Source organism: Caulobacter sp. GW821-FHT09A05, from assembly GCF_059418465.1.
In genome coordinates this window covers 1-227,684 of the sequence record NZ_JBWKPX010000005.1, presented here as the reverse complement: position 1 = coordinate 227,684, position 227,684 = coordinate 1, and the positions used below count along the sequence as shown (strand labels likewise).

Here is a 227,684-nt window from a genome sequence, read left to right as displayed (position 1 = left end):
CATGCAGGCCACGGCCTCGTCCTCGGCCTTGTGGGCCAGCATCGGGCCGCTGGTCACGTCGCCGACGACCCAGACGCCCGGGGCGGTGGTCTTGTAGTGGTCGTTGGCGATCACGCCGCGCTTGTCGGGGACGATGCCGACCGTCTCCAGGCCCAGGCCTTCCGTGAACGGGCGACGGCCGATGGCCACCAGCACGTAGTCGGCCTGCAGGGTCTCGGCGTCGCCGCCGGCCACGGGCTCCAGCGTCAGCTGCACCTGCTTGTCGGTGGCCGTGGCGCCGGTGACCTTGGAGGCCAGCTTGAACTTGAAGCCCTGCTTGGTCAGGATCTTCTGGAAGGCGTTGGCCACCTCGGTGTCGGTGCCCGGCAGGATGCGGTCCAGGAACTCGACCACGGTCACCTCGGCGCCCAGGCGCTTCCAGACCGAGCCCAGCTCCAGGCCGATGACGCCGGCCCCGACCACGATCAGGCTCTTGGGCGCCTCGGGCAGCGACAGGGCGCCGGTCGAGTCGACGATGCGCTTGTTGTCGATGGTCACGCCGGGCAGCGGGGTGGGCTCCGAGCCGGTGGCGATGACGATGTTCTTGGTCTCGAGCACGGTTTCCGAACCATCCTCGGCCTTGACCACCACCTTGCCGGGCCCGTCGATGCGGCCCCAGCCCTTGATGTAGTCGACCTTGTTCTTCTTCATCAGGAACTCGACGCCCTTGGTCAGGGCTTCGACGCTCTCGGCCTTCTGGGCCATCATCTGCACCAGGTTCAGCTTCGGCTTGACCTCGATGCCCAGCTTGGCGAACTCGCCGCCGCTGGCGGCTTCGAACATCTCCGAGGCGTGCAGCAGCGCCTTGGACGGCATGCAGCCGACGTTCAGGCAGGTGCCGCCCAGCTTGCCGCGCCCTTCGACGATGGCGGTCTTCAGACCCAGTTGCCCGGCGCGGATCGCGCCGTTGTAGCCGCCGGGGCCGCCCCCGATGATGACGACGTCGTATTGAGCCATGGATCTTCGCCTTGAGACGCGCCACGTTCGGCGCCGGACAGAAAATGGGGCCTGTCCCCCGGTTTCCCAAGGGTGACTTGGGAGGGTGACTGGGCGCGCGGCTACTCCTAGCGCCTCTGCCTCAGGGATCAACCCAACAGGTGGGTTAAAGGCCCAGTTCGTGGGGTTTTGCCCCCTTCGGCCGCCCGGAGCCGAGCTCGATCAGGGCATGGCCGACGCCGCGCCGATCCCGGCATAGGCCAGCCAGGACCAGATCAGGCTCAGCAGGCTGAGGCCGCTGACCACGACCAGCACCACCATGACGCCGGTCACGGCGGCGCCGCGACGGCGGCCCACGACCAGGAAGCCGGCGGCCCAGCCGAAGACCAGGGTCAGCAGCAGCGCCAGCCCGGTCCGCGCGAGGCCGGCTCCGGGCGGCGGCCGGGACCGCGCCACGACCGGCTCCTCCTGCTCGTCCTCCTCGGGCTCCAGGGGCGGTGGGGCGGCGGCGCGCAGTTCGCCGATCAGGGCCTTGGCCTCGGCCGCCTGGCCTTCCGGCGCCCACAGGCGGAAACCGCCCATGGCGATGGTCATGATGAAGTCCGCCCCGCCCCAGTATTCGTTCTGGACCAGCACCTGCACGCCCTCGGCCCTCAGGCGCGACGCGGCGATCTGGGCCTCGGCCAGGTCGGCGAAACGGGCGACTTCCTTCAGGCTCATGCGACGCCTCCTTCGGCGAAGCCTGACCGAGAAACGTCGTGACCTCAAGGATGCGGCGGCGAGACCCCGTGGCGGGCGGCCAGCACGCGGGTGATCGGGCCCTCGTTGGTGGCGAACCACAGGTCGCCGACCCGCTGGAGGTCGCCGTCACGCAGGTCCGGATGCGCGAACCGCTCGGCCAGGATCAGGGTCGGCAGGTTCTGATGGGCCTCGCCCAGCAGATCGACCATCGGGCGGCGCGGGCGCTCATAGGGCAGGTAGGCGATGTCGAGCGCCTCGCGGACGGCCGGGTAGTAGCCCAGGAAGCCCTCCACGGCGGCGCAGGCCATGCAGAACCACGGGCGGTCCTGGTCGATCCAGTCGGGACGCAGAAGGAACAGGCGGTCGCGGGCCTGGGTCATGGCTGGCTCCAATCCTGGATTTCCAGGCCTTCGACGCGCGAGAACTCGGCCAGGTTCGAGGTGACCAAGGTCCAGCCTCGCGCCAGGGCCTGGCCGGCGATCAGGACGTCGTAGGGACCGATGGAACCGCCGTGCGGCCTGAGCCTGGCGCGGATCCCCGCCGCCGCCACGACGTCGGCTTCGTTCAGGGGCTCGACAACGACCTCGTCCAGGATTTCGGCGACGTTCAGGCCCTCGGCGGCGGGATCGCGGCTGAGCGCCACCCCGAATTGCAGCTCATGATAGACGATCAGCGAGGTCACCAGGATTTCACCCGCCAGGATCGCCCTGTCCCGACGCTGTCGAACGACAGGTTTGCGCCCCCGGATCAGGTCGACGAAGACGTTGGTGTCCAACGCCAGGGTCACCAGAACGCCCGTTCCTGCTCCGGCGGCTGTTCGCGGTCCGGAAAATCGCCGCCGCCACGCGCGTCGATGCGCGCCCACATGGCGTCGAGATCGGCCTGGGTGCGGGGCGACTTGGCGGCGACGGGCTCGAGGATCACCGCGTCGCCCTCGCGACGGACGGTCACCTCCGCGCCCTCGAACCGAAAGGCCTTGGGCAGGCGGACGGCCTGGCTGCCCCCGTGGGTGAAGAGCTTGGCGCGCGGCAGCCCAGGATCGAGCTTGGTCATGGCGACCTCGATGTATCTACTGGCCATAGATACATCAAAGCCGCGTCCGCCTCAAACGCCGCCTCGCCACAACGAAAAAGGGGCCGCTCGCGCGACCCCTTCCCGTATTCTCGCCGATCGGCTTGAAGCGACTACAGCTCCAGCAGCAGGCGCTGCGGGTCTTCCAGGGCTTCCTTGACCTTCACGAGGAAGGTCACCGCGCCCTGGCCGTCGACCACGCGGTGGTCGTAGCTCAGCGCCAGGTACATCATCGGGCGCACCTCGATCTTGCCGCCGACCACCATGGCCCGCTCCTTGATCGCGTGCATGCCCAGGATGCCCGACTGCGGCGCGTTGAGGATCGGGGTCGACATCAGCGAGCCGTAGATGCCGCCGTTGGTGATGGTGAAGGTGCCGCCCTGCATGTCCTCGATGGCCAGCTGGCCGTCGCGGGCCTTCTTGCCCAGGCCGCCGATGGCCTTCTCGATCTCGGCCAGGCTCAGGGCGTCGGCGTCGCGGACGACCGGAACGACCAGGCCCTTGTCGGTGCCGACGGCCACGCCGATGTCGTAGTGGTTCTTGTAGACGATGTCCTGGCCGTCGATCTCGGCGTTGACGTCCGGCACGGCCTTCAGGGCGGCGACCACCGCCTTGGTGAAGAACGACATGAAGCCCAGCTTCACGCCGTGCTTCTTCTCGAACACGTCCTTGTACTGGTTGCGCAGGGCCATCACCGCCGTCATGTCGACCTCGTTGAAGGTCGTCAGCATGGCGGCGTTGTTCTGGGCTTCCTTCAGGCGACGGGCGATCGTCTGGCGCAGGCGCGTCATCTTCACGCGTTCTTCGCGCTCGTGGATCGGACGCGGCGCGGTCGGCGCGGCGGCGGGGGCCGGGGCGTTGGCGCGGGCTTCCAGGGCGGCCAGGGCGTCGCCCTTGGTCACCCGGCCGTCCTTGCCGGTGCCGGCGACCTTGGACAGGTCGAGATTGTTCTCGGCGGCGATGCGGGCCGGGGCCGGGCTGACCGGGGCCGCGGCGGCCGGGGCCGGAGCCGCCGGAGCCGGAGCGGGCGCCGGGGTCGGAGCGGGAGCGGCCTTCGGCGCGGGGGCGGCCGGAGCGGCGGTCGCGGCGCCGCCTTCGCTCACCACGCCCAGGACCGTGCCCGGAACCACGGTGGCGCCTTCCTCGGCGCTGATCGAGGCCAGGACGCCGTCGGCCGGAGCCACGACCTCGAGGCTGACCTTGTCGGTCTCCAGCTCGACGAGCAGTTCGTCCTTCTTCACCGCCTCCCCGGCCTTCTTGGTCCAGCGGGCCACCGTCGCTTCGGTGACGGATTCGCCGAGGGCGGGGGTCATGATGTCGGCCATGTGGGGTTCCGATGTCTCTTGTTTGGTCCGGGCGGATTAGGGTCTGAGAGAAGCGATCAGGCGAAGGCTTCGTTCAGGAAGGTCTCGAGTTCTTTCAGGTGGCGGCTCATCATGCCGGCGGCCGTGGAGGCCGAGGCCGGACGGCCGACATAGCGGGCGCGCTTGGCCTTGACGTCCAGCTTGGCCAGGCTCAGCTCCAGCCACGGATCGACGAAGGTCCAGCCGCCCATGTTCTTGGGCTCTTCCTGGCACCAGACCAGCTCGGCGTTCTTGAACCGTCCGAGCACGGCGAGCACCGACTTCAGCGGCCACGGATAGAACTGTTCCAGGCGCACGATGTAGACGTCGTCGCGGCCGGCCTTGGCGCGGGCGTCGATCAGGTCGAAATAGACCTTGCCCGAACAGGCGATGACGCGGGTGATCTTGTCGTCGCCCTTCAGGGTGATCCCGCCGACGTCGCAGCCGGCTTCGGCCCCGTCGATCATCACGCGGTGGAAGCTGGAGCCGTCGGCCATGTCGGCCAGGTTCGACACGGCCTTCTTGTGGCGCAGCAGGCTCTTGGGCGTCATGACGATCAAGGGCTTGCGGAACTCGCGGTGCATCTGGCGACGCAGGGCGTGGAAATAGTTGGCCGGGGTGGTGCAGTTGACCACCTGCATGTTGTCTTCGGCGCACGACTGCAGGAAGCGCTCCAGGCGCGCCGAGCTGTGCTCGGGGCCCTGGCCTTCGTAGCCGTGCGGCAGCAGCATGGTCAGGCCGCTCATCCGCAGCCACTTGCGCTCGCCCGAGCTGATGAACTGGTCGATCACCACCTGGGCGCCGTTCACGAAGTCGCCGAACTGGCCTTCCCACAGGGTCATGGTGTTGGGGTCGGCCAGCGAGAAGCCGTACTCGAAGCCCAGGACCGCCTCTTCCGACAGAGCCGAGTCGATGACCTCGTAATGGGCCTGGCCGGGGCGGAGGTTGTTGAGGGGCGTGTAGTGCTCCTCGGTCGTCTGGTCGATGATGTCCGAATGGCGCTGGGTGAAGGTGCCGCGCACGCTGTCCTGGCCGGACAGGCGGACGGGGAAGCCCTCGTCGAGCAGGGTGGCGAAGGCCAGGTGCTCGGCCGTGCCCCAGTCGATCCCCTCGCCCTTCTCGATCGCCTCGCGACGGTTCTCGATCACGCGCTTGACGGTCTTGTGGGCGTTGATGCGGTCGGGGATCGTGGTGATCTGGCGGCCCAGCTCCAGGAGCTTGGTCTTGGCCACGTCGGTCTTGCCCTTGCGCTCTTCGTCGCCGGGCAGGGCCAGGCCCTTCCACTTGCCGTCCAGCCAGTCGGCCTTGTTGGCCTTGTAGGTCTTGCCGGCGTCGAATTCCTGGTCGAGGAAGCTCTCGAACTCGCCGACCCAGCCGTCCACGTCGCCCTGGGTGGCGACGCCCTCGGCCACCAGGCGGCGGCTGTAGAGCTCGCGGGTTGAGGGGTGGTCCTTGATCTTGGCGTACATCAGGGGCTGGGTCATCGTCGGGTCGTCACCTTCGTTGTGACCGAACCGGCGATAGCAGAACATGTCGATGACCACGTCCTTGCCGAACATCTGGCGATATTCGGTGGCGACCTTGGCCGCGAAGACCACGGCTTCGGGGTCGTCGCCGTTGACGTGGAAGATCGGGGCCTCGACCATCAGCGCCACGTCCGAGGGATAGGGCGAGCTGCGCGAATAGCGCGGGTTGGTGGTGAAGCCGATCTGGTTGTTGACGATGAAGTGGATGGTGCCGCCCGTGCGGTAGCCCTTCAGGCCCGACAGGGTGAAGCACTCGGCCACCACGCCCTGGCCGGCGAAGGCCGCGTCGCCGTGCAGCAGCAGCGGCAGCACGTGGCCGCGGCCGGCGTCGGGCTGTTCGCGCAGGGTGAAGGCCTGCTTGGCGCGGGCCTTGCCGATCACCACCGGATTGACGATTTCCAGGTGCGAGGGGTTGGCGGTCAGCGACAGGTGAACCTTGTTGTCGTCGAACTCGCGGTCCGACGAGGCGCCCATGTGATACTTCACGTCGCCCGAACCCTCGATGTCCGAGGGCACCGACGAGCCGCCCTGGAACTCGTGGAAGATCACGTGGTAGGGCTTGCCCATCACGGCGGCCAGGGTGTTCAGGCGGCCGCGGTGCGGCATGCCGATGACGATTTCCTTCACGCCCAGCGCGCCGCCGCGCTTGATGATCTGCTCCAGCGCGGGGACCGTGGCCTCGCCGCCGTCCAGGCCGAAGCGCTTGGTGCCGGGGAAGCGCTTGTGCAGGAAGCGCTCGAAACCCTCGGCCTCGATCAGCTTCTTGAGGATGGCGACCTTGCCTTCCTTGGAGAACACGATCTCCTTGTCGCGGCCCTCGATGCGCTCCTGCAGCCAGGCCTTCTCGGTCGGGTCGGAGATGTGCATGTACTGCACGCCGACATTGTCGCAGTAGGTGCGGCGCAGGATCGACAGGATCTCGCGGATCGTCGAGGTCTCCATGCCGAGCACGAAGTCCAGGAAGATCGGGCGGTCGTAGTCCGCCTCGGCGAAGCCGTAGGTGGCCGGATCCAGCTCGGGGGCCGGGGGCTTGGGCTCCAGGCCCAGCGGGTCGAGGTTGGCGGCCAGGTGGCCGCGCATCCGGTAGGCCCGGATCATCATGATGGCGCGCAGGCTGTCCAGCGTGGCGGCGCGGACGGCTTCGGCCGAGGACCCGGGGGCCTTGGCCTCGATGGCCTTGGTCATCTTGGCTTCGACGGCGGGGGCCACGGTCGGCCACTGGCCGTCGATGGCCGACAGCCACTCGGGCCGGATGGCCGGCGCCTGGCGCGGCGTCCAGGCCGGGTCCTGCGCGGCGCGCTTGACCTGGTCGGCCTGATCGGAAAGCGTGGCGAAGAAGGCGCCCCAGGAGGGCTCGACCGATCCGGGATTCTCCGCCCACCGGGCGTAGAGATCCTCCACGAAGGCCGCGTTGGCCCCGTAGAGGAACGAGGTCTCGGTCAAGACCTGATTGATGATGCCTGCGTCGTCCGCCATCGTCTTTGCCTTAGGATCCTTTTACGCCACCGCTAACGGCGTTGCGTAAATATAGTCTCTCAATCACCGGACGCCCGTAGAACGAACGGGGCCCAGGTGATTTTTTCGGATCGTCGACTGGCGGTCGCAAAAAACCTGGGCCCCGCGCGGGGCGGGGTTTCGGTGTCTAGTTAGCCCTTGAGCACCTCGAGGAGGGTCTCGCCCAGCTTGGCCGGCGACGGCGAGACGCGGATGCCCGCAGCTTCCATCGCCGCGATCTTGTCTTCCGCGCCGCCCTTGCCGCCCGAAATGATCGCGCCGGCGTGGCCCATGTGACGGCCGGGAGGGGCCGTACGGCCGGCGATGAAGCCGACCATGGGCTTCTTGCGGCCGCGCTTGGCTTCGTCCGCCAGGAACTGGGCGGCTTCTTCCTCGGCCGAGCCGCCGATCTCGCCGATCATCACGATCGACTTGGTGGCTTCGTCGGCCAGGAACAGCTCCAGCACGTCGATGAACTCGGTGCCCTTGACCGGGTCGCCGCCGATGCCGACCGCCGTGGTCTGGCCGAGGCCCGCGTTCGTGGTCTGGAACACGGCTTCGTAGGTCAGGGTGCCCGAGCGCGAGACGACGCCGACCGAGCCGTTCGAGAAGATCGAACCCGGCATGATGCCGATCTTGCACTGGTTCGGGGTCAGGACGCCGGGGCAGTTCGGGCCGATCAGGCGCGACTTGCTGCCTTGCAGGGCCTTCTTGACCTTGACCATGTCCAGCACCGGGATGCCCTCGGTGATGCAGACGATCAGCGGGATTTCCGCGTCGATGGCTTCCAGGATCGAGTCGGCCGCGAAGGGCGGCGGGACATAGATCACCGAGGCGTCGGCGCCGGTGGCTTCCTTGGCTTCGCCGACCGTGTCGAACACCGGCAGGCCGATGTGGGTCTGGCCGCCTTTGCCGGGGGTGACGCCGCCGACCATCTTGGTGCCGTAGGCGATGGCCTGTTCCGAGTGGAACGTGCCCTGGGCGCCGGTGATGCCCTGGCAGATGACCTTGGTTTCAGAACCGATGAGGATGGACATGAGAGTTACGCAGCCCCTTTGACAGCGGCGACGATCTTCTCGGCCCCGTCCGACAGGTCGTTGGCGGCGATGACGTTCAGGCCGCTTTCCGAAATGATTTTCTTGCCGAGCTCGACGTTGGTGCCTTCCAGGCGCACGACCAGCGGAACCTTCAGGCCCACTTCCTTCACCGCGGCGATGACGCCCTCGGCGATGATGTCGCAGCGCATGATGCCGCCGAAGATGTTGACCAGGATGCCTTTGACGGCCGGGTCGGCGGTGATGATCTTGAAGGCCGCGGTGACCTTCTCCTTGCTGGCGCCGCCGCCGACGTCGAGGAAGTTGGCCGGCTCGGCGCCGTACAGCTTGATGATGTCCATGGTGGCCATGGCCAGGCCAGCGCCGTTGACCATGCAGCCGATCTCGCCGTCCAGGGCGATATAGGCCAGGTCGTACTTGCTGGCTTCGATTTCCTTGGGGTCTTCCTCGCTCTCGTCGCGCAGGGCCCGGATGTCCGGATGGCGGAACAGCGAGTTGCCGTCGAACGACAGCTTGGCGTCCAGGACCCGCAGGTGCTCGTCTTCGGTGACGATCAGCGGGTTGATCTCCAGCATGGCCATGTCCTTGGCCAGGAACGCCGTATAGAGCTGGCCCAGCAGGGTCGCGGCTTCCTTGGCCAGGCCGCCGGTCAGGCCCAGGGCCTTGGCCAGGGCGCGGGTGTGGGTCGGCCACACGCCGGTCGCCGGGTCGATCGAGAAGCTGTGGATCTTTTCGGGGGTGGCGTGGGCCACGTCCTCGATGTCCATGCCGCCTTCGGTCGAGGCGACCACCGAAACCATCGAGGTTTCGCGGTCGACCAGCAGCGACAGGTAGAATTCCTTGGCGATCGCCGCGCCTTCCTCGATGTAGAGGCGGTTGACCTGCTTGCCCTTGGGGCCGGTCTGGTGGGTCACCAGCACGCGGCCGAGCATTTCGGCGGCGTTGGTCTTGACGTCTTCCACCGACTTGACGACGCGGACGCCGCCCTTGGCGTCGGGGCCCAGGCCCTCGAACTTGCCCTTGCCGCGGCCCCCGGCGTGGATCTGGGACTTCACGACGAACACCGGTCCGCCCAGCTTTTCAGCGGCGGCGACGGCCTCCTCGACGGTAAAGGCGGGATAGCCGCGCGGAACTGGAGCGCCGAACTCTGCGAGGACGGCTTTGGCTTGGTGTTCGTGGATGTTCATGAGGGACCGGTCTCGACGACGGCTTCTGAAATTGTGGCCGGGTTATAGGAGTGTGATTTCGCAGGCGCAACCGCGCTTGGACCGATTGTTCGGCTCAGGCGAAAAAGTGGGGCGGACTCCCGCGAGCCCGGAACCCATTGGACTTTTTCACCGAACGCGGGGCTGCGGAAGGGTCAGGCTGACCCTCGATCGGCGCAAAAAAGGTACCGGTACCATCACCGGAAGCGAATGACAGCCTTGTCACACCGGCGGTCCAGGGCCTGCGCGCCTAGCCGTTGATCACCACCTGCCCATTACTTGAGCGTCGCGGTGGCGCGCCGCTCGAGCTTGCCCCAGCCGACCCGCCCGCCGCGGGCGGCGGTCAGCACCGACTTGACGACGACGTAGTACATCAGCTGCCGGTAGCCGAAGCGCTGGACCGGCAGGTACGGCAGGTCGGCCCAGGGCGCGCGCTTCTCCAGGGCCATGCCCAGGGCGCCGGCCGACAGGTCGACCAGGATGAACACCGCCCAGTAGAGCAGGCCGCGGATCGTGTCGTCGGGCGACCATTCCACCGGGTGGGCGATCGCGCCGTAGAGACCCGAGATCAGGCTCCAGACCACCGCCAGGTCGACCAGGGGCGCGGCGACGGCCAGCAGGATCTGGAACAGCCAGATCTGCGGCAGGGCCACGAAGCCCAGGGCGGGCGTCTTGGGATTGAACAGCGCCGCCCGGTGCTTCCAGACGCATTGCAGGGTGCCGAACGACCAGCGGAAGCGCTGCTTGAGCAGGCCGCCCACCGTGTCCGGCGCCTCGGTGAAGGCCTGGGCGGCGGGATCGAAGGCCACCTTCCAGCCCGCGCGCTGGCAGGCGATGGTCAGGTCCTGGTCCTCGGCCAGGGTGTCGGACGGATAGCCGCCCAGCGCGTCCAGCACGCTCTTGCGCCAGGCGCCGACCGCGCCCGGCACCACGGTCACCGCCCCCAGGGCCGCCAGGGCCCGACGCTCCAGGTTCTGGGCGGTGACATATTCCAGGGCCTGCCAGCGGGTGACGATGTTCAGTCGGTTGCCGACGATGGCGTTGCCGGCCACCGCCCCGATCGCCGGGTCCTGGAACCAGCGCACCAGCCGGCCGATGGTCTTGGGCGGGAACAGGGTGTCGGCGTCCAGGGCCACCACATATTCGCCCTTGGCCACGGCCAGGCCGCGATTGACCGCCCGCGCCTTGCCGCCGTTCTCGAAGCTCAGCAGGGTCACGCGCGGATCCGAGCCGTGGGCGCGGCGCACCGCCTCGGCCGTGCCGTCCCTGGAGCCGTCGTCGAGGACCAGCACCTCGATGTTCTTCCACTCCGATTCCAGGATCCGCGACACCGAGGCGGCGATCACCTTCTCCTCGTTGAAGCAGGGGATCAGCACGCTGACCAGCGGCCCGGTCTCGGGATCCAGGTTCGCGGGGCTCTGGTGCGTCCAGCGGTGGACCAGGGCCAGGCCGGCCAGGAACACCAGCCGGGCCAGGCCCAGGGCGATGGCGGTGATGAACAGCGCGGTCAGCAGGAACTTCAGGCCGCGGAACAGGCCAAAGCCCACGCGGTCCAGGGCCAGGGCCACGGGATCGCGGTCGCTGATCGGCATGGCCTGTTCGGGCGTCATGCCGGCCAGTTCGCCGATGGTGACCAGGCGATAGCCCCGCGCCCGGATGGCGTCGATCAGCCCCGGCAGGGCCGCCACCGTGCGCGAGCGGTTGCCGCCGGCGTCGTGCAGCAGCACCACCTGCCCCGGCCGGTCGCCCGGATGGTCCAGGCGCTCCAGGGTACGATCGATGATCGTCTGCGGCGTGGGCTTCTGCCAGTCGTCGGGGTCGATCCGCAGGCCGACGATCAGGTAGCCCAGCTCCTGGGCGATCACCAGCGGGGCCACCTCGTGCGGGGTCGACGGCTCGGCGTCGCCGAAGAACGGCGGCCGGAACAGCCGCATCGACCGGCCGGTGATCACCTCGAACAGGCGCTGGGTGGCGTTCAGCTCGACGTCGGTCTGGGCGATCGGGGTCTCGCCGATATTGGGGTGGGTCCAGGTGTGACTGCCCACCTCATGCCCCTCGGCGACCTCGCGCTTCACCAGGTCGGGCCGGGTCTGCATGTTCTCGCCGATCACGAAGAAGGTGGCCGGGGCCTTCTTCTCCTTGAGGATGTCGAGGATCTTCGGTGTCCAGCGTGCGTCGGGACCGTCGTCGAACGTCAGGGCCACCAGGCCCGGCTTCTGGCCGTAGCGCTCGATCACGTAGGAGCTGGGCAGGACGTCGTAGGTCTGGTCCGAGATCAGGCCGGTGTCGGGGTCGAAGGCCACGCTCCGCTTGCCCGGCGTGGGCAGGTTGGCCACCCGCAGCACCTCGCCGCCGCCATCGAAGTCGACGCTGGCGCCGGCCGGGATGCGGGTCAGGCCCGCGGCCGAGGCCTGGCCGTAGGGCTTGCCCAGCACGCTCCAGACGCCCGGGTCCTCCATGCCCATCCGCCACAGGCCGTAGCCCCGGGGCTTCCAGGCGTCGGTGACCTTGACCTGGTTGAACAGGGTGGCCGCGTCCAGGAACCAGACCTCGTGGCTGTCGCCGCTGTCGTCGACATAGTCGTAGGTCGGGTTCAGGGCGTCGTCGTCCATGTCGATGGTCGCGCCGGCGTCCTGGGCGTTTCGGATCGCCTCGTGGAAGGTGGCCGGCGAGCCGGCCACGGCCTTGCCCGCCTTGTTCAGGGTCCAGTCATAGCCATAGGCGCCCAGGGCCATGACCGTGCGGGCCGGGTCCAGCTTGGCGAAGCGCTTGGCCAGCTCGCCCTCGTACCAGTCCTGGCCGGCGTTGGGTCCCGGATCGCCGCCGGCGTAGTGCTGGTCGTAGGCCATCAGCACCAGGGTGTCGGACGCGTCCTGCAGCGGTTTGAGCGGCCAGCCTTGGCCGTCGAACGGCGCGGTAACCCAGACCTCGCGACCCTGGGGCTTGAAGGCCGCGCGCGCCTCGTCCAACAGCTTGGGATAGTTGGCCAGACCCGCGGGCGACAGGTTCTCCAGGTCGAAGACATAGCCGCCATAGCCGCGCTTGACGGCCAGGTCGGCCAGGCCGGCGATCAGCTTGGCCCGGGCCCGCGGATTGGCCAGCAGGGCGTCGGCCAGCGGCCCGTTGAAGGCGGCGTTGGCCGAGTTGTGGACCAGGGGCAGCACGGCCGGATGGTTGGGCGCGGCGGCGATCCGGGCCACGCCCTGCGGGTCGTCGTCGATGGCGATGTCGCCGTCGGGGCCGCGCAGCGCCACCCATTGCGGCGAGACCACGTCCAGCTTGTCGATGTTGCGGCGCAGGGATTCCCGGGAATCCTCGTCCCAGCTGACATAGAAGCCGACGCTGATCGGCCGCGACTGGGTCGCGCCGCCCTGGCCGGCGGTCGGGCGCGGCACCTTGCGCCAGTCGAGGTTCGGCTTCAGCCGGTGCGCCGTTTCCTTGTGCAGCGACGACAGGACATGCGGGTCCTTCAGGGTCACCACCGGCAGGCGCGGGGCGAAGGCCAGGGTGGCCAGGAAGGCCGCCACGATCGCGGCCAGGGCCGACAGGGTGATCCCCAGGATCAGTCGCATCCTCCGGTCCCGCCGGCCGGTGGGGTCGTGGAAGATATGCCGGTCGTCGCCGCCCATGGTCGCAGTCCCGCGTTCGTCAGCCGGCTCTTGTAACCTGAACGTGTCGGAACAGTGGCGCTTCTTCGGGTGCGGTCAATCGCCCCATCCAAGGCCCTCCGGCGCTCTGCCCTAATCCACCCAGTCGCGGGCCAGACGGCGCGAGGCCAGGAAGAACAGCAGGGCCGCGACCAGGTAGAAGCCCATGCCGGTATAGATCGACCAGCGCAGGGATTCCTGGCCGAACACCGGCTTCAGCAGGTCCGAGACCAGGCCGAAATAATAGGTGCCGACCGCGATCCCCAGCAGGTTGTTGATCAGCAGGAACAGGGCCGAGGCCGTGGTGCGCATCGGGGCGGGGGCCAGGTGCTGGACGGCCGCCGTGATCGGCCCCAGCCAGGCCAGGTTCAGGCCCGTGGGGATCAGGAAGATGGCGAAGGCCAGGGCCAGGGCCGCGCTTCCGCCCATCTGTCCCCCAAGCCCGGCGACCAGCGACCCGCTGTTCATGGCCAGCAGGAAGCAGGGCACCGAGATCAGGAAGGCCACGGCCGGGGTCAGCGGGTAGCCGGCCTTGGACTTGGCTCCCAGCCGGTCGGCCACCGCCCCGCCCAGCCAGATGCCCAGCAGGCCGCCGAAGAAGGCGATGCCGGAATAGTACCAGGCCGTCTGGCCCAGGGTCAGGCCCAGGCTGCGCATGAAGAACGACGGCAGCCACAGGGCCACGCCATAGCCGCAGACCGAGGACGAGGCCGCGCCGAACGAGAGGAGCCAGAAGCTGGGCTTCCTCGCCAGCACCCGGGCGACCTCGCCCAGGGGCGCGGCCGGGGCCTGGACGGTCGTGGTGTCGCCCGCCGCCATGTCGGCCCCGCCCCGGCGCGGATCGCGGACCACCAGCCGGAAAACCGGGGCCAGCAGCACCCCGATCGCGCCCACCGCGATGAACGCGGTCCGCCAGCCGAAATGCACCGCCAGCAGGCCGCCCACCAGGGCTCCGGCCGCCGTGCCCAGCGGAATGCCGAACGCATAGGCCGCCAGGGCGCGGGCCCGCTGCGACTTGGGGAAGTAGTCGGCCAGCATCGAATAGGCCGGCGCCACCCCGCCCGCCTCGCCGATGCCCACGCCCATCCGGGCCAGGAACAGGGCCGAGAACCCGCCGGCGAAGCCGCACAGGGCGGTGAAGCCGCTCCACAGGGTCAGGGCGGCGGTCATGATCCACACCCGGCTGAAGCGGTCGGCCAGCCAGGCGATCGGGATGGCCAGGGTGGTGTAGAGCAGGGCGAAGGCCAGGCCGCTCATCAGGCCGAACTGGCCGTCGGTCAGGCCGAACTCCTCCTTGATCGGCTTGGCCAGGATGCCGAGGATCTGCCGGTCCAGAAAGTTGAGCGTGTAGACCAGGATCAGCATGGCCAGCACGACATAGCGGTAGCGCGGGCCGGGGGTGGGGATCTGCCTGGTTTCGTCGCTCATCGGGTCCCGCCGCGATTCGTAGGATGGACAAGGAAACGGCGGCGGCTCGTTTCGGCAAGCCGCCGCCGGACGTCGAGGGTGGGAAGGGGTCTAGAACTTGACCTCGAGCGAGGCCGAATAGGTGCGCGGCGGGCCGTAGAAGCCGATCACCGAGTTGTTGTAGGTCGGGACGCCGAAGTTGTAGCCGCCGGTGCGATAACGCTCGTCGGTCAGGTTCTTGCCGGCGACCGAGATCTTGTAGCGGCCGCTTTCCGGCGCCCAGCTGGCCGTCAGGTCGACCAGGGTGAAGGCCTTCTGGTCCAGCAGAGGCAGCGGCAATTCGAACTGCTGGTAGCTGTCGCGATAGCTGACCATCGGGGTGATCACCAGCTCGCCGCCGGCCACGTCGCCCCGCCAGGTCAGGTTGATGTTGCCCGTCCATTCCGGGGTGTTCTGGAAGCCGTAGAGGTCGGCCACATTGACCACCTGGCCGCCGGCCGGAATGGTTTGCGACGGGTTCAGCGGGTTGGGAGCGCCGCCGGGCACGAAGCGGTTGAACTCGTCGTACTTGGCGTGGATGTAGCCCACGGCGACGTTGGCCGAGAGATTGGCCGACAGCTTGGCGGCGGCTTCGAACTCGACGCCGTAGAGGGTGGAACGGCCGGCGTTGTCGACGCTGCTGGCGATGCCCGCCGGCACGGCCACCTGGGTGGTGACCTGCTGGTCCTTGTACTTCGACAGGAAGGCGGCCGTGGCGAACGACAGGCGGCGCTCGAACGCGTAGCCCTTCAGGCCGATCTCATAGGCGTTGACCGTTTCGGGCTCGTAGCCCTGGTCGGTCTGGGGGGTCAGCGACTTGTCGCCACGCATGTCCCAGCCGCCGGACTTGTAGCCCTTGGAATAGGAGACATAGGTGTTGAGGTCGTCGGTCAGTTCGTAGGACGCGCTCAGGCGCGGGGTGAACTGCTCGAAGGTCTTCTCGGCGCTGTAGTTGGTGTTGGTCGCGAACGGCGCGCGGGGCGTCCCGCCCTGGTAGGGCGTCCGGGTCGCGCCCAGATAGGTGATCCGGAAGACGTTGGCCCGCTTGTGGTCGCGGGTGGCGCGGGCGCCCAGCGAAACCTTGAAGCGGTCGGTGAAGCTGGCGCTGACGTCGAAGAACGCGGCGAAGCTCTGGGTGTTGACCTTGCCGCCGTCCGCGATCGCCACCCCCCCGAAGGCGGGCAGCACGTTGCCCGCGATGGTGTCGAACTCGCCCGAGGCCTGGCTGTTCATGTAGTAGAGGCCGAACACGCCCTGCACGGTGTCGTCGGAATAGACCGCCTGCAGTTCCTGCGAGAACGAGCGGTCGTCATAGGTGGCCGGGATGTCCAGGGTGTTGACCGGCGTGCCGTCGAAGTCGATCACCGTATCGGTGTGGCCCTTTCGGCCGGCGGTGATCGACTTGAAGGTCAGCCGCTCGTTGGCGTGGTACTCGCCGGTCAGGGACAGGCCCTCGGTCTCGACCGCGTTGTTGTCGCCCAGGCCGGCCTGGGTGTCGTAGGTGTCCAGCACCTGGTAGCCGCCGGTCAGGGCGGGCAGCTCGCGGTGACCGTGGCGGGCGTTGGAATCGTCCTGCACCTTGTCATAGGCCAGGCGGAAGAACAGGGCGTCGGTGGGCTGGTACTCGGCGCTGAGGCGAACGGCCTGGACGTCCTTGTTGTAGTGCTCGGCGCCGGTGGTCAGGTTCTTGCCGTAGCCGTCGCGCTTGTAGAGGGCGTAGGCGCCGCCGATCGACAGGCCGCCGCCGACCGGGGTCTGGCCCTGGACCAGCAGGTCGGTCTGGTTGTAGCTGCCGTAGGTCCCGCGGATCTTGCCGCCGGCCTCGTCGCCCAGGCGGTTGGTCACGTACTTGATGGCCCCGCCGATGGTGTTGCGGCCGTAGAGCGTGCCCTGCGGGCCGCGCAGCACCTCGATCCGCGAGACGTCGAACACGTCCAGCACCGCGCCCTGGGGGCGATAGATATAGACGTCGTCGACATAGAGGCCGACGCCGGGCTCGAAGCCCCACAGCGGATCCTGCTGGCCGATGCCGCGGATGTAGGAGATCAGGGTCGAGTTCGAGCCGCGCGCCGTCTGCACGGTGATGTTCGGCGTCGTCTGCGACAGGGTGGTGATGTCGTTGGCGCCCTGGCGCTCCAGGGTCTCGGCGCTGAAGGCCGAGACGGCGATCGGTACGTCCTTCAACGTTTCCTCGCGCCGGCGGGCGGTGACGACCAGTTCGTCGACCGCCACCGGATTGGAGGCGGCGTCGGCGCCGGCGGGCGCGGCGTCCTGGGCGATCGCGGTCGTCGCGGCCGCCGACCAGGCCGCGCCGGCCAGCAGCGCGAGCTTGAGCATCGTCTTCATGGGTTTTCCCCTTCCCCTATGCGTTCCGTCCCGTGCCGGACAGCCCCGTTGAACGGACGCATTTCCCGGCTTTCGCGAATTCATTCGCTCGCGAATTGGAGAACACTGTCACCCAGAGTTGCGGTTTGCGCCAGCCTTTTTTCATCATTTGATGAAATGAGGGCATGGGACGCCGCAAGGCCCGGGAAAGACTGGGAAATCAGCCCCGGGGGGCGCGGGCGATCACCGCCTCGAAGCCGGCGGCGCAGTAGGCGAACAGTCGGGCCCGCACCGCGCCCAGGTCGCTGGAATGGCATTCGCCGTTGGACAGGGAATCGATCCGGCCGGTCTCCGACAGGGCCAGCATCATCGAACCGGTCAGGAACTGGTAGCTCCAGTAGAGGTCGCGATAGGCCGCGTCCGGACGAACCACCTTCAGGGTCTCGACCAGGCGGTGGACCACCGGGTCGAAGAACCGCGCCATGGTCTCGCCGCCCCAGGCCGGGGTGTTGTTCACCTGGGCCACCAGGGCGAAATAGCTCTTCCAGCCCTGGCCGCCGTCCTGGGAGATGCGCAGCAGGGGCTCGATGAAGGCCTCGATCACCCCCTCGACCGTCATGGTCCCGGGGTGGCTCTTCTCGTAGGCGTCCATGGACACGCTGCGGGCGGTGTTGAGGATCTCGGCCCGGCGCAGGAACACCGAGTCGAACAGCTCGCGCTTGGCGCCGAAATAGTAGTGGATCAGGGCGGTGTCGACGCCGGCCTCGGCGGCCACCTGGCGGATCGTGACGCCGTGGAAGCCGTGGCGCGCGAACAGCCCCTCGGCGGCGTCGAGGATGGTCTCCTTCAGGTCCCGCCCCGTGGCCTTGGACGGTCGACCACGCCCGGCCGGCTTGGCGCGAGGGACGGGCTGGGCGCGAGAGGCTCGAACTTGCGACGTCATGTTCCGTGGTCCGCGCTTTGCTTGACCGTTCGTAGGCCTCCCGGCGCGGATCTGGCAAGCGGGAGGCTCAGCCGAACACCATCCGCCACATCAGCCGGCCTGGCAGGAAGGCGAAGGCCCCGGCGATCAGCAGGCCGCCGACGAACAGCCCCGTCATCGTCCGCCCGTGCAGGCGGACCTTGTGCTTGCGGGCGGCGAACACCCCCATGGGCAGGGCGATCAGGGTCCAGCCGGCGAACAGGTGCAGGAAGCTGTAGCCGCCGGGATTGGACCGATGGATGAACAGCGACGAGATCGCCGCCGTCGCCATGGCGACCACCCAGATCCAGCCCAGGGTGCGATGGACGGTGGTTCCCTTCAGGCCCAGCAGCAGGACGACGCCGATGGCCAGGGCCGTGCTGACCGCCGCCACGTGGACCTGGATCTGGAGCGGCGCGGCCGCCAGCAGCCCCAGGTGAGGCGCGTGAAGTTGTCCCTTCAGGTGCAGGAACCCGCCGAGCACGGCCGCCGGTCCGTGGCCTCGGGACGCCCCCGCCGCCAGGATCAGGCCCACGGTGACGGCCAGGCCGATGACGACCGTGCGGATAAAGCGGGCGGGGCCGATTGACAGGCTGGTGTCGGACATCTTGTTTCTCCCGAAGCGATCGCGCCGCGCCGGGGCGATCAAGGTCGGGTCCGGCTTAGGATCGGCGGCGACGGGGGTCATCCGAAGGTGCGTGAGAAAGCGTCGGCAGTTCGTGAACGGCGGGCCGCCGCCATTGGCGAAGCGTCAACGGACACGCCCGTCCCGGCCTTCCTGCGAAGCTACCTGCGCCCGCTGGCGGTGGCCGTAGTCGCCGGCGCCTTCCTGGCCCTGATCGGCGCGCTGGGCACGAGCGACATGCCCCTGGGTCCGCGCCTGGGCTACTGGATCGGCCTGTCGGTCCTGGGCGCCGTACTGGGCACGACCGTGGCCCAGGCCGTCGGCGGACTCTGGCCCGGCCTGGCCTCGACCTGGTGGCGCGCCCTGATCATCGTCGTCGTGCTGACCCCGCTGTTCACGGTGCTGGTCTGGGTCGCGGGCGGCCGCGCGCCGCTGAGCCCGCGCGTCGTGGCGACCTATTTCGGCGTCACCCTGCTGATGACCAGCGGCATGACGGCCCTGATGACCCTGGCCACCCGGCGCCCGATCGAGACCCACGCCGCGCCGCCGGAGGCGCCCCCGCCCCGCTTCCTCGAGCGCCTGCCCCCGCGCCTGCGCGGCGGCGAGATCTACGCCGTCGAGGCCGAGGACCACTATCTGCGCCTGCACACCTCCAGGGGCCAGGACCTGATCCTGCTGCGCCTGTCCGACGCCGTGGCCGAGCTGGAGGGCATCGAGGGGGCCCAGACCCATCGTTCCTGGTGGGTCGCCAAGGCGGCGGTGCGGGACGTCAGGCGGGGCGACGGCCGCGCCACCCTGACCCTGGCCAACGGCGTCGAGGCGCCGGTCAGCCGCGCCTACGCCCGGACCCTGCGCGAGGCGGGCTGGTACTGAGACGGAAAAGGCCCCCGGCGACGCCGGGGGCCTTCCTTCATCCGATCGTCGAGGGGACGCCGATCAGAACTCTTCCCAATCCTCAACCTTGGTGGCCAGGGCAGCGCCGCCGCCGCGGCCAGGCCGGACAGTGGTCGCGGCGCGGGCCTGGGCCGGCCGCGCGGCGGGCGCGCGGGCGGCCGGGACCGTCGCGGAAGCCTCGCCGACCCGGAAACGGTCGACCAGGGCCGCCAACTGGTTCGCCTCGTTCTTCAGCGAATGGCTGGCCGCCGTCGCTTCCTCGACCATGGCGGCGTTCTGCTGGACGACCTGGTCCATCTGGTTCACCGCCTTGTTGACCTCCTGCAGGCCGGTCGACTGCTCGACGGCCGAGGCGGCGATCTCGGTGACCAGGCCGTCGATCGAGGCGACCTGGGTGACGATGCGCTGCAGCGCCTTGCCCGTCTGGCCGACCAGGTCGACGCCGGCCTCCACCTGCTGGGTGGAGGTCGAGATCAGGGTCTTGATCTCCTTGGCGGCCTCGGCCGAGCGCTGGGCCAGGGCCCGCACCTCTTGCGCGACGACCGCGAAGCCGCGACCCGCGTCGCCAGCCCGGGCGGCCTCGACCCCGGCATTGAGGGCCAGGAGGTTGGTCTGGAAGGCGATCTCGTCGATGACGCCGATGATCTGGCTGACCTGGGCGGACGAGGTCTCGATCTCGGTCATGGCGCGGACCGCCTGGCCGACGATCCGGCCGGACTCCTCGGCGTCGGTGCGGGCGGTGGCGACCACGGTGGAGGCCTCCTTGGCGCCGGACGCGGTCTTGCGGACCGTGGCGGTGATCTCGTCCAGGGCGGCGGCGGTCTCTTCCAGGCTGGCGGCCTGCTGCTCGGTGCGGCGGGCCAGGCTGTCGGAGGCTTCGGCGATCTCGTCGGAGCCGCTGCGCACGCCCTTGGTGGAGACGATGATGGCCCCCATGGCCTCGCGCAGCTTCTCGACGGCCAGATTGAAGTCCTCGCGCAGCTGGCGGTAGCGGCCGGCGAACTCGGCGTCGATGCGGCAGGTCAGGTCGCCCTGGGCCAGGCGCGCCAGGCTGGAGGCCAGCTCGTCGACCACCGCGCTCTGCTCGGCGGCGACCACGCGGCGTTCGTCGTCATTGGCGGCGCGCTCGCTTTCGGCCGTCAGGCGGGTCTGTTCGGCGACCGCTTCCAGCTGGATCTTGGCGATCGCGGCTTCCTTGAAGGTGGCGACGGCGGCGGCCATCTGGCCGATCTCGTCCTTGCGGCCGGCGGCGGGGATGCCCACGCCGTTGTCGCCCGAGGCCAGGCGGCGCATGGCCGCCGTCATGGCCGTGACCGGCGCGGCGATGACGCCCGACAGCAGCAGCCCGCCGCCCAGGGCGATGGCGATGGCGACGCCGATGCCGATGGCCAGGGTCAGGCGCGCCTCCAGGGCGGACCTCTTCTGGGCCGCGGCCTCGGCGGCGACGACGGCTTCGGAATTCTTGACGATCAGCTCGATGTCGTCCTCGACCACCGAGACCGACTGGTCGGCGACGCCGTCGTGCTTGACCAGGTCGACGGCCTGCTGGTGGGTGGCCGGATCGCGCGCCAGGGTCTCGCCGGGCTCGATGGCCACCTTGCGATAGTCGGCGTAGGCGGTCTCCACGGCGGCGATCCTGGCCAGCTGGGCCTCGTCGCCGTCGGCCAGGGTGCGCAGCTGCTCCAGGGCGGCCAGGAACTTCGGCTTGTGGGCCTCTTCCAGGCGCTTGACGTAGTATTCGTCGCCCGACAACAGGAAGCCGCGCAGAGAGTTCTCCTGGCGGGTCAGGCGGAAGGCGGCCGTGTCGGCGGCGCGCAGCGACAGGTAGGCCCGCTCCGTACGCTTGATCGAGGCTTCGTATTTCGTCTGGTTGACGAACAGCGTCACGCCCATCACCGCGATCGCCGAAAGCATCACGGCGAACACGGCCATCAGCTTATGGGGGATTTTCAGATCGCCGAAATTCACGGGCGCGCTCCTCTTGAGATCGCGACGCAAAAACTCTTGGACCACAGGTATTTAGTCAGCAGCCAGGAGCGCGCGTCGCACGCCTTCTCTGTCGCCGAGGCGAGGTTTCCACGGGCTTAACTGTACTGTGGCGCAAGGTCGCAGGCGGAAGGACGTGCGCCCGTCTTTCTGCGCGCGGTCCAATCCAAGATTGCACGACTAAAGGCATAGAGCGCCCCGCAAGTGAAGCGCTCTACCTGTGGCGGCGCTTTCGGCGCCGCAAAAAATTTTCGTTTTAGTGCGCCTCGTCCCAGTTGGCGGCGGCCCGCGCCTCGACCGTCAGGGGCACCGAGATCGCCACGGCCGGCTCGGCCGCGCCCTGCATGATCTCGCGGGCGACCTTGATCGTGGCCTCGGCCTCGGCCTCCGGCGCCTCGAACACCAGTTCGTCGTGGACCTGGAGCAGCATCTTGCTCGACAGCCCCGCCGCCTTCAGCGCGCCCGGCATGCGGACCATGGCCCGGCGCATGACGTCGGCGGCCGCGCCCTGGATCGGGGCGTTGATCGCCGCCCGCTCGGCGAACTGGCGGTGGGCCACCGACTTGCCGCCGATGTCGGGGATGTTGATCTTGCGGCCGAAGATGGTGGTGACGTAGCCGTGCTCGCGCACGAAGGCCTTGGTCGCCTCCATATAGGCCTGGATGCCGGGGAAGCGCTCGAAATAGGTCTTGATATAGGCCCCGGCCTCGCCCTGCGGGATCGACAGCTGGTTGGCCAGGCCGAAGGCCGAGATGCCGTAGACGATGCCGAAATTGATCGCCTTGGCCCGGCGGCGCACCTCGCTGGGCATGCCCTCGATAGGCACGTTGAACATTTCCGACGCGGTCATGGCGTGGATGTCCAGGCCCTCCTGGAAGGCCTTCTTCAGCTGGGGGATGTCGCCGATGTGGGCCAGCAGGCGCAGCTCGATCTGGCTGTAGTCGGCGCTGATCAGCACCTTGCCGGGCGCGGCCACGAAGGCCTTGCGGATCTTGCGGCCTTCCTCGGTGCGGATCGGGATGTTCTGCAGGTTGGGGTCGGACGACGACAGCCGGCCCGTCGTGGTCGCGGCCAGGGCGTAGGAGGTGTGGATCCGGTTCCCCCCGCCCGGCGCGATGGCCGCGATCAGGTTCTCGGTATAGGTGCCCTTCAGCTTGGAAAGCTGGCGCCAGTCCAGCAGCACGCGCGGCAGCTCGTGTTCCAGCGCCAGGGCTTCCAGCACGTCGCTGTCGGTCGACCACTGGCCGGTGGCGGTCTTCTTGCCGCCCTTCAGCTGCATCTCGCCGAACAGCACGTCGCCGATCTGCTTGGGGCTGCCCAGGTTGAACGGCCGGCCGACCAGCTCCTGGGCCCGGGCCTCGAACTGGGCCATCCGCATCGAGAACTCGTTGGAGAGGCGGCGCAGGGTCTCGGGATCGACCCGGACGCCCTCGTTCTCCATCGCCGCCAGCACGGTCGGCAGCGGACGCTCCAGGGTCTCGTAGACCGTCAGCAGGCCCTCGCGCGCCAGACGGGGTTTCAGCACGTTGTAGAGCCGCAGGGTGACGTCGGCGTCCTCGGCGGCATAGGCCGTCGCCTCGGCCAGGCCCACGTGCTTGAAGCTGATCTGGCCCTTGCCCGAGCCCGCGACCTGCTTGAACGGGATGGGCTTGTGGCCCAGCCACAGCTCCGACAGCTCGTCCATGCCGTGGCCGTGCAGCCCCGCTTCCAGCACGTAGCTGATCAGCATGGTGTCCTCGATCGGCCCCACGGCGATCCCGTGGCGAGCCAGGACGGCGATGTCGTACTTGGCGTTCTGGGCCACCTTCAGCACCGCCGGGTCCTCCAGCAGCGGCTTGAGGGCGGCGATCGCGTCGTCCAGCGGGATCTGGACCAGGTCGGCGGCGGCCTCCAGGGCCAGGCCGTCCTTCTCGCAGTGGCCCACCGGGATGTAGCAGGCCTCGCCCGGCGCGATGGCCAGGGACACGCCGCACAGGCCGGCGGTGGCCGAGGACAGGGCGTCGGTCTCGGTGTCGAAGGCGACGATCCCCTTGGCCGTGGCCCTGGCGACCCAGGCGTTCAGGGTCTCCAGGTCCTGGATGCGGACATAGGCGGCGTGGTCGATGCTGACCGGCTCGGCGACCGGATTGGCGGCGGCGCGGGCCGCCGCGCCCATGTAGGACACGCCCAGAACCGGCGCGGTCGGCGTGGCGGCCGGGCGGTCCAGGGTACGGGGCGCGGCGGCGGCGTTGCCGTCGCCGACCCGGCGGGCCAGGGACCGGAACTCCATCAGTTCCAGGAAGTCGGCCAGCACCTGCTTGTCCGGCTCGCGCACGACCAGGTCGTCGATCGGCTCGGGCAGCGGCGTGTCGCAGTCCAGCTTGACCAGGGCCCGCGACAGCCGGATCTGGTCGGCGTATTCGATCAGGGTCTCGCGGCGCTTGGGCTGCTTGACCTCGCCGGCCCGGGCCAGCAGCGTGTCCAGGTCGCCGTATTCGTTGATCAGCTGGGCGGCGGTCTTGATGCCGATGCCCGGGGCGCCGGGGACATTGTCGACGCTGTCGCCGCACAGCGATTGCACGTCGACCACCCGCTCGGGATAGACGCCGAACTTCTCGAACACCTGCTCGCGGTCGATGCGGACGCCCTTCATCGGGTCGAACATCGACACGCCTTCGCCGACCAGCTGCATCAGGTCCTTGTCCGACGAGACGATCACCGCCTCGCCGCCCATGTCGCGCGCCTTGCAGGCATAGGCGGCGATCAGGTCGTCGGCCTCGTAGCCGGGCAGCTCGATCGCCGGGACGCCGAACGCGCGTGTGGCCTCGCGCACCAGCGGAAACTGCGGGATCAAGTCCTCGGGCGGCGGCGGCCGGTGGGCCTTGTACTGGTCGTAGAGGGCGTTGCGGAACGTCTTTTCGGAGTGGTCCCAGATCACCGCCAGGTGGGTGGGCGCATCGCCCTGCATGTCGCGCATCAGCTTCCACAGCATGTTGCAGAAGCCCTGGACGGCGCCGACCGGCAGGCCGTCGCTCTTGCGGGTCAGCGGCGGCAGGGCGTGATAGGCGCGGAACAGGTAGGCCGAGCCGTCGACCAGGAACAGCCGTACGGCGGGGCCGTCCTGGGTCAAGGGACGGTCAGCCTCGGGAAGGGCGGCGGAATCGGGCGCGAGCGTGTCGGTCATGGCCGGGAAGATAGGCGGTCGCGGGGGAGGCGGAAACACCCCAGACGCGGAACCTAGCCGAACCGGGCGTTCAGGTTGGGCAGGTCCTTGCCATAGGCCGCGTAGCCGGTGGTGTCGCCGTCCGCGAGAAAGGTCCGGGTTCCCGCCAGCATCGCGCCATAGGCGGCGTTGAACGGGCCGGTGGCCGAGCTCAGGCGGCGCACGCCGAGCTCGGCCAGGCGCTGGGCCGAGGGCATGCCGGGTCGACCCATGACGTTGAGCGGCAGGGCGATCCCGGCGGCCAGCTTGGCCAGCAGGTCCTCCTCGATCGGCAGGGGCACGAAGATCCCGCTGGCCCCGGCGTTCGCGTACAGCGCCGCGCGGCGCAGGGTTTCGGCCAGGGCCGCCTCGCCCTCGGCCAGCTTGGCCAGATAGACGTCGGTGCGGGCGTTGACGAACAGGTTGACGCCGGTCTGGTCGGCGGTGGCGCGGACGGTCTCGATCTTGCGGGCGTGCAGGTCCGGATCGCGCCGGCCGTCCTCGAAATTGATCCCCACCGCGCCGGCCCCGATCACCGCCTTGACCGTCTCGGCCAGGGTCGCCAGGTCGTCGGTGTAGCCGCCCTCGATGTCGGCGGTGACCGGAACCGACACCACCCGGGCGATGCTCGCGATGGTGTCGACCACGGCCGCCACGGGAACGGCGTCGCCGTCCGCATAGCCCCGCGCCCAGGCCACCGCCGCGCTGGAGGTGGCGACGGCCTTGGCCCCGGCGTCCGCCATCAGGGCGGCGCTGGCCGCGTCCCAGGCGTTGGGCAGGACCAGCACCTCGGGGCCGGCGTGCAGGGCGTGGAAGCGGTCGGCGGTCGTGGTCATGGCGGCGGCTCCGGTCGGTCAGGCGGGCGGACTATCGGCAATCCGGCTCCGGCCGTCTCGCGGAAATCGGACCTTGATGACCGGCTGCTGACATCCCTTGGCGGCGGGCGCCCGCAAAAACGGCGATCGGTCAATTGCGGCGAACGCGTCGTATTGCCGCCTTGGCGAGGTCAATTGCCTGGCCTAGAGGCAGGTGGTTCGCCTAGGCCGCGAAAACGGGAACCTCCCCCTTCCCCAGGCTTTGGTTCGGACGACCCGAAACACAGGAAGACCCTGGCCCATGGTTTCATGGAAGAAGATCCGTGTCGGTACGGTGCTCGTCGCCGCCACCCTGACCACCGCCGCCGTGCTGGCCGTGGCCCCCGTGCATCATGTCGCGCCGCCCGCCGGCCCGACCAGCGAGCCGGTCAAGCTGACCCCGCCGCTGATGCCCGCCGAGGCGGGCAAGCCGCTGCCCAAGACCATCCTGACCTAAGGGTTCCGGCCTGGCCTAGATTTTCGCGGCGTTTGGGCGCTATGGAGCGCCATGCCGTTCGCCGCCACCGTCCTGACCATGTTCCCCGAGGCCTTTCCCGGCCCGCTCGGCGTCTCGCTGATCGGCACGGCATGGAAGGAACAGGACCTGTGGCGTTTGGAAACACTGGACATTCGGGGGTTTTCCAAGGATAAGCGCGGCTTCCTCGACGACACCCCCGCGGGTGGCGGCGTTGGAGCGGTACTCAAAGCGGACGTCATCGCCGCCGCGCTGGACAGCGTGGAGGTCGGTGGGCGGCCGCTTTTGTACATGAGCGCCCGGGGTCGGCCCCTGACCCAGGCGCGCGTCAAGGAGTGGTCGAAAGCGCCGGGCGTCATCGTCCTGTGCGGCCGTTTCGAGGGGGTGGACCAGCGGGTGCTCGACGCCCGGGGGTTCGAGGAGGTCTCGGTCGGAGACGCGGTCCTCGCCGGCGGCGAGGCGGCGGCGATGGTCGTGATCGAGGCGTGCGTTCGATTGGCTCCAGGGGTTCTGGGCAATTTCGAGAGCACGCAGGAAGAAAGCTTCGAGGACGGACTCCTCGAGCATCCGCAGTACACCAGGCCGCGGACGTTCGAAGGGCTCGACATCCCCGAGGTGCTGCTGTCGGGCGACCACAAGAAGGTGGCCCAGTGGCGGAAAAGCATGCGTGAAGAAACCACCCGCGAGCGGCGTCCAGACCTCTGGGAAGCGCATCTCGCCAATCAACAGGCAAAAGGCGGCCCGAAAACGGGTAAGCCCAAAGGAGACTAGAGTTATGGCTGCCAACATCATCAAGGAACTCGAGCGCGAAGAAGCCCAGCGTCTGCTGGCCGCCCGCGCCATCCCCGAGTTCGAGCCGGGCGACACCCTGCGCGTCAACGTCCGCATCAAGGAAGGCGAGCGCGAGCGCGTCCAGGCCTACGAGGGCGTCTGCATCGCCCGTTCGGGCGGCGGCGTGCACGAGAGCTTCACCGTCCGCAAGATCTCGTTCGGCGAAGGCGTGGAGCGTCTGTTCCCGCTGCTGTCGCCGAGCATCGAAAGCATCGAAGTCAAGCGTCGCGGCGTCGTCCGTCGCGCCAAGCTGTACTACCTGCGCGACCGTCGTGGTAAGTCGGCCCGCATCGCCGAACGCTCGAACGTTCGCAAGACCGAAGCCGCCGACGCCGAATAAGGCGCGCGACTTTGCGAAGATCGGGGCCCTGGCGGAAACGCCGGGGCCTTTTTTCTTATGGGTTTCACTGGTCAAGCTTTGGTGCAAGCGCACGAATATATTGACAAAACACCGGTGTCTGGTGTTTGGTAAATGCACCCCCACCGCTCTGCGACGGGCTTATAGACCGCCCCCTTGCTAGGGAGTGGCCCTCTTCGGAAACGGCGTCATGGCCACCGAAGGAAATGCGATATGAGGGCGCGCCGCAAACACAGGGCGCGCCCTCTTTGCGTTCGGGACATGCCGCGAGGGCGTGTCCCCGTCTCAGCGCACGCTGACCGACGTCCGTCGCCGCTTGGGCGGTGGCGCGGCCTGGCGCGCGTCGCGACGGTCGCGCATCCGCTGCAGGCGCTTGCGGACCCGCGCGTCGCGCAGCACGGCGGCGGGGACGTCGGTCAGCATCTTCAGGCCGGCGATCGGCGAGACGTTGCGCACGTCGCGGCGGGCCTGGGCCAGCACCTCGCCGACCATGACCCGGTTGTCGATCTCGCCCGCCTCCTTGACCATGGCCAGCCGGTGCAGGGCGTAGAGGCCCAGGACCGCGGCGATCAGGAAATAGAAGTCCCAGTTGGAGACCCGCAGCGGCATCAGGGTCAACACGTCGCCGGGGCTGGTCCAGCGCACCAGGATCTCCAGCCGGCGGGCGGCGAAGAAGTCGGCGAACATCCCGCCCAGCAGCGGCGCCAGGCCGGCGGCGGCTGAGCTGATCAGGGCGTTGGCGGCGATGTAGGCCGTGGCCGAGCCGCGCGGCGACAGCTTCAGGGCGATATTGCCCGAAGACAGGGTCACCCCGGCGGTGGCCAGGCCCATCAGGGCGTGCAGCCCCACCAGATAGGCCATCACCCAGGCGCGGTCGTGGATCTGCGAGGCGCCGACCATGGCGGCGATGCAGGCGATGAACAGCGGGGCGGCGACGGCCAGCACCGACTTGTTGGCGAAGCGGTCCGACAGCAGGCCCCAGCTGCGCAGGGCCAGGACGTTGGTCGCCTGGCTGACGACGCTGAGCACCACGACAAAGGTGACGGACAGGCCCAGTTGCTTGACGAAGAACACCGTGAAGAACGGCGTGGCCAGATTCACGGCGAACTGCCAGCTGGCCAGGAAGGCGATCAGCCGGCGGAAGTTGCTGTCCTTCAGCGGGGCGCGCAGCAACGGGATCAGCTTCACCCGCTCGGCGGGCGCGGGCATCTGCGGCTCGGGGGTCAGGGCCAGCTCCCGGCAGCTGAGCAAGCCGGCCAGGAACGCGGCGAGGTACAGCCCGGCGAAGACGAACGGCCGCAGGAACGAGCCTTCCGGCGCGCGGTCCAGGGCCACGGCGGCGGCCAGGCTGGCGATCAGGCCGACGATCGTGGCGTTGATGGTCCGCCTGGCGAAGATCTGGCCCATCCGCTGTTCGGGGGCCAGATCCCGCACCCAGGCGTTCCAGGCGCAGCCGCCGAAGGTGGCGATCCCGCAATAGAAGACCTGGGCCGCCACCAGCCCGGCCAGGGCCGCCTTGCCGCCGCCGGTCAGGGCCAGCAGGGCCATGCCGACCAGGGCGCAGCGGCTGATCAGGCTGGCCAGCACCGAGATCCGCTTGCGGGCGCGCAGCCCCTCGACCAGCAGCACGCCGGGCAGCTGCAGCAGCTGCACCCAGAAGGTCACCGCCGCCAGCAGGCCGATCGTGGTGTTGGAGGCGCCCAGCTGCAGGGCGAAGGCGGTCAGGATGACGCCGCTGGTCACCGCCGTGACGGCGTTGGAATAGCCCGCCTCCCGGACCAGATGTCGCAGGCCGCGCTCGCGGTCCTCGTCGCTCAAGCTCGGCGTCGGGGCAAGAAACATGCGCAGCAAGGCCTTTGCATGGCTTGGTCGAGGCAGTTTGATCCAACCTGCCGCCGGCCGGCGTGAATTTTCGGCGTTTCCTCGCTTTACGCGCCCCGTCTCAAGGCCTAGATGCCCGGGTATCATGACCCGCGCACCGAAGACTCTCTACGACAAGATCTGGGACGCTCACGTCGTCAACGAACAGGACGGCGAAGCGATCCTCTATATCGACCTGCACCTGATCCACGAGGTCACCACCCCGCAGGCCTTCGCCGGGCTTCGCGCGGCCGGCCGCAAGGTGCGCCGGCCCGACCGCACCCTGGCCGTCGCCGACCACAACATTCCCACCGAGGGCCAGGCCAAGGGCGTCGACGCCGTGGCCGACGACGAGGCGCGGCTGCAGCTGAAGACCCTGGCCCGCAACGTCCAGGACAACGGCATCGAGTTCTTCCCGATGGGCGACATCCGCAACGGGATCGTCCACGTGGTCGGTCCCGAGCAGGGCCGCACCCAGCCGGGCATGACCATCGTCTGCGGCGACAGCCACACCTCGACCCACGGCGCCTTCGGAGCCCTGGCCCACGGCATCGGCACGTCCGAGGTCGAGCACGTTCTGGCCACCCAGACCCTGCGCCAGGAGAAGGCCAGGAACATGCTGGTCCGCGTCGACGGCCAGCTGGGCCCCGGCGTCACGGCGAAGGATGTCGCCCTGGCCGTGATCGGCGAGATCGGCACGGCCGGCGGCACCGGCTATGTCATCGAGTTCGCCGGGCCGGTGGTCCGCGACCTGTCGATGGAAGGGCGCATGACCCTGTGCAACCTGACCATCGAGGGCGGCGCCAAGGCCGGACTGGTCGCGCCGGACGACAAGACCTTCGCCTATATCCAGGGCAAGCCCTCGGCGCCGAAGGGCGCGGCCTGGGACATGGCCCTGTCGTACTGGAAGGGCTTCGTCAGCGACGAGGACGCCCGGTTCGACCGCACCGTGGTGATCGACGGCTCGGCCCTGGTCCCGATGGTCACCTGGGGCACCTCGCCCGAGGACGTCATCCCGGTGACCGGCAACGTGCCCGACCCGGAAAGCTTCGCCACCCCGGACAAGCGCGCCGCCGCCCACCGGGCGCTCGACTATATGGGCCTGACCGCCGGCCAGCCGATCTCGGAAGCCCGTATCGACCGCGTGTTCATCGGCTCGTGCACCAACAGCCGGATCGAGGACATGCGGGCCGCCGCCGCCGTGGTGCAGGAGGCCTTCCTGCACGGCCGCCTGGTGGCCGACCACGTCAAGGCCATGGTCGTGCCGGGCTCGGGCCTGGTCAAGGAACAGGCCGAGGCCGAGGGGCTGGACGCCATCTTCAAGGCCGCGGGCTTCGACTGGCGCGAGCCGGGCTGCTCGATGTGCCTGGCCATGAACCCCGACAAGCTGCAGCCGCACGAGCGCTGCGCCTCGACCAGCAACCGCAACTTCGAGGGCCGCCAGGGCCGCGCCGGCCGCACCCACCTGGTGTCGCCAGCCATGGCCGCGGCGGCGGCGATCGCCGGCCACCTGGTCGACGTGCGCACGTGGCTGTCGTGATGCTCGCCGCCCTCGCCGCGGCCGCCTCCACCTACGCCGCGCCGCTGGACCTGCCCAAGACCGCCCGGGTCGAGATGGTGGTGGTCAAGACGCGCGAGGACGTCCGCGCCGGCAAGACCACGCGCAACAGCGGCGAGACGCGCTACGACAAGACCATCGAAGCCACGGGCGACGGCTATCGCGTTACCCTGAAACCGATCGCGACCAAGTTGCCGGCCGGTCCGGAAACCGCCAAGGTCGAAGCGGCGCTGGGTGGCCTGATGACTCGGACCATGGTCTACACGGCCGACGGGAGCCTCGCGCCTTCGTCGATCGAGGACTGGCCCGGCCTGGTGGCCGAGGTCCGCAAGTCGATGACCACCCTGACGGCCGCCGATAAGGACGCCGCCAAGGGCGTGGAGGCGGCGATGTCGATGTTCGCCGGCATGAGTCCGGAACAGGCGGCCGGCCTGTTCCTGAAGGAAGACGGCTTCCTGTCGATCCCGATCAATGTCGAGCTCGAACCCGGCAAGCCGGTCAGTTCCGAGAACATGACGCCGAACCCGCTGGGCGGCGCGCCGATCAAGACCAGGAGCGCGCTGGTCGTCCAGAAGGTCGACGCCGCCCGGGGCGTCGCCACCCTGCGCTGGACCCAGACCCTGGACCCGGAATCGCTGCGCGCCAGCATGGCCCAGATGGTCCAGGCGATGATGGCGCGCATGGGTCCCGAGGCGAACAGGCCCGAGGCCAGGGCGATGTTCGAGAAGATGAGCCTCGACCGGACCTCGGCCTGCGACTACGAGGTCGATATCAAGAGCGGCCTGACGACCAAGGCCGACTGCGAAGCCAAGATCAAGCTGACCGACCCGACCACCGGCGAAACCGGCGGCCGCAACGAATACTGGGCCATCACCCAGGCCCTGAAGAACTAGGAGGCGACGGCATGCAAGCCTTCACCCGTCTGGACGGCCGCGCGGCGCCGCTGTCGCTGGCCAATATCGACACCGACCAGATCATCCCCAAGCAGTTCCTCAAGACCGTCGAGCGCGAGGGCCTGGCCAAGGGGCTGTTCTACGACTTCCGCTTCGACGGCGACGGCAACGAGATCGCCGACTTCGTGCTGAACCGGCCGGAGTACAAGGGCTCGTCCGTGCTGATCGCCGGTGACAACTTCGGCTGCGGCTCGTCGCGCGAGCATGCCCCGTGGGCGCTGATGGACTATGGGATCCTGTGCGTGATCGCGACCAGCTTCGCCGACATCTTCAACAACAACTGCTTCAACAACGGCCTGCTGCCGGTGGTGCTGAAGCCCGAGGAAGTCGCCCAGCTGATGGACGAGGCCAAGGGCGGCAACCACATGGTCAGCGTCGACCTGGCGACCCAGACCGTGGTCTCGCCCTCGGGCAAGAGCTTCCGGTTCGAGATCGATCCGGTACGCAAGGACAAGATGCTCAAGGGGCTGGACGCCATCGGCGAGACCCTGATGCACGCCTCCGACATCGACCTCTACGAAAGCAAGCGGGCGCTGGACCGGCCGTGGCTGGAGGCTTGAGGTTTCAAGTTGTCATCCCGGAAAGCGCGCAGCGCTTGTCCAGGACCCAGGGGCGGCGGCGCCGCGCCTGCCCAGTCACCTGGGTCCCGGACAGCCTCTGCGAGGCTTCCGGGATGACAACCCTTAGTGAGGTCACGCCATGACCGTCATCCTGGCCGGCACGATCCGCGTCGCGCCCGAACGCCTGGCCGAGCTGCGGCCGCACCTGAAGGCCCAGGTCGAGGGCAGCCGGGCCGAGCCGGGCTGCCTGGACTACGCGCTCAGCGAGGATCCGCTGGATCCCGGCCTGGTCCGGGTGTTCGAGCACTTCGTCGACGCGGACGCCCTGGCCTTCCATCGCGCCAGCCCGCACATGGCCGCCTGGCGCGCCTGTTTCCCCGAACTGGGCGTCCACGACCGCCGCATGTCGTCGTTCGACGTTTCAGACTACCGCACCATCTAAGAGAGCTTTCCGATGTCCACGCTTCTGCTCCTGCCCGGTGACGGGATCGGCCCCGAAGTCTGCACCCAGGTGCGCCGGGTGGCCGAGGCCCTGACCCCCGACCTGAACCTTGAGGAGCGGATCTATGGCGGCGCCAGCTATGACGCCCACGGAACGCCCCTGACCGACGAGGTCCGCGACGCGGCCCTGGCCAGCGACGCGGTGCTGATGGGCGCGGTCGGCGGCCCGCGCTGGGCCGACGCCCCGCGCCACCTGCGCCCGGAAGCCGGCCTGCTGAACCTGCGCAAGGCGATGGACGTCTACGCCAACCTGCGTCCGGCCTATTGCTTCGAGGCCCTGGCCGACGCCTCCAGCCTCAAGCGCGAGCTGGTCTCGGGCCTGGACATCATGTTCGTCCGCGAGCTGACGGGCGGCGTCTATTTCGGCCAGCCGCGCGGCATCGAGGACCTGGGCGGCGGCCAGAAGCGGGGCGTCGACACCCAGGTCTACACCACCGCCGAGATCGAGCGCGTGGCCCGGGTGGCCTTCGAGCTGGCCCGTGGCCGCGGCAACCGCGTCGCCTCGGCCGAGAAGTCGAACGTCATGGAGAGCGGCCTGCTGTGGAAGCAGGTGGTCACCGACCTGCACGCCCGCGACTACGCCGACGTTCAGCTGGAGCACATCCTGGCCGACAACTGCGCCATGCAGCTGGTCCGCGCGCCCAAGCAGTTCGACGTCATCGTGACCGACAACCTGTTCGGCGACATCCTGTCGGACGCCGCGGCCATGCTGACCGGCTCGCTGGGCATGTTGCCCTCGGCGGCCCTGGGCGCGGCGGGCAAGCCGGGCCTGTACGAGCCCATCCACGGCTCGGCCCCCGACATCGCCGGCAAGGGCGTGGCCAATCCGCTGGCCGCCATCCTGTCGTTCGAGATGGCCCTGCGCTGGTCGCTGAACCGCGCCGACGCCGCCGACACGCTGCTGGCGGCGGTCAAGGCGGCGCTGGACGGCGGGGCCCGCACCCGCGACCTGGGCGGCGAGCTGTCGACGGTCCAGATGGGCGACGCCGTTTTGTCGCACCTAGGGCGTTGAAATAGCGACGTTATCTTTATGGATTCCGCAACGTAACCTTAAGGGTTCTCGGCGAAACCCTGCTCCTCGTTTTCAAGAGTGGCGCGCGGGGCAAGCGATGCGGTTCCAGGACCTGAAGATTTCCACGAAGCTCGGGATCGCGTTCAGCGCGCTGATCCTGGCCTTCGCGGTCTCGTCGAGCGTGGTCTTCATCAGCCTGCAAAGCATCGACAAGGCCTCGACCTCCAGCCAGCGCAGCCTCGTCCTGGCCAGCCAGGCCGAGACGATGATGGGCCTGATCCTCGATCAGCAGAACGCCCTGCGCGGCTACGCCCTGACCGACGACTTGGCGTTCGCCGAGGTCTACCAGGACAACGCCGCCGAGTTCGACAAGGCGCTGGACGCCTTCGAGGCCAAGACCACCCAGGCCGCCCAGAAGGAACGCATCCAGAAGATACGGGCCGCGATGGCCGACTGGCGGCGCGACGTCGCCGAGCCGACCCTGGCGGCGATGAAGGACCCGGCGGGCAAGGCCCAGGCCGGCGCGCTGGTCGGCCAGAAGAGCCTGGACGACCTGCGCGCCCTGCAGCGCGAGCTGTCGAGCGCCGCCCTCGAGCGCGTGACCATCCGCGCCAAGGAGCAAAAGGGCGCCATGACGCTGGCGACGCAGTCGCTGGTGGTCGGCGGCCTGGTCGCCCTGGCCATCGCCGGGCTGATGGGCTGGGTGCTGTCGAGCACGATCGGCGCCCCGGTGTCGCGGATGACCGCCGTCATGCGCCGCCTGGCCTCGGGCGACAACGACGCCGAGATCCCGGCCATCGGCCGCAAGGACGAGGTCGGGCTGATGGCCGACGCCCTGCTCAGCTTCAAGGACGCCGCCATCGCCAAGGCGCGGCTTGAGGGCGAGACCGTCGAGCAGCGCCGCCTGACCGAGGCCGAGCGCGCCCAGCGCGAAGCCGAGAAGGCCGCCGAGGCCCAGGCGGACGCCGTGGCGTTCGGGGCCCTGGCCGAGGCGCTGGACCGCCTGGCCGACGGCGACCTGACCTACCGGATCAACGTCGACTTCGCCCCCAAGGCCGCCCAGCTGAAGTCCGACTTCAACACCGCCGCCGACCGCCTGCAGGCCGCCCTTCGCGGCATCAACGGGGCGACCAGCGGCATCCGCTCGGGCTCGGAGGAGATCGCCAGCGCCTCGGATGACCTGTCGCGCCGCACCGAGCAGCAGGCCGCCAGCCTGGAAGAGACCGCCGCCGCCCTCGACCAGATCACCGCCACCGTGCGCAAGACCGCCGCGGGCGCCAATGAGGTGTCCGGCCTGGTGGCCAACGCCCGGACCGGCGCCGAGAAATCCGGCCAGATCGTCAGCCAGGCGGTCAGCGCCATGACCGAGATCGAGACCTCGTCGCAGCAGGTGGCCCAGATCATCGGCGTGATCGACGAAATCGCCTTCCAGACCAACCTGCTGGCCCTGAACGCCGGCGTGGAAGCCGCCCGGGCCGGCGACGCGGGCCGAGGCTTCGCGGTCGTGGCCCAGGAAGTCCGGGCCCTGGCCCAGCGCTCGGCCGACGCCGCCAAGGAGATCAAGGGGCTGATCTCGACCTCGACCGCCCAGGTCGGGACCGGCGTCAGCCTGGTGGGGCAGACCGGCCAGGCCCTGCAGGCCATCGTCGACCAAGTCGCCTCGATCGACAGCCTGGTCCGCGAGATCGCCGCTTCGGCCCAGGAACAGGCCACCGGCCTGCACCAGGTCAACAGCGCCGTGAACCAGATGGACCAGGTCGTCCAGCAGAACGCCGCCATGGTCGAGGAAGCCACCGCCGCCACCCACTCGCTGAAGGGCGAGGCCGGCGAGCTGGCCGCCCTGGTCGGGCGCTTCAAGGTCGGCGGCGAGGCCTCGCGCCCGGTCGCCGCCACGCCCGCCTCGCGTCCCGTCGCCAGCCCGGCCCACGCGGCCCGGACCCGGATCGCCGCCGCGTTCAACGGCAATGCGGCGGTCGCCGTGGACGGCTGGGAAGAGTTCTAGGCCGCCCGCCGATCGGCTCGGCGAACGGACGTTCCGACAAGGCCTACCCTTCCCGCGACGACGCTCTAAGCTTGTCCCAAAACGACAAGGGAGGAGCGGCCATGATCCCGGGCCTGATGCAGACCACGCCGCTGCTGATCAGCGGCATCCTGCGCTACGCGGCCGCCGCCCACGGCGGGCGCGAGATCGTCTCCCGGCTGATCGACGAGCCGCTCTGGCGCTACGACCATGCCGGCCTGGCCCGGCGCGCGGCCCAGGCCGCCGGCGCCCTGGCGCGGCTGGGGGTGAAGTCCGGCGACCGGGTCACCTCCCTGGCCTGGAACACCCACCGGCACCTGGAGCTGTTCTACGCCGTGCCCGGCCTGGGCGCGGTGCTGCACACCGCCAATCCCCGGCTGTCGGACGAGCAGATCGTCTTCACGATCAACCACGCCGCCAGCGGCGTCCTGCTGTTCGACCGCAACTTCGCCGGCCTGGTCGCCCGCCTGGCCCCGCGGCTCACCACCGTGAAGACCTTCGTCATGCTGTCGGACGCCGCGCGGACCCACGACGCCGGGGTCGGGGCGACCTCGTACGAAACCTTGATCGCCGGCGAGGCCGAGGCCTTCGACTGGCCGCTGCTGGACGAGAACGCCGGAGCCTTCCTCTGCTACACCTCCGGCACGACGGGCGATCCCAAGGGCGTGCTCTATTCGCATCGCGCCGTTGTGCTGCACGCCATGGCCGGCGGCCTGGCCAGCGCCTTCGGCCTGACCGCCTTCGACGTGGTGATGCCGTGCTCCAGCCTCTACCACGCCACCGCCTGGGGCCTGCCGTTCACCGCCCCGATCTGCGGGAGCAAGCTGGTGCTGCCGGCCGACAGGATGGACGGGGCGTCATTGCATGAGCTGATCCAGGGCGAGGGCGTCACCTTCACCGGCGGGGTGCCGACGATCTGGACCATGTACCTGGCCTGGCTGGAGCAGACCGGTCAGCGGCCGGACAGCCTGAAACGGGTCGTGATCGGCGGCAGCGCCGTCCCGCGCGCCATGGCTGAGACCTTCAAGACGAAATACGGCGTCGACGTTCTGCAGATCTGGGGCATGACCGAGACCTGCCCGATCGGCGTGGTGGCGACGCCGACACCCTCGCTCGCGGCGCTGGGCGACGATGCGATGAACGAGGCGATCTGGACCCGCCAGGGCCGGCTGCAGTTCGGGATCGAGCTGCGGGTCGAGACCGAGGACGGCGCCGAGGCCCCGCGCGACGGCGAGACCTCGGGCGCCTTGAAGGTGCGCGGGCCGTGGGTGGTGCGGCGCTACTACCGCCAGGAGGCCGACGCCGCCCAGGCCGACGGCTGGTTCGACACCGGCGACATCGCCACCCTCGACGCGCACGGCTTCATGCGCATCACCGACCGCCAGAAGGACGTCATCAAGTCGGGCGGCGAATGGATCAGTTCGATCGACCTGGAGAACATCGCCGCCGGCTGTCCCGGCGTGAAGATCGCCGCCGTCGTCGGCGTGCCGCATCCCAAGTGGGAGGAACGGCCGCTGCTGGTGATCGAGGCTCACGAAGGCGCGTCGCTGGGCAAGGCCGAGGTGCTGGCCTATCTGGCCCCCCGAATCGTCAAGTGGTGGACCCCCGACGACGTGGTGTTCGCCGCGATCCCGCTGACGGCGACCGGCAAGATCGACAAGAAGGTGCTGCGGGAGGCGTGGCGCGGGCATCTGACGGGATGATCCGCGCCGGACCAGAGGCCAATTGCAGAGCTCGAAAATCTCTCCTAGGTTGCGATCGCCATCCTCGGAGTGCGCGTCGATGCTGTCGGTGTTTCGTCGTCCCAAGGCCTTGCTCGCGGTCGCCGTGCTCATGGCGGCGGCCTCGCCGGCCCTCGCCGGGCCCAAGGACTTCTCCAAGGAGATCGCCGAGGTCGGCCAGCTGGCGCGGCTGGACGGCCAGCCGGTCCTGGCCGGCGAATTTGAGTCGCCGCGAAATCCGCTGTTCGACTTCGCCGGCGTGGACAACGGCCGCGAGGGCCGCTCCCTGATCATGCAGCGGGCCTTGAACAGCTTCCGCGCCAAGGCCTTGGACGTCCTGGCGCCGAAGATGCTGGCCAATTGCCCCGTCGAGGCTACGGCCGCCGATCTCCAGGCCTTCTATCCCTATTGGCGCCGCCAGGTTGCGCTCGAACAGAAACGCCTGGCCGACCTGGACGTCGAAGACGTGGTCGAACCACCGGTCTCGCCGTTCAAGGGCATGACCCTGGCGCCGAGCGCGCCCCTGGCGGAACTGGCGCAGGTCGACCCCCAGACACCCGGCGCCGGAGCCCTGGCCGCCGAGGCCGTTCGGCGCTGGAAGACCTATCACTGCGTCCAGGCGACCTATGGCGGCGACGCCTTCTTCACCATCGCCGTCGATCGCGATGGCCTGAACTGGCCCGTGGGTCCGGTGCTGACCGGCAAACTCGCCGGCCATCGTTCCGTTCGCGTGCCTGACACCGGCGGTCTGGAGCCGATCACCGCCCTGGGACAGTTCTTTCGCGACGCGGAAAAGCGCGGTCTGCTGACCTTCGACAATCCGCAGTACCGCGCCTATTTCTTCGAGCGCTACGAGGGGCGAGACTACGACAAGATGAAGGAGCCGGCCCGCGCCAAGGCGTTCCTGGAACAGGCGCCATGGGCGGTCGACGGCTCCTACGCCATGGCCGGGCGCTAAAAGCATCGCGTGGAAGAGGAGCGCCAGTCTTCCGCAAAGACGGAAACCTACAGCCGCAACCGCCAGGTCTCGGAAATCAACCCCTCGCCGAACCCCTCGTAGGGCCAACTGTCCTCGAGCACGAAGCCGGCCCGTTCGTAGAGGCGGCGGGCGGGCAGCAGGTTGCTTTGGGTCCAGAGCACCACCTCGCGGTAGCCGACGAACCGGGCGAAGCTCACGCATTCCGCCACCAGCCTGTCGCCCACGCCCAGTCCGCGCGCCGAGGGCTCGACCAGCAGCAGACGCAGGCGGCCGACCGTGTCGCTCTCGCGGGCCAGCAGGATCGAACCGACCGGCCGGCCCTGATGCTCGGCGATCCAGCAGGCCTCGCGCGCCGGGTCGAAGGTCTTGATGAACTCGGCCACGACGCCGGCCACCAGCCCCTCGAACCGCGCGTCCCAGCCCTGTTCCTCCGCGTAGAGGACGCCATGCCGCTGGACGATCCAGCCATAGTCCCCCGGCCGGGGCCCGCGCAGGGTGATCATGACTCCAGCAGCGCCTTCAGCTTGGCCAGGTCCGCGGCGACCATGCCCTGGTCGCGTTCGAACCGGGCGTCGTCCAAGCCCGGGAGCCGGAACAGGGTCAGGGTGACCTCGGCCCCGTCGCCATTGGCCACCACGCGCAGGGGAATGCTGATCTCGGTCCCGTCCGGCAGGGTCACCCAATGGTCGAGAACGCCATGGGGATTGCGGGGCGAGAACCGCACCTGAACGTCGCCGTCCGGGCCATGGGCGATCCAGCGGTCGCCGTCGCGGGTCAGGGTTCCACCCAGGCCCGCGGCCCATTTGGGGAAGCTCTCGGGCCGGTGGGCGAAGTCGTAGACCTGGTCGGCCGGGCGGGCGATCGACACGCTGATCGGGCGGGCTTCGAACAGGGTCATGGCTCAGGCCTCCGTGGTCGTTCGGGCCAGGCTCATCTGGGCCAGGGTCATCTGGGCCACAATCATCTGGGTTTGCGTGACCACCGCCACAAGCTTGCCGCCCTCGCCCTCGATCCGGGTGGTCCAGACACTGGAGCGACCGCCCACGTGCTGTGGGGTCGAAACGGCCGTCACCGTGGTCCCGACCCGCGCGCCGCCGATGAAGTTGGTTTTGCTTTCCAGGGTGGTCGTGTGCATCCCGGCCGGCGTGCTCAGGAAGGCGCCGACCGCCCCGAGGCTGTCGGCCATCGCCATGACCGCCCCGCCGTGCAGCACACCGCCGGCGGTGCACAGGTCGGGGCGGACGACCAGCCGCCCCTCGACGCGGTCGGCCGCGGCGTGGGTGATCTCCAGCCCCATCAGGGCGGCGAAGGGCAGGACGGAGATGTCGAAGGCGCCGGACAAGGCCGTCTCCCTAACGCAGCATGCCCCAGGTGATCATCGCCTGGCCGCCGAAATACAGGAACCACACCGCCCAGGCCGTCAACCGGGGGGAGCCGGCCAGCTTGCGCCCCTTGAACAGGTCGAACGACAGCACGGCGTCGGAGGCCATGAAGGCCAGCGCCCCGACCGTGGCCGGCCAGCGCAGGCGCGGCAACAGCAGGCTGGTCGACACCATCGCCACGATGGCCAGCACGTAGAGGACGACGGCGGGCTTCAGCGCGCCCAGCGACCGCCACAGCCGCGCCAGCAGCGCCGCCGCGGCCAGCACCACCAGCGGCGCGACGCCCCAGAACGCCACGCCCGCCGCCGGCCCGCGCTCGCGCCAGAACAGCAGCCCATAGACCACATGGCCGGCCAGGAAGGCGGCCAGGCCGAACGGCAGCCAGCGCTTGGGATCGCCGGCCAGGAAGGCGTCGCCGACCGCGCAAAGGGCCAGGGCGATCGCCAGCGACGACCCGCCGCCCTCCAGATAGGCCAGCACCGCCAAGGCCCCGACCGCCGCCGTCTTGACCGCGGTTCGCGGGAACGACGGCGACCGCTGGACCAGCGCGAGGCCGTACAGCGCCGCGCAGAGCCCGGCCGCGCCCCACAGCCAGACGTCAGTCATCCGCGCCCAGCTTGGCGAGGAAGGTCTTGGCCTCGTCCTTGTGGCGGGGCTTCAGGTTCTTGCCGACGATGGCGATCAGGGCCGCGATGACGGCGGCGTCGTCGGTGAAGCCGATGGCGGGCAGCACGTCGGGGATCGCGTCGGTCGGCAGCACGAAATAGGCCAGGGCCGCCAGCATCATGCCCTTGGCGGCCGTCGGGGTGGTCGGATCCTTGGCGCACCACCACAGCGACAGGGCGTCGGCCGCGAACGGGACCCTGGAGGCCACCCTTCGGATCTTCGGCCAGAAGCCGCGCGCCACGCGCTGCTCGTTGACCTTCACCGTCGCCGGCACGAGGGCCTTTTTCGGATCCAGCACCTCGCGGGCGTTGGCTTCAGGGTCGACGCCGTCAGGCTTGACGTCGGGGGATGGTTTGGCGTCGGCGTTCATCGGGTTAAACCGCTCCTCAAGATCCAATTAAACGCAGGCTCTGAGGAAACGTCCATGAAACTCGATAGCACCGTCGCCGCCGTCGTCACCGGGGGCGCCTCGGGCCTCGGCGAGGCCACCGCCCGCGCCCTGGCCGCCCAGGGCGTCAAGGTCGCCATCTTCGACATGAACGAGGCCAAGGGCGAAGCGGTCGCCCGGGAGATCGGCGGGGTGTTCTGCAAGGTCAACGTGACCTCCGACGAGGAGGTCGACGCCGGCTTCGCCAAGGCCCGCGCCGCCCACGGCCAGGAGCGGGTGCTGGTCAACTGCGCCGGCACGGGCAACGCCATCAAGACCGCCAGCCGCGACAAGGCCACCGGCGAGGCCCGGCACTTCCCGCTCGACGCCTTCAACATGATCATCCAGATCAACCTGGTCGGCACCTTCCGCTGCATCGCCAAGTCCGCCAAGGGCATGCTGGATCTCGAGCCGCTGGAAGACGGCGAGCGCGGCGCGATCGTCAACACCGCCAGCGTGGCGGGCGAGGACGGCCAGGTCGGCCAGGCCGCCTATTCGGCGTCGAAGGGCGGCGTCATCGGCATGACCCTGCCGATCGCCCGCGACCTGATGAACGACGGCGTTCGCGTCAACACCATCCTGCCGGGCATCTTCAACACCCCGTTGATGAACGGCGCCCCCGAGAACGTAAAGGCGGCCCTCGCCGCCTCGGTCCCGTTCCCCAAGCGCCTGGGCAATCCCGAGGAATACGCCCAGCTGGCGCTGACCATGATCACCTGCGGCTATTTCAACGGCGAGGACGTGCGCCTGGACGGCGGCATCCGCATGGCCCCGCGATAAGGCCCTCCCAAACGGAAACCGCCGCGACCGGCCTTTCGGCGGGTCGCGGCGGCCCTGTCTCTCAACCCGCAGGCGCTACTTCGGCGCCGGACGCTGGATGGTCGGGGCCAGGTTGGCCATGATCTCGCGCGCGTCGTAGGCCCGGGGGTCGCCGGCGGGCTTGGCGCCGCGGTGCATCACGATCTCGGCGCTGGCCTCGAACTTCTCGATCGTGCGGACCTCGGTGCGATCGAAGAAGGGGTCGCCCCAGTAGGGATCCCAGGCGCGCCAGCCGCCGTAGCGGGGGCCGTAATAGCGCCACGCCGGACGCCAGTAGCCGTAGCCGCCGCCGTAATAGCCGAACGGCCGGCCGAAGGGGTCGCCGTCGATCACGGTGCGGGCGTCGCGGTCGGTCCGGCGATCGGCCGTCTCGAACCAGTCATAGCCCTGCTGGGTGGTCAGCTCGGCGGCCCGATACAGCAGATACCGCTCGACGGTCTCGCGCGAGGTGAGGCTGTTGCCGGCGAAGGTCACGCGATAGCGGTCGCCTTCGAGGCGCTGTTCGGAGAAGCCGCCGGTGGCTTGCTGGCCGCGGATGTTCGGCTGGTAGGGGGTGGCGGTGGCGCAGGCCGTCAGGAGGGCGGCGAGCGCCACGGCCGCGACCATGCCGGCCTTGCCGCCTATGGTCTTGCGATTAATCATGGCGCATTCCTTCACTCGGAATCTTGGCGAAAAGACTCGTTTCGTCCCATCAGCCTAATGCATGGCCCAGCTTTGTGGTTTCGCCAAGGCGATTGCGTTTCAGCGATGAGATCAGCCACGCGCGACGATCAGTCCCGCGGCGGTGATCAGCAGCGCCCCGACCACGATCGCGAAGCCCTTGCGGAAGCCGGGTTCGGTCATTCGCGACGACAGCGCCGCGCCGCCCAGGCCGTAGCTGCTCATGCTGATCAGGTCCATGCCGATGGTGGCCGCCGCGAACATCAGAAGTTGTGGCGCCAGCGGCCGCTGGACGTCGATGAACGGCGGCAGGACGGCGGTGAAGAACAGCAGGATCTTGGGGTTGGCGATCTGCACGGCGAAGCCGTCGCGGAACGCCGATCGGCCCATGCGGAACGACCGATGCGCCTGGGCCTCCTCGCCCCGGTCCTTCAGGCCCGACCAGATCGACTTGAGGCCCAGCCAGACCAGATAGGCCGCGCCGGCCAGGGCCAGCAGGTGGAAGGCCTTCGGAAAGGCGACGATCAGGGCGCCCAGCCCCAGGGCCGAGCAGGCGAACCACACCAGGGTGGCGGTGTTCATGCCGACCACGCCCAGCAGGGCCGCGCCCCTGCCCTTCTGCATGCCGGTGGCGATCGCGAACAGGTTGGCCGGCCCCGGGGTGATGGCCATGACGAACATCGTCACCAGGAAGGCGCTGTAGCGGGCGGGATCGACGGGCAGGATCATGGCGCGATCTCATAGCCAAGCCTCGTCCGCCGGGCCAGCCCGACCCTAGGCCCCGACGGTCACGAGCACCCAGATGACGCGCCCCAAGGCGCCGAACAGCAGGATCGCCGTCGCCAGGGCCTGGATGAGGAAGCCGACCTCCCGCTTGCTGGGATCGGCTACGTAGCCCAGAGCGTAGACGATCCGCCCGACGATCCAGACCACGCCGAGGATCGTGGCGACCAGGTCGCTCCAGTAGATCGCGAACAGCCACAGCGACGGCAGGAACAGCGGCAGCCATTCCAGGGTGTTGGCCTGCACGCGGATGTGGCGTTCGAGGACGGGATCACCGGTCATGGCCGGCGCGTGGATGCCGCACTCGCGCCGGGCGCGGCCGATGCGGAAGGCCATCCAGACATAGACCAGCAGCGCGGCGATCGTGACGATCGCGACCCAGGAATGCGGTTGCATGCGCGTGTTTCTCCCCCGGCTCGCTTGAAGCGGAGCCTCTGGTCCGGGACTAGACTCCAGTTCGCTCGGGATTGCATCCGAAACAGGCGCCCGACAGCCCCGGGGAACCGCCCTCCGCGGCACGCGCTTTTCTGTCAGACGACCCCCATGCGGAGATCTTGAGCCATGCGTGTCGACTCCACGGCGATCCGGCGAATCGACTACGAGCCCGAGCACGGCAAGCTGTTCGTCACCTTCATCGACGGCGACGAATACGTCTATGTCGGGGTGCCGCCCCGGGTGACCGAGGCCTTCGAGCGGGCGCCGTCGAAGGGCCGGTTCTTCCAGCGGATGATCCGCGACCGATACCCCTACAATCGGGTCTGACGCCCCTTCCCTTTCGCCCCGATGCAACGCTAGATCGTCGTCTCTGATCGGGTGGGAACGACGACATGGTGCGGGCGGGAATCGCCATCGGCGTGGGCTTGGCCCTGGGCCTGTTCGCGAGCGCCGCCCCCGTCCCGTCGGACGCCGCGCCGCGCGTCGCCTACAGGATCGAGGGAACCTGCGACGGCTGGCCCCGGCTGGCGATCGAGACCCAAACGGGACTGTGCGCCGGCCTGGTGGTCGGTCCCGCCCCCGGGGCCTTCGCCGGCCGCCAGTTGCGCCTGCCCCGCACCCTGGTCCAGCTGGACGCGCGGACCTGGCTGGTGGCCGACCTGGCCGACTGGACCCGCCCGCGCGGCGTGATCTGGAAGATGACCGCCGCGCCGGGCCAGCCCGTGCAGCTGCAGCCCTTGCTGACCGGCCTGTCCCTGCCCCACGGCCTGGCGATCGGCCCCGACGGCCTGGCCTATGTCGGCGAGATGAGCCGGATCTTCCGCTTCGACCCGCGCGCCACCGACCCCGCCGCCACGGTCCAGGACGTGATCACCGGCCTGCCCGACAACAGGCTGCATGACAATCGCCACCCGCTGTCGCAGTTCGTGTTCGCCGCCGACGGCGCCCTGCTGGTCAATGTCGGCGCGCCCTCGGACCAGTGCCTGGACGCCAACGGCGCGCGGGTCGGGACCGACCGTTGCGACCAGTCCGAGGGCGAGGAGGCCACGGCCGGCATCCGCCGCTACGCCCGCCTCGCGCCGGGCCGCTGGGACAGCCGGTTCACGATGCTGGCCCGCGGGCTGCGCAACTCCGTCGCCCTGGCCGTCCATCCGTCGGGAACGGTGCTGCAGGCCGAGAACAGCTACGACTTCGACGACCGCTGGAGCCCGTTCGAGGAGGTCAACCGCATCGAGGCCGGTCGCCACTATGGCTGGCCCTACTGTCAGGACATGGCCACGCCGACGACGGGCTGGGCCGGGGCCATGGACTGCGCCTCGACCGCCCACACACCGCCGGCCGCCCTGCTGCCGCCCCATGTCGCCCCTCTCTCGATGACCTGGTACCAGGGCGCGATGTTCCCCGGGCTCAGGGGCAAGCTGCTGATGAGCTGGCACGGCTACCGCTCGACCGGCGGCCGGCTGGTCGCCTTCGCGGTCGACGCCCAGGGCGTCCCGCTGACCCGGGCCAAGGCGACCTATCCGACCTATCCCAGCGGATCGCGGCCGTTCGGCGCCGGTCCCGCCGCCCAGGCCCAGGTGCTGACACCGGGCTGGGGCCGGGTGGAGGGCGTGCGGCCTCAGGGGACGCCGGTCGGGATCACCGTCGCCGACGACGGCGCCCTCTGGGTCGCCGACGACAAGAACGCCAGCATCATCCGCTTCGCCGTCGACAGGCCCTAGCCGGAACCGGAACCCACGCGGCCCCGGAGGCCGCATTGAAGGGATGAGTTGTTGAAAGGGCGGGCCTACGCTCGCCGCGCCTTCCACTCCTCCGCCGTCTGCCCCCACAGTTGCACCTCGACCTCGTGATAGGGCTCGGGCAGGCGGCCGATCTCCAGGAAGCGCGAGCCGATCCGCTGGGCCACCTTGATCGAGGCCAGGTTGGCCGGGTCGATGCAGTGGACCAGCCGCGTCCAGCCCAGGTGGTCGACGGCCCAGTCCATGGTCGCCGTCGCCGCCTCGACCGCATAGCCCTTGCCATGGGCGCGGGGATGCAGACTCCAGCCCACCTCGGTCCCCGGCCAGCCTTCGGGGCGCCATGGCCCGATCCGGCCGACCCACTGGCCGGTGTCCTTCTCGATCAGCGAGAACATGCCAAAGCCGTTCAGCGCCCAGGAGCCGGCCATGGCGGCCATCATCCGCCAGGCCTGTGACCGGCTCATCTGGCCGCCGATGTAGCGGGCCGCCTCGGCGTCGGCCATCAGCTCGGCCCAGCCGTCCAGGTCCTCGGCGGCCGGCGGGCGCAGGATCAGCCGGGCGGTTTCCAGGGTCGGGCCGGGCGCGATCATCGGGACTCCCCTAGGCCACGCAGGCCGCCAGACCGTCCCGGCGCACCGCGCCCGAGGCCTTGCCGATCCGGCTGGAGCGCTTCTTGACGTAGCGGCCCGGATTGACCGCCTTCCACTTCAGCGGGCTGGGCAGGATCGCCGCCAGCCGCGCCGCCTGAAGGGGGGTCAGCTTGTCGGCGCCCACCTTGAAATAGGTCCGCGACGCGGCCTCCGCGCCATAGATGCCCGGGCCGTATTCGATGGAGTTCAGATAGACCTCCATGATCCGCTTCTTGCCCCAGATCGTCTCGATCAGCACCGTGAAATAGGCCTCCAACCCCTTGCGGACATAGGAGCGGCCTGGCCACAGGAAGACGTTCTTGGCGGTCTGCTGGCTGATGGTCGAGCCGCCGCGGATCTTCTTGCCCTTCTCGTTGTTCTCATAGGCCTTCTGCAGGGCGTCGAAATCGAAGCCGTGGTGGTCGCAGAACCGGGCGTCCTCGGCGGCGATCAGGGCGCGCGGCAGGGCCGGCGAGACCTCGTCGATCGGCCGCCAGTGGTGGTTCCAGCCCTTGCCCTCGGCCAGGCGGATGACCATCAGCGGCGTCGCCGGCGGCGGCACGAAGCGATAGACGATCACCGTCAGGATCGGTCCGGCGACCAGCAGGATGAACAGCGCCACCAGGATGTTCCGCACCAGCACCTTCACCGATCGTCCCTCGTCTTTCACCGCTTGCCTTGACCTTGCGGCCGGATGCTAGCCAAGCCTCTGTCGCGGCGATAGCCGTCCAACCGCTAGCGAGGCCTTGATGACCCAGTTCAAGACGGTTTCCGAAGCCGTCGCGCGCCGGATGTCGGTCCGCGCCTTCAGGCCCGACCCCGTGCCGGGCGCCCTTGTCCGCGAGCTGCTCGAGGCGGCGGCCCGCGCCCCGTCGGGCGGCAACCTTCAGCCCTGGATCGTGCACGCCCTGGCCGGCGAACCGCTCGAGGCATTCAAGGCCCTGGTCGCCTCGCGGCTGATGGACCGCGACGAGCCGGAATACCATGTCTATCCGCCGAACCTCTGGGAGCCGCTGCGCACCCGTCGCTACCAGGTCGGCGAGGACCTCTACGGCGCGCTAAACATCCCGCGTGAAGACAAGCTGGGCCGCCTTCAGCAGTTCGCCAAGAACGCCGAGTTTTTCGGCGCGCCGGTCGCCCTGTTCTTCTCGGTGCATCGCGACTGCGGTCCGCCGCAATGGGCCGACATCGGCATGTACATGCAGACCCTGATGCTGCTGGCCGTCGAGCGGGGCCTGGACACCTGCGCCCAGGAGTTCTGGTCGGCCTATGGCAAGCTGGTCGCCACCTTCCTGGACCTGCCCGCCGACCACATGCTGTTCTGCGGCATGGCCCTGGGCTATCGCGACGAGACGGCGGCGGTGAACGCCTGGCGCTCGCGCCGGGACCCGTTCGAGGCATGGGGGTCGATGCGCGGGTTCGAGTAGTCGGCGGCGGTCCTCCGCGCCGCCATAACCCTTAGGTCATCGGCGGCGACCTGCTGGCCAAGCTCAGTAAAAGCTCTGCCCCGCCACCAGCCGATCCTGCCGCGCCCCGTCGCACAGGGCGTAGGTGAAGCCCTTCTGGATCGCCCAGGCCCCGACCTGCCCCTGCTTGTTGACCGCCAGGAACCCCACCTGGATGTCCTTGGCCTGAGGCTTCTTCTTCAGGATCCGCGCGACGGCTTCCTTGCAGGCGTCCTGGGGCGAGCGACCCTGGCGCATCAGCTCGACGACCAGGAAGCTGCCGACGTTGCGGATCACCTCCTCGCCGACCCCGGTCGAGGTGGCCGCGCCGACGTCGTTGTCGACATAGAGCCCGGCCCCGACGATGGGCGAATCGCCGACCCGGCCGCGCAGCTTCCAGGCCATGCCGCTGGTGGTGCAGGCGCCCGACAGGTTTCCGTTCGCGTCGAGGGCCAGCATGCCGATGGTGTCGTGGTTGCCCGCCCCGCCCGGCGTGCCCAGCTGGCCGGAGGTCCTGCCGTAGTCGCCGACCTCGCTGTTGGCCTTGGGCGCGTACTTGGCGTCCTTCTTCCAGGCCTCCCAGGCGGCGCGGGACTCGGGCGTCAGCAGCTCCTCGCGCGGAAAGCCCTGCTCCTGGGCGAACTGCAGGGCCCCGGCCCCGACCAGCAGGACGTGGGGGGTCTTCTCCATCACCGCCCGGGCCACCGAGATCGGGTGGGCGATGTGCTCGAGGGCGGCGACGGCGCCGCAATTGCCCTGCTCGTCCATGATGCTGGCGTCCAGCGACACGTGGCCGTCGCGGTCGGGATAGCCGGCCCGGCCGACGCTGTGGTTCTTCAGGTCCTGCTCGGGGACGCGGGCCCCGGCCTCGACGGCGTCCAGCGCCCGACCGCCCTTGCTTAGGATCGCCCAGGCCGCCTGGTTGGCCGGCACGCCGAAGTCCCAGGTGGAGATCACGCAGGGCCGGGTCAGCTGGATCCCCGCGCCGCCGGTCGGCTCGGCGGCGACCGCCGCGCGGGCGCCCGCCAGCCCCGATCCGATCAGGGACGCGCCGATTAGGCCTCTGCGATTCAGCATGGGTGTGCTCCAAGAACGCTGCCGACAACCTTGTCGGCGAATCCCCTAGCACGAGCCTGGAAGAGGCGAAGATGGCCGACCGCATTATCCTGGAAGTCTGTGTCGATACGCCCGCCGGATTGGCGGCGGCGATCGCGGGCGGCGCGGATCGGATCGAACTGTGCTCGGCCCTGGCCCTGCAGGGCCTGACCCCGGCGCCCGGGCTGATGGCCATCGCCGCCGAGGCGGAGATCCCGATCTATCCGATGATCCGGCCGCGCAACGGCGACTTCGTCTATGACGCCGGCGACCTGGACGCCATTTTCCGCGACATCGACGCCGTGCGGACCGCGGGCCTGGCCGGGGTGGTGATCGGGGCCAACGCCCCGTCGGGCGAGCTGGACGCCGACGCCCTGTCGATGCTGGTCGCCCATGCCGAGGGGCTGGGCGTGACCCTGCACCGCGCCTTCGACCTGACGCCGGATCCGCTCGCGGCGCTGGAGACCGCCATCGACCTGGGCTTCGAGCGGATCCTGACCTCGGGCTGCGCCCTGAACGCCATGGCCGGGGCCGAGACGATCGCGGCGCTGGTCGAGCGCGCCGCCGGCCGCATCGCCATCCTGGCCGGCGGCGGGGTCAATCCGTCGAACGTCGCCGAGCTGGTGGCGCGGACGGGCGTGAGCGAGGTGCACGGCTCGTGCAGCGGACCGATGACCTACGGCCTGGGCCAGGGTCACGCGGATCGCGCCTACAAGCTGGGCTTCGTGCAGGACGGACTGAGGGATACGGACCGGGAGACGGTGGCGGCGGTCGTGAAGGCGCTGCGGGGGCAGGGCTAAAGCGAACCCTCCCCCACAGGGCAGGGCTGTCGCATATGGATTTGCTCTGAAAAAATCTGTCATCCCGGACAAGCTCGGCAGAGCCGAGCGCCGATCCGGGACCGCCGGAAGCTCTGAGTTCACGCCCCGGTCCCGGATCTTCGCGCTGCGCGCTCGTCCGGGATGACAACCGTTTTGAGGCATATGCGATACCCCTCCCCCTGTGGGGGAGGTGATCGCGTAGCGATCGGTGGGGGGAGTTTTAGGGTCGTCGATCGTGGATCTGGCCGCCTGCCGATCACGCCCCCACCGTCGGCTACGCCGACACCTCCCCCACAGGCGGAGGATTTAGAACCGCGTGTCCATCGCCGGGATCGCGATGACCCCCGCCTCGCCGTCCTCGTCGCCCCAGGCCAGCCGGCTTCCGTCGGCCGAGACCGACAGGGCGCTGATCGCAGCGCCCTTCTCGGCCTTCAGGGTCTCGATGCGGCCCGAGCGCATGTGGGCGCCCCAGATCTTGCCGTTGTCCTGGCCGGCGATGGCCACCGGCAGAGCCTCGACGCCGGCCACCTGCACGACCATCGAGTCGCGCGAGAAGCCGATCTCGGCGGCTTCCTTGCCCATCGGGCCGCTGGCGCCGGCGAACGGCCAGACCACCGCGCCGTTGGCGCCGGCCGTGACCATCAGATTGCCCTTGTCGAAGAAGGCCAGGCTCTTGATCTTGGCCGGATAGCCGCCCATCCGCATGTCCTTGGCGTCCGACAGGCGCCAGCCGTGCAGCTGGTTCTCCTGCATCGACGAGACCAGGAACTTGCCGTCGGGGCTGAACATCGCGGCGATGTGGCTGCCGGCCCATTTCATCACCTGCGGCTTCTGGCCCTCGATCCGGGCCCACCACAGCGAGACGCCGCCGTAGCCGGCCGTGGCCAGGCGACGACCCTTGGGATCGAAGGCCAGGCCCGAGACGGTCTTGTCGTGGACGAAGACGCGCAGGAACTTCGGATCGGCCGAGTCGCGGACATGGGCTTCCTTGCCGGCCGTGAAGGCGATCAGACCGGAGACGGCGCTGGCGGCCACGTGCTCGATCCAGCGGCCCTTGACCTCGGCCACCAGGGTGGCGGCCACCTCGTCGCCCTCGACCCGGCTCCAGACCACCTTGCCGTCGTCGCCGCCGGTGACGATCCCACGCCCGGAGGGGTGGACGGCGGCGGCGAGGACGGCGCCTTGGTGGGCCTCGACCGTAACGAATCCGCCCTCGTTCTCGAATCGGACCGTGCCGTCGCCCAGGGCGAAGGCGGCGCGACCGGCGCGGTCGAACAGGGCGGCGGTGACATAGGCGTCGAAGGAATAGATCATCCGCGCGCCATACCGCGCCCCGATGCGGGCGCCTAGTCGCGCGTCAGTTCGCGCCCAGCGCGAGCGGGATTAGAGGAACCCGCCATTTGAACGCCGTTCCGCCAAAAAGAGTCACAAAAGGGGTTGCCATCGCGCCGCGTCGTCGGGCTTTACTTCCGCGCCCGTCTGCGCCAGACGTGGCGATCTAACATTTTCGGGACCGCGACAGACGCGGCCCTTGGGAGACAGTCAGGCTATGGCGGCTAAACTTGCTGGCGGTGGGGGCGGTCGTTATTCGCTCGGCCAGAACTCCGAAATCAACGTCACGCCCTTCGTCGACATCCTGCTCGTGCTGCTGATCATCTTCATGGTCGCCGTGCCGATGGCGACCGTGGCGATCAAGGTCGACCTGCCGCCGGCGACCCCGCCGCCGCCGAACGCCCCCAAGCCGAAGGAGCCGGTGTTCATCTCGATCCAGAAGTCGGGCGCGCTGTACGTCGCTGAAAAGCAAACCAGCCTCGACAACCTGCAGTTCGACCTGGACCAGAAGTTCAACGAAACCGGACAAGCCGGCCCGAAGGACGACCAGCGCGTCATGGTCCGCGCCGACGCCGACGTGACCTATGCCGACTTCATGGGCGTGCTGAACGCCCTGCAGACCGCCGGCTGGTACAAGGTCGGCCTGATCAACGAAGACATCCACTAGGTCTTCGCCGATCGGCGAGAAATCAGGGGCCGGACGCCAAGCGTCCGGCCCCTTTTTCATGCCTGTCGCTCGCGCGCTTTACAAACGTAAGAAAGAAGAGAAACTACACCTGTAACTTCAATCGACCCTCGAACCGGGCAAGAGGAGGAGACAGGTCATGGCGGCGAAATTCGCGGGCGGCGGCAGCGGCGGAGCCTATGCGATCCGGCAGAACGCGGACATCAATGTCACGCCGTTCGTCGACATCCTGCTGGTGCTGCTGATCATCTTCATGGTCGCCGTGCCGATGGCGACAACCTCGATCAAGCTCGACATGCCGCCGGCCCGGGACACCGCGGCCCCGCCCAAGCCGCCGGTGCTGATCTCGATCCAGGACTCGGGGGCGCTGTTCCACCAGCCTGGGGACCCTGTCCCGGGACCTGAGCGCCAGCTTCACCGCGAATGGCCAGGAGGGCCCCCGCAAGGACCAGCGCCTGATGGTCAGCGCCCAGGCCGACGTGCCCTATGAGGCGCTGATGGGCGTGATCGACCGGGTCCATACCGAAGGCTGGACCCAGATCGGGATCGTCAACGAGGACTTGCGCTGACCCAGCGCGGAGCCCCTCCGCCCCTTCGGGCCACCTCCCCCAGAGGGGGAGGATTTGTCGCAGCGGGGATGCTCCCCCTCTGGGGGAGCTGTCGCGAAGCGACTGAGAGGGCTTGCCGTCCCTAGACCGCCGTCGCCTCGAAGCCGGCCTTCAGCTCGGCCTCGTCCAGGTCGCGGCCGATGAACACCATGCGGCTGTAGCGCTTGTCCTTGTCGGTCCAAGGCCGCTGGAAGTCGCCCTCCAGGATCATGTGCACGGCCTGGAACACCAGGCGGCGCTCCTCGCCCTTCACGTCGATGATGCCCTTGGCGCGCAGGATGTCCGGACCGCGACGGGCCAGCAGCTCGTTGAGCCAGGTGGTGATCTTCTGGCCGTCGACGGGCTTGTCCAGGGTGAGGGAGATCCCCTTCACGCCGTCGTCGTGGATGTCGCTCTTGTGGTCGTGACCGTGATGGTGGTCGTGACCGCAGTGCTCGTCGTGCACGTGCCCATGATCGTGGTCATGGTGGTGGTGATCGTGGCCGCAGTGCTCATCGTGCACGTGGCCGGCCTCGCCATGGGCCGGGTTCAGGAATTCCGGCTCCAGCTCGGTGATCCGCTCCAGGTCGAAGCTGTGCTTGCCGATGATCGCGTCCAGCGGGACGTTCGAGCGCTGGGCGCGGTGGATCGGGGCCAGCGGGTTGATGCGCTTGATGCGGGCCTCGACGTGGCGTAGGTCGTCCTCCGAGACCAGGTCGGTCTTGTTGAGCACGATCTGGTCGGCGAAGGCGATCTGCTCGACGGCTTCCTTGCTGTCGCCCAGGCGCAGCAGGATGTGCTTGGCGTCGACCACGGCGGTGACCGAGTCGAGATAGGTGCGGGCCTTGACGTCGTCGTCGACGAAGAAGGTCTGGGCCACCGGGCCCGGATCGGCCAGGCCGGTGGTCTCCACCACGATGGCGTCGAAGCCGCCCTTCCGTTTCATCAGCCCCTGCAGGACCCGGATGAGATCGCCGCGCACCGTGCAGCAGACGCAGCCGTTGTTCATCTCGAACACTTCTTCGTCCGCCCCGACCACCAGATCGTTGTCGATGCCGACCTCGCCGAACTCGTTGACGATCACGGCGTAGCGCTTGCCGTGCTCCTCGGTGAGGATGCGGTTGAGCAGGGTGGTCTTGCCGGCGCCGAGATAGCCGGTCAGCACGGTGACGGGGATCTTGCCGGTTTGCGCGGGGGTCTGGGTCATGCGCGCTATTTAGGAGGGATCCGCTCGATGTGAAAGCACCCCCTGAACTCCGCTCATCCCGGCGAATGCCGGGACCCAGATCCCAAGGCGTGGACTCTGATTGGAAGAGCACGGCGCCCAAGGAACCCGCTCCGGAGCCATTCCATCTGGGTCCCGGCCTTCGCCGGCATGAGCGGCTTAAAAATAAAGACCTCAGGTCTTCAGGAACGCCACTGCGGCGCCGATCAGGATCAGGGCGGCGCCGAGGATGATCTCCTCATATTGCTCCAGCCGCTCCAGGCCCAGGCGGTTGAAGCCCGCCAAGCTGAGGCCGGTGAACACCAGCATGCCGGCCGCGGTCGCGGTCATCAGCACCACGCTCAGGACGACGAAGCCGATCACCCCGTGCTCCATCCCCGCCAGGTAATAGGGCAGGAAGGCCTCGCACGGCGACAGGGTCAGCAGCACGACCAGGGCGGTGATGGCCGCCTTGTCCGAGGCGAACTTGCGGGTCCCGTCCATCGTCGCGTGCCGGTGGCGGCCCCGCACCAGGTAGAAGAGGCCGATGGCCGCCATCAGCCCGCCGACGATCCAGTGGAAGGAGTCGCCCAGGTGCGGCTGGGCCACCAGGCCGGCGGCCACCACCGCCAGGCCCAGCAGGATGGTCAGGCCCACATGGCCCAGCCCCGCCAGCAAGGTGACGCCCAGGGTGCGGCCCGTCGTCCACCTCTGGGCGCGCCCCACCAGCACGAACGGCAGCCAGTGCGTGGGCAGGGCGGCGTGCAGGAAGGCCACGGCGAACCCGGTGGCGGCGACGGAGGCGAAGAAGGTGGTGTTCACGCCACCGGCTATATACTGTTATAAAATAACATGCCAGCAACTCTCTTGCGCTTCGTGCGCGGGATCCTGGCCGCCATGGTATGAAGCGCGGCCATGACACCGGAACCCGATCTGCAAGCCGCGCTGGATGCGGTCTACGCCGCTTTCCAGCGCCATAGGCGGCCCATCGTCCTCGAGGCTGCGCCCGGTCGCAATCCGAAGCAGATTCTGGCCCGACTCTCCGCCCGCCCCCTGGCCGAGCTCACCGCCGACGACTTCGGCGGCTATATGGGCTGGGCCATGACGACGGTCGGTGGCGCGAACGACTACAGGCACTTCCTGCCACGCATCCTGGAGCTCTGCGTGCGGGGTCCGGCGCGGGTCCACTTAGGCGGCGACGCCGAGGGCCTCGCGCGCAAGATCGTCTATGGCGAATTCTCCGACTGGACGGCGGACGAGCGCGCCGCGATCGTGGCGGCGTTCGACGCGGCCTGGCGCCAAGCCCTGCGGACCTTGCCGGAGGAAGAAGAAGCCGAGGACTGGCTGCGGGGGCTGATCGTCCTGGGCGAACCGATCGAGGCGCGCCTGGCGGCCTGGCTGGCCAGCGACGACCACCGCGCGGGACTGCACCTGGCCGACGCCGTCAACTCGGAAATCTTCAGGCGCTCGAACGCGCGCTCCTGGTTCGGCGACGGCGACGACTACGCCGCCTATCAGGCCTATTCCACATGGCTGGCCGGATCGGCCGTGCGCGAACGGCTGGAGCGGCTGGTTCTGGAGATCGACGGCGAGGACGAGGCCTGGCGCCTGGAACAGGCCCTGGACGTTTCGATGCCCCCGTATCCGGACGTTTGGCGCGGCTAGGGCTGCGTCGCTATTTTAGTCAAGCCGCGCCCCCGTTGCCGTTGACTCACGGACTTTCGAAGGTATAAATGCGCCCCTCTCGCCCGCCGGGTCTCCTCGCGGGCGTTCCCTATTTTGCGAACGCACGTTTCTTAAGGCGCTAACCTATGTACGCGGTGATCAAAACCGGCGGCAAGCAGTACCGGGTCCAAGCCGGCGACCTGCTGGTTGTCGAAAAGCTCGACGGTGAACCGGGCGCGGAAGTCGCTTTCGGCGAAGTCCTGATGCTTGGCGAAGGCGAGGCCGTGACGGTCGGCGCCCCTCTCGTGGACGGCGCTGTCGTCTCCGGAACCCTGCTCGAAACCCGCAAGGGCGAGAAGGTGAAGATCTTCAAGAAGATCCGCCGCCAGGGCTATCGCCGCACCCGCGGCCACCGCCAGACCGAGTCGGTCATCCGCGTGACCTCGGTCGCCGGCGGCGGCAAGGAAACCAAGTGGGACGGCGCCATCGACCTGACCCCGAAGGTGATCCTGAACGCCCGCGCCCGCGGCCTGGGTGACGCCGCCGTCCCGGCGACGATCCCGACCGCTCCGGTGAAGGCCGAAGCCGCCCCCGCTCCGAAGAAGAAGGCCGCGCCGAAGAAGGCCGCCGCCGAGACCGCTCCGGAAGCCGAAGCCTGAGACCCTCGCGGGGCTCGATGAACGATTAGCTTGATCCAGGTCTCTTTCGAGATACCAGATCAAAGGAACTAGGAGGCCACCATGGCTCACAAGAAATCTGGCGGTTCGTCCAGCAACGGCCGCGACTCGGCCGGTCGCCGCCTTGGCGTGAAGAAGTTCGGCGGCCAGAAGGTCGCCGCCGGCAACATCATCATCCGTCAACGCGGCACCAAGTTCTATCCCGGCGCCAATGTCGGCATGGGCAAGGACCACACCCTGTTCGCCCTCATCGAGGGCGCGGTGGCCTTTGTCACCAAGCGCAACAACCGGACCTACGTGAACGTGGCTCCGGCGGCCCAGGCCGCCGAATAGCGCGAACCGCGTAGAAACCGGGTCGCGCTTTCCAAGAGAAAGACGATCCGGACAGACGAGACCTCAAGCGGGGAGTCCGGACGCCGGGCTCCCCGCTTTTGTTTTGTCCGCGCTCGAAATTTCTTGGCCGCAAAAGGACCCCAGGCCTGAAATCCGAGCGACACGGTCCCCACCTAGAAGGACCGAGAACGGGAGACGCGCCATGTGCGTGATCGAGAAGGCTCCGATCATCCAGACGCGGCGGCTGACGCTGCGGACTCCTGGAAGCCAGGACGCGCCGCGGATCGCGGCGTTGTGCGACGACTATGCGATCGCCAAGATGACCACCCGCATGCCCTGGCCCTACAGCCAGGGCGACGCCGACGGCTTCGTGGCCCGCTGCCAGGTCCAGGACCCGCGCAAGGACGCCACCTTCGTGATCGACCACGAGGACGAGGGCGTGGTCGGGGTGTTGGGCTTCTTCACCCCGCCGGTCGGCCACCTGGAAGTCGGCTACTGGATCGGCCGGCCCTACTGGGGTCGCGGCCTGGCGACCGAGGCCGCCCAGGGCGCCCTGGCCTGGGCCAGGACCGACTGGCGCAGGAAGCTGGTGGTCGCCGGCCACTTCGCCGACAACCCGGCCTCGGGCCAGGTGCTGGTCAAGGCCGGCTTCCTGTACACGGGCGTCGTCGAGCACAAGCCGTCCACGGCGCGGGGAGAGTCCGTGCCGACGCGGATGATGGTCTGGCTGGCCTAGGTTCTGTGGACCGTCAGGCGTTTGGCGTCGAGGCTGCGCCCTCGTCCTTCGACAGGCTCAGGATGAGGGCTACTGGTAAGGCGGTTGAGTAGAATTCCTCATCCTGAGCTTGTCGAAGGACGAGGAATTCGGCTCAAGACCGTCATCAACTGCCCACAGATCCTAGTTTCGCGAAAACGCAAGGTCTCTAAGCCGCCCGGTGCGTCGCCACGACCTTCTGCGGGCCTTCGCGGAAGCGCTTCTCGGCGACCACGATCCGCTCGCACAGGGCGTCCAGGTCGCTGAGCAGCGAATAGGTGGCGTAGATCGGGATTTCCATCATCGCCACCTGGGCGCGGGGCATGAACTCGCAGTACTTCTTCCACGCCAGGTGGCTGTCGCGGGCGTTCATGGCCCGCTGGCCCAGCGGGTTCCACAGGTTCAGCGCCATCAGCTCGTCCCGGCACTCCTTCATCACCGGCAGGGCGATGTAGAGGAACAGGAAGGTCGGGGTGGCGGCGCGGGCGAACTGGGGCTGCACCTGCATGTGCCAGATGCGGAAGGCCTCGAAGAAGTTGGCCTTGCGCGTCGGATCCGGCGGCAGCCACTGCAGGTCCGGATTGATCAGTTCCTGGGCCGAGCCCGAGCGCTTGACCAGCTCGTCGGCCGTGCGGCCGTCGGCCATGGTCTTGTTCAGGGCGTTGATCGGAATCGCCAGGCGCTTGGCGACCTCGGTATAGGCCACCTGGCGGCCGGCCATCGGCGTCCACTGGCCGAAGTTCGGAGCGTTGGGGGCCTGGGCCCGCTTCATCGCCGCGGCCTGGTGCATCAGCTGGTGGGCTTCGCGGCTCTTGGCGGCCTGCTGGCGGTCGAACTCTTCCTCGTGGGCGGCCTGCTCGTCCGGCGTCATCCACCGCGCCCGGCCAGGGCCGTAGGTGCGTTCGTTGCGATTGAGCAGGATGAAATTGTGCGCGTCGCTCGGCCGACGGCCGACGGCGATCAGGAAGGCGCGGAAGTCCCGCCATTCCGGCGCCAGGCCCGTCCCCCGGCTCATCAGCATGTTGCGGTGGAGCGACGCCTCGTGGGTGTACTTGCGGCACAGGGTCGGCAGCGTCAGGTCCTGCAGGTCATGCGCGAATTCGGCGTCGGAAATCGTCGTCAACGCCAGCCCTCCCCGCGCGCTAGTCCCGTCCGCTTGCTCATAGGACCGTATGTCGCACGATCAGTTTTAACATTTCGTCACGATGCCGAACGCGGTTCGGCATGGGAAAGCGCGGCCAAACGACCGGATTCCGATCCCCAAACGCCTTCCAGGCTTGGCCGTAGGCGCGTTTCGGCTCGACGGATTAGCCGCCTTGCGACAAAAGACGCTCATGAAATTCTTGGACCAGTGCAAAATCTATGTCCGCTCCGGCAACGGCGGCGGCGGCGCGGTCTCGTTCCGACGCGAGAAGTACATCGAATACGGCGGCCCCGACGGCGGGGACGGCGGGCGGGGCGGCGACGTGTGGATCGAGGCGGTCGAGGGCCTCAACACCCTGATCGACTACCGCTACCAGCAACACTTCAAGGCCGGGACGGGCGTCCACGGCATGGGCCGGGCCCGCCACGGCGCGGCCGGCGAGGACGTGATCTTGAAGGTTCCCGTCGGCACCCAGGTGCTGGAGGAGGACAAGGAGACCCTGATCGCCGACCTCGACACCGCCGGCATGACCCTGCGCCTGGCCAAGGGCGGCAACGGCGGCTGGGGCAACCTGCACTTCAAGGGCCCGGTCAACCAGGCCCCGAAATACGCCAATCCCGGCCAGGAGGGCGAGGAGCTGTGGGTCTGGCTGCGGCTGAAGCTGATCGCCGACGTCGGCCTGGTCGGCCTGCCCAATGCCGGCAAGTCGACCTTCCTGGCCGCCGCCAGCGCCGCCAAGCCGAAGATCGCCGACTATCCGTTCACCACCCTGACCCCGAACCTGGGCATGGTCGACCTGTCGACCAGCGAGCGTTTCGTGATGGCCGACATTCCCGGCCTGATCGAGGGGGCCAGCGAGGGCGCGGGCCTGGGCACCCGTTTCCTGGGCCACGTCGAGCGGTCGGCCGTGCTGATCCACCTGGTGGACGCCACCCAGGACGACATCGCCGGCGCCTGGACCACGATCCGCGGCGAGCTTGAAGCCTATGGCGACGAGCTGGCCGACAAGTCCGAGATCCTGGCGCTCAACAAGATCGACGCCCTGGACGACGAGACCCGCGCGGCCAAGGCCGCCGAGCTCGAGGCCGTGGCGGGAACCAGGCCGATGCTGGTCTCCGGCGTCTCCGGCGAGGGCGTCACCGAGCTGCTGCGCGCCGCCTACACCCAGGTGCGCATCCGCCGGGGCGACGCGATCGAGGAGATCGAGGACGACGAGGATCACGTCGAGGAGACCCCCGGGGGCTGGACTCCGTAATGGCGGCTTCGGGGGAAGCGCTCAGCCGCGCCAGACGCATCGTCTTCAAGGTCGGCTCGGCCCTGCTGGTCGACGCCGCGACCGGGGCCGCCGATCGCGCCTGGCTGGACGCCTTCTGCGCCGACCTCGCCCGGCTGCGGGCCCGGGGCCAGCAGGTGGTGGTGGTGTCGTCCGGGGCCGTGGCCCTGGGCCGCCGGCGCCTGGGCCTGACGGGGCGCAAGTCCCTCACCCTGCCCGAGAAGCAGGCCGCCGCCGCCGCCGGCCAGTCGGTGCTGATGCGGGCCTGGGAGGAGGCGCTGGAGCCGCACGGGGTCGGGGCGGCCCAGATTCTGCTGACCCGCGACGACACCGAGGTGCGCCGCCGCTGGCTGAACGCCCGCGCCACCGCCGAGACCCTGATCGCCCTGAACGTCGTGCCCGTGGTCAACGAGAACGACACGGTGGTGACCGAGGAGATCCGCTACGGCGACAACGACCGCCTGGCGGCCCGCGTGGCCCAGATGGTCGGCGCCGACCTGCTGGTCCTGCTGTCCGACATCGACGGCCTCTATACCGCCGACCCCCGCCGTGACCCGTCGGCCGCCCATATCGCGCGGGTCAGCGAGATCACCGCCGAGATCGCCGGCATGGCCGAGGGGGCCAACGCCTCGGCCGGGGTCGGCACCGGCGGCATGGCCACCAAGATCGCCGCCGCCCGCATCGCCCGGGCCGCCGGCTGCGCCACCCTGATCACCCTGGGCTCGCGCCCCTCCCCTCTCCAGGCCATCGAGGACGGCGCCCTGGCCACGGTGATCGAGGCCGGGGCCTCGCCCGCCGCCGCCTACAAGGCCTGGATCGCCGGCTCCCTGGCGCCCCAGGGCTGGCTGACCGTCGACGCCGGGGCCGCCGCCGCCCTGGCCAGCGGCAAGAGCCTGCTCTGCGCCGGGGTCCGCGCCGTCGAGGGCCCGTTCGACAAGGGCGACGCCGTGCGGGTCCGCGACGAGACCGGCCGCGAGGTGGCCCGCGGCCTGGTCCGCTACGACAGCGCCGACGCCCACCGCATCGCCGGCCTGCGCTCGGACGCCATCGAGGCCGAGCTGGGCTTCACCGAAGGCCCTATGATCCACGCCGACGACCTGGCGGTGGGGAGCTAGCGACCCGCCGCCAGGCCCTCCCCCTGTGGGGGAGGCGATCGCGCAGCGATCGTTGGGGGGTAGCTTTGGGATCGTCGATCGTAGAACGGGCCACCTTCCGATCACTCCCCCTCCGTCGGCTTCGCCGACACCTCCCCCACAGGGGGAGGATCTGGTAGGCGCGGCTTCGCCGCCTCACGCGATCTCTCGCTGAGCGGATGGGAAGGGTGCGAAGCGCCCGGGCCTCGCCCGGATGATTTGCAGTTTTGAGTACCGTTTCGACGAAGTTCAGGCGCTTCGCGTGGAGCCGTTATCCGGAAGCCTTCGGGTCGCGGATTCTTAACCCGCTCCGATGGAGGCCCCCGACGGGCAGGGTGTTGGCTCACCCTGGACCGCCCGGGCGATTTCAGCCCGGGCCTGCCGGCCTGATCCGCCTGTCCCGGGCGCCGAAGCTTCGTCGCGAGGCGAACCTGCTCCGAACCAACCCGGGATGCTTCCGAGGAAGCGCGGCGGACAAGGCCTTCCCGTTCGTCCACCCCTAAAAGCCGCATCGGTCGCCGTACGTGCGCCCTCCCCGTGCCTTCAGGTGAGGTCAGGATAAGGTCAGCTCGAAGGGGTGAGGACCAAATCGGGTCGAGAAAAATTAAGGCGTTGAAATCATTGAACGCGAGTCGCCATCCGCCGAGCATAAACATCCCACCGGCCCGTCCGACCGAGACGCTCAGAACACCCCCTCGCCGTTCATCGTCCCCATCGCGCTGGTCCGGCGATGGGCCAGGGCCTCGGCGACATGCACACGGCGGACGCTGGCCGCGCCCTCCAGGTCGGCGATGGTGCGGGCCAGGCGCAGGACGCGGGTCCAACCCCGGGCGCTGATCTGACCGGCCTCGGCGGCGCGGGCCAGCAGGCCGCGCCCGGCCTCGTCGAGGTCGGCGATCTTTTCCAGGTAGCGGCCTTCGGCCCGGCCGTTCAGCGCCTCGGCTCCGACCGGCGCGTTCTCGATCGCCTCGGCCCGCTCCAGCTGCAGGCGGCGGGCCTGGGCGACCCGGGCGGCGACCTCGGCCGTGCCCTCGGACGGCGGCGGCAGGGCCAGGTCGGCGGCGGTGACGGCGGGCATGTCGACCGCCAGGTCGATCCGGTCGAGCAGCGGCCCGCTGACCCGTCCCTGATAGTCGCGGATGCAGCGCGGCGCCTTGCCGCACGCCCCGCGCCCGGCCCCGCCGTGGCCGCAGCGGCAGGGATTCATCGCCGCCACCAGCTGCACCCGGGCCGGATAACGGACATGGGCGTTGGCCCGGGCCACCATCACCTCTCCGGTTTCCAGCGGGCCCCGGAGGCTGTCGAGGGCCTGGACCCCGAATTCCGCTCTTATGGCGGAAACACACCTAGCCGCTTGAGACGCAAGTTGTTGTTCTTGCTACGTTCTTCCGCATGCAAAACAAGCCTGAACGCCCCAACACCATCGCCGGCCTCCTTGAGAAGCGCGCCCAACTGGCGGGCATGATCAAGTTCCACCGCGCCGAACTGCGCAAGGTCGTTTGCGATCTCGACCACATCGACGCGACGATCCGCATGTTCGACGCGAACGCCGACATTAGCCGCGTCGCCCGATATCCGACCAAGCATCGCGCCACCAAGGGGCAGGCGTCAGTCTTTGTCCTGCGGATGTTGAAGGCGGCGGACCGGCCGCTGACGTCGCTCGAAATCGTCCACGCACAGATCAAAGCGCGCGGGCTGAAGGCAGACGAGGAGACGGTGGTCCTGATGCGAAAGCGCGTGGGCGCCACGCTCACCGCGCAGCAATCTCTGGGGTACGTGCGGTCGATCCCGATGGAGGGACGATACAAGGGCTGGGAGTTGGTCCGATGACCCCTTCCCGCATTGGGCCGCTGCGGTTCACCCGTGGGCGCCACGCCTACATCGTCGCGCCGGCTTACGACGGCGAAGGCTACATCGGCCTCCGGGACGGCCGGATTGTCGCCCGCGATCAGGAGCGCGCTCAGGTGGCGCGGGCGTTGATCGCCGGTGGAGCGGCTCGCTAGGGCACCATGTTTCCAACGTCTTCCACAGTTCTTTGCCGTGAACCCGTCGTTAAACGTTGGATTCTCCGAAAATACGACTTTTCACGCCCTTTACCTCTCGTCGCTAAGCGTCCACGCGCGCCGGCTCCTCAAGGACGGAGCACCACGTGCAATTTGCCCAGCAAGCCACTCCACGAATCCCCGCAGCGCAGTACGTGCGCATGTCGACCGAGCACCAACGCTACTCCCCGGACAACCAGCGCGCGGCGATTGCGAAGTACGCGGAAGAGCGGGGCTACGAGATCGTGCAGACCTATATCGATGCCGGGAAGAGCGGACTGACCCTCAAGGGGCGCGAAGGTCTAAAGTCCCTTCTCCGTGACGCGGTGTCCGGCGACGGCGCCTTTGCCGCAATCCTGGTGCTGGATGTAAGCCGATGGGGTCGGTTCCAGGACATCGATCAAGGGGGCCACTACGAGTGGCTGTGCCGCTCCGCTGGCGTGCCCGTCCACTACGTGGCGGAGCCGTTTGAACAGGATGGCACCGCCACCTCCAGCCTAATCAAGCAGCTCAAGCGGGTCATGGCGGGGGAATATAGCCGCGAACTGTCGGCCAAGGTGTTCTTCGCCCATTCACGATATGCCGCCGCCGGGTACCTTCAGGGTAAATACATCTCCTATGGGGTCCGATGGCTCTTGGTTGATGAAAACGGCGCCGCGAAGGGGGTGCTGGAGCCCGGCGACTGGAAGGCAATGAGGACTGACCGCGTTGTGCCTATCCCCGGTCCCGCAAAGGAGGTCGCGGTCATCCGGCGGATTTTCCGCCTGTATGTTCGAGGTCGGAGCTATCAGCGGATTGCCGATCTTCTAAACAAGGAGGGCATCCCCGCCGAACGCGGTAAGAAATGGACCTGCTACAAGGTCGAACGGATCATCCACCACGACTTCATCTTGGGCCGCTATACGTACAACCGCACTTCACGTCGCCTCGGGACGGATTGCAAACAGAACCACCCCGACGAATGGATCAGCACCCAGGCGTTCGCTCCGCTCGTCAATCCGCAACTTGTTCACGCCGCCCGGCATAATCCGCGTCCGGGCACGACCAACAAGTACAGTACGAGCAGGCTGCTGCGCGATCTGAAACGATTGTATGCGAAGCACGGAAAGCTCACCTATCGCCTGATCAGGGAGGCCCCCCACATGGCAGGGCCGGCAACGTATCAGGACCGGTTTGGAACCTTGGCCGAAGCCTACAGCCTTGTCGGCTATCATCGGATCAACTGGGCGGTAAGGCGGGCGCAGATCGTGAACCTCACGACCGACGAGTTGCTCGCCGGCCTCCGGCGCTGCCACGACCGTCATGGATACATAAGCGCGAGCGTGGTGGACGCCGACGGCAGCATTCCCGGAACGACCTACTATCGCAAGATATTTGGGAGCCTTTCCGCAGCTTACGATCTAGCGGAACTCCCCAACAGCGACTGGCATTCCAGGCTGCTCGCAGGCATTCGGCGCCATAAGGAAGGTAGCCATTCAGATGGGGAGGCACCGTGATCCGAGCCTCACGCCCTCATCGTCGCGCGCGCGCCTATGACGGTGATGGTTACATCGGACTGCGCGACGGCCGGATCGTCGCCCGCGACAATGAGCGGGCGACGGTAGCGCGGGCGCTTATCGCCCCGCAGGTGAGCGGAGTCGCTCCCCCTGACATACCTACTAGTGAGACTGATCTATTCGTGACTATTACGTAAGTCTTTCAAGGCACGATCTCGACATTGAACGGCTTGCTCGATGCATCGCATTCTCTCCTCGTGAGAAATGACAGCGTCATACTCACACATCGGACAGATGAGGCGATCGGTTACGTGTAGATCGTGTCCCCCTATTTCAAAAATATGGCTGCATTGCTGATTGCTGCACGTGAAATTGAACTTGACGTTGCTAGCGTCCTCGCGCCGAGGTGGTCGATCGCGCCGACTAGACATGCCGCCCCCGTCAAGCGTATATACCGTGTAACTACGGAACCGGTTCATAACCGGCGGCCTTCATGCAGCTAATCCATACGACGAGATATTTGATCTCCGGTGAACCTTGGCCAACTGGCGCCATATTCGCGGTGACCGCGCACTTAGCTTTGTCCTGTTCAAACTGTTGATCAGTAACGGGGGAGCCCACATGACGCCACGGCCTCGACATGTACCAGTTCAGAGAACCGACTGGCGCAGTCGCCTTCGTGGTCGGCTCAAGTTGTGGTGACTGAGGTGGGGTCTGAAAGCCCATTGTACTGATCATCGCCAATACAACTGCCGTCAGTTGATTTGCGTGCATGGCCTCGAACCTTAGACGTTCGCAACAGTATCACTGTACGCGCATGCTCCCACTACTGCGAGTTAGGGTGCGGACCTGCGACGTCAGGCCACATCATCATGATGGGAATTCCAGACTTCATAAGACCGGTGCGTCAGGGCCTCAGATGCATCCTCTGCATGTTTTATGCGGTCCTTAATCCCTTCCAGGCAGGAGTCGAGACCACGCAATGAACTGAGCGTATCCCATGAAGCGAAGGTTTCGAGGGCTGCGCGCGTAGCCAGGATCAAGTCGGGATCAGGCGGCGCGATGCGCTCCAGAGCGAGCAGCGCGCCTTCTATGCGCCGACCGGTGAGGATGAAATCTCCCGCGACGGCCGCGCGCGGCCCAGTATCCTCTTCCTGCAATCGATGCTTTTCGAGGTTCGCCGCGCGGGTGAGTTGCGCGATGATGTTGATGCCGGCGTTGACGTATCCTGTCACCGCCTCCCTACGAGCAGTAATCCGGGCTTCTCGTCCACGCCGTTCTTGTTCGGCCAGCGCCTTGCGGTCGCGAGCCTCGGCTTTCTGTTCGGCCTCAAGCGCCTCCGCTTTGGCCTTGTTCGCCATGGTATTTTCCCGGACGGCCACCGCGAGCGCGACAATCAAAGCGAATAGCGACAGCGTACCCTGGTTCGCTTCCGCCACTGGCAACCACGTCAACGAATCTACCATCGGCCATTCCCACCCTCTTTGACTCCAGCCGCGCGCATCATATCGCCCACCGACCTACCGCCGAGGACGCACCGGGCGACAACGCGGTCATAGCTGCGGTGATCGGCGACGCACGAGATCGTTTTGCCTCTGGTGATCCTTTCCAGCGTCGCCTTGGCCTGAGCCCCACCTGGAGCGTGAAGTTCCGGGGCGTAGAAATCCTCCAACCGCACCTCCACCCACCGGTCGGTTGAGGTACCGAGCGCGACACATAGGCTGTCGCCGTCCCCGACATACGAGACAGGACCAGTGAACCGGGCGCCGTCATGTAGGTGAGCGGGCATCGGTCCACGGTCGGGAATCGCCTTGCATGGATCGGCGAGTGCGGGAGCTGCTGACACCAGCACCAAGCCTCCGAGAATGTATGCAAGCTTCATTTGGAGCTTTTTCCGAGAGGAGCGGGTGTATAACGCCACGCCATCTCAGTTGAACCTTTGTGCTGGGCTATGGTGAGTTCGATCAACTCTCCCTCGTCCTCTCCACCGCATTGTTCACAGCGGAAGCGAATGACAATGCCGTCGCGGCGGGCGCTCGGATTACCCGAATCTTTCGAAACGACTTCATCCATCGTCACGCTGCGTCCGCTCGCAACCGTCTTGACGAGCGTTTTGTCGTCTTCCCCTCGGTCGAAGATCGTGACGTCCAGGTGATGCAGGAAAAAGGCGCCGCAACGCGGGCACGCCACGTCTGACGACGTGCCGTTGTTGTGCATGAGCACGTTTGGGGTGGTGATGATATTGGGCATGCTTACGCCCTCCCGGCGAAAAGTTGCGGAAACACTACCCCATCGCGAGTTACAAGGTGAAGCTCTCCATTTGCTCCGCCGAATTATCCCGCTTATGGCGCATCCGCCTGCCGCGCCCGTCGCATGCAGTCCGAGGGATCGGCGCGAAATTCCGCCACGTCACACAGCCTGATCCCCTTCGCGGCCGCCCTGGCTTTGCGCCGCTCCTCGGTAGCGTTGGCCTGATCGAACTTCGCGAACAGGGAGTCCCAAGTCGCGGGTGTGGTGGAGCGGACCTGATTGCATCCCATGGCCTCCCAATACGCAGGGCTGGGGTCATCGATAAGGCTGGAACCAGAGTCGCCAATGAAGGTGACGGATCGCTTCACGCCCGCTGCGGTCCGCGCTTCGGTACAGGACGTGCGTTCGTCGGGGCGCCACGTTCGAATTGACAGGCCGTTCGATGAGGCTGGTGGGGCTTCGCCCAGCGCGGCTGACCACGCCTTGGGGTCGCCCAGGCAGTTGCCGCCAAGCGGACACGGCGCCGCCAAAACGGCACCGGGATAGACGAAAAGAAGAGCGATTGTCGCCAGTCGACCGAGGCGCATGGGTGACCCCTAGTAGTTGAACAGGGTCTATCTTGCCTATCAAGAGTTACCAAAATAGGCAGAATGGATCCTGGAGCCAAACTGCCTGCCGCCGCCACATTCCGGGATGGATTGGGCGGCGATCGTTGGAGCGAATATTCGCCGGCTGCGTAAGGCGAAGGGCCTGACGCAGGAGCAGCTTGCCCACGAGTCAGGGGTGGCGATGCGGTACGTCGCCGGCGTCGAGCGGGGCGAAGAGAACCCGTCGCTTAAGTTCCTAGTGAAAATCGCAGAAGCGTTGGGAGCGGAACCAGCTGTGTTGCTCGCGCCAAGCCTCGCTAAACAAGCTGGCGGCGAGTGAGAGGCACCGCTGAAGCGTGTGCAACTAAAGGTTTGGTAAGGGGTGTTGCCTACCCTGATCCGGGGCGCTGCTTGCGCCTGCTTTTCCTTCATGGAAGTGACACATGCCTGGCCGTCCGACCGAAAAACTATTTGTAGTTACCGACATACAAAGCGAAATACTAGTAGATGGTCCTAAATTTAAATCACCGCCAGCAACAATTGAATCCGTCGAAATATATAATTTTCATGATGGCCAGAAAGATAAAAATAAGTTCCCGGATGGTTTACACGATTTTAATTTGACCTGCGGTGGCGTCGATTGTTCCAGGATAATATTGGAAGGATGGACCTTAGAGGCGGCCAAAGACTGGTTTACAAGCTCAAAACCAATGATAGCGCGTTGCGAATGTGGTGCGTATAACGCATTACCGGGTAGAATGGTCGACCTCTAAGCTACATCCCGCGATAGCGTTGAATGAGCCCGCCAGACTGCAATAAGTTCCTCTAGAGTGACGCTCCTGTCTAGATACGGGAACCGATCTGGATAGTTGGCGGGCCGGTTGATCGTAAAAGCACGTCCGTCGGGAAGGCGGTAAACCGTTTCGACGGTTTCATTGGATTTGGAAATTACATTCATCATCGCCATGGAGCCGTGATCAAGGTTGAATCTTGATTTTCCCCCGGATTTTCAAAATGTCAAGAATTGTACCCAAGCGCATGAGCTAGACTCGATCTATATCGTCATGAAAATTCGGAAATTTTGGAAATATCTCTCGATCAAACACTCTGATGGTGGGTAACCCCATCGCGAGATAGCAGAGGATCATGAACGCGGCTGAGAAATTGCCCCGATTGATCTTGTTCCGCAGATTTCGTTCGTTCTCCATTTCACCAAGTTTGTTCAGGCCGTCTGCCAGGGACGCGTAGGTGAAGCCGTGTCGCTTCATATCGGCTTGTAACAACCGCTTCACTAGCTCTGAACTGTTAATCGCTTGCATTGCGCATCTCCAGGCGTGCAGGCGCATCATATTTGATGCGATTTCGCTTGACCATCTGAATTTTCGCCGCCAAAAGTGCATTAGCATCAAATATGATGCGTTTGCACCAGAAGGCAATTGTCGCAGCACTTTCTCCTCAGCGCCAAAGCGCGAACACTAGGTGTCGTCGAGGTCGCTCGCATGAGCGACGACGAGGCCTATGCCGCGTTCAAGGCGATCCGCTTTGCGGAAAACGGTGGAGAGCCGTTCTGCCCCCAATGCGGCTGTGACGCGATCTACGAGTACCGCGTCCGCCGACTTTTCAAGTGCAAGGCGTGCGAGAAGCAGTTCACCGTCACCTCTGGCACCACCTTCCGCAGCCGAAAGATGTCATTCCAGGACATCTTGTCCGCGATCCTGCTGTTCGTGAACGGCGTGAACGGCCACGCCGCGCTCCGGCTGAGCCGCGATCTCAATTGCTCCTACAAAACAGCCTTCGTTCTCCAGCACAAACTTCGCCGCGCGATGGCGGCGACGCAGGCCGAACACACCCTCACGGGCGTGGTGGAGATCGATGGCGTCTACATCGGTGGGCACATCCGACCAGCGAACATGAAAGCCGACCGCGCCGACGGGCGGAAAGAGTACAACCGCAAACGCCGCTCGATCGTCACCATGCGAGAGCGTCGCGCTGGCGGCCGGTCGCGCGCGGTCGTCGTGAAGGACGAGAAAGCCGCCATTCCCGCGATCAAGGAGATCGTCCATCCAAGCGCGCACGTAGTGACGGACGACCAGACCGCCTACAATCGCTTCTTCATCCCCTTCGCCGACCACTCATCCGTAAACCACACCAAGGGGATGAGCATCCAGGGTGTCCATATCAACGGCGTCGAGGCGCAGCATTCTCGCATCCGCCGAGGCGAACGCGGTGTGTATCTCCAACTCAACGCGGCGCACGCCCAGCGCTACGCCGACGAGATGTCATGGCGCGACGATCACCGCCGCATCAGCAACGGTCAGCAATTCCGGAACGTCCTGGCGCAGGCAACCGCGTTGCAGCCCGACGCGGAACTGGTCGGGTATTGGGAGAAGCGTCCGGCCTGGCTCCTCCAGATCGGGGCGCGGCGCGGGCTAAGGGAACTGACGCGGCGCAAGCGGGGGCGGCAACAGGCTGCCAAGCTCGCACGTGAGCGGTCCACCTGATCGGCTTGCCGCCGTCGCTGTCGATCTGCCTATCAGCGAGAAGCTGTTTGAACGAAACCGTGATCCCGCTCGCCAATTTGGCAATCAGCCGGTTGTCGTTCGGACGCAGGCCAAATCGAGGAGCGATCTCCTGGGCCAGCTCATGTGCGGTTCGCGGTGCCTTGGCCAACTTCAATGCCTTGTACGCTGTCTTTGTCAGGCCGTAGCGGGGCCGGACACGAGGCCTCTTCGGCGTGAGATGGTGGTGCGTCCATTCCGCGTCGAACTCGACGCGAATGCGCAAGCTGATACGGTCCATTCTGTACCGCAGGTCCGCCTTGCGCGCGGTGATCTCGCGGTCGGCTTCCACGATCGCCGCCAGCCCGATGATGGGCTCGATCGCCTCGTCAGCTACTTCGTATTCGCCCAGGAGGCGCGCGTAATCGCGCTCTAGGGCGGTGAGAATTCTCGGGTTTGCCATAACGACAACACACCACCGTTCGCTCAACGGTACGTCATCAGGCGCGGCTAACAGCCAGTTAAAGTAGTGTTTTTGTCGCCGGACTCGCCTGAGCAGGGGAATCGCTACACGTTTTGATAACGATTGCGACCGCTATCCACACCCTATCCACAACAGCTTGCGTTCACCCGCGTTCGGGCTACTAGCGGTAGGATAGGGAGGCGCGGTAAGATCGGCGATATCGGAATTATGGTAAACGAAGGAGCAAGAACGAAACGGGCACGTAGTTCAACCCAGTGGGTTGATAGGAGAGGAATGCGCGGACCAAGTTATCAGGCCGGGACCGACATCACCCCTCTCCTCAACATCGCGAGCGACGTTGTGCGATCTCCGTACCGCGCATCCCCGCGTGGGAGCAAGGTCGGCTGTCCACAGCGTCAGGAATCTTCCTGTTCAACATCTGTGGACAACTTACATGACCCTCAAACCGGGTTCGAATAGCGGCCGCAACGGCGGCATTTTCCAAGAGCAAGGCCCGCGCGGCGGCTCCCGACCGAACTACACGACGGTGCCGGATAACACCCGGCTCCCGCCGACCAGTTCGCCGGGCTCGACGTGGAAGCCGACCCACCGCACTCCCGACAGCAAACGCTAGAGGGAGGCGAACATGGTCGAATATCCGCAACGCCCGATCGTCCCTGAAATGCCGTATCGGCCGACTTCGCCGCCCCAGCGGCCGTCGTTCCCGGACCGGCCGTTCACGCCGCCGGCGCCGCGTCCGCGCTAGGCCCAACGATGGCGCCGGCCTGTCCGGCGCCATCAACCCTGCCCTCTGGAAAATGAGAGAGAAGATGGCTGACGCCCAAGTGACTTGCATCACGAAACCCAACCGCAGCAGCACCCATGAAGCGGTTACCCACCTCGGTGGCGCCAATTGGCGCTGGACCGCGCAAGATGTGATCGCTTCCATCGAGGCCAAGACGAACACCTTCTACACGTTGGTTGGCGGGAAGCGCGCCGACGTTGGCGTTGTGAACGGTAGTCACGGCAAGTACCTGCGCACTCATGCTGACAATCAGTGGAATGACAATCTACTGGCTCTCGCGGAATGCCCTTAGCTTAAGCTCCAGGATGCGAACCCGGTTCGCATTCTGGATGTCTGTTCGAGTAAGCCGCCAAGGCACGCCGGGCGATAAGGGAGAAGTTTGGTCTCCAGTAGTCCAGCCCACGAGGACAATATGGCTGATACTTTTGAAATCGGGGACGTCGTTCGCCTGAAATCAGGCAGTCCGCCTATGACGGTGACGAACGTCGGTGAGGCCGCCATGACTGGCGTGCAGAGCGTTTGGTGCGTCTGGTTCGATCAGAAAATGAACCAGAAGGATGGGGTTTTTCCGCTCGGAACGGTTGAGAAGGCTGGAGCTTGACCATCGTACCCAATCCGTCGGCTAACTTCAACTGGGAAGCGCTCTCAGCGTTGGCAACGCTGGCTGCCACCCTGGCCGCGATGGGGATCGCGCTAGCTACCCATCTGGTGGACAGGCACCGGAGGCGGGAGGTTTCCATGAGCGCCTTGAAGCTCGCTGGCAAAATCTCGAATGACGCCATAGCGTTTTTCAGGATGATCGCTGCACAGGAAACAGCTTCGACCTCAAGTCATAGAGCCAAGTTCATCGTCGGCGGGGCTCAAATGCAAGAACTCTTCCAGAATATGAGTGAGCTTCGACTGATTGATCTTCCGACATTAGCATCTATGGATGCTTACAGTCGTATCCGATCTTATGTGAAGAGCTACGAGAAGGGGTTGGAGGTGCTTATCAACGTTCCCGGCTCCGCCGGGAGGGTCGATACATCTAGCCATCTCCAAGGGTGCATCGCAGCGGCGGACACAATCAATTCGGAATCGAAGGCGTTCGCCATTCAAAAACCCCGCCGCATCGGAAGGGCAAAGCCGTGAACAGAGCTGAGAGAAGGCGTACAGACCGTGAAATAAAGAAGGCAATAGCCTCTGGCGGGGATAACTGCTCACTCTGCGGTGATAATCTAAAACATAATACAAAGACCTATTATGGTAGGCCCGCTAATGGAAAGATGTCCGTGGCGGGAGAATGCTGCGTGGACAAGTTGGAAGAGATTTTTGGCGCAGGGCTGTTTGTCGATAACAAGTACGACTTCTTGAGCGCGCCTAAAGAGGGGAGCGGTAATCCGAAACGAGATATTCCGCCGGACCAAATTGAGAATGCCGTAGCGGGGTTCCAGTCGTTCATCAAAAGTACTGACGAACTGGCTGCGGACGTTTCGAAGAGGGCTGGCACTTCCAGCTACCCAAATCGTATTAATAGGCTCGATTCTCCGTGGAAAGCCGACGACGCCGCGTGGTTTAAAGCGAACGCCGCCCGATCGCATCGTCTTCGGCCCATCTTTCCGGGAGAGGGCGAGACACTACCGCCAGAATATATGAGCACGGCTCTTCCGCCGCGCCACGAAATTCAGATTCTCGTCCGCCAAGTAGAACCGGGTCAACGGATCAGGACGGCATTCGCCCGAAATCTCGATGTCCCGATCCCTGATGCCGAAGCCATTATACACGCCCTCTTCGACACGATGTTTAGCCGACGAGATGCAGATCGCATCATCAGTGTCGCTGAGGTTGCCAGCTTGGCGACGAAATACGCCACCCCAACAACCGATTCATGACGCTACGCCAGTTCAAGAGGAGCATGAGAATGATCACGCCAGGGTTCTACAACCTCGTCAGCCTGGAAAATGGCGATGAGACCAGTTGGGGGCGGGCCGAGGTCTTGGAGGTGGAGGGCACCTTGATCAAAGTGCGCCGAGGCAACCAAATCCAAATCCTGAACACGGCCGCTTCGACCTTCATCAGCGCCACGCCGGTCAAAGCGCCCTCGACGGAAAACGCTTTTGCGGAGTTTAACGTCCTGCCTTCTGGGGAATCATAGTGAAGCTGACTCAGTATAGCGTCACCGACCTGAAGCAGGCGGCTGAGCATCTCGCGGATGTCGAGCGGCAAGTCGGCGAAACTCTTCGGGAAAATCCTAATGCGGATTTGGCGCTTGTGATCGCGATCCTCCAACGAGATCGCGCGGAACTCACGGCAGAGATCGAGCAGCGGGTCGCGGACGGTAGGCTGTAGCGCGGACGCCTCAGGCCGCTAGGTGTGTTTCCGCCATAAGAGCGCCGAATTCGGGAAGCTCGTCCAGGAACAGCACCCCGTTGTGGGCCAGCGACACCTCGCCCGGCTTGGCCTTCAGCCCGCCGCCGGTCAGGGCGGCCATCGAGGCGCTGTGGTGCGGGGCGCGGTAGGGCCGGGCCCGGGTCAGGGTTCCCTTGGCGATCAGCCCCGCCACCGAATGGACCATCGAGGTCTCCAGCAGCTCGTGCGAGCTCAACGGCGGCAGCAGCCCCGGCAGGCGCTGGGCCAGCATCGACTTGCCCGAGCCGGGCGGGCCGCAGAACAGCAGGTTGTGCGACCCGGCGGCGGCGATCTCCAGGGCCCGCTTGGCGTGCTCCTGGCCCTTGACGTCGCGCAGGTCCCGGACCGCCTCGCCCTCGACCACCGGCCCGGGCGACGGGGCCGACAGCACCTGGCCGCCGCGGAAATGGTTGATCAGCGCCACCAGCGAGCGCGGCGCCAGGATCCGCGTGCCGCCCGCCCAGGCCGCTTCCGGCCCGCAGGCCTCCGGACAGATCAGGCCCAGGTCCATCGCCCCCGCCGCCATGGCCGCCGGCAGGGCCCCGGCGCAGGGCGAGATCCGTCCGTCCAGGGACAGTTCGCCCATCGCCGCCCAGCCGTCGAGCGCGTCGATGGGGATCACGCCCATGGCGGCCATCACCGCCAGGGCGATCGGCAGGTCGTAGTGGCTGCTTTTGACGGATTGCGGATTCCTATCGTCATTCTAGGGGCCGTCGATGCGCGGAGATCTCCAAACGCGCAGCGGATCGACGGACCCTAGCAGCACTGCCTTTCAGCCGCTTTCTTTCTACCGATCGAGCTCGCTCGATCGGCTCTGAGACAGTTCAGTTAAATGGGCTGGTCGATCTTCTGGCTCATGCGCTGGCTCGCCAACTGTTCGGCGATCAATCCCAGCAGCCATTCTTAATGGTGCAGCGTGCAGCTTACCGACGCTCCCGTACCCACGTCGGCGCAAGAGCTAGCGGCAGCGACTATAGGCAATACTGCCGCCACCAGATGTGATTGATCAAAGAGTGGATCGCCGTTCGGGTCAGCGTTTAGTTTGGTCCGCCCCGTTCCAACGCCAGTCATTACCCAGCCGATAGCTGCGCAAAAGCCCATGGTGAACAACATCGGCAACATTGGACTACCCCTTAGGTCACTGCGGCTTGTTAGAGTTGTGCTCGAGCACCTCCCACATGCAACCGACAAGAAAGCGCATAACTCGTTTGTGGAGACTAGCGCATTCGGCTGATCTCCCCGCGTCTACTACGGAATTCATTGTGTGGTCGACGATGGCGACCTGCACCGCAAGGCGTGCATCAAGCTCTTTGCCGGCCACGGCATCAACGAGCGCGTCAATCAGCGCAGGTACCTCGATAGAGGGGACACCCCTTTCCATCTCGCCTTCCTGCTGCACACGAGCGGTGTGAATATCACACTGATCATGTGTAGATCGCTCCGCTGTTCCCCGCAGCCTTCCGAGCGTGGCCGACACAGAACTCCAAAATTTTGGGCGAAGAATACGCCATCTTCGGCGCGCAGCTGAGCTCAGCCAGGAAGAATTAGCGGATCGTGCCGGACTGCACCGAAACTATATCGGCGGCATCGAGCGCGGCGAACGAAACGCCGGCTTGAAGGCAGTGTACGCGTTGGCCAAGGGGTTGAATTGCGAGCCGCGCGAGCTGTTCGAGGTCTGAGCGTTGCCCATCGCCGGCGAAGGTGGGATCCGATACGCTGTCGGACAGGGGCCAAGGTGTGCGCGCAGGCGATCCTGCGCGGGGAGAGCGCGAGCGCCAGGGCCAGTGTCTGCTCGTGGCGCAACCCGGCCGGCGAAGCAGACCTTCGGATCGGCGGAGAAGGGTGGAAGGGCGAACTTGGCGCGGCGCCATATGCGGACTATCGGCGCGCCGATGGTCCAATTTTTCGTTGCGCGAACGCCTTGATGTGGTCAAGTTATGGTTGATCGGATTGTCGCGCGGGGACGTATCAATGGTTTGTTGGCAAAAACTGGTCGTGATCGTTGCCGGGATTGCCACGCTGAGCTCACCCGCAGGGGCTCTGGCCGCCAGCACCGTCACCTATACCTACGATGTTTTCGGCCAGTTGGTCGCGTGCAGCAGCACCGCTGGTCGGTCAGTGTCCTACACCTACGATGCCGCGGGCAATCGCACGAACATGACGTCCACCGGCACAATCGCGCTCAACACGCCCTCGAACGCCCCCAGGGCCACGCCGGCATCCGACGGCCATGGAGGAGCCGCCCTCGCCCAAGCCGCTCAGCCAAGGCGCGCCGTTCGGGCGCGCTGAGGCTTAATTCTTCATGGCTTTCGGCGGGCTCGGCCAAGGTCGCGCGCCACCGCCATGTCATTAATCTATAAATTTAGATATCTAAATTACACCCCTTGCGGCAGCTGAACTTCCCCCTCTAAGGTCCAGCTTGGGAAGCTCGGGGGGTTGCTTTGCTGGAACGAACTGCGGGAACGGTCCGCGCCAAGACCATGACGTCGGGCGCCCAACGCTCCGTCGTCAGAGCAGCGGCGGGTACTCAGCCGAAGCCGGGCCTTCGAGTCTGGCTGGCCCTATCGGCGTTGCTGTGCGGCTCGACCTGCCTGACCCCGATCGCCCTGGCCCAGGTCACCGATCCACCCGTTCACTCGTCGATTGACCAGAACGGCTTCGATTTCCTGTCAGGCGCGCTTAGGCGCACGACGGCCCACATGACGGTTGGGGATGAGGCCGCCGGAGGGCTGACCTACGTCACGCGCTCCGCGTCCAACAGCGTCGGCAGCGGCACAACGGCGGCGGGCTATATTAGTTCGGTTGGCGGGGTCTTTAAGGTGGTTATCGGCTTTTCGGCCGAGCGGTTCAGCGGAACCTATGTCCCTGAAGAACAACGCGGATCGTCGTTGTCTTATTCGGCCACGACCCAGACCTACACCTATAAGACTGCAGAAGGCCTGACGGCCTATTTCACGAAGGCGCTGAGCGCGGGGCCGCGCTATCCCGCCGGTCTATCATCAATCGTCAAGCCTGACGGCACGGTCATCACCTACAATTACAAGACCGTTACTACCTGTAGCGAGACTCCCGAAGGCGGGACTGTCTGCAGCAACAGCTATCGCCTCAACGCGATCGACAGCAGTGCCGGCTATCAGATCCGCTTCAATTATACCGCCGAGGCGCTTACCAGCGTGGTAGGGCTGAACACGGCTACCTACTACTGCGATCCAACCCTTGACGCCTGTGCGAATATTCCCTCGAACGCGCCGCGCCTGATCTACACACACTCGGCGGACTGGTTGTCCCAGACCGTCACCAACGAAAAGGGTGAATGGGTTACGGCGACCACCAACGGGATGGGACAGCTTCAGTCGGTCGCCTCGTCCGGCGCGCCGACCATCACCTACGGTTACGCCACCAGCACCGCCTCCTCACCGTCCTCAATCTCAAGCGCCGGACGCACCTGGCTCTACAACTACAATGCCACAACTGGCACGACGATTGTAACTGATCCGCTGAGCCACCAGACAACCATCCAAACCAACAGCTTCGGCATCACCAGCGAAACCGATCCGCTGAGCCACGTGATCTCGCGAACCTATGACGCCTCGGGCCGCCCAGGAACCGTGACTTTCTCCGAAGGCAATTCGGTCCAGTACGCCTACGACGCGCGGGGCAACGTCACCCAGGTCACCCATGTGGCCAAGCCAGGCTCGGGCCTGGGCAATATCGTCATCTCGGCGGGCTACGACGCCACCTGCGCCAATCCGGTCACCTGCAACAAGCCCAACTGGACCCGGGACGCCCTGGGCGCGCAGACCGACTATACCTATGACGCAACCCACGGCGGCATCTTAACGGTCACGGCCGCGCCGCCGACTGCCGGCGCAGTGCGCCCACAAACTCGCCTCAGCTATGCGCAGATTCCGACCTACGGCCTCAACAGCGCCAGCGCCCTCGTCCAGATCGGCACGATCTGGGCCGCGACAGGATCATCGGCCTGCGCGACCAACGCCTCATGCGCTGGCGCGGCCGAGGAGAGCAAGATCAGCATCGCGCGGTCAGGCGGCACGAATTTGCTGCCGGTTTCAACGACCCAGACCGACGGCGCCGGTTCACTAGCGGCCACCACCAGCTTCACCTACGACAACATCGGCGCGCTGCTGACCGTTGATGGTCCGCTGGCTGGCGCCGTCGACGTCACGCGCTACCGTTACGACACCAACGGGCGGTTCGTTGGTCTCGTCGGTCCCGATCCAGATGGCGCGGGCAGCCCATTGAAGAACCGCGCGCTGCGCTACTCCTATGACGCCGCTGGCCGGCCGATCATCATCGAGCAAGGCACGGTGAACAGCCAGTCGGACACGGACTGGGTCGCGATGACCGCCCTAAGCCAAGATTTAACGAAGTATGATTCCGCGGGTCGCCCGACGCACAGCGCCTACAGCACCGGGGGCGCGCTGCGCTCTGTTGTCCAGTACAGCTATGACAACGCCGACCGGCTTGTTTGTTCCACGGTTCGAATGAACGCCTCGATCTTCGGATCCTATCCGAGCTTCGGCTCTCTGCCGGCGTCGGCTTGCGATCTGGGGACCCAAGGCGCTGACGGACCCGATCGCATCAGCTATCGGACCTACGACAACGCCGACCGGCTGCTGTCAGTCACCGCGGGCTACGGCACGGCAGCGCCACGTGTCGAGGCCGCCGCCAGCTATACGGCCAATGGCCGCCAGGCGACCATCACCGATGGTAAGGGCAACGTGACGACTTACGAATACGACGGCTTCGACCGGCTGGCCAAGGCGCGCTATCCCAACGCGTCGGGCGGCGGAAGTTCGACGACCGACTACGAGCAATACACCTACGACGCGGCCGGCAAGGTTCTCCAGGACCGTCGCCGCGATGGCAACGCCGTCAACTTCTCCTACGACGCCCTGGGGCGGCTGACCTACAAGGACGCCCCCAAGGGCTGGTACTATTACGACAACCTAAACCGCCCGACCTACACCTACGCTGGCGACAACGCCGAGCAGATCATGCTGCAATCTTACGACGGCTTAGGACACCCGACCGTCGCCTACGACTATCGGGGCGGCAACTGGGTCCCGCTCACCAGCAGCTACGACCTGGCTGGCCGGCGCACCCGCCTGCAATGGTCGGACGGGTTCTATGTCGATTACGACTACGACCTAAGCGGGGCCATGACCGCCATTCGCGAGAACGGCTCGTTCACCCTGGCCGCCTACGCCTATGACGACCTGGGCCGGCGGACGGCGGTCAATCGGGCCAACAGCGCCCAGACCTATTACGGCTATGACGCCGCCTCGCGGCTGGCCGGTCTAACGCTGGACTTGGCCGGCACGGCCCAGGACCAAGCCTACGGCTTCACCTACAACGCTGCTGGACAGATCAAGGTGCGGACCTCCAGCAACGACGCCTATCGCTGGACCGGCGGTGGGGAGGTCAGCCGTTCCTATACGATCAATGGCCTCAACCAGACGATCACGTCGGGCGCCAACGCCATCACCTATGGCGGCAAGGGCAACCTGGGCTGTGACGCGTGGAACGCCGCGGCGGGTCAATGCCAAGGAAGGTCCTATGCCTATGACATGGCAAATCGGCTGACGATCGTGTCCGGAGGGGGCAGCGCCACCCTCTACTACGATCCGGCCGACCGGCTGGGTCAGATCTCCGGCGCGACGACCACCAAGTTCCTCTACTCGGGCACGGACCTGGTCGGCGAACTGGATGCCTCGAACACCCTGGTGCGCCGCTATGTCCCCGGGCCAGGGACCGACGAGCCGGTGGTCTGGTACGAAGGCGCCGGGGTGGGGGACCGGCGGTGGCTGCTGGCCGACGAGCGCGGCTCGGTGGTGGCGGTGACTAACGGTTCGGGCGCGGCCAGCACCATCAACACCTATGACGAATATGGCGTACCGGGGGCGAGCAACGTCGGCCGCTACCAGTACACGGGGCAGACCTTCGTCTCGGAACTGGGGGTCTACAACTACAAGGCCCGGATGTACTCGCCGACCCTGGGGCGGTTCATGCAGACCGATCCGATCGGATATGATGATGGGATGAACTGGTACGCCTACGTGGGCAATGATCCGATCAATTTCAGCGATCCTTCAGGACTCCAGCTCGTTCAGGCTTATTGTGGCGGGGTGGCGTTTAATGTTCCCGGCGGTCCAGGTGAGGTTGATGGTATCGGCGGGGGGCCGAAGAGCTGTGGCATGATCGACCTAAGTAGACTTGTGAGTACCTCATATCTTAGCCCCCTCATTACTCTTTCTGGCGGCTTGACAGCGAAAGATGTTCGCGAGGCGGCTAAAAAAATATACAGCGAAATCTGTATTGGGTCGATCGACTCGCCTGGTGATCCGGTAGGCGCTATATCTGACAGAGCTTCAAGGGCGTTAGGTGCTGGTATTGGAAGCTTGACCGGAGGGGTCGTCGGCAAGGTCACTGAAAATGTGGCGAAAGGAGCCGCCAAGAGCATCGGTTTTGAGATCGGCAGCGCGAGCAGAGTCGTCGGCGGCGCCGTAAGAGGTGGCCAGTTTGGAGAGAAAACGTTTGGCAGGTTAGGTATAGTAGGAATGTTTGCCGGAGGGGTGCTCGGAGCTATTTACGAGCCTGAAATTACCAAATTCAAAGATGATCTAAAGCTCAGGCTTTGCGGAACGAAATGAAATGAAAATCCTAATAATTACCCTGTCAGGGGCGTTATGGTTCTCCATAGCTGTCACTATTTTTTATTTTGTATTTGCCATTCTAGACAACTCTGGCGTTCCTAGAATCATAGAAGGGGTGGCTGTTGGGGCGTTTGCTGTTATTTGCTGGGCTGCTAATGTACATTTTGTACGGTTAATACTCAAAATTTTCCGTATTAATTAAAGCGAGCTGGTAGTTACTCTTCAATGATTGGCTCATTCATTGGGAATTCAGACATTTGTTGTTTTGATGTGATCTTACCCTGCTGTCTGAAAGCATAGTCACACACTCTTTTATTCGGACGCGGTGAAGTTAGGTCGACGAAAAGATCCGCGTGATGACGGCGTCTCGGGGCGGTGTTGTCAGCTTAACTGAAGCGCTGTGAGCCTCTTTGGCTGGACACGGTTCGTTGAGGCGGTCAGAAGGGCGCCATGCGTGCTCTGTCCTTCAAGCGTCACCGGTTCCGGTCTGACGTTATTCGCCATGCGGTGTGGCTGTATTTCCGCTTCACCCTGAGCTTCCGTGACGTCGAGGAGCTGCTGGGCCAACGCGGGATCGAGGTCAGCTACGAGACCATCCGCTGCTGGACGATCAAGTTCGGTCCGCAGATCGCCGGGAACCTGAAGCACCGCCGGCCCGCACCGTCGCCACGCTGGTACCTGGACGAGATGGTCTGCAACGTCGGCGGTCGCAGGATGTATCTGTGGCGCGCCGTCGACGACGAGGGTGAGGTTCTCGATCTGGTGATGCAGCGGCGGGGGGATACGGCCGCCGCCCTGAAGCTGCTCAAGCGTCTATTACGAAATCAGCCCATTGATCCGGTCTTGATCACGACCGACGGGCTCGGCTCCCACACTACGGCGCTGAAGAAACTGGACCTGATCGACCTGCACCGCCCCGGTCGATTGCGTGAAAATAACCGCGCCGAAAACTCTCACCTGCCGATACGACGACGAGAGCGGAAGATGCAGGGGTTTAAATCTCAGGCCTCCGCTCAGCGGTTCCTGACCACCCACGCGGCGACCTACAACACCTTCTATCTCCAGCCTCACCTGATCCGTCGCCAGACGCCTCGCCGGTTCCGCAGCGAAGCCATGCGCGTCTGGAACGTTGCTGTGGCCGCCTGAGGTGGGTTCTTTGGCGCCTACCGCGCCTTGGTGGGCTTAACCTGACAACGCTCCACCGAGTTGCGCGAATGAACGCCGGCCGAGTCCGGTTGCAGGTTCGGCGGCGGTGCGACGGGCGGATCGGCGACGGTGATCGACGCCGTGGCCGGCGCGCTCTGGCCGCCGGGGCCATTGATCAGCGCATGGGCGACAAAGCTGTCCGCCTGAGTGCAGCGCCTAGCCATGTTCACCGCACCCCGACCTTGTCGACGCGGACATAGGCGTGGGGCCAAAAGTAGGTCCTAAACTCGATCGTATGGCCGGCGCGGACGGCCTCCAGGGTGAACGGCGCGCCGAAGGTCTGGTGCTGCAGGGTCAGCGCCCAGGCCCGGCGGGTCAGGGTGCGGTCGGTGATCACATCGCCCTGGGTGGCGTCATAGACTTCCAACCGCACGATCGGCAGCTCGTCATAGTCGTTGTTATCGATCATCAGGGTCCACAAGGCGGTGTGCTCGCCCGCGGCCAGAGAGCCCACATACGGCCCGTAGGTCATGAAGCCGGCGGCGCTGGCCGTGCTGGCGGCCCAGCCGTCGCCCTCGGCGAAGCCTGTCGTATGGCCAATGGCCGCCCCTTCGGCTTCCCAGCTGATCGTCGCCGCGCCCGCCTGGCCTCCCACCAGGGTGGGTAGGACCAGGCCGATCCGGTCGAGCTTGACGTAGGTCGACGGGACGTAGCGGGTATAGAACTCCAGATAGTGGCCCTTGCGCGCGGCCGGCAAGTTGAACGGCACGGTAAAGTATTCCGGCCGCGAGGCGACAGGCCAGTCGGCCAGCGTGATCGTGCGGCTGGCGATGGTGTCCATCTGGTTAGTGTCGAAGACGCTCAGAACCACGACGGGCTGGCTGGCGGGCAGAGCCGACACCGCCCGGGTCAGCTTCCAGACCGCGACATTGTCGCCCATCGGGGTGTTGGTCGCGTAGGGCCCGTAGGTCATCAGACCGTCCGCCGTGGTCGCACTGGCCGCCCAGCCGTCGCCGTCGGCGTAGCCGACCTGGTGCCAGGAGAGCTCCTCGGCTTCCCAGGACTGCAGAATCGGATAGAGCGGGCGATAGGTCACCGCCGTGCGATTTCCCGCCAGGTCGTAGGCGTAGGTCGTTTCCGATCCGATCTTCCGGGTCACGACCAGTTGGCCCTGGGCGTCGTAGGCGTAGTCCGACCTGTCCTGGGCCGGGGCGCTAGTCGCCAGCAGGGTCGCCGCGGCGGCGGCGATCAGGACGAATTTGAAGGGACGCATCGGATCAGGGCCGCTGGATCGTGAAGGTCGTGCGTACGGCCAGGCCGCGGCTGTCGACCACCACATAGGTGAAGGTCGTCCCGCCCGAGCCGATATTGGACACTTCCACCTGGTTGTTCCCCCCCAGCGCGCCAACGGCGCCGTTGGTGAACCGCTCGACCACGGTCAGCTTCAGGACGTCGCCGTCCTTGTCGACGCAGGCCGGAGCGGCCGAGACGGGATTGACCGTCGCCGTGACCGGACCGGCGTCCGCCGCGGTCGACAGCACCAGCACCTTGGCCCCGCACAGCGGCGCCATGCCCAGTTGGGCCGGCCCCGCCTGGCCAGCCGCCAATGCTCCGATCGGCGCAGCGACCAAGGTCGCGCCGAGCACTACGCCCAACAACAATCGCATCGAAATTCCCCACCAAGCCCCAAGGTCAAGCTTGTAACAGAGACCGGCAGGGTTGCACCAGCAGAAGACCTCATACAGGCCGCGACGTTCCTAATTCAACGCAGTCTGCCCCAGTTCGGTCACACCGGACAGCAACCCCGCCATCATCAACCCGATCAGCCCCCCCAGCAGGACGATCAGGGCGGGCCCCAGCAACCGCGCAGCCGCCTCGACGCCACGCACAGCGGCGTCTTCCTCCAGCTTGCCCGAGCGCTGCAGCATGCGTCCCAGAGCTCCGGTCGATTCCCCGACCGAGACCAGCCGCACGATGGTCGGCGGAAAGCTTTTCACGCCCTGCAGGGCCTGGGACAGGGACACGCCCTGGCGCACCTGCTGCAGCACCCTCTGCAGGCGGCTCCTGGCCAGGTCGGAGCGCACCCCGCGAATAGCCAGCCTCAGGGCCTCGCTCATCGGCGCGCCCGCCGCCAACATGGAGCCCAACGAGATCGCAAAGCCGCCGAACGCCAGGGCGCAGGTCGTACGCCGCCAAGGTCCCGTGAGCCACAGGCGGTCGAGCGGACCGCGCAACAGACCGGCCCGGCCGAGACCCGCCACCAGAATGATGACGGCTCCCAGGCCTCCGGCCAGCATCAAGCCCTGCTCGCGCAGCAAGCGGCTGGCCGCCAGCAGGCCCGACAGGATCGGCGCGCTCCCCTCGCCGCCGTCGCTGACCAACGGTTCCAGCGACGGCACCACGGCCAGCAGGATCACGCCGGCCGCCGCCAAGGTGCTGATCAGCACGAACAGCGGATAGGCCAGGGCGGCGACCAGTTGCTGACGCAGCTTGATGGCCGCCTCGAGCATCTCGCCGGCCCGACGCAGCGCTTGGGGCAGATCGCCGGCCGCCTCGCCGGCGGCGACCAGGGCGGCCACGAAGGCGTGGCGCGGCGCCAGGGTGCGGGCGAAGGCCGCATCCAGCGCCTCGCCGGCGCTGATGTCCTGCAGCAATCGGCGGCAGGCGTTGGCGACCCGCGAGCCCTGGGCGCGCGACAGCAGCACATTCAGCGCCGATCGCATGTCCGCCCCAGCGCTTAAGAGATCGGCCAGGCTGAGCAGGATCTCGGCGCTTTCGCGGTCCTGGAGGCCATGGTCGCCGCCGCGAACCTGGTTTCGCACCGGCCGCAGCTTGAGCGGCGACAGTCCCTGGCGGCGCAAGCGCTCGAAGGCGGCCTGTTCGCTGGGCCCCGGAACCTGGCCGCGAACGCGCTTGCCGTCGGCCCCGCGCGCGACATAGGCAAAGCTCTGGCCCTCAGTCATGGACCGCGCCCATCACTTCCTCCAGCGTGGTCTCCCCGCGCAAGGCCTTGTCCAGGCCGTCGGCCGCCATGCTGGCCAGACCCAGCTCATGGGCCAAGCGGGCGATCTCAGCCGCGGGCTGGCGATCGGCGATCGCCCTGAGCAGGAGGTCGTTGGTCAGGAAGGCTTCGGCGATCGGCACGCGCCCCCGAAAACCGGCGCCCTTGCAGGCCGAGCATCCCTGAGCCTGAAAGGTGCGCATCGGCGCGGCCAAACCCTGGTCGGCGACGAAGGCCAGTTCGGCCTCGGTCGCCGCTCCGGCCTGCCGGCAATGCGGACAGAGCCGCCGCACCAGCCGCTGGGCCACCGCCCCACGGAAGGCCGCCGCCAGTTGGTAGGGCTCCACGCCCATGTCCAGCAGGCGCGGCACCACGGCCAGGGCGTCGTTGGCGTGGATCGAGGCCAGCACTAGGTGTCCGGTCATGGCCGCCTGGATGGCCACCGCCGCCGTCTCCGGATCGCGGATTTCGCCCACCAGGATGACGTCGGGATCCTGGCGCAGGAACGAGCGCAAGGCCGCGGCGAAGGTCAGCCCTAGTTGCGGCGCGACCTGTGTTTGGGAGACATGCTCGAAATGGTATTCGACCGGGTCCTCGACGCTCAGCACCTTCTTGGGCGAACCGGTGAAGGTCTCCAGGAGGGCGTAGAGGGTGGTGGTCTTGCCGCTGCCGGTGGGACCGGTGACCAGGAAGATCCCGTGCGGCGCGCGGCCGGCCTTGCGCAACACCTGGGTGACGCCCTCGGCCAGACCAAGGCCTCCCAGGTCGAGGGGCACGGCGCTGCGGTCGAGGATCCGCAGCACGGCGGTCTCGCCAAACACCGTCGGGGCGGTGGCGACGCGAACGTCGACCGACTTGCCGCCGATCACAAAGGACGTGCGACCATCCTGCGGTAGGCGGCGCTCGCCCAGATTGAGGTTGGCGATCACCTTGATCCGCGACACCGCTGGCGCGGCCAGATCGGCGGCCACGACCCGATGGTCGATCATCCGGCCATCGACTCGCAGGCGCACGCGCAGGTCATGACGGCGCGGCTCGAAATGGATATCGGAGGCCCCCAGGGTGATCGCCGCCTCGAAGGCCTCGGCCACCAGGCGCGCGCCGCCGCCCTCGACGACCCCGTCCGACACCTGGTCGATCTCGCGGGCGAGGCGCCGCTCGTCGATCGCCTCGGCCGGCGCGGCCGCCTCGGGCCCGTGGCGTTCGTCGAACGCGCGGCGCCACTCCCCCGGACGCGCGGCCAGGACGCTGACCGTACGGTCGGTGGCGAAGACCAGGCCCGCCAGCGCCTCATCGTCCAATGGGTCACAGGCCGCGCAGACCAAGGCAGCTCCTGTCTCGTCGAGCGGCAGCAACCGGGCCCGGCGCAGGAAATCGGCTGTGACGCCCAGGTTGGCGATTTCGACGACCGCCGGCCGCAAGCGCGGCTCCCAGATCTCGCAGCCGGTCGCCTGGGCGTAGGCCTGCGCCAAATCCTCGTCCGACAGCGCGCCTAGCTGGTTGAGCACCTGCTCGACCGGCTGGCCGGTGCGCACGGCGACCAGCTCGGCGCGGGCGATGGCCGAACCCTCGACCAGGCCGCGTTCGACCAGCATCTCGACCAGGCGAGCGCGCGCTGCCAAGCGCGCGGGTCCGCGGGCGGCCGTCATGGGATCAGGTCTCCGAACAGGCCCGCCTGCAGCGCCAACCCGACCACCCAGCCGCTGGCCGCCAGGACCGGACCAAAGGCGATCCTGCCGTCGGCCGGCTTGACCAGACGCACCTGCGCCAGCCCTATGAGCCCCGCCAGGGCCATGGCCCAGGGCGTCGCCGCCCCCAGCCACAGGGCCAGGGCCGCGGCCAGCTTGACGTCGCCCAGGCCTAGGCCCGGATCGCCTCGCCGGGCCGTGAAGGCGCGGCGCAGCAGGAACAGGATCGCGCCCGTCAGGACAGCCGCCGCGAGAGCGGCCAGCAGCGCCGCTGGACCTCGCAGCAGCGCCAGGCCCAGGCCCAGAACGGCCACCGCCGCGCTGGCCAGATCCGGCAATCGGCGACTGGCGGCGTCGGCGGCGGCGGCGGCGATCAGCACCAGGCCCAGGGCGGCGGCGACCAAGGCCGGTCCGATCGGCAGGAACGCGACGCTGGCTATCGCCAGGCCCGCACCAAGAACCTCGCCGGCGAAATGGCCCGGATGGATCGGCGCGCGGCAATCGGCGCACGCCCCGCCCAGGCGAACGTAGGAAACGATCGGAACGGTGGCGCCGAACCCCAGCGGCGCGGCGCAGGCGTCGCAGCGTGAGCGCCCGCTCAGCGCCTGCTCGCCACGCGTCCAGCGCAGTCCGGCCGTGGCGGCGAAGCTGCCGACCACCGCGCCCAGCAGCGGGGCGGCGAAAAGCGCGGGGAGGTTCATTTGGGCGCGACCAGGTCGCGCTTGGTCCCCGTCCCTCCGGCCTTGCGGTCGGCGCCGAGGCTGACGACCTCGAAGGCCTGGTCATCGACGGCTCGATAGAGGATGGCGCCGGCCCAGGGATCCTTCAGGGCGCTGGCCGATTTGAGATAGGGCCCGGTCCAGCCCTCGACGTCGGCCGGCTCGTCGACCAGCGCCTTCAGGCCTTCACTGGCGGTCGGATAGCGGCCGACGTCGGAGTGGAACATCTCGACAGCGGCGGCCACGGACTCCAGTTGCAACTGGGCCGATTTGACGCGCGCGCGACCCAACTGGCCCATCAGGCTGGGGGTCAGGACCGCGGCGATCAGGCCGATGATCGCGATGACCACCAGCATCTCGGTCAGGGTGTAGCCGGCTTCCCGCCCGGGTCGCCCGCACCGCTCTGCCGAGCCTCGATGGTCTTGTCGCATGTCACGCCCTTCCCCGCGCTTCGCCCGAAGCGCCGCCATATCATCGCGCTGGGGCTCTGCGCCCGCCCGATCAATCTCACAATCCGCTCGTCCGTCCAGCCGTCTTGCGTGGCGGCCCGCACCCGCCAGATCTGTCCCGCCCGCGCGCCCCCCGGTTCCTGGTCAGGCTCGCGGGTCGCGCCCAGGCTGACGACCTGCGACCTCCCCCACGGGGAGATGGCGCTGGCCGCGCAAGCCCGCCAGGCGTCGCCGCGGTCGGCCGCCACGATCTCGTCGGGGGTCGCGCTCGCCGCCTCCAGCCCCGCCAACCGCAGTCGCGCCTCGCCCGGATCAACCGCGCCCAGCGCGGCCAGCGCCTTGTCATCGAGATCCCCCGCCGCGGTCAGCGCCAGCTTGGGCGCTTCCGGCTCGGCCAACAGGGCCACGCCCTGCGGATCAAGGCCGCCGACGCTCCAGACCAGTCGCCCCGAACCGGAGCTGTTCAACAGCCGCGCCACCGCCAGGACCTGAGCTCCGGACAGGGCGTATTCGGCCTGGCTGCGTCGATAGTCGGCCCGCGCCAGCTTCAGCACCGCGACACCGCGCATCACCAGGGCCGCCGCCAGAATGGCGATCGCCAGGCTGACCGTCAGGGCCGCGGCCGTGGCGTAGCCTGCATCGCGGCGATCCTCAGTGCGGCAGCAGGCCACGGCTCTCGATCTCACGCATGTCGGCCAGCAGGTCGCGCGTCATCAGGCTGGAGGCGGCCGGATCGCGCATGATCCTGACGGTCAGCAAAACCACCAGCTCGGTGCGCGCGCCCTCCTTGGACTTGGACTTGAACAGATTGCCCAGCAGCTTGACGTCCTTGAGGCCCGGAACGCCGCTGTCGGAGTCGCTGCGGCGATGACTGATCAGACCGCCCAGAGCGACGACTGCGCCATCCTGCAAGACGAGCGTGCTGGAAAGCTTGCGCTGCTGGATGGTCGGCGAGTCGATGCCGGAGGTCACGGTCTTGGCCACCCCGCTGACCTCCTGGGCGATGTCGACCACGACCTTGTCGTCGCCGCTGATGCGCGGCGTGACCTCGAGGATCACGCCGGTGTCGCGGTACTCCACCGTGTTGACGATAGCGGGCGAAGAGGTGGTGGTGTCGGTGGCCGTCTGGGTGACGATGGGCACCTGGTCGCCGATCTGCAGGCGCGCCTTGTGATTGTCCAAGGTGATCAGCTTGGGCGCGGAGACCACGTCAATGGCGGTGCGCGAGCCCAGCGCATTGACGGCCGCGTCGATGTCGCCGCCCAGATAGGTGATCGAAAAGCCCGGGAATTTGGGGCCGATCACCCCGTTGTCGGTATAGACCGAATTGCCCCCCAGCTTGCCGTTGCCGCTCACCGCCGACCAGTCGACGCCGAACCGAAAATCGTTGGTCAGACTGACCTCGATGATCGAGGCCTCGATCATCACCTGGCTGGGCGGGCGATCGATTTCGGCCAGGGTCTGCTGCAGGCTCATCCAGCGCCCGGCCGGCGCGCGGACGATCAGGGTGTTGCTGTCGCGGTCCACGCCAATGCGCACGCCGTCCTCCAGCTTCTGATAGCCGAGACTTTCGGTGTCGCCTTCGCCGCCGCTTCGCGCCCCGCCGCTGCCCTTGGTCGAGGCGGCGGTGTCGGTCTGGGATGCGCGGCCGGACTGGCGATCAGCGTATCCGCCGCCACTGTCCTCGCCCGTCGACAGGACCTGCGAGAGGGTGCGGGCCAGCGAGGCGGCCGAGGCGCTGCGCGGGCGATAGACATAGAGCTGGGTGGAAAGATCGCGCGACGGGGTGTCGAGCCGGGCGATCCAGCCGGCGACCTCGTTCATCGCCGTCTCCGTGCGGGCCGAAACGATCAGTCCGTTCAGCCGGCTCAGCGACGAGACGGACACCCCCTGGACCCCGGCGGTCGACAGGATCTTGGCCAGATCCGCCGCCACCGTGCCGGCCGCGGCCTGATGCAGGTCGAACCAGCGGATGCGCGCGCCCTCGAAGACGTTGCGATCCAGGATCTTGATGGTCTCCAGAAGCGACTGCAGTTCCGAGCCCGACCCGCCCAGCACGATCAGGCCAAGCTTGTCGTTGGAATAGAGCACCGCCTTGGAGCCGGTCATCGCCTCCAGCGCCTTGGCCACCTCGGTGGGCGTCGAGAACGACAACGGAACGGCCACGACGTCGTAGCCGCCGCGTCGCCCGCTGGCGATTGATCCCGGATCGCGCAACGCGGCCGATGAACGGGCCTTGTCGCGCGGCGCCAGCACCAGGCTGTCGCCTTGACGCAGCAGGGCCACGTCGTTGACCGCCAGGGCCGTCTCGAAGGCCTCGAGCAACTGGGCGCGGGTCAGCCGCCGGTCGATCCGGAACGACACCTTGCCGGTGACGCCGGGATCGATCGTGTAGGGCACGCCAAGGGCGTTGCCGAGAATCTCCTCGGCCACCTGGGCGATGTCGGCGTCGCGAAAGGCGAAGGTGAAGGACTCGGGCCGCTCAGCCTGCGGCGAAGCCGCAGCGGCGGCCAACGCCGGGGCCGTTCCTGGCGAGGCCAGGGTCAGGCTCGCCCCGCTAAGGATCAGGCAGAGCGCGCGCTTGAGCGTCATGGGAGACTTCATTGGAGACACAAATTCACCCGCCAAGGCCAGGGGCGCTGGCGGGCGGCGGAGGCGACCTGAAGCCCGACGGAGGCATGTCGCCGGGCATGGCCGTCGGCATCGTATTGGCCGGACCAAGGCTGGCCGTCGCGCCGCCAGCGGCGGCGGACGTAGCCTCGCCGATCCGCAAGGTCTGAACGCCCAGCGGCAGGTCGAGGGTCGCCCGACCGGACCCGACCTCGCGCAGCACAACGCCGTCGCGGCTCTCGCCTCGCGCCAGCCATGCCGGCGGCTTGCCGTCGATGGCCACCAGGGCTGCGGCGCGCCCGGGCATGCGCGAGACGCCCAGCACGCTCACCATCGGATCGCGCGCGGCGTTGGGGCCGGTCGAGAGAGCGAACAACGGCGGGCCCAGCAGCGATGGCGCGCCGCCCCCCAGGCTTCCTCGCCCTTCGGACGGCCGTAGGTCCGCCAGGCGCTGCTGCGCCGGCGCCAGCACGTCCTGGCGCCCCGCCGCCAGCCAGGCGGTCGCGCCCAGGACGAGGCCTGCCGCGGCGCAGATCGGGATTAAAGGCGCGCGGAGGTCGAACAATAGAAATGTCCTGAAAACTGCAGGGAAACGGCCGAAGTCTTGGAAACCAGGTCGACGGAGTCTGCGAACAGCGTCGGACGCACCGCGTCCAGATGACCCAGCAGCGCCATGGCGTCCTCGTAGGAACCTATAGTCTCGAAACGGAAATTGACGGCCAGCAAGCTGTCGCCCGCAGGCGCCGATGGCTCAAAGGCGATCGTCGCCAGCTTGGCTTGGCCCAGCCCCGCGCGAAGCTTACGCTCCACGACGCCAGCGCCAAGACCAACGCCTTCGCGGCAGATCGCGCCGCGCGGATAGGCCAGGCCGCCGTCGCCGCCGCGCTGCAGGGTCTCGATGCGATCGAGCTTGCGCTCCACCTCGGCCAGTCGCGCGGCGCGATCGTCGGGGCGCGCGAGGGCCGACAGGCCCGTCGCGGTGACGATGGCTGCGGCCCCGCCGATCATCGCGGCCGCGACCGCCAGGCCTGGCCCACTGGCCCGATCCCGGCTCATCGCCCGGTCTCCTCGGGCTCGATCCGCCACAGGCCCGCCCCCTCGCGCGTCACCGCCCGATGGGGATCGACGAACGGCGAGGCTTCTCCGCGGGCCTGGACGCGACTGACGCCATGGTCCCAACGCCAGGCCTCGATGCGCGCGTCGGGTGCGCGGGCCGCCATGGCCCAGGCCAAGTCCGCCAGCGGCGCGGCGACCCGATCGCCGGGCGCAGCCGCCGTCAGCGCCGCCGACTGCCGCCGAACCGACTGGAGCGCCTCGGCCCGTTGCAGTCTCGCCCCTACATCTTGTTCCAAAGCCCCCAGTTGCTCCTCGCCCTGGGCGCGGGCCACCAGGGCGCTGGCGATCGAAATGAACAGCAGCGCCGCGACGGCCGCGGCCGCCGCCCCGACAAGCAGCGAGCGCCGCGCCCGGCCCGCCAGAGCCTCGGGCGGCTCGAACACCACCTGCACCTGTTGGCCCTCGACCTGGACCTGAGCTTCGAACCGTTCCCCGATCTCGGAGGCGCGCACATAGCAGGCGGCGAACCGCGCGGCCTGTGTCGGACGCCACGGCGTCAGGCGCCTGAGCCGCAGATGCACCTGGTCGATCGGCAAAGGGGCTTCATGACGCGCCGCCAGTTGCGCGCCGCGCACCTGCTCCCACGGCCAGCCGGCGGGCGACTGGACCGCACGCGCGAAGACGCGCGGCGTGGCCATGGCCGAGGGCTCGTCATGCGTTGGCTCGCCAACGACTTGATCGCCCGGCTCCACCAGGCGCAGATCCAAGGGCGCTCTCATCGGCCTGCGGTCCGGCAAGCGCCGGCGATGGTGTCGAACTGACAATCGCGGGGCTCGCGCGGCCAGACCCGCACCACGGCCAGCGGCGCGCCGTTCGTCCCGGCGAGCACGATCGCGCGCGGCGCAAGGTCCTGGGCGTCGCCTACATCGGGCCTTGGCCATGCGACGACCTCGCCGCGGCTGTCCCTGTAGCCGAACCGCACGTGCGGCTGACGCAGGCGCAGTCGCCGCGCTGGTCCGGAACGCGCCTGCAGGATCAGCACCGTGCGCCGCCTGTCGACCTCCAACCGTGCGGTGCAGGTGGCCGGGCCGCAGGTCCCTGAAAGCCTTCGATCATCGCCGCTCAAGGTCGTCGCGTCCTGGTCGGCCAGCCAAAGACCGAGGGCGCGGTCGACGGCGCGGTCCTCGATCAGGCGTGCGGAAACGCGGTTGGAAGCCAGTTGCTGTCGGGCGATCAGGCTGGTGACCAGGCCAAGCCCTCCCAGGGCCATGCCCAGGATCGCCAGAGCCGCCAGCATCTCGGCCAGGGTGTAGCCGTCGTCGGTCATCCGGCCGCCTCGGGCAAGCAGATGTCGGCCGTGACGATGCGATAGGTCCGGCCGCTGGTCGCCTTGGCCGAGGCGACGCGCGCGCAAGGCGCGGCGAGACGGGCCGGTCCGGCGTCGGAGACATGAGCCTCGACCCGCCAGTCCAGGCCCCGGTCGCGACCGCTCCAGACCCCGGCTTGGCCGGAGGTGCGCTCCAGGCGTTCGCGCAGCAACAGTTCGGCGTCCCGGGTCTCGCCGGCCGCGCGGCTGGCGCGCATCCCAACCTGGGCCGCCATCAGGGACAGGGCCAGGCTCGAGGACAGGATGGTGACGGCCACCAGCGCGTCAACGGCCGCAAAGCCGTCCTGGCCCCGACCTGGACCTGGTTCCTGACGCATACCGCCCCACTCCGCGCCCCGACGCGCACGCCACGGAAGCCGCCCCGCCTCCAAGATCCAAGTAACACGACGGTCCGATCCCTGAACAGGCCCATCGCAACCTGTGGACGCGACAATTCGACAGCGTCTCCTTATGGTCACGATGTGGACGAATGCGGCGCGGCTCGCTACCGTTCAGCTTCATTGCACGCACCGGGTTTTTGTCGGCGATGCCAGCCGTTTCCATTTCCAGCCGCTCGTCAGCTGATCAGGACGACGTCCAGATCAGCGGCGTCGCCGCGGCGATCGCCCTGGGCGGTCATGCGATTGTCATTCTCGCCGCCCTGTTGCTGGCCGGACGTGCGCCCCTGATCGCCACAGCGCCAACCGTCGTCGGGGTAACGCTGGTCAACGGAGAGCCGGGCGCCGCCGGAGCCAGTTCGAATCGACCCGCTCTCTCCCTCCCTGCAATGGATCCCTCGTCGGAGCGATCCGATACGAGCGAGACCCTGTCGGGCGAGCGCCTTGACCGCCTAGTCGCCGCCTCCGTGGATCCGGCGGCGCGCGTCGGTGAGACGAAACGGAGCGGCCCGGGATCGGGCTCGCCTGCCGAAACAGCGGGCGCGGAGGGGGCCTCCGGCTCCAGCCGTGCGAACCAAAGTCTAGGTCCAGGCGAGGGCGCCGAGGGCGTCGATCTCTACGCCGCCGCCTCGCTGCCAAGCGTGGGCGCGCGGCCCGACGCTCCGCCTTCCGGCGACCTCTGGCACCGGGTAGCGCCTTGCTGGCGAGCGGCCGCGCCGCGGCAGGCGATCCTGCTGGTCTCGGTCCAAGCTGACGGTGGCCTAGCCGGTGCCCCGAAGGCCGTCAGACACCGCGGCGTTCCGGCCGATCCCCAGACCCTTTTAGCCGAGCGCGCCGCCGTGCGCGCCCTGCAGGCCTGTGCACCCTACGCGGGACTAGGCGGACAGCAATGGCGGGTGGAGTTTCCGTGATACCTGGCCGAGTGTGTTTGCGAACCGACAGCGGCTTTCGGTCGCCATCTAGCAGTTCGAACAGCACGCACCGCCGCTGGTCCTACGCCTCAATCGGAGCGGTCGAGGCCGTCGAAGGTGACACAACATATTTGTTGTGACATGATCGCCTGATGTTCGAGTTCAATGACATTCTCAACGAGAGGGACGCGCGGCGCGCCAAGGTCACGCTAGAAAAGGCTCGTGAGATCGCGACGCCTGCGGCGTCGCTGGAGGCAACCCGCAGTGGTCTTTCTCCCCTGATCGCTGACAAACACCGGCGAGCGATTTCGGGAATCGTGACGGAGTTGACCGGCGCGCTAGAACGGTATGAAGCCGCCAGGGCTGGCGATTTTACCGCGTTGATGGAGCAATACCGTGGCGATCCGGGCATAGCCCTGGTGATCGCCAGAATCGCTCGTAGCCTATCTCAGGGCGCTCTCGCAGAAAAGCTTGGGCTTAGAGAGCAACAGATTCAACGCTATGAGGCCGAGAGATATCGAACCATCGGGCTAGCGAATTATAGGAAGATCGCGAGCCTCTTGGGCGTGGACCTGAGAGCGTCAATAAAAGAATCGGCGGCACCGCAGTTCGCAGCGGTGAACCCCACGCCGCAACCAGACCCAAAAACGGTGAAGCGCGTGGCTGAACACGCTCGGTCCAATTGGTGGTCCGACCGTGACGTTTCCGACGAGTCGATTGTCGAATTCACGAAAGAAAGCATCGCAAAACTTGGCCAACCGGCCCTCCTACGGACTGGCTTGACCCCCAACAATGTATCCCAGGACTTTCTCCTGACTGCATGGCGCGCGCGAGTTATCGAGCGTGCCGAGCGCGAAGCGGCCAAGGGCGCGTCCACGTTCAACGTCTTGGACATCGGCTGGGTTGGCGATCTCACCCGGCTAAGCGCGCGCGACGACGGCGCCTTACTTGCTTCTCAACTACTCGGCGAAAAGGGGATCGTCTTCGTCTACGAGCCCGCTATCCAGGGCCTTCGCTTGGATGGCGCAGCAATGCTCATCGGCGGCCATCCCGTTATTGCGATGACGCTGCGGCATGATCGCATCGACAATTTCTGGTTCACACTGCTCCATGAGTTGGCTCACATTTACCTACATTTCCGTATGGGACTGTCGGTTGGTTTCTACGACGACTTGGAAGCGGTAGAGTCGGACCAAATCGAATCGGAGGCCGACGAGTTTGCCTCTGAGGCTCTAGTGCCAAGCATGCTTTGGCGAACGTCGGCCGCGCGCATCGCCAAAGACCCAGCGCCGATCGAGAAGTTTGCTGCACAGTTGGGAATACATCCGGCCATTGTTTTTGGCCGGGCGCGTATGGAGAGAAAAAACTACAGTATTTTTTCTGAAAAAGTCGGGGCGGGAAGAGTTCGTAGTCAATTCGTCAAAGAGGCGTGAAGAACGAACATGTACACTATCGGCCATCAATCATATGCGCCCGTGCTCAGGTTGAAGCAGGGCGAGTACCTTGCTCTGGCCGACTTGCGCCCAGACGTGGCGGGCCACGTCATCCCGCACCTTATCCCACCGCCGCCCAAAGAGCGGGACCCGGAGAAGGGACGCCCCCTCACCCCCGACGAGATGGTGCATGAAACGGGGCGCCGCGTTGCGCAATATTGGCCCTATCGACCTTGCTTCTTGGACCCGCGCTTTCTTTTTGAGCCCCTCGGCATCGACGGATCGGCTGCGTGGCTGACCACTCTCTTCAAGGTCGCCACCGATCGCGGCGGAAGGCCGGTGCCGATGTTCGCCCTTGATGACTACGAGGGCGACCGGTTCTCCGGTATCAGTGCCGTCATCGATGGCGTCGGTGTAGGGCTGGGCATTCGGCTTACCTTGACCGACCTTGTCGACGTCAATCTGCGGGACCGCCTCCACCAAGTCCTGCTCAAGCGAGTGCGCGCGAAGCCTGACAGCTGCACTCTCATCCTCGACATGACCGAGGCCGATCTGTCGCTACCGGATACGCACGAACTCCTCGCGGCCTTCTACATGCAGGTCATGGAAGTGGGTCTGTGGCACAGCGTCATCTTCCAGGGCACGAGCTATCCCGAGAAAAACCCCGCCGCTGCTGGCGGACAAATCGAAGTCCCACGGCTGGAATGGGCAACCTGGAAGGGGGCAGCGCTCTCGGATCCCATCGTTCAGCGAGGGTTGTTGTTCGGGGACTTTGCCGCCGACAGCGCCAAGTTCAACTTCGGAAAAGGTGGCCGAACAATTCCTCACTACCGCTATGCCGGTCCCGAGAACTGGTCCGTGGTTCGAGCACTGAAAGACGTGCCATTGCGGACGGCAATGCCGGCGCTCGCGCGGTCTCTCGTCGAGAGCGATGGCTTTGCGGGAAGAGGCTTCTCGATAGCGGATCGGATGCTCCAAGACACAGCTCTGGAACTCGGCGGCCCTGGCAATGCGACGACCTGGCGGCGCATTAATATCGGGCATCATATTACGCGGGTTGTGACTGACCTCGCCTCGCTTCTCGACTTCTCCATCATTGCTCATGTCGAAGAAACTCCCGCGCGACAGCGCTCGCTGTTCGACTGAGGCGTCAACGCCAGGGAGCAGCGAGCAACCATCAGGCCCTGTCTACAGGACGACCGCCAGGTTCGCCCCGGCCGTACGCCCAGCCCTATGCGGGCGCCGGCGATGACCTCCTCGGGATCGGCTCGGCAAGCGGGTCGGGTTGGTGAACGAGCCAGACGCACAGCTGGCCGCTCCGAACGCCACTTGCCCGGCGCGCTCTATTTTAAGAGCGCGCGGATGTTTTCGGTCGACCCGGCGTGGCTCTATGACGGCGTTGGGCTGGGACCGAGTTTGAGACACAAGGGCGGTGAGGCGGCGCTTTGGCGCGAGACTCTGATTCTGGTGGAAGACCATCTGGCTCAAAATCACCTGACGCTATCGACCCAAAGCAAGATCAAGGTCATCGATGCTATCGTCGGTCATCTGTTGGAGGGCGGATCGGCATCGAAGGGCTATATCGCCAAGATTGTGGACCTCGTGGCGTGAGCGATCATAAAGACCCGATCGTCAACCTCGCGGAAAAGCGCCCCGGGCACTTGGCCGCAGTGATCCTTCGCCAGAACCGAGGCCGGCTGGCCGAACATCGCCGCCCCGACAAGCAGGCCACGGCCGCCAAGGACTATGTCCGCGCCCGCACGTTTTTGCGCGAATTTCGATGGAATCTGACCACGTTCCTGGCGCTGCTAGTCTACATTATCCTGCTGGCGACCTTGGCGTACTTGGCCAAAGGGCCGGCCGCTCGGGATGAACTCATCCTGGCCGGTGTCACCGCCGGCGTCGCCATCATCGCCGTCATTGTCGCGTTTCGCCGTAGGGATCAGGCGCAACGACTTGTCGAGCGGGCGAACCTGGCCGCCGAGGCTCGCAAGGCGGCGGTGCTTTCTCGAACGCAGGATCTTGAATCATCAAGTTAGAGGTCGTCCCCGTTCGCGCACGGGCGCATTACTTGCGCAGCAAATCGGCAGGCTCGACTCCTAGCGCCACGGCCAATTCGTAGAGCGTCACGACAGTGGGATTGCGTCGTCCCAGTTCCAGGCCGCTGATGTATTGCTGAGCCAACCCGGAAAGCTCCGCGAAGCGTTCCTGGGTCAAATCCTTCTCCAGTCTCAGCCTGCGGACGTTCGAGCCGACGGTGCGACGCATGTCCATGCGCCGACCATTGGCCGAGCCCCAGGGCTTGGTTTATCAACTATATTATGTAAAGCGGTCCCGCGGCGCGATCGACCCGGTTGGCCGCGAGCGGATTGGTTTCCAGGAACGGGCAAGGTGTTGGATAGCGGCAGTGTTTCAGCCAACGTCGATATGACGCTGAGGATCGACGAGGAGACGATGGCCGCCCTCATTCAAGAGGGCATGCTGATGAACGACGGCGATGTCGACAGCACGATCCGGCGCCGGCTCCAGGAAGGCGTGGGTATGGCGAGAATCATGGGGTCTCGGGACCTGAAGCTCCGGCCTATCCACAAGAACGCTTTCAGCTTTCCGCTGGCGCTTGATCCTCAGCTCATCAAAGATCTCAATCAACTCACCGAGGAATGGGGATATGACCGAGACGTTGTCATCGCCACCATCCTGTCTGATGGCATATGCAAGCCGCTGGATGTCGTCGTCCGTGAACGTCAGGCGGCGCCGGCGTTCGAACACGAGGTTCGCCGCGAACCGGGCAAGGGCAACATCTATCCCGTCGAATTGCTGATGCCGGGTTACCAGCTGGTTTTCGTGCGGATGCTGGCAGGGCACTTCGTCGATCGCGCCTTGGTGCTCGAGGAGGCGCTGCTCGCCCTCGCGCGCAAGATCGTCCGAGGGGACCCCGTTCTTGGCGCGCCGGTTTCGGCTGAGGCCTTCAGTTTCGCACAGCGGATGGTGAGTTTTGCACCTCGCGACGGAAATGCGAGAGCCAGGGCCTGGTGAAGATCCGATCGGCCCGACTTGGCGCTCCGCCGCCCGAAACGATCTACTTTACGCTATTTGACCGCCTAAACTACCGAAGTGTCTGCGCCGTCGAACTGCTCGCCGATCCGCGCTGGCCGCCGATGTTCTGACGAGTATCCAGGTCCTTGTTGGCGTAGATCTGTGCTGCCGGGGTGCCGGTCAGCGCATTCTCGCCCGCTTCGACCACCTTCGCTTCAGACGTAGGGACGTTAAGCGCAATGGCCCCCGTGGCCGACATGTTGGTGCGATTGGCCGCAGCGTCATAGGTGTAGATGACGGTACGCCCCGCCGTGCTGCTCACCCCGACCAACTGGCCAAACACGTCATAGGTGTAGGTGGTCGTGCTCGCGGCCGTTGCGGCCATTGGGAGCGAGAATGCGGCCAGCGTTAGGCCGGCGATCATGCTTTTGCGGACTATGAACATCGCTTCCCCTCGACAATGGCTCGCGTCAGCCTTCCACGAGGTGGCGCGACGCTCAATAGAAAATCGCGTTCTGAAAAATTCCCCGAAAAGTTGCTCTCTCTAAGATTGCCTTTCTCGAATTGGCGCCTCAGGCTCAAGCTTGAGACGGCGAGGTTTGTCCCTGGCGACTGCCAGGACGTTCACTGCCAGGACGTTCATGGTGGGGGATCAATGAAGCTTGGCCTTTCGCGGCTTGTCAGCCTGAGCGCGCTGCTGTGCGCATCGACCTGCATTCCGGGCTTTGCCTTGGCCCAGATCACCCCCGTCCCGCCCGTGCGCTCGGTAGTCGACCAGAATGGCGTCGATTTGATCTCGGGCAAGTGGCTTTCTCCGACCATTTCGCTAAGCATTGGCGACTCCGTTCATGGTCTGCACTACGAACGTGGTGTCAGCATATACCGTTCGAATTTCAGCGGAGGCGTTAAGAACTCGGGCGCGACCTACACCGTGGCCGTCGGCCAAAGCGCTGAAATCTTCACCCTGTCCGGCGGCGTCTATACGCCCGCTGAAGCGCGGGGTTCCTCGCTTACCTATAATGCGACAAGCCAGGAATATACCTATCGTACCGCTTCGGGTTCCGTAGCGATCTTCTCCAAGTCGCTGGGAATTGGAGGGAGCTATAACCAAGGGATCATCACGTCGCTGACGAATCCTTCGGGAGTCAAGCAGACTTACGGCTACGTTTCCGTTCCGACCACCTCTGGCTCAACCACCATGGTTCCGGTGCTGGTATCCGTGGCGAATAACTTTGGATATCAAATCCAATTCACCCTGCTTATCGACGCCAATCACCAGACGATCGACGATAGCATTTCCACTACCAAGATCGTGGCATTCAACAGCGCCGTCGAGAGCTGCGCGCCGACCAACTACAATTGTACTCTATCCAGTTCCTGGCCGAGCTTGACATTCGGCAGTGGCGAAGGACCGACCGATTGGATCTCGACCATAACCGATCAAGCTGGCCGCACGTTGCAGATTCTTACGCCGAAAGGATCTCCTTCAGGCTCCACCACGACCAGGACTTATCGTCGTCCCGATAGCGCGGATGTGATTTACACCACCAGTCTGAACGGCGCCTATCTTTACTCCGTCACAACCGGAACCAGCACTTGGACCTATGGCTCCAGCGCGAGCGGCCCCGGACTTGCGATTACGGACCCTCTTGGCCATCAAAGGATCGTCGTTTCCGATGCGACCAAGATGCTGGTGCTGTCGGACACTGACGCTCTAAATCACACGACCAGCTACGCCTACGACACCAACAATCGCCTGCACCAGGTCACTCAGCCAGAAGGCAACTCCACCGTTTACGACTATGATGCACGCGGCAATGTCACAACATTGACCGAGGTGGCCAAGCCCGGTTCGGGCTTGGCCAACATCGTCACCACGACCGGCTACGACGCCACCTGCGCCAATGTGGTCAAATGCAATCTGCCTAACTGGACCAAGGATGCGCTGGGCAACCAGACCGACTACACCTATGACGCCACGCACGGCGGCCTGACCTCGATCACCTTGCCCGCGCCGACGGCCGGTGCGGTGCGGCCCGAGACCCGCGTCGCCTACAACCAATTCTATGCCTGGTACAAGAATAGCGCCGGCGTGCTCAGCCAGGCGCCGACGCCAATCTATCTGCCGACGTCGACTTCGACCTGCGTAAGCGCCACGCCCTGCGCGGGTGCCGCCTCGGAGGTCAAGACGACCGTCGCCTATGGCACGGCCGGCGTCGCTAATAACTTGATGCCCACCTCCACGACATCTGGGGCGGGGGATGGATCGCTGACCGCCACTACGACACTGACCTATACGAACTTCGGCGAGGTCGAGACAGTCGACGGCCCCCTGGCCGGAACCGCGGACACCACCCGCTACCGCTACAACATTGCTCGCCAACTGGTCGGCGTGATCGGCCCCGACCCTGACGGCAGCGGTGCCCTGAAGAACCGCGCCGTGCGAACAAGTTATGACGGCGTCGGTCGCCCGACGGTGCAGGAGGTCGGCGCGGTCAACAGCCAGTCCGACGCCGACTGGGCGACAATGGTCGTGCTGCAACAGAGCTTGACGACCTACGACCTGATGGGCCGCGCCGTCTACCAAGGTTTCAATTCGGGGGGCGCCACCCAAGCTGTCGCCCAGTACAGCTACGATAACGCCAATCGGCTGACATGCGCTACGCAGAGGATGAATCCGGCGGTCTTTGGTTCGTTGCCGGCCTCGGCCTGTAGTCTTGGAACGCAAGGCACCGACGGTCCCGATCGGATCACCTACAACACCTACGACAACGCCGACCGAGTGCTGAAGACGACGACCGGCTATGGCACGGCGTCGCCGCGCGACGAAGGCGTGTTCACCTACAGCAACAACGGCCAGACGCAGACCGCCGCCGACGGCAAAGGAAACCTGACGACCTACGAGTACGACGGGTTCGATCGGTTGACCAAGCTCCGCTACCCCAACGCCTCTGGCGGCGGCAGTTCGACGACGGATTTTTTGAGTTATGCCTACAACGCAGCCGGCAACATCATCCAGGCGACCAATCGCGGGACGACGACAAACTACAGCTACGACGCGCTGAACCGCCTGACCTACAAGGACAACACGCCAGGCTGGTACTACTACGACAACCTGGGTCGTCCGACCTACACCTACTCCGGCACCTCGGCCGAGAAGGTCATCGCCTACTACTATGACGGTCTGGGTCGGCCGTCGACGACCTACGACTATCGCGGCGGGACCTGGTACCCGACCACGACCAGCTACGACCTAGCGAGCCGACTTACCCAATTGCAGTGGCAGGACGGATTCTATGTCAACTACGACTACAACGCCGCTGGCCAAGTAACGGGCATTCGTGAGAACGGCAGCCTCCAATTGGCAACCTATGCGTATGACGATTTGGGCCGGCGAACGGCGAGCTATCGTGGGAACGGCGCCCAGAGCTTCTACAATTACGATGCGGCCGGCCGGCTGGGCACCCTGACCCTCGATTTGGCCGGTACCGCCCAGGATCAAGCTTACAGCTACGGCTACACCGCCACCGGCCAGATCAAGAGCCGGGTGTCGACCAACGACGCCTATCTCTGGACCAGCGGCACGACTGTAAGCCGGCCCTACACGATCAACGGGCTCAATCAAGCGACCATGTCCGGAGGAGTGGCACTGTCCTACGACGGGCGCGGCAATCTGACCGGCGATGGCGCGACGGGCTTTGCCTATGACGCCGGCAGCCGCCTGACGGGCGCGTCTGGCGCCAGCAGCACAGCCTTGACCTACGATCCACTTGGTCGCCTTGGCCAAGTCGCGGGCTCAGCCACCACCCAATTTGTCTATACGGGCTCGAATCTGATCGCGGAATTGGATGGTTCCAACAACGTGCTGCGGCGCTACGTGCCGGGCCCGGGAACCGACGAGCCGTTGTTGTGGTACGAAGGCGCCGGCGTCAGCGACCGCCGCTTCCTGCTGCCCGACGAGCGCGGCTCGATCGTGGCGGTGACCAATGGTTCGGGTGCCGCCACCACGATCAACGCCTATGACGAATACGGCGTGCCCAAGGCCGGAAACCAGGGCCGCTATCAGTACACCGGCCAGACCTTCATCGCAGAACTGGGCATCTACAACTACAAAGCCCGGATGTATTCGCCGACCCTGGGGCGCTTTATGCAAACCGACCCTATCGGCTATGGCGATGGAATGAACTGGTATGCGTATGTGGGCAATGATCCCGTGAACCTGGTCGATCCGTCAGGCACGGAATGCATGGATATACCTACCCGGCCGGATCTGCCAGGCGGGGGATGCTATGGCGAAACCCACGTCACCTTCCTGCCGAGCTACTTCTCTTCTGGTTCGGTTTTAAAGCCGATATCCCTGGGATTGGGAGGCGGCGGAAGAGCAGGTTCGGGCCAGACTGTCGGACCTTGGGTTCCCTATTGCCGCAACGTCGCCTACGGGCATTTCACACTTATGTCGACGTTTGATAGATTCTACGTATCGGGCAATGGCGCGACGCAGGTGGGCGACGGCATGACTTTCGAAGACTATTCGGCACCGGCGACCCAGCCCACGCAGCCGAATCAGACGCCTCGTGGTCAAAGACCTTCCGGAGGATCACGTAGTCTGGGAAAGGGCGGTAGCTTGCCCTTACCAAACTTTGGCGGGAGTCTGATCGTATTTTTTCAGCGCGTTGATCGTTTGCCGTTTTGGACCACGAACGTCACCGTACCTACTCTTTCCGCACCTTGGGTGAAGCCCCTCGAGGTGGGCGTGCGGCCTGGACTTTATAATATTTATGTCGGTCCGTTTCCTCCGCTGAGCGACACCGACTACAATGGGACGGCAACCATATGCAACTACTGAGAATTTCGAGTGTGCATGCCTTTGAAGCATTCAATGTTGCCGGGTTGCAAGGCGCAAACGGATCAGATCGGCGGCGGTTTGGACGCCCATGAAATCCGACGAGCCCCCCGGTTGATGGATCTAAGCCACCTTGTTCGAGCGATCCATGCGTCGCGGTCTCGAGAAAGCTGTTCGACACTGATACGCATGGGTTCTTGTCACAGGAAATCGGGCAGGCTTAGGCATTCCATCGTCCGGAAACGAATATTTGAGATGACGAGCTACTGAGCCTGAACGTGTCGCCGAACACGACGGCGGTACCGTGTATTTCTAATGGAGGTTGGAATGAAGCGTCTTATCGGGCTCGGGCTAACGTTATCGCTAGTAACGGGTTGCTCAGCGCCTCTGCCGAAAGGTCCAGAGAGTGAATGGTCGAGGTTGCGCATGGGGATGGATTACCAGTCAGTAGTTGCTATTGTCGGCCCACCCACCCGCAAACTCCGTGCAGGAGAAAGACTAGAGGGATCGATTGTGCCCCAAAGTTCAGGCGAGGTTTATATCTGGCGGGTGGGCAACGAGCTTAGGAGCGCCTCGTTCTTCGATGATCACCTGAACGGCATTTCGTCCGGTCCACCTCCAGCTGACTGCTGTTAGTCCGCTGACCCACTTCTGCGAAATTGAAAAGGTCTACTTTTCGGAACCTAGAGTCTCGCGCGCTTAATGGGACGCATACGGCCCTTGCCAAGGGCGCGGCGAAGGTCGCCGATCTGGACCGGTTTTGCCAGCAGCGCGACGTTCCAGAGGTCTAGGCGATCACGGCCAGAGCGCGCGGGGTAGCGGACCTCACCGCGCGCCACATGCGTGATGTAACCTTTACCTGAAGCTGAGGAAGCAGAGCAGCGGCTTGCGGCGCGCGAGCTTGGTGATCTTCTTCACCTCTTCGCTGCAGGTGCTCTCCAACTGGAGGTCGTCTTCGAGGTCCCCCAGCCGGCCGGGGTCGGCGTGCAGGACGTAGCCGGTTTCGGGAATCCACGGGCGGCTCGCGGTCAGATACTGGTTGCCGAATGGCATCTCAGATCAAGCCCAGGGGACGGGTCAGGGCGGACGGGATGGTTTTATCGCTCATGCCGGTGACTAGCACCAAGCTCTATCATGACGAAATCGGGCAGGTGCCGTAGCGGGGGCTAGACGGGCGCCCGCTTCGAAAAGGATGGGCATTTTCGTATGAGCAAGTCATGCAGTCGATAATCGCTCAGAGCCGAGCGGGCCTTCAGCCCGCTCGGTTGAAAGGTTTGGAAAAAAGCAACTGGACTGCTGTGCGGCGACGTCGGCCGATCCGCTGCGCGATGTGGAACCTGCGCGGCTCGGCCGCCGCACTCACGAATTGCACCGAAGCGGTGACCTCAGTTGGATGATTAACTTGCTGTCCCCTGAATGACCTTGTGCATTGCCGATGAGTCATGGGGCTGGCACGAGCAAGTCATCGCCGTTGGCTGAAGGGAGTCATATCGATGGCCGCACGCACTGGATTTTCCCGGCCCACGGTGTGGGCCATGGTCCTGGCGATCTTGCCGGAAGTTTCTTTTTCAACGCCATAGTACGCCCCAAGGCCGCACGTCGTTGAACTCCGGCCACGCGGGCGCATGCTCGCGGCATGGACGACCACCTTCTGGATTTCGAGCTTCGCCCCGGCTCAATGCGCAGCGATGGCCGGCAGGCCATCGGCCGCGCAGGCCGCCTAAGCCGTGTCGTCGCCAAGGGCGGCGGTGGACGCCCTGCGGAGTCATTTCCGGCGCCCACGCGAGTCATTTTCGATGGCCGAAGGGAGTCATATTCGTGACGGACTGCAGCCTCTAGCGTGTTCATCGCGACACGCCCCGGGATAGCTCGCTCACGTCCCGAGCCTCCATGAGTTCGATGGTCTGTTTAAGTCTAAGTCTCGGCTAGTAGATCTTCCAATAAGACTGCGTTGAGGTACGGCCGCAAAGTTGCTGGAGATTCATGCCCCATCTCTTCGGCAACGCGGGTCAAAATAAGTTCGGCATCAAACCGCCCTGCCTGGTTGGTTCGCGCTCGTCGTACCGTGTTTCGCAATAATCGGATCGCACTAGCCGCGCGAATGCGATGGCCGCTGCCCGGCTCTCCGGCCTCGGAAAATCCACGCTTCAAGAGGTCTGCAATTGTTCCACGCCGAAGCGCCTCGCCAGTTTTATTTGAAAGCCAAAGCGCGCCACCCCCGCGCGCCTTCGTGGCCCCGCCGCACCCCTGATCAAGAAAAAGTGCCCTTTCTGCCCAAACATAGTCCATCAACTGGCGCATCAACACGACAGGGAAACGGACGCGTCGATGCTTTCCCTTTTCATAGAGCGGTGCAGATATAAATGCGGTCAGACCGCCTTCTTCCAGCATCGACAATCGGGCCCGTGCTTCCGCCCGCCCCTGCGGTGGAAGATCCGCCAAACTGGTGGAACTCCCAATAACGCCTCGGCGGAATAGCATTTCGTCAAGTAGGCTGACGGTCAGCTGTGCCAAACCCTGGGTCCTAAGGTTCGTCTCGTAGGCTGTGCGGACGAGCATCCAGTTCCGGATTTGTTGGTAGTCTTCACCATCGCCTAGCAGAGCCTCGGCGATCCTATCGACCGCCGCCTCTGATGGCGTGGGCCGAAGCCCCCCCACTCGCGCTGGCGATCGACCAAACTTGACCCGAAGCCTACGCCTGACCCGTACTCCACTGACCAACGCCTCGGCAGGCACTGGGGCTGAGAAGGCGTCAAGAAACGCTCCAATCGAGACAGTCTCGTGGCCATTGCGGAATGCATGTTCGTAGAAATCAAAAACCACGTGCGCTCGCCATTGACGCCGCGCCACAGTAAGCCGCTTCGCGTCGTCTGAGCTCTTGGCCCAGGCCAGAAACGCCAGAGAGGGATCGTCCCAGCACAACCCCTGGGCCTCCAGATGTCGCAGCCAACCGCATAGTACATAGAGCGACCATCAGGCCGAGTACAAATATTCGTGCGCTGACTGTCTAACCTCGGCCAGAAGCCAAGCGGTGCCAATGCCCGAAGCGTGGTTTTAAGGATCGTCGCAAAGCTATCCCGAGTGCGCAGGTTCTGCGTTGCGACGAAAGTGAAGTCATTCAGCTCACGGAGAATATCAATGGCGAGTGCAACCGACTCATTGAGGTCTTGCTTTTCTGGCGCTCGCCCTTCGATTAGCGCGACATAGAATCGAGACATCGCATCCGCCGCGCGCCCGCTCAGCGCGTGCGATGCAACAAACAACAGAAACTTCCTAATGGCCGAAGCGGCGACGCCCGGCCTTGGTATGTTTCCGTGCCCGTATTCTTGGGCAAATGCGTCCAGAAGCCGCGCTACGAATGCCGCACTGTAAGGCTCGATCAGCCCGCCAAAGTCGACAACTCCGCCCCCAAGGCGGATTCGCCGACCGGGCACAGTCGATAGTGCATGGGCATAGGGAGGCGTCGGTTCAGAGGCGGACACATGCTTCGGGACGGTTGGCCCCCACTCTATCGACCCTCTGCTCATGCTCTTGGCCTAGCCGAGTCGAACTGCAACCGACAAGACTATGAACGCCGAGCCTTTTCTAAACGGTGAGTAGCCTACCATTCCCGAGATAGCGGGTAACCTACGGAAAGTTTTAGAAAAACTTCAAAATGGTAGGAAGGCAATCCGTGAAAATCCGGCCCTCCTTGGGCATGTCGGCCGGAGCCAGGTTGGCGACGATGCGCTTGGGCGGCAGGGCCAGGCCCAGGCCGGCGAAAGCTCCGCGCACCCGCTCCTTGCTCTCGGCCACGGCCTTGTCACCCAGGCCGACCACGACCATGACCTGGGCGCCGCCCGTCAGCTGCACCTCGACGTCGACCCGGCGCGCCTCGACGCCCTCGAACGCCACCGTGACGACCTTTGCCGCCATTGGCTTTCTCGCCCCCTTGCCCACTGGTTTATCCACAAGCCAAGCATGGCCGTTGGAGCGGAGCAAGAACGAAAAACGAACGTTTCAGGAAAGTGTGACGATTCAGTCGTCTATCCGACGTTCCTAATCTTCAGGTAGAGGACAGCTCGGCGATCCGATCCCAGAGGATCGCGGCGGCGTCGGCGCCGCCGAACCGCTTGAGCTGCTGGGCCCCGGTCGGCGAGGTGACGTTGATCTCGGTCAGGTACTCTCCGATCACGTCGATGCCCACGAACAGCAGGCCGCGCTTCTTCAGTTCCGGGCCGATGATCGCGCAGAGCTCCAGGTCGCGCGGGGTCAGGTCCACCGCCTCGGCCCGGCCGCCGACGCGGAGGTTGGACCGCACCTGGCCGGCGGCCGGCACGCGGTTGACCGCGCCCACCGGCTCGCCGTGCACCAGCAGGATGCGCTTGTCGCCCTTGCTGACGGCCGGGACGAACTTCTGGGCGATCACCTGCTCGCGGCCGATCATGGCGTGCAGCTCGAGCAGGGCGTCCAGGTTGGGGTCGTCGGCCAGCAGCCGCGCCACGCCCGAGCCGCCGCCGCCGTACAGCGGCTTGAGCACGATGTCGCCGTGCCGGGCCCGGAAGTCGTAGATCGCCTCGTGGTCGCTGGTGATCAGGGTCGGCGGCTGCACGCCCGGGAAGTCGGTGACGAACAGCTTCTCCGGCGCGTTGCGCACTTCCGCCGGATTATTGACCACCAGCGTGTGGGGGTGAACCTTTTCCAGGAAATGCGTGGCGGTGATGTAGGCCATGTCGAACGGCGGGTCCTGGCGCATCAGCACCACGTCGACGTCGTCCTTCATGTCCAGCAGCACGGTCTCACCGAGCTCGGCGTGCGCGCCCTGGGTCTTGGTCAGGGTCAGCGGCTGGGCGCGGGCGAACACCCGGCCGTCCTCCATCGACAGCTTGTCGGGGGTGTAGAACCAAAGTTTGTGGCCGCGCTGCTGGGCTTCCCACATCATCAGGAAGGTGGTGTCGGTTTCGATGTTGATCCCCAGGACGGGATCCATCTGGACGGCGACTCTCAGCGACATGGGGGCTCCGGATCGGCTTGGGCGGGACGTGCGGGCCCCGCGCTGCGACTGCCTAGTTAAGGCGGCCAAGGCGTGAATGCGAGAGGGGAGTGCGCGCCCGAGGCCGGCGCCGGGGCGAACCTTGACCGGGACCTTGATCGAGGCGGACTCCGGCGCCCGACTTCCGGCGCTGGGCATGCCTTTGGTCACGGCCCGGAGCGGACGATTGATCCCTCTTCCAGAGGGAGAGGGATCAATACCCGTTCACCAGCGGTCGGCGACGTTCGCGAAGTCCCCATCCGGGTTCTCGCGGCGCCCTCCTCAGTTCAGCCGCAGCCGCATCCGCTCCCGCGCCGCCCGGGCCGCGATGGTCGCGCCGCCGTCCAGGACCTGGGCGCGGGACAGGGCCTGCAGGGCGCCGGCCAGGGCGCCCTGGCCTTCGCGGGCGGCGGCGACGTCCAGCCAGGGATGGTGGTCGGTGGGGTCCAGCAGCGCGCGGCGCAGGGCCGAGCGCTCGGCCCGGGCCCAGTCGCGGGCCTGCTGGGCGCGGGCGAAGATGTTGTTCTGCAGGCGGATCAGGACGGCGCGGTCCGGGATCGGGCTCATCAGCACGTCCAGCTTGGCGGCGACGTCCGGCATCAGCCCCGTGCGCAGGGCCCGGCGCGACAGCTCGGACGGCAGCACCACCCGGCCCTCGCTGAACGGGTCGAGGGCCAGGGGGCCCTCCTCGGTCTCGATGCGCAGCAGGAAGTGGCCCGGGAAGTCGACGCCGTGCAGGTCCAGGCCGCAGGCCCGGCCGGCGTGCAGGTAGAAGACGCCCAGGGTCACCGGCAGGCCCTTGCGCCGCTCGGCCACGGCCACGACGTCGGCGTTGTCGGGATGGTCGTAGGTGATCAGGTCGCCCGACAGCCGCAGATCGCCGGCCATGGTCTCGGCCAGGGCCTCTTCTGGCGACTCGCTCTTCAGCCGGTCGGTCAGCCGGTCGATCGAGGCCTTGGCCATGTCGAGCACGGGGGCCAGGTCGCGGTCGGGGTCGTCGTGCACAGCGCAGGCCAGGGCGGCCTCGAACAGCGGAAAGGCCTTGTCCGAACGCTCGCCGGCGTCGGTCAGCAGGGCTTCGGCCTCTTCCCGCGTCATTGATCGCCGTTCCAGCTGTTGGGCCAGGCGTCGGGGACGTGACGCGGCCGGCGGCCGGGCGCCAGGGCGATCAGGTCCAGCCGGACCACCGCGCCGCGCAGGCCGGCGCGGTGCGCGGCGACATGCGCGCCCGCGCGACGCAGTCTGGCCCGCTGCTCGTAGGTCACCGCTTCCAGCGCCGCCTCCAGACTGGTCCTGCTCTTGACTTCCACAACGGCCAGCACGCCGCCGCGTTGCGCCAGCAGGTCGATCTCGCCCAGCGGCGTGGCCAGGCGGAAACCGAGGATGCGATAGCCCTTGGCCATCAGCCACAGGGCCGCGACCACCTCGGCGCGGCGTCCCGACAGGCGCGCGGCCGTTCCCCGGGCCTGCCTCTGGGCCTGGCGTTCCGGACGGACGGGCCGGACGACGCTCATCCGGCCGCCTTCATCGCCAGGGCCTGGCGATAGAGATCCTTGCGCGACAGGCCCAGGGCCTTGGCCACCTCCGAGGCGGCCTCGCCCAGGGGCAGGCGGCCCATGGCCTCGCGCAGGGCGGCCTCGGCGTCGTCGGCGGTGGCGACCTCGTCCTCGCCGGGCCCGACCAGGATGACGATCTCGCCTTTAGGGGCCTCGAACCGGGGATCCACGGCGAGTTCGTCGAGCGGACCGCGGACGCAGGTCTCGTAGAGCTTGGTCAGTTCGCGGGCCACCGCGCCGGGCCGGGGGCCGAACACGGCGGCCATGTCGGCCAGGCTGTCGGCCACCCGCGAGGCGCCCTCGTAGAAGATCAGGGTGGCGCGGACCGTGGCCAGCTCCTCGAAGAACGCCTTGCGGGCGGTGGTCTTGGTGGGCGGGAAACCGGCGAACAGGAAGCGGTCGGTGGGCAGGCCCGCCAGGGTCAGGGCCGCCAGGGCCGCCGAGGCCCCGGGGATCGGCACGACCGTATGGCCGGCGGCGATCGCCGCCTGGGCCAGGCGCAGGCCGGGGTCGGAGACCATCGGCGTGCCGGCGTCCGAGACCAGGGCGATCCGCTCGCCGGCCGCCAGCCGCTCCAGGAGTCGCGGCGTCTCGCGGTCGGCGACGTGCTCGTCATAGCGCTGCAGCCGCTTGGAGATGGCGTAGGCGGCCAGCAGCTTGCCCGACACCCGGGTGTCCTCGGCCAGCAGGACGTCGCACCCGGCCAGCACGTCCAGGGCCCGCAAGGTGATGTCGCGCAGGTTCCCGATCGGCGTCGCCACGAGATACAACCCCGGCGCCAGCGGCGCGTCGGACAGGATGGGCGGGGCGGGCTGGCGGCTCAAGGGCGGACTTTCCGACGCGAACTGAGCGCCCACGAAGCGGCGCGCACTAAGGAATATCAGGTCGCGAGCGTTCCTGTCAGCCGGTCCAGCACCAGACGTCCGGATCGGGTGGCCCGCAGGCGCAGGGGATCATCGGCCAGGAGGCCGGACTCCACCAGGGATTTCACCTTCGGCGTGTCGGGCGACAACTCCAGGGGGGCGATCTCGGCGAAGGCCACGCCGTCGTCGATGCGCAGTCCCAGCAGCAGGCGCTCCTCGGCGGCCTCCAGGGCGGTGAGGGCCTCGCGCTCGAAGCCGACGCCGGTTTCGGCCACCGCGCGGATGTAGTCGGCGATCCCGCGCCGGGCCGTGGTAGCCAGCTTTCCGTCGGCCAGGGTCAGGCGGCCGTGGGCGCCCGGCCCGACGCCGACATAGTCGTGGCCGCGCCAGTAGACGAGGTTGTGGCGCGAGCGGGCCGCCTCGCCCCGGGCGTGGTTGGAGACCTCGTAGGCGTCGAAGCCGGCGGCCTCCAGCACGCCTTGCGTCGTCTCGAACAGGGCGGCGGCCAGGTCCTCGTCGGGCATGACCAGCTTGCCGCGGCCGACGGCCCGGTCAAAGGCGGTGCCGGACTCGATGGTCAGTTGATAGGGCGAGACGTGCTCGGGGCCCAGGGCCAGCAGTTCGGAGAGCTCATGGGTCCACGCCTCGACCGTCTGGCCGGGGCGGGCATAGATCAGGTCGGCCGACAGGCGCGGGAAGGCCCTGGCCGCCACGGCGATCGCCCGCCGGGCCGAGCCGGCGTCGTGGTTGCGGCCCAGCAGGGCCAGGGCCGCGTCGTCCAGGGCCTGGACGCCCAGGGACAGCCGCGCCACCCCCGCCGCCGCCAGGGCCTCGAAGCGGTCGGCCTCGGCGTCGGTCGGATTGGCCTCCAGGCTGATCTCCAGGTCGTGCGCCGGGGTCCACAGCGCCTTGGCGGCCTCGATCACCCGGGCGACCTGGGCGGGGTCCATCAGCGAGGGCGTGCCGCCGCCGAAGAAGATCGACAGCAGGGTTCGCGGTCCGGTCAGTTCGCGCTGGGCCACGAGGTCGGCGACGATGGCGTCGGCCAGGGCCGTCTGCTCGCCGGTCTTGCCGCGATCCCGCACGACATTGAAGTCGCAATAAGGGCAGATCCGGGCGCAGTAGGGCCAGTGGACGTAGACGCCGAGGGACGGAAGGCCGGTCACCGCGGCCTCCCATAACGGTTGTCATCCCGGAAGCGCGCAGCGCTGTCCGGGATCCAGGTGAACCGCAAGGCGTCGGCCCAGTCCCCTGGATCCCGGACAGCCTCTACGAGGCTTCCGGGATGACAACAAAGCAGGGGGCTACTCAAACAGCGCCGCCTTCAGTTTCTCGAAGGCCACGGCCCGGTGGCTCATGGCGTCCTTGGCGGCCGGCTCCATCTCGCCGAAGGTCTGGTCGAAGCCGGCCGGGATGAAGATCGGGTCGTAGCCGAAGCCCCGGTCGCCGCGCGGCGGGAAGGTCAGGGTCCCGTGGACCTCGCCCTGCACGACCACCGCCGGGCCGCCATTCGGCCAGGCCACCGCCAGGGCGCAGGTGAACCAGGCGGAACGGTCTTCCGACCCCGTCTCCTCGATCCGCTCGGCGACCTTGTCCATGGCCAGGGCGAAGTCCTTGCCCGGCCCCGCCCAGCGCGCCGAATAGATGCCGGGCGCGCCGTCGAGGGCGGCGACCGACAGGCCCGAATCGTCGGCCAGGGCGATCTGGCCCGAGAGGTCGGCCGCGTGGCGGGCCTTGAGCAGGGCGTTGCCGACGAAGGTCGTCTCGGTCTCGTCCGGCTCGGGCAGGCCCAGGGTCCCGGCCGCCAGCACCTCGAACCGGCCGTCGAGCAGGGCCGCCAGTTCCTTGGCCTTGCCAGGGTTGTGCGTGGCGGCGACAAGCTTCGTTCCAGCTTCCAGCTTCAGCGTCATCACGCGGCTCCTTTCCGGGACAAGACCATGCAGCTTCTCTACTCCCCCATGTCGCCCTTCGCCCGCAAGGTTCGCGTGGTCGCTTTCGAGCTGGGCCTGGCCGAACGGCTGGAGCTGACGGTCGCCAGTCCCTTTACCGACGAGGGCGTGCGGGCGATCAATCCGCTGTCGAAGATCCCGGTCCTGGTCCCGGACGAGGGCCCGCCGATCTTCGACTCGCCGGTGATCTGCGAATACCTGGAGCACCTGGCCGGCCGGTCGCTGACGCCCGCCGCCGGTCCCGACCGCTGGGCCGCCCTGACCGCCCAGGCCATGGCCGACGGCATGGGCGACGCGGCCCTGGCCATCGTCCGCGAGCGCCTGCGCGAGGGTCCGCACCGCCAGGACCTGTTCGACCGCCAGGCCGCCGCGCTGACCGCCGCCCTCGACCTGCTGGAGCGCCGGACCCCGCCCAGCGATCGCTTCGAGATCGGCGAGATCGCCGTCGCCGCACAGCTGGGTTACCTCGACGCCCGCCAGGTCCTGGACTGGCGGGAAGGCCGCCCGAACCTGGCCGCCTGGTACGAGGCCGCCAGCCGCCGGACGGCGATGGTGGCCACGGCGCCACACCTGGCATAATCCGTTCGATGAGCGCGATCATTGCTAAAGTTTAATATCGTTTATCGATAAGCGACATTGGCGGCCGGGAAATCGGTCCCTATCTTCGAGGCCTGGGAGACACGCCATGCCGGCGCGGTCCCGCACCCGACCCGAAGGCCCGCCATGTCCGCCGCCAGACTGTTCCGCATCGTCGACGCCGTCGCCACCCGCCTGGCCACGCTGACGCTGATCGCCGGTCTGCCGCTCGCCGCCGTGACCTTCGCGATCAAGACGTTCTGACCCGGGGTCCAGCTCGCCTTTGACCGGTCCCGATCCGCCGGGGCATGGTCGGCGTTTCTGCGTGAGGGGAAGAGCGGATGCGCGCCTTGGGGCCTGGCTCGGTATCGAGTTTCCTGAAGATCATCCTGGACGTGATCTATGTGGGCCTGTGGGTCTGGGTCAGCCTGCTGGCGATCTTCACGGTCGCGGTGCTGCTGCTCAGCTTCAATCCCGAGCTAATCACCTCGAAACTGCACATCGGCAGCTCGATCGACGAACTGATCAGCAAGGGACCGCTGTTCGCCGGCGCCCTGGGCGCCTGGGCGCTGCTGTCCGGCGGCTGGATGGTGATCGTCGAGCGCCTGCGGCGGGTGTTCTCCACCCTGACCGCCGGCGATCCGTTCCATCCCGACAATGTCCGCCGCCTGCGGGTGGTGGGCCTGGTCCTGGCCGCCCTGGAGATCGGCCACTACATCTTCGCCGCCCTGGCCAAGTGGCTGGCGCCGGACACCAAGATCGTCGACGGCTCGTTCAGCCTGAGCGCCTGGTTCCCGGTCCTGGTGGTGTTCGTCCTGGCCGAGGTCTTCCGCGAGGGCGCGCGCCTTCGACGGGAAGCCGAACTGACAATCTGACGCGGAGACGAAGAACCCATGGCCATCCGCGTGCAACTGGACCGCATCCTGCTGGAAAGGCGGATGTCGCTGACCGAGCTGTCGGACCGGGTCGGCGTGACCATCGCCAACCTGTCGATCCTCAAGACCGGCAAGGCCCGCGCCGTGCGCTTCACCACCCTGGACGCCCTGTGCCGCGAGCTGGAGTGCCAGCCGGGGGATCTGATGACCTACGAGCCCGGGCCGGGCGAGGCGCACGAGGAGGACTGACCTGATCCTTCTCCCCTTGCGGGAGAAGGTGTCGGCGAAGCCGACGGATGAGGGGTCGCGCAAACGGAAAACGCCGCGACCGGCCTTGAGGCTGTCGCGGCGTTTCTGGTCTTGAACCCTCACCCGACCCCACTTCGTGGGGCCACCCTCTCCCGCAAGGGGAGAGGGGTCACTTCCCAGAAACCGCTTCCCGCTGCTTCACGAACAGCTCGCCGATCCCCTTCTCCGCCAGGGCGAACAGGGTGTCGAACTCGCCGCGGGTGAAGCCACGCTTTTCGCCGGTGGCCTGGATCTCGACGATGTCGCCACTGTCGGTCAGCACGAAGTTGCTGTCGGCCTCGGCGCTGGAATCCTCCTCGTAGTCGAGGTCCAGCACCGGGGTGTCCTTGAACACGCCGCACGAGACGGCCGCCACCTGGCCCAGGATCGGATCGGTCTTCAGCACGCCTTCCTCGATCAGGTAGTTGACGGCGATGCGCAGGGCCACCCAGGCGCCGGTGATGGCGGCGGTGCGGGTGCCGCCGTCGGCCTGGATGACGTCGCAGTCCAGGCTGATCTGGCGCTCGCCCAGGGCCTTCATGTCGACGACGGCGCGCAGCGAGCGGCCGATCAGGCGCTGGATCTCCTGGGTGCGGCCGCTCTGCTTGCCCAGGGCGGCCTCGCGCCGGCCGCGGGTGTGAGTGGCGCGGGGCAGCATGCCATACTCGGCCGTGACCCAGCCGGCGCCCTTGTTGCGCATCCAGCCCGGGACGTTCTCCTCGACCGTGGCGGTGACCAGCACCTTGGTGTGGCCGAAACTGACGAGGCAGGAGCCCTCGGCATAGCGGTTGACGCCGGTTTCCAGCGTGACGTCTCGCGTTTGGTCGGGGGCGCGTTCGGACGGACGCATGGGAAACTCCGGGGCTTTGCGTGATAGGATGGGGCCGCTTATCCTAACTCCGGCGGGGTCGTCCAATCCCGTCGGAATCCGGAGAGCCCCCAGGCGACCTTGGCGGGCGCGTTCGAAGGCGACATGACACAGCTGTTTTCGGGGTTTTCCGCTCAGACTCCCAGCCTCACGGACCTGGACGCCCGCGCCCGCGACATCTTCCGGCGGGTGGTCGAATCCTATCTCGAGACCGGCGAACCCGTCGGGTCACGGACCATTTCCCGGGGCGGAGTGGCCCTGTCGCCGGCCTCGATCCGCAACACCATGCAGGACCTGGCCCAGCTGGGCCTGCTGGACGCCCCCCACACCAGCGCCGGCCGGATCCCCACCCATGCGGGCCTGCGGATGTTCGTCGACGGCCTGCTGGAGGTCGGCGACATCGGCGAGGACGAGCGGCGGACCATCGAATCCCGGCTGTTCGCCCACGGCCGCTCGTTCGAGGAGGCGATGGGCGAGGCCAGCGCCATCCTGTCGGGCCTGGCCGGCGGGGCCGGGGTGGTGGTCGCGCCCGTCCGCGAGGGCGGGGTCAAGCACGTGGAGTTCGTGGCCCTGGGCGGCGACCAGGCGCTGGCGATCATGGTGTTCGACGACGGCACGGTCGAGAACCGGCTGATGCGGCGGGCGGCCGGCGTCACGCCGGCCGCCCTGCAGGAGGCCTCCAACTTCCTCAACGCCCGCCTGCGCGGCCGCACGCTCAACGAGACCAAGGCCGAGATGGCCGCCGAGCTGGATGCGGCGCGGCGTGAACTGGACGCCACGGCGGCGCGTTTGGTCGAGGACGGCCTGGCCGCCTGGAGCGGCGGCGAAGACGCCGACCGCGCCCTGATCGTCCGGGGCCGCGCCAACCTGCTGGCCGACGCCAGCGCCCGGGAAGACCTGGAGCGCGTGCGGCGGCTGTTCGACGACCTGGAGCAGAAAGGCCAGCTGATCGGGCTCCTGGACGACGTGCGGACCGCCGAGGGCGTGCGCATTTTCATCGGGGCCGAAACGCGACTCTTTTCGCTTTCGGGTTCCTCCCTGATCGCGGCGCCCTATATGACGGGCCGACAGAAGGTGCTGGGGGCGATCGGCGTGATCGGCCCCACCCGGTTAAACTATGCCCGGGTGATCCCGCTGGTGGACTATACCGCCCGCGTGCTTGGCCGGATGATGGACGGATAGAGGACGAGATGACCGACGAACAAACGCCGGCCGAAGACGTGGCCTTCGAGGCCGACCAGGCTTCATGGGAAGACGCGTCGCAGGAGATCGAGGCGCTGAAGCTGGAAGTGGCGGCCCTGAAGGACCAGGCCCTGCGCTACGCGGCCGACGTGGAGAACACCAAGCGCCGGGCCGAGCGCGAGATGAACGACGCCCGCGCCTACGCGATCCAGAAGTTCGCCCGCGACCTGCTGGGCGTTGCCGACAACCTGTCGCGCGCCACCGCCCACAGCCCGCGCGACTCGCAGGACGCGGCGGTGAGCAACTTCATCATCGGCGTCGAGATGACCGAGAAGGAGCTGCTGGCCGCCTTCGAGCGCAACGGCCTCAAGAAGATCGACCCGGGCAAGGGCGAGAAGTTCGATCCCCACCTGCACCAGGCGGTGATGGAGCAGCCCTCGGACGAGGTCGCCGCCGGCGGCGTCGTCCAGGTGCTGCAGGCCGGCTACGAGCTGATGGGCCGGCTGGTCCGCCCGGCCATGGTGGCCGTGGCCGCCAAGGGCTCCAAGGGGCCGGACGCCCCGGCCGAGCCGACGGCGGGCGCTGCCAACCCGTACGCCGCCAACGGCGCGGACACCGGCGGGGCTTTCGACACCAAGGCCTGAGATCCACCTTCTGATCCGCTCATCCCGGCGAATGCCGGGACCCAGATGGAATGGCTTTGAGGCGGGCTCCATGAGCTCCGCGCTCTTCCAATCATCCCAAGCGCCTTGGGATCTGGGTCCCGGCGTTCGCCGGGATGAGCGGCGTCTAGGATTGCCCCGCGATCCGGTCCGCCAACCCCTTGGCCCCCGCCACCGCGTCCGCCCAGGTCGCCTCGAAGTCCGCGTCGTCGCCAAGGTAGGGGTCGGCCACCGACTTGCCCCGCCGCCCCTCGACGGCGTCCAGCAGCAACAGCAGTTCCGCCGTCCCGTCCGCCGGCCGCAGCACCTTCAGGTCGGCCAGGTTGGCGCGGTCCAGCGCGACGATATGGGTGAAGCAGCGGAAGTCGTCGGGCGTCACCTGCCGTCCGCGATAGCCGGAAATGTCGATCCCCCGCCGCCGCGCCACCGCCTGGGCCCGGCGGTCAGGCGGATGGCCCACGTGCCAGTCCCCGGTGCCGGCCGAATCGATCTCGACCTCCAGCCCGCGCCGCGCGACCTCCTGGCGGAAGGCCGCCTCGGCCAGGGGCGAGCGGCAGATGTTTCCGAGGCAGACGAACAGGACGGCGGCGCGCTTCACGGATGACCTCTCGGCGACAGGACGCGCCGCTTGCGCGCGCGCCGGACAGGCCCAACATGTAGCCTCGCCCATTCCCCTGACGAAAGGCCGACTCCGATGACCACCGAGACCGCGATCCTGGCCGGCGGCTGTTTCTGGGGCGTCCAGGACCTGCTGCGCCGCTATCCCGGCGTGCTGAAGACCCGCGTCGGCTATTCCGGCGGCGACGTGCCCAACGCCACCTATCGCAACCACGGGACCCACGCCGAGGCGATCGAGATCGTCTTCGATCCCGCCGTGATCGGCTATCGCCGGATCCTGGAATTCTTCTTCCAGATCCACGACCCGACCACCCTGAACCGCCAGGGCAACGACATCGGTCTCAGCTACCGCTCGGCGATCTTCTATACGAGCGACGCGCAGAAGCGCGTGGCCGAGGACACCATCGCGGACGTCGACGCCTCGGGCCTGTGGCCCGGCAAGGTGGTGACCGAGGTCGCCCCCGCCGGCCCGTTCTGGGAGGCCGAGCCCGAGCACCAGGACTATCTGGAGCGGATCCCCAACGGCTACACCTGCCACTTCATCCGCCCGGGCTGGACGCTGCCCGCGCGAACCGAGCGCGCGGCGGCCGTCTAGATCCAGATACTCTAGAGAAATCAGATCTCTAATCGTTGTCATCCCGGAAGCCTCGCAGAGGCTGTCCGGGACCCAGGGACCGACGCGCCGCGGTCACCCCTGGGTCCCGGCTCTACGGTCCCCTTCGGCCGGGATGACAACCTGGAACCCGGCATTTCAATTGAGTCCGCCCCCTGGCCACACCTGATCGCGACCCGGGCGCGCATTTCGCCGCACCCGGGCCTTCCCCCGGTCGCGGTTTGCGCTAATGTCGCAAGTCCAATCATGACGGGGCCGCAGGGGGATTCTCTCGTTCGGCGGCGACCCCGAGCCTGGACCGAGATATGAAGCTTACCATCGAGCGGGCGGCGCTGCTGAAGGCGCTGGGTCACGTGCAGAGCGTCGTGGAACGCCGCAACACCATCCCGATCCTGTCGAACATCCTGCTGTCGGCCGATCGCGACACCCTGTCGTTCTCGGCCACCGACCTGGACATGGAAATCATCGACGAGGGCCTGGCCCAGATCGACCAGCCCGGCCAGATCACCGCCCCGGCCCACACCCTGTATGAAATCGTCCGCAAGCTGCCCGACGGCTCGGACGTCTCGCTCAGCTTCAGCGGCGACGATCCCCGCCTGGTGATCCAGGCCGGCCGCTCGCGCTTCAACCTGCCGGTCCTGCCGGCGGGCGACTTCCCGGTGATGAGCAGCGACGGCCTGTCGGGCCGCATCTCGGTCGACACCAACGAGCTGATCCGGCTGATCGACAAGACCCGCTTCGCGATCTCGACCGAAGAGACCCGCTACTATCTGAACGGCCTGTACCTCCACACCGTCAACGACGGCGGCGTGACCAAGCTGCGCGCCGTGGCCACCGACGGCCACCGCCTGGCCCTGGCCGAGATGGACGCCCCCGAGGGGGCGGCCGGCCTGCCCGGCATCATCGTGCCGCGCAAGACCATCCAGGAGGCCCGCCGCCTGATGGAATCGGCCGGCGAGCAGGTCGACCTGCAGGTCTCGGCCCAGAAGGTCCGCTTCGAGTTCGGCCGCGCGGCCCTGACCTCCAAGGTCATCGACGGCGCCTTCCCGGACTATCTGCGCGTGATCCCGCGCGACAACGCCAAGATCCTGACCCTGGACAACGACCTGTTCGCCAAGGCCGTCGACCGGGTGGCCACCATCTCGGCCGAGAAGAGCCGCTCGGTGAAGCTGGCCGTCGAGCCGGGCCGCATCACCCTGACCGTGCGCAACATGGAAGCCGGCCAGGCCGTCGAGGAGGTCGAGGTCGACTACGACGGCGAAGCCTTCGAGATCGGCTTCAACGCCCGCTACCTGCTGGACGTCTGTGGCCAGATCGGCGGCCCGATCGCCGAGTTCCGCTTCGCCGACCCGGCCTCGCCCACCCTGGTGGTCGACCCGACCGACCCGGGCGTGAAGTACGTGCTGATGCCGCTGCGGGTGTAGGGGCCTCGAGGCTTCTCTGACTCCGAAAACGGGCGCCGCGGGCGCCCGTTTTGCCGTGGATTGCGGTTCGCTCGCAATCCAGGATTGACGGCCTTCCCCCAATCCTTCCCACTCGGGGCGCCGGAGAGGGCCTCGGAGGGGACGTCGGATTTTCATGACCGTGCCGGACGATCCAGAGGGAACACGACCGGCCCGGGTCGCCCGGGTCCGCCGGCGAGGACGGCGAAACATCCTCGACAGCGGCATGAGCCTCGGCGGCTGGATCGTGATCGCCGCGTCCCTAGGGATCTGCGCGGCGATCTATCTCGCCCAGAAAAACGCGTCGGCGGACGAGGCCGCGTTCTGGAGCCTTCGCGGTCCGCCTTGCCCGACCCTGGACCAGGCCAGCTACCAGCGGGCCTGGGGAACGGCCCAGGTCACGAGGTATGGCGGGGCGAGCTTCGAATATCGGGTCGGCCACATGATGTGCACTCGACGCCCCGGGGAACAGGGGACCGGGGGTCCCTATCCCGTCTGCCAATTCACGGGGCCCGTCTTCCTGGGCGTCGAGACCGGCGGCAGACGCGCCTATTTCGCGCCGCCCTCGCGCCATGCGGCCCGCGTGGCGATCCAGAACGGCCAAGCCCGTTGCGTGCTGATCCCAGGCTTCAAGATGAACGCCCATCGCTAAAGCCTGTCGCGTTCAGATGGAATCATCTGAACGCGATGAACAGGCTCTGGAGTCAAAGGGTTGGAGCGCGTTTGGCGGCGAAACCGCTCACAGTTTCGCCCAACGCGCTCTGGGGCAAGCCGCGCGCAGCCTCAGCCGACCCCGAGAAGCCGCACCACCAGCCACAATCCCCCGAAGATCACCGCCCACCCGGTCGCGATGCCGAGTTCCGGGTTGTTTTGCCACCACTGACGTGGCGCGTCCAAAGCCTTGAGTTTCATGTCCCCCTCCCCAGGGTCTGTTACCGCTATTCAGAACATAGAAACCCTACCGCGCAAGCAACTTCCGGTTCCTGCGACGACTTGCGCGCGAACTCCCGCCTCGAGGGCGTGCGTTTGCCTGCCTCCCGGCCCGTGCTAGCCTCCGTTTCATAAGAAAACGGGAGGAACGCATGGCGCGGGTCAGCTACATGACGGTGGGATCCAACAGGCTGGAAGAGGCCAAGGCGTTCTACGACGCCCTGCTCGGCTCGATCGGCATGAACGGCGTCTATGAGCACCCCTCGGGTGGGCGGCTCTATCGCGGCAAGGGCACGGGCCTGTTCGGGGTGCTGGGTCCCCATGACGGCCAGCCGGCCTGCGTCGGCAACGGCACGATGGGCGGCTTCGACTTCGAGAGCCGCGAGGCGGTCGACGCCTTCCACGCCAAGGCGATCGCGCTGGGCGGAACCTGCGAGGGCGCGCCCGGCGAACGGATGCCCGGGGCCTATTTCGCCTATTTCCGCGACCTGGATGGCAACAAGCTGTGCGGCTACAAGTTCGGCTGACCCCGGACCGGCCAAAGGCCAAGATTCAGCCGTCATTCCCACCCGCGCACGCCACGATCCGGGCGCAGACCCACCGGGATCTTGCCCATCAGGCTTGCTAGGAGTCCGCCATGCGTACGAGCTGGGACCGCATCGCCGCCGTCGTCTTCAGCGGGACCGCCTGGGCGCTGGCCCTGGTGGCCGGGCCGCACCTGGCCCACGCCCTGCGCCACCCCGCCCGCCTGATGGCCCACGCGGCCATCGGCCGCCGACGCGACCTGGGCTGACGGCGGATTTAGACCTGCGCCCCGAATAGGCTAGAAGGCGTGGGTGAGCCGCGCCGCCCTCCTTTCGCTGACCCTGACCGACTTCCGCTCGTACGAGCGCGCGCGGCTGCGTCCGGAAGGGGCCAGCGTCTATCTGTTCGGGGCCAACGGGGCGGGCAAGACCAACCTGCTGGAGGCCATCAGCCTGCTGTCGCCGGGCAAGGGCCTGCGCGGCTCCGGCCTGACCGAGGTGGGCCGCCGCCTGCCCGGCGAGGTCGCGGGCCGCGCCTGGGCCGTCGCCGCCGAGGCGCAGGCGGGGGACGACGAACCGGTGCGCCTGGGCACGGGCGTCGAACTGGCCGGCGCGGCCCGCCGGGTGGTCCGCATCGAGGGCGAGACCGTCCCGCCCGGCCGCCTGGCCGATCACGTCCGCCCGATCTGGCTGACCCCGGCCCAGGACCGGCTGTTCCTCGAGGCGGCCGGCGAGCGCCGCAAGTTCTTCGACCGCCTGGTGTTCGCCGGCGAGCCCGATCACGCCCGCCACGCCAACGCCTACGACAAGGCCCAGCGCGAGCGCATGCGCCTGCTGACCGACGCCGCCGAGACCGGCCAGCCGGCCGACGCCATCTGGCTGGCCGCCCTGGAAGCCCGCCTCGGCCAGGCCGGCGCCCTGATGGCCGGCGCCCGGGCCCGCACCCTCATGGCCCTGCAGGCCGAGATCGACGGCCGCGGCGACCGCCCCTTCCCGCGGGCCCGCCTGGCCCTGGCCGGCGAATGGGAGCGGATGGCGCTGGACGGCGTCGAGACGGCGGAAATCGAGACCCGCCTGGCCGCCGCCCTGGCCGCCGCCCGCCCCCGCGACGGGGCCGCCGGGCGCGCCCTGACCGGTCCGCACCGGGGCGATCTGGCCATCCACCACGTCGACAAGGACCGCCCCGCCGCGGAATGTTCGACCGGCGAGCAGAAAGCGCTGATTCTGAACCTGGTTTTGGCGCAGGCCGCGCGACTTTCGCGTGCGAACGACGCGCCGAATCCTATATTGTTGCTCGACGAAGTCGCCGCGCATCTCGACCTGAAAAGGCGGGCCGCCCTGGCCGACGAAATCACGGCGCTCGGCCTGCAGGCTTTTCTGACAGGCACCGACGAGTCGCTGTTCGACCATCTGAAAGGTCGGGCTCTGGGCGTTCGCGTCAGCGAACTCGGCCTGACCGCATTGGAAGACGTATGACCGAAGAGACCAAGGGCCAGCCCGAAGACCACCTCACCACCGCCGACGGTTCGGAAATGTCGGCTCCCGAGGTGATGACCGGCGAGTACAGCGCCGACTCCATCAAGGTGCTCAAGGGCCTGGACGCGGTGCGCAAGCGTCCGGGGATGTACATCGGCGACACCGATGACGGCTCGGGCCTGCACCACATGGTCTACGAGGTGGTCGACAACGCCATCGACGAGGCCCTGGCCGGCCACGCCACCAAGGTGGAGGTGATCCTCAACGCCGACGGCTCGGTGACGGTCACCGACGACGGCCGCGGCATCCCGGTCGACATCCACGAGGGCGAGGGCGTCAGCGCGGCCGAGGTCATCATGACCCAGCTGCACGCGGGCGGTAAGTTCGACCAGAACAGCTACAAGGTCTCGGGCGGCCTGCACGGCGTGGGCGTCTCGGTGGTCAACGCGCTCAGCGACTGGCTGGAGCTGAAGATCCACCGCAACGGCCGCAGCCACCAGATGCGCTTCGAGCGCGGCGACGCGGTGACCTCGCTGAAGGAAACCGGCGACTCGCCCGTCCGCGCCGACGGCCCGAAGGCCGGCGAGGTGCTGACCGGCACCGAGGTGACCTTCTTCCCGTCCAAGGACACCTTCGCCTTCATCGAGTTCGACCGGAAGACGCTGGAGCATCGCCTGCGCGAGCTGGCCTTCCTGAACTCGGGCGTGACCATCTGGTTCAAGGACGACCGCGACGCCGAGCCGTGGGTCGAGAAGCTGCACTACGAGGGCGGCATCGAGGCCTTCGTGCGCCACCTCGACAAGGCCAAGACCCCGCTGCTGAAGACGCCGATCGTCATCCGCGGCCGCAAGGACAAGGTCGAGGTCGACCTGGCCGTCTGGTGGAACGACAGCTACCACGAGCACATGCTGTGCTTCACCAACAACATCCCGCAGCGGGATGGCGGCACCCACCTGTCGGCGTTCCGGGGCGCGCTGACCCGGATCATCACCAACTACGCCGAGAGTTCGGGCATCACCAAGAAGGAGAAGGTCAATGTCGGGGGCGAGGACGCCCGCGAAGGCCTGACCTGCGTGCTGTCGGTCAAGGTGCCCGACCCCAAGTTCAGCTCGCAGACCAAGGACAAGCTGGTCTCGTCCGAAGTGCGCCCGGCGGTCGAAAGCCTGGTGCAGGAGGGCCTGGCCACCTGGTTCGAGGAGCATCCGAACGAGGCCAAGGCCATCGTCTCCAAGATCGCCGAGGCGGCCGCCGCCCGCGAAGCGGCCCGCAAGGCCCGCGAACTGACCCGCCGCAAGAGCGCGCTCGACATCACCAGCCTGCCCGGCAAGCTGGCCGACTGCTCCGAGCGCGACCCGGCCAAGTCCGAGATCTTCATCGTCGAGGGCGATTCAGCCGGCGGCAGCGCCAAGCAGGCCCGCAACCGCGACAACCAGGCGGTCCTGCCCCTACGCGGCAAGATCCTCAACGTCGAGCGCGCCCGCTTCGACAAGATGCTGTCGTCCGACCAGATCGGCACGCTGATCACCGCCCTGGGGGCCGGTATCGGCCGCGACGACTTCAACCCGGACAAGGTGCGCTACCACAAGATCGTGCTGATGACCGACGCCGACGTCGACGGCGCCCACATCCGCACCCTGCTGCTGACCTTCTTCTATCGCCAGATGCCGGAGCTGATCGAGCGCGGCTACATCTACATCGCCCAGCCGCCGCTCTACAAAGCCGCCAAGGGCAAGTCGTCGCGCTACCTGAAGGACGACAGCGAGATGGACGCCTTCCTGGTCGACGAAGGCGTCGACGGGGCCGAGCTGGACCTGCCGTCGGGCGAGCGCCGCACCAGCCAGGACCTGCTGGCCCTGGTCCAGCTGTGCCGCCAGGCCAAGGGCAATATCGACCGCCTGTCGCAGCGCGCGCCGGCCTTCGCCATCGAGCAGGCGGCCCTGGCCGGCCTGTTCGGCGACGCGCCGGACATCGCCGCCGCCGCCAGGCGCCTTGATCTGTATGCGGAAGAAGGCGACGGCCCGTGGTCGGGCGAGCGCGGCGACACCGCCTATGTGTTCAAGCGCATCCGCCGCGGCGTGACCGAAAGCGTGGTGCTGGACGACGGTCTGCTGCACGCCGCCGACGCCCGCCGCCTGGCCGAACGGGCCGGCGCCCTGGCCGAGGTGTTCTCGGGCTCGGCGATCTTCCGCCGCAAGGACAAGTCGACCACCGTGCGCGGCCCGCTCGACCTGGTGGGCGCGGTGCTGGACGCCGGCCGCAAGGGCCTGTCGATCCAGCGCTACAAGGGCCTGGGCGAGATGAACCCCGACCAGCTGTGGGAAACCACCCTGGACGTCGAGGCCCGCACCCTGCTGCAGGTCCGCGTCAACCACGCCGACGACGCCGACGACATGTTCAGCCGCCTGATGGGCGACCTGGTCGAACCCCGCCGCGAGTTCATCCAGGAAAACGCCCTGGACGCCGAGGTGGACGTCTAGCGGCGGTCCTCGTGATCGTTCCACGCTCGGCCCGGCAACGCTCGCCTTCCGACCGGTTGTGGCGCTTCGCCGTCCACATCTAGGTTGGCGGGGCGGCGTGTCTAGCCCGACGCCAAAAGCGCGGCATGGTCTTTCAAGTGCGTGCGGAAGCGGGCGCCATAGTCCGCCATAACGGCATCTCGGACGCTTGGACGCTCGGCCAAGGCGCGTCGCCACGACGCGACATGGTTCAAGCCGCCAAAAATGTCGGGAGGGACGTCGTCTCCCAGGATGTCGAAATACCGGAAGACGGGAGCCGTGACGGCGTCGACCATGCTGAAGCCGGCTCCGGCGAAATAGGGCTTGTCCGACAGCACCGCCTCGAAGCGCTCCAGCTTCTTCCTGAGATCGGCGGCCTTGGTCGCGGCGACCGTTTCGTCGACGGCGTTCAGATATCCCCATGCGTCCACCAGCGTCGCGGACGAGAACTCGATCCAGGCCCGGTGTTGAGCGCGCGCTAGGGGGGCTGCGGGATGGATGCCGTGATCGCGATAGGCCTCTTCCAGGTACTCGCAGATGGCCATGCTCTCGAACAATACGACCGCCTGGTCCGCATCACGCTCGACCTTGAGCAACGGCACCTTGCCGGCGGGGGAGATGGCGAGAAACCAGGCCGGCTTGTCGTTCAGGTCGATCTGAACCTGCTCGAAGGGAATGTGTTTTTCGCGCAGCACGATGGCGACCCGTTGCACGAAAGGGCAGAGCGGATGGCTGATCAGCGTCAGTCTGGAGTTCGTCATGGCGACTTCGTTCTGAGAGAGAAAGGAGGCCCAGCTCCACCTGCGTGAAGCTGGGCGCGACGGCCGGCTATTGCGGCGCCCGCAGGAAATCCCGCGTCGTGATCGCGTTGCCGTGGAAGGGGGTCATGTCGGTCAGCCGTTCAGGGTGCGCCCGCCGTCGACGATGATTTCCGAGCCCACGGTCCAGGCGGATTCATCGGAGGCGAGATAGAGCACCGCCTTGGCCACTTCCTCGGGCGAGCCAAAGCGGCCCAGCGGAATGGTGGCGGCGATCGCCTGGGCCATCTGGGCGCGATGGGCGTCTGGAACGCCGAGCTTGTCGTAGAGCGGCGTTTCGACCGGTCCAGGGCTGACGGCGTTGAAGCGAACGCCGCGCCCGATCAGCTCGTTCGACAGCGTTCTCGACAGACTCAGGAACGCGGCCTTGGTCGCGGCGTAGACCGATGAGTTCGTCGCGCCGACATGGGCGCTGACCGACGTGTTGAGGATCACGGACGCCGGATTGGCGAAGACCGGCAACAGCGATTGGATCAGGAAGTAGGGGCCCTTGACGTTGATCGCGAAGGAGCGGTCGTAGGCTTCTTCGGTCCAGGCCTCGATGGGCTGCCACACGGACACGCCGGCGTTGATGAAGGCGACGTCGAGTTGGCCGTACTCCGCCGCGACGGCCGCGGCCAGGTCGCGTTGCGCCGCGACGTTCGCGGAATCCGCGGCCAGCACGGTGACGTCCGAGCCCAGCTCGGCCCGGGCGCTGGCCAGGCTGTCGGGGTTTACGCCCGTGACGATGACGCGGGCGCCCTCGGCGAGGAAGCTCTTGGCGGTGGCCAGGCCGATGCCGCTCGTGCCGCCGGTGATGAGGGTGCGTTTGCCGGAAAGGCGAGACATGGAACCATCCTTGAAAACCGTGAGGCGATTGCGTTCGGCCTCGTGGTTTGCAAGATGCGCTCATGCTCAAAGCAAGATAAGTTGGGCAGATTGCATATGTTTCATACGTCATACGCATGATTGGGTAGGATGGACCGTCTACTCTCGATGGAGTGCTTCGTCAGGACGGTGGAGACGGGCGGCTTTTCGTCGGCCGCGCGAGACCTCGGCCTCAGCCAGCCGAACGTGAGCCGTTATGTGGCGGCCCTGGAGGCCCATCTCCAGCAGCGGCTCTTGCAGCGATCGACCCGAAAGCTGCACCTGACGCCCGAAGGCGAGCGCTACTACGTCGAAGCCCGACGGATTCTCGATGCCGTCAGCGAAGCGGAGTCGGCGCTGAAAAGCGACGTCCGTCCATCCGGTCTGCTGCGTGTCGCCTGCCCCACGGCCTTCGCCCACGCGTTTCTCATGCCGCAGGTCCCTGAGTTTCTGAGGACCTACCCCGACCTCGACCTCGATCTGCAGATTTCCGATCGCTTCGTGAATCTCATCGACGAGGGCGTGGAGCTGGCATTGCGGATAGGACACCTCAGTGACAGCGCCCTGCGCGCGCGACGTGTGGGTCTCTTCACCCGCATCTGCGTCGCGGAGACGGGTTATCTGAACGCGCGCGGGACGCCGGAAACCCCGCAAGATCTGAAGCACCATGACTGCATCGTCTATTCCCTGCTTTCGACGGGCGCGACCTGGCGCTTCGCCGATGTCGAGGTTGCGGTGTCCGGCCGCCTTCGCGTGAGCGCGCCAGAGGCGGCCCGGGAAGCCGCCCTGGCCGGCTTGGGCGTCGCGCTTGGCCCGCATTGGCTGTTTGAAGACGGTCTCAAGACCGGGCGCCTGAAACGGATCCTCATCGGATACGAAGCCGCCCCCGTTCCGATCCATATCCTCTATGTGGCCAACCGCCTTCTTCCGCGTCGCGCCACGGTGTTCATGGACTTCATGGCCGCGGCGTTTTCCAAGGTCGAGACCCTTAATGTGCGCCTCTCACCTTCCGTTGGAAGTGACGACCGAAGCTGAACGCCGACGCTAAAGTCGCTGGACGGGCGGAGGGGCCCGCCCGCGCCAGTTGCCGAGCGAAGCCGACGTTTTCGCGTTCGCCGAAGGTTATGTCTTCACCCCCAGGCTGGCTTCAGAAAGTGGTCTATCCGCCCCTTCCGTCGCCCGAGGATTGGCCAAGCTCGGGGTTCAGCCTGAGCCGGATCATGCCATCTCCGGTGGAAACCCTCCAGCCGCCCTCCCACGCACCATGGGACGGCCCCGACGAGCCTCGCCCTCAGTCGTCGGTGAAATAGTCGGCGATCGCCGCATCCTCCGACTCCAGCTCGAAATTGGGCGAACCGGCGCGTTCCAGGGCGTGGCGGATCTGCCAGGCGCTGCGGCCGACATGGACGCCCATGCCGCGCAGTTCGTCGACGATCGCCGCGCGGGTCGCGTCGTCGACCGACTTGTTGTTCTCCAGCCGCGCCTGGTCCAGCCGCCAGCCGAAATAGGGGTCGGGGGTCAGCTCGATCACCGCGCCGGGCTCCGGCAGCCATTCGTAGATGGCGCAGCGGCGGTCGACCGCCGCGTCGACATAGTTGGCCAGGCAGTTGCGGTAGCGCCGCGCGGCGTCGCGGATCGCCGCCACCGTCTCCAGCGGTCGGAGATGTTCCGTACCCGGATGGGGCGGCTTGGGCAGTTCGCGACGGAAGTCGTCGGCCACCAGGTTGAACAGCGCCTTGGCGTTCGGCGCGCGGGTCCAGACCGCGATCCGCTCGGCCAGGACGGCTTCGGGCAGCCGGCGGGCGAGCAGGGCGTGGGCCTCGGCCAGCAGCTTGGCCTGGGCGGCGCCGACCCGCACGGCCGCCCCGCCGGCGTCGCGCAGCGGGCGCGGCAAGGCGCCCAGGGTCCGCACTTGCAGCGGATCGATCCGCTCGGCGTGGCGCAGGGTCTTGGCCGGCTTGGGGTCGGCCAGCAGGGCGACCAGCACGCGATAGTCCTCGGGCGTCCAGGCGATCTCGCCCAGCCGCTCCAGCGCCCTGGCCAGGCCTTCCGGGGCCGGATCGAGCACCAGCCGCACGGCCTTGCGCAAAGGCGCCGCGAGCAGCAGGTCGACATCGGCCGCCGCGCCGCGCCCGGCTTCCGTCGCCAGCATCAGGCAGATCAGGTGCCGCCGCGCGGTCGGGGCGGTGACGAACGGGATGTGCGGCGCGGGCCACAGCGCGGCCAGCACGTCGGCATAGGCGGGCGCGATCAGGCGCAGCAGGGGGGAGGCGAGCTCGGTCGCCTTGGCCAGAACGAGGGTGGTCATCGATAGCTCCCGGCGACAGCCGGGGCGGGCCGTCGCTAGCGGTTGAGGTGGAGACGAAGCGGGCGCGGCTCGCACGACGCGCGCCATCGCACCGGGATCGGTGGCTTGTATGGCTGGGCGGCGTTCAAGGTCATGCGGCGGCGGCTTCTTCCGGAGCGTGGATCGGGAGGCGCTGATCTCACGATCCTCGATCCTGGACAAGCGGGTCGCGACGGCGACGACAACTCAGGGTTCGCCTTGTTGCCCTCCGGACACGGTTCGGCGAACGCCGTGCAAGCACGCGCCAGGGAGGACGAGGTCTCGCGACGCGCCAAATTCGCACTTGCCAAGTCATATACATATCTATGTATATAGATAGGTATGCTTATTCGCTGACGAGCCTGACCATGACTCCCGACACCCTCGCCGACCTGGGCGTGACCTTCCTGGGCAGCCGGCTCAAGCGCCTGGCCGATCGCCTGCAGGGCGACGCGGCCGCCACGCTCCAGGCCCTGGACCTGCCGATCCAGCCGGCCCAGCAGCAGTTCCTGGCCGTGCTGCGCCGGCAGGGGCCCCAGACGGTGGGCGGCGTCGCCCAGCACCTGCGGCTGAGCCAGCCCACCGCCACGCGCGCGATCCAGGCGCTGATCGAGCAGGGCCTGATCGATGTCAGCCGCGAGGGCCGCGACCAGCGCCAGAAGCTGCTGTCGCTGAGCCCGGCCGGCGTGGCGCTGATGGACCGGCTGGAGCGCGAGCTGTGGCCCCGGGTCGAGGCCGCCGCCGTGTCGCTGTGCGGCGGCCGTCACGCCGCCCTGCTGGAGGAGATCGCCCTGATCGAGGCCGAGCTGGACCGCCGGTCGCTCCTGGACCGGGTCATGGCGTCCGCCCCGACGCCGGCCATCGGCGTGCGCGACTTTTCCGACGACCTGGCCGGGGCGTTCTACGCGATCAACGCCGCCTGGATCTCGCAGATGTTCACCCTGGAGGAGAACGACGTCACGCTGCTGGAGAATCCCCGCGCCCTGATCGTCGACAAGGGCGGCGCGGTGCTGTTCGCCGAAACCCCGGACCTGGGCGTGGTGGGGACCTGCGCCATCATGCGGATGAAGGACGGCTGGTTCGAGCTGACCAAGATGGGCGTCCTGGAGGCCGCGCGCGGCCGCAAGGTCGGCGAGTTCCTGCTGGCCGCGGCGATCGAGCGGGCCAAGGCCATGGGCGTGGCCGACCGGCTGTACCTGCTGACCAACCGCAAGTGCGCTGCGGCCATCCACCTCTACGAGAAGCTGGGCTTCCAGCACGACGCGGAGATCATGGCGCTGTTCGGCGGCCGCTACGAACGGTGCGACGTGGCGATGCGGTACAATCCCGCCGCATAGCGATCGTTGTCATCCCGGACGAGCGCGCAGCGCGAAGATCCGGGACCAACGCGTGAACTCGGCGCTTCCGGCGGTCCCGGATCGGCGGCCCTGCAGGCCTTGTCCGGGATGACAGGCTCTGGGGGTTCAGCCAGAAACCTGGGCCACTGTCGCCTTCAGCACGTCCCGCGCCGCGTTCGGGTCCAACCGCACCTGCAGGCCGCGCTGGCCGCCGTTGATGTAGACGTAGGTCTCGGCCAGGGCGTCGGCCTCGATCACCGTCGGCAGGGCCTTGCGCTGGCCGAAGGGGCTGATGCCGCCGACCTTGTAGCCGCTGATCCGCTCGGCGTCGGCGGGCTTCATCATCTGGGCCGACTTGCCGCCGACCGCCGCCGCCAGCTTCTTCATCGCCACCTCGCGATCGGATGGGACGACGGCCAGCACCGGCTTACCGTCGACCAGGGCCATCAGGGTCTTGAGCACCCGACCAGGATCCTCGCCCAGGGCTGCCGCGGCGGCCAGGCCGATGCTGTCGGCGTCCGGATCATAGGCGTAGGCGTGGACCGTGAAGTCGACCCCGGCCTTGGTCAGGGCGAGGGTGGCGGGCGTGGTGCGAGACATGACCCATTATAGCCAAGCCCGCCCGAGCCGGGCCAGCTTTGGTCGGGACCTCTTCACCATTGTCATCCCGGAAGCCTCGCAGAGGCTGTCCGGGATGACAACAGGCGGGCTAGCTTCGGTTTCCACGCCCTAGTTCGGACAGACCGCGTCGCCCTCGTTCGAGGCCAGCCGCACCTCGGCCAGCGACAGCGAGAACGGCGCGCTCGCGCCGACCACGAACGGCGCGGTGACGTGGTCCATCTTCGCGCCGGCGGCCTGGAAGCAGGACAGCTTGATCTTCACGTCCCGCCAGGCGTTCAGCGGCGCCTCCTTGACGGCGGAGGTGACGTCGATCGTCCCGGCGCAGGAGGCGTCGTCGGCGCAGCCGATGCTCATCGTCACGGGGCCCGTGGGGGTGGTGTCGATCCGGTAGCGGACCTTCACCGCCATGTCGCCGGTGGTCTGGCGCGACAGGTCCACCGCCGGGCCGTGGATGGCCAGCATGCCCTGCCCCGTCCAGATCGCCTGGCGGGCGTTCTCCTGGGCGCCGGCGTCGATCGCCTTGACCGAACCGGCCCCCACGAAGTCCATGCGCCACGGCGCGGCGACGCGGCCGTCGACGAAATAGCGGTCGACGCTGCCGGCCGCCACGACCTTGCCCGCGTCCTCCGGCAGGATCCCGACCTTGCCCGGCTTGGCGTAGGACAGGCCGTAACCGTAGGCGAACTGCGGGTCGTAGCCGGGCTGGCCGCGGTTCAGCGGACCCTGGTCGGCGCGCTTGGGCCAGGAGAAGCCGAGCCGGCCCTGGAAGTCGCGCCTGGGCTTGCCGTCCTGTCCGGCCACCAGCACGTCGGCGACGCCGCCGCCCTCGCTGCCCGGCAGCCAGGCCGCGACGAAGGCGTCCGAGGCGTTGATCTCGGGATTCACCCACAGGGGACGGCCCGACAGGAACACCGACACCACCGGGATCCCCTGGGACTTCAATTTCCTGAGCAGGGCCAGGTCGGTCTTGTCGCCCAGCTGGTAGCCGAGGTTGGTCAGGTCGCCCTGGAACTCGGCATAGGGATCCTCGCCGAACACCACGATGGCCACGTCCGGCTTGGCGGTGAACTTGCCGTCGGGCGCCAACTCCGCCTGACCGCCGGCCGCCTTCACCGCCTGCTCGATCCCGCCCCAGATCGACTGGCCGTGCGGGAAGTCGCTGTTCCTGTTGCCCGTGCCCTGCCAGGTCAGGGTCCAGCCGCCCGAGGCCTTGCCGATGTCGTCGGCGGCGCCGGCCACCAGCACCCGGGCCCCCGGCCTGACCGGCAGTACGCCGTCGTTCTTCAGCAGCACCAGCGACTTGGCCACCGCCTCGCGGGCGATCGCGCGGTGCTCGGGCGCGCCCAGGCGGTCGAACCGGCCCTGGACCGCGGGCGCGACGCGCTCGAACAGCCCGGCCTTGACCTTGACCCGCAGGATCCGCCGCACGGCGTCGTCCAGCCGCGCCATCGGGATCTCGCCGGACTTCACCTGGGCCAGGGTGTTGTCGAACAGGCCCTTCCAGCTGTCGGGGGCCATGTACATGTCGAGCCCGGCGTTCATCGCCTGCGGGCAGCTGGTGTTGGTGCAGCCGGCGAGCTGTCCGTGGGCGTTCCAGTCGCTGACCACGAAGCCCTGGAAGCCCATCCGGCCCTTCAGCACGTCGGTCAGCAGGGTCTTGTTTCCGGTGATCTTCTGGCCGTTCCAGCTGGAGAACGAGGCCATCACCGTCAGGATGCCGGCGTCGATGCTGGGCGGATAGCCCTGGGCGTGGAGGGCGACCAGCTCGGCCTCCGGGATCCTGGCGTCGCCCTGGTCCTTTCCGCCGTCGGTGCCGCCGTCGGCCAGGAAGTGCTTGGCCGAACCGGCGATGTGACCGGCGCCCAGGGTCTGGCCGGGCTTCAGCGCGCCCTGCAGGCCCAGGGTCATGGGACCGGCATAGGACTTCACCACCTCCGGATCCTCGGCATAGCCCTCGTAGCTGCGCCCCCAGCGGTCGTCGCGGGGGACGGCCACCGTCGGGCCGAAGGTCCAGTCGCCGCCGGCCACCGCCACCTCCTCGGCCGTCGCCTGGCCGATGCGGCGGATCAGGGCGGGATCGCGCATCGCGCCCAGGCCGACATTGTGCGGAAAGATCGTCGCCCCGACGATGTTGTTGTGTCCGTGCACGGCGTCGATGCCGAACAGGATCGGGATCGGGACATGGCCGGGCCGGGCCGCCAGGGCCTGCTTGCGATAGGCGTCGATCAGGTCGGTCCAGGCCTTGGGCGGGGCGCGGTCATTGCCGCCCGGCGCCGAGTTGCCGCCGGCCAGGATCGAGCCCAGCGGGTACTTTTCCAGGTCCGCCGGGGTCATCGAGGCGATGTCGCCCTGGATGGTCTGGCCGACCTTCTCCTCGACGCTCATCCTGGCCATCAGCTGGCTGACGAAGGCCTCGGTCTTGGCGTCGGTGATCGCCGCGGGGCTGGCCGCCGCGGGCCATCGGGCCGGATGGGCAATCGCGGCCTGGGCAGGCATGGCCTGGGCGAAGGCCGACCCGCTCGCCAGGCTGGCCGAGGCGGCGATGGTCGAGGCAAGCAGGGCCGAAAGCGCGAGGCGACGGGAACGGACGGTCATTCAACACCTTCGGGAACGGCCGGCGACAGGACGCGGGCGGATATTGCGCGGCAAAGAACCGGCGCGACGGGGAGAACATCGTCGCGCCGGAGTTTGGAGAGCCCCCGATAGTGGGGGTCCAGGCGCGCCGGCGTCGGAGGGGTCTGACGAAGGCGCGTCGTCCCCGCCGGCAGGTCGGCGCTGGAATGGGACGGATCGGGACGAGGGGGCGCCGCTCGCCATCGGGCGCGCGGGCGCGGCGCGGATGTTTCCTTCCCTGAAGCGGAGGCTGCGGCCCCTCTGACTGGCGAGAACCTCAACATGGATTGACAGCGCTGTCTAGCGAAGATGTGAGCGGTACCCGTCAGAAGGCGCTCGCGAGACCCCATGGCTCAGGCGGCGCTGCGGCGGACGATGGCGGCCAGGGCGGCCTCGTGGGTGGGACTCTGGGCGACGACCGTGTCGATCCGGGCGGTCAGGTCCGGCAGGATGGCCCGCACCTGGTCGAAGTTCGACGCGTCCACGAGCGGATCATAGGCCCTTGGCCTCACCCCCATGCCCTCGAAGATGTAGAACCAGGACAGGTCGGTGAACAGCTCGCCCGGCCTGGCGTCGACCCGGCCGCAGGCGCGGTAGAGCGCCAGCCGCTCGGCCAGGCGGTCGGGCAGGGGCGCGGCCGCCCGCTCGCGCCAGAACGGCGTGTCGTCGCGGGCCGTCAGGCAATAGTGCAGCAGGATGAAGTCGCGATAGGTCTCATACTCGTCGGCCAGGGCGCGGTTGTAGGCGGCGATGTTGCTGGACGCGAAGTCGCGGTCGGGGAAATGGTCCAGCAGCTTGTAGAGCCCGCTACACACCAGGTGGATGCTGGTGGATTCCAGCGGCTCCAGGAAGCCGGAGGCCAGACCCAGGGCCACGCAGTTGCGGCTCCACATCGCCTTGCGGCGGCCGGCGGTGAAGCTCAGCTTGCGCGGCTCGGCCAGGGGCGGGCCGATCGCGGCCAGCAGTTCGTCCTGCGCCGCGCCGTCATCGATGAAGGCGCTGGAATAGACATAGCCGTTGCCCACCCGGTGCTGCAGCGGGATCCGCCAGCGCCAGCCCGCGCCCTGGGCCGTGGCCTGGGTGTAGGGGGCGGGCGGGCCGGCATGGGCGGTGGGCGCGGCCAGGGCGCGATCGCAGGGCAGCCACCGCGTCCAGTCCTCGTAGCCGGCGCCCAGGGCCTGCTCGATCAGCAGGCCGCGAAAGCCGCTGCAGTCGATATAGAGGTCGGCCGCCAGCTCGCCGCCGCCCTTCAGCGCCAGGGCGTCGATGAAGCCGTCGTCGCGCAGCCTGACCTGCGCGACCTCGCGTTCCAGCCGCCGCACGCCGCGGCGCTCGGCGTGGTCGCGCAGGAAGCGGGCGACCAGGACGGCGTCGAAATGCAGGGCCTGGCGCAGGCCGGCCAGCGGGCCGGGGGCGCGCGGATCGGGATGGGCCAGCCGGCCGGCGTCGCCCAGGGCGGCCGCCAGGCTGAACTGGGGCACGGTCGGCTCCAGGCCTTGGGCTCGCGCCTTGTGGAACACATGCTGGAAGGGCCGGCGGTCGATCGACACGCCGAACGTCCCGAACGGGTGCCAGTAGCTGTCGCCGATCGCGCGCCAGTCGTCGAACCTGATGCCCAGCTTGAACGTGGCCTGGGTGGCCGGGATGAAGGCGTCGAGATCGGCCTCGATCAGCTTCAGGAAGTCGAAGATCGGCGGGATGGTCGCCTCGCCGACCCCCACCACGCCGATGTCCGGCGACTCGACCAGGGTAATCGCGCAGCCTGTTCCCCGCAGGGTCTGGGCCAGCAGGCAGGCGGCCATCCAGCCGGCCGTGCCGCCGCCGACGATGGCGATGGATCGGATGGCCCGGTTGGCGGCCCTGTCGGTCATGACGTCCTCCCGAAACGAGAGCGGAAAGCGGCGCCGGCCCGCCTGGGGCCGGCCGGCGCGGGGCTCGGCGGGACGGCAGGGGATGAGCCGCCGCCCCGTCGGGGAACCTTCTCCCCAGGGGGCGAAGGTTCCAACTCAAAATCCCCGGAGCGCGCCGGACATCGCGCTCCGGACCCGCCCTACATGCCGAACTTGAACCGCGCGCCCAGCACCACCCGGCGGTCGCCGGTGGCGTAGCGGAACGGCAGGTTCTCCCACTGCAGATAGCGGCCGGTGTCTTCCTTGGTCAGGTTGATGCCTTCCAGCACGATCTTGATCTGGTCGTTGACCGCATAGCCGATCTGGCCGTCGAGCTGGCCATAGGCCCGCTCCCAGGTCCCCAGCTTGTGGGCGTCATCGACGCCGCCGCTGGCGCTGTTGTCGACGCCGAAGCCGAAGTTGCCCTGGAAGCTCTTGTCGCGCCAGGCGTAGGACAGGCGCGCCTCGAAGCCGTGGCCCTCGTAATAGCCCTGGATGTTGAAGGCGTTCTTGGCCACGCCGGGGATCGGCAGGTCGTCGTCATAGTCGTTGAAGTTCGAGGTCTTGGAGTCCGAGTAGGTGTAGTTGGCGGTGAAGCCGAACCCATTGTCGAAGGCGTATTGGGCGGCCAGTTCGAGGCCCTTGATCGTGCCGCCCTCGCCATTGATCGGCTGGTCGAAGATGCCGGTCGTCGCGCCCGCCACGGAACCGTCGGCCACCGTCCGCGAGACCGTCTCGGTCTGGATGAACGAGTCGACGTTCTTGTAGAACAGCGCGGCCGAGAACAGGCCCTGCGAGCCCATGTAGCGCTCGTAGGCGACGTCGAACTGCGAGGCGCGATAGGGATCGAGCTCCGCGTTGCCGCCGCTGCCGTTGGTGTAGAGAAAGCGGTTGAGGTTGGGGCCCGGGGTCGAGCTGCGGGTGAAGTTGTAGCTGGAGCCCGTGGCCAGCTGGAACAGGTTCTGGCGCGACACCACGCGAGCCGCCGAGACGCGAACCTTGTCGGTGTCGTTGATGTTGAACACCCCGCTGACGCTGGGCAGGACGTCGGTGTAGGAGCGCGACGTCGTGATGTTCTCCGGATTGGAGATCACGCCGTTCCAGCTGTCGGTTCCGTAGAAGTTGGGCACGGTCGGGGTGGCGCTGGCGTCGATGGTCAGCTCGGTCTTCACCACCCGCACGCCGGCGTTCAGATGATAGCCGTCGTCCGGGCCGCCCACATCGGCCATGGCGTAGCCGGTGGTGGTCTCTTCCTTGACTTTGAACGACTGGATCGGGTCGCGATAGTACTTGAACGGCGTCGAGGGATAGAGCGCCGACAGCCACTGGACCGGATTCTTCATCTGGTCGCGGTTCTGGAACAGGGCCGTGATCCCGCCGACGGTCAGCGTCTCGAAGCGTTCCGGATTGCTGGCCGCCGTCTGGTACGGGGTGATCAGGGCCGGCGACGCGCCGAAGCGGCCGTCGTCGGTGGTGGTCTGGCCGCAGTTCGGACGGCCGGGCGTGCCGGCCGGCAGGCCGCACGACTTGTAGCCGATCGCGCCGTCCTGGAAGTAGCCCAGCGGCGTCCAGTCCTGGCCCAGGGCCTGGCCGTTCAGCTCGCCCTTGCCCGAATAGTCGGCCAGCAGCAGCAGGAAGTCGGAATCGACCTTGCGCTCGGCGTAGCGGGCGCCGGCGCTGATCACCAGGTCGCCGTTCTCGCCGAACTCCGGACGGTACTTGAAGTCGATCCGGGCCGAGGTGTTGTCGATGCCTGTCCGCTCGCCGAACACCCAGTGCGACTTGGCGAAGACGCTGCTGGGGGTGGTGAACTGGCTCGGATTGGCCGGGGTGAACTTCGGATTGTCGCCGTTGGTGTAGGTGTAGGTGAAGGTCGCCGGCGCGGTGGCGTTGGGAATCAGGCCCGCGGCCGTGCCGTTGCGCACGGTGTACTGGGTGTAGCGGACGTCGTTGTTGCCGCTGTCGCTGACATAGTCGCTGGTCGAATAGGCCGCGCGGACGCTGCCGGTCAGGCGGCCGCCGTTGTCCCAGTTCAGCGCGACCTGGAAGTTGTCGGTCTTGGCCTCGGCGTTCTGGACGTACGAGGTGCCTTCGGCCGAGTTGGCGGTGACCGTGCCGGTCTGCAGGACGCCGTTGGAATCCTTGGTGAAGCCGGTGGCCGAATAGTTGGCGTTCTCGTTGGCGAACGGGAACTTGATCGAGGCCTCGGAGGTCAGGATCTTCAGGTCGGAGTGGAACCAGTCGCCGGTCAGCTGCAGCGAATCGGACAGGGCGAAGTCGAGGTTCACCGAGGCGCCCAGGCGCTTGCGTTCCTGGTCGCGATAGGTGGCGTAGCGGTATTCCGGCGACCAGACGTCAACCGTGCCGGCGCCCTGCGGGCGGTCCTCATAGGCCCAGCCGCCGCGGTTCTCGCCGGCCAGGACGTCGGTGTGGCTGTCGGTCTTGTCGTACGAGATCGTGCCCAGCACCGCGAAGCGGTCGCTGAACTTGTGGCCCAGCACCAGCGAGCCGGTCGGGGTCCAGTCGGCGCCCGTTCCCTTCTGGCCGCGAATGTCGCCGGCGATGGTGGTGTCGTCGGCCAGGTCGCGGGCGTTGCGGGTCTTCAGGTTGATGATGCCGCCCAAGCCGCCTTCCAGCAGCGAGGCGTCCGGCGACTTGTAGACGTCGACGCCGCCGATCAGCTGCGACGGGATGCCTTCCAGCGAGTTGTCCTGGGTGATCTTGCCTTCGTAGAGGCGGAAGATCTCCAGGCCGCTGACGAAGATCTCGTTGTTCAGGACCGTGACGTTCTGGTCCAGGCCGCGGATGCGGACCTTGGTGCCCTGGCCGTTCTCGCGGTCGATCTGCACGCCGGGCAAGCGTTGCAGCGACTCGGCGATGTTCTGGTCCGGGAACTTGCCCATGTCCTCGGCGGTCACCGACTCGATGATCAGGTTGGAGTTCTTCTTCAGATTCAGCGCGTTCGCCAGCGAGGCCCGGAAGCCGGTGACGACCACCGCTTCAACCTGGGATGGTTCCTCGTTCTGGGCTGGCGCGGCCTGGGCCAGGGCTTGGCCGGCGCTCAGCAGCACCACGGCCGAGGCGGCGCAGAGCAGAGCCGTACGCGATCGATAAGACCTTGTCTTCATTGTGCATTCCCCTGATGTGCGGCAGCAGTTCTCGTTCTCGATCAGCGGAGCCGAACGAGCCAAGACGCGGAGTTTTGAGGGATGCGTGCGCATCCTCCCGTGGAGTTCCGGCTTTTTCTAAAGTGCCGGTAGCTTCAACCTATGGACAACCGACAGCGCTGTCAACTTAGGACAAGAGAAATCCGATTCGATTTTGGTGGTGCGGCTTTCAGGTCACTTGGCGGCCAGGGCCGAGGCGACGGCGGCCAGGGTCACCGGCTCGATGACGGCGTAGCCTTCGCGGGTCGGATGGACCCCGTCATAGGCCAGGCCCGGCTTCATGCCGCCCGTCCCGTCGTCCAGCACCCGGGTGTAGTCGGCCAGCACCGCGCCGCGCTCGGCCGCATAGGCCGTCAGCCAGGCGTTCAGCGTTCGGACCTTGGCCACGGGCCCCAGGCCCGGCCGCCAGGGAAAATCCAAAGCCGGCATCACGGTCGCCAGGATCACGGCGATCCCGCTGGCCTGGGCCAGGGTGGTCATGGCCTGGAGATTGGCCTGGGTGGCGGCCAGGTCGTAGGGCCCGGCGTTCTGGGCGATGTCGTTGATCCCGGCCAGGATGTGCACGGCGGCCGGCTTCAGGGCCACCACGTCGGGCCAGAACCGCACCAGCATCTGGGCCGTCACCTGACCGCCGATGCCGCGGCCGAGAAAGCCGTTGTCGGTGAAGAAGGCCGGATTGGCGTCGCGCCAGCCCTGGGTGATCGAATCGCCGATGAACACCACCCGCCGCCGCTCCGCCGGCAGATCGCGGTCGACAGCGTTCTCGGCGGCGTAGCGCTGCAGGAACGGCCAGTCGGTGCGCAGCCGCAGGTCCTCCGGGCTCGGGGCCGGCGGAGCCGCGACGGTCTGGGCCAGGGCCAGGCCGGGGGCGGCGGCAAGTCCGCCCGCCAGCAGGGTGCGACGATCCAGCATCAACGTACCTCCGTCTTGGCGGGGATCAGGTTCCAGCCCCGCAGTTCGACCCGCGCGCCCGCCTTCGCCGCGCCCGGATAGCGAATCTCCACCGTCCGGCGCTCGCCCGGCAGCAGCGACACATAGTTGTCCGCATAGTAGGCGGGCAAGACCCGCGCGCCCTTGGCGTCGACCAGGGTCAGCTTGCCGTTCAGGGCCGGGGCCGCGCCGGTGTTGGCCAGGGTCACGGTGACCACCGTCTCGGCGCCCGCCTTGCCGCCGGTGGCCGTGATCGACACAGGCTGGGGCGCCATGGCCGACAGCTCGCGCTCGCCCTGCGCGTCGCGCGCCACCCAGTAGAGATTGCTCGACAGCGGCGCGCCGTCGGCCGCGGCCAGGTCCAGCCGGACCACCACCGCGCCCTGCGCCAACGGGCCGGACAGGTCCAGCACCTCGCCCAGCATCACGCCGTTGGCGGGCGCGTCGATCTTCGAGGTCCGATCGGCCAGCGGCTTGCCGTCCAGGCCCACGACCCGCGCGCGCAGGCTGGCGCCGGCGATCGGCGCAAGGCCGTTGTTGACCACGGCCAGCCGGTGATCGGCCAGGCTCATCTGCACATGGACCGCCTCGGCCGCCTTCTGGGTCCCGTAATAGGCCGCGTGGGTGTCGTAGTCGTGGCTGAGGATCTGCCACATGGTCGAGGGCCAGGCCGGCTGGGTCATCCACAGCAGGCGGCCCGACGACTTGGTCCACAGCGCCTGGTTCATGCCCTCGAAGATCGCCCGGTGGGTCTCGTAGTTCATCAGCTGGGCCTTGCGCTCGAAGTCCTCGAGGCTGGTGGGCGGGCCCAGCTTGGCGGCCATGGCGTCCAGGAAGGTCTTGGTGTCCCCGTTCCCGGTCGGGTGCCAGTCGTGATAGGCCCAGACGTCGCTGATCGGCCAGCGGTCGGGGGCCGGCACGGCGGCCTCGAACGCCTCCAGGGTCGGGAACGAGGGCGTGCCCACCTCGACCGAGAAGCCCTTGGCGTGCTCGGTGAAGTAGGTCTCCGGCTCGCGGTAGTTATAGGGGCCGCTGTTCTGCAGGTTCACCCGGTTGGAGCTGCCGGTGTACCAGCGCGTGCCGTCCAGCTCGTGGACCAGGGCCTCCAGGCCCTCGTTGAGAATCGGCTGCGGCACCCCCTCGTTGCGGCCGAACCACAGGGCGATCGAAGGGTGGTTGCGGTAGCGGCTGATCACGTCGGCCGCGTTCTTCAGGAACAGCGGAACATCCTGCGGCTCCAGCTGGAAGTCCTGGGTCGAGGCCCAGAAGTCGTTCAGCACCAGCAGGCCGTACTCGTCGGCCAGGTCGTAGAAGACATCCTCGGTGTTCTGGCCCACCCAGTTGCGGATGGTGTTGAGGTGGGCGTCCTTGTGCAGGCGGAAATAGGGCTCCAGCCGCTCGCGCGACACCCGCTTGCGCCAGTCGTCCGTGCCCCAGTTGCCGCCGCGCGCGGCGATCTTCACGCCGTTGACCTTGATCACGAGATAGGGCGTCAGGCCGGTGTCGGGCGCGTCGCGGACCGCCGGGGACGTTTCGCCGACCTTTGTCAGGGAGGTCGCCCAGCCGTCGGTCACCTTGCGGATGCCTTCGTGGCTACCGTCGGTGATATCCTGGCCCAGCTGGCGGGCCTTGGCGTAGTCCACCTCGACCCGCCGCAGCTCGCCCCGCGAATCCATCAGCGACAGCTCGTAGGTCATCTGCCTCAGGCCGATGCGGCTGTCCTTCTGGTCGGAGACCTTGCCGTCCACCGAGGCCAGCAGGCGCAGGCCGTACAGGGTCTGGGCGCCGTAGCCGTTGGGCCACCAGAGCTTGGGATTCTTCACCGACAGCTGCGGGAAGTCGACGGGCTTGAACACCACCTCGCCCCGGCCCGGCGCCAGGCTGACGGTCTTCTCGACGGCGACGGTGTCGAAGGCGGCGCGGACCGTGGCCTGGACCGGGGCGTCGGTCAGGTTCTCGACCGGTACGGCGATCTCGACCTCGGCGACGCTGTCGTCCGCTTTCGGCAGGGTGGTGACCACGTGGCTGTCGCCGATCCGCACCGGACCGGTCGAGCGCAGCACCACGTCCTGCCACAGGCCGGTGTTGCGGTCGCGGACGCTGGGGATCCAGTCCCAGCCCTCGCTGGCGATGAAGGTCGGGCCGTCCAGGGCCTGCATGCCGCCGTTCTCGCCGACCCCGGCGGTCAGGGATTCCTCGTGCGCCAGGCCCGGATGCGGCGGCGGCGAGACCTTGACCGCGAGGGCGTTGGCCGCGCCGGGCCTCAGCTTGCCGGTGACGTCGAACTGGCCGCGGATGAAGGCGCCCTTCAGCTCGCCCAGCTTCTCGCCGTTCAGCCAGACCTCGGCGGCGTAGTTGATCCCCTTGAAGATCAGTTGCTGATGGCGGCCCTCCTGGCCGGCCGGGGCGACGAACTCGCTGCGGTACCAGTAGGCCTGCTTGTTCAGGCTCTCCGGAATGGCGGTGTTGTTCAGGCCGTAGTCCGGGTCCGGATAGACGCCGCGATCGACCAGGGTGGTCAGCACCGTGCCAGGCACCGTGGCCGCGTACCAGGCCTTGGCGTCGTAACCCGGACTTGACAGCGCTGTCTCGCCGTCGGCGACCTTCGGCGCCTCGGCCAGGGACCAGCGCTTCACGATCCAGGCCTCGGCGCCCTCCCGCGCGGGCGCGGCGACCAGAGCGGGGCCGGCATAGGGCGCGACGGCGACGGGCTTGGAGACCGGGGCCTTGCTCTTGGGCCGCGTCCAGGCGTCCTGCGGCGAGACCTGGCCGTACATCTGGCGCACCTGCACCGGCCAGGCCGGGCTGCCGGATTCGTACACGGTCAGAAGGGGATCCGGCCGGGTCGCCGCCAGCGCCTTGACCGCCGCGGGGCTCAGGGCCGAGCCCTGGGCCGTGAAGCCCGCCACCTTGCCGCCGAACGGCGCCGCGCCGGTCAGCTTGCGCGGGCCCAGCTGGACGGTGGCGGCCGAGGCGACCGCCGTCGCCGGCCCTTCGGCGACCTTGGTCCCGTCGACATAGAGCGCCACCGTCTTTCCGTCCGACACCGCCGCCACGTGGCTCCAGCTTCCTGGCTTCAGCACCGCCAAGCCCTTCACGGTCGACGATCCGGCCCAGACGGCCGGCGCGCCGTCTTCCAGTCCGATGAACCGGCCGCCGTTCGCCGGATCGCCGATCCCGGCCGCCACCACCCGCCCGGCCGACGCGACGGCCGGCGAGATCCAGGCCTGCAGCGACCACGGCCCCTCGGCCGGCAGCGGCGCGCCGGCCAGCGGCTTGGCCAGGCCGTCGCCGCCGCGCGGCAGGTCGGCGTTGTAGGGTCCGTGGACGGAGGGGGTCTGGGCTGCGGCCGGCAGGACGGCCAGGGCGGCGCAGGCGGCCAGCAGCGACAGGCGGGATATCCGTCGGGCGAACTTGGTGGTCATGTCTTCCTCCTCGGTCCGGCCTCTTCGGGCCGTGCTTGTCTTCAGGTCGTGCTTGTCTTCAGGCCAAGCCTGTCTTCAGGAACGCGTCGTCAAGGTCGGGGCAGCAGGCGGCAGAACGCGCCGCGGTCGTCTCTCATAAGCTGGGGTCCGGACGGGGTGAAGCTGATCGCCTCGGCCGCCGCCGTCTGGGCGGGCCAAGGCGCCAGACCCGAGCCGTTCGGATCGCCCGCGCGGGCGAAATTGACCCAATAGGCCTGCAGCCGAGGCCAGGTCGCCGGGGTCGCGCCCATGGGCGGCGTGTCGAAGACGAACGGCAGCTCCGAGCCGTGGCGCACCGGCCCCGAGCCCGGCGCGGCGACGGCCAGTTCGTAGCGCCAGACCCGCTGGCCCGCCGCGACGTGTCGGGCCGCCACCCAGGTCGCGGGACAGCGGAAGCCGGTGTCGGCGGCGATCTGGTCGGCGGTCTCGTCCGAAACCGAGCCCTGGGCGGCGATCCCATAGAGCCGCAGCGCCTTGTCGGGGTCGCGCGCGTTGGCCTTCACCCAGGCGGCGGCGTTGGCCGCGCCGCCGTGCAGCGGCAGTTCGCGCGCGCTATTGCCGAGGATCAGCGGCACGCGGGCCTGCCGGCCGGCGGCCAGGGTCGTGGCCGGCGTCTCGCGGATCACCGCCCCGTCGACCACCGCCTGCAGCCAGATGAAGCCGTCGTCGGCGATCGGCGGCTTCAGCCCCTCGGCGGCGTCGAGCACGGCCTGGCCCGAGGCGGCGCGCAATCCGGCCAGATCCCTGACGCCCAGCGCCCGGCCCAGATCCCGTCCCAGCGCCTCGTTCTCGGCCAGGGATCGCGGCGGCAGGCCGAAACCCGCCGTACCGCTCTGTTCGATGGCCTTGTGGAACAGGCCGCGGGTCTCCGGGGCCAGCATCAGCAGCCCCACGTCCTGGCCGCCGGCCGAATGGCCGAACAGCGTTACATTGCCAGGATCGCCGCCGAACCGGGCGATGTTGTCGCGCACCCAGCGCAGGGCGGCGATCTGGTCCATCAGGGCGTAGTTGCCGGAGGCCCCGCGACCCTCGGCGGTCAGGCCGGGATGCGACAGGAAGCCGAAGGCGCCCAGCCGGTACTGGATCGACACCAGCACCACGCCCTGGTCGACCAGGCTCGACTCGACCGTGCCCCGCGCCGACCCGGCCCGGTTGGCCCCGCCATGGATCCAGACCATGACCGGCAGGAGCCTGGCCGGCTTCAGCGCCGGCGTGCGGACGTCGAGATAGAGGCAATCTTCCCGGCTGTCGGCGGCGTCCTTGGCGTTCCAGTCATAGGACCGCTGCAGGCAGGGCGAACCCGAAACCATCGCCTCGCGGGTCCCGCTCCAGGCCGCGACGGGCGCCGGCGGCTTCCAGCGGCGGTCGGCGGTCGGCGGCGCGGCGAAGGGCACGCCGCGAAAGGCCGCCCCGGCGCCGCGCGCCTCGCCCCGGATCGTCCCGCCGGTGACGGTGACCTCGACGCTGTCGCCGGCGAAGGCCGGTCCCGCCGTCCCGAAGGCCAGCAGGGCGACCCAGAGGGCCAGGGGAGCGACGGCGCGGCGATCAGGCGGCGGCATGGGCCGCGGCCTCGGCCGGGGTCCAAAGGCGCGCGGCGCCGCGCACGCCCGACGAATCGCCCCACCGGGCTGGGGCCAGCCGCGCCCGCCAGCCGTCGGAAAAGACGTGGGGCTCGATGAAGGCCGGCAACCGTTCGTACAGTTCGCCGACGTTCGACAGGCCGCCGCCGAACACGAAGGCGTCGGGATCGACGATGTCGGCGATGACCGCCAGGCCGCGGCCCAGGCGGTCCAGATAGCGGTCGAAACTGATCACGGCCTCGGCGTCGCCGGCCCGGGCGGCGGCGATGATCTCTTCCCCGGCCATCGTCTGGCCGGTGCGCTGGGCGTGATCGCGACGGAAGCCGGTGCCCGAGATCCAGGTCTCCAGGCAGCCATTCCGGCCGCACCAACAGGCCGGACCCGGGGATTCTTCCGGCTTGGGCCAGGGAAGGGGCGTGTGACCCCATTCGCCGGCCAGGCCGTTGGCGCCCTCGACCAGCTTGCCGTCCACCGCCAGGCCGCCGCCGCAGCCGGTGCCGATGATCACCGCGAAGACCGCCGCCAGGCCCGCCGCCGCGCCGTCGACGGCTTCCGACAGGGCCAGGCAGTTGGCGTCGTTGGCCAGCCGCACCGGGCGGCCCAGGCCCGCTTCCAGGTCCTCGCGGAACCGGCGGCCGTTCAACCAGGTGGAGTTGGCGTTGCGCATCACGCCCGTGCGCGGCGACACCGAGCCCGGCGCGCCCACGCCGATCGAGCCGCGACCGCCGGCCTGCTGCTCGGCCTGGGCGATCAGGTCGCGGACCGTGGCGATGGCCGCGTCGTAGGATCCAGGATTGGGGGCCCGAACCCGGGCCAGGAACCGGCCGTCCGGCGACAGGGCGGCGGCCTCGATCTTCGTGCCGCCAAAATCAACGCCGACCTGAATCAAACCGCACTTCCTCCAGCCGTTCGCCGCCCTTTCAGACGTGCGCGACATGCGCTTCCAGCTTGCCTCATAGTCAGCAGCCCCGAATAAAGAAAGCAATTTAAATAATTCAACAGCAACGGCGCCGCTATCGCCACCGCCCGTCGCAATGCTACTAGAACGTTAGGTCGAGGTCATCGAATGCCGTCCTTGGAAGTGTCGCGAAAATCGAATCGGAAGCGCACCGCCGGCGCAAGCCTGTCGGGCGCCAATCTCGAGCGGGTGGGAGACCACAACCAGCGGGTCATCCTGCAGGCCATCCGGGTCAATGGTCCGATCACCCGCGTGACCCTGGCCCAGATCACCGGCCTGACGCCGCCGGCCGTGGCCAACATCACCAAGCGCCTGCTGGACGACGGCCTGATCGTGGAGGCGGGCCGGGTCCAGGGCGCGCGCGGCCAGCCCGCCATGAACCTGACGATCAATCCCGACGGCTGCCTGTCGATCGGCGTCAACATCGACCGCGACCACATCACCGTGGTCATGCTGGACCTGCTGGGGGCGGTGCGGGCCAGGGCCAGCAAGGAGATCGAATTCCCCCTGCCCGCCGACGTGGCCAAGTTCTGCAAGGCCCAGATCCACAGGATGCTGGAGACCTGGAAGGGCCAGCCGCCGCGCCTGTCGGGCATAGGCGTGGCCCTGCCCGACGACCTGGGGCGGGTGGACCTGCCGCACCGGCCCGAGAACTACGATGTCTGGAGCACCGCCGACATCGGCAAGCTGATGGCCGAGGTCCTGCCCCTGCCCGTGTTCCTGGAGAACGACGCCGCCGCCGCCGCCCTGGGCGAGCTGCAGTTCGGCCACGGCCTGCGCCGTCCCAGCTTCTTCTACGTCCTGGTCTCGTCGGGCCTGGGCGGCGGCCTGGTGATCGAGGGCGATTATTTCCGCGGCGCCCAGGGGCGCAGCGGCGAGATCGGCTTCCTGCCGGTCAACTCCCCGGAAACCCAGGCCCGCTCGCTGCAGGGGGTGGTGTCGCTGTCGGCGCTCTACGCCCATCTCGAGGCGGGCGGGATCACGGTCGGGCGTCCCGACCAGCTGATCGGCCTGCCGCCCGAGGGCGAGGCCATGGTCGAGGCGTGGGTCGACCTGTCGGCCAGGCTGCTGGTCCAGCCGTTCGTGGGGATCAGCTGCCTGGTCAATCCGGAAGCCATCTATGTGGGCGGACGACTGCCCACCGCCCTGCTCGACCGCCTGGTCGCGGCGGTCAACGCCCGCCTGGCGGCGATCCTGGACGTGCCCGCCCTGGCGCGCGTCGAGCGGGCCGCCACCTCGGCCGACGGCCCGGCGGTCGGGGCGGCCCTGCTGCCCTTCATGGCCCAGCTGCTGCCCTCCCGCGCCGCCCTGATGAAGACCGGCCAGGGCTGATCTTCCGTCTACGGATCATGAGCTCTAGACAGGCGGCGGATTGACCGTCTTGAAGCCGCCTTCGCGCCAGTAGGGATAGTGCGGATAGGGCGGGATCGCGGCGCTGGCGGCGTCGAGGCGCGCCACCTGCTCGGGCGTCAGGCTCCAGCCGACCGCGCCGAGGTTCTGGCGCAGCTGCGCCTCGTCGCGGGCCCCGACGATCACGCTGGACACCGTGGGGCGGCGCAGCAGCCAGTTGATGGCGATCTGCGGCAGGGTCTTGCCCGTCTCGGCGGCGATCGCGTCCAGGGCCTCGACCACGGCATGGAGCCGCTCGTCATCCACTGGCGGGCCGAAGTCGGCGGTCTGGTGCAGGCGGCTGACCGCCGGCAGCGGCTGGCCGCGGCGGATCTTGCCGGTCAGCCGGCCCCAGCCCAGCGGGCTCCAGACCAGGGCCCCGACGCCCTGGTCGAGACCCAGCGGCATCAGCTCGTGCTCGTAGTCCCGGCCGACCAGCGAGTAGTAGGCCTGGTGGGCGACGTAGCGCGGCCAGCCGTGCGCGTCGGCGACGGCCAGCGATTTCATCAACTGCCAGCCGGAGAAGTTCGAGGCGCCGACATAGAGCACCTTGCCGGCGCGGACGAGGTCGTCCAGGGCCGACAGCACCTCCTCCACCGGGGTGAAGGCGTCGAAGGCGTGCAGCTGCAGCAGGTCGATGCGGTCGGTGCGCAGGCGCTTCAGAGCGGCCTCCACGCCGCGGACCAGCCGCAGGCGCGAGGTCCCGGCGTCGAGCGGACCGTCGCCCACGGGCAGGCCCAACTTGGTCGAGATCAGGGCCTGGTCGCGCAGGCCTTCCAGGGCCGCGCCGAGGATCTCCTCCGAGGCGCCGCCGGAATAGACGTCGGCGGTGTCGAACAGGTTGACCCCGGCCTCCAGGCAGATCTCGATGATCCGCCGGGCCTGGGCGGCGTCGGTGTCGCCCCAGGCGCTGAACAACGGTCCCTGGCCGCCGAACGTGCCGGCGCCGAAGCTGAGCGCCGGGACGCGAAGGCCGGAACGGCCGAGCTGGCGGTATTCCATGAGGTTCTCCTTTTCATGCGGTCGAGACAGGCCCCGTTCGTCAGGCCGGCTCCAGGGCGCGGCGCTCGAGGGACAGGCTGAAGGCGGCCAGGGCCAGGGCCGAGAAAGGCACGGCCGCGGCGACCAGAGGTATGGCGGCCAGGCCCGGGCCGTGGGCGATCACCGCCCCGCCCAGCCAGGCCCCGAACGCGTTGCCCAGGTTGAAGGCGGCGATGTTCAGGCTGGAGGCCAGGCCCTGGCCCGCGCCGCCGGCTTGCGACAGCACCCGCATCTGCAACGGCGCGACGGTGGCGAAGGCGGCCGCCCCCAGGGCGAAGGCGGCGACGACCGCCCCGATCCGATCGCGGAAGCCGAAGGCCGAGGCGACCAGCACCAGGGTCAGGACGGCCAGGCTGCCCAGCAGGGCCGGGGCCAGGGCCTTGTCGGCCCAGCGGCCGCCGGCCAGGTTGCCGCCGACCAGGCCGGCGCCGAACACCAGCAGGATCGGCGAGACCGCCGCCTTCGAATAGCCGGCCAGCTCGGTCAGGATCGGCTGGATGTAGGTGAAGACCGCGAACACCCCGCCAAAGCCCAGCACGGTCATCAGGAGGCCCATCTGCACCTGCGGCCGGGCCAGAACGGCGAATTCCTCGCGCAGCGGAACCGGCTCGGCGATCACCTCTTCGCGCGGGACCAGGGCGGCCAGCACCGCGAAGGCGACCAGGCCGATCGCGCCCACCGCCCAGAAGGTGGCGCGCCAGCCGAAGGCCAGGCCCAGCCACGCGCCGAACGGCACGCCCAGCAGGGTGGCCAGGGTCAGGCCGGTGAACATGACGGCTATGGCCGAGGCCTTGCGCTCGGGCGCAACCAGGCTGACGGCGACCAGCGAGCCGACGCCGAAGAAGGTCCCGTGCGCCAGGGCGGTGACGATCCGCGCGGCCATCAGCAGGCCGTAGGTCGGGGCCAGGGCGGCGGCGATGTTGCCGATCGTGAAGATGGCCATCAGCACCAGCAAGGTGGTCTTGCGCGGCAGGCGGCGGGTGGCGACCGTCAGGATCGGGGCGCCGACGAACACGCCCAGGGCGTAGCCGGTCATCAGCAGGCCGGCCCGCGGGATCGAGACCCCGAGATCGAGCGAAACCTGCAGCAGCAGACCCATGATGACGAATTCGGTGACGCCGATCCCGAAGGCGCCGACGGTCAGGGCGTAGAGGGCGAGAGGCACGGCGAACGCTCCGGAAGGGTTTCGAGCCGCTGAGGTGGTCCCCGCCCATCCCATGAATTAGACTGTCGGAAAGACAGACATCTGTGAGTTCAAATCAAGAATGGCCAGGCTGGAAGTCAACCGCTCGGGCGAGATGGAGGCGTTCGCCCGGGTCGTGGAGCTGGGCGGCTTCTCGCCGGCGGCGCGGGCGCTGAGGATGACGCCCTCGGCGATCAGCAAGCTGGTCAGCCGGATGGAGGCGCGGCTGGGCGCGCGGCTGATCAACCGCTCGACCCGTAAGCTGACCCTGACGCCCGAGGGCGAACTGTTCCATGAACGGGCGCTGCGGGTCCTTGCGGACCTAGATGAGGCCGAAAGCGCGGTCGCCGCCAGCCAGGCGCCGCGCGGCCGGGTGCGGATCAATTCCAACGTGGCGTTCGGCCTGCATCATCTTCTGCCGCTGGTCCCGCGGTTCTCGGCGCTCTATCCGAAGGTGATCCTCGACATCGTGCTGAGCGACACGGTCGTCGACCTGATGGACGCCCGCACCGACCTGGCCATCCGCGTGGGTCCGCTACGCGCCTCGCAGCTGATGGCCCGCAAGCTGGGCGAAAGCGCCTCGGCCGTGGTCGCCTCACCCGCCTACCTGGCCCGCCATGGCGCGCCGCAAACGCCGCGCGACCTGGCCGCCCACAACTGCATCGGTTTCAACTTCGCCCGCCATTGCGACAAGTGGCCCTTCACGGACGGCGGCGAGCGGCTGTCCCTGCCAGTCCATGGCGACGCCACCTCGGGCGACGGCGAGACCTCGCGCCAGCTGGCCCTGGTCGGCCAGGGCCTGACCCGTCTGGCCCTTTTCCATGTCGGAGCCGACATCGCGGCTGGCCGGCTGGTCCCGGTGCTGGAGGCCTATAACCCCGGCGACGTCGAGGAGATCCACGCCGTCTATGTCGGCCACGGCGGCCAGTTGCCCAGCCGGGTGCGGGCGCTGATCGACTTCCTGGTCGCGGAGGTCGACCTGCACGGGCCGCCCGGCGCGAGGCTTTAGCCTAAAGCGGCTTGTCCAGGAAAGGCCGGACCAGGGCGATGGTCGCCTTCGGGTTCTCTTCCATGATCCAGTGGCCCGAGGCCGGCACCACGCCCTCGGTGACGTTGTCGGCCGCCGCGCGCATCACCGTGGCCATCATCGGGCCGAACGACTTCTCGCCGCCCAGGGCCAGCACCGGCATGGTCAGCCTGCCGTACCGGGCCAGCAAGGCCTTGTCGTCGACGGCGTCCTGGTCGAAGGCCGCGAACTGCGAAAAGCCGGCGTGCATGGCGCCCGGACGGGCGTAGAGCGCGGCGTAGTGGACCCGGGCGTCCTCGGTGAAATTGGCCGGATTGGCCGAGAATTCGTTCCAGAAGCGGTCCAGATAGATGCGCTCGCGGCCGGCGACCAGACGCTCCATGTCCGGCCCGCCGAACCGGAAGTGCCACAGCAGCGGATTCTTCAGGACCTCCTCCCACGGGCCGATCCCGGGCACCGGAGCGTCGATCAGCACCAGGCGCGTGACCCGCTTCTGGTTCTGCACCGCGAAGCTGTAGGCGACCATGTTGCCGATGTCGTGGGCGACGACATCGGCCTTGTCGATCTTCAGCGCGTCCAGCACGCCGGCCACGTCGCCCGCCTGGGTCTTCTTGTCGTAGCCGCCGGGCGCCCGGGCCGACAGGCCCATGCCCCGCAGGTCGGGGACCACCACGGTATGGTCTCGCGCCAGGTCGGCGGCCATCGGCGCCCACATGTCGCCGGTCTCGCCATAGCCGTGCAGCAGCACCACGGCCGGACCATGACCGCCCACCCGGACATGGATCGTCGTGCCGTTGGCGGCGATCTCCTGGATCCTGAACGCGGCGGGGAAGGCAGGCATTTCGGCGCGCGCCGCACCGGCGAACGCCAACATCGCGATCAGCCAAAGGACGAGGCGTTGCATGGCGGTCTCCCGAGGTTGAGGCTCCTCAACCTGAACCTCGGTCGCCGCCCGCTCTAGCAGGATACCGGCGAGACTAGCCGATTTCCGACACGGATCGGGTCTCCCGGCGTCCCCAAGTCAGGCCAGGGCCTTCTTGTACAGCGCCAGCAGTTCGGCCCAGGCCTTCTCGGCGGCGGGCTCGTCATAGACCTGGCTGCCCTTGACGGTCCAGCCGTGGGCCGCGCCCGCATAGACCTCGACCTTGGCCGGACGCTTGGCCGCGGCGAAGGCGGCCTTCAGCTTGTCCTTCACGGTCGGATCCTGCTTGTCGTCGTTGTCGGCGACGGCGATCAGGTAGTCGGCGTGGGTCTTGGGGATCAGAAGGTGGGGGCTGGTCGGCTGGTCGGTGACCAGTCCGCCGCCGTGGAAGCTGGCCACCGCGGCGATGCGCCCCGGGGCGACGGCCGCCGTGCGGAAGGCCAGGGGGCCGCCCATGCAGTAGCCCTGGACGCCGACCTTGCGGGCCTTGTTGGTCTGGGGCTGGGCGTCGAGGAAGGCGACATAGGCGACCGCGTCGCGGTCCGTGCCTTCCGGCGTGACGGTGGCGCGCAGCGGGGTCAGCTTGGCCCGGTCGTCGGGATTGGCGAAGTTGAACGTCCCCTCGATCACCGGCGCCTTCTTGGCCCGGTAATAGAGGTTGGGGACCAGCACCACGTAGCCGGCGGCGGCCAGGCGCTTGCCCATGTCGCGGAACACCGGCCGCAGGCTCATCACGTCGGGCCAGACCAGCACGGCCGGCCAGCGGCCCTTGCCTTGCGGATAGAACAGGGCCGCGTCGGCCACGCCGTCGGGCGTCTTGATCTCGACGTCCTTCTCGACCACCGGGCTCTGGGCGCCGGCGGCGGTCGCGGCCAAGCCGCCCAGGGCGGCGGCGGCCAGGCCGAACGTCCGGCGCGACAGGCGGGGATCGTGGACCAGACCCGGGTGGATATCGTCGTCACACATGCGAGCAGTCTCCGTCGAGGCGGCAGGGTGCGAGCCCTCGTGGCGCGCACCTTACCGCATGGCCCCGGTCCGGGAAGGTCCCGGCGACGAACATCCGCAGCCTAGGCGGCGAAGACCCTCCGTCCCCGGTCGACGTGCAGGCGATGCGAGCCCGCGATCGTGGTGTCGCGGGCCTTGATGGTCCGCAGGAACAGCCACTCGCCCGTCAGGCGCTGCGGCGTCACCTCGATCATCATGTAGCCGCGCTGGCTGGTGTCGGCCCATTTCAGCTCGGGATTGGCGGCCATGAAGCCCTGAGCGACCCGCCTGGGGTCGGCGCCGAAGTCGCCCTCGGCCCCGCTCGAGGTGACGCTGTGGCCGGCGAACTCGACGCCGGCGGGACGGCCCTCCTCGCTCAGCGCATAGGCCCAGGCGTTGTGGCTGTCGCCCGACAGCATCACCAGGTCGGCGTCGGCGGCCTGGGCGGCCCGCAGCAGCCGCGAGCGCGCCGCCGGATAGCCGTCCCAGCGGTCCATCCACATCGGCAGGTCCAGCTTGGCGGCGCGGATGTTGTTCCGGTAGCCGGCGACCTTGCGTTCGCTCACCTCTGGCCGCAGCCAGTCGAGCGCCTCGCGCGGCATCACCGTCCGCCCCAGGATCGTGCCCATGCCGACCATCTGCCAGGTGGCGGCGCGGGCATTGGTTTTCAGCTGGTGGGCCAGCCAGCTTTCCTGGGTCGAGCCGAGCATGGTCGCCGAGGGATCCCGCCAGGGTCTGTCGCGGAAGGCCTTCAGCGCCGCGTCGGGATCTTCCGCCCGGAAGGCGGCGCCGATGTCGGCCGGCCGGGTGCGGCCCAGGAGGCGGGATTCGGTGCGATAGAGCGTGGCCAGCGCGCCGATCGGATAGGCCTTCCACGGCTCGTCCGACACCGGCATCCACTCGCGATAGACCTGCATGGCGGCGGCGCGGCGCAGGTTCCAGTCGCCTTCGGTCGCCGACTGGTGGTTCTGCGCCCCGCCTTCCCAGCTGTCGTTGGCGGACTCGTGGTCGTCCCAGAAGGCGACCATCGGGGCCATCTGGTGCAGGCGCTGCAGGTCGGGATCGGCGCGATAGCAGGCGTAGCGCAGGCGATAGTCCTGGATCGTCAGGATCTCGTTCGCCGGCTGCAGGCTGCGCCCGACGGCCCAGTCGCCGTCGCGGATCGAGGCCGGACCGTATTCGTAGATGTAGTCGCCGGTGTGCAGCCACAGGTCCAGGTCCGACCGGGCCGCCGCGTGGGCGTAGGCGTTGAACAGGCCGACCGGCAGGTTCGAGCACGAGAAGACGCCCAGGCCGAACCGGGGGACGTCGCCGACGGGCAGGGTCTTGGTCCGGCCGACCGGGGACCGGCTCCCGTCCGGCGCCACGAACCGATACCAGTAGACGGTTCCCGGCTTCAGGCCGTCGACTGTGACCTTCGCGGTCCAGTCGCGATAGGCGCCGGTGCGCACGACGCCGCCGGCGGCGACCTTGGTGAACTCCGGGTCCAGCGCCATCTCGACGTCGAGCCGGACCACGTTGTCGCCGGTCGCCGGGACGTAACGGGTCCATAGCAGCATGACGTCCGGACCCGGCTCGCCGCTGGCCACGTTGTGGGTGAAGCCCGTGCCCCCCAGCACCTCGGCGGCGAGGCTTCGCCCGGCCGAAAGGCCCAGGGCGCCCAGTCCGAGCCCGGCGCCGAGGACGAGACTGCGACGATCGATGTTCAGGACCATGACGGCCTCCGTGAACTGATGGTTTTGGAGAGAAGGCGGCCGCGCACGCCGCTTCGTCGGGCGCGCGCGGCCAGGCCGGCGCCGACGGCGGGGAGAACCGCCGGCGCCAGCGTCCGAAGCCCTAGAAGGCGCCCTTGATCCCGACGTTCCACATCGAGCCGTAGATGCTGTACTGCTGCACCCGGCTGCGGACGTTCGAGTAGATGACGTCCGGCGCGTTGAAGATGTTGCGACCGGCCAGCATCACTTCGAACTGCTTGTTGATCTTGTAGCTGGCGCTGACGTTCCACAGCTCGCGCGCGGCGTGGTACAGGACTCCGTTGTTGGGGGTGGTGGGCGTGTTGCTCAGGGCGCTGGTGCGATATTTCCCCTGGGCGTTGCCGGTCAGCTGGACGTCGAACTTGCCGTAGCTGTAGCGCACGCCCCAGTTGGCCGCTGTCTTGGGCATGTTCACGCGCTCGCCGTCGGGATCGATCCTGGTGATCGAGCCGCGCAGGCCCAGGCCCTTCAGGGCGCCCGGCAGGAAGGTAAGCTGCTGGTCGTATTCGAGGGTCAACCCCCTGTTGATGCTGACGCCCGCCCGGTTCTGGGCGCTGCGGAAGTCATAGCCGGGATAGTCGCCGGGATCGTAGCCGACGTCCTCGGGATCGACCGTGACCCCCGTCTCTTGCATGTCCTTGATTTCGAGCTGGTAGAAGGACACCCCGACGACGCCGGAGGGCTCGAGGAAATACTGCAGGCCGGCGAAGTACTTGGTCGAGTGCTCGGGCTTCAGCAGCGGATTGGGCACCGTGACGATCTGGGTGGTGTCATTCACCGAGACGACGCCGCCGAGGTTGCCGTAGTCGGGGCGCAGGATCGACTGGCTGAAGGCCAGTTGGCCGACCAGCTTCTTGCTGAAGTCGTACTTGATCCCACCGCTCAGGAACCAGTCGTCGTACTCGCCGTGGCGCGTGGTGTAGGTTCCGTTTTCGGCGACCCGGGCCTCCGTCTTGGTGTTCTCGTAGCGCAGACCCAGGTCGAACTGCGCCTTACCGACGCGGGGTTGGACCTCGAAATAGCCGGCGGCGATCTCCTCGCCGACCTTCTTGTTGTTGGCGAACTGGCGCTGCAAGTTGCCAACCGTGTCGGGCACGAAGTACTCGGGGTGCGCCTTGTAGATGTCGTAGACGGCGTAGTTGCTGTCCGCGCGCCAGTTCTGGTCGTTCATGTTGCCGGCGTCGAAGCCGTGCATCTGGAACTGGTAGTTCTTCGTCCAGGGAATAACCGCCTCGGGGGCGGTCTGGACGCCTGTGGGGCCGACATAGCGAAATTGCTTGTAGGAGCCCTCATTGGTCTTCCAGACGTTGGTGCGGACGCCCGCGCCGGCCAGAAGCTTGACCTGGACCGGGCCGACCTCAAGCTTCTTCTTCAGGTCGGCATAGACGCTATACATCTGGTTGTTGGCGTTGGACTCGGCGGTACGGATGTTGTTGCCGATGGCGCTGTCACGGTTGAAGCTGGTGGGGTCGCCCCACGGGCGGCCGGCGGTCTGCTTCAGCGTCCAGGCGTTGGAATCCTCCGACGCGCGATCCAGCGTGAAGCCGATGCCGGTCAAATAGCTGTCCGTGCGCTGGAAGAAGCCTTTTTCGTTGTCATGGAAGTTGAATTCGGACGTGGAATAGCTGCCGCGCAGCACGGCCTCCCACGTGTCGCCCCGGTATTCCAGCTTTGGGGCGAAGAGGGCGGACGGGGTGCCAGCGTAGCGGTGCGAATACTGCGTATGCAGGCGGGTGTTGGTGGTGCTGGGATTGACCACGATGTGGGTGGGCGTGGAGTCCGCCGTGGCCCGTGACGCCGTCGTCGTGCCGAAGATCAGGAAGGTGTACTGGTTGAAGTATTCGACGTCGTAGAACGAGTAGGTGCCGCGCAGCGACAGCGCCAGCTTGTCGGTGATCTTGTAGTCGACGCTCAGATTGGCGGCCTTGCGCGACGTCAGCTTCGGACCGGGACGCCACATGACCTGGTAGGGGATCACCCGACCGTTGGCGAGATAGGACCAGTCGGTCTGGATGCGGTCCTGCTGGACGTAGTTGGCGTTGTAGCTGGCGTTGAACGCTATGCCCAGACGGCCGGCCAGGAAGACGTCGGCATAGCCGATCTGGGCCGAGGGGAAGATGCGGGCGTGCTTCTTGTCGTCCGGGAGGTAGATCTTCGACAGGCCGGAGTCCGACGTGCCGACGCCGCCCAGCTGGAAGCGCAGCAGGCGGCTGTTGCGCTGGAAGGCGTACTTGCTGCGCAGGTTGATGGCGCCGCCGGGGGAGTCGGCGTCCATGCTGGCCTGCAGGGTGTTGTTCAACTCGATCGAGTCGACGCCGGTGATCGACATCTGCTCGAACGAGTTCTGGCGGCCGTTGTTGTTGTTCGAGGTCGCCGTCGCCATCCGCGCGCCGTCGGTGGTGAAGGTCGAGTACTTCGGGTCCAGGCCGCCGATGCGGACGGCGGTGGCGTCCACCTCGGTGTAGTCGATCGACAGGCCGGGCATGTTCTTCATGAACTCGCCGACGTCGCCCATGGTCAGGGCGCCGAAATTGTCGGCGGCGACCACGTTCTTGGCGTTGGTCGAGGCGCGGCGCTCCATGATCGCGGCGGCCTGGCCTTCCCGCCGGGCGACGATCGTGACCGCTTCGACCTCGCCGTCCCTGGCCGCGTAGGACAGCGGGCTCAAGGCGATATCGAGGGTCGCGGCCTGGCCGGCGACGACGGTGGCCACTGCCCGGGCCTCCTGCAGGCCGGTATATTGGACGACGACCGTGACCTCGCCGGCCGGGACGCCGGCCAGGCGAAAGTCGCCGCCGTCCTCGGAAAAGGCGACGATCGCCGTGCCTTCGACGCGGATCTCGGCGTTGCGGACGTACTCACCGGTGGCGGTGTTGAGGACGCGGCCCCGCACGACGCCGGCCCCGGCCTGCGATTGGGCTCCGTTCGACGCGGCGGGACCGGCGGCGCGCAGCGTGATGATCTGGCCGTCGTCGGAATCGATCCGCAGCGGCGTGCCGGCGATCAGGCGGCGGAGCGCGGTGCGGACATCCATCCGCCCCTTGACCGCGGGGGTCATGACGCCCTCGAGGTTCCGCGCCGGCGCGACGATCTGCACCTGCCCCTGGCGCGCCAGCTCCGGGATGGCGCGGACCGCGGGCTGGGCGGGAATGTCGAAGATCCGGTCCTGCGCCAGGGCCGGCGCGGCGGCCGCGAGCGCGATGACGGCGGCTCCGCAGGCAAGGACGGAATAGCGAGAATGCATTGGCTGGTGGCCCCCAATCGCCGCGCTGGTCGCGACGTTCGCGGTTGAGAGCCGTCAGCCGGTGGCTTCCGCTATTTTGTAACAAAAACTTCTTGAGGCAGCTCGCCGCCACGGGGACCGCCGCGGGTCAGGACGACCTTGTCGCCATCCTGTTCGACCCTGGCGTCGAACACCCGGGCGATGGCGCGGCTGAAGCCGGCCGGATCATTGGCGGCGAACAGGCCGGTCACCGGTTCGCGCGCCAGGGCCGGGTCAGGGATCTGGATCCGGGTGTCGCTGTAGCGGGCGAAAGCCTCCGCCGCCTGGCCCAGGGTCTCCCCCTCGAACGCCAGCTTGCCGTCGCGCCAGGCCAGCTCGCGGGTGACCGCCTCCGGTCCGACGGGCCGCGGGCGCTCGGCGGGACCGGACAGGATCAGCCGCGTATTGGAGGTGAGCGCCAGGCCGGTCGCGGACGCCGAGGTCGCGACGTCGACCTGGCCCTGGTTCACCAGGACGTCGACGGGATCGGCGTCGAGCTTGCGGACCCGAAACCCCGCCTGCGCCGTGCTCAGGCGACGGCCGTCGACCTCGACCACGAACGGCCGCGTCTCGTCGCGGGCCACGGAGAAATAGGCCTCGCCCCTGAGCAGGGTGACCCGGCGTTCGCCCCGGCTGTACCGGACCCTGATCCGGGTCTCGGTGTTCAGCAACACGGTCGACCCGTCCTTGAGGGGGGCCAGGCGGATCTCGCCCCGTTCCGTGCTGATGACGGCGCCGGCGGCGGGCAGGGCGACGCCCAGGGCGCCCAGGGCGCCGGCGGCGGCCACGCCCCCGGTCCAGGCCAGCGCCTGGCGCCGGGACAGGCCCGCGAACCGCGACCGCCCGGGCGCCTCGAACGCGACCGGATCGAAGCCGGCCCCGAGCGCCTGGGCGGACTCGCTCATCATCGACAGCGCTCGCGCGCGCAGCAGCGCGCCCCTGCGCCGCGGATCGCCCCGCAACCAGGCCTGCAAGGCGTCTTCTCCCTCGGGGGTCAGCGGCCCACGATCCAGCCGCGCCGTCCAGTCGGACGCCGCCTGATCAATGTCTCGACTGGTTTCTCGCTCGGCCATCTATCGAGGCAATCTCCGCTTCCATGTTCGTAGAGGTTTGGGACCGCTTGTTTCCGCCACGGCCGAACCAATCAATCAAGAATAGGATGCCTCGGGAAATATGTGTCTCGACCGTATTCTCCGATATGCGCATGCGGGCGGCGATCTCGCGCTGCGGCAAATCCCTGACGCGGCGCAGGATGAAGGCCTCTCGGGTCTTGAGCGGCATGGCCGCGATCGCGCGGGCCAGCTGGCGCAGTTCGTCCCGGTCGATCGCGTACTGCTCGGGCGAGGCGGCGTTCTCGGGCTGGTCGAGCCGTTCCAGATCGTCGACGGTATGGATCGGCACGATGCGCGCGCGACGGACGTGCCGCATGATGACCGAGCGCGCGACCTGGAACAGGTAGGCCCGCGGATGGCGGATGGCGTCCACGGTCTCCAGTTCGGCCAGGATGGCGTAGGATTCCTGGATGACGTCGTCGGGATCGACCCCCGCCGGCGCGCTGCGCGAAAGCCAGCCCCTAAGCGCCGCCTCGTGCGGCAGGATGTTCCGCAGAAACCATCGTGTTCTTTCCCTGTCGGCGGCGCTCATCCGTTATCCGCTGGCTGGAGACTGAATACCGCGGCGCGGTCCGGCGCCCGGACGACGGGGCGCCGCCGCTTCGGTCGGCGTCCTCCGTAGCGGTCAATTGTGACATTCAGGCTTTCCCGCACGCCCGCGGAGGGTCACGGACCTGTTCCAACCCCTGGCGCCGCCGCGCGCCGGTAAGGGTTTCCCCACCCCAGGGCCGCGTCGGCGCGCGCGACGCCGTCGGTCAGTCGTTCACCAGCACGATCTTGCCCGTCACCGATCGGGTCTCGAGCGCGCGGTGGATCTCGGGTTGGCGCCCCGGTGCAGCATCTGCCAGGCGGTCACCCCGAGGACCACCGCCACCAGCCGGGCCGCTCCACCTCCTCGGGCGCGGGGACCAGCCATCACGCCACGAGGTTGCGGCGGGTCGCATAGGAGCCGAAGCCGGTGATCCCGGCCACCCGCTGGCCGACGGCCAGGCCCTCGACGCCGGCCCCGGCCGCCTCGACCCGGCCGACCAGATCGTAGCCCGACGCGATCGACGGCTTGTGTCCTGCATAGACGTCTCTGCCGACCACTGATCAGGCTGTCCAACTGGCTGACAACTCTTCGGCCTGCCTCAACACGGTTTGTACGGCCGCGTCTTGCAGATCAGGCGGGAAGCCATGCTTTCGCAAAATCCGCTTCACCAAAACCCGCATTCTCGCGCGGGCGCTTTCGCGGTGGGACCAATCGACCGAAACACTGCCCTTGAGGCTGACCAAGAGTTCGTGGGCAATCACCTTTAGGGCGTCATTTCCCATCAGATCGACGGCGCTCTGATTTTCGGCCAGTGCGTCGTAGAACGCGATTTCATCCTGAGAAAGCCCCTCGTTGGCGCCGCGCTCACGCGCCGCCCGAATCTCCTTTGCCAGGTCAATCAGCTCTTGCAGGACTTCTACAGTGCTGATCGCGTTCGTATGATATCGCGCGATTGCGGCCTCCAGGCGCTCCGTAAAACGCTTAGTTTCGACGATGTTAGTCTTAGTTCGCGACCGGATCTCATCATTGAGGAGCTTGCGAAGCGCCTCAAGAGCTAGGTTTTTCTTTTCGAGTTGCTGAACTTCCGCGAGAAACTCGTCGGACAAGATCGAGATATCGGGCGTGGTGATCCCCGCAGCCGCCAAGATATCGACAATCTCGGTCGAGACGACCGCGCGATCCAAGATCTGCTGGATCGCAAACTCTCTCTCGGCGATGCTCTTCCCTGAGCTGTCGGATGACTTGATCAGCGCTGCGCGGACCGTCTGAAAGAAGCCGACCGCATCCCGAACCTCACGCGCCTCGTCACTCGCCGAGGCCAGGGCAAAGGCCTTCGAGAGCGCTAGAACGGCGTCCTGATATCGGCGATTTGCCCGGCGCTTTTCGTCCGCGTTCGTCTCCTTAGCGGCGGCCTCGTGTTGACGGGCGAGAATCCACTCGATGGCTTCGGCAAGAACGACGAGGCGCTGGTGCGCCGTGCCAGTCAAGCCGCGCGCATAGTCGAAGCCATGATACATGTTGTCCACGACTTCGAACTTTTCGAGCAACACGGCGACGGCTTCATCCTCGCTGACGCCGGTCTGTCGCTGATCTGACGCCGAGTACTGCCCCAGCGCATTTTTCAGGTTCTGGGCGATACCGATGTAGTCAACGACGAGACCCGCCGGCTTGTCGCGGAATACACGGTTCACGCGGGCGATGGCCTGCATCAACCCGTGGCCCTTCATCGGCTTGTCGACGTACATCGTATGCATCGATGGTGCGTCAAAGCCCGTCAGCCACATATCGCGCACGATGACCAGCTGGAGCGGATCCTTGGGATCTTTGGCGCGCTTGGCCAACAAGTCGCGGCGCGACTTGGTACCGATGTGGCTTTGCCAGGCTGGAGGATCGGCGGCGGAGCCGGTCATGACGACCTTGAGGCGGCCGGCTGTGTCATCGTCGCTATGCCACTCGGGCCTCAGCGCGATGATCTGATTATAGAGCGCCACGCAGATCCGGCGGCTCATGCAGACCACCATCGCCTTGCCGTCCAGCGCCGCGACGCGATCCTCGAAATGCCGAACAAGATCAGCGGCCACCATGGCCAGCCTCTTCTCGGAGCCAACCAGAGCCTCGACTGTCGCCCATTTGCGCTTGATGCGCTCCTGTTCCGTCGTGGCCTCGTCTTCGGTTAGTTCCTCGATTTCGGCGTCGATCTTGGGCCTTTCCTCCTCGTTCAGCTCGATGCGGGCCAATCGGCTTTCATAGTAGATCGGCACCGTAGCGCCGTCCTCGACCGCGCGGCTGATGTCATAAACGTCAATATAATCACCGAAGACAGCCGGCGTGTTGACGTCGCCCTGTTCGATCGGCGTGCCGGTAAAGCCGATGAACGAGGCGTTCGGCAGCGCATCGCGCAGATATTTCGCGAAGCCATAGGCGATTTCGCCCGTCTTCTTATCGACCCTGGCCCGGAAGCCATACTGGCTGCGGTGCGCCTCGTCGGCGATCACCACGATGTTCCGGCGATCCGACAGCATCGGGTAGATCGACTCGCCACCCGCCGGCGAAAACTTCTGGATCGTCGTAAAGATCACGCCGCCCGAGGCGCGGTTGAGGGCTGATTGCAGATCTTCCCGACTATCCGCCTGGATCGGCGTCTGACGGATCAGATCGCGGCACATCGCGAACGTGCCAAACAGCTGATCGTCGAGGTCATTGCGATCGGTGATCACGACGATGGTCGGGTTCTCCATCGCGGGATGGCGCACCAACTGCCCCGCATAGAAGGCCATCAGCAGGCTCTTGCCCGAGCCCTGCGTGTGCCAGATCACGCCGATGCGCTTGTCGCCGCGCGGATAACTCAAAACACCCGGCAGGCCATAGGTCGCCGGTTCTTCATTGAAGCCGCCCGGCGCATCAGGCGTAGCAACCTGCCCCGCATTGAGGGCCAGGGCGCGCAAGGTGGAGGCTACGGCGCGCTTTACCGCGTGAAACTGGTGGTAGCCCGCGATGATCTTGGCGAGGCCCGAGCCCGTTTCACCGAACACCGTGAAGTCCCGCACAAGGTCCAGCAGGCGTCCGCGGTCGAAAACCCCTTCGAGAAGCGCGCCCAGCTCTGGCTGCCCCTTGGCCAGGATGGCCTCGCCATCGGCCGTCCGCCACGGCATGAATCGCTCTTGATCGGCCGTTAGCGAGCCAATGCGCGCGGATATTCCGTCCGAAATGACGAGCACCGCATTCGTTCGAAAGAGCGAAGGGATCTGCGACTTGTAGGTTTGCAGTTGGTTATGCGCCCCAGACAGGGTCGCGCCTTCGCTGCCGGGCGCCTTCAGCTCGATAACCCCAACCGGCAGGCCGTTGATGAACACCACGACATCGGGCCGACGGTTTACCCCGCCCTCCACCACGGTGAACTGGCGGACGGCCAGCCAGTCATTGCAGGCGGCGTCGTCGAAATCGATCAGGCGAACCTTGTCGCCGCGGATCGTGCCATCCTCGCTGTAGAACTCGACATCGACGCCCTCGACCATCAGCTTGTGAAGACGACGGTTCTCTTCGACCAGAGATGGCTTTTCGGTGGCCAGAACCTTGCGCAGGGCGTCACCGCGCGCCTCTGCCGGAATTGCCGGGTTGAGTCTTTCGATGGCCGCTGTCAGCCGCTTGGCGAGAACCACATCGGCATAGGCTTCCCGCTCGGGCGCCTTGCCGTCCGGGCCGATCTCGGCGTCGGTGGCGACCGCGTAGCCGAGGCCAGAAAGCTGTTCAAACACGATCTGTTCAACTGCGGCCTCTGAAAGATAGGCCATCAGGCGACCTCCGCGTCTTGAGGCGCAACGGTCTTGGCTTCGCGGCATGCACTGAGCACAAGTTTATAGGCTTCGCGGTCCACGCCGAAGAGCAGGCGAGACGTTTCGATCGCCAGAGGCACCTCTTCGCCGTCGGGAAGGACGACCACGGCGCGGATGAACCCTTCCTCATCGAGTTCCGCTCGCAACGTTGCGAACTCATCGATGATCGCATTTGACGCTTCGAACCGCTCGTAGGGCTCGAACGTGCGAACCGGGTCGGGCTCCCGTTCGAGATAGGCCTCATGAAGGAAGGTGACGATCGCATCCGCCGCGAGCAACGCCGAGCGCCGATGATGGGCGGAAAGCTTCTTGCTCAGGCCTTCCTTTCCATGACTGACGGTCCCCGCAACATCACGAAACTTACCGAGCGCTTCGGTCAGATTGTAGTGCTGCGATATCACCTTGCTGAACGGGTCATCGCGACGTTCGACGATCGCCATCAAGCGAAAAGCCGCGGAAACCCAATTGCTGAAGCTCGGGTGCGCATTCCGAATTGGGCTGTCCGGCCACTTGTCGATCGGGTTCAGCGGATTGTCCAACTCCTGGATCAACAATCGGCAGGCACATTCCACGAAGGCTTTGGCCGCATCGATGCAAGCGTCGTTCTCGTCCGCGAACTCTCGTTCAAGGGTCTCGAAGGTCTGTTGCAGCATCGGCGCATGGCGCCAGTGAGCACAGAAGGCTTTGATCCCAGGATACCAGTCGGCTGACATCGTGATCGCCTCCCTACGCCACAAGTCGTTCGCGGAGCTGAAGGCGCTGGCTCCAAACAACGAGAGTGATCCCATGGGTTCGAAGTGCGTCGGTCACGTTTCCAGCGCTCATCTTTTCGTTGTCGTTCAAGAAGACAAAGGATTCAGAGCTTTCCACGCGGGTGAGCCAAACCGTCATTTGCCTTCTCCGACGAACTTCTCGGCGTCCTTCACGCGAACCTCGCCCGACATGAGCCTTGGCAGGAGGAAATCACGGGTTGCAATCAAAGTCTCCGATTCACCTGTATTGGCGCGAATGCGATCGTCCATTCCTTGAACAATCATCTCAAATGCGTCTACGGAGACCAAGTTTGGAGCAATGAAGCGCAATCGCTCAAATTGAGCCTTGTTGATTGCACCAAAGACGCTACCAGTGTCTTCAAAGCGTTCGATTTCTGGCTGCAAATAGCGCAGAGAATACTGTGTATATCCTCGTTTTCCACTTTTATGACGAACCGCAGCGACACCTCGCCCGATACAGCACTCTTCCCAAGCCATATTTAAGTCACCAACCGGCGCCCGAACGCTTACTAACGTGTCATCTGGACGAGCAACTCGAGACGGCGCCGAACAGAATTTTCGGCGGACCGGATAGCGAAAACCAAAGTCAGTGCGCCCTTGGAAAAACGGCAATCCCTCGCCAGCTTCATTGTAGGTTTCGCCAGGCGGAGACTGACCCATGGTTAGATTGAATTCTGCTCCAACGGTGGACTCGTTCCACCCCTCCGGTTTGCCCTCGTCGTCGAGGCGGTCAGGGAAGAGGGACCAGATGTCCGCTGCGAGGTAAGGTGCGCGGCCTTCCATTTTGGCGCGGGTCGGGCCGAAATCGACGAACCAATCCTTGAAGATCGCCCGCGCGGTCTCTTCCAGCGTCTCGTTCATACGCCGATTCAACTCGATCTTGTCGTCCAGCGCACCGAGGACTTCGACAATCGAATCCTGAGCGTGCCGATCGGGCATGCATATGTGAAACGCCTTTGCTTCCGGGAAGTAGATCGTCTGGTGGACACTCCCCACTGCAAACATCAAAAGCGCTTCACGCTCGGCTAGCAGGACATATTTCAAGAAATGAGGGTTTAGCTTGTCCGAACAAATCCAGTTCACGAAATCCTGGCTGGTCGACATCGGGCGCCCCATGATGACAACATAGCCAACGGAAGCTGTTCTTGATAAGCAAACGGTATCCTTTGGGAGCACGCGAGCAGAGGAATTCTCAATCCCGAGTTCGTTTGTGAATTCTATCGTCTCATGGATGATGCGACCATGATTTCCTGTCGCATCGCGAATACCGATCCATGGGATCGAACCGCCCCAATATTCAGGATGTCGACGGCTGGGTGTATGTCCAGACTCAAGCCGCGCTACAGATGACAAGGGTGTCCACTTCCACCCCTCGGGAGTGGACAGATTGGGCATACCCACTGAGAGTGCATATCGTCCCGGGATCACGGCCGCGGTCGCATCGCGCCCGCCAGTTATGGTCTGGGCTCGCATCGTCACGCAACCAAACGCTGCAAGGCTTGAGCGATGCGCGCGGAGAGCGCATCCGAGTCCGCGAACTGGCCACGAAGCCTTTCGGTTAATTCCGCAAAGCGATTGGCGAACAACCCGTCAACATCGTTGACCTCGGCGCTCCCAACATATCGCCCCGGCGTCAAGACGTATGCCTGTTGCCGAACTTCCTCGATAGTTGCCGACTTGCAGAACCCCGGAACGTCCTCATAAACACCCGTGCCCTCTTCGCCGCGCCAGGCATGATAGGCACGGGTGATTTTCTCGATGTCGGCGTCGGAGAATTCCTTGCGCGTGCGGTCCACCATGTGGCCGAGCTTGCGCGCATCGATGAAGAGAATCTCGCCGCGCCGATCCCTAAGCTTGGCGTTGCGGGCAATGCCATTCGATCTGTCGCGGGCAAGGAACCAGAGACAGACGGGAATCTGCGTCGAGTAGAAAAGCTGGCCCGGCAGCGCCACCATGCAATCGACGACGCCGGGCGCGCCGTTTACCCCCTCGATCAGCGCCTGCCGGATCACGCCCTCGTTGTTCTGGGTGGATGACATCGAGCCATTGGCCAGCACCACCCCCGCCACGCCCGCCGGCGCCAGATGGTGCACGATGTGCTGGACCCAGGCGAAGTTCGCGTTGCCGGCGGGCGGGACGCCGTACTTCCAGCGCACGTCTTCACGCAGCCGATCACCGCCCCAATCGGAAATGTTGAACGGGGGATTGGCCAGAACATAGTCAGCCTTGAGGTCGCGCAGCTCGTCCTTGTGGAAGCTGCCCTCGCTGTTCCATTTGATCTCGGAATCGATGCCGCGAACGGCGAGGTTCATCTTGCACAGGCGCCAGGTCGTATAGTTCGACTCCTGGCCATAGACGGCGATGTCGCCGATCCTTCCCTCATGCTCCAGGGCGAACTTCTCGGACTGCACGAACATGCCGCCGGATCCGCAGCAGGGGTCGTAGACCCGCCCTTTGAAAGGCTCGATCATCTCGACCATCACCCGCACGACGGAACGGGGTGTGTAGAACTCCCCGCCCCGCTTGCCTTCCGAGCCCGCGAACTGGCCCAGGAAATACTCATAGACCCGGCCCAGAAGATCGCGCGCCTCGCCCCGCTCTTGTCCCAGCGCGATGCCGGAGATCAGGTCGATCAACTCACCCAGCATCACCGCGTTGAGCGCGGGGCGAGCATAGTCCTTGGGCAGCACGCCTTTGAGGTTTTCGTTGTCCTTCTCGATCGCGAGCATCGCCTCATCGATCATTTTGCCGATCGAGGATTGCTTGGCGTTGGCTTGGAGGTGCGACCACCGCGCGGTCGGCGGCACCCAGAAGACGTTGTCAGCGGCGTACTCGTCGCGGTCTTCCGCGCCGTCGGGATATTCCGCCAAAAGCTCGGCGCGTTTGGCTTCGAAGCTGTCGGAGATGTGCTTTAGGAAAATGAGGCCAAGCGCGACGTGCTTGTAGTCCGACGGCTCCATATTGCCGCGCAGCTTGTCGGCCGTTTTGAACAGCTCCGCCTCAAAGCCAAGGTCGCCGCCGCTTGGCTTGGGGCGTTGAGGCTTCGGCGCCGCGGCGAGCGGCACAGCGGCTTCTGCATCAAGACCGGCAAGAGCAAGAGAGCCGCCGCGCCCTCTGCCAGCGGCGACAATGCCCTCAGCAAGCAATTCGCGCTTGACGCCTTCGTAAGTCGCTTCGTCCCAGCCGAGCGCCTCTCGCAGTCGACCATTGCCCGCCGTTCCGCCCAATTCCGCCAGCTTCGCTTTAAGCGAGTCCTTTTGGATCTGATCCGCCATGCAGCACCCTTAAACCAGCAGTCGAGTCGAGCCTTCAGATAGAAGAATTTGTCGATCTTGTGGGGGCAAAATGCACGGCCGGTGAAGCCGTTGAGTTCCATTGGAAGTCGGCAACCATCGCATCGGATGGCCGCAAGATGCGCCAGTTGTCGGACTTTCGAACGGCCGACCCGGACTTTGGGGCGAATTCCGCCGCCCCACTAGCGCCCCACATGGAGCTGTTCCCGAAGAGCGCCGCAGGGACGTGCGGTATAAATATTCTGATTCAATCGAGAAGCTGGCGCACCCGACACGATTCGAACGTGTGACCTTTGCCTTCGGAGGGCAACGCTCTATCCAGCTGAGCTACGGGTGCTTCCGCCTTGCGGAAGCGCGGTCTTAGCCGAAAGGCCGCGCCGGCGCAAACGGGTCTTTGCGGGTCCTGGCGTCACCCCTTCGCCAGATAGACGAACCGGATCACGAACAGCGCCGCCAGGATCAGCAGCAGCCAGTCGGCCTTGGTGATCTTGCCGGTCAGCAGGCGCAGGACCGCGTAGCTGGTGATGCCGAAGGCCAGGCCGTTGGCGATCGAGAAGGTCAGCGGAATGGTGATCAGGGTCAGGAAGGCCGGGATCGCCACGGTGGGATCGGCCCAGTCGACGTCGACCAGCGAGCCGACCATCAGCGCGCCCACCAGGATCAGGGCCGGGGCGGTGGCGGCGGCCGGGATCGCCTGGACCAGGGGCGCGAAGAACAGGGTGACCAGGAACAGCAGGCCGACCACCACCGCCGTCAGGCCGGTGCGGCCGCCGGCCGTCACGCCCGAGGCGCTCTCGATATAGCTGACCACGGTCGAGGTGCCGGCCGCGGCCCCGACCATGGTCGCCGCCGAGTCGGCCAGCAGGATGCGGTTCAGGCGCGGGATCGAGCCGTCGGGGGCCTGCAGGCCGGCCTTCTTGGTCACCGCCACCAGGGTGCCGACATTGTCGAACAGGTCGACGAACAGGAAGACGAAGACGATCTCGAGCATGGCCAGCGCCATGCCGCCCTGCAGGTGGAACGCGCCGGCCACGTCCATCTTGAACGCGGTGGCGGTCAGGTCGGCGAGGCTGGAGGTCCCCGGCGCGATCTTGGCCAGGCCCAGGGCCCAGCCGGCGGCGGCGGCCAGCAGGATGCCGATCAGGATCGCGCCCTTGACCCGCCAGGCCTGCAGCACGGCGATCAGCACCAGGCCCAGGATCGCCACGGCGGCGGTCGGAGTGGTCAGGTCGCCCAGGGCCACGGTGGTGGCGGGGCTGGCGACGATGATCCCGGCCTCCTTCAGGCCGATGAAGGCGATGAACAGCCCCACCCCGGCCGCCACCGCCGAGAACAGCGGCTTGGGAATGGCCGCGACGATCATCTGCCGCACCCCCACCAGGGTCAGGACCAGGAAGGCCACGCCCGACAGGAAGACGCAGCCCAGGGCGACCTCCCAGGGCACGCCCATGCCCTTGACCACGGTGTAGGTGAAATAGGCGTTCAGCCCCATGCCGGGGGCCAGGGCCAGCGGGTAGTTGGCGATCAGCCCCATCAGGATCGAGCCGAAGCCGGCCGCCAGGCAGGTGGCGGCGGCCACGGCGGCCACCGGCATGCCTGCCTCGCCCAGAATCGCCGGGTTGACCACCACGATATAGGCCATGGTCATGAAGGTGGTGACGCCGGCCAGCACCTCGGTGCGGACGTCGGTTCCCTGGGCCTTGAGGCCGAAGAGGCGTTCGAGCATGGACTTAGCGGCTCCGGCCGGTCGGGGTGGCGATGTGTGCGGCGCTGGGAATCTCGGTCGCGTAGCGGTCCCAGTGGGCGACCAGATCGCGGACCACGACCCCGCCGACCTTGAAGGTGGCGTCGAATCCCGCCTTCAGCCCCTCGCCGTGGAAGACGTGCGGCAGGCTGATCTGGCCCTGGGGCCCGCGGGAATAGTTGCTGGCCGTGCGCAGGACCAGGACCCGCCGGCGGTCGATCTTTCCGGACGCGGCATGGGCGTCGAGCACGTCGAGGATCCCCTGGTCTTCGCAGTCGGTCATGGTGAAGGTTCCGGCCCCGTCGGTCCAGAGCTTGACCCAGTCTTCCGCCCACCGGGTGCGGCGGGCGCCGTGCCAGAAGCGCACCGTGCCCAGGGCGTCGCCCCGCAGCACGAACGGCGGCCGTTGGCCTTCGGGGTCGCCTTCGTACGGCGCCCGCAGGGCCTGCAGCCCCGGAGAGTCCGGCAGCTTGACGTCGCGGGTCAGGCCGTAGGCCCAGTCGACAAGGCCCTTGTCCAGCGTCCAGACCATGGCGCTGGAGCCTTCGGCCTTGCCCTTGACGTTCGGGCGCTCGGCGTCGTTGGCGTAGAGGCCGTAAGGCCAGTCGGCCGGAATCTCGCGGTCGTCGACCTCGTAGATCGGGTCGGCGTCGACCACGTAGCGGGCCCAGGCGGCGCTGCCGACCGAGGCGACGGCGGGATCGACCCCGGCGATGCCGCTGACGATCCAATAGGCCTTGGACAGGTCGAACTGGTCCGACAGGATCAGGGCCGCCACGCTTTCGCGGGCCCGGCCCCGCATGTCGCTGACGATCGCCAGCACCCCGTCGTCGGAATAGCGGGCCACGTGGCGGACGCCGGGGATGGCGATCTCGCGCTTCAGCGGCCAGCCCTCGACCCAGGGCTGGAACTCGCCGGCCATGTCGCCGGTGTCGGCCCCGATCTCGAAGGTGGTGACCACCACCACCTTGACCGGCAGGCGGGACGCCGCCTGGGCTCCAGCCAGGCCAAGGCCGAGCGCGACGCTCAGCGCCAGGACGATCCGAAACCACAAAGCGCGCATGCAAGCCCCCACCCGAATCCGGCGCCGAACCTCCACCGATGCGGCCCGCGACGCAATCGAGGATCGCCGGACAGGGCGGATCCGCCTCCCGCTGCGCACCGGCGAGGCGTCGGCGCCCGATCCCTTCGCTGGCGACGACGCAGGCCTCGCCTGCCGGCCCGGACGGCGGCTAGGGTGCCGGCGAATCGCTCCCTTGCCGAAAGCCGCCCATGCGCCTCCTCCTGACGCTGCTGATCCTGGCCAGCGCCCCGCTCTCCGCTCACGCCGCCGACCTGCTGGATCCCACCCCGCGCACGGCGGTGATCAGCGCCTTCCCGCCGGAGCTGGCCGCCCTGGAGGCGGCGACCGGCGACAAGCACGCCTACACCGCCGCCGGGGCCCGGTTCGTCACCGGCACGCTGGAGGGCAAGCCGGTGGTGTTGTTCCTCAGCGGGATCAGCATGGTCAACGCCGCCATGACCACCCAGAGCGCCCTGGACCGGTTCAGGATCGAGCGGATCGTCTTTTCCGGCGTGGCCGGCGGGGCCGATCCCGCCCTGGAGGTCGGCGACGTGGTGGCGCCCGAACGCTGGGTGCAGTCGTCGGAGATGGCCTATGCCCGCGAGGTTCCCGGCGGCTTCGCCCCCACTCCGGGCCTGACCGACGGCCGGACCAATTTCGGCATGATGTATCCGCGCGCCGTGACCGTGACCCGTGGCTCCGGCGAGACCGAGGATCGCCAGGACTTTCCGGTCGATCCGGCCCTGCTCGACCTGGCCCGCCGCAGCGTCGCGGGCCTGACCCTGAAACGCTGCGCCGCCGACCAGTGCCTGACCAAGCCGCCCAAGGTGGTGGTCGGCGGGGTGGGCGGCTCGGGGCCGGTGTTCGTCGACAACGCCGCCTTCCGCCAGTACGCCCACGACGTGTTCGGGGCCCGCGTGCTGGACATGGAGAGCGCCGCCGTCGCCCAGGTGGCCTATGTCAACAAGACGCCGTTCATCGCCTTCCGCAGCCTCTCGGACCTGGCCGGCGGCGACCCGGCCGGCAACCAGTTCCCGGTGTTCCTGAAGTTCGCGGCGGAGAACTCGGCGACGGTGGTCCGGGCGTTCGTCAAGGCGCTGCCTTAGACGCCAGGTCCTCCCCCCACCGGCCCATTCGGGCCGCCTCCCCCACAGGAGGAGGGCCTTTGCGGGCGTTCAGGTCTTCAGCGGGTCCTTCGCATTGGGATCGCCATAGGTCAGCGACACGAAGACGTCCTCCAGGTCCGGGTCCTCGGTGGCGATGTCCCTGATCTTCAGGCCCTCGGCGCGGACCGCGGCCAGCACCTGCTCGACGCTGGACTGGCCGGTGCGGTACGAGACCGAGAAGGCCCCGGCGCCGCGCAGCTTGGTCTCGAAGCCCGGCAGCAGGGGCGCGACCGTCACCGGCTCCTCGGGCGTGACCACCACGTTGCGGCTGTCCATGCGCCGCAGCAGGGTCGCGGTCGGCTCGCAGACCACCACCTCGCCGCGGTTGACGATCGCGATCTGGTCGCACAGCTCCTGGGCTTCCTCCAGGTAGTGGGTGGTCAGCACGATGGTCACGCCCAGCTGGTTCAGGCCGGTCACATATTGCCAGAGCTGGCGGCGCAGCTCGACGTCGACCCCGGCGGTGGGCTCGTCCAGGATCAGCACCGGCGGCTGGTGGACCATGGCTTTCGCCACCATCAGCCGGCGCTTCATGCCGCCCGACAGCTGGCGGACATAGGCGTTGGCCTTGTCGCCCAGGCCCAGGGCGTTGAGCAGCTCGTCGGTGCGGCGCTCGGCCTTGGGCACGCCGTAGAAGCCGGCCTGCACCTCCAGCGACTCGCGCGGGGTGAAGAAGACGTCGGCGGCCAGCTCCTGGGGCACCACCCCGATGGCGGCGCGGGCGTCGCGCGGGCGCTCGTCGATGTCGCGGCCCCAGATCCGCACCTTGCCCGAGCTCTTGCGGGTCAGGCCGGCCAGGATGTTGATGAAGGTCGACTTGCCCGCCCCGTTCGGTCCCAGCAGCCCGAAGATCGAGCCGCGCGGCACCTTCAGGTCGATGCCGTTCAAGGCGCGCTTCTCGGGCGCGGTCTTGGTGGCGGGATAGGTCTTGAACAGGCCTTCGGCTTCGATCGCGTAGGCGGGCAGGTCCATGGAACGTCCAGATGCGCCGCTTTGCAGCGGTTGTTGGGAAACGAAGCGGCGCGCCGTGAATTGACGGCGGCCGGACGGGTCGCATAGGTATGCCTGCATCGCCGCCACGCCAAGGCCGCGTCTGATTTTCAAGGGTTTCACGAACATGGCGCGCAAGGCCAAGTCCACCGCTCCCACCGCCATGGAACCGACCACGGTCGAGGTCGGCGCCGGTCCCGCGCCCGAAACCGTGATGGTCCGCTCGCACCGCATCGCCTGCGACGGCGTCGGCGGGGCCCTGGGCCATCCGCGCGTCTGGCTGGAGATGGGCGCGGCCGGCTTCGTCGACTGCCCCTATTGCGACCGCCGCTTCGTGGCCTCCACCGCCGCCGGCCACGACGAGGACGAGCAGCTGGCCCCGGGGGTCTACGAAGGCTCCGGCGGCCACTAGGCGGCGCGCGCTGCGATGACCGACATCATTCCCGCGACCCAGCGCGCCGAATCCCTGGCCAAGGCCTGGGAGGCGGCCGAGTGGCCGCACGAGGCCCCGGTGCTGCGGGCCATCGCCATGCCGTCCGACACCAATCCCGAAGGCGACATCTTCGGTGGCTGGCTGCTGTCGCAGATGGACTTGGCGGCGGCCTCGATCGCCTTCCACCGGGCGGCCGGCCGCTGCGCCACCATCGCCGTCGACGGCATGACCTTCCTCAGCCCGGTGTTCGTCGGCGACGAGGTCAGCCTGTTCGCCAAGGTCGTGCATGTGGGCCGCACCTCGCTGAAGGTCGAGGTCGAGGCCTGGCGCCGCCGCCGCGACGGCGAGCAGGCCCACAAGGTGACGCAGGGCGTGTTCACCTTCGTGGCCATCGGCGAGGACCGCAAGCCCCGACCGCTGCCTTAGGGCTCCGCTCGCGCGGCCCCCTCCGGCCCTTCGGGCCACCTCCCCCAGCGGGGGAGGAGCTGGTCGGCCGCCGCACCGCGTAGATGCTCCCCCTCTGGGGGAGCTGTCGGCGAAGCCGACTGAGGGGGCCTTTCGCAGGCCCGGCTTCATGCTCACGCGCCACCCGCCGACCGCCTCTGGACACCGCCGCCCGTCGCGCGCCATATCCGCCCATGCGCGACCACGACGCCGACGTCATCATCGCCGGAGCCGGCATGGCCGGAACCACCCTGGCGCTCGCCCTGGCCTCGGCCGGGGTCAAGGCCCTGCTGGTCGATCCCCAGCCGTTCGACGCCCAGCTGGCGCCGACCTTCGACGGGCGCTCGTCGGCCATCGCCTATTCGTCGTTCCGCCAGTGGCGGGCGATCGGGGCTGGCGAGGCCCTGGCGCCCCACGCCCAGCGGATCGAGCAGATCCTGGTCACCGACGGCAAGACGCCGGGCGCGGCCTCGCGCGCCCCCTCGCCGTTCTTCCTGCGCTTCGACAGCGGCGAGATCGCCGACCGGTCGGAGGGCGAGCCCCTGGGCTACCTGATCGAGAACCGCCAGATCCGCGCCGCCCTGGCCCGGACCGTGGTCGACAAGGGGATCTCGGTGCTGGCTCCGGCCGCCGCCCGGGCCCTGGAGGTCGGCCCGGCCGGCGCGACCCTGACCCTGACCGGCGGCCGAACCCTGTCCGCGCCGCTGGTGGTCAGCGCCGAGGGCCGCTTCGGCGTGCTGCGCCAGGCCGCCGGCATCGGCGACATCGGCTGGAGCTACGGCCAGAGCGGCGTGGTCGCCACCGTGCGGATGCAGCATCCGCACCAGGGCGTGGCCCACGAGTACTTCCTGCCGGGCGGCCCGTTCGCCATTCTTCCGTTGACGGACAATCGCGCCAGCCTGGTCTGGACCGAGAGCACGCAGCGGGCCGAAGCCTTGCGCAACGCGTCGCCGGAAGCCTTCCACGCCCATCTGATGCGGCGGTTCGGCGAGTTCCTGGGAACGGTCGAGATGGCCGGCCCGATCTTCGTCTATCCGCTGTCGCTGTCGCTGGCCGAGCGGCTGGTCGCCCCGCGCCTGGCCCTGATCGGCGACGCCGCCCACGGCGTGCACCCGATCGCCGGCCAGGGCCTGAACCTGGGCCTGAAGGACGCCGCGGCCCTGGCCGAGGTGGTGGCCGAGGCCCTGCGCAACGGCGAAGACATCGGCGCCGAGGCGACGCTCGAGCGCTACGCCCGCTGGCGACGGTTCGACACCGTGTCCAACGCCCTGGCCTTCGACGGCTTCGTGCGGCTGTTCTCAAACGACAATCCGCTACTGCGCCTGGCGCGCGGCGTCGGCATGGCGGCGGTCAACCGCATCGCCCCCGCCCGGCGGTTCTTCATGCACGAGGCCGGCGGCGGGGTGGGCGACCTGCCCAGGCTGCTGCGCGGCGTGGCGCTCTGAGCCAGCCTCCAGCGAGCGATCGCGCCCTCAAAACGTCCGTCATTCCGGGCCTTGTGCCCGGAATGACGGCTGAAAGGCGGGCTCGAAAAAAGGCGGACCAGCGCCAAGGCGACTAACAGTTCCTACTCTTCCAGGCTGCGGGCTTCCTCGGGCAGCATGATCGGCACGCCGTCGCGGATCGGATAGGCCAGCTTGGCGGTGTTGCTGATCAGCTCGCCCCGGGCGCGGTCGTAGAACAGCGGCGCGCGAGTGACGGGGCAGACCAGCACCTCCAGCAGGCGAGGGTCAAGATCGGCGGGCGGCGGAGGCGGGGCGGCGGTCATGGTGTATTCCTAGAGCCTGGCCACGCGGGCGACTACTCCAAATTCGCCTGACCTACTGCAGCATCGTCGGGTCTTCATCGTCTCCCGCCGCCGCGTCGATCTCCAGCAGGGCCACCAGGGTGTCGCGGCGCTCGACCAGGGTCGGGGCCTCCAGCAGAGCCTGCTTCTCGACGGGCTCGAACGGCAGGGCCATGGCCAGGCTGTTGATCAGGGCGTCCGACGGCGCGGCCTCGGCGCTGCTCCAGTCGATGGCCAGGCCGCGATGGTCGAGATAGCGGCGCAGGGCGTTCAACAGGGGCGAGGGGTCGCCGCCCGCGGCGCTGTCGGGCGCCCCTTCACGCAGGTCGGCCTCGAACGCCGCGAAGTCGGCGCGCACCTGGCGGTAGGGCCCGCGCGCCGGCAGCTCGTCGCCGACCCGGAAGCGGCAGACCCCGGTCAGCGTCACCAGGTAGCGGCCGTCGCTGGTCTCGGCGAAGCTGGTCACCCGGCCGGCGCAGCCGACGGGCGCCAGGTTGGGCCGCTCGGCCTCGCCGCCCGGACGGGTCTGGACCATGCCGATGATCCGCTCGCCCGACATGGCGTCGTCGAACATGTTGAGATAGCGCGGCTCGAAGATGTTCAGGGGCAGCTGACCGCCGGGCAGCAGCAGGGCGCCGTCCAGCGGGAACACCGGGATCACCAGCGGCAGGTCGTCCGCCCTTCGATAGGATCCTGGCATGCGACGCTCCCTTATCCGACCAACGCGGTCTAACTGAACAGGATCGATGACAGCCGCTTGCGGCCGGCCTTGGCCACCTCCGACGCGTAGCCGGCGGCCTCGAAGACGGTCAGCAGCTGCTTGCGGGCCGCCTCGTCGTTCCAGGCACGGTCGCGTTCGATGATGGTCAGAAGATGGTCGGAGGCGGCCTGAAGATGGCCGGCGCCGGCCAGGGCCTTGGCCAGTTCGAAGCGGGCCTCGTGGTCGTCGGCGTCGGCCGCCAGGCGTTTCTCGAACGGCGCGGTCTCGGACGGCGCGTCCTCGGCCAGGGCCAGGGCGGCGCGGACGCTGTCCAGGTCCGGGTCCTTGGCGCCGGCGGGGGCGGTGGCCGCCACCTCGGCCGCGCCGTCCAGGTCGCCGCCGGCCAGATAGCAGCGGGCCAGGCCGCCGATGGCCTTCACATTGGCCGGATCCATCTGCAGCACCTGGGCGAAGGCCTGGGCCGCTCCGCCCAGGTCGCCGAGGTCGAGCGACTCCTTGGCCATGGCCAGCAGGGCGTCGACGTCGCTCTCGGCGGGCGGTCCGGCCAGGCGGTCGACGAACGCCTTGACCTGGCTCTCGGGCAGGGCGCCCTGGAAACCGTCGACCGGCTGGCCGTTGACGAAGGCGTAGACGGTGGGGATCGACTGCACGCGCAACTGGCCCGAATAGCCGGGGTTCTTGTCGACGTCGATCTTGACCAGCTTGACCGCGCCGCCGGCGGCGTTGACGGCCTTTTCCAGGGCCGGGGTCAGCTGGCGGCACGGCCCGCACCAGGTGGCCCAGAAGTCGACGATCACCGGCTGGGTCTTGGAGGCCTCGATCACGTCGGCCATGAAGCTGGCGTCCGTGCCGTCCTTGATGTGCGCGCTCTTGCCCCCCCCTTGCCCATTGGGGCCGCCGGCTTGGATGGGAGCGGGTTTGTCGCCGATCAGGGCCATGGAAAATATCTCACACAGGTCGCAACGCGTTCAGCCGGAAGATGGTCCCTGAAGGCGACAACCGCAATCGCCGGAATGGCGCCTGGAGCGCCGATCGACGCCTCTACACGGTTGTCATCCCGGAAAGCGCGTAGCGCTTGTCCGGGACCCAGGACAGCCGCAAGGTCTTTACCCAGTCCCCTGGGTCCCGGACAGCCTCCGCGAGGCTTCCGGGATGACAACGGATCTGGAGCGCTGAAGGTCTTGGGAGATCGCGCCCGATAGGGCTGGTCAGGTCTCCACCACCGTCATCGCCGCGAAATCGACGATCATCGGCGTGATCCCCAGCGCGGCCAGGAAACGGCGGAAGCCGTCCTGCGACACGGCCGTGGTGGCGTCATTGGCCAGAGGATGGAAGTTGACGGGATCGGCCTGGGCCAGGGCGGCGTCGAGCACGAAGCGCACGCGATGCTCGACGTCGTTGATCAGGCCGAAGGCGGTGACCGAGCCCGGCGTCACGCCCAGGGTCTGGACCATCAGGTCCGCGCTGCCGAACGACAACCGGGCCGAGCCGATCACCGTGTGCAGGCGCTTGAGGTCGATCGCCGTCTCGCCCAGGGCCGAGATCAGCCACAGCTGGCCCTTGGCGTCCTTGAGGAACAGGTTCTTGGTGTGGCCGCCGGGCAGGGCCGCCTTGATCTCCAGCCCCTCCTCCACGCGGAACACCGGCGGATGGTCGAGGGTGGAATGGGCGACGCCGTGGGCGTCGAGAAAGGCGAACAGGTCGGCCCGGCTCTTGGTCGTGGTCTGCATGGGGGACTTCCTAGCCGAGCCCGCGCCCGCTAGACCAGACGCAAGACCAGCTAGGGAAGAAGAGAACCGGCATGGAACTGGAGTGCTATCCCACCGAGGCCCGCCCGCCGGAGATCGTGCCGGGACGGCCCCAGCGGGCCTGGATGGACCATTTCGCCGACCGCCATCCCTATCGCTGCCTGCCCCTGACCATGGCCAACACCACCGGCTGGGAGATCCTCTGTCCGGTCGGCTTCACGGCCACCTGGGACGGCGGGGCGCACCAGAACTGCATCACCTTCCGGGCCGACCACCCGCATCCGGGCTTCGACGACTTCGTCAAGTCGCACTTCTCGCGCGGCACGATCACCTTCCACACCGGCTACCTGTTCCGCACCCCGCCGGGCTGGTCGATCTGGACCATGGGCCCGCCCAACCACATCAAGGACGGCGTCCAGCCGCTGGCCGGCCTGGTCGAGACCGACTGGCTGCCCTTCCCCTTCACGATGAACTGGATCTTCACCCGCCCCGGCACGATCCGCTTCGAGAAGGGCGAGCCGTTCTGCTTCTTCATGATGATCCAGGACAAGCCGCTGGAACAGGTGCAGCCGGTGATCCGGTCGATGAACGCCAACCCCGACCTGCGCAAGCAGTACGACACCTGGGCCGCCAAGCGCGGCGAGTTCAACGCCCGGATCTTCAAGCGCGAGCCCGAGGCGATGAAGGAGGCGTGGCAGCGCTTCTACTTCAAGGGCGAGTATCCCGAGGAGGTCGAGGCCCCCGCCCCGGCCGCCCACGTCAACAAGCGCCGGCTCAAGGCGCCGAAGCTGGGGTGACGAGGACGAGAAGCCACCGCACGCCGCTGACGATCTGGATCGCCGTGGTCCTGTTCTCGCTCGTCGCCCTGCCGTCGTTCATTCAGCTGGCCAGGATCGCGACGCCCGAAGCCCGGCTTCCGTTGGCGATGTCCATCCTGATCGGGGTGGCGATATTGGCCTATAAGGCGATCGCCTTGGCGCGCCTCAGCCGCTGGCCAATCCTGCTGCATGTCGCCGGCGTGGTCTGGTCGCTGGCCTCGCGCCATCTCGCGCATCTGGAATGGCGGGACCGCTTTCCCATTCTCGGGCCGTTCGTCGTCCTGATCCCCCTGGCGGTCTACCTCGCCCTCACCCTGCCCCACTGGCGCAAGATGAACTGGGCCCTGTTCGGGCGGCCCTATCGACGGCCCGAGGACCAGGTCGAGGTCTTCGCCTAGGTTCTGTGGACAGTCAGGCGTCTGGCGTCGAGGTCGCGCCCTCGTCCTTCGACAGGCTCAGAATGAGGGCTACGGGTAAGACAGCTGAGTAGAATTCCTCATCCTGAGCTTGTCGAAGGACGAGGAATTCGGCCCAAGACCGCCAACTGTCCACAGACCCTAGCCGTCAGACCTTGGGCGGTGTCATCCCAGACGGCCTCGCGGAGGCTGTCCGAACCTAGGGGCGGCGTCGACTTCGGCATGCTGGTCGCCACGCCCCTCCGTAACGACGCCCGGGACGCCATCGCCGTGCTCCGCGCTGAATCGTCGAACGCGAACCTGTTCGACGAGCCATAGGTTCCTGGTCGGCGGGCCGAATGCGACGAAGCAGGCGAGGTTGCAGAATACTCTGCTTGACAGAGCATTCATCCGTGATAACTCTGCATAACAGAGTACTCTGAACGAGAACCTCAAGGAGGACGGGATGGGCATTTCCAAGACCGAGGCGGCGTCCGCGCTGGCCGATATCGAGAGCACGGCCGGCCGCGGCCGGCTGCTGAAGGGCTACCAGATCGGCGGGCCGATCCTGATGGTCTGGGGGGCCGTGTGGGCCGCGGGCTACACGGCCATGGGCGTGCTGCCTCCCGAGCGCTGGGGCCTGGTGTGGCTGGCGCTGGACGCGATCGGCATTGCGACGACGGTCCTGCTCAGCCGCCGCGCCAGGGGAGCACCCCAGGGCGCCGCCAAGGCCGCGCAGGGCTGGAAGACGATGGCCAGCGTCTTCGCGATCCTGGCCTTCATGGCCGCGACCTTCACGCTGTTCCGGCCGACCTCCCTCGACCCGGCCATCGCGTTTCCCGGCCTAGTGGCGGGCCTGGTCTACGCCGGCGTCGGCATCGCCTTCGCGCCCCGCTATCTGTGGATCGGCGCGAGCGTGTTCGCCGCCACCCTGATCGGCTGGTTCTTCTTCCAGCCCTGGCTGGCCTTCTGGATGGCGGCGGTCGGCGGCGGCGGGCTGTTCGTGGGCGGCCTCTGGCTGCGGAGGGCGTGAGCGTGGCTCAGCTGGACGAACTGATCCATCAGCCCCTGAGGCTGAAGATCATGGCCGCGCTGCACGCCGAGCGCGACGCCGACCCGGTGGAGTTCTCGCGCCTCAAGGCCGTCACCCAGGCCACCGACGGCAATCTGGGCAGCCATCTCGCGACCCTGGAAAAGGCCGGCTATGTCGAGATCGCCAAGGACTTCGTCGGCAAGAAGCCCCGCACCCGCGTCGCCCTGACCCAGGCCGGCCGCAAGGCCTTCCGCCGCCACGTCGACTATCTGCGCGCCGTGGTCGAGGGGGTGGACGGGGACTGAAGGCCAGACGTCTTGAGCGCGCCGGGCGCACGGCTCACGCCTTGCCCGGCGCGCTCTAGGTAGACCCCCTTAGGGGGCGTCCGTTAGGGAGCGCCCCCGAATTTCGCGCCGCCTGGGCGAGGCGTATCACGACCCCATGAACGGCCCGACACGGGCCGGCTCGGGGATGACGACCATGACCAGCCCAGCCATCGACCTGACCGTCCACCACGAGCCCGCCGGCGCCTCGGACCGCGTCGCTCATGGCTTCGTCAAGCTGCTGCGCTTCTTCGCCGACACCTTCTTCGCCAAGCGCTACGGCCACCGGGCCGTGGTCCTGGAGACCGTGGCGGCCGTGCCCGGCATGGTCGGCGCGACGCTGAACCATCTGAAGTGCCTGCGCCGGATGGAGGACGACCGGGGCTGGATCAAGACCCTGATGGACGAGGCCGAGAACGAGCGGATGCACCTGATGACCTTCATCCAGGTGGCCAGGCCGACGATGTTCGAACGCTTCGTCGTCGTCGCCGCCCAGTGGGTGTTCTACCTGTTCTTCTTCGGCCTCTATCTCGTCTCCTCCCGCACCGCCCACCGCGTGGTCGGCTATTTCGAGGAGGAGGCGGTGATCAGCTACACCCACTACCTGGCCGAGATCGACGAAGGCCGGTCCGAGAACGTCCCCGCGCCCCAGATCGCGCTGGACTATTGGGACCTGCCGACGGGCGCCACCCTGCGCGACGTGGTCGAGGTGGTGCGGGCCGACGAGGCTCACCACCGCGACGTCAACCACGGCTTCGCCAACGAACTGCGCGGCCTGCCGCACGGTCAGATCGCGCCCTGCCCGCCGCACGTGGTGCTGGAGCCGAACTGGAAGACGGCGGCCTGACGCCGCCCGCCAGCTCAGGCCCCGCGCGCGCCCCGAGGGTTCAACCCTCGGGGCGTTGCCTATGGGCGGCGCGCCGGCCGGGTTCGGCTAGATCGCCGGACCCATGCCGTAATAGGCCGCGATGTCGTCGCGCCAGTCGGGACCTGCGCCCAGCGTCTCCAGGTCCTCCCGGGTGAGCGCCGGCGCGGCCTTGAGCTCTTCCTTGCTCAGAGACACGACATAGCCGCCCTTCTCGGGCTGGTATTCCAGGCGGTCCCACGGCAACGGATGCAGCTTGTCGCCGATGCCGAGGAACCCGCCGAACGACAGGATGGCGTGGGCCACCCGGCCGGAAACCTTGTCGATCGACAGGTTGTCGATATGGCCGATGTGCTCGCCCTCGGGGTTGAACACCGGCGTGCTGGTGACCCGGTCGGCCATGATCAGGGGATGGCCGGTCGGGGTGGGGGAAGTCGAGCCGTCCATGGGGAAACTCCCTTGGGGTTGTTTCTCCTAAACGGTCGAAGCGGCTGCGCCGTTGCGCCGCGTCAGACGGCCTTCACCGCCGAGACGATCGACCTGACCACCTTCTTGACCAGGGCCGGGTCGTCACCCTCGGCCATGATGCGGATCAGGGGCTCGGTGCCGGACGGGCGGACGACGATGCGGCCCGCGCCGTTCAGCTGGGCCTCGCCGTCGGCGATGGCCTCCTTGACGGTCTTGTGCTCCAGCGGCTTGCCGCCGGCGAAGCGGACGTTTTCCAGCAGCTGCGGCACCGGCTCGAACTGGCGGCCCAGGGCGCTCATCGGCTGGCCGGTCTGGATCATCACCGCCAGCACCTGCAGGGCCGCGATCAGGCCGTCGCCGGTGGTCGAGAAGTCCGACAGGATCACGTGGCCGGACTGCTCGCCGCCGATGTTGAAGCCGCCCTCGCGCATGCGGGCCATCACGTAGCGGTCGCCGACGCTGGTGCGCTCCAGCTTCAGGCCGTTGTCGGTCATCAGTCGCTCGAGGCCGAGGTTCGACATCACGGTGGCGACCAGACCGCCGGCGTTCAGCTTGCCGGCCCTGGCCAGGGCCAGGGCGATGATCGCCATGATCTGGTCGCCGTCGACCACCACGCCCTTCTCGTCGCAGATCACCAGCCGGTCGGCGTCGCCGTCCAGGGCGATGCCGATGTCGGCGCGGTACTCGCGCACCAGCTTGGCCATGGCCTCCGGATGGGTCGAGCCGCATTCGGCGTTGATGTTCGTGCCGTTCGGGGCGACGCCGACGGTGATCACCTCGGCGCCCAGCTCGTAGAGCGCCGTGGGGGCCACCTTGTAGGCGGCGCCGTGGGCGCAATCGATCACCACCCGCAGGCCCGACAGCGACAGGTGGCGCGGGAAGGTGGCCTTGGCGATCTCGACATAGCGGGCCTGGGCGTCGTCGATGCGGGTGACGCGGCCCAGGCCGCGCGGCGGGGCCAGGCCCTCCTGCAGGCCCTCGTCCATCAGGGCCTCGATCTTCAGCTCCTGTTCGTCCGACAGCTTGTAGCCGTCGGGGCCGAACAGCTTGATGCCGTTGTCGGCGAAGTCGTTGTGGCTGGCGCTGATCATCACGCCCAGGTCGGCGCGCATCGAGCGGGTCATCATCGCCACGGCCGGGGTCGGCAGCGGGCCGAACAGCCGCACGTCCATGCCGACACTGGCGAAGCCGGCGACCAGGGCCGGCTCGATCATGTAGCCCGACAGGCGGGTGTCCTTGCCGATCACCACCAGGTGGCGGCGGTCGTCCTGCGAGCGGAACAGCTTGCCGGCCGCCAGGCCGACGCGCAGGGCGACCTCGGCGGTCATCGGATGCTTGTTGGCCTGGCCGCGGATGCCGTCGGTGCCGAAATAGGCGCGCTTGGTCATGGTGATCTGGTCTCGCCCGAGCGTGACGGCGTCACGCCCAAATTGTTGTTCTGGATCATTCCTGCGGAATGACCCCAGGGTCTAGATCGGACAGCGTAATGATCCGAAATGCAGATTTATGAGGGCTGGGCCTGCACGAATGTTAAAGCCCCAGCGCGAAATAACCGTGTCATAGCCATAGTCCCTGGCGCGGCGTTCTACAAAGGATCATGGCCCATGTGCGGCATCATCGGCATCGTCGGAAAAGAACCCGTCGCCGGGCGCCTGGTCGACAGCCTCAAGCGCCTGGAATATCGCGGCTACGACTCGGCCGGCGTCGCCGCCGTGGTGGGCGGCAAGGTCGAGCGCCGCCGGGCCCAGGGCAAGATCAAGAACCTCGAAACCGTGCTGGCCGAACAGCCGCTGGTCGCCCGCAACGGCATCGGCCATGTCCGCTGGGCCACGCACGGCGCGCCCAACGTCACCAACGCCCACCCCCACACCGCCGGCCGCGTGACCCTGGTGCACAACGGCATCATCGAGAACTTCGCCGAGCTGAAGGCCGAGCTGGAGGCCGCCGGCCGCACGTTCGAGAGCGACACCGACACCGAGGTCATCGCCCAGCTGATCGACGCCGAGCTGGCCACCGGCCTGGCGCCGCTGGAGGCGTTCAAGGCCACGCTGGACCGCCTGACCGGCGCCTACGCCCTGGCGGTGCTGGTCGAGGGCGCCGACGACCTGATCCTGGGCGCCCGGCGCGGCAGCCCGCTGGTGGTGGGCGAGGGCCAGGGCGAGATGTTCCTCGGCTCGGACGCCTTGGCCGTCGGCCCATTCACCAACCGGGTGATCTATCTGGAGGAGGGCGACTACGTGGCCATCGACCACGGCAGCGCCCGGATCTTCGACGCCGCGGGCGCGCCCGTCACGCGCGCCGTCAAGGTGGTTCCCGCCTCGGCGGTGATGATGGAGAAGGGCAACTACCGGCACTTCATGGAAAAGGAGATCCATGACCAGCCGGAAGGCTGCCAGCGCACGATCTCGGCCTATGTCAACGCCCTGACCGCTCGCACCGCCATGCCGGGCGACATCGACTTCAAGGCCCTGGAGCGCATCCAGATCGTCGCCTGCGGCACCTCCTACATCGCCGGGGTGATCGGCAAGTACCTGATCGAACAGCTGGCCGACCTGCCGGTCGACGTCGAGATCGCCTCGGAGTTCCGCTACCGCCAGCCGGCCCTGCGGCCCGGCTCGCTGGTCATCGCCATGTCGCAGTCGGGCGAGACCGCCGACACCCTGGCGGCCCTGCGCTACTGCAAGGCCAAGGGCATGAAGAGCGCCGTGGTGGTCAACGCCCAGGAGTCCACCATGGCCCGCGAGGTCGACGTGGTCTGGCCGATCCATTGCGGGCCCGAGATCGGCGTCGCCTCGACCAAGGCCTTCACCGCCCAGGTCAGCGTGATGATCGCGCTGGCGGTGGCCGCCGCCAAGGCGCGGGGCCGGATCGACGCGGCCGAGGAGCGGCGCATGGTCCGGCTGATGCTGGAGGCCCCGCGCCTGATCGCCGAGGCCATCGGCCTGGAGGACAGCCTCAAGGAGATCGCCGTCGACATCGCCAAGGCCCGCGACGTGCTGTTCCTGGGGCGCGGCCCGATGTCGGCCCTGGCCCTGGAGGGCGCGCTGAAGCTGAAGGAGATCAGCTACATCCACGCCGAGGGCTACGCCGCCGGCGAGCTGAAGCACGGCCCGATCGCCCTGGTCGACGACCAGACCCCGATCATCATCCTGGCCCCCTATGACAGCTATTTCGAGAAGTCGGCCTCGAACATGAGCGAGGTGATGGCGCGCGGCGGCCAGGTGGTGTTCATCACCGACCCGGAGGGCGCCAAGCACGCCCCGGCCGGCGCCCGCGTGGTGGTCACCGCCCCGGCCAGCGACCCGCTGGTCTCGACCCTGGTGATGTCGGCCCCGATCCAGCTGCTGGCCTACCACGTCGCCGTCGTGAAGGGCGCGGACGTCGATCAGCCGCGCAACCTGGCCAAGTCGGTGACGGTGGAATAGGCGGCGCCGGGATGCGGAGCCCATGCTCGACGATCCGCGGGCGTTGGCGAGCCTGGACGGACCTTCCATGCGATCGGCCCTCACGGGCCGTGTGCGGGTCTGGCGGCCGCGCAACCGCAAACGGCGCCGAGACCCCGCTGGTCGGCCGAGTCTTAGACCAAATCCGCGCTGGACCTTGAGAGCCGGCAGCAAGGGCTGACGGCTCCACCAGCCTATTTCCGCTTGGGCGGTCCGTTCTCGCGGATCACCAGCGCCTTGTGCGAGAACGTCCTGGGATCGACATTTCGGACCGTCTGCTTCTTCACGCCGCCATTGCTCATGAACGACACCTCGACCGTCACGCGGTCGAAGGACCTGAGGCCGAAATGGACGGGTCCGGCGCTTTGAGCGTTGTATCCGCCGCCGGTGGAGACCAGTCGCGACGCGAGGATATGGCCAGAGCGGTCGTAGAGGCGCACTTCCGCGCCCGCTCGCGTGTAGCGCCCCTTCGCATCGAGCACCAAGACGCTGAGACTGCGACTCTTCGCGGGGCCGGCCAGGTCGTTGCGGAACAGGAAATGCCCGCCCACGGGGCTGTAGCCGCGCATCACCGACAGATCCAAGGCGCCGTCGCCGTCGTAGTCCACCCACTCGACGCCGTGATCGCCGGCGTTGAGCAGGCTGTTGCGAGTCAGGACCTGATCGAAGCCGCCCTTGCCGTTGTTGTGGTAGAGCAAATCGAGCGGCGTCTGCTTTCCAGCCTCGCCCTCATAGCTGGTGACGAAAAGGTCCAGATGGCCGTCGTTGTCGTAGTCGCCCCAGGACGCGGCGACCGCATGGCCGGCGTCATCGACCCCCGCCGCCTTGCCGACCTCGGAAAAGGTCCCGTCGCCATTGTTGCGATAGAGAAGATTGGCGCCGTACACGGCGACGAAGATGTCGAAATTGCCGTCATTGTCATAGTCGCCGATGGCGCAGCCGACGCCGCCCTCTTCCTTGGCGCGCCCCGGCGCATCGAGGCCCAAGCTGGGGGCGATGTCGGTGAAACCCTTGTCGCCATCGTTGCGCCAGAGCGCGTCCGTGGCGCCCGACTGGTTGGCGAGGAAGAGATCCAGCTTGCCGTCGCGATTGTAGTCGAACCAGCAGGACCCCACCGTCGGCCGCGTATCCGTGGGGCCACCTTGGGCGAACACCTGGGTGAAGACGCCGCCTTGATTGTGGAAGAGCTGGTTGGGCCCCGAGCGGTTGGACGCATAGAGGTCCACCTGGCCGTCGTTGTCGTAATCGACCCAGTTGGCTTGGCGGCTGATCCGGCCCGGAATGGTCAGCCCGATCGCCTCGGCCACGTCGACGAAATGTTTCCCGCCCTCGTTCTTCCAGATGAAGGAGCGGTTCGGCTCCGGCGGCATGACGTTCGATCCGCCGAGCAGATCGAGATAGCCGTCGTCGTTGAAATCACCCCAGCTGAGGCCCCGGATCTCCTTGCCGCGGGTCGGCAGGCCCACGGCCGCGCCGACATTGGTGAGGACGCCCTTGTCGTTGCGATAGAGCTTGACCTCGCCGCCCTTCAGCGACACGGCCAGGTCCAGATCGCCGTCCTTGTCGAAATCGGCCCAGGCGTTCGACAGCGATCCGGGGATAGCGAAGGTCTCGCGCTGAATCGCCGAGAAAGGCGGCTCCGTCGCCGCGGCGGCGGGTCCGGCCGCCAGGCCCGCCAGCAGCAGAGACGCCGCCAGGCTCAGGGACGCCACATTCCGGGCGCGCTTGCTGATGGTCTGCATCGGATCGCCTTTCAGGGCTTTGGGCCGGGATTGAACGCGGTGCGTTCGGACACGTGCGCCTCGACCTGCTCGCGCCGCAGCCAGAACTCGCGGAACGCGTCGCGCGAGAGCATGCCGAGCTGGTCGCTATAGTGGGTTGTCCCCGGTTGCCGGCTGTTGCCGTAGCTCATCAGCCCGTAGGCCTTCACCGGGGTGGAGAACTCGATCATCGCCACCCAGGTCTCGCCGTGGGTCGGCGTGCGCACGCCCTTGGCGTCCGGCTCCGACCAGGTGATCACGCGGAAGGCGCCCAGATTGCCGAAGCCGCCAGTCCCGGGAACGTTTACGTCGTCGAGAATGAAGCGGGACGCGTCGCCGAAGCGCCGATCGACGGCGCCGTACTTGCGTTTGGTGTTGGTGATGGCCGTGCGCAGCTGGGCCACGGCGGCGGCGGGATCCTTCAGGCCGTACGGCGTGCTGGTCGGGCGGTCCAGGGTCCACGGAACGGCGTATCCCGCTTGGCCCGCGAAGGTGGGGCCGGCGAACAGCTTGGCCCATTCCTCGAACAGCAGGCCCGCGCGGCTTTCGGCCGTGAACGACCGATCCCACGCCGCCAGCAGGCGGGCGGCCGCCTGGACTTCGGGATCCGGATCCTTGAGCGCGGCGGGGATCAGGTCCGGCAGGACACGGTCGGCCATCAAGGCGTGGGTCGACAGTTTCATGGCCTTGAACCGCTCCAGGGTCAGGTCGTCGTTCTCGGCCATCATGCGGATGGAGTTCTGGGCCCGGAAGGATTCGGGGGTGCGCGGGGCCAGGTATTTCGGGAAGTCGTCCGGCTTGAACGTCACCGGCCAGCTGGCGACCCAGGGTGGGTCGTTGGTGTTCTGGACGAAGCCGCCAACCGGATCGGTCACGCGCGGCAGGTCCTCGAACGGATGGGTCTCGGTCCAGAGGTAGCGCGAGCTGTCGCCCGGCACCAAGCCGCTCCAGAAATTGATGTCGCCTTCGCTGTGACGGGGCGCGATCCCGTTGAAGGTATAGTCGATATGGCCGTCTCGGTCGGCGTAGGTGATGTTGAAGGTCGGCACTTGAAGCCGCTTCATCGCCGTTTCGAACGCCTTGAAGTTCGGCGCCGTGACCATGTCGAAGTACTGTTCCAGCATCTTGGGCCGATCCAGGCCCGCGACGCGCACGGCGACGGTCGAGCCGTCCTTTCGATCGAACACCGGGCCATGGACGGTCGTGCGGATCTTCAGCGGCTTTTCGACCAGGGCGCCGTTCGCCTGCCGCACCTTGTAGGTCGTGGCCTGGGTCTTGAACGGCAGGACCTTGCCGTCGAACAGGTAGCCGCCGTCCTTCAGGGTCAGCTTGTAGTTGGTCGCCCCCAGCATGTTGTTGACGGTGTTGGTGATGCCCATCTGCTGGTTGAAGGCGAACCGGACGACGGGCAGGCCGACCTGGGTCGCGCCGTAGATCTCGAAATCCGGCCCGGTCAGATGCGCTTCATAATAGATGAAGTAGCCGGTGCCCCACGGCAGGTGGGGGTTCTGCAGCAGCAGGGTGTCGCCGCTAGCGGTCTTGGAAGGCGCCACGGCCCAGGAGTTCGAACCCTGGTCAGCGATGTCGGGCGGATCGCCCTCGCCGATCGTCCGGCCGGGCGAGGCGACGTAGATGAAGTTCATCAGACGGTGGGCGTGGGCCACCACGTCGACGCCCGTCACCGGCAACACCGCCTTCACCTCGGCGTCGATGGCTTCGGGATGGGCGGCCGCATAGGCGTTGATCCCCCTGGCGAAGGCGTCGAGGTTGGCGCGGAAGGCCGGGGTCTGCTGCTTGTGCCAAAGCTTGGCGCGGTCCGGCACGCCGTTGGTCAGCAGCCAGGTCGTCGTCTCTTCGTAGTCAGGACCGAAATACTCGGCGCCTCGCCCGCGCGCCTCGCCGTAGAGGCGCAGGATGGTGTTGGCGTGGCTCTGGGCCTGGGCCCAGCCGTAGCCGTAGAAGACGGCGGCCGTGTCCTTGCCGTAGATGTGCGGCACGCCGTAGGTGTCCCACAGGATCTCGTTCTTGGTCGGCTTGGCGGGGGTCGCGGCCTGGGCGGGCCGAGACGGCGCCGTCGCGTCCCGCGCCGCCTGCGCCGCGGCCTGACCGGCCGCGAGGCTGACGAACCCTGTCATCAGCCATGCCGCCACGGTGCGGCGAAGAATGGTCATGGTCTTGCTCCCCTTCCCTGCGGGGCCGGCGTCGCGACCCCGTGCCAACCGCCGATCAGAAATCCCACTGGAGACGGGCATAGTACGACCCGCCCGTGAAGCCGAACGGCGAGGTGCCGGGATACTGACCCGTGCCGGTGTTGATGTTGTACGAGGCGTTGGCGGCGGTCGAAGGCCCGCTCCGCGAGGGATAGATGTTCAGCAGGTTGTTGGCCCCGACCGCGACGGTGACGGTGGGCAGGACCTTGTAGCCGACCTCCAGATCGGTGATCCACTTGGCCCCGTACTTGCGGTCGTTGGCCGGGATGTTCTGCTGGATCCGGTAGCTGCCAAAGCGTGTCTGGCGCAGGTTCACGTTCAGCCTGTTCCAGGACCAGTTGGCGCCCAGGCTGACCTTGTCCTTGGGGAAGGCCGTGGTCAGGAAGCCCTGGCTCAGGCGGTCGAACAGCACGTAGTTCGCCCCCAGCGCCGCCAGTTCGGGCGGGTTGGGGATGATGTCGGTGATCTTGGTCTTGTTGCGATTGTAGCCGAGCGTCAGGCGTAGCGTCCCATAGTCGCCAAGCTCCTGGCGATAGGCCGTGACCAGGTCGACGCCACGCGTGCGGGTGTCGATGGCGTTGGTGTAGTACTGGGCGCTGAGCGAACCGGGCAGGCCGTTGGCGACCAGGATGGCGGCCACGGCCGGTCCCGTCAGGGTGCTGGTGATGGCGATCCGCCCGTCCACCTCGATCTGGTAGGCGTCCAGGGTGACGCTGAGGCGCGGCAACGGCTCCAGGGTCACGCCCAGGCTGTAGTTCTTCGACTTCTCGGGGTTCAGCGGCTCGGCGCCCAGGGCGACGGCCTCGCGCGATCCGACCGGCAGGGTCTTGATCTGCAGCAGGTCGAGCACGCCGTTGACCTGGCGGAACTGGCTGGAGCTGGCGGCGTAGTTTTCCTGGGCCAGGCCCGGCGCGCGGAAGCCGGTGCTGGCGGCGCCGCGAACGGCCAGCCAGGAGGTCAGCTCGTAGCGGCCGTTGACCTTGCCTACCACGGTGTCGCCCGAGGCGTCGTCATAGTCCTCGTAGCGGACCGCCGCGCCCAGGAAGAGCTTGTCGAGGCTGTAGCCGACCTCGCCATAGGCCGCGTAGTTGTTGCGCGATGACTTGCTGGCGTCGGTAGGCTGGAAGCCCGGCGCGGCCTGGGCGCCGGTCGCGGGCCGTGATCCGGCCAAGGGCTGGCCGGCCGGAATGACATAGGTTCCGGCCGCGTAGCTGAGCGGCTCGCCCTCGCCGACCTGATAGGTCTCGCGACGGTGCTGAGCGCCGAACGAGAGCTGCAGGTCGCCGCCGGCGGCGGTGAAGCCCCGGGTCACATCCAGCGAGTTGACCCATTCGGACGACACCAGCTTGCCGACATAGAAGTGGGTAGGGCTGGCCGGGCCGAGACTGGCGTTGATGGTCTGGGAGACGTGCTCCTTGGCGAGGTTCTTGCCGTAGGTCGACGAGACGTCCCACGACCAGCCCTTGAGGTCGCCGCGCGCGCCGAAGGCCAACTCGAAGTCGTCTTCCTTGATGACCAGGTTGGGCCGGAAGCCGTCCGGATAGACCTGCGGCAGGGCGTTGACGTTGGTCGGGGCCCGGAAGGTGAAGGGTAGGTCCGAAACCCGGTGGCTATAGGTGCCGAACGAATAGAGCTCCACGCCGGCGCCGACATCGTAGCGGCCGTTGTAGCCCAGGTTGACGCCGTTCTGCGGCAGGACGCCGGAGTTGCGGGTGACCAGCCGGTTGACCGTGGCCTCGCGCGGATCCACCACGCCGCCGACCACCGGATAGAGCCGGATGCTGGAGGCGATCGGCTCGGCCCGATTGGACAGGGCCTGGTCCTTGGTGACGAACGACAGGTTCAGGAAGCCGCGATCGCCGATCTTGGCTCCGTAATTGCCCTGGACCAGCAGGAAATCACCGTCGTCGCGATCGAAGTTCTGGCCCCGCGTGACGGTCAACGAGCCGCCGGGCGTCTCCTTCAGGATGATGTTGATCACCCCGGCGATGGCGTCCGAGCCGTACTGAGCGGCGGCGCCGTCGCGCAGGACCTCGATGCGGCCGATCGACGAGGTCGGGATCAGGTCGAGGTCGGCGGGGACCGAGCCGTTGTACAGCGACGAGACGGAGTTGATCAGCGAGGTCTTGTGGCGGCGCTTGCCGTTGACCAGCACCAGGGTCTGGTCGGGATTGAGCCCACGCAGGCCGCCTGTAGCGATCACCGTCGCCGTGCCGCCACCAGCGCGAGCCGGCAGGTTGAACGACGGCACGAGGGTCTGCAGAGCCTGGAAGGCTCCAGCCCGGCCCGTGCGCTCCAGTTCGGCCGAACTCAGCACGTCGATCGGCGTCGGGCTCTTGATGACCGTGCGGGCCACGCCGCGGACGCCGGTCACCACCACCTCGGTGACCTCGGCGGCTTCCTCGGGAGGCGCTGCCTGAACCACGGCCGTCGCCGAAACCTCCTGGGCCACGAATCCACCCGGCGCGCTGGTCTTGATCAGGGCGGGAACCGGCTCCGCGGTCAGGGCGATCAGGCCGTCCTTCATGATCGCCACGCGCAGCGGCGAGCGCTCGATGATCATCTCCAGGGCCTGGCGAGTGGGCATCCGCCCGTTGACGGCGGGCGACCGAAGTCCCGCGACCTGATCATAGGGATAGAGCAGCCGCACGCCCGATTGCTTGGAAAGGGCGTTCAGCGCGCCCTGCATCGGCTGGGCGGCGATGCTGAACTGCGTGGACTTGTCGGCCGCTGCGGCAGGCCATGCGGCCGCCGCGAGCGTCGCCACGAGCGCGCCGCGATACCAGATGTTGAATTCAGATCCGCCAGCCATGTCCCAGACGCCCCCAAGCGCAGTTGAACCGTGTCACTGAGCTCAAACGGGCGGGACCGGCGAGAACCGCCATCCGTGTCGAGAATAAAATTCTAGGCGCGCACGACCAGCAGGATGCTGCCGTCGGCGGCGGTGATGGCGTCGACGGCGAAGCTGCCCTCCAGTGCGGTCAGGAACTTGTCGGCCTCGTCGACCTCGAAGCGGCCGCCGACCCGAAGATTGGCCAGGCGCGGATCGCCGATGATGATCGGGCGGGTCCGATAGCGGTTGAACTCCTCGACCGCCTGGGGAAGCGTCTCGCCGTCCAGCTCGATCACGCCGTCCTGCCAAGCCGTCCGTTGGCGCAGCAGTTCCGGGTTGAGGACCGTAGGCGCCACCGCGCCCGAGCGGATGACCGCGCCGTCGCCGGCGACGATATGGGGCGCGGCGGTGTCGCGTACGAGACGGCCATTCTGCCCCACGGCGACGACGCCTTCGGTGACCGTCAACTCGACCAGGCTCTCGCGGATCCGGACGTTGAAGGCGGTGCCGACCGCCCTCAGGCGCGCCGAGCCGGCGTCGACCAGGAACGGGCGCGCGGGGTCATGGGCGACCTCGAACAGGGCCTCGCCCCGAACCAGATGAACGCGTCGACGCCGTCTTTCCATAGCCACCTCGACCGTGGACGCGGTGTTGAGGTGGATGCGCGACCCATCCGACAAGGTGACGACGCGGCGTTCTCCAAGCCGGGTGCGGTAGAGCTCGACGTCGCGCGCATAGCGCCACATCGCCGTCGCGGCGCCCGCCACCACGGTGGCCGCGACGGAGCCGCCGATCAGGACGCGACGCGAGACCAAGGGTGAAACAACCGCGTCGCGCTTGGCTCCCGGGGCTTCTATCGGAGGCGGGCAGGCGTGCAGACGGGCGCCGGCCTCCCAAGCCGCCTCCATACGCGCGAAGGCGACCGCATGCAGCGGGTGGGCGCCGACCCAGGTGAAGATAGCCTGGCGCTCGGTGTCGTCGATCTCACCCTGCAGCCTAGCGACGAACGCCGCGGCCTGGTCGTCGATCGCCTGCCGGCCGTCCAGACCTGCGTGTGGTTCGGTCAAAACTGTCTTCCTCGCGCTCGGACATAGCCTTGGCCACGAGCATCACAGCCCTAGCAAGATGCTTCTCAACTGTCGAAACGGATAGCGTCATCCGAGCCGCTATGTCCTGGAAAGAAAGTTCTTGAACCCTGCGTAGCAAAAACACCCGCCGGCACTGCGGCGGCAGGGTCTCGACGATCGCCTGCAGCCGACGAAGCTCGTCGCGCGCGGTGAGCGAGGCCTCCAGCGAGTCGTCGGATCGTAGCGTGTCGAGGTCGGCGACGAAGTCGAGCGAGACGATGGTGTCCTTGCGGGCGGCGTCGATCAGCAGGTTGCGGGCAATCCTGAACAGATAGCCGCGCCCCGCCGTGATGCGGTCGATATCGTTGGCCGTGTAGGCGCGCGCGAGGCTCTCGGCGACAAGGTTGTCGATGTCGAAGCCCGACGGGCAGACCCGGCGCAGGCGCGATCGCAGCCCGGCCTCATGCGGCAGGATCACCGCCTTGAACCAGTTCAGGCGCGCGGCCAGGTCGTCCATGATGTCGCCCCCATCTCGAGCGCGCGACCTGTCCGCGCCCCCTCATTCAATTCCTACAAAATCGATAGACTTGATACCTCCGCTGGCGAGGCGTTGGGAGCACAAGAAAAACTGGAGGTCATGGCAGGATAGCGGAGTTCGACGTCTCGACCGTTTTAGACGAGCGAGGGGGCGGAATGTTCGCCATGAGCACTGATCCCCGATCGGCCGGAATGCAGAAGATCGTCACGGGGAAGCCGCGCTTTGGAACAATCATCGGAACGACGCCAGCGCCTGAAGTCGATCATTGGCGGATCAGCGGGCAATTTGGTCGAGTGGTACGACTGGTATGCCTATTCGGCGTTCACCCTCTACTTCGCGCCGGTGTTCTTCCCTTCCGACGACTCGACCGCCCAGCTTCTGAGCGCCGCCGCGGTGTTCGCGGTGGGCTTCGTGATGCGTCCGATCGGGGCGTGGGTGATGGGAATTTACGCTGACCGCAAGGGGCGCAAGGCAGGGCTGACGTTTTCCGTGACCCTGATGTGCCTGGGGTCGCTGATGATCGCGGTGACGCCCGGCTATGACCGCATCGGCGTCCTGGCGCCGGCCCTGCTGGTGGTCGCCCGGCTGATGCAGGGCCTGTCGGTGGGCGGCGAATACGGCGCCTCGGCCACCTATCTGTCCGAGATGGCGGGCCGAGGGAGCCGGGGCTTCTTCTCCAGCTTCCAGTACGTGACCCTGATCTCCGGCCAGCTGATCGCGCTGTGCGTGCTGCTGGCCCTGCAGGCCGTCATGCCGGTGCGCGACCTGGAAAGCTGGGGCTGGCGAATCCCGTTCGCGATCGGCGGCCTGCTGGCCGTGGTGGTCTATTTCATTCGGCGCGGCTTGAGCGAAACCCAGAGCTTTACCGACGCCCAGGCGACGCCGAGCCCGAAATCCAGCGGTTGGGTCCTGTTTCGGGACCATCCCAAGGCGGCGTTCACCGTCATCGCCCTGACCGCCGGCGGCACGCTGGCCTTCTACGCCTACTCGACCTACATGCAGAAGTTCCTGGTCAACACCTCCGGCTTCAGTCGCGAGGCGGCCACCGAGATCACGGCCGCGGCGCTGCTGATCTACATGCTGCTGCAGCCCGTGGCTGGCGCGCTGTCCGATCGCATCGGCCGCAAGCCGCTGATGATCGGCTTCGGCGTCGCCGGCGTGGCCTTCACCTGGATCATCTTCCGCACGCTGGAGTCGGTCTCCAGTTCCTTCGCGGCCTTCCTGCTGGTGCTGGGCGCGCTGGTCATCGTCACCGGCTACACGGCGATCAACGCCGTGGTGAAGGCCGAGCTCTTTCCGGCCCACATCCGCGCCCTGGGCGTGGCCCTGCCCTATGCCCTGGCGAACACCATTTTCGGCGGCACGGCGGAATATGTCGCCCTGTGGTTCAAGGGACAGGGGATGGAGCGCGGGTTCTACTGGTATGTCACGGGAATGATCGCCTGTTCGCTGATCGTCTATCTGCGAATGCCCGAGACCAAGCGCGAGAGCCACATTCTGTAGTTGGCGGAAGATATCCTGGATCGATGCCTGCCCAGCGGCTGAAACCTCACGGTGCAGCCCTCCGCCGCACCGCATAGACGCGCGAGTAGGCCCTTCACCCAATCCGGCGATCGGTTCGACCCCACGCCAAAGCCGCCCGTGGGCGGGCGTCTGTCCGCAGGCTGCCGCGCCGATCAGACCACCGCGGCGATCGCGTCCATCAAGCGCGCCGTCTCGCCGTCGGACGGCGCATCCGGCCGTCCAGACCTCGCGCCGAGGACCACCACGGCCAGATCCTTGTCGGGGCGGATGTGAAACAGCTGTCCGAACGCGCCGGTGGCGTTGAATCCTTGCGCCGCCGGCCACCACATATAGCCGTAGCGCATGCCCGGCGCCGTGGCGCGGGTGGCCTGCGCGATCCAGGAACCTGGCAATCTGGCGACGCCGTCCGCGACGCCGTTGGCCAGGATGAAGCGGCAGAACCGACCGTAGTCGCGCAGGCAGGCGCTGATGCTGCCGGCCTCCATCCCATCCTTGCCGTCGAGCATCCAGTTGGCGTCCCGCTCCATACCAAACGGGCGCCACACCGTTTCGGACAGATAGTCGCTGAGCGGCTTGCCCGTGGCCGCGACGATCAGCTCGACGATGATCTGGGCATTGCCTGAATTATAGTCCCACCTGGAGCCGGGCGGCCACGCCCGTGGATGGCTGGCGATGTAGGGCAGCAGAGCGCCGCGGCGCTGGTTAGCCCACACATCGACGAAGAACGGCCGATCGCGGCTGTCACGCGCCGTCTCGTCCCAGGCCAGGCCCGACGACATATGGAGGACCTGCTCGATAGTCACACCATCGAGCGCCGTGCCCCGTAAGATCGGCAGGTACTTGGCGACATCGTCCTGCACCGAGACGACGGCGCCCTGCTTGATCGCCGCCCCGAGCAGGGTTGCGACAAAGGACTTCTCGACGGAGAACGTCGCCCACAGGTCGTCGGGCCCGAAGCCGAGGCGATACTGCTCAAGCCGGATGTCGTCACCCTTCAGGATGAGCAGGCCGACGCCGTCGCTTCGCATCATGTAGTCGTCGAGGTCGTAGTCGATCCCATCGACGCGAAAGCGCGCCGGAAGCCGCCCCCCGACCCGCAACGGGTGTACGCGTCCGCCCGCCCGGACCGGCCGCACCGCAAACAGGTCGCTGATGTGGGAGAAGCCGTGAACCTGTTCCGCGCCCTTCCAGTCGAGGAGCCTCCGAGAATCGAGGCGCGGCGCCGTGGCGGCTTCGCCCGGCGCAGCCGCCACGGCGCCGAGGGCGACGGAGGCCAGGGAGAGCGCTGCGGCTCGACGTGTGAGCATCATGATCTGGTCCTCGGCGTACAAGGCGCGCAGCGGAGCGGCGCGACGGAAAACGAAAGGCGTGCCGGCCACATCACCGCTAAGCGCCCTGACCGCCGGCGTCGTGATCCTCGACGAACCGCCGCATCGGCCGCAGCAGCGACAGAAGCAGCACGGCGGCAATCAGGGCGGCGACGGCGATGGTCGTCCCGAGCGCCGCATTGAGCTGAGTGTCGGCCTTGAACACGTAGGTGCTGAACGCCCCGACCAACGCCGGCCCGGCCCCTGCCCCGACCCCGATGTTGGCGAGCAGAAACACCGCCGACATCCGGCCTCGAAGCTGCGGCGGGGTGATCATCTGCAGCAGGGTCGGCCCGACCATGAACATCAGCGGCGAGGCGACGAAGGCGCCCGCCAGCAGAACCGTGAACTGGCCTGCGTTGGTCGTGAACGGCGCCAGCGCCCCGAAGAGGAGCATGAACACGACCGCGCCCAGAGCGATCCAAAGCACGGCGGCGATGCGCCCGGTACGGACCACCCAGGCGGTCAGGCCGCCGCCGAGCAGGCAGCCGATGACACCGCCCGTCGCGGTGACCACACCCATGACCGCGCCGATCTGCGCCGGGGTCCATCCATAGGTGCGGGTGAAGACCGACGGCGTCCAGGCGTTGAGCGCATAGGACATCAGCGTCGTCAGGGTCATGGCCAGGCAGAAGACCCCGTGCGTCCGCCAGTGCCGGGACAGGAACGGCGCCAACCGGTCCTGCGCGGCCTGGCCCGCCTCGCCCGCGGCGCCCTCCTTACGACGCGGCGGCTCCTTCAACATCAGCACCAGACCCGCGAACAGGAAGCCCGGCGCGCCGGCGGCGAAGAACACCACCCGCCAGGCCGCCTGTTCGCCGAGCAGCGGCAGCACCAGCGTCCGGGCGTCGCCCGACAAGGTCAGTATCCAGCCCGACAGCGCCGCCGCGCAGGCTGACGCCCAGACGGCTCCAAGCGAATAGACCGCCATGGCCAGGGGCAGGCGCCGTCGATCGAACAGATCCGGCAGGGTCGAGTAGACCGCCGGGCTCAGCACCGCCTCCCCGACGCCGACGCCCATGCGCGCGCCGGCCAGGCTGGCGAAGCCGCGCGCCGCGCCACACAGGACGGTCATCGCGCTCCACAGGGCGACAGCGCCGGCGACGAGGCGCTTGCGGTTCAGCCGGTCGACCGCCAGCCCGAGCGGCACGCCGGTCACGGCGTAAAAGATCGAGAAAGCGAAGCCCTGCAGCAACCCAAGGCTGAAATCGCTGAGACCGAGGTCGCGTTGGATGTCGACCACCACATAGGCGAACACATAGCGATCGATGACCGACAGCGTGTAGCAGGCGGTCAGCACGACGACGAAAGTCCAGGCCGCGGCCGTCCCGTAGACGGGGGGCGTTTCGGAACGAGCGGTGGGCGCGATGGACATGGCGGGTTCTCGTTTCCGAAAGCGCTAGGCGAACAGGGGACGGCGACGGGTCAGGAAGCGTCGCATCGCCTCCATAAAGGTGGCGATGTCCTCGGGGGTGATGCACAGCGACAAGGCGATCAGCCCGCGTGGCGCGATGTAGATCCCCTGCTCGGCGAGGTCGAAGAACAGCAGCCGACGCAGTGGGGCGATGGCGTCCGCCGGGCCGGTCGGGTGAATGTTCATCAGCGATCCGAGCCCCGACGCCGTGAACGGCGCGCCTTCGGCTTCAAACAGCGCCAGAAGGTCAGTGCGAACCTGATCGCCCGCGGCGTTGAGCGCGTCCAAGGCCTCGGCGGTCAGCAGATGCCGCAGCGCCGCCGAGCCGGCCGCCATGGTCAGGGTGTTGTTGTTGAAGGTGCCGGCGTGAGCCAGGGCGTCGGGGCGCCGCGGATCGAACTGCCCCATGACGTCTTGCCGCCCGCCGAAGCAGCCGAAGGCCATGCCGCCGCCGAAGAACTTTCCAATGGTGGTGAGGTCCGGCCGTAGGCCGAGCAAGGATTGTCGACCGCCCAGCGCCAGGCGCGACGTCTGGATCTCGTCGAAGATCAGTAAGGCGCCGACCTGTGAGGCCGCCTCCCGCAGCATGGCCAGGAACGCCGGATCCCCAGGCACGCAGCCTCCCGCCCCCTGCATCGGTTCGACGAGGATGGCGGCCAGGCTGGCGGCATGTTCGGCGATCAGGGTGCGAACGCCGTCGAGGTCGTTATAGCGGGCGACGACAAAGTCATACGGCGCATTGGCCCTTGACCCGCCAGGCGGAAAGGCCAGGACACCCCCGTGATAGCCCCCCTGGAAGACCAGCACCTTATCACGGCCGGTCCAGGCCCGCGCGGCGGCCAGGGCCATGAGGTTCGCCTCGTTGCCCGAATTGGTGAACCGCACGAGCGCCATGGACGGGAAGCGCTGGCGGATCAGCTCGGCCAGCTCCCCCTCCCAACGATTGTGCGACGACAGGTTGATGCCGTCATCGAGCGCGGCGATCACGGCCTCGCGGATCACCGCGGGAGAGTGCCCGTAAATCCCGGCGGTGAACTCGCCGAGAAAGTCGATGTAGCGATGATCGTCCGCGTCGGTCAGCCGGCTGCCTTCGCCGCGGATCATGCACAGCGGGAACGGATCGTGCCACAGCGAGGTCCGAGTGTTGCCGCCCGGCAGCGAATGGGCGGCCCGGCGGGCGATCTCGCCGCTGCGGGGGTTGCGCGCCGCGTAGGCGGCGGCGGCCTCGGCGACGTCAGCGTCGAGGGCATTGGCCGGCTCTGCGATCCTGGAAGGGACGGGACCCGCGGTCAGCATGTTGAACTCCTGTTCACCGCACAATTATAATACTGTCGAAGCCGGCTGGGGGCCGAGGCGACCACGGCCGGTTTGAGGGAAATGAGGGGGTTGAAGAGGTGACCGCGGCGCCAACATTTCGGGGCAGACCCAGTGACAGCAGCGATCGTCGGCTGAGTCGCGAGGCCGTGCTCGAAGCCGCCACCGCCATGATCGACGAGGTTGGGATCGAACGCTTCAGCGTCCGCGCCCTGGCGGAACGGCTCGGCGTGTTTCCGGCGGCGATCTACTGGTATCTGCCGACGCGCAACGCGATCCTGGCGGCGGTCGTCAATCACTGCGTGCGCGACATTGATCCGCGGACCGATCCTGCCGACTGGAAAGCCTGGCTGCGCGAACTCTTCTATTGCTATCGGGTCGTCGTCCGTCGGCATCCGCACATCGCGCCGCTCATGAACTCGCAACTGCTGTCCAACGCGGGCGCCGACCTCGGCTTGATCGAGCGGATTCTCGCGGTTCTCGACCGCGCGGGGTTCGAAGGTGAGACCCTGCTGGCGGCCTATGACATCGTCATTACGACCACGGTTGGTTTCGTGACCATGGAGCACGCATCGCCGCCGGCCGAGAACAGCGAGGCCTGGGTCGAACATATGCGGGGTGTGATCGACGGGCTGGACGAGGCGGCCTATCCGACACTCGCCCGTCACAAGGCGGCGCTCGCCAACCGCCACTTCGTCCTGCGCTGGGAGAACGGCGTCACCGTGCCGCTCGAAGCGAGCTTCGAAGCCTATGTCTACACTGTGATCGAGGGACTGCGGCAACTGCTCACCCGGTAACCCGCGAGCCCAACCACAAGCCCGAAGGCATGAGGGCGGGCTGTCACGGTTTTGGCGTGGGAGGTCTGCGACCGCCGCCGCCGGCCGAGGCCGGCGGCGGCGCGAGGCGGTGGCTCTAGAACTTGTAGCGAAGTCCGAGGGTGTAGCTGCGCCCGAACACGTCGTAGAGCATCGGGTTGGTGGAGGTCGCGTAGACGAACAGGCCCGGGTCGAGCGGGGGATCTTGGTTCAACACGTTGTTGACGACGCCGTAGACGCTGACCCGATGGCCCGAAAGCTCAAGGTCGTAGGCCGCCGACATATTGAGCAGGAACTGCCCCTCCACCGAGTTGTCGTTCACGCCGTTGGCGGCATAGGTGTTGTTGTAGGTTCCGCCGCCGACATAGCGCCCCTGGAGGAAGCCGGTGAAGTCGCCGCCGCGGAAGGTGACCGAGCCGGTGGTGCGCCAGTGCGGGCTGGAGGCGAACTCGGTGCCGACGACGCCGGCCAGGTCCAGCTTGGTCACGCCGTCGTCGCTGCTCAGTTCATCCAGGTAGCTCGACAGCAAGGTGAACGACAGGTCGCCATAGGTCGCGACCGGCATCCGATAACTCAGTTCGAGATCGACACCGCGCGCGCGAACCTCGGACAGGTTGAGTTGCTGCGAGCGCACCGACACCAGGGCCCCCGCCGCGTCCCGAACCAGCAGTCCGCAGAGGAAAGTCTGGCCAGCATGGCAGCGATCGATCGTCTGCTGGTGGTTCAGCGTGCCTACGGCCCCCTCGATCTGGATGTCGTAGAAGTCGGCCGAGGCCCGCAGACCGGGGAGGATGCTGGGGGTGACGACGACGCCCACCGTCAGGGTGTCGGATTTCTCGGGTTGAAGATTGAGGTTACCCGAGGTGATCCGCTGGGTGAAGGCTTGCGCGTTGTTGCGGAACGGGTCGATCGCGGTGAAAAAGGCGGTGGTTTCCGGCGAGAATAGCTCATTGATGTTCGGGGCGCGGATGTCGCGCGACAGGGTGCCCCGGAACCGCAGGTCCGAAAGCGGCTCCCAAGAGGCGCCGAGCTTCCAGGTCGTGACCGACCCGCTGGTGCTGTAGTTGGTGTAGCGGATCGCCCCGTTGACGCTGAGCGCCTGGGCGAACGCCATATCCTTGGCGAGCGGTACGTCGACCTCGGCGAAGACATCGGTGACGTCGTACTCGCCGGAAAGGGCGGCGACATTGCCGACCGAGAACAGATTGGCCTGCTGCCGCGGATCGACCACGCGATCCGCCTTCTCGCTGCGGTGCTCGACGCCGAACGCGGCCGGCACGACGCCCGCCCAGGTCGAGAACAGGTCGCCCTGGACGGTGGCCGCGAAGACATACTGTTCGATGGTGGTCTTCGACCGCGGGTCGCCGGTGACGTATTCCTTGGCGGCCGCGCTCGGCGAGCCATCCCCGAACAGATTGACCGGCACGCAGCCGTTTCCGGGATTGGTCAAGGTGCTGCGGCAGACGATCTGACCCGTCGGCCCACGCACCGCGTCGGTGGCGAGGAGGAGATTGCCGGCCAAGGGATGGTCGTAGTTGACCGAGACGCTGGTCGTCTTGCCATACTGGGCGTAGCCCGACGCCTTCCACGAACCGCCAAGGTCCCAGTCCAACGCCGCCAGGGCGCGATAGGTCTGGTTGTCGACGCGGGTGTCGAAGACGCCGATGTCCCGGGCGTATTTGCCCATGGTGAAGGACGTCACGCCGTTCTGGGCCATCAGGTCGCGCACCCCCGTCGGAAGGTAGGCGTTGTCGGCCGAGATCGCGATGGCGCCATAGGGGAAGCCAAACGACGGACTGCCGGTCTTGGCCTCCGCGTAGGACAGGTCCGCCGATACCTTGATGGCGTCGGTGAGGTCAAACTCCGGCCGCGCGAACAGCGAAAGGCGCTCGAGCGGATAGGACAGCGGCTTGGTGGCGCTGGGGTTCACGGTGTCGCCGCCGATCATGTAGCTCGATCCGACCGAGGTTCCGTAGGTGATGTTGCGGTAACCGCCGTTCGGCAGGAACTCGATGCCGCGCAGGGGGCCCGAATTGATCAGGCCGTTGAAGGAGGCGCTGGACAGCCGCGCGTTCTCCGTGATCAGCCGCTGCGGCTGGCCGTTGGTCGGAGTGTAGAGGGGATTGGTGATCAGGGCCGCGTCCCTGTACCAGGGCCGGCGAGCCTGGGCGCTGACCCCCTGATTGTCGGCATACTCGCCGGCGATGGTGATGTGGCCGCGCCCCCCGGCGAACCCGCTGCCGGCGGCGAAGGCCCCGAGCAGCTGCTGATTGTCTTCGAACTTGCTCTCGCCGAACTGCACGTTGGCCTCGAAGCCGTTCACCCGCCGTAGGATCAGGTTGACCACGCCGGCGACGGCGTCCGAACCGTAGGCGGCCGACGCGCCGCCAGTGACGACTTCCGCGCGCTCGACCAGCATGGTCGGGAAGAGGTTCATGTCGACGTTGCCGGTCAGGTTGGACGAGACGACCCGCCGTCCGTCCAGCAACACGAGCGTGCGGTTCGGTCCGAGCCCGCGAAGGTCGGCGAGGTTGGCGCCCGTGCCCGTGAACTCCGTCGCGGCGGATGGCGTCGCCGAGGGCCGGAACGCCGGCATTTCATTGAGCGTGTCGGCGACGTTGATTGAGCCTCGCGCCTGCAGGGCGGCCGCGCCGACCACCGTCACCGGCGTCGGCGTGTCGAAGCCGCTCCGTGTGACGCGCGACCCGGTGACGACAAGCTCGTCGAGTTGGTTGGCCCCGGATTCCACGGGGGCCTGCGCCTGTGCGCTGGCGGCGATCATCGCCAAGGACAGGGCGCAACCGCCCAACAGAGTGATCTTACGGCCGGCGGCCAACTGCCGGTGCGCTTCATGGTGGTTCACGTGGAAATCCCCTCGGCTCCAGGCGCTGCTACGGCGTTCCGCCCAGGCCTCGGCTGTCAGGTTTCACACCCCTTGTCCGACGGACAATAAATTGTTCGGTGGAAAATTATGAGTCGCGACATTTGCCTAAAATGTGAGAAACATGGGCATATAGACCAGTTCTCTGATATAATAATTGTGCACCGGATAATCGAAATCGATCATCCGCCCTGTTCAAACAGCCCGTCGGAGCGCGGTGTCGGTAGGAAGGCGCACCGCTCACGCGCCATGGTCCCTAGTGAAGATGAGCCCCGCGATGACCCAGACAAGAGACCGCGCCGGCCTGGTCCAGACCGTCACGGGCCTGATCCGCCCCGAGGCCCTCGGACCGACGCTGATGCACGAGCATCTGCTGATCGACCTGAATGCGCCCGAAGTTCGCATCGCCACGGCCGGCGACGCCGAAGAGCCGATCCGCATGTGCGACTGCTTCAAGCTCAACTGGGGACAGAAGACCAACCCCGCTCTCTACCGCCTGCATGACCTGCCGATCCTGACGGACGAGTTGCTCGAGATGCGCGCCGCGGGCGGCGCCAGTCTCGTCGAGTTGACCGTTGGTGGGCTGCAGCCCAATCCCGAGGGGCTCGTAGCGCTCTCGGAAGCGAGCGGCGTCGCCATCGTCATGGGATGCGGGCACTACGTGAACCAATACCAGGATCCGGCCAACGCCGATCGAAGCGCCGACGATTTCGCGGCCGAGATGATCGAGCACCTCACCGTCGGCGCCTGGGGCACGACGGTGAAGGCCGGCATCATCGGCGAGATCGGCTGCCAGTCGCCTTGGACCGACCAGGAGAAGCGAGTGATGCAGGGCGCGCTCGTCGCCCAGCAGGAGACCGGCGCCGCCCTCAACGTCCACCCCGGTCGCCACGTTGAGCAGCCGTTCGAAGTGGCGGCCTTCATCCGCGCCGCCGGGGCCCCGATCGACCGGCTGATCATCAGCCATATCGACCGCACGCTTTTCGAGATCGACGACCTCCTCCGTCTGGCTGACACCGGCTGCGTGATCGAACTCGACCTGTTCGGGTGGGAGACGACGAACTACTGGCCCAATCCCGATATCGACATGCCGAACGACGGCGCGCGTCTAAAGCTCATCCGCGCCCTGGTCGACCACGGCCACCTCGAGCGCCTGCTGATCAGCCACGATATCTGCACGCGCACGCGCCTGTCGCACTATGGCGGCCACGGCTATCAGCACATCTTCGCCAACGTCCTGCCCCTGATGGCGCGCCGGGGATTCACCGCCGATCAGATCGACCAGATCATCGTACGAAATCCCGCCCGCCTGCTCGCCCTCGCCTGACGGTGATCACGGCGCGCTTGAGACCGTCCCTGAAGACGCTCCACCGCAAGGAACAGCCGCACCGGTTAGGCCCAGCCGGGTTGCCGCACCTATCTAGAATCTCTATCGGGAGGCTGGCTGCGAGTGATCTAAAGCCTGCCCCGCCCTAGATTCAGCAGCGTGGCGGCTGCGCCACCAGCGGACGTCGACCTCCAGCCGGAAAGCGGACGTTCGCGCGGCCTCGGATATTCGCCAAGAGCCTGATTGAGGCGTCAATTAGCGAGCTGATCGCGCAGGGCCGGGACCAGCAGAGCGCACAGCGCCGCCGCGCGAGGGTGCTCCTCATGCAGCTTGGTGCGATGGAACAGCATGAGCTTGCGCTTGATCTGCGGCTGCACGAGGGGCACCAGCCGCACCCGATCCATGTCGAGGCCGCGGGTGTAGAGCCTAGGCAGGACGCCGACCGCCAGGCCGCTGCCGGCCAGGCCCAGCAATGAACTGACCTGATCGACCTTGTAGCGCGTCGAGAGGGTCAGATTGTTCTGGCGCATCGCCGCCGCGCTGAGCTCCCCGATGCTGCCGCCGACGAAGTGAACGATCTCGCTGCCCTCCAACGCGCTCCAGGGAAGCGTGGTCGAGGCCGACAGCGGGTGGTCCTTGGGCGCCACCAGCAACATTTCATCCTCGGCGATGAGGGTAGCCTCGAGCCCATCCTCGGCACGTCCAAGCACCCCGACAACAATGTCGAGCGCGCCGGTGCGCAGGCTTCCAAACAAGGTGTCGTTCTTGCCGTCGCTGAGGTGGAAACTCACATCGTCGCAGCGGCCGCTCAACCGCGCCACCACCGCGGCCGCGGCGGGCACCACGGACGGGATCGCGCCGATCCGGATCACGGCCTTGCCGCGCGCGGCCACGTCGCTCATGTCGACGAAGGCGTTGTCGGCGGTCTTGAGCAGGCGCAGGGCGTGGGGCAGGAAGGCGGCCCCCGCCTCGGTCAGGGAGACATGGTGCGTGCTGCGATCGAACAGCCGCACGCCCAGATGCTCCTCGATCTGGCGGATGCCGGCGCTCAGAGCGGGCTGCGACACGATCATCCGCTCTGCCGCCCGGCTGAAGTTGCCGGTGTCGGCCAAGGCGCTGAAGAAGCGCAACTGGCGCAACGATATGGCCTGGGTTCGAGCCGCTGGGCGAGGCGCGGGCGCGGTCAGGATCTCTGGCATGGCGGCCTTCGGGGCATGGAGGCGGGCCCGCACATGGTTATAAGCAGACCCTATAAGCAGATAACTACAAAGAGTTTCCAATTCTAAGGGGGCGTCATAACCTCGTAACAATCGCGCACCGATGGAATAGTTGAAATAAGCAGCAGAATTGCCACAGAACGTGCGAAACAAGCGCGGACTTTGAGCAAATCCACTTGCTGGGGTAGGCAACCACAAGAAGAAACGCCTGGGGAGGCTGTCGGCGGGCGCGCCAACCAATACGGGGGTTCTTCATGTCTGCCATCGGCTATCGGCCCGAACGCGCCGCGACCGCTCGCGCTCTTCACACCAAGGCGTCGCTGCTGGGGATCGCCTCCATCGCCGTACTTGTCGCGCTGTCGTGCGGAACCGCCGCCCAGGCCCAGGCCGAGGACGGCGCCGAGGTCGAGGCGGTCGTGGTCACCGGATCGCGCATCAAGAGCCCGGACGCCACCAGCGTCAGCCCGATCAGCACCGTCACCAGCAAGCAGATCGCCCAGCGCGGCGTCGTGCGCGTCGAGGACCTGATCAACACCCTGCCCCAGGCCTTCGCCGACCAGGGTAGCGGCAATCGCGGCGGCACGGTGGGCGCCAGCGGCACCGCCACCATCAACCTGCGCAACCTGGGCAACCAGCGCACCCTGGTCCTGATCGACGGCAAGCGCCTGATGCAGGGCGACCCCGCCCGCTCGGCGGCCCAGGCGGCCGACATCAACAACATCCCCGCCGCCCTGATCCAGCAGATCGACGTGGTGACCGGCGGCGCCTCGGCCGTCTACGGTTCGGACGCCCTGGCCGGGGTCGTCAACTTCATGCTCAAGCGCGACTTCGAGGGCGTGCAACTGGATGTGCAGGGCGGCCTGTACATGCACAACAACCACAGCTCGATCGTCTCGGCGGCCATCGCGGCGGGTCAGACCCCGGCGGTCGGCCGCGAACTCGACGGCGGCCAGCAGAGCTACTCGATCACCGCCGGCAAGAACTTCGCCGACGGTCGCGGCAACATCACCGCCTTCGCCAGCTACAAGGAAATCGCCGGCGTCGGCACCAAGGATCGCGACTTCTCGACCTGCAACCTGTCGGCCACCGCGACCGGCTACGCCTGCTCGCTGTCCAGCGCAACCTATCCGGTCCAGTTCCAGCTGACCAACCCAACCACCGGCGCGACGCGCGGCAGCTACGCCCTGGACAGCACGACCGGCAACACCCTGCGCCCCTATCGCACCTCGGACGGCTTCAACAACGGCAACACCTACGACCTGCAATCGCCGGACAAGCGCTACAACCTCGACCTGTTCGGCCACTACGAGCTGTCGAGCAAGGCCGACGTCTACGGCGAGTTCATGTTCATGCGCGACGAGGCCGACATCAAGCTGTCGCCCACCGCCGTGTTCACGGTCGCCGAGAAGATCAACTGCAACAACCCGCTGATGTCGGCCCAGGAAAAGAACCTGATCTGCACGTCGGTCGGCCTGACCGACGCCCAGAGCGCCAACGTCATCGTCTCGCAGCGCAACGCCCTGGGCGGCTCGCGTCACGACTACACCAACCACACCTCGTACCGCGGCGTGGCCGGCGTCCGCGGCGACCTGACCTCGAACTGGCGCTATGACGTCTACGCCCAGTACGGCCGCACCGATTACACCTCGCGCCTGACCGGCGACTATTCGCTGGCCAAGTTCGCCAAGGCCCTGCGCGCGGTGACCAACGGCAGCGGCCAGGTGGTCTGCGAGTCCGTGGTCAACGGGACCGACCCCTCCTGCGTGCCGATCAACCTGTTCCAGATCGGGGCGATCTCCCCGGCGGCGCTGAACTACGTGCAGAACGTCGTCTACCGGAAGGGCTACACCGAGGAGAAGATCCTCAGCGGCGCGCTGACCGGCAGCCTGCCCATCACCAGCCCGCTGGCCAACTATCCGATCGGCGTGGCCATCGGCGCGGAATATCGCGACGAGAAGATCAGCTTCCAACCCGACAGCGCCTACAGCAGCCGCGACGTGGCCGGCAATTCAGGCGGCGAATACCCGATCAACGGCTCGTTCAACGTCAAGGAAGTCTACGGCGAAGTCCGCGTGCCGCTGGTCGAGAACAAGCCGTTCTTCAAGAGCCTGTCGGTCGAAGGCGGCGTGCGCTACTCCGACTACAGCACCGCGGGCGACACCTGGGCCTACAAGGCCGGCGGCGAGTGGTCGCCGATCAGCGACATCCGCTTGCGCGGCAGCTTCCAGCGCGCCGTGCGGGCCCCCAACCTGGTCGAACTGTTCGGCCCGCAACGCATCGTGACAGCGGCGATCACCGATCCTTGCGAAGGCGCGACGCCCAAGGCCACCGCCGCCCAGTGCGCCCTGTCGGGCGTGACGGCCACGCAGTACGGCTCGATCGCCCCGGCGGCGGGCCAGCAGTCGGGCGCCATGGTCGGCGGCAATCCGGATCTGGATCCCGAAACCTCGAACACCAAGTCGTTCGGCATTCAGCTGATGCCGCGCTTCGTGCAGGGCCTGAGCCTGTCGGTCGACTATTTCGATATCGATGTGAAGAAGCTGATCACCACGGTGCCGGCCAGCATCGAGCTGAACCAATGCATCAACGCCGGCATCGCCTGCGACCTGATCAAGCGCAACCCCGCGACCGGCTCGCTGGTGACCAGCGGCTATGTCGTCACGACCAGCGTCAACGCCGGCTACCTGAAGACCAAGGGCCTGGATTTCTCGGCCAGCTATACGCATGGCCTGCCCGAACTGTTCGGCAAGGACATGGGCCGGCTGGGCCTGAATTTCGCGGGCACCAGGACCAACAAATACGAGGTCCAGATCCTGCCGGGCCTGGCGCCCTACCGCTGCGACGGCCGCTTCGGCGTCACCTGCGGTCAGCCGATCCCGCAATGGCGCCACCGCCTGGTCGCCGACTGGACCTCGCGCGGCGGCGTCAACCTGGCGACCACCTGGCGCTATATCGGCGGGACGAAGAACGACAAGTCGAGCTCGTCCATCTATCTCGCCGGGACCTACCAGCCCTACGACCTCAAGATGCCCAGCGTCAGCTACATCGACTTCGCCGCCTCCATGGACGTGGCCGAAAAGGTCACGGTCCGGGTCGGCGTCAACAACGCCTTCGACAAGGACCCGCCGCTGACCGCCAGCACGGGCGGCCAGACCTCGAACGGGGCCTTCTTCTCGGGGATGTACGACTCGCTGGGCCGCTACATGTTCGTCGGCGCCACCGCCCGCTTCTGATCGAGACACGGGAGGGGCGGCTACCCTCCCGTACAGGCCAAGGACGTTTTTTCATGCTGCTTCGCACCAAAGCCCTTCATTGGCGCCCTGCGGCCCTTGGCCTGTCGGCGCTGCTCGCGGGTTGCATGCTCGCGGGCAGCGCGTTCGCCCAAACCGCTCCGGCCGCCACGCCGCCGCCCAGGGTCAACATCTTCTTCGACAACGACTTCCTGGGGCCCGGCCAGAGTAACATCCAGTCGCTGATCCCGCTGCTGCGCGATGACCGGGTCAGGCTGCTGGGCGTCGGCGTCGTCACCGGCGACGCCTGGATGACCGAGGAGACCGCCCACGCCCTGCGGTTCCTCGAAATCGCCAAGCGTCCCGAGATTCCGATCCATCCCGGCGCCCGCATGCCGCTGATGCGCACCCAGGCCGAGATGGCCAACTGGGAAGCGCGTTATGGCAAGGTGCCGTTCAAGGGCGCCTGGAGCACGCCGCGACCGGGCCGCACCTACCATCCGCAGGATCCCGAACTGATCCCGCCGATGCCGGAGGGCGCGCCGACGATCAAGGCGTCCGGCGAAGACGCCGTCCACGCCCTGATCCGCAACGTCCGCGCCCATCCCGGCGAGGTCACCATCGTCAGCGCCGGCCCCCTGACCAACATCGCTTTGGCCCTGCGCATCGCACCGGACATCGCCGGCCTGGCCAAGGAAATCGTCATCGAGCCGGGCAAGCTCGACACCGCCGTGGCGCGGGTGACCGGCAACACCGACTACGCCACCGACTTCAACTTCCTGTTCGATCCCGAGGCCGCGCACATCGTGCTGACCGCGCCGTGGAAGCGCGTCACGGTGATGGGCAATGTCACCGCCGCCGCCAAGGCGACCCAGCCGCTGGTCGATCGGATCGGCGCGGCCGGCACGCCCGTGGCGACCTACCTCAAGACCTATGCCCGCATTGGCCAGCCGCTGTGGGACGAGATCACGGTCGCCGTCGCCATCGACCGCTCGTTGGTCACCGACGAACTGGTGGCCCGGATGGACGTCGATACGCTGCCTGGCCCGTCCTACGGCCAGCCTGTCGTCTGGAGCGCCGCGATGGCGCCGAACAGCGGCGAGCGCGAGGTGCATATCGTGCGGGCCATCGACGTCGATCGCTTCGTCGAGACCTTCGTGGCGCAGGCCTCCAGATGAGCCGCTTCACCGCCCTCCTCGACCGCCGCTTCGCCCTGAGCGCCCGCGAGACCACGGTCAGCCGCGAGATGATGGCCGGGCTGACCAGCTTCCTGGCGGCCGCCTATCTGATCGTCGTGATCCCTTCGCTGCTGTCGACCGGCGGCATGGACCGGGGCGCGGCGACCACCGCGGCGATCCTGGTCATGGCGCTGGGCAGCATCGCCATGGGCGTCTACGCCAACCTCCCGTTCATCGTCGGCCCCGGCATCGGCGGCTCGGTGATCCTGGGCGTGACCCTGGCCCACACCGAGCACGTGCCCTTCGCCACGGGGCTGGCCATCGCCATGACGTCGGGCCTGCTGTTCCTGGTCCTGACCCTGACCGGCGCGCGCGAGCTGGTGGTGCGGATGATCCCGTCGCAGATCAAGCTGGGACTCGGCGCCTCGATCGGCCTGTTCATCGCCATGCTGGGATGCCGCGACGCCGGCATGGTGGCGTTGAACATCAGGTCCAACGCCCTGACCCTGGGCGACTTCTCCCAGCCTGGCCCGATCGTCGCCCTGATCGGCCTGGCGGTGGCCGTGGCCATGCAGGCGCGGAAGATCCCCGGCGCGGTCCTGGCGGGCATCGCCGTAGCCGCCTTGGCCGGCGTCCCGCTGGGCCTGACCCACCTGCCCCAGAGCGGCGTGTCCCTGCCGCACGCCCTGACGCCGGTCGCGCTGAAGGTCGACTTCATGGACGCGTTCACCCTGGCCGCCCTGCCCTATGTGTTCGCCTTCTTCGCCGGCGAATTCTTCTCGACCCTGGGCACCACCCTGGCCATCGGCGCCAAGGCCGGGCTGACCGACGCCGAGGGCAACCTGCCCGGCATCGAAAAACCGTTCCTGGTCGACTCCCTGGCCGCCGCCCTGGGCCCGCTGATCGGCATCCCGGCCGGGACCGCCCTGGTGGAGTCCGCGGCGGGGGTCGAGGCGGGCGGCCGCACGGGCCTGACCCCGGTCACGGCGGCGATCCTGTTTTTGCTCACCCTGTGTCTGCTGCCGCTGGCCATGGCGATCCCTAAGCAGGCCACCGCGCCGGCCCTCATCCTGATCGGCATCTCGATGCTGGGCACGATCCGCCATCTGCGCAGCGAGGCCGTCACCGACATCCTGCCCGCCATGGCCATGGTGCTGCTGACCCTGATCTCCAACAGCTTCGGCGCCGGCATCGCCGGGGGCCTGTTGGTCCACGTCATCGTGCAGGTCCTGGCCGGCAAGGCGCGCGAGATCCCGATCGGCCTGCTGATCCTGTCCATCCCGCTTGGCTACTACTTCTACACCGCCGCCACGCACTGAGTTCCTGTTTTCAAGACATCATGATCACCGACCCCAACCAGAGCATCGGCAACGTTCCCGCGTCCGCGCTCGGCCGCCAAGTCGACGCGGCGCGGCGCCGGTTTTTCCACGCCTTGCCGAAGGTGGAACTGCATTGCCACCTGCTTGGCGCCGTGCGTCGCGAGACCTTCACGGACCTGGTCCGCAAGCGCGGCGCGCCGATCACCGAGACCGAGATCGCCGCCTTCTACGCGCGCGGCGAAAAGCCGGTCGGCGTGCTGCGCGTGCTGCGGGCGCTGGAGCGGCACCTGCTGCTGGAGCCCGCCGACTTTCGCCGGATCACCTACGAATACCTGCAGGACGCGGCGGCCGAGACCGTGCGCCACGCCGAGTTCTTCTGGAATCCGACCGCCACGATCCGCGACACGGGCCTGGCCTATGGCGAAGTGCAGGCCGGCATCCTGGCGGGCCTGCGCGAGGCCCAGGCCGACTTCGGGATCAGCGCCCTGCTGATCCCCAGCATCGACCGTGAGGCCGAACCCGCCCGCGCCGTCGAGATGGTCGAAATGATGCTGGCCCACCGCGATCCCGCCGTGGCGGGCGTCGGCATCGACTATCGCGAGAACGACCGGCCGCCGGAGTTGTTTCTGGAAGCCTACGCCCTGGCGCGCCGCCACGGCCTGAAGACCACGGCCCACGCCGGCGAGTTCGGCATGCCCTGGACCAATGTCGAAACGGCGGTCGACCGCCTGAAGGTCGATCGCATCGACCACGGCTACACCATCATCGACAATCCGGAACTGGCGCGGCGGTATGCCGAGCGCGGCGTCGTCTTCACCGTGGTGCCGACCAACTCCTACTATCTGCGCACGCTGGAACCCGAACGCTGGGCGATCGATCATCCGATCCGCGCCATGTCGGCGTTGGGTCTGAAGCTCCACCCCAACACCGACGACCCCACCCTGCACAATGTCAGTCCCGCCGGCGCCTGGGAGCTGATGTACAGCCATCTCGGTTACGGCCTGGGCGACCTGCGGACGATGATGCTCAACGGCGTCGACGGCTGTTGGGCCGACGAGGATCAGCGCGCCCAATGGCGATCCGCCTGGCCAATGGAGTTCGACCAGCACGCGCTCGCGGTGGGCTGGCCGCCCTCCGACGCCGCCCTGTGAAGCTGGCATCCGGTCTGACGGCCGACGTCGTCCGCCTCAGTCGCGCGGCCGCCGTCGACATCCCGCCGGCGACGCTGGAGATGGCCAAGCTGTGCGTGCTCGACTGGTTCGGCCTGGCCCTCGCCGGATCGCGCGAGCCGCTCTCGGCGCTGCTAAGGAACTCCGCGCTGTCCGAGGGCGCCCGGCCCACGGCGAGCGTCGTGGGCCACGGCCGCGCCTTCAGCCCGCGGCAGGCAGCCCTGATCAACGGCGCGGCGGGCCACGCGCTTGACTATGACGACGTCAACCTGGCCATGCGCGTGCACCCGACCACGGTGATCCTGCCCGGGCTGCTGGCCCTGGCCGAGGCGCACCGGCTGCCGGGCCGCGCGGTGCTGGAAGCCTTCGTCGCCGGCTACGAGGCAACCGGCCTGATCGGGACCGCGCTCAGCGCCAGCCACTATGCGCGCGGCTTTCACGCCACCGGCACGATCGGCGTCTTCGGCGCCGCCGCGGCCTGCGCCCATCTGCTCGGGCTCGATGAGGCGCGAACCGCGATCGCCTATGGCCTTGCCGGCTCCCAGGCGGCGGGGCTCAAGGCGCAGTTCGGGACCATGGCCAAATCGCTGCATGCGGGTCGCGCGGCCGAGGCCGGCCTGACGTCGGCGCTGTGGGCGCGGGACGGCATGACCGCCCGCCCCGACATCCTGGAACATCCACGAGGTTTCGCGGCGACCCAGACCGACGGCCCACCCGCTGGACCCGTGCGTTGGACCGGTTACGAACTGGACCGCAATCTCTTCAAGTTTCACGCGGCCTGCTTTGGCGCGCACGGCACGCTCGAAGCGATCGGCGTCTTGCGCCGCCAGGGCGTGCGCCCCGAGCAGGTCCGCGCAATACGGCTGAAGGTCAACGCCGGCGCCGACGCCATGTGCAACATCGCCGCGCCGCGCACCGGGCTGGAAGCCAAGTTCAGCCTACGCTTCAACGCCGCCTTGGCGCTGCACGGCGTCGATACCGCCGACAGCGGCGTCTATGCCGACCCGGTCGTCCTGCGTCCCGACTTGCAAGCCACGCGCGCCTTAACCACGGTCGAACTGGCGCCGCCAGGCTGGCCCGAGGACATCACCGAGGTGGCGATCACGACACTGGATGGCCGCACCTACCTCCAGAGACACGACGTCAGCCTGCCGCTGGACGACCTCGCGCGGCGCCACGACCGCCTGCACGCCAAGTTTTTCGCCCTGGCCGCCCCCATTGTCGGTCACGATCAGGCCAAGGCCTTGGCAGCCTCGATCCGTCGCCTGGAACAGGGCGCGGATCCATTCGAACTTTTGAAGTTGGCGGCGCCGCCGACAATGCCCACACCCCTGACCCGCCACGGGGACGACTAGGCGCCTCCATCCTGTTCGGTCCGCGAAGTAGAGCGAGGGTTTTCCGCTTCGCGCCACAGGTGGACCTTGGCTGGTCGTCAAGACGACCCGGCCCACGGGCTTGCGGCGAAGAAGGTCGGCCACCCGAAACTGGCCCATGGGGTCCTCGGGGCCTGGTCGGCGGTGACGATCCTTCCCCCCGTGGGGGAGGTGTCGGCGAAGCCGACGGAGGGGGGAGTGCTTGGGCGCTGGTCGCACAGGTTCAACCGTCCGACAACTCCCCCCACCGATCGCCATGCGATCGCCTCCCCGACAGGGGGAGGCGCGAGTTCTATCGCTCGCCCTCGAACATGTAGTCGCGGGTGATCGGCAGGGCCCCGACCTTCCGGGCGACCTGGATCTGGAACACCATGTGGCCGCCATAGCGGAAGCCCAGTTCGGCCCCGCACAGGTAGAATTCCCACATCCGCCGGAACCGCTCGTCGAACATGACCGGGATGTCGGGATCGGCCAGGAACCGCATCCGCCAGTGCTTGCAGGTCTCGGCGTAGTGCAGGCGCAGGATCTCGATGTCGGTGATCCACAGACCCGCCGCCTCGACCGCCTTGACGATCTCCGACAGGCCCGGGATGTAGCCGCCGGGGAAGATGTACTTGGCCGTGAAGGCGTTGGTCGCGCCCGGCCCGCTCATGCGGCCGATCGCGTGGATCACCGCGCTGCCGTCGTCGGCCAGCAGCCGCTTGACCGTCTCGAAATAGGTCTGGAAGTTCGGGGCGCCGACGTGTTCCAGCATGCCGACCGAGACGATGCGGTCGAAGGTCTCGTCCAGGTCGCGATAGTCGGTCAGCCGGAACTCGATCTGGTCGGACAGGCCGGCCTTCTCGGCGCGCTCCCGCGCCAGGGCCAGCTGTTCGGTCGACAGGGTGACCCCGGTCATCCGGGCCCCGTGGTCGGCCGCCAGGGTCAGGGACAGGCCGCCCCAGCCCGAGCCGATGTCCAGCACCTTCATGCCGGGGGTGATGTTCAGCTTGGCGCCGATATGGGCCTTCTTGGCGGCCTGGGCCTCCTCCAGGGTCATGTCCGGCCGGGCGAAATAGGCGCAGCTGTACTGCATGTCCGCGTCGAGGAAGCGTTTGTAGAGCGCGTTGCCCACGTCGTAGTGGTGGGCGACGTTGCGGCGCGAGGCGATGCGGTCGTTGACCGACTGCACCGTGCGCTTGAGCGCCTTCCGGGCGCGGGTCAGGGGCGTGCCGCGCTTGGGCGTGCGCCCGCCGCTCTTGCCGACGATCTCCAGCAGGTCCCACAGGGTCCCCTGCTCGATCTTCAGGTCGCCTTCCATATAGGCCTCGCCCAGGCCGAGGCTGGGATTGGCCACCAGGCGGCGCAGGCCGCGGCCGTTGACCCGCATGGTCACGGGCGGGCCCGAGCCGTCGCCGGCCTTCTTCACCGAGCCGTTGGGAAGGTGGACGGTCAGGTCGCCGACCTTGACCATCTTGTTCAGCAGCGCTTCGATCATGGCGGCGACCCTAGCGCGAGCGCCGCCGGAGAAAAGGCGGAAATTTTCGTCCGCCTCCCCTTGCAAAATGACGTCCGCGAACCAGACGGCGCTCGCCGTCACGACGAGGCGGGTCCGTTCGACGCCGGCGCTAGGCGGCGGCGGTCTGCGTGCGATAATCCGTTCGTCACCACGCAAGCCCCTCGGAAAGTCGCACAATGGCCCAGCCCGACCTGGCCGATCTCGACGCCTTCACCGCCGTGGCCCGGGCCAGGAGCTTCCGGGGGGCGGCGGCCCAGCGCGGGGTCTCGGCCTCGTCGCTGTCCGAAGCCCTGCGCCGGCTGGAGGCCGCCCTGGGCGTGCGCCTGCTCAACCGCACCACCCGCAGCGTCACCCCCACCGAGGCCGGCGAACGGCTGCTGGCCCGCCTGACCCCGGCCCTCGCCGACGTGACCCTGGCCCTGGACGAGGTCAACGCCTTCCGCGACAGCCCGATCGGCGTCCTGAAGCTGAACGTGCCGATCGCCGTGGCCCGCATCGTCTTCCCCGACCTGATCCCGCGCTTCCTGGCCGCCCATCCCGGCGTCCGGCTGGAGATCACCGCCGAGGACAGCTTCGTCGATGTACTGGCCGCTGGCTTCGACGCCGGGGTGCGCTATGACGAGCGGCTGGAGAAGGACATGATCGCCGTGCCCCTGGCCGGGCCGCAGCGCTTCGTGGTGGTGGCCTCGCCCGACTACTTCGCCAGGCGCGGCCGGCCGACCCATCCGCGCGAGGTGCTGGGCCATCCCTGCATCCGCCACCGTTTCGCCAGCGGCGCCAGCTACGCCTGGGAGTTCGAGAAGGACGGCGAGGTGATCCGCGTCCAGCCCGACGGCCCGCTGATCACCTCCAGCGGCGACCTGGAGCTGGCCGCGGCCGAGGCGGGCGTAGGCCTGCTGGCCACGTTCGAGGGCTTCTGCGCCGACCGCATCGCGGCGGGCAAGTTGGAGACCGTACTCGACGACTGGCTGCCGCCGTTCAGCGGGCCGTATCTGTACTATCCCAGCCGCCGCCACATGCCCGCGCCGCTGCGGGCGTTCGTGGACTTCGTGAAGACGGAGAAGCGATAGGAGGCGTCCCTGCGCTCCGTGCAGAACCCGTCCACTTCGGGTGAAATCTTCCCCCAACCGGCCGCGCTAAGCGTCGCATTAGAAAGCCTGTTCTTGCTTATGCGCCTTGCGGGGCGTAACGGGTCCGCTCCCGCCGCCGATGGCGGGCTCAAGAGACGAATTGGAGGCTGCGATGGGTTACCGGGTCGCCGTGGTCGGCGCCACGGGCAATGTGGGCCGTGAAATGTTCAACATCCTCGAGGAACTGAAATTCCCCGTGGACAAGATGCATGCCATCGCCTCGCGTAAATCCATCGGCGTGGAAGTCTCGTTCGGCAGCCAGATCCTGCACTGCGAGGACCTGGAAACCTTCGACTTCTCCAAGGTCGACGTCGTGCTGATGAGCGCCGGCGGCGCCATCTCCAAGGCCTGGGGCGAGAAGATCGGCGCGGCCGGTCCGATCGTCATCGACAATTCCAGCCACTTCCGGATGGACCCGGACGTGCCGCTGGTGGTGCCGGAAGTGAACCCTGATGCGGTCGACAAGCTGCCCAAGAATATCATCGCCAACCCCAACTGCTCCACGGCCCAGTTGGTGGTGGTGCTCAAGCCCCTGCACGACGAGGCCAGGATCAAGCGGGTGGTCGTCTCGACCTACCAGTCGGTCTCGGGCGCGGGCAAGGAAGGCATGGACGAGCTGTGGGAGCAGACCAAGGGCGTGTTCGTCCTGGGCGCCCCGGCCCCCAAGAAGTTCACCAAGCAGATCGCCTTCAACGTCATCCCCCACATCGACGTCTTCATGGAAGACGGCTTCACCAAGGAAGAGTGGAAGATGATGATGGAGACCAAGAAGATCCTGGACCCCGCCATCAAGCTGACCGCCACCTGCGTGCGGGTGCCGGTCATGGTCGGCCACGCCGAGTCGGTGAACATCGAGTTCGAGACCCCGCTGGACGAGGACGACGTCCGCGAGATCCTGCGCGACGCCGACGGCGTACAGGTGGTCGATAAGCGCGAGGACGGCGGCTACATGACGCCCAAGGAATCGGCCGGCGAATTCCCGGTCTATGTCTCGCGCATCCGCACCGATCCCACCGTCGAGAACGGCATCGCGCTCTGGTGTGTGGCCGACAACCTGCGCAAGGGCGCGGCGCTGAACGCCGTGCAGATCGCGCAGCTGCTGCATGAGAAGGGTCTCATCAGGCAGAAACTCCCGGCCTAAGCCGCCCTCCGCGACAAGCGGGTGGACGATTTCAGGGGCTCCCGGGACTTAAGGTCCCGGGAGCCTTTTTCATTTTCAGCGTGAGATTCGAGGGGAACGACGCGATGTCGGCCGACCTGACCAAGACCCCGGACGAAGCCCGGACGGCATTGATCGCCGGGGTGGGCTGCTACCTGCTGTGGGGCGTCCTGCCGCTCTATTTCCACCTGCTGTCCCTGCTGGGGGTCGGCGCCTGGGAGATGGTCGCCCACCGCACCCTCTGGGCCGCCCCGTGGGCCTTCCTCGCCGTGCTGATGGCCCGCCAGGGCGGGCAGGTGGCGGCGGTGCTGCGCCAGCCCCGCACCCTGGGGATCCTGGCCCTGAGCACGGCGGCGATCTTCATCAACTGGTCGATCTACGTGTTCGCGGTCACCGCCGGCCACGTGATCGAGGCCAGCCTGGGCTATTACATCAACCCGCTGATGAACATGGCGGCCGGCGCCCTGCTGTTCCGCGAGCGGATCAGCCGGGAGGGGGCGATCGCCATCGGCCTGGCGGTGATCGGCGTGGCGATCCAGACGGCCGCGCTGGGCCACCTGCCGATCATCTCGCTGGGGGTGGCGCTGAGCTTCTGCCTCTACGCCATCCTGCGCAAGCAGGTGAGGGCCGACGCCCAGACCGGCCTGTTCATCGAATGCGTCTACCTGGCCGCGCCGGGCCTGGTCTATGTGCTGCACCTGCAGGCGACCGGCGCCGGCCACTTCGCCACCGGCGCCGGGGTCACCACCCTGCTGCTGCTGGCCGGACCGGCCACGGTGGTGCCCCTGGCCCTGTTCGCCTGGTCGGCCCGCCGCATGCCGCTCAGCGCCATGGGCTTCCTGCAGTTCATCGCCCCGACCCTGCAGTTCCTGATCGGCGTGGCGCTGGGCGAGGCCTTCACCCCGATGCGGGCCCTGTCGTTCGTGTTCATCTGGCTGGGCGTGGCGGTGTTCGCCTACGGGGCGTGGAAGCGGACGCGGGGGGTCGCGGCGGCCTGATCAAGACGCGGCGCCCGGCCTGTCCGGGGGGTGACGACATCGCCGAACGCGCTAGGCTGCCGCGTCACCAAGGACGCCGCATGCCGACACGCCGCTCCCTGCTCGCCGCCGCCGGCGCCCTGGCCATGACCGGCGCGGCGCGCGACCCGTTCGACGACCTGCTGACCGGCGGAGGCGACCCGCAGGCCGCCGTCCCCGCCCTGGCCGGCGTCGCCTTTCGCCATCCGGCCCGACCGGCGGTCCTGACCGTGGCCCGCGGCCTGGCCGACGTCGCCACCAGCCGGGCCATGACCCCGGACTCCCCGGCTCGCATCGCCTCGATCTCCAAGCTGGTCGTCGCCCTGGGCTTCATGACCCTGGTCGAGGTCGGCAAGGTGGGGCTCGACGACGACGCGTCCGACATCCTCGGCTGGTCCCTGCGCCACCCGCGCTTTCCCCAGGCGGCGATCACCCCGCGCCGGCTGATGTCGCACACCAGCGGCCTGCGCAACGGTCCCAGCTATCCGGTCGCCTTTGGTCGCCCGCTGAGCGCGGCCCTGACGCCCGGCGGCGCGCAATGGGACGACGGCGCCTGGTTCGGCCCCGCCAACGAGCCGCCCGGCGACTGGTTCGCCTATGCCGACGTCAACTACGCCGTGGTCGCCCAGTTGATCGAGCGCCTGTCGGGCCAGCGCTTCGACCGGTTCATGGCCGCGCGGGTGCTGGAACCGCTGGGCCTGAAGGGCGGCTTCAACTGGAGCGGCGTCCCGCAAGAGGTCCGCGACCGCCGCGCCGTGCTCTATCGCAAGGCCCCGTCGGACGACGGCCCCTGGGACGCGACGGGGCCCTGGATCGCCCAGCTGGACCAGACCCTGCCGCCCGCGCCCCAGGCCGCCGTCCGCGTCGCGCCCGAGGCGGCGGGGCGGTCGCTGGACACTTACGTCCCCGGCGAGAACGGCTTCGTCTTCGCGCCCCAGGGCGGCCTGCGGGCCTCGATCAACGACCTGAACGCGATCGGTCGCATGCTGGCCGGCTACAGCCAGCCGATCCTCAAGGCCGCGACACTCCAGGCCATGACCACGCCGACCTGGCGGTTCGATCCGGCGCGGCCGAACGGCGAAGGTTATGGCGGCCTGATCCGCGCCTACGGCCTGGGCGTCCAGACCCTGACCGGGACCCCAGGCCATGACGATCCGTTCGATTATTGCGAGGGCTGGATCGGCCACGCCGGCGACGCCTACGGCCTGACGTCCGGCCTTTGGGTCGCCCCCAGCACGCGCCATGGCCTGGCCTATCTGCTGACCGGCCAGGCCGCGCCGCTGGCGCGCAACAAGGGTCGCTCGAAGCTGACCCGCCAGGAAGAGGCCGTGGCGACCTGGCTGGCGCGAGCCTGACAGCAGTCGTCGGGCCGGTCATGGCGCGGCTCGTCGGCCTGGGCCATGCTCGCCCCATGGCCAGCCCACAACATCCTCCCTGCGACGAAGGCGTCATCCGCGCCGCGCGCCCGGACGTTTCGACGCCGCGCAAGCGCCTGGCGCTGGCCGCCACGGTGCTGGGCTCGAGCCTGGCCTTCATCGACGGCTCGGTGGTCAATGTCGCCCTGCCGGCCATGCGCGCTGCGCTGAAGGCCGGCGCGGCCCAGGTGCAGTGGATCGTCAACGCCTACCTGCTGCTGCTGGGCGCCCTGGTGCTGATCGGCGGCTCGGCCGGCGACCGCTATGGGCGGCGCAGGACGTTCGTGCTCGGCGTGGCGCTGTTCGCGGCCGCCTCCCTGGGCTGCGCCCTGGCCCCGGACGCCGGCTGGCTGATCACCGCCCGCGCCCTCCAGGGGATCGCCGCGGCCCTGCTGGTCCCCGCCAGCCTGGCCATCCTGGGCTCGACCTTCGACGACAAGGAGCGCGGCGCGGCGATCGGCGCCTGGGCTGGGTTCGGGGCGGTGACCACGGCCGTCGGCCCGGTGCTGGGCGGCTGGCTGGTCGACCACGTCTCGTGGCGGGCCATCTTCCTGATCAACCTGCCCCTGGCCGCCGCCACGGTCTGGCTGGCCCTGGCGGCCGTGCGCGAGAGCCGCGACCCCGAGGTCCAGCCGCTGGACTGGCGCGGCGCGGCCCTGGCCGCCGCCGGCCTGGGCGCCGTGACCTGGGGCCTGACCGCCGTGGGCCAGCGCAGCTGGACCAGCGGCGCGGTCTGGGCCGCCCTGGCCGTCGGCCTGGTCCTGCTGGCGGGCTTCATGGTCAGCCAGGCCCGCGAGAAACATCCGATGATGCCGCTGGCCCTCTATCGCTCCCGGACCTTCAGCGGCGCCAACCTGCTGACCCTGGCGCTCTATTTCGGCCTGACCGGCGCCCTGTTCTTCCTGCCGTTCGAGCTGATCGCCCGGCACGGCTATTCCGCCGCCGGGGCCGGCGCGACCTTGCTGCCATTCTCGGTGATCATGGGCGGCCTGTCGGGGACCGCCGGCCGGCTGGCCGACCGGTTCGGGGCCCGGCCGATGCTGACCGCCGGTCCGATCCTGGCCGGCCTCGGCTTCGCCCTGCTGGGCGCGCCCTGGATCGGCGCCGGCTACTGGACCGGCGTGCTGCCCGGCCTGCTGGTCGTCGCCCTGGGCATGACCATCGCGGTCGCGCCCCTGACCAACACCGTGATGAGCGCGGTGGCCGCCAGCCACGCCGGCGTCGCCTCGGGGATCAACAACGCCGTCGCCCGGATCGCCGGCCTGCTGGCGGTGGCGGTGCTGGGCCTGGTCTATTTCGCGCCAGGACCCCAGGGCTATCCGCGGGTGATGGGGATCAGCGCCGTCGCGGCGATCGCGGCGGGGGTCGTAGGGTGGCTGATGATCGAGGGGAAACCGGGGCGGAAGGCCTAACCCTACTTCCGCTCATCCCGGCGAATGCCGGGACCCAGATCCTATAGCGGTGTGCATGATGGGATGAGCTCAACGCTTCTGGCGTCAACTCCAGAGCCATTCCATTTGGGTCCCGGCATTCGCCGGGATGAGCGGAGTTGTGAAGCCCTAGAACCGCTTGGCCACGCCCACCGCCAGTTCCAAGTCGGGCGTGTCGCGGTTCAGGCCGACATAGGCCGAGGCGTCCAGCTGCAGGTCCTTAACCGATGCCGGGGTCCAGGCCGCCGTCAGGTCGAAGCTGGCCGAGGTGACATGGCCGGACGGATCCTCGTCGCGGTCGGCCCATAGCTCCACGCCCAGGGCCACCGGGCCGAACGCGCGCCCGATCCCGACCGCGCCGCCGAACCCGGCGTGGCGGCCCGAGCCGTCGGCGTCGGCCCGCACATCCACCTCCGGCGACAGGGCCAGGGACCAGTCGGCGTTCAGCGGCAGCGAGATCGGCGCGACCACCCCGCCCTGCCAGGCGTCGCCGCCGATGTCCTTGGCCCCGGTCGGGGCGGTGACGAAGGGCTGCAGGGCGACCGAGACGCCGTCGCCGGCCGGATTCCGCAGCGACCAGCGCAGGGCGAAGCCGACATCGCCAATCCCGTCCACGGTCGAGGTCTCGCCCGAGGCCCGGTCCTTCTGGCGGATCCGTTCGTGCGCCGTCCAGCTGACCTGGCCCTCGAGCGTCGGGGTCAGGCCCAGCCGCAGCTCGACGGCCCCGAAGGCCAGGTCGTCGGTCGAGACGCCGCCGCCCCGGCTCCAGGCGCCGTCGGCCACCCCCAGCTCGGCCTGGAAGCGGCCGGCGTCCAGCACGCAGGGCGGCGAACCCTTGCCCGGCCGGTCGGCGCAGAAGTCGCGGGCGGCGTCCTGGGCGCGGGCCGCGGAAACCCAAGCCAGGGCGGCCAGGCCCACGATGGTCGAGATCCCGGTCGTCCTCATGCCCGCCTCCCAGATCGTCCCTAGAGCGCGCTATACGCCGCCTGGACCAGCCGCACCGCGCGGGGGTCGCCGATCAGCTCGGTCCCCTGCTTGTTCATCACATAGGCCCCGGACACCCCGCGCGACGGATCGGCGAAGGCGCAGGAGCCGCCCCAGCCGCTGTGGCCGAAGGCGTCGGCCGTCGGGCCGTAGAAGAAGTTCGGCGTGTTGCGCATGAAGCCCGCGCCCCAGCTGATCACATAGGGCAGGACCAGGTCCTGGCCGACGATCCGCTCGGCGCTGGCCTGGGCGATCACGACGGGCGACAGCACCGGGACGCCGTCCAGCTCGCCGCCCGAGGCCAGGGCCCCCATCAGCCGCGCCAGGGCCGGGGCCGTGGCGTGGCCGTTGGCCGAGGGGATCTCTGCCCGCCGCCAGTCGGCCGTGCCACGCCCGCCCGGGGCGGCCCACTTGGTCATGAAGGCGGCCTTCACGGCTTCGTTCATCGCCCCGAACTTGGGCAAGGCGGTCGGCCGCATCAGCTCGGCGCAGCGGGCGTGCTCGCTGTCGGGCAGGCCGATCCAGAGATCCAGGCCCAGAGGCCCGGCCAGATCCTCGCGCAGGGCCGCGCCCATGGTCCGGCCGTCGACCCGGCGGAAGATCTCGCCGGCCGTGAAGCCGAAAGTGATCGGATGGTAGCCGCTGGCCGAGCCGATCGGCCACAGCGGCGCCATGGCGGCCAGCTTGGCCGTCGTGGCCTGCCAGTCGAACCAGATGGCCGGATCGGTCTCGTCGGGAAAGCCCGACAGGCCGTCCTGGTGCGACATCACCTGGCCGACCGTGACGTCCTGCTTGCCGTTCTGAGCGAATTCCGGCCAGACCGAGGCCACCGTCTGGTCGTAGGCGAGACGGCCCTGGTCCACCAGCCGCGCGATCAGCAGGGCGGCGACGACCTTGGTGGTCGAGAACAGCGGCGTCAGGGTGTCGGGGCCGAAGGCGACCTCGCGCCTGCGGTCGGCGAAGCCACCCATCAGGTCGACGATCACCTCGCCATGGATCGCCAGCGAGAACCGCGCGCCCAGCTCGCCGCCATCCTCGAAATTGGCGGCGAAGGCGTCACGGACGGCGGAGAAGCGGTCGGGGCAGAAGCCGGTGATGTCGACGGTCATGGCTAGGATCTAGCCCGACGGCCCAGACCTGTCATCCCGGAGACGCGTCCTACGCCAGCCGCTCGATCCGCACGCTGGGCGAGGTCTGCTTGATCCGCGCCGCCATGGCCACGATCGGCAGCTCCGGCGCGTTCCAGATGTTGGCGGCGGTCACCGTCTCGGCCACGCCGCCGACGGCGCGGGCCAGGCCGTATGACAGGGTCTGACCTTCCAGGATCGAGGCGGCGAACAGGGCGGTCAGCAGGTCGCCCGTGCCGTTGGGCGCGCGCGCCGCCCTGGCGTGGGTCGCCAGCCAGGCTTCCTGGTGGTCGACATAGACCACGCCGATCTCGTCTCCCCGCTGTACGGACGACACCAGGGTCGGCTTGCCCAGCCGCCGGCCGGCCAGCACCGCCGCCTGCGGGTCGGCGGCGTCCATGCCGGTCAGGTGCTGAAGCTCCCAGGCGTTGCAGGCGACGATATCGGCGCGCGGAACCAAGTCGGCGGCGATGGCCTCGGCGACCTCGGCCGGCACGTACAGACCCTTGCCGGCGTCGCCCATGGTCGGGTCGACGATCACCGTCGGCTCGCGCGCGAAGGCTTTGGTGGGCGGACTTCCACGCGGCGCGGCGCGCACGGCGTCGATGGCGCGGGCCGCGGCGCGCACCTGGGTGGCGCTGGCGAAATAGCCGCTGATGACCAGGTCGGTCAGGCTCAGCAGGCCATTGGCCTCGACGCCCTCGAGCATGCCCTCCACCACCTCGATCGGCGTCGGCGCGCCGCCCGGAGGACCCCAGCCCGGATGACGGCCATAGAGCACGGTCGGCACGACCATCGCGTCGATGCGGAACTGCGCCAGCGCCGCGGCCTGGGCCGAACCGCCGACCTGGCTGCCCGCGACATGACTGGAGAGGATCAGGGCCAGTGGCATGACCAGCGGCTTAGCCGAGCATTGGGGACTTGAATAGGGCGGCGCACCCGACATTGAGACGACGCCGGTTGACGCATCGATGGCGGGCATGGACAGCATCGGACGATGCTTGACCATGCAGCGACAACCTCTCGACGATCGGGACCTGAACAGCATTGCCGGACGTGCGGATTCCGCTCCCGGTCGGCCGCCAGCTTCCGCCGGGAAACCGGCGGCTTGCTCGGAAGGGACGGCCCCGTGTGCTTCGGATGCGCGGCCTATCACCCCACGGCGTACGAACAGCGGCTGTTGGGCTGGTGGCTCGGGCGGCAGGCCTTCTGGGCCCTGATCGCGTTCTGGGTCAGCGGGGACATGGGATGGCGCTTCGCCGCCGTCGCCTGGACGACGCTGGTGCTGGCCGACCCGCTCGACACGCTGATCCACGAGGCCGGCCACGCCCTCGCGGTTCGGCTGGCCGGATTCGAGCTCCTGTCCGTCCGGATCGGCCGGGGCCCCGAGGTCCTGGCCCGTCGCCTCGGATCGATGCGGTTCAGCCTGCGCCGCTACGCCATGCTGGGCGGCGACACCCAGTTCATCGCGCCGGACGGCGCGGCGGCCTGGCGGCGGGCCCTGGTCTTTCTGGGCGGGCCGTTGGCGAGCCTCGCCATCGTCACCGCCCTGGTCACCCTGGTTCTGGCGCGCGACGACTCGCAAAGCCGGATGCTCGGCGCGGTCGCCACCGGCCTGGTGATCCTCGGCGCGCGGACCGCCATCAACACGCTCTGGCCTTGGACGTCGAGCGAAGGCCAGCCCACGGACGGCGCCCAGCTGCTGGCGCTTCTTCGCCGCGCTGCGCCGACCACGACCGATCCGCGCCTGCCGCTGATGCTCGCGACCCAGCGCCTGACCATGATGGGACGCCATGCGCAGGCGGCCGACATCTTCGCCGACCAGCTGCGCGCATGGCCCAACGATCCCTACCTGCTCGGCATGGTCATCCACAGCACCTCGCGGGCCGCCGGAGATCCCGCGGCGCTGGCGCGCTACCACGCCCTGGTCGCGGCCGCGCCGGACGGGCCGCCGCGTCCTTTCGACTGGCATGGGACCATGGTCGGCTGGCTGGCCGCCAACATCGCCTGGTCCACCATCAAGTCCGCGCCGGCCGGCGACCTGGCGATCGCCGAGGCGGAACTCCGGGTCGCGCTCGAGCGCCTGCCCGACGCACCGGAGGTCAAGGCAACCCTGGGCGCGCTGCAGGTGGCGCGGGGTGACTCGCAGGCGGGCGAGCGCTTGCTGATCGACGCCCTGCGCATGGTCGAGGATCCGCTCGACCGCGCCGACTTCTGCCGCTACGTCGCCAAGGCCCGTCACGATCAGGGCGACGAGGAAGGCGCGGCCGAAGCCGATCGTCTGCGCGACCATATCCTGGCCCGAGCGCTCGTCGCGACGGGCTAGACGCGAAAGGCCCGCCGCGTTTCCGCGGCGGGCCTTTCGGTTCGCGTGAAGCGAAGCCTAGTAGCGGTAGTGGTCCGGCTTGAACGGGCCCTTTTCCGGCACGCCGATGTAGTCGGCCTGGTCCTTGCGCAGGGTCGACAGCTTGGCGCCCAGCTTCTCCAGGTGGAGGAAGGCGACCTTTTCGTCCAGGTGCTTGGGCAGGGTGTAGACCTGGTTCTGGTAGGCGGACTTGTTGGTCCACAGCTCGATCTGGGCCAGGGTCTGGTTGGTGAACGAGGCCGACATCACGAAGCTGGGGTGACCGGTGGCGTTGCCCAGGTTCACCAGGCGGCCTTCCGACAGCACGATGATCTTCTTGCCGTCGGGGAATTCCACGTGGTGGACCTGCGGCTTGATCTCGTCCCACTTGAAGTTGCGCAGGCCGGCGATCTGGATCTCGGAATCGAAGTGGCCGATGTTGCAGACGATGGCGTTGTTCTTCATCCGGCGCATGTCGTCGACCGTGATGACATCCTTGTTGCCCGTCGCCGTGACGAAGATGTCGGCCTTGTCGGCGACGTCCTGCAAGGTCTGGACCTCGTAGCCTTCCATCGCCGCCTGCAGGGCGCAGATCGGGTCGATCTCGGTGACGATCACCCGGGCGCCGCCCTGGCGCAGCGAGGCGGCCGAGCCCTTGCCCACGTCGCCGTAGCCGCAGACCACCGCCACCTTGCCCGACAGCATCACGTCGGTGCCGCGGCGGATGGCGTCGACCAGCGATTCCCGGCAGCCGTACAGGTTGTCGAACTTGCTCTTGGTGACGCTGTCATTGACGTTGATGGCCGGGAACGGCAGCTCGCCCTTCTGGGCCATCTGGTACAGGCGGTGCACGCCCGTGGTGGTCTCTTCCGACACGCCGCCGATGGCGTCGCGGATCGCCGAGTAGAAGCCCGGCTTTTCGGCCAGGTAGCGCTTCATCACGGTGTAGAGCGCTTCTTCTTCCTCGTTCTGCGGATTGTTGAGGATCGAGGGATCCTTCTCGGCCTTCGGGCCCAGCACGCAAAGCAGGGTGGCGTCGCCGCCGTCGTCGAGGATCAGGTTCGGATAGCCGCCGTCCTGCCACTCGAAGATCTTGTGGGCGTATTCCCAGTACTCGACCAGGTTCTCGCCCTTGAAGGCGAACACCGGCACGCCCGAGGCGGCGATGGCGGCGGCGGCGTGGTCCTGGGTCGAGAAAATGTTGCACGAGGCCCAGCGCACTTCGGCGCCCAGGGCCGTCAGGGTCTCGATCAGCACGGCGGTCTGGATGGTCATGTGCAGGCTGCCGGCGATGCGGGCGCCCTTCAGGACCTGGCCCGGACCGTACTCGGCGCGGGTGGCCATCAGGCCGGGCATTTCGGTCTCGGCGATGGCGATTTCCTTGCGGCCGAAATCGGCGAGCGAGATGTCCTTGACGATGTAGTCGGCCACGGTCGGCTCCTGCGGTCGGGGGATGGTCTTGCGTGGTCTATACCGCGCTCGGTCCCTTCTCGCAATTAAGGCATAAGGATTTCTTTATATGTCTAGCTACCGCACCTCGGCGCGGAACACGACGGGCCAGTCGTAGCCGTAGCCGCGGCAGACCGGCATGACCGCGGCCTGGGACAGGGCGAAGGCCTCGCCGGTCCATACCCACTCGCTGGACTCCCCGCAGTCGCCGATCCCCCGCCCCTTGCCGTAGGCCGTCAGGATCCGGGTCTTGGGATCGTAGTCGGCGTTGGTGGCCAGGCCGTCGCCGGCGCCCTCCAGCGGCGCCAGGGCGGCGCGGCCGGCCTTGTCGACCACCACGAACAGTCCGCTGAAATTATAGGCCCCGCCACCGCAGGGAATTTGCCACAGCACCTTGTCGGCCGACAGGCGCCAGGCCTGGGGCTCGCCTTGCGACCCTGGCTCGGTGTCGCATTCCGCCTTGCGGCCCAGGGCCAGGGCCGCCGCCGGTGGCTTGGACGGCAGCCCGGCCTGGGCGACGGCCGAAGCGGCGTGGAGCACAGGCGCGGCCGGCGGCGCGGGAACGCTGGCGGCCGGCGCCGCGCCCTTGGCGACCATGGCCGTCACCGTGCCGGCCCGCTTCTGCTGGTCGTCGGCGTAGCGCAGGGCCGCGACCATGCCGGCCAGAGACACCCGGCCCACGGCCTTGTCGCCCGCGTGGATCGACAACAGCGTCCCGTTCCGCGCCGCACCGAGCAACGGCCCCACCTGGCCGTCGTCGAGCACGATGGTGAAACCGCCGGCTTCGCTGGTGCGCTTGGCCCGCGCGGTCAGCACGACCCGATCGTCGACCCGCAGGGTCGGCGGCTTGCCCCCGAGATCGACCTCGGCGTCTATCAGGTCGATCTCGACCGTGGCCGCCGCGCCCGCCGCGGCGCCGCGGCTCAGGCGCAGCACCGCCGGAAGCTCGCCGTCGTCGGACGAAAAGCCGGCGACCTGGCAGGTCCGCAGGTTGTCGCAGACCACGGTCCAGTCCTTGAAGCTGTTGACGTCGGCGGCGGCCGGGACGGGCGCCAGCGTGACGGCGGCCATCAGCGCCAGGATCGAGATCTCGGCTTTCATGTCGCGCCCCTCCGGAAGGGAAAGGTTACCAGAACCGCCTGGCTTCGGCGAAGGTGACATAGGCGCCCTGGGCCCCGGCCAGCAGTTCGGCTTCCTGGTCGGCCCCGCCGGCGGTCAGGCGGCCGGCGGCGAAGGCGGCCTCCGGGTCCTCGCAGGACGTCGCCACCTCCCGGGCCAGGGCCTCGCGCCCGGCCTGGTCGTTGAGCAGGCCCAGGGCGTCCTGCAGGTCCCGGGTCGCCGCGACGAAACGCGCCCGACGCTTGGGATGCTCCGGGAACAGCCCGCCCAGGTCCTCGACCGCGTAGCGCAGCTTCTTGCCGCGGATGCGCAGATGGTGGCGGTCCACGGGGCTGAGGGCGGCCAGGTCGCGGCCGTCCTTGCGGATGCGGCGGCGAGCCTTGTCCAGCGCCTCGGCGGCGAAGTCGGCGGCGGGCCTGTCGCGGATCTTGTCCAGGCCCTTGTCGGTGGTCCAGCCGCCGGCCTCCAGCCAGGCGGCGGCGTCGATGGCCAGGGCGCGGAAGCGGGCGCTGTCCACCGCCTCGCCGGCCCTGGCGTAGGCGTCGGTCTGGGCGGCCAGCAGGGCCTTGCCGAACGCCGCCAGGGCCCGGGCCTCGTCCTGGGCGACCGCTTCGGGCGGATCCGGCGCGGCCTGGTCCTGTGCCGGCCGGCCTTCGGCCGCCGGCCGCCAGACGTCGGCGATGAACACGTCCAGGTTCCGCGCCGGGCCCAGGGCGTCGGCCAGCCACTTCAGCTCGGCCTTGACGTGGCGGGCGGCCGGATCGGCGGCCAGGACCTTGAAGGTCGACAGCAGAGCGCGGAACCGCCGGGCCGCGACCCGCAGCCTGTGCACGCGCTCGGGCCCCGGACGGGTTCGCAGGGCCTCGGCGGCGGCGCACAATCGGTCCAGGGCGGCGCGGCCCAGGGCCTGCAGCGCCTGGCCGGTGGTGGCGTCGGGCTTCAGGACCGCCTCGGCCCGCGGCCCCTCCGCCTCGCCCAGGGCCAGGGCGTAGCCGCGCTCGGCCTTGCTGACCAGGGACAGGCGCAGCGGCGCATGGGCGGCCAGGTCGCGGGCCAGGTCGAACAGCACGCGCGGCGCGCCCGCCTTCAGCTCGAGCTCCAGCTCGCTGACCCCCGCGCGGCGGCCGTCGGCCAGCAGCTCGCCCTGGTCGAGCGCCGCCTCGATGGTCGCGCCGTCGCGCTCGATCAGCCGGGTCACGCGCTTGACGTTGGTGGTGAACACCGGAACCAGGGTATCGCCGTTGACCGCCTTGGCGGCCGGCGTGGCGGCCAGCAGCGCGCGGTCGGGCTCGGGCCCCTCGACCGCGCTCTCCCATTCGCCGCGGGCGAAGACGCCGCCGGAGGAGGCCGACTTCAGGGTCTGCTTGCGGCCGTTCTCGCCGTTGCGGATGCGCAGGCCGAAGCCCGCCCGGCGCAGGGCGTGGTCGACCGTGTCGAAATAGGTTGCGTCCAGCTGTCGAACCGCTTCCCGCCCCTCGAGCCGGGCCAGGATCACGTTCGAAGCCTCGGGGGCGATCAGGAACTTCAGCTCGATTTCGTGATCCATGCGGCGACTATAACCGGACAGGCCGGTTTTGGCTCCACGGGCTGTTGCGGGCGGACGCACGCTGGACGTGCTTGCCAATCAAACTGGCGGAGTCCAAACCTGCCCGCCATGAGCCAGATCAACCTCGCCCTTCCCCGCCACGACTGGACCCTCGACGAGGTCGAGGCCCTGTTCGACCTGCCGTTCATGGAGCTGGTGTTCC

At 67.7% G+C, this 227,684-nt stretch carries 203 protein-coding genes, 1 tRNA gene and 5 pseudogenes (1 of these 209 running past the window's edge); 90 read left to right on the top strand and 119 right to left on the bottom strand.

All coding sequences use genetic code 11. The features are described 5' to 3' along the window. The 14 genes from lpdA to AC07NX_RS07020 all read right to left on the bottom strand — a co-directional run. Positions 1-996: the 5' portion of a dihydrolipoyl dehydrogenase gene (gene lpdA, locus AC07NX_RS07085; RefSeq protein ID WP_494640316.1), read on the bottom strand. Its footprint begins 405 nt before the window's first position; 996 of the gene's 1,401 nt are visible here — the first part of the coding sequence; the start codon lies at positions 994-996; the stop codon falls past the left edge of the window. Between the two features lie 201 nt (positions 997-1,197). Beyond that, positions 1,198-1,695, bottom strand: coding sequence for a putative signal transducing protein (locus AC07NX_RS07080; RefSeq protein ID WP_494640314.1), 498 nt, complete (start codon positions 1,693-1,695; stop codon positions 1,198-1,200). 44 nt (positions 1,696-1,739) lie between these two features. Continuing rightward, positions 1,740-2,096: a DUF3088 family protein gene (locus AC07NX_RS07075; protein WP_494640312.1), complete on the bottom strand. Its 357-nt coding sequence runs from the start codon at positions 2,094-2,096 to the stop codon at positions 1,740-1,742. Continuing rightward, positions 2,093-2,503 carry a type II toxin-antitoxin system VapC family toxin gene (locus AC07NX_RS07070; RefSeq protein WP_494640310.1) on the bottom strand — a complete coding sequence of 137 codons (411 nt, stop codon included), beginning with the start codon at positions 2,501-2,503 and terminating at the stop codon, positions 2,093-2,095. The genes AC07NX_RS07075 and AC07NX_RS07070 overlap by 4 nt, the downstream gene beginning before the upstream one ends. After that, positions 2,500-2,796, bottom strand: a complete 297-nt coding sequence (locus AC07NX_RS07065; protein WP_494640308.1) for an antitoxin — start codon at positions 2,794-2,796, stop codon at positions 2,500-2,502. Before AC07NX_RS07065 ends, AC07NX_RS07070 begins: the two co-directional genes overlap by 4 nt. A 104-nt stretch (positions 2,797-2,900) precedes the next feature. Then, positions 2,901-4,112, bottom strand: a complete 1,212-nt coding sequence (gene odhB / locus AC07NX_RS07060) for a 2-oxoglutarate dehydrogenase complex dihydrolipoyllysine-residue succinyltransferase (protein WP_494640306.1) — start codon at positions 4,110-4,112, stop codon at positions 2,901-2,903. Between the two features lie 56 nt (positions 4,113-4,168). Then, the gene (locus AC07NX_RS07055; protein ID WP_494640305.1) at positions 4,169-7,132 is read right to left on the bottom strand and encodes a 2-oxoglutarate dehydrogenase E1 component; all 2,964 of its coding nucleotides are present in this window, start codon (positions 7,130-7,132) and stop codon (positions 4,169-4,171) included. Positions 7,133-7,302: 170 nt separating this feature from the next. After that, the gene (gene sucD, locus AC07NX_RS07050; RefSeq protein ID WP_145685359.1) at positions 7,303-8,187 is read right to left on the bottom strand and encodes a succinate--CoA ligase subunit alpha; all 885 of its coding nucleotides are present in this window, start codon (positions 8,185-8,187) and stop codon (positions 7,303-7,305) included. Positions 8,188-8,192: 5 nt separating this feature from the next. Continuing rightward, complete coding sequence (sucC, locus tag AC07NX_RS07045) at positions 8,193-9,392, bottom strand: ADP-forming succinate--CoA ligase subunit beta (RefSeq protein WP_035092318.1); 1,200 nt, start codon at positions 9,390-9,392, stop codon at positions 8,193-8,195. A 293-nt stretch (positions 9,393-9,685) separates the two neighbouring features. Further along, the gene (locus tag AC07NX_RS07040; RefSeq protein WP_494640302.1) at positions 9,686-12,982 is read right to left on the bottom strand and encodes a polysaccharide deacetylase family protein; all 3,297 of its coding nucleotides are present in this window, start codon (positions 12,980-12,982) and stop codon (positions 9,686-9,688) included. 168 nt (positions 12,983-13,150) lie between these two features. Then, positions 13,151-14,485, bottom strand: a complete 1,335-nt coding sequence (locus AC07NX_RS07035) for a spinster family MFS transporter (protein WP_494640301.1) — start codon at positions 14,483-14,485, stop codon at positions 13,151-13,153. A 90-nt stretch (positions 14,486-14,575) separates the two neighbouring features. Beyond that, positions 14,576-16,849 (bottom strand): TonB-dependent receptor, encoded by a 2,274-nt coding sequence (locus tag AC07NX_RS07030; RefSeq protein WP_494640299.1) that lies wholly within the window; start codon positions 16,847-16,849, stop codon positions 14,576-14,578. Positions 16,850-17,048: 199 nt separating this feature from the next. Beyond that, positions 17,049-17,771 (bottom strand): TetR family transcriptional regulator, encoded by a 723-nt coding sequence (locus tag AC07NX_RS07025; protein WP_494640298.1) that lies wholly within the window; start codon positions 17,769-17,771, stop codon positions 17,049-17,051. Positions 17,772-17,838: 67 nt separating this feature from the next. Continuing rightward, the gene (locus AC07NX_RS07020) at positions 17,839-18,396 is read right to left on the bottom strand and encodes a DUF2306 domain-containing protein (protein ID WP_494640297.1); all 558 of its coding nucleotides are present in this window, start codon (positions 18,394-18,396) and stop codon (positions 17,839-17,841) included. Positions 18,397-18,483: 87 nt separating this feature from the next. Between AC07NX_RS07020 and AC07NX_RS07015 the strand changes: the two genes are divergently transcribed. Next, positions 18,484-19,287, top strand: coding sequence for a LytTR family DNA-binding domain-containing protein (locus AC07NX_RS07015; protein WP_494640295.1), 804 nt, complete (start codon positions 18,484-18,486; stop codon positions 19,285-19,287). 63 nt (positions 19,288-19,350) lie between these two features. On the opposite strand, the gene AC07NX_RS07010 is transcribed toward AC07NX_RS07015, so the two are convergent. From AC07NX_RS07010 to AC07NX_RS07000, 3 genes are all read right to left on the bottom strand, one after another. After that, the gene (locus AC07NX_RS07010; RefSeq protein ID WP_494640294.1) at positions 19,351-21,276 is read right to left on the bottom strand and encodes a methyl-accepting chemotaxis protein; all 1,926 of its coding nucleotides are present in this window, start codon (positions 21,274-21,276) and stop codon (positions 19,351-19,353) included. 274 nt (positions 21,277-21,550) lie between these two features. Continuing rightward, positions 21,551-24,457 (bottom strand): DNA polymerase I, encoded by a 2,907-nt coding sequence (polA, locus tag AC07NX_RS07005; RefSeq protein ID WP_494640293.1) that lies wholly within the window; start codon positions 24,455-24,457, stop codon positions 21,551-21,553. A 53-nt stretch (positions 24,458-24,510) separates the two neighbouring features. Further along, entirely contained in the window at positions 24,511-25,311 is an 801-nt protein-coding gene (locus AC07NX_RS07000; RefSeq protein ID WP_494640292.1) for an isocitrate lyase/PEP mutase family protein, read from the bottom strand. A gap of 280 nt (positions 25,312-25,591) precedes the next feature. Here AC07NX_RS07000 and AC07NX_RS06995 point away from each other — a divergent pair, with 280 nt between their 5' ends. From AC07NX_RS06995 to rplS, 3 genes are read left to right on the top strand one after another with little or no spacing between them, the layout of a single operon-like run. Continuing rightward, positions 25,592-25,786, top strand: a complete 195-nt coding sequence (locus AC07NX_RS06995; protein WP_494640291.1) for a hypothetical protein — start codon at positions 25,592-25,594, stop codon at positions 25,784-25,786. A gap of 51 nt (positions 25,787-25,837) precedes the next feature. Next, on the top strand, positions 25,838-26,575 hold the full coding sequence (gene trmD / locus AC07NX_RS06990) for a tRNA (guanosine(37)-N1)-methyltransferase TrmD (protein WP_494640289.1): 738 nt from the start codon (positions 25,838-25,840) through the stop codon (positions 26,573-26,575). Positions 26,576-26,579: 4 nt separating this feature from the next. Beyond that, positions 26,580-26,975 carry a 50S ribosomal protein L19 gene (gene rplS, locus AC07NX_RS06985; protein ID WP_035073883.1) on the top strand — a complete coding sequence of 132 codons (396 nt, stop codon included), beginning with the start codon at positions 26,580-26,582 and terminating at the stop codon, positions 26,973-26,975. Between the two features lie 303 nt (positions 26,976-27,278). Here the strand turns inward: rplS and AC07NX_RS06980 are convergent, their stop codons facing one another. Continuing rightward, positions 27,279-28,811 (bottom strand): MFS transporter, encoded by a 1,533-nt coding sequence (locus tag AC07NX_RS06980; protein WP_494640288.1) that lies wholly within the window; start codon positions 28,809-28,811, stop codon positions 27,279-27,281. A 148-nt stretch (positions 28,812-28,959) separates the two neighbouring features. On the opposite strand from AC07NX_RS06980, the gene leuC reads away from it, so the two are divergent. From leuC to AC07NX_RS06940, 8 genes are all read left to right on the top strand, one after another. Continuing rightward, positions 28,960-30,393: a 3-isopropylmalate dehydratase large subunit gene (leuC, locus tag AC07NX_RS06975; RefSeq protein WP_494640287.1), complete on the top strand. Its 1,434-nt coding sequence runs from the start codon at positions 28,960-28,962 to the stop codon at positions 30,391-30,393. Further along, on the top strand, positions 30,393-31,304 hold the full coding sequence (locus AC07NX_RS06970) for a hypothetical protein (RefSeq protein ID WP_494640286.1): 912 nt from the start codon (positions 30,393-30,395) through the stop codon (positions 31,302-31,304). Before leuC ends, AC07NX_RS06970 begins: the two co-directional genes overlap by 1 nt. Positions 31,305-31,315: 11 nt before the next feature. Beyond that, positions 31,316-31,924, top strand: coding sequence for a 3-isopropylmalate dehydratase small subunit (leuD, locus tag AC07NX_RS06965; RefSeq protein WP_494640285.1), 609 nt, complete (start codon positions 31,316-31,318; stop codon positions 31,922-31,924). A 139-nt stretch (positions 31,925-32,063) separates the two neighbouring features. Further along, a complete protein-coding gene (locus AC07NX_RS06960) occupies positions 32,064-32,366 on the top strand; it encodes a putative quinol monooxygenase (RefSeq protein WP_494640283.1) in 303 nt (100 codons plus the stop codon). Between the two features lie 12 nt (positions 32,367-32,378). Continuing rightward, positions 32,379-33,437 (top strand): 3-isopropylmalate dehydrogenase, encoded by a 1,059-nt coding sequence (leuB, locus tag AC07NX_RS06955; protein WP_494640282.1) that lies wholly within the window; start codon positions 32,379-32,381, stop codon positions 33,435-33,437. Between the two features lie 97 nt (positions 33,438-33,534). Further along, positions 33,535-35,439 (top strand): methyl-accepting chemotaxis protein, encoded by a 1,905-nt coding sequence (locus AC07NX_RS06950; protein WP_494640281.1) that lies wholly within the window; start codon positions 33,535-33,537, stop codon positions 35,437-35,439. A 101-nt stretch (positions 35,440-35,540) separates the two neighbouring features. After that, positions 35,541-37,160, top strand: a complete 1,620-nt coding sequence (locus tag AC07NX_RS06945) for a long-chain fatty acid--CoA ligase (RefSeq protein WP_494640280.1) — start codon at positions 35,541-35,543, stop codon at positions 37,158-37,160. A gap of 79 nt (positions 37,161-37,239) precedes the next feature. After that, a complete protein-coding gene (locus tag AC07NX_RS06940) occupies positions 37,240-38,136 on the top strand; it encodes a hypothetical protein (RefSeq protein WP_494640278.1) in 897 nt (298 codons plus the stop codon). Positions 38,137-38,183: 47 nt separating this feature from the next. Here AC07NX_RS06940 and AC07NX_RS06935 read toward each other — a convergent pair whose 3' ends face one another. Genes AC07NX_RS06935 through AC07NX_RS06915 form a run of 5 tightly spaced genes read right to left on the bottom strand, consistent with a single transcriptional unit; the run spans position 38,184 to position 40,575 of the window. After that, complete coding sequence (locus tag AC07NX_RS06935; RefSeq protein ID WP_494640277.1) at positions 38,184-38,660, bottom strand: GNAT family N-acetyltransferase; 477 nt, start codon at positions 38,658-38,660, stop codon at positions 38,184-38,186. Further along, positions 38,657-39,055, bottom strand: a complete 399-nt coding sequence (locus AC07NX_RS06930) for an SRPBCC family protein (RefSeq protein ID WP_494640276.1) — start codon at positions 39,053-39,055, stop codon at positions 38,657-38,659. Before AC07NX_RS06930 ends, AC07NX_RS06935 begins: the two co-directional genes overlap by 4 nt. Before the next feature lie 3 nt (positions 39,056-39,058). Next, entirely contained in the window at positions 39,059-39,499 is a 441-nt protein-coding gene (locus AC07NX_RS06925; RefSeq protein WP_494640275.1) for a PaaI family thioesterase, read from the bottom strand. Positions 39,500-39,509: 10 nt separating this feature from the next. Then, positions 39,510-40,145 (bottom strand): lysoplasmalogenase family protein, encoded by a 636-nt coding sequence (locus tag AC07NX_RS06920; RefSeq protein ID WP_494640274.1) that lies wholly within the window; start codon positions 40,143-40,145, stop codon positions 39,510-39,512. Beyond that, positions 40,138-40,575, bottom strand: coding sequence for a YkvA family protein (locus tag AC07NX_RS06915; RefSeq protein WP_494640273.1), 438 nt, complete (start codon positions 40,573-40,575; stop codon positions 40,138-40,140). The genes AC07NX_RS06920 and AC07NX_RS06915 overlap by 8 nt, the downstream gene beginning before the upstream one ends. Positions 40,576-40,629: 54 nt before the next feature. On the opposite strand from AC07NX_RS06915, the gene AC07NX_RS06910 reads away from it, so the two are divergent. Then, positions 40,630-41,412, top strand: a complete 783-nt coding sequence (locus tag AC07NX_RS06910; protein ID WP_494640271.1) for an SDR family NAD(P)-dependent oxidoreductase — start codon at positions 40,630-40,632, stop codon at positions 41,410-41,412. 75 nt (positions 41,413-41,487) lie between these two features. Here the strand turns inward: AC07NX_RS06910 and AC07NX_RS06905 are convergent, their stop codons facing one another. The 3 genes from AC07NX_RS06905 to AC07NX_RS06895 form a co-directional block, all read right to left on the bottom strand. Beyond that, complete coding sequence (locus AC07NX_RS06905) at positions 41,488-42,057, bottom strand: CC0125/CC1285 family lipoprotein (RefSeq protein ID WP_494640463.1); 570 nt, start codon at positions 42,055-42,057, stop codon at positions 41,488-41,490. A 147-nt stretch (positions 42,058-42,204) separates the two neighbouring features. After that, entirely contained in the window at positions 42,205-42,840 is a 636-nt protein-coding gene (locus tag AC07NX_RS06900; RefSeq protein WP_494640270.1) for a LysE family translocator, read from the bottom strand. 45 nt (positions 42,841-42,885) lie between these two features. After that, positions 42,886-43,290 (bottom strand): MAPEG family protein, encoded by a 405-nt coding sequence (locus tag AC07NX_RS06895; protein WP_494640269.1) that lies wholly within the window; start codon positions 43,288-43,290, stop codon positions 42,886-42,888. 165 nt (positions 43,291-43,455) lie between these two features. Here AC07NX_RS06895 and AC07NX_RS06890 point away from each other — a divergent pair, with 165 nt between their 5' ends. Both AC07NX_RS06890 and AC07NX_RS06885 read left to right on the top strand, forming a co-directional pair. Beyond that, positions 43,456-43,656 carry a KTSC domain-containing protein gene (locus tag AC07NX_RS06890; RefSeq protein WP_028038824.1) on the top strand — a complete coding sequence of 67 codons (201 nt, stop codon included), beginning with the start codon at positions 43,456-43,458 and terminating at the stop codon, positions 43,654-43,656. Positions 43,657-43,721: 65 nt separating this feature from the next. After that, positions 43,722-45,050 carry a PQQ-dependent sugar dehydrogenase gene (locus AC07NX_RS06885; RefSeq protein WP_494640268.1) on the top strand — a complete coding sequence of 443 codons (1,329 nt, stop codon included), beginning with the start codon at positions 43,722-43,724 and terminating at the stop codon, positions 45,048-45,050. Between the two features lie 65 nt (positions 45,051-45,115). On the opposite strand, the gene AC07NX_RS06880 is transcribed toward AC07NX_RS06885, so the two are convergent. Further along, entirely contained in the window at positions 45,116-45,658 is a 543-nt protein-coding gene (locus AC07NX_RS06880; protein ID WP_494640266.1) for a GNAT family N-acetyltransferase, read from the bottom strand. Between the two features lie 10 nt (positions 45,659-45,668). Then, positions 45,669-46,367, bottom strand: a complete 699-nt coding sequence (gene mtgA, locus AC07NX_RS06875; RefSeq protein WP_494640265.1) for a monofunctional biosynthetic peptidoglycan transglycosylase — start codon at positions 46,365-46,367, stop codon at positions 45,669-45,671. Between the two features lie 79 nt (positions 46,368-46,446). On the opposite strand from mtgA, the gene AC07NX_RS06870 reads away from it, so the two are divergent. Then, positions 46,447-47,124, top strand: coding sequence for a nitroreductase (locus AC07NX_RS06870; RefSeq protein WP_494640264.1), 678 nt, complete (start codon positions 46,447-46,449; stop codon positions 47,122-47,124). 63 nt (positions 47,125-47,187) lie between these two features. On the opposite strand, the gene AC07NX_RS06865 is transcribed toward AC07NX_RS06870, so the two are convergent. Continuing rightward, positions 47,188-48,219 (bottom strand): glycosylasparaginase, encoded by a 1,032-nt coding sequence (locus AC07NX_RS06865; RefSeq protein ID WP_494640263.1) that lies wholly within the window; start codon positions 48,217-48,219, stop codon positions 47,188-47,190. 71 nt (positions 48,220-48,290) lie between these two features. Between AC07NX_RS06865 and AC07NX_RS06860 the strand changes: the two genes are divergently transcribed. Continuing rightward, positions 48,291-49,037: a copper homeostasis protein CutC gene (locus AC07NX_RS06860; RefSeq protein ID WP_494640261.1), complete on the top strand. Its 747-nt coding sequence runs from the start codon at positions 48,291-48,293 to the stop codon at positions 49,035-49,037. Between the two features lie 327 nt (positions 49,038-49,364). Here the strand turns inward: AC07NX_RS06860 and AC07NX_RS06855 are convergent, their stop codons facing one another. Continuing rightward, positions 49,365-50,372: a WD40 repeat domain-containing protein gene (locus tag AC07NX_RS06855; protein ID WP_494640260.1), complete on the bottom strand. Its 1,008-nt coding sequence runs from the start codon at positions 50,370-50,372 to the stop codon at positions 49,365-49,367. Between the two features lie 235 nt (positions 50,373-50,607). Between AC07NX_RS06855 and AC07NX_RS06850 the strand changes: the two genes are divergently transcribed. Further along, a complete protein-coding gene (locus tag AC07NX_RS06850) occupies positions 50,608-51,057 on the top strand; it encodes a biopolymer transporter ExbD (RefSeq protein ID WP_494640259.1) in 450 nt (149 codons plus the stop codon). Between the two features lie 157 nt (positions 51,058-51,214). After that, positions 51,215-51,644 (top strand): annotated as a pseudogene (locus AC07NX_RS06845) (biopolymer transporter ExbD). Between the two features lie 121 nt (positions 51,645-51,765). Here AC07NX_RS06845 and AC07NX_RS06840 read toward each other — a convergent pair. Further along, positions 51,766-52,869 (bottom strand): CobW family GTP-binding protein, encoded by a 1,104-nt coding sequence (locus AC07NX_RS06840; RefSeq protein WP_494640258.1) that lies wholly within the window; start codon positions 52,867-52,869, stop codon positions 51,766-51,768. A 192-nt stretch (positions 52,870-53,061) separates the two neighbouring features. Then, the gene (locus AC07NX_RS06835; RefSeq protein ID WP_494640256.1) at positions 53,062-53,688 is read right to left on the bottom strand and encodes a hypothetical protein; all 627 of its coding nucleotides are present in this window, start codon (positions 53,686-53,688) and stop codon (positions 53,062-53,064) included. Between the two features lie 93 nt (positions 53,689-53,781). Here AC07NX_RS06835 and AC07NX_RS06830 point away from each other — a divergent pair, with 93 nt between their 5' ends. The 4 genes from AC07NX_RS06830 (at position 53,782) to AC07NX_RS06815 (ending at position 56,277) form a co-directional block, all read left to right on the top strand. Then, positions 53,782-54,531 carry a hypothetical protein gene (locus tag AC07NX_RS06830; protein WP_494640254.1) on the top strand — a complete coding sequence of 250 codons (750 nt, stop codon included), beginning with the start codon at positions 53,782-53,784 and terminating at the stop codon, positions 54,529-54,531. Between the two features lie 146 nt (positions 54,532-54,677). Further along, positions 54,678-55,190: a 50S ribosomal protein L21 gene (gene rplU, locus AC07NX_RS06825; protein WP_028038840.1), complete on the top strand. Its 513-nt coding sequence runs from the start codon at positions 54,678-54,680 to the stop codon at positions 55,188-55,190. A gap of 81 nt (positions 55,191-55,271) precedes the next feature. Continuing rightward, positions 55,272-55,541: a 50S ribosomal protein L27 gene (gene rpmA, locus AC07NX_RS06820; protein ID WP_035073813.1), complete on the top strand. Its 270-nt coding sequence runs from the start codon at positions 55,272-55,274 to the stop codon at positions 55,539-55,541. A gap of 202 nt (positions 55,542-55,743) precedes the next feature. Further along, positions 55,744-56,277: a GNAT family N-acetyltransferase gene (locus AC07NX_RS06815; RefSeq protein WP_494640253.1), complete on the top strand. Its 534-nt coding sequence runs from the start codon at positions 55,744-55,746 to the stop codon at positions 56,275-56,277. Between the two features lie 187 nt (positions 56,278-56,464). On the opposite strand, the gene AC07NX_RS06810 is transcribed toward AC07NX_RS06815, so the two are convergent. Further along, positions 56,465-57,418 carry a hypothetical protein gene (locus AC07NX_RS06810; protein ID WP_494640252.1) on the bottom strand — a complete coding sequence of 318 codons (954 nt, stop codon included), beginning with the start codon at positions 57,416-57,418 and terminating at the stop codon, positions 56,465-56,467. Between the two features lie 211 nt (positions 57,419-57,629). Here AC07NX_RS06810 and obgE point away from each other — a divergent pair, with 211 nt between their 5' ends. Further along, positions 57,630-58,694 carry a GTPase ObgE gene (obgE, locus tag AC07NX_RS06805; RefSeq protein WP_494640250.1) on the top strand — a complete coding sequence of 355 codons (1,065 nt, stop codon included), beginning with the start codon at positions 57,630-57,632 and terminating at the stop codon, positions 58,692-58,694. Beyond that, positions 58,694-59,827: a glutamate 5-kinase gene (gene proB, locus AC07NX_RS06800; RefSeq protein ID WP_494640248.1), complete on the top strand. Its 1,134-nt coding sequence runs from the start codon at positions 58,694-58,696 to the stop codon at positions 59,825-59,827. Before obgE ends, proB begins: the two co-directional genes overlap by 1 nt. 700 nt (positions 59,828-60,527) lie before the next feature. Here proB and AC07NX_RS06795 read toward each other — a convergent pair. Beyond that, positions 60,528-61,169, bottom strand: a pseudogene (locus AC07NX_RS06795) (ATP-binding protein); the annotation flags it as partial. A 68-nt stretch (positions 61,170-61,237) separates the two neighbouring features. On the opposite strand from AC07NX_RS06795, the gene AC07NX_RS06790 reads away from it, so the two are divergent. The 3 genes from AC07NX_RS06790 (at position 61,238) to AC07NX_RS06780 (ending at position 63,383) form a co-directional block, all read left to right on the top strand. Next, the gene (locus AC07NX_RS06790) at positions 61,238-61,675 is read left to right on the top strand and encodes a hypothetical protein (RefSeq protein ID WP_494640247.1); all 438 of its coding nucleotides are present in this window, start codon (positions 61,238-61,240) and stop codon (positions 61,673-61,675) included. Further along, complete coding sequence (locus tag AC07NX_RS06785) at positions 61,672-61,848, top strand: hypothetical protein (protein WP_494640246.1); 177 nt, start codon at positions 61,672-61,674, stop codon at positions 61,846-61,848. Before AC07NX_RS06790 ends, AC07NX_RS06785 begins: the two co-directional genes overlap by 4 nt. A gap of 146 nt (positions 61,849-61,994) precedes the next feature. After that, positions 61,995-63,383, top strand: coding sequence for a recombinase family protein (locus AC07NX_RS06780; RefSeq protein ID WP_494640245.1), 1,389 nt, complete (start codon positions 61,995-61,997; stop codon positions 63,381-63,383). A gap of 857 nt (positions 63,384-64,240) precedes the next feature. Here the strand turns inward: AC07NX_RS06780 and AC07NX_RS06775 are convergent. The 3 genes from AC07NX_RS06775 to AC07NX_RS06765 all read right to left on the bottom strand — a co-directional run bounded on the left by AC07NX_RS06775 (position 64,241) and on the right by AC07NX_RS06765 (position 66,220). Continuing rightward, the gene (locus AC07NX_RS06775) at positions 64,241-64,849 is read right to left on the bottom strand and encodes a hypothetical protein (protein WP_494640243.1); all 609 of its coding nucleotides are present in this window, start codon (positions 64,847-64,849) and stop codon (positions 64,241-64,243) included. A 412-nt stretch (positions 64,850-65,261) separates the two neighbouring features. Further along, on the bottom strand, positions 65,262-65,633 hold the full coding sequence (locus AC07NX_RS06770; protein WP_494640242.1) for a hypothetical protein: 372 nt from the start codon (positions 65,631-65,633) through the stop codon (positions 65,262-65,264). A gap of 92 nt (positions 65,634-65,725) precedes the next feature. Beyond that, entirely contained in the window at positions 65,726-66,220 is a 495-nt protein-coding gene (locus AC07NX_RS06765) for a hypothetical protein (RefSeq protein ID WP_494640240.1), read from the bottom strand. A gap of 106 nt (positions 66,221-66,326) precedes the next feature. Here AC07NX_RS06765 and AC07NX_RS06760 point away from each other — a divergent pair, with 106 nt between their 5' ends. Continuing rightward, positions 66,327-66,560 carry a helix-turn-helix domain-containing protein gene (locus tag AC07NX_RS06760; RefSeq protein WP_494640239.1) on the top strand — a complete coding sequence of 78 codons (234 nt, stop codon included), beginning with the start codon at positions 66,327-66,329 and terminating at the stop codon, positions 66,558-66,560. 103 nt (positions 66,561-66,663) lie between these two features. Further along, a complete protein-coding gene (locus AC07NX_RS06755; protein WP_494640238.1) occupies positions 66,664-66,993 on the top strand; it encodes a hypothetical protein in 330 nt (109 codons plus the stop codon). Between the two features lie 270 nt (positions 66,994-67,263). On the opposite strand, the gene AC07NX_RS06750 is transcribed toward AC07NX_RS06755, so the two are convergent. After that, the gene (locus tag AC07NX_RS06750) at positions 67,264-67,539 is read right to left on the bottom strand and encodes a DUF6471 domain-containing protein (RefSeq protein WP_494640237.1); all 276 of its coding nucleotides are present in this window, start codon (positions 67,537-67,539) and stop codon (positions 67,264-67,266) included. 117 nt (positions 67,540-67,656) lie between these two features. Here AC07NX_RS06750 and AC07NX_RS06745 point away from each other — a divergent pair. The 8 genes and pseudogenes from AC07NX_RS06745 to AC07NX_RS06710 form a co-directional block, all read left to right on the top strand. After that, positions 67,657-68,619, top strand: a pseudogene (locus AC07NX_RS06745) (IS1595 family transposase); the annotation flags it as partial. Between the two features lie 346 nt (positions 68,620-68,965). Continuing rightward, positions 68,966-69,154 carry a hypothetical protein gene (locus AC07NX_RS06740; RefSeq protein WP_494640235.1) on the top strand — a complete coding sequence of 63 codons (189 nt, stop codon included), beginning with the start codon at positions 68,966-68,968 and terminating at the stop codon, positions 69,152-69,154. Between the two features lie 857 nt (positions 69,155-70,011). Next, positions 70,012-70,278, top strand: coding sequence for a DUF3892 domain-containing protein (locus tag AC07NX_RS06735; RefSeq protein WP_494640234.1), 267 nt, complete (start codon positions 70,012-70,014; stop codon positions 70,276-70,278). Positions 70,279-70,398: 120 nt separating this feature from the next. Beyond that, a complete protein-coding gene (locus AC07NX_RS06730; protein WP_494640233.1) occupies positions 70,399-70,587 on the top strand; it encodes a YodC family protein in 189 nt (62 codons plus the stop codon). After that, positions 70,584-71,117 (top strand): hypothetical protein, encoded by a 534-nt coding sequence (locus AC07NX_RS06725; protein WP_494640232.1) that lies wholly within the window; start codon positions 70,584-70,586, stop codon positions 71,115-71,117. Before AC07NX_RS06730 ends, AC07NX_RS06725 begins: the two co-directional genes overlap by 4 nt. Positions 71,118-71,275: 158 nt before the next feature. Further along, positions 71,276-71,857, top strand: coding sequence for a hypothetical protein (locus tag AC07NX_RS06720; protein ID WP_494640230.1), 582 nt, complete (start codon positions 71,276-71,278; stop codon positions 71,855-71,857). Between the two features lie 29 nt (positions 71,858-71,886). Next, a complete protein-coding gene (locus AC07NX_RS06715; protein ID WP_494640229.1) occupies positions 71,887-72,120 on the top strand; it encodes a hypothetical protein in 234 nt (77 codons plus the stop codon). Next, positions 72,120-72,314: a hypothetical protein gene (locus tag AC07NX_RS06710; protein ID WP_494640228.1), complete on the top strand. Its 195-nt coding sequence runs from the start codon at positions 72,120-72,122 to the stop codon at positions 72,312-72,314. The genes AC07NX_RS06715 and AC07NX_RS06710 overlap by 1 nt, the downstream gene beginning before the upstream one ends. A 43-nt stretch (positions 72,315-72,357) precedes the next feature. On the opposite strand, the pseudogene AC07NX_RS06705 reads toward AC07NX_RS06710, so the two are convergent. After that, a pseudogene (locus AC07NX_RS06705) lies at positions 72,358-73,050 on the bottom strand (ATP-binding protein); the annotation flags it as partial. Positions 73,051-73,840: 790 nt separating this feature from the next. Here AC07NX_RS06705 and AC07NX_RS06700 point away from each other — a divergent pair. From AC07NX_RS06700 to AC07NX_RS06685, 4 genes are all read left to right on the top strand, one after another. Next, entirely contained in the window at positions 73,841-74,053 is a 213-nt protein-coding gene (locus AC07NX_RS06700) for a helix-turn-helix domain-containing protein (RefSeq protein WP_494640227.1), read from the top strand. A 229-nt stretch (positions 74,054-74,282) separates the two neighbouring features. Beyond that, entirely contained in the window at positions 74,283-74,663 is a 381-nt protein-coding gene (locus tag AC07NX_RS06695) for an RHS repeat domain-containing protein (protein ID WP_494640225.1), read from the top strand. A 152-nt stretch (positions 74,664-74,815) separates the two neighbouring features. Next, positions 74,816-79,048, top strand: a complete 4,233-nt coding sequence (locus tag AC07NX_RS06690) for an RHS repeat domain-containing protein (RefSeq protein ID WP_494640224.1) — start codon at positions 74,816-74,818, stop codon at positions 79,046-79,048. Positions 79,049-79,501: 453 nt separating this feature from the next. Beyond that, a complete protein-coding gene (locus AC07NX_RS06685; protein ID WP_494640223.1) occupies positions 79,502-80,197 on the top strand; it encodes an IS6 family transposase in 696 nt (231 codons plus the stop codon). A gap of 17 nt (positions 80,198-80,214) precedes the next feature. Here AC07NX_RS06685 and AC07NX_RS06680 read toward each other — a convergent pair whose 3' ends face one another. The 14 genes from AC07NX_RS06680 to AC07NX_RS06615 all read right to left on the bottom strand — a co-directional run bounded on the left by AC07NX_RS06680 (position 80,215) and on the right by AC07NX_RS06615 (position 91,364). Beyond that, positions 80,215-80,421 (bottom strand): hypothetical protein, encoded by a 207-nt coding sequence (locus AC07NX_RS06680; RefSeq protein WP_494640222.1) that lies wholly within the window; start codon positions 80,419-80,421, stop codon positions 80,215-80,217. Between the two features lie 2 nt (positions 80,422-80,423). Then, positions 80,424-81,470, bottom strand: a complete 1,047-nt coding sequence (locus AC07NX_RS06675) for an RHS repeat domain-containing protein (protein ID WP_494640221.1) — start codon at positions 81,468-81,470, stop codon at positions 80,424-80,426. A gap of 4 nt (positions 81,471-81,474) precedes the next feature. Then, complete coding sequence (locus AC07NX_RS06670) at positions 81,475-81,864, bottom strand: Ig-like domain-containing protein (RefSeq protein WP_494640219.1); 390 nt, start codon at positions 81,862-81,864, stop codon at positions 81,475-81,477. A gap of 90 nt (positions 81,865-81,954) precedes the next feature. After that, complete coding sequence (locus AC07NX_RS06665; RefSeq protein WP_494640218.1) at positions 81,955-83,160, bottom strand: type II secretion system F family protein; 1,206 nt, start codon at positions 83,158-83,160, stop codon at positions 81,955-81,957. Continuing rightward, complete coding sequence (locus AC07NX_RS06660; RefSeq protein ID WP_494640217.1) at positions 83,153-84,820, bottom strand: GspE/PulE family protein; 1,668 nt, start codon at positions 84,818-84,820, stop codon at positions 83,153-83,155. Before AC07NX_RS06660 ends, AC07NX_RS06665 begins: the two co-directional genes overlap by 8 nt. A gap of 23 nt (positions 84,821-84,843) precedes the next feature. Continuing rightward, complete coding sequence (locus tag AC07NX_RS06655) at positions 84,844-85,587, bottom strand: prepilin peptidase (RefSeq protein WP_494640216.1); 744 nt, start codon at positions 85,585-85,587, stop codon at positions 84,844-84,846. Further along, positions 85,584-85,961, bottom strand: coding sequence for a type II secretion system major pseudopilin GspG (gspG, locus tag AC07NX_RS06650; RefSeq protein WP_494640215.1), 378 nt, complete (start codon positions 85,959-85,961; stop codon positions 85,584-85,586). The genes AC07NX_RS06655 and gspG overlap by 4 nt, the downstream gene beginning before the upstream one ends. A 5-nt stretch (positions 85,962-85,966) precedes the next feature. Continuing rightward, entirely contained in the window at positions 85,967-86,725 is a 759-nt protein-coding gene (locus AC07NX_RS06645; RefSeq protein WP_494640213.1) for a hypothetical protein, read from the bottom strand. Beyond that, a complete protein-coding gene (gene gspD, locus AC07NX_RS06640) occupies positions 86,706-88,646 on the bottom strand; it encodes a type II secretion system secretin GspD (RefSeq protein ID WP_494640212.1) in 1,941 nt (646 codons plus the stop codon). The genes AC07NX_RS06645 and gspD overlap by 20 nt, the downstream gene beginning before the upstream one ends. A gap of 25 nt (positions 88,647-88,671) precedes the next feature. Further along, positions 88,672-89,229: a hypothetical protein gene (locus tag AC07NX_RS06635; RefSeq protein WP_494640211.1), complete on the bottom strand. Its 558-nt coding sequence runs from the start codon at positions 89,227-89,229 to the stop codon at positions 88,672-88,674. Next, positions 89,205-89,672 carry a hypothetical protein gene (locus AC07NX_RS06630; protein WP_494640209.1) on the bottom strand — a complete coding sequence of 156 codons (468 nt, stop codon included), beginning with the start codon at positions 89,670-89,672 and terminating at the stop codon, positions 89,205-89,207. The genes AC07NX_RS06635 and AC07NX_RS06630 overlap by 25 nt, the downstream gene beginning before the upstream one ends. Before the next feature lie 44 nt (positions 89,673-89,716). After that, the gene (locus tag AC07NX_RS06625) at positions 89,717-90,418 is read right to left on the bottom strand and encodes a hypothetical protein (RefSeq protein WP_494640208.1); all 702 of its coding nucleotides are present in this window, start codon (positions 90,416-90,418) and stop codon (positions 89,717-89,719) included. A gap of 77 nt (positions 90,419-90,495) precedes the next feature. Further along, a complete protein-coding gene (locus AC07NX_RS06620; RefSeq protein ID WP_494640207.1) occupies positions 90,496-91,047 on the bottom strand; it encodes a prepilin-type N-terminal cleavage/methylation domain-containing protein in 552 nt (183 codons plus the stop codon). Continuing rightward, positions 91,044-91,364, bottom strand: a complete 321-nt coding sequence (locus AC07NX_RS06615; protein ID WP_494640206.1) for a hypothetical protein — start codon at positions 91,362-91,364, stop codon at positions 91,044-91,046. Before AC07NX_RS06615 ends, AC07NX_RS06620 begins: the two co-directional genes overlap by 4 nt. A 212-nt stretch (positions 91,365-91,576) precedes the next feature. Between AC07NX_RS06615 and AC07NX_RS06610 the strand changes: the two genes are divergently transcribed. From AC07NX_RS06610 to AC07NX_RS06590, 5 genes are all read left to right on the top strand, one after another. Next, positions 91,577-92,395, top strand: coding sequence for a hypothetical protein (locus AC07NX_RS06610; protein WP_494640204.1), 819 nt, complete (start codon positions 91,577-91,579; stop codon positions 92,393-92,395). 152 nt (positions 92,396-92,547) lie between these two features. Beyond that, on the top strand, positions 92,548-93,828 hold the full coding sequence (locus AC07NX_RS06605) for an XRE family transcriptional regulator (RefSeq protein WP_494640203.1): 1,281 nt from the start codon (positions 92,548-92,550) through the stop codon (positions 93,826-93,828). A 9-nt stretch (positions 93,829-93,837) separates the two neighbouring features. Further along, positions 93,838-94,974: a beta family protein gene (locus tag AC07NX_RS06600; protein ID WP_494640202.1), complete on the top strand. Its 1,137-nt coding sequence runs from the start codon at positions 93,838-93,840 to the stop codon at positions 94,972-94,974. Positions 94,975-95,190: 216 nt separating this feature from the next. Beyond that, positions 95,191-95,439, top strand: coding sequence for a hypothetical protein (locus tag AC07NX_RS06595; protein WP_494640200.1), 249 nt, complete (start codon positions 95,191-95,193; stop codon positions 95,437-95,439). Next, a complete protein-coding gene (locus AC07NX_RS06590; protein ID WP_494640199.1) occupies positions 95,436-95,867 on the top strand; it encodes a hypothetical protein in 432 nt (143 codons plus the stop codon). Before AC07NX_RS06595 ends, AC07NX_RS06590 begins: the two co-directional genes overlap by 4 nt. A 28-nt stretch (positions 95,868-95,895) precedes the next feature. Here AC07NX_RS06590 and AC07NX_RS06585 read toward each other — a convergent pair whose 3' ends face one another. Then, positions 95,896-96,096 (bottom strand): helix-turn-helix transcriptional regulator, encoded by a 201-nt coding sequence (locus AC07NX_RS06585; protein ID WP_494640198.1) that lies wholly within the window; start codon positions 96,094-96,096, stop codon positions 95,896-95,898. Between the two features lie 123 nt (positions 96,097-96,219). Here AC07NX_RS06585 and AC07NX_RS06580 point away from each other — a divergent pair, with 123 nt between their 5' ends. Next, entirely contained in the window at positions 96,220-96,864 is a 645-nt protein-coding gene (locus AC07NX_RS06580; protein WP_494640197.1) for a hypothetical protein, read from the top strand. 70 nt (positions 96,865-96,934) lie between these two features. Here the strand turns inward: AC07NX_RS06580 and AC07NX_RS06575 are convergent, their stop codons facing one another. Beyond that, complete coding sequence (locus AC07NX_RS06575; RefSeq protein WP_494640195.1) at positions 96,935-97,309, bottom strand: RHS repeat domain-containing protein; 375 nt, start codon at positions 97,307-97,309, stop codon at positions 96,935-96,937. Positions 97,310-97,519: 210 nt separating this feature from the next. Between AC07NX_RS06575 and AC07NX_RS06570 the strand changes: the two genes are divergently transcribed. Beyond that, positions 97,520-101,710, top strand: coding sequence for an RHS repeat domain-containing protein (locus AC07NX_RS06570; RefSeq protein WP_494640194.1), 4,191 nt, complete (start codon positions 97,520-97,522; stop codon positions 101,708-101,710). A gap of 852 nt (positions 101,711-102,562) precedes the next feature. Here the strand turns inward: AC07NX_RS06570 and AC07NX_RS06565 are convergent. The 9 genes and pseudogenes from AC07NX_RS06565 to rdgB all read right to left on the bottom strand — a co-directional run bounded on the left by AC07NX_RS06565 (position 102,563) and on the right by rdgB (position 111,047). Beyond that, positions 102,563-102,760 (bottom strand): hypothetical protein, encoded by a 198-nt coding sequence (locus tag AC07NX_RS06565; protein ID WP_494640193.1) that lies wholly within the window; start codon positions 102,758-102,760, stop codon positions 102,563-102,565. Between the two features lie 861 nt (positions 102,761-103,621). Continuing rightward, positions 103,622-104,098 carry a hypothetical protein gene (locus AC07NX_RS06560; RefSeq protein WP_494640191.1) on the bottom strand — a complete coding sequence of 159 codons (477 nt, stop codon included), beginning with the start codon at positions 104,096-104,098 and terminating at the stop codon, positions 103,622-103,624. 1,284 nt (positions 104,099-105,382) lie between these two features. Next, a pseudogene (locus AC07NX_RS06555) lies at positions 105,383-105,622 on the bottom strand (magnesium chelatase domain-containing protein); the annotation flags it as partial. A gap of 130 nt (positions 105,623-105,752) precedes the next feature. Continuing rightward, on the bottom strand, positions 105,753-106,700 hold the full coding sequence (gene gshB, locus AC07NX_RS06550) for a glutathione synthase (RefSeq protein ID WP_494640190.1): 948 nt from the start codon (positions 106,698-106,700) through the stop codon (positions 105,753-105,755). A 300-nt stretch (positions 106,701-107,000) separates the two neighbouring features. Then, on the bottom strand, positions 107,001-107,816 hold the full coding sequence (locus AC07NX_RS06545) for a SirB1 family protein (RefSeq protein WP_436030234.1): 816 nt from the start codon (positions 107,814-107,816) through the stop codon (positions 107,001-107,003). Next, positions 107,813-108,232, bottom strand: a complete 420-nt coding sequence (locus AC07NX_RS06540) for a YraN family protein (RefSeq protein WP_035077983.1) — start codon at positions 108,230-108,232, stop codon at positions 107,813-107,815. The genes AC07NX_RS06545 and AC07NX_RS06540 overlap by 4 nt, the downstream gene beginning before the upstream one ends. Next, a complete protein-coding gene (gene rsmI / locus AC07NX_RS06535; protein WP_494640189.1) occupies positions 108,229-109,098 on the bottom strand; it encodes a 16S rRNA (cytidine(1402)-2'-O)-methyltransferase in 870 nt (289 codons plus the stop codon). The genes AC07NX_RS06540 and rsmI overlap by 4 nt, the downstream gene beginning before the upstream one ends. Before the next feature lie 56 nt (positions 109,099-109,154). Continuing rightward, positions 109,155-110,303, bottom strand: a complete 1,149-nt coding sequence (gene hemW / locus AC07NX_RS06530) for a radical SAM family heme chaperone HemW (protein ID WP_494640187.1) — start codon at positions 110,301-110,303, stop codon at positions 109,155-109,157. Positions 110,304-110,441: 138 nt separating this feature from the next. Next, positions 110,442-111,047: an RdgB/HAM1 family non-canonical purine NTP pyrophosphatase gene (gene rdgB, locus AC07NX_RS06525; RefSeq protein ID WP_494640186.1), complete on the bottom strand. Its 606-nt coding sequence runs from the start codon at positions 111,045-111,047 to the stop codon at positions 110,442-110,444. Between the two features lie 27 nt (positions 111,048-111,074). Here rdgB and AC07NX_RS06520 point away from each other — a divergent pair, with 27 nt between their 5' ends. The 3 genes from AC07NX_RS06520 (at position 111,075) to AC07NX_RS06510 (ending at position 112,786) form a co-directional block, all read left to right on the top strand. Next, positions 111,075-111,665, top strand: a complete 591-nt coding sequence (locus AC07NX_RS06520; protein WP_494640185.1) for a glutathione S-transferase N-terminal domain-containing protein — start codon at positions 111,075-111,077, stop codon at positions 111,663-111,665. 338 nt (positions 111,666-112,003) lie between these two features. Further along, positions 112,004-112,537: a DUF2975 domain-containing protein gene (locus tag AC07NX_RS06515; RefSeq protein WP_028040501.1), complete on the top strand. Its 534-nt coding sequence runs from the start codon at positions 112,004-112,006 to the stop codon at positions 112,535-112,537. A gap of 18 nt (positions 112,538-112,555) precedes the next feature. Then, positions 112,556-112,786: a helix-turn-helix domain-containing protein gene (locus AC07NX_RS06510; protein WP_018061092.1), complete on the top strand. Its 231-nt coding sequence runs from the start codon at positions 112,556-112,558 to the stop codon at positions 112,784-112,786. A gap of 169 nt (positions 112,787-112,955) precedes the next feature. Here the strand turns inward: AC07NX_RS06510 and rph are convergent, their stop codons facing one another. After that, positions 112,956-113,675 carry a ribonuclease PH gene (rph, locus tag AC07NX_RS06505; protein WP_494640184.1) on the bottom strand — a complete coding sequence of 240 codons (720 nt, stop codon included), beginning with the start codon at positions 113,673-113,675 and terminating at the stop codon, positions 112,956-112,958. Between the two features lie 123 nt (positions 113,676-113,798). Between rph and hrcA the strand changes: the two genes are divergently transcribed. Both hrcA and grpE read left to right on the top strand, forming a co-directional pair. Then, positions 113,799-114,875, top strand: coding sequence for a heat-inducible transcriptional repressor HrcA (gene hrcA, locus AC07NX_RS06500; protein ID WP_035088444.1), 1,077 nt, complete (start codon positions 113,799-113,801; stop codon positions 114,873-114,875). Positions 114,876-114,883: 8 nt separating this feature from the next. After that, complete coding sequence (gene grpE, locus AC07NX_RS06495; protein WP_494640182.1) at positions 114,884-115,519, top strand: nucleotide exchange factor GrpE; 636 nt, start codon at positions 114,884-114,886, stop codon at positions 115,517-115,519. A gap of 145 nt (positions 115,520-115,664) precedes the next feature. Here the strand turns inward: grpE and AC07NX_RS06490 are convergent, their stop codons facing one another. Beyond that, positions 115,665-116,135 carry a low molecular weight protein-tyrosine-phosphatase gene (locus AC07NX_RS06490; RefSeq protein ID WP_494640181.1) on the bottom strand — a complete coding sequence of 157 codons (471 nt, stop codon included), beginning with the start codon at positions 116,133-116,135 and terminating at the stop codon, positions 115,665-115,667. A gap of 96 nt (positions 116,136-116,231) precedes the next feature. Between AC07NX_RS06490 and msrA the strand changes: the two genes are divergently transcribed. The 3 genes from msrA to AC07NX_RS06475 all read left to right on the top strand — a co-directional run bounded on the left by msrA (position 116,232) and on the right by AC07NX_RS06475 (position 118,862). Then, complete coding sequence (msrA, locus tag AC07NX_RS06485; RefSeq protein ID WP_494640180.1) at positions 116,232-116,750, top strand: peptide-methionine (S)-S-oxide reductase MsrA; 519 nt, start codon at positions 116,232-116,234, stop codon at positions 116,748-116,750. A gap of 323 nt (positions 116,751-117,073) precedes the next feature. After that, a complete protein-coding gene (gene dnaN, locus AC07NX_RS06480; RefSeq protein ID WP_035077961.1) occupies positions 117,074-118,192 on the top strand; it encodes a DNA polymerase III subunit beta in 1,119 nt (372 codons plus the stop codon). A gap of 154 nt (positions 118,193-118,346) precedes the next feature. Further along, positions 118,347-118,862, top strand: a complete 516-nt coding sequence (locus AC07NX_RS06475) for a hypothetical protein (RefSeq protein WP_494640179.1) — start codon at positions 118,347-118,349, stop codon at positions 118,860-118,862. 131 nt (positions 118,863-118,993) lie between these two features. Here the strand turns inward: AC07NX_RS06475 and AC07NX_RS06470 are convergent, their stop codons facing one another. Further along, positions 118,994-119,122 (bottom strand): hypothetical protein, encoded by a 129-nt coding sequence (locus AC07NX_RS06470; RefSeq protein WP_494640178.1) that lies wholly within the window; start codon positions 119,120-119,122, stop codon positions 118,994-118,996. A gap of 170 nt (positions 119,123-119,292) precedes the next feature. Here AC07NX_RS06470 and AC07NX_RS06465 point away from each other — a divergent pair, with 170 nt between their 5' ends. From AC07NX_RS06465 to gyrB, 4 genes are all read left to right on the top strand, one after another. Then, complete coding sequence (locus AC07NX_RS06465) at positions 119,293-119,667, top strand: VOC family protein (RefSeq protein ID WP_494640176.1); 375 nt, start codon at positions 119,293-119,295, stop codon at positions 119,665-119,667. A 110-nt stretch (positions 119,668-119,777) separates the two neighbouring features. Continuing rightward, entirely contained in the window at positions 119,778-119,933 is a 156-nt protein-coding gene (locus AC07NX_RS06460) for a hypothetical protein (protein ID WP_167337060.1), read from the top strand. A 43-nt stretch (positions 119,934-119,976) separates the two neighbouring features. Beyond that, entirely contained in the window at positions 119,977-121,140 is a 1,164-nt protein-coding gene (gene recF, locus AC07NX_RS06455) for a DNA replication/repair protein RecF (protein ID WP_494640174.1), read from the top strand. A 56-nt stretch (positions 121,141-121,196) separates the two neighbouring features. Beyond that, on the top strand, positions 121,197-123,617 hold the full coding sequence (gene gyrB / locus AC07NX_RS06450) for a DNA topoisomerase (ATP-hydrolyzing) subunit B (protein WP_494640461.1): 2,421 nt from the start codon (positions 121,197-121,199) through the stop codon (positions 123,615-123,617). 101 nt (positions 123,618-123,718) lie between these two features. Here gyrB and AC07NX_RS06445 read toward each other — a convergent pair whose 3' ends face one another. Together AC07NX_RS06445 and AC07NX_RS06440 are read right to left on the bottom strand one after the other, a co-directional pair. Beyond that, entirely contained in the window at positions 123,719-124,396 is a 678-nt protein-coding gene (locus AC07NX_RS06445; protein ID WP_494640173.1) for a glutathione S-transferase family protein, read from the bottom strand. Positions 124,397-124,528: 132 nt separating this feature from the next. After that, the gene (locus tag AC07NX_RS06440; RefSeq protein WP_494640172.1) at positions 124,529-125,281 is read right to left on the bottom strand and encodes an SDR family oxidoreductase; all 753 of its coding nucleotides are present in this window, start codon (positions 125,279-125,281) and stop codon (positions 124,529-124,531) included. Between the two features lie 129 nt (positions 125,282-125,410). Here AC07NX_RS06440 and AC07NX_RS06435 point away from each other — a divergent pair, with 129 nt between their 5' ends. After that, on the top strand, positions 125,411-126,334 hold the full coding sequence (locus AC07NX_RS06435; protein WP_494640170.1) for a LysR family transcriptional regulator: 924 nt from the start codon (positions 125,411-125,413) through the stop codon (positions 126,332-126,334). 256 nt (positions 126,335-126,590) lie between these two features. Here AC07NX_RS06435 and AC07NX_RS06430 read toward each other — a convergent pair whose 3' ends face one another. Beyond that, positions 126,591-127,607, bottom strand: a complete 1,017-nt coding sequence (locus AC07NX_RS06430; protein WP_494640168.1) for a hypothetical protein — start codon at positions 127,605-127,607, stop codon at positions 126,591-126,593. A gap of 386 nt (positions 127,608-127,993) precedes the next feature. On the opposite strand from AC07NX_RS06430, the gene AC07NX_RS06425 reads away from it, so the two are divergent. After that, positions 127,994-128,962, top strand: a complete 969-nt coding sequence (locus AC07NX_RS06425; protein WP_494640166.1) for a bifunctional helix-turn-helix transcriptional regulator/GNAT family N-acetyltransferase — start codon at positions 127,994-127,996, stop codon at positions 128,960-128,962. A 126-nt stretch (positions 128,963-129,088) separates the two neighbouring features. On the opposite strand, the gene ybaK is transcribed toward AC07NX_RS06425, so the two are convergent. From ybaK to AC07NX_RS06385, 8 genes are all read right to left on the bottom strand, one after another. Then, positions 129,089-129,562 carry a Cys-tRNA(Pro) deacylase gene (gene ybaK / locus AC07NX_RS06420; protein WP_494640164.1) on the bottom strand — a complete coding sequence of 158 codons (474 nt, stop codon included), beginning with the start codon at positions 129,560-129,562 and terminating at the stop codon, positions 129,089-129,091. A 129-nt stretch (positions 129,563-129,691) separates the two neighbouring features. Beyond that, a complete protein-coding gene (locus AC07NX_RS06415; RefSeq protein WP_494640162.1) occupies positions 129,692-132,178 on the bottom strand; it encodes a glycoside hydrolase family 3 protein in 2,487 nt (828 codons plus the stop codon). A gap of 371 nt (positions 132,179-132,549) precedes the next feature. Next, positions 132,550-134,067 (bottom strand): tryptophan halogenase family protein, encoded by a 1,518-nt coding sequence (locus AC07NX_RS06410; protein ID WP_494640160.1) that lies wholly within the window; start codon positions 134,065-134,067, stop codon positions 132,550-132,552. Between the two features lie 179 nt (positions 134,068-134,246). Then, complete coding sequence (locus AC07NX_RS06405; protein ID WP_494640158.1) at positions 134,247-137,213, bottom strand: TonB-dependent receptor; 2,967 nt, start codon at positions 137,211-137,213, stop codon at positions 134,247-134,249. A 213-nt stretch (positions 137,214-137,426) separates the two neighbouring features. Next, positions 137,427-138,164 (bottom strand): SGNH/GDSL hydrolase family protein, encoded by a 738-nt coding sequence (locus AC07NX_RS06400; protein ID WP_494640156.1) that lies wholly within the window; start codon positions 138,162-138,164, stop codon positions 137,427-137,429. Continuing rightward, positions 138,164-141,607: a glycosyl hydrolase 2 galactose-binding domain-containing protein gene (locus AC07NX_RS06395; protein ID WP_494640153.1), complete on the bottom strand. Its 3,444-nt coding sequence runs from the start codon at positions 141,605-141,607 to the stop codon at positions 138,164-138,166. The genes AC07NX_RS06400 and AC07NX_RS06395 overlap by 1 nt, the downstream gene beginning before the upstream one ends. 89 nt (positions 141,608-141,696) lie before the next feature. Further along, positions 141,697-143,205, bottom strand: coding sequence for a carboxylesterase/lipase family protein (locus AC07NX_RS06390; protein ID WP_494640151.1), 1,509 nt, complete (start codon positions 143,203-143,205; stop codon positions 141,697-141,699). Next, positions 143,192-144,115 (bottom strand): ROK family protein, encoded by a 924-nt coding sequence (locus AC07NX_RS06385; protein WP_494640149.1) that lies wholly within the window; start codon positions 144,113-144,115, stop codon positions 143,192-143,194. The genes AC07NX_RS06390 and AC07NX_RS06385 overlap by 14 nt, the downstream gene beginning before the upstream one ends. A 177-nt stretch (positions 144,116-144,292) precedes the next feature. Between AC07NX_RS06385 and AC07NX_RS06380 the strand changes: the two genes are divergently transcribed. After that, the gene (locus AC07NX_RS06380; RefSeq protein WP_494640147.1) at positions 144,293-145,516 is read left to right on the top strand and encodes an ROK family transcriptional regulator; all 1,224 of its coding nucleotides are present in this window, start codon (positions 144,293-144,295) and stop codon (positions 145,514-145,516) included. Positions 145,517-145,540: 24 nt separating this feature from the next. Here the strand turns inward: AC07NX_RS06380 and AC07NX_RS06375 are convergent, their stop codons facing one another. Both AC07NX_RS06375 and AC07NX_RS06370 read right to left on the bottom strand, forming a co-directional pair. Continuing rightward, positions 145,541-146,575 carry an aldo/keto reductase gene (locus tag AC07NX_RS06375; RefSeq protein WP_494640144.1) on the bottom strand — a complete coding sequence of 345 codons (1,035 nt, stop codon included), beginning with the start codon at positions 146,573-146,575 and terminating at the stop codon, positions 145,541-145,543. A gap of 40 nt (positions 146,576-146,615) precedes the next feature. After that, a complete protein-coding gene (locus AC07NX_RS06370) occupies positions 146,616-147,779 on the bottom strand; it encodes an MFS transporter (RefSeq protein ID WP_494640142.1) in 1,164 nt (387 codons plus the stop codon). 100 nt (positions 147,780-147,879) lie between these two features. Here AC07NX_RS06370 and AC07NX_RS06365 point away from each other — a divergent pair, with 100 nt between their 5' ends. Beyond that, a complete protein-coding gene (locus AC07NX_RS06365) occupies positions 147,880-148,806 on the top strand; it encodes a LysR family transcriptional regulator (RefSeq protein ID WP_494640140.1) in 927 nt (308 codons plus the stop codon). Between the two features lies 1 nt (position 148,807). Here AC07NX_RS06365 and AC07NX_RS06360 read toward each other — a convergent pair whose 3' ends face one another. The 15 genes from AC07NX_RS06360 to AC07NX_RS06290 form a co-directional block, all read right to left on the bottom strand. After that, positions 148,808-149,728 carry an alpha/beta fold hydrolase gene (locus AC07NX_RS06360; RefSeq protein ID WP_494640138.1) on the bottom strand — a complete coding sequence of 307 codons (921 nt, stop codon included), beginning with the start codon at positions 149,726-149,728 and terminating at the stop codon, positions 148,808-148,810. A 117-nt stretch (positions 149,729-149,845) separates the two neighbouring features. Continuing rightward, positions 149,846-150,712, bottom strand: coding sequence for a dienelactone hydrolase family protein (locus AC07NX_RS06355; RefSeq protein ID WP_494640136.1), 867 nt, complete (start codon positions 150,710-150,712; stop codon positions 149,846-149,848). A gap of 101 nt (positions 150,713-150,813) precedes the next feature. Further along, complete coding sequence (locus tag AC07NX_RS06350) at positions 150,814-152,445, bottom strand: alkaline phosphatase D family protein (protein WP_494640134.1); 1,632 nt, start codon at positions 152,443-152,445, stop codon at positions 150,814-150,816. Positions 152,446-152,566: 121 nt separating this feature from the next. Further along, on the bottom strand, positions 152,567-155,728 hold the full coding sequence (locus tag AC07NX_RS06345; protein WP_494640132.1) for a TonB-dependent receptor domain-containing protein: 3,162 nt from the start codon (positions 155,726-155,728) through the stop codon (positions 152,567-152,569). A gap of 71 nt (positions 155,729-155,799) precedes the next feature. Then, the gene (locus AC07NX_RS06340) at positions 155,800-156,819 is read right to left on the bottom strand and encodes a FecR family protein (RefSeq protein ID WP_494640130.1); all 1,020 of its coding nucleotides are present in this window, start codon (positions 156,817-156,819) and stop codon (positions 155,800-155,802) included. Continuing rightward, positions 156,788-157,390, bottom strand: coding sequence for an RNA polymerase sigma factor (locus AC07NX_RS06335; RefSeq protein ID WP_494640128.1), 603 nt, complete (start codon positions 157,388-157,390; stop codon positions 156,788-156,790). The genes AC07NX_RS06340 and AC07NX_RS06335 overlap by 32 nt, the downstream gene beginning before the upstream one ends. 383 nt (positions 157,391-157,773) lie before the next feature. After that, a complete protein-coding gene (locus AC07NX_RS06330; protein ID WP_494640126.1) occupies positions 157,774-157,947 on the bottom strand; it encodes an alcohol dehydrogenase catalytic domain-containing protein in 174 nt (57 codons plus the stop codon). 3 nt (positions 157,948-157,950) lie between these two features. Beyond that, positions 157,951-161,181, bottom strand: coding sequence for a type I restriction endonuclease subunit R (locus tag AC07NX_RS06325; protein ID WP_494640124.1), 3,231 nt, complete (start codon positions 161,179-161,181; stop codon positions 157,951-157,953). Next, positions 161,181-161,936, bottom strand: a complete 756-nt coding sequence (locus AC07NX_RS06320; protein WP_494640122.1) for an abortive infection family protein — start codon at positions 161,934-161,936, stop codon at positions 161,181-161,183. Before AC07NX_RS06320 ends, AC07NX_RS06325 begins: the two co-directional genes overlap by 1 nt. 13 nt (positions 161,937-161,949) lie before the next feature. Further along, positions 161,950-162,114: a DUF1829 domain-containing protein gene (locus AC07NX_RS06315; RefSeq protein WP_494640120.1), complete on the bottom strand. Its 165-nt coding sequence runs from the start codon at positions 162,112-162,114 to the stop codon at positions 161,950-161,952. Then, entirely contained in the window at positions 162,111-163,391 is a 1,281-nt protein-coding gene (locus AC07NX_RS06310; RefSeq protein ID WP_494640459.1) for a restriction endonuclease subunit S, read from the bottom strand. Before AC07NX_RS06310 ends, AC07NX_RS06315 begins: the two co-directional genes overlap by 4 nt. An 80-nt stretch (positions 163,392-163,471) precedes the next feature. Next, positions 163,472-165,271 (bottom strand): class I SAM-dependent DNA methyltransferase, encoded by a 1,800-nt coding sequence (locus tag AC07NX_RS06305; RefSeq protein ID WP_494640118.1) that lies wholly within the window; start codon positions 165,269-165,271, stop codon positions 163,472-163,474. 278 nt (positions 165,272-165,549) lie between these two features. After that, positions 165,550-165,626: transfer RNA gene (locus AC07NX_RS06300), tRNA-Arg, on the bottom strand. 72 nt (positions 165,627-165,698) lie between these two features. Then, a complete protein-coding gene (locus tag AC07NX_RS06295) occupies positions 165,699-167,015 on the bottom strand; it encodes an NCS2 family permease (protein ID WP_494640116.1) in 1,317 nt (438 codons plus the stop codon). A 4-nt stretch (positions 167,016-167,019) separates the two neighbouring features. Further along, on the bottom strand, positions 167,020-168,096 hold the full coding sequence (locus AC07NX_RS06290) for a purine nucleoside permease (RefSeq protein WP_494640114.1): 1,077 nt from the start codon (positions 168,094-168,096) through the stop codon (positions 167,020-167,022). Positions 168,097-168,305: 209 nt separating this feature from the next. Here AC07NX_RS06290 and AC07NX_RS06285 point away from each other — a divergent pair, with 209 nt between their 5' ends. Further along, on the top strand, positions 168,306-169,202 hold the full coding sequence (locus tag AC07NX_RS06285) for a 5'-methylthioadenosine/S-adenosylhomocysteine nucleosidase (RefSeq protein WP_494640112.1): 897 nt from the start codon (positions 168,306-168,308) through the stop codon (positions 169,200-169,202). 69 nt (positions 169,203-169,271) lie between these two features. Here AC07NX_RS06285 and AC07NX_RS06280 read toward each other — a convergent pair whose 3' ends face one another. Further along, positions 169,272-170,234: an ABC transporter ATP-binding protein gene (locus AC07NX_RS06280; RefSeq protein ID WP_494640110.1), complete on the bottom strand. Its 963-nt coding sequence runs from the start codon at positions 170,232-170,234 to the stop codon at positions 169,272-169,274. 145 nt (positions 170,235-170,379) lie between these two features. On the opposite strand from AC07NX_RS06280, the gene AC07NX_RS06275 reads away from it, so the two are divergent. The 3 genes from AC07NX_RS06275 to AC07NX_RS06265 all read left to right on the top strand — a co-directional run bounded on the left by AC07NX_RS06275 (position 170,380) and on the right by AC07NX_RS06265 (position 172,574). Next, a complete protein-coding gene (locus tag AC07NX_RS06275; RefSeq protein WP_082583849.1) occupies positions 170,380-170,664 on the top strand; it encodes a zinc-finger domain-containing protein in 285 nt (94 codons plus the stop codon). Positions 170,665-170,679: 15 nt separating this feature from the next. Next, positions 170,680-171,111 (top strand): acyl-CoA thioesterase, encoded by a 432-nt coding sequence (locus AC07NX_RS06270; protein ID WP_035077870.1) that lies wholly within the window; start codon positions 170,680-170,682, stop codon positions 171,109-171,111. Between the two features lie 212 nt (positions 171,112-171,323). Next, entirely contained in the window at positions 171,324-172,574 is a 1,251-nt protein-coding gene (locus tag AC07NX_RS06265) for a UbiH/UbiF/VisC/COQ6 family ubiquinone biosynthesis hydroxylase (protein ID WP_494640107.1), read from the top strand. Positions 172,575-172,696: 122 nt separating this feature from the next. Here the strand turns inward: AC07NX_RS06265 and AC07NX_RS06260 are convergent, their stop codons facing one another. The 4 genes from AC07NX_RS06260 to AC07NX_RS06245 form a co-directional block, all read right to left on the bottom strand. Further along, a complete protein-coding gene (locus tag AC07NX_RS06260) occupies positions 172,697-172,897 on the bottom strand; it encodes a Trm112 family protein (protein WP_310080282.1) in 201 nt (66 codons plus the stop codon). 52 nt (positions 172,898-172,949) lie between these two features. Continuing rightward, the gene (locus tag AC07NX_RS06255) at positions 172,950-173,615 is read right to left on the bottom strand and encodes an LON peptidase substrate-binding domain-containing protein (protein WP_494640105.1); all 666 of its coding nucleotides are present in this window, start codon (positions 173,613-173,615) and stop codon (positions 172,950-172,952) included. A gap of 29 nt (positions 173,616-173,644) precedes the next feature. After that, a complete protein-coding gene (locus tag AC07NX_RS06250; RefSeq protein ID WP_494640103.1) occupies positions 173,645-174,574 on the bottom strand; it encodes a tetratricopeptide repeat protein in 930 nt (309 codons plus the stop codon). Between the two features lie 270 nt (positions 174,575-174,844). Beyond that, positions 174,845-175,366 (bottom strand): prolyl-tRNA synthetase associated domain-containing protein, encoded by a 522-nt coding sequence (locus AC07NX_RS06245; protein ID WP_494640101.1) that lies wholly within the window; start codon positions 175,364-175,366, stop codon positions 174,845-174,847. Positions 175,367-175,437: 71 nt separating this feature from the next. Here AC07NX_RS06245 and AC07NX_RS06240 point away from each other — a divergent pair, with 71 nt between their 5' ends. The 5 genes from AC07NX_RS06240 (at position 175,438) to AC07NX_RS06220 (ending at position 178,800) form a co-directional block, all read left to right on the top strand. Further along, complete coding sequence (locus AC07NX_RS06240) at positions 175,438-176,181, top strand: DUF6065 family protein (RefSeq protein WP_494640099.1); 744 nt, start codon at positions 175,438-175,440, stop codon at positions 176,179-176,181. Beyond that, entirely contained in the window at positions 176,178-176,600 is a 423-nt protein-coding gene (locus AC07NX_RS06235; RefSeq protein ID WP_494640097.1) for a hypothetical protein, read from the top strand. Before AC07NX_RS06240 ends, AC07NX_RS06235 begins: the two co-directional genes overlap by 4 nt. Positions 176,601-177,063: 463 nt before the next feature. After that, positions 177,064-177,630: a hypothetical protein gene (locus tag AC07NX_RS06230; protein WP_494640095.1), complete on the top strand. Its 567-nt coding sequence runs from the start codon at positions 177,064-177,066 to the stop codon at positions 177,628-177,630. A 2-nt stretch (positions 177,631-177,632) separates the two neighbouring features. After that, positions 177,633-177,935 carry a winged helix-turn-helix domain-containing protein gene (locus tag AC07NX_RS06225; RefSeq protein WP_494640093.1) on the top strand — a complete coding sequence of 101 codons (303 nt, stop codon included), beginning with the start codon at positions 177,633-177,635 and terminating at the stop codon, positions 177,933-177,935. A 175-nt stretch (positions 177,936-178,110) separates the two neighbouring features. Next, on the top strand, positions 178,111-178,800 hold the full coding sequence (locus AC07NX_RS06220) for an alternative oxidase (RefSeq protein ID WP_494640091.1): 690 nt from the start codon (positions 178,111-178,113) through the stop codon (positions 178,798-178,800). Between the two features lie 87 nt (positions 178,801-178,887). On the opposite strand, the gene AC07NX_RS06215 is transcribed toward AC07NX_RS06220, so the two are convergent. Then, positions 178,888-179,265 (bottom strand): PRC-barrel domain-containing protein, encoded by a 378-nt coding sequence (locus AC07NX_RS06215; RefSeq protein WP_494640090.1) that lies wholly within the window; start codon positions 179,263-179,265, stop codon positions 178,888-178,890. A gap of 62 nt (positions 179,266-179,327) precedes the next feature. Continuing rightward, complete coding sequence (gene glmM, locus AC07NX_RS06210) at positions 179,328-180,674, bottom strand: phosphoglucosamine mutase (protein ID WP_494640089.1); 1,347 nt, start codon at positions 180,672-180,674, stop codon at positions 179,328-179,330. Positions 180,675-180,890: 216 nt separating this feature from the next. Here glmM and glmS point away from each other — a divergent pair, with 216 nt between their 5' ends. Then, positions 180,891-182,711, top strand: coding sequence for a glutamine--fructose-6-phosphate transaminase (isomerizing) (gene glmS, locus AC07NX_RS06205; RefSeq protein WP_494640088.1), 1,821 nt, complete (start codon positions 180,891-180,893; stop codon positions 182,709-182,711). 212 nt (positions 182,712-182,923) lie between these two features. On the opposite strand, the gene AC07NX_RS06200 is transcribed toward glmS, so the two are convergent. The 5 genes from AC07NX_RS06200 to AC07NX_RS06180 all read right to left on the bottom strand — a co-directional run bounded on the left by AC07NX_RS06200 (position 182,924) and on the right by AC07NX_RS06180 (position 191,116). Further along, the gene (locus tag AC07NX_RS06200; protein ID WP_494640087.1) at positions 182,924-184,471 is read right to left on the bottom strand and encodes a CRTAC1 family protein; all 1,548 of its coding nucleotides are present in this window, start codon (positions 184,469-184,471) and stop codon (positions 182,924-182,926) included. A gap of 11 nt (positions 184,472-184,482) precedes the next feature. Continuing rightward, a complete protein-coding gene (locus AC07NX_RS06195) occupies positions 184,483-186,660 on the bottom strand; it encodes an acylase (protein WP_494640086.1) in 2,178 nt (725 codons plus the stop codon). Between the two features lie 55 nt (positions 186,661-186,715). Beyond that, positions 186,716-189,511, bottom strand: coding sequence for a TonB-dependent receptor domain-containing protein (locus AC07NX_RS06190; protein WP_494640085.1), 2,796 nt, complete (start codon positions 189,509-189,511; stop codon positions 186,716-186,718). A 92-nt stretch (positions 189,512-189,603) separates the two neighbouring features. Continuing rightward, positions 189,604-190,599 carry a FecR family protein gene (locus tag AC07NX_RS06185; RefSeq protein WP_494640084.1) on the bottom strand — a complete coding sequence of 332 codons (996 nt, stop codon included), beginning with the start codon at positions 190,597-190,599 and terminating at the stop codon, positions 189,604-189,606. Next, positions 190,529-191,116, bottom strand: a complete 588-nt coding sequence (locus AC07NX_RS06180) for an RNA polymerase sigma factor (protein ID WP_494640083.1) — start codon at positions 191,114-191,116, stop codon at positions 190,529-190,531. The genes AC07NX_RS06185 and AC07NX_RS06180 overlap by 71 nt, the downstream gene beginning before the upstream one ends. A 243-nt stretch (positions 191,117-191,359) precedes the next feature. Between AC07NX_RS06180 and AC07NX_RS06175 the strand changes: the two genes are divergently transcribed. Further along, positions 191,360-192,640, top strand: coding sequence for an MFS transporter (locus AC07NX_RS06175; RefSeq protein WP_494640082.1), 1,281 nt, complete (start codon positions 191,360-191,362; stop codon positions 192,638-192,640). Positions 192,641-192,813: 173 nt separating this feature from the next. Here the strand turns inward: AC07NX_RS06175 and AC07NX_RS06170 are convergent, their stop codons facing one another. Genes AC07NX_RS06170 through AC07NX_RS06160 form a run of 3 tightly spaced genes read right to left on the bottom strand, consistent with a single transcriptional unit; the run spans position 192,814 to position 196,738 of the window. Beyond that, positions 192,814-194,040, bottom strand: a complete 1,227-nt coding sequence (locus AC07NX_RS06170) for a serine hydrolase domain-containing protein (RefSeq protein WP_494640081.1) — start codon at positions 194,038-194,040, stop codon at positions 192,814-192,816. Between the two features lie 7 nt (positions 194,041-194,047). Then, positions 194,048-195,403, bottom strand: coding sequence for an MFS transporter (locus AC07NX_RS06165; protein WP_494640080.1), 1,356 nt, complete (start codon positions 195,401-195,403; stop codon positions 194,048-194,050). Positions 195,404-195,427: 24 nt separating this feature from the next. Next, complete coding sequence (locus AC07NX_RS06160; RefSeq protein WP_494640079.1) at positions 195,428-196,738, bottom strand: aspartate aminotransferase family protein; 1,311 nt, start codon at positions 196,736-196,738, stop codon at positions 195,428-195,430. Between the two features lie 167 nt (positions 196,739-196,905). On the opposite strand from AC07NX_RS06160, the gene AC07NX_RS06155 reads away from it, so the two are divergent. Further along, positions 196,906-197,553, top strand: a complete 648-nt coding sequence (locus AC07NX_RS06155; protein ID WP_494640078.1) for a TetR/AcrR family transcriptional regulator — start codon at positions 196,906-196,908, stop codon at positions 197,551-197,553. Between the two features lie 115 nt (positions 197,554-197,668). On the opposite strand, the gene AC07NX_RS06150 is transcribed toward AC07NX_RS06155, so the two are convergent. Continuing rightward, the gene (locus tag AC07NX_RS06150) at positions 197,669-200,434 is read right to left on the bottom strand and encodes a TonB-dependent receptor plug domain-containing protein (protein ID WP_494640077.1); all 2,766 of its coding nucleotides are present in this window, start codon (positions 200,432-200,434) and stop codon (positions 197,669-197,671) included. A 283-nt stretch (positions 200,435-200,717) separates the two neighbouring features. Here AC07NX_RS06150 and AC07NX_RS06145 point away from each other — a divergent pair, with 283 nt between their 5' ends. Further along, positions 200,718-201,779 (top strand): phosphotriesterase family protein, encoded by a 1,062-nt coding sequence (locus tag AC07NX_RS06145; RefSeq protein WP_494640076.1) that lies wholly within the window; start codon positions 200,718-200,720, stop codon positions 201,777-201,779. 251 nt (positions 201,780-202,030) lie between these two features. Here AC07NX_RS06145 and AC07NX_RS06140 read toward each other — a convergent pair whose 3' ends face one another. Further along, complete coding sequence (locus AC07NX_RS06140) at positions 202,031-202,978, bottom strand: LysR family transcriptional regulator (RefSeq protein ID WP_494640074.1); 948 nt, start codon at positions 202,976-202,978, stop codon at positions 202,031-202,033. A 272-nt stretch (positions 202,979-203,250) separates the two neighbouring features. Here AC07NX_RS06140 and AC07NX_RS06135 point away from each other — a divergent pair, with 272 nt between their 5' ends. From AC07NX_RS06135 to AC07NX_RS06115, 5 genes are all read left to right on the top strand, one after another. Beyond that, positions 203,251-206,229, top strand: coding sequence for a TonB-dependent receptor domain-containing protein (locus AC07NX_RS06135; RefSeq protein WP_494640073.1), 2,979 nt, complete (start codon positions 203,251-203,253; stop codon positions 206,227-206,229). 125 nt (positions 206,230-206,354) lie between these two features. Then, a complete protein-coding gene (locus AC07NX_RS06130; RefSeq protein ID WP_494640071.1) occupies positions 206,355-207,404 on the top strand; it encodes a nucleoside hydrolase in 1,050 nt (349 codons plus the stop codon). After that, on the top strand, positions 207,401-208,723 hold the full coding sequence (locus tag AC07NX_RS06125) for an NCS2 family permease (RefSeq protein ID WP_494640069.1): 1,323 nt from the start codon (positions 207,401-207,403) through the stop codon (positions 208,721-208,723). The genes AC07NX_RS06130 and AC07NX_RS06125 overlap by 4 nt, the downstream gene beginning before the upstream one ends. 20 nt (positions 208,724-208,743) lie before the next feature. Continuing rightward, on the top strand, positions 208,744-209,874 hold the full coding sequence (locus AC07NX_RS06120) for an adenosine deaminase family protein (protein WP_494640067.1): 1,131 nt from the start codon (positions 208,744-208,746) through the stop codon (positions 209,872-209,874). Beyond that, positions 209,796-211,247, top strand: coding sequence for an MmgE/PrpD family protein (locus AC07NX_RS06115; RefSeq protein WP_494640065.1), 1,452 nt, complete (start codon positions 209,796-209,798; stop codon positions 211,245-211,247). Before AC07NX_RS06120 ends, AC07NX_RS06115 begins: the two co-directional genes overlap by 79 nt. Positions 211,248-211,557: 310 nt before the next feature. Here the strand turns inward: AC07NX_RS06115 and AC07NX_RS06110 are convergent, their stop codons facing one another. Further along, a complete protein-coding gene (locus tag AC07NX_RS06110) occupies positions 211,558-212,742 on the bottom strand; it encodes a class I SAM-dependent methyltransferase (protein WP_494640064.1) in 1,185 nt (394 codons plus the stop codon). Positions 212,743-212,939: 197 nt separating this feature from the next. On the opposite strand from AC07NX_RS06110, the gene AC07NX_RS06105 reads away from it, so the two are divergent. From AC07NX_RS06105 to AC07NX_RS06085, 5 genes are all read left to right on the top strand, one after another. Further along, positions 212,940-213,833 (top strand): LysR family transcriptional regulator, encoded by an 894-nt coding sequence (locus AC07NX_RS06105; RefSeq protein ID WP_494640061.1) that lies wholly within the window; start codon positions 212,940-212,942, stop codon positions 213,831-213,833. A gap of 172 nt (positions 213,834-214,005) precedes the next feature. After that, entirely contained in the window at positions 214,006-215,034 is a 1,029-nt protein-coding gene (locus tag AC07NX_RS06100; RefSeq protein ID WP_494640059.1) for an aspartate-semialdehyde dehydrogenase, read from the top strand. Positions 215,035-215,138: 104 nt separating this feature from the next. Continuing rightward, positions 215,139-216,050, top strand: coding sequence for an EamA family transporter RarD (gene rarD, locus AC07NX_RS06095; RefSeq protein WP_494640057.1), 912 nt, complete (start codon positions 215,139-215,141; stop codon positions 216,048-216,050). An 80-nt stretch (positions 216,051-216,130) separates the two neighbouring features. After that, positions 216,131-217,423 (top strand): serine hydrolase domain-containing protein, encoded by a 1,293-nt coding sequence (locus AC07NX_RS06090; RefSeq protein WP_494640054.1) that lies wholly within the window; start codon positions 216,131-216,133, stop codon positions 217,421-217,423. Positions 217,424-217,443: 20 nt separating this feature from the next. Then, entirely contained in the window at positions 217,444-218,895 is a 1,452-nt protein-coding gene (locus AC07NX_RS06085) for an MFS transporter (RefSeq protein WP_494640052.1), read from the top strand. 147 nt (positions 218,896-219,042) lie between these two features. Here the strand turns inward: AC07NX_RS06085 and AC07NX_RS06080 are convergent, their stop codons facing one another. From AC07NX_RS06080 to AC07NX_RS06070, 3 genes are read right to left on the bottom strand one after another with little or no spacing between them, the layout of a single operon-like run. Continuing rightward, positions 219,043-219,858 carry a transporter gene (locus tag AC07NX_RS06080; protein ID WP_494640050.1) on the bottom strand — a complete coding sequence of 272 codons (816 nt, stop codon included), beginning with the start codon at positions 219,856-219,858 and terminating at the stop codon, positions 219,043-219,045. A gap of 20 nt (positions 219,859-219,878) precedes the next feature. After that, entirely contained in the window at positions 219,879-221,006 is a 1,128-nt protein-coding gene (locus AC07NX_RS06075; RefSeq protein ID WP_494640048.1) for a serine hydrolase domain-containing protein, read from the bottom strand. A gap of 49 nt (positions 221,007-221,055) precedes the next feature. Further along, the gene (locus AC07NX_RS06070; protein ID WP_494640046.1) at positions 221,056-221,916 is read right to left on the bottom strand and encodes a bifunctional hydroxymethylpyrimidine kinase/phosphomethylpyrimidine kinase; all 861 of its coding nucleotides are present in this window, start codon (positions 221,914-221,916) and stop codon (positions 221,056-221,058) included. A gap of 237 nt (positions 221,917-222,153) precedes the next feature. Between AC07NX_RS06070 and AC07NX_RS06065 the strand changes: the two genes are divergently transcribed. Beyond that, a complete protein-coding gene (locus tag AC07NX_RS06065; protein WP_494640044.1) occupies positions 222,154-223,350 on the top strand; it encodes a site-2 protease family protein in 1,197 nt (398 codons plus the stop codon). Between the two features lie 57 nt (positions 223,351-223,407). On the opposite strand, the gene ahcY is transcribed toward AC07NX_RS06065, so the two are convergent. The 3 genes from ahcY to AC07NX_RS06050 form a co-directional block, all read right to left on the bottom strand. After that, the gene (gene ahcY, locus AC07NX_RS06060; RefSeq protein WP_494640042.1) at positions 223,408-224,799 is read right to left on the bottom strand and encodes an adenosylhomocysteinase; all 1,392 of its coding nucleotides are present in this window, start codon (positions 224,797-224,799) and stop codon (positions 223,408-223,410) included. 96 nt (positions 224,800-224,895) lie between these two features. After that, on the bottom strand, positions 224,896-225,918 hold the full coding sequence (locus AC07NX_RS06055; protein WP_494640040.1) for a DUF1176 domain-containing protein: 1,023 nt from the start codon (positions 225,916-225,918) through the stop codon (positions 224,896-224,898). 25 nt (positions 225,919-225,943) lie between these two features. Continuing rightward, complete coding sequence (locus AC07NX_RS06050) at positions 225,944-227,482, bottom strand: CYTH and CHAD domain-containing protein (RefSeq protein WP_494640038.1); 1,539 nt, start codon at positions 227,480-227,482, stop codon at positions 225,944-225,946. A 108-nt stretch (positions 227,483-227,590) separates the two neighbouring features. Here AC07NX_RS06050 and AC07NX_RS06045 point away from each other — a divergent pair. Continuing rightward, the coding region (locus AC07NX_RS06045) for a hypothetical protein (protein ID WP_494640457.1) at positions 227,591-227,684 on the top strand (94 nt) is incomplete at its 3' end.

Bases quoted from the DNA above. Each gene is read 5' to 3' on its own strand.
- AC07NX_RS06895 (WP_494640269.1), bottom strand. From the start codon at position 43,290: ATGCAACCGCATTCCTGGGTCGCGATCGTCACGATCGCCGCGCTGCTG.
- gshB (WP_494640190.1), bottom strand. From the start codon at position 106,700: ATGTCGCTGAGAGTCGCCGTCCAGATGGATCCCGTCCTGGGGATCAAC.
- AC07NX_RS06540 (WP_035077983.1), bottom strand. From the start codon at position 108,232: ATGAGCGTCGTCCGGCCCGTCCGTCCGGAACGCCAGGCCCAGAGGCAG.
- AC07NX_RS06920 (WP_494640274.1), bottom strand. From the start codon at position 40,145: ATGACTGACGTCTGGCTGTGGGGCGCGGCCGGGCTCTGCGCGGCGCTG.
- msrA (WP_494640180.1), top strand. From the start codon at position 116,232: ATGACCACCGAGACCGCGATCCTGGCCGGCGGCTGTTTCTGGGGCGTC.
- AC07NX_RS06195 (WP_494640086.1), bottom strand. From the start codon at position 186,660: ATGACCATTCTTCGCCGCACCGTGGCGGCATGGCTGATGACAGGGTTC.
- AC07NX_RS06360 (WP_494640138.1), bottom strand. From the start codon at position 149,728: ATGCAACGCCTCGTCCTTTGGCTGATCGCGATGTTGGCGTTCGCCGGT.
- AC07NX_RS06345 (WP_494640132.1), bottom strand. From the start codon at position 155,728: ATGCATTCTCGCTATTCCGTCCTTGCCTGCGGAGCCGCCGTCATCGCG.
- AC07NX_RS07080 (WP_494640314.1), bottom strand. From the start codon at position 1,695: ATGAGCCTGAAGGAAGTCGCCCGTTTCGCCGACCTGGCCGAGGCCCAG.
- AC07NX_RS06275 (WP_082583849.1), top strand. From the start codon at position 170,380: ATGGCGCGCAAGGCCAAGTCCACCGCTCCCACCGCCATGGAACCGACC.
- AC07NX_RS06935 (WP_494640277.1), bottom strand. From the start codon at position 38,660: ATGATCACCCTGCGCGGGCCCCGGCCGGGGGACTATGGCTGGATCGTC.
- AC07NX_RS06245 (WP_494640101.1), bottom strand. From the start codon at position 175,366: ATGCAGACCACGACCAAGAGCCGGGCCGACCTGTTCGCCTTTCTCGAC.
- AC07NX_RS07065 (WP_494640308.1), bottom strand. From the start codon at position 2,796: ATGGCCAGTAGATACATCGAGGTCGCCATGACCAAGCTCGATCCTGGG.
- AC07NX_RS06585 (WP_494640198.1), bottom strand. From the start codon at position 96,096: ATGCGTCGCACCGTCGGCTCGAACGTCCGCAGGCTGAGACTGGAGAAG.
- odhB (WP_494640306.1), bottom strand. From the start codon at position 4,112: ATGGCCGACATCATGACCCCCGCCCTCGGCGAATCCGTCACCGAAGCG.
- AC07NX_RS06375 (WP_494640144.1), bottom strand. From the start codon at position 146,575: ATGGAATACCGCCAGCTCGGCCGTTCCGGCCTTCGCGTCCCGGCGCTC.
- AC07NX_RS06675 (WP_494640221.1), bottom strand. From the start codon at position 81,470: ATGCGTCCCTTCAAATTCGTCCTGATCGCCGCCGCCGCGGCGACCCTG.
- AC07NX_RS06055 (WP_494640040.1), bottom strand. From the start codon at position 225,918: ATGAAAGCCGAGATCTCGATCCTGGCGCTGATGGCCGCCGTCACGCTG.
- AC07NX_RS06130 (WP_494640071.1), top strand. From the start codon at position 206,355: ATGCTCGCGGGCAGCGCGTTCGCCCAAACCGCTCCGGCCGCCACGCCG.
- AC07NX_RS06440 (WP_494640172.1), bottom strand. From the start codon at position 125,281: ATGTCTCGCCTTTCCGGCAAACGCACCCTCATCACCGGCGGCACGAGC.
- AC07NX_RS06470 (WP_494640178.1), bottom strand. From the start codon at position 119,122: ATGAAACTCAAGGCTTTGGACGCGCCACGTCAGTGGTGGCAAAACAAC.
- AC07NX_RS06685 (WP_494640223.1), top strand. From the start codon at position 79,502: ATGCGTGCTCTGTCCTTCAAGCGTCACCGGTTCCGGTCTGACGTTATT.
- AC07NX_RS06730 (WP_494640233.1), top strand. From the start codon at position 70,399: ATGGCTGATACTTTTGAAATCGGGGACGTCGTTCGCCTGAAATCAGGC.
- AC07NX_RS06770 (WP_494640242.1), bottom strand. From the start codon at position 65,633: ATGCCCAATATCATCACCACCCCAAACGTGCTCATGCACAACAACGGC.
- rpmA (WP_035073813.1), top strand. From the start codon at position 55,272: ATGGCTCACAAGAAATCTGGCGGTTCGTCCAGCAACGGCCGCGACTCG.
- AC07NX_RS07030 (WP_494640299.1), bottom strand. From the start codon at position 16,849: ATGAAGACGATGCTCAAGCTCGCGCTGCTGGCCGGCGCGGCCTGGTCG.
- AC07NX_RS06760 (WP_494640239.1), top strand. From the start codon at position 66,327: ATGGATTGGGCGGCGATCGTTGGAGCGAATATTCGCCGGCTGCGTAAG.
- AC07NX_RS06565 (WP_494640193.1), bottom strand. From the start codon at position 102,760: ATGCCATTCGGCAACCAGTATCTGACCGCGAGCCGCCCGTGGATTCCC.
- sucC (WP_035092318.1), bottom strand. From the start codon at position 9,392: ATGAACATCCACGAACACCAAGCCAAAGCCGTCCTCGCAGAGTTCGGC.
- AC07NX_RS06305 (WP_494640118.1), bottom strand. From the start codon at position 165,271: ATGGCGGATCAGATCCAAAAGGACTCGCTTAAAGCGAAGCTGGCGGAA.
- AC07NX_RS06870 (WP_494640264.1), top strand. From the start codon at position 46,447: ATGACCCAGTTCAAGACGGTTTCCGAAGCCGTCGCGCGCCGGATGTCG.
- AC07NX_RS06605 (WP_494640203.1), top strand. From the start codon at position 92,548: ATGTTCGAGTTCAATGACATTCTCAACGAGAGGGACGCGCGGCGCGCC.
- AC07NX_RS06515 (WP_028040501.1), top strand. From the start codon at position 112,004: ATGCGCGCCTTGGGGCCTGGCTCGGTATCGAGTTTCCTGAAGATCATC.
- AC07NX_RS06950 (WP_494640281.1), top strand. From the start codon at position 33,535: ATGCGGTTCCAGGACCTGAAGATTTCCACGAAGCTCGGGATCGCGTTC.
- AC07NX_RS06255 (WP_494640105.1), bottom strand. From the start codon at position 173,615: ATGCCAGGATCCTATCGAAGGGCGGACGACCTGCCGCTGGTGATCCCG.
- AC07NX_RS06190 (WP_494640085.1), bottom strand. From the start codon at position 189,511: ATGGCTGGCGGATCTGAATTCAACATCTGGTATCGCGGCGCGCTCGTG.
- AC07NX_RS06885 (WP_494640268.1), top strand. From the start codon at position 43,722: ATGGTGCGGGCGGGAATCGCCATCGGCGTGGGCTTGGCCCTGGGCCTG.
- AC07NX_RS06120 (WP_494640067.1), top strand. From the start codon at position 208,744: ATGATCACCGACCCCAACCAGAGCATCGGCAACGTTCCCGCGTCCGCG.
- AC07NX_RS06765 (WP_494640240.1), bottom strand. From the start codon at position 66,220: ATGCGCCTCGGTCGACTGGCGACAATCGCTCTTCTTTTCGTCTATCCC.
- AC07NX_RS06545 (WP_436030234.1), bottom strand. From the start codon at position 107,816: ATGACGCGGGAAGAGGCCGAAGCCCTGCTGACCGACGCCGGCGAGCGT.
- glmS (WP_494640088.1), top strand. From the start codon at position 180,891: ATGTGCGGCATCATCGGCATCGTCGGAAAAGAACCCGTCGCCGGGCGC.
- rplS (WP_035073883.1), top strand. From the start codon at position 26,580: ATGGCTGCCAACATCATCAAGGAACTCGAGCGCGAAGAAGCCCAGCGT.
- leuC (WP_494640287.1), top strand. From the start codon at position 28,960: ATGACCCGCGCACCGAAGACTCTCTACGACAAGATCTGGGACGCTCAC.
- AC07NX_RS07025 (WP_494640298.1), bottom strand. From the start codon at position 17,771: ATGACGTCGCAAGTTCGAGCCTCTCGCGCCCAGCCCGTCCCTCGCGCC.
- glmM (WP_494640089.1), bottom strand. From the start codon at position 180,674: ATGACCAAGCGCGCCTATTTCGGCACCGACGGCATCCGCGGCCAGGCC.
- AC07NX_RS06285 (WP_494640112.1), top strand. From the start codon at position 168,306: ATGCGCCTCCTCCTGACGCTGCTGATCCTGGCCAGCGCCCCGCTCTCC.
- AC07NX_RS06315 (WP_494640120.1), bottom strand. From the start codon at position 162,114: ATGACGGTTTGGCTCACCCGCGTGGAAAGCTCTGAATCCTTTGTCTTC.
- AC07NX_RS06260 (WP_310080282.1), bottom strand. From the start codon at position 172,897: ATGACCGCCGCCCCGCCTCCGCCGCCCGCCGATCTTGACCCTCGCCTG.
- AC07NX_RS06680 (WP_494640222.1), bottom strand. From the start codon at position 80,421: ATGGCTAGGCGCTGCACTCAGGCGGACAGCTTTGTCGCCCATGCGCTG.
- rarD (WP_494640057.1), top strand. From the start codon at position 215,139: ATGTCGGCCGACCTGACCAAGACCCCGGACGAAGCCCGGACGGCATTG.
- hrcA (WP_035088444.1), top strand. From the start codon at position 113,799: ATGACACAGCTGTTTTCGGGGTTTTCCGCTCAGACTCCCAGCCTCACG.
- AC07NX_RS06280 (WP_494640110.1), bottom strand. From the start codon at position 170,234: ATGGACCTGCCCGCCTACGCGATCGAAGCCGAAGGCCTGTTCAAGACC.
- AC07NX_RS06445 (WP_494640173.1), bottom strand. From the start codon at position 124,396: ATGACGAACTCCAGACTGACGCTGATCAGCCATCCGCTCTGCCCTTTC.
- AC07NX_RS07020 (WP_494640297.1), bottom strand. From the start codon at position 18,396: ATGTCCGACACCAGCCTGTCAATCGGCCCCGCCCGCTTTATCCGCACG.
- AC07NX_RS06325 (WP_494640124.1), bottom strand. From the start codon at position 161,181: ATGGCCTATCTTTCAGAGGCCGCAGTTGAACAGATCGTGTTTGAACAG.
- AC07NX_RS06785 (WP_494640246.1), top strand. From the start codon at position 61,672: ATGACCCCTTCCCGCATTGGGCCGCTGCGGTTCACCCGTGGGCGCCAC.
- AC07NX_RS06815 (WP_494640253.1), top strand. From the start codon at position 55,744: ATGTGCGTGATCGAGAAGGCTCCGATCATCCAGACGCGGCGGCTGACG.
- sucD (WP_145685359.1), bottom strand. From the start codon at position 8,187: ATGTCCATCCTCATCGGTTCTGAAACCAAGGTCATCTGCCAGGGCATC.
- AC07NX_RS06125 (WP_494640069.1), top strand. From the start codon at position 207,401: ATGAGCCGCTTCACCGCCCTCCTCGACCGCCGCTTCGCCCTGAGCGCC.
- AC07NX_RS06570 (WP_494640194.1), top strand. From the start codon at position 97,520: ATGAAGCTTGGCCTTTCGCGGCTTGTCAGCCTGAGCGCGCTGCTGTGC.
- AC07NX_RS06905 (WP_494640463.1), bottom strand. From the start codon at position 42,057: ATGGTCGCGGCCGTGGCGCTCGCCGCCCTCCTGACGGCCTGCGCCACC.
- gyrB (WP_494640461.1), top strand. From the start codon at position 121,197: ATGTCGGCTCCCGAGGTGATGACCGGCGAGTACAGCGCCGACTCCATC.
- AC07NX_RS06855 (WP_494640260.1), bottom strand. From the start codon at position 50,372: ATGATCTATTCCTTCGACGCCTATGTCACCGCCGCCCTGTTCGACCGC.
- AC07NX_RS06080 (WP_494640050.1), bottom strand. From the start codon at position 219,858: ATGAGGACGACCGGGATCTCGACCATCGTGGGCCTGGCCGCCCTGGCT.
- AC07NX_RS06830 (WP_494640254.1), top strand. From the start codon at position 53,782: ATGACACCGGAACCCGATCTGCAAGCCGCGCTGGATGCGGTCTACGCC.
- AC07NX_RS06160 (WP_494640079.1), bottom strand. From the start codon at position 196,738: ATGCTGACCGCGGGTCCCGTCCCTTCCAGGATCGCAGAGCCGGCCAAT.
- AC07NX_RS06310 (WP_494640459.1), bottom strand. From the start codon at position 163,391: ATGCCCAATCTGTCCACTCCCGAGGGGTGGAAGTGGACACCCTTGTCA.
- grpE (WP_494640182.1), top strand. From the start codon at position 114,884: ATGACCGACGAACAAACGCCGGCCGAAGACGTGGCCTTCGAGGCCGAC.
- rph (WP_494640184.1), bottom strand. From the start codon at position 113,675: ATGCGTCCGTCCGAACGCGCCCCCGACCAAACGCGAGACGTCACGCTG.
- AC07NX_RS06670 (WP_494640219.1), bottom strand. From the start codon at position 81,864: ATGCGATTGTTGTTGGGCGTAGTGCTCGGCGCGACCTTGGTCGCTGCG.
- proB (WP_494640248.1), top strand. From the start codon at position 58,694: ATGGCGGCTTCGGGGGAAGCGCTCAGCCGCGCCAGACGCATCGTCTTC.
- AC07NX_RS06750 (WP_494640237.1), bottom strand. From the start codon at position 67,539: ATGCAAGCGATTAACAGTTCAGAGCTAGTGAAGCGGTTGTTACAAGCC.
- AC07NX_RS06085 (WP_494640052.1), top strand. From the start codon at position 217,444: ATGGCGCGGCTCGTCGGCCTGGGCCATGCTCGCCCCATGGCCAGCCCA.
- AC07NX_RS06240 (WP_494640099.1), top strand. From the start codon at position 175,438: ATGGAACTGGAGTGCTATCCCACCGAGGCCCGCCCGCCGGAGATCGTG.
- AC07NX_RS06465 (WP_494640176.1), top strand. From the start codon at position 119,293: ATGGCGCGGGTCAGCTACATGACGGTGGGATCCAACAGGCTGGAAGAG.
- leuB (WP_494640282.1), top strand. From the start codon at position 32,379: ATGTCCACGCTTCTGCTCCTGCCCGGTGACGGGATCGGCCCCGAAGTC.
- AC07NX_RS06610 (WP_494640204.1), top strand. From the start codon at position 91,577: ATGCGGCGCGGCTCGCTACCGTTCAGCTTCATTGCACGCACCGGGTTT.
- AC07NX_RS06460 (WP_167337060.1), top strand. From the start codon at position 119,778: ATGCGTACGAGCTGGGACCGCATCGCCGCCGTCGTCTTCAGCGGGACC.
- AC07NX_RS06910 (WP_494640271.1), top strand. From the start codon at position 40,630: ATGAAACTCGATAGCACCGTCGCCGCCGTCGTCACCGGGGGCGCCTCG.
- AC07NX_RS06390 (WP_494640151.1), bottom strand. From the start codon at position 143,205: ATGCCGCCGCCTGATCGCCGCGCCGTCGCTCCCCTGGCCCTCTGGGTC.
- AC07NX_RS06230 (WP_494640095.1), top strand. From the start codon at position 177,064: ATGGGCATTTCCAAGACCGAGGCGGCGTCCGCGCTGGCCGATATCGAG.
- obgE (WP_494640250.1), top strand. From the start codon at position 57,630: ATGAAATTCTTGGACCAGTGCAAAATCTATGTCCGCTCCGGCAACGGC.
- AC07NX_RS06415 (WP_494640162.1), bottom strand. From the start codon at position 132,178: ATGACCGTCCGTTCCCGTCGCCTCGCGCTTTCGGCCCTGCTTGCCTCG.
- AC07NX_RS06290 (WP_494640114.1), bottom strand. From the start codon at position 168,096: ATGCGCGCTTTGTGGTTTCGGATCGTCCTGGCGCTGAGCGTCGCGCTC.
- AC07NX_RS06475 (WP_494640179.1), top strand. From the start codon at position 118,347: ATGACCGTGCCGGACGATCCAGAGGGAACACGACCGGCCCGGGTCGCC.
- AC07NX_RS06410 (WP_494640160.1), bottom strand. From the start codon at position 134,067: ATGACCGACAGGGCCGCCAACCGGGCCATCCGATCCATCGCCATCGTC.
- AC07NX_RS06930 (WP_494640276.1), bottom strand. From the start codon at position 39,055: ATGACCCTGTTCGAAGCCCGCCCGATCAGCGTGTCGATCGCCCGCCCG.
- AC07NX_RS06340 (WP_494640130.1), bottom strand. From the start codon at position 156,819: ATGGCCGAGCGAGAAACCAGTCGAGACATTGATCAGGCGGCGTCCGAC.
- AC07NX_RS06070 (WP_494640046.1), bottom strand. From the start codon at position 221,916: ATGCCACTGGCCCTGATCCTCTCCAGTCATGTCGCGGGCAGCCAGGTC.
- AC07NX_RS06575 (WP_494640195.1), bottom strand. From the start codon at position 97,309: ATGTTCATAGTCCGCAAAAGCATGATCGCCGGCCTAACGCTGGCCGCA.
- AC07NX_RS06050 (WP_494640038.1), bottom strand. From the start codon at position 227,482: ATGGATCACGAAATCGAGCTGAAGTTCCTGATCGCCCCCGAGGCTTCG.
- AC07NX_RS06735 (WP_494640234.1), top strand. From the start codon at position 70,012: ATGGCTGACGCCCAAGTGACTTGCATCACGAAACCCAACCGCAGCAGC.
- AC07NX_RS06355 (WP_494640136.1), bottom strand. From the start codon at position 150,712: ATGTGTGACGACGATATCCACCCGGGTCTGGTCCACGATCCCCGCCTG.
- AC07NX_RS06560 (WP_494640191.1), bottom strand. From the start codon at position 104,098: ATGCTGGAAGAAGGCGGTCTGACCGCATTTATATCTGCACCGCTCTAT.
- rdgB (WP_494640186.1), bottom strand. From the start codon at position 111,047: ATGACGCTGAAGCTGGAAGCTGGAACGAAGCTTGTCGCCGCCACGCAC.
- AC07NX_RS06090 (WP_494640054.1), top strand. From the start codon at position 216,131: ATGCCGACACGCCGCTCCCTGCTCGCCGCCGCCGGCGCCCTGGCCATG.
- AC07NX_RS06665 (WP_494640218.1), bottom strand. From the start codon at position 83,160: ATGACTGAGGGCCAGAGCTTTGCCTATGTCGCGCGCGGGGCCGACGGC.
- AC07NX_RS06600 (WP_494640202.1), top strand. From the start codon at position 93,838: ATGTACACTATCGGCCATCAATCATATGCGCCCGTGCTCAGGTTGAAG.
- AC07NX_RS06995 (WP_494640291.1), top strand. From the start codon at position 25,592: ATGGTTTCATGGAAGAAGATCCGTGTCGGTACGGTGCTCGTCGCCGCC.
- AC07NX_RS06395 (WP_494640153.1), bottom strand. From the start codon at position 141,607: ATGACCACCAAGTTCGCCCGACGGATATCCCGCCTGTCGCTGCTGGCC.
- AC07NX_RS06295 (WP_494640116.1), bottom strand. From the start codon at position 167,015: ATGCTCGAACGCCTCTTCGGCCTCAAGGCCCAGGGAACCGACGTCCGC.
- AC07NX_RS06915 (WP_494640273.1), bottom strand. From the start codon at position 40,575: ATGAACGCCGACGCCAAACCATCCCCCGACGTCAAGCCTGACGGCGTC.
- AC07NX_RS06620 (WP_494640207.1), bottom strand. From the start codon at position 91,047: ATGACCGACGACGGCTACACCCTGGCCGAGATGCTGGCGGCTCTGGCG.
- AC07NX_RS06110 (WP_494640064.1), bottom strand. From the start codon at position 212,742: ATGATCGAAGCGCTGCTGAACAAGATGGTCAAGGTCGGCGACCTGACC.
- AC07NX_RS06100 (WP_494640059.1), top strand. From the start codon at position 214,006: ATGGGTTACCGGGTCGCCGTGGTCGGCGCCACGGGCAATGTGGGCCGT.
- AC07NX_RS06790 (WP_494640247.1), top strand. From the start codon at position 61,238: ATGCAAAACAAGCCTGAACGCCCCAACACCATCGCCGGCCTCCTTGAG.
- AC07NX_RS06850 (WP_494640259.1), top strand. From the start codon at position 50,608: ATGGCGGCTAAACTTGCTGGCGGTGGGGGCGGTCGTTATTCGCTCGGC.
- ybaK (WP_494640164.1), bottom strand. From the start codon at position 129,562: ATGTCTCGCACCACGCCCGCCACCCTCGCCCTGACCAAGGCCGGGGTC.
- AC07NX_RS06165 (WP_494640080.1), bottom strand. From the start codon at position 195,403: ATGTCCATCGCGCCCACCGCTCGTTCCGAAACGCCCCCCGTCTACGGG.
- AC07NX_RS06140 (WP_494640074.1), bottom strand. From the start codon at position 202,978: ATGCCAGAGATCCTGACCGCGCCCGCGCCTCGCCCAGCGGCTCGAACC.
- AC07NX_RS06250 (WP_494640103.1), bottom strand. From the start codon at position 174,574: ATGGCCCTGATCGGCGACAAACCCGCTCCCATCCAAGCCGGCGGCCCC.
- dnaN (WP_035077961.1), top strand. From the start codon at position 117,074: ATGAAGCTTACCATCGAGCGGGCGGCGCTGCTGAAGGCGCTGGGTCAC.
- AC07NX_RS06520 (WP_494640185.1), top strand. From the start codon at position 111,075: ATGCAGCTTCTCTACTCCCCCATGTCGCCCTTCGCCCGCAAGGTTCGC.
- AC07NX_RS06715 (WP_494640229.1), top strand. From the start codon at position 71,887: ATGATCACGCCAGGGTTCTACAACCTCGTCAGCCTGGAAAATGGCGAT.
- AC07NX_RS07075 (WP_494640312.1), bottom strand. From the start codon at position 2,096: ATGACCCAGGCCCGCGACCGCCTGTTCCTTCTGCGTCCCGACTGGATC.
- trmD (WP_494640289.1), top strand. From the start codon at position 25,838: ATGCCGTTCGCCGCCACCGTCCTGACCATGTTCCCCGAGGCCTTTCCC.
- AC07NX_RS06775 (WP_494640243.1), bottom strand. From the start codon at position 64,849: ATGGTAGATTCGTTGACGTGGTTGCCAGTGGCGGAAGCGAACCAGGGT.
- AC07NX_RS06595 (WP_494640200.1), top strand. From the start codon at position 95,191: ATGTTTTCGGTCGACCCGGCGTGGCTCTATGACGGCGTTGGGCTGGGA.
- AC07NX_RS06900 (WP_494640270.1), bottom strand. From the start codon at position 42,840: ATGATCCTGCCCGTCGATCCCGCCCGCTACAGCGCCTTCCTGGTGACG.
- leuD (WP_494640285.1), top strand. From the start codon at position 31,316: ATGCAAGCCTTCACCCGTCTGGACGGCCGCGCGGCGCCGCTGTCGCTG.
- AC07NX_RS06625 (WP_494640208.1), bottom strand. From the start codon at position 90,418: ATGGCCACGCCGCGCGTCTTCGCGCGTGCGGTCCAGTCGCCCGCCGGC.
- AC07NX_RS06655 (WP_494640216.1), bottom strand. From the start codon at position 85,587: ATGAACCTCCCCGCGCTTTTCGCCGCCCCGCTGCTGGGCGCGGTGGTC.
- AC07NX_RS07040 (WP_494640302.1), bottom strand. From the start codon at position 12,982: ATGCGACTGATCCTGGGGATCACCCTGTCGGCCCTGGCCGCGATCGTG.
- AC07NX_RS06380 (WP_494640147.1), top strand. From the start codon at position 144,293: ATGCCGTCCTTGGAAGTGTCGCGAAAATCGAATCGGAAGCGCACCGCC.
- AC07NX_RS06200 (WP_494640087.1), bottom strand. From the start codon at position 184,471: ATGCAGACCATCAGCAAGCGCGCCCGGAATGTGGCGTCCCTGAGCCTG.
- polA (WP_494640293.1), bottom strand. From the start codon at position 24,457: ATGACCGACACGCTCGCGCCCGATTCCGCCGCCCTTCCCGAGGCTGAC.
- AC07NX_RS06115 (WP_494640065.1), top strand. From the start codon at position 209,796: ATGGCGATCCGCCTGGCCAATGGAGTTCGACCAGCACGCGCTCGCGGT.
- AC07NX_RS07055 (WP_494640305.1), bottom strand. From the start codon at position 7,132: ATGGCGGACGACGCAGGCATCATCAATCAGGTCTTGACCGAGACCTCG.
- AC07NX_RS06425 (WP_494640166.1), top strand. From the start codon at position 127,994: ATGACTCCCGACACCCTCGCCGACCTGGGCGTGACCTTCCTGGGCAGC.
- AC07NX_RS06400 (WP_494640156.1), bottom strand. From the start codon at position 138,164: ATGCTGGATCGTCGCACCCTGCTGGCGGGCGGACTTGCCGCCGCCCCC.
- AC07NX_RS06510 (WP_018061092.1), top strand. From the start codon at position 112,556: ATGGCCATCCGCGTGCAACTGGACCGCATCCTGCTGGAAAGGCGGATG.
- gspD (WP_494640212.1), bottom strand. From the start codon at position 88,646: ATGACGCTCAAGCGCGCGCTCTGCCTGATCCTTAGCGGGGCGAGCCTG.
- AC07NX_RS06880 (WP_494640266.1), bottom strand. From the start codon at position 45,658: ATGATCGCGCCCGGCCCGACCCTGGAAACCGCCCGGCTGATCCTGCGC.
- AC07NX_RS06105 (WP_494640061.1), top strand. From the start codon at position 212,940: ATGGCCCAGCCCGACCTGGCCGATCTCGACGCCTTCACCGCCGTGGCC.
- AC07NX_RS06890 (WP_028038824.1), top strand. From the start codon at position 43,456: ATGCGTGTCGACTCCACGGCGATCCGGCGAATCGACTACGAGCCCGAG.
- AC07NX_RS06940 (WP_494640278.1), top strand. From the start codon at position 37,240: ATGCTGTCGGTGTTTCGTCGTCCCAAGGCCTTGCTCGCGGTCGCCGTG.
- AC07NX_RS06405 (WP_494640158.1), bottom strand. From the start codon at position 137,213: ATGAAGACAAGGTCTTATCGATCGCGTACGGCTCTGCTCTGCGCCGCC.
- AC07NX_RS06365 (WP_494640140.1), top strand. From the start codon at position 147,880: ATGGCCAGGCTGGAAGTCAACCGCTCGGGCGAGATGGAGGCGTTCGCC.
- AC07NX_RS06135 (WP_494640073.1), top strand. From the start codon at position 203,251: ATGTCTGCCATCGGCTATCGGCCCGAACGCGCCGCGACCGCTCGCGCT.
- AC07NX_RS06630 (WP_494640209.1), bottom strand. From the start codon at position 89,672: ATGATCGGCGGGGCCGCAGCCATCGTCACCGCGACGGGCCTGTCGGCC.
- AC07NX_RS06755 (WP_494640238.1), top strand. From the start codon at position 66,664: ATGCCTGGCCGTCCGACCGAAAAACTATTTGTAGTTACCGACATACAA.
- AC07NX_RS06840 (WP_494640258.1), bottom strand. From the start codon at position 52,869: ATGACCCAGACCCCCGCGCAAACCGGCAAGATCCCCGTCACCGTGCTG.
- AC07NX_RS07000 (WP_494640292.1), bottom strand. From the start codon at position 25,311: ATGACCACGACCGCCGACCGCTTCCACGCCCTGCACGCCGGCCCCGAG.
- rplU (WP_028038840.1), top strand. From the start codon at position 54,678: ATGTACGCGGTGATCAAAACCGGCGGCAAGCAGTACCGGGTCCAAGCC.
- AC07NX_RS06430 (WP_494640168.1), bottom strand. From the start codon at position 127,607: ATGACCACCCTCGTTCTGGCCAAGGCGACCGAGCTCGCCTCCCCCCTG.
- AC07NX_RS06435 (WP_494640170.1), top strand. From the start codon at position 125,411: ATGGACCGTCTACTCTCGATGGAGTGCTTCGTCAGGACGGTGGAGACG.
- gspG (WP_494640215.1), bottom strand. From the start codon at position 85,961: ATGCTGGTGGTCATCGCGATCATCGGCCTGATCGCCGCGGTCCTGACC.
- AC07NX_RS06945 (WP_494640280.1), top strand. From the start codon at position 35,541: ATGATCCCGGGCCTGATGCAGACCACGCCGCTGCTGATCAGCGGCATC.
- AC07NX_RS06215 (WP_494640090.1), bottom strand. From the start codon at position 179,265: ATGGACGGCTCGACTTCCCCCACCCCGACCGGCCATCCCCTGATCATG.
- AC07NX_RS06220 (WP_494640091.1), top strand. From the start codon at position 178,111: ATGACCAGCCCAGCCATCGACCTGACCGTCCACCACGAGCCCGCCGGC.
- AC07NX_RS06265 (WP_494640107.1), top strand. From the start codon at position 171,324: ATGCGCGACCACGACGCCGACGTCATCATCGCCGGAGCCGGCATGGCC.
- AC07NX_RS06180 (WP_494640083.1), bottom strand. From the start codon at position 191,116: ATGGACGACCTGGCCGCGCGCCTGAACTGGTTCAAGGCGGTGATCCTG.
- AC07NX_RS06075 (WP_494640048.1), bottom strand. From the start codon at position 221,006: ATGACCGTCGACATCACCGGCTTCTGCCCCGACCGCTTCTCCGCCGTC.
- AC07NX_RS06970 (WP_494640286.1), top strand. From the start codon at position 30,393: ATGCTCGCCGCCCTCGCCGCGGCCGCCTCCACCTACGCCGCGCCGCTG.
- AC07NX_RS06860 (WP_494640261.1), top strand. From the start codon at position 48,291: ATGGCCGACCGCATTATCCTGGAAGTCTGTGTCGATACGCCCGCCGGA.
- AC07NX_RS06960 (WP_494640283.1), top strand. From the start codon at position 32,064: ATGACCGTCATCCTGGCCGGCACGATCCGCGTCGCGCCCGAACGCCTG.
- AC07NX_RS06270 (WP_035077870.1), top strand. From the start codon at position 170,680: ATGACCGACATCATTCCCGCGACCCAGCGCGCCGAATCCCTGGCCAAG.
- AC07NX_RS07035 (WP_494640301.1), bottom strand. From the start codon at position 14,485: ATGAGCGACGAAACCAGGCAGATCCCCACCCCCGGCCCGCGCTACCGC.
- AC07NX_RS06320 (WP_494640122.1), bottom strand. From the start codon at position 161,936: ATGTCAGCCGACTGGTATCCTGGGATCAAAGCCTTCTGTGCTCACTGG.
- AC07NX_RS06350 (WP_494640134.1), bottom strand. From the start codon at position 152,445: ATGGTCCTGAACATCGATCGTCGCAGTCTCGTCCTCGGCGCCGGGCTC.
- AC07NX_RS06145 (WP_494640076.1), top strand. From the start codon at position 200,718: ATGAGCCCCGCGATGACCCAGACAAGAGACCGCGCCGGCCTGGTCCAG.
- AC07NX_RS06335 (WP_494640128.1), bottom strand. From the start codon at position 157,390: ATGAGCGCCGCCGACAGGGAAAGAACACGATGGTTTCTGCGGAACATC.
- AC07NX_RS06865 (WP_494640263.1), bottom strand. From the start codon at position 48,219: ATGCTGAATCGCAGAGGCCTAATCGGCGCGTCCCTGATCGGATCGGGG.